At 67.9% G+C, this 222,709-nt stretch carries 206 protein-coding genes and 2 pseudogenes (2 of these 208 only partly in view); 82 read left to right on the forward strand and 126 right to left on the reverse strand.

The window, feature by feature from the left end:
- Positions 1–67, reverse strand: a pseudogene (locus AC3A6B_RS01690) (molybdopterin cofactor-binding domain-containing protein); its annotated part reaches 1,304 nt to the left of the window's first position; the annotation flags it as partial.
- 54 nt (positions 68–121) lie between these two features.
- Between AC3A6B_RS01690 and AC3A6B_RS01695 the strand changes: the two are divergent.
- Positions 122–715 (forward strand): substrate binding domain-containing protein, encoded by a 594-nt coding sequence (locus tag AC3A6B_RS01695; RefSeq protein ID WP_487835009.1) that lies wholly within the window; start codon positions 122–124, stop codon positions 713–715.
- Positions 716–718: 3 nt separating this feature from the next.
- Here the strand turns inward: AC3A6B_RS01695 and AC3A6B_RS01700 are convergent, their stop codons facing one another.
- Complete coding sequence (locus tag AC3A6B_RS01700; RefSeq protein WP_487835010.1) at positions 719–1,612, reverse strand: LysR family transcriptional regulator; 894 nt, start codon at positions 1,610–1,612, stop codon at positions 719–721.
- A gap of 130 nt (positions 1,613–1,742) precedes the next feature.
- On the opposite strand from AC3A6B_RS01700, the gene AC3A6B_RS01705 reads away from it, so the two are divergent.
- Positions 1,743–3,884, forward strand: coding sequence for a hypothetical protein (locus tag AC3A6B_RS01705; protein ID WP_487835011.1), 2,142 nt, complete (start codon positions 1,743–1,745; stop codon positions 3,882–3,884).
- 588 nt (positions 3,885–4,472) lie between these two features.
- Here the strand turns inward: AC3A6B_RS01705 and AC3A6B_RS01710 are convergent.
- From AC3A6B_RS01710 to AC3A6B_RS01725, 4 genes are read right to left on the reverse strand one after another with little or no spacing between them, the layout of a single operon-like run.
- Positions 4,473–5,441: a Bug family tripartite tricarboxylate transporter substrate binding protein gene (locus AC3A6B_RS01710; RefSeq protein ID WP_487835012.1), complete on the reverse strand. Its 969-nt coding sequence runs from the start codon at positions 5,439–5,441 to the stop codon at positions 4,473–4,475.
- 44 nt (positions 5,442–5,485) lie between these two features.
- Positions 5,486–5,866: a VOC family protein gene (locus AC3A6B_RS01715; RefSeq protein WP_487835013.1), complete on the reverse strand. Its 381-nt coding sequence runs from the start codon at positions 5,864–5,866 to the stop codon at positions 5,486–5,488.
- Complete coding sequence (locus AC3A6B_RS01720; protein WP_487835014.1) at positions 5,863–6,843, reverse strand: hydroxymethylglutaryl-CoA lyase; 981 nt, start codon at positions 6,841–6,843, stop codon at positions 5,863–5,865. The genes AC3A6B_RS01715 and AC3A6B_RS01720 overlap by 4 nt, the downstream gene beginning before the upstream one ends.
- 15 nt (positions 6,844–6,858) lie before the next feature.
- Complete coding sequence (locus tag AC3A6B_RS01725; RefSeq protein WP_487835015.1) at positions 6,859–8,016, reverse strand: CaiB/BaiF CoA transferase family protein; 1,158 nt, start codon at positions 8,014–8,016, stop codon at positions 6,859–6,861.
- Positions 8,017–8,136: 120 nt separating this feature from the next.
- On the opposite strand from AC3A6B_RS01725, the gene AC3A6B_RS01730 reads away from it, so the two are divergent.
- Positions 8,137–9,039: a LysR family transcriptional regulator gene (locus AC3A6B_RS01730; protein WP_487835016.1), complete on the forward strand. Its 903-nt coding sequence runs from the start codon at positions 8,137–8,139 to the stop codon at positions 9,037–9,039.
- Here AC3A6B_RS01730 and AC3A6B_RS01735 read toward each other — a convergent pair.
- Positions 9,036–9,905, reverse strand: a complete 870-nt coding sequence (locus tag AC3A6B_RS01735; RefSeq protein WP_487835017.1) for a class I SAM-dependent methyltransferase — start codon at positions 9,903–9,905, stop codon at positions 9,036–9,038. The two genes, AC3A6B_RS01730 and AC3A6B_RS01735, sit on opposite strands and share 4 nt — an antisense overlap.
- A gap of 109 nt (positions 9,906–10,014) precedes the next feature.
- On the opposite strand from AC3A6B_RS01735, the gene AC3A6B_RS01740 reads away from it, so the two are divergent.
- Positions 10,015–10,707 carry a winged helix-turn-helix transcriptional regulator gene (locus AC3A6B_RS01740; RefSeq protein ID WP_487835018.1) on the forward strand — a complete coding sequence of 231 codons (693 nt, stop codon included), beginning with the start codon at positions 10,015–10,017 and terminating at the stop codon, positions 10,705–10,707.
- On the opposite strand, the gene AC3A6B_RS01745 is transcribed toward AC3A6B_RS01740, so the two are convergent.
- The 5 genes from AC3A6B_RS01745 to AC3A6B_RS01765 are packed head-to-tail and all read right to left on the reverse strand — an operon-like array spanning position 10,704 to position 17,246.
- The gene (locus tag AC3A6B_RS01745; protein ID WP_487835019.1) at positions 10,704–12,182 is read right to left on the reverse strand and encodes an efflux transporter outer membrane subunit; all 1,479 of its coding nucleotides are present in this window, start codon (positions 12,180–12,182) and stop codon (positions 10,704–10,706) included. The genes AC3A6B_RS01740 and AC3A6B_RS01745 overlap by 4 nt on opposite strands.
- A 16-nt stretch (positions 12,183–12,198) precedes the next feature.
- Positions 12,199–13,329 carry an ABC transporter permease gene (locus AC3A6B_RS01750; protein WP_487835020.1) on the reverse strand — a complete coding sequence of 377 codons (1,131 nt, stop codon included), beginning with the start codon at positions 13,327–13,329 and terminating at the stop codon, positions 12,199–12,201.
- A 10-nt stretch (positions 13,330–13,339) separates the two neighbouring features.
- Positions 13,340–14,461, reverse strand: a complete 1,122-nt coding sequence (locus AC3A6B_RS01755) for an ABC transporter permease (RefSeq protein ID WP_487835021.1) — start codon at positions 14,459–14,461, stop codon at positions 13,340–13,342.
- Positions 14,458–16,218: an ATP-binding cassette domain-containing protein gene (locus AC3A6B_RS01760; protein ID WP_487835022.1), complete on the reverse strand. Its 1,761-nt coding sequence runs from the start codon at positions 16,216–16,218 to the stop codon at positions 14,458–14,460. Before AC3A6B_RS01760 ends, AC3A6B_RS01755 begins: the two co-directional genes overlap by 4 nt.
- Positions 16,218–17,246, reverse strand: coding sequence for an HlyD family secretion protein (locus tag AC3A6B_RS01765; RefSeq protein ID WP_487835023.1), 1,029 nt, complete (start codon positions 17,244–17,246; stop codon positions 16,218–16,220). The genes AC3A6B_RS01760 and AC3A6B_RS01765 overlap by 1 nt, the downstream gene beginning before the upstream one ends.
- Positions 17,247–17,388: 142 nt before the next feature.
- Here AC3A6B_RS01765 and AC3A6B_RS01770 point away from each other — a divergent pair, with 142 nt between their 5' ends.
- Positions 17,389–18,051 carry a TetR/AcrR family transcriptional regulator gene (locus AC3A6B_RS01770; protein ID WP_487835024.1) on the forward strand — a complete coding sequence of 221 codons (663 nt, stop codon included), beginning with the start codon at positions 17,389–17,391 and terminating at the stop codon, positions 18,049–18,051.
- Positions 18,052–18,186: 135 nt separating this feature from the next.
- The gene (locus AC3A6B_RS01775) at positions 18,187–18,498 is read left to right on the forward strand and encodes a VanZ family protein (protein WP_487835025.1); all 312 of its coding nucleotides are present in this window, start codon (positions 18,187–18,189) and stop codon (positions 18,496–18,498) included.
- Between the two features lie 43 nt (positions 18,499–18,541).
- Here AC3A6B_RS01775 and AC3A6B_RS01780 read toward each other — a convergent pair whose 3' ends face one another.
- The 3 genes from AC3A6B_RS01780 to xdhC form a co-directional block, all read right to left on the reverse strand.
- Positions 18,542–19,870 (reverse strand): glycerate kinase type-2 family protein, encoded by a 1,329-nt coding sequence (locus AC3A6B_RS01780; protein WP_487835026.1) that lies wholly within the window; start codon positions 19,868–19,870, stop codon positions 18,542–18,544.
- A 36-nt stretch (positions 19,871–19,906) separates the two neighbouring features.
- A complete protein-coding gene (locus tag AC3A6B_RS01785) occupies positions 19,907–21,112 on the reverse strand; it encodes a urate hydroxylase PuuD (RefSeq protein WP_487835027.1) in 1,206 nt (401 codons plus the stop codon).
- A gap of 172 nt (positions 21,113–21,284) precedes the next feature.
- The gene (gene xdhC / locus AC3A6B_RS01790; protein ID WP_487835028.1) at positions 21,285–22,091 is read right to left on the reverse strand and encodes a xanthine dehydrogenase accessory protein XdhC; all 807 of its coding nucleotides are present in this window, start codon (positions 22,089–22,091) and stop codon (positions 21,285–21,287) included.
- A gap of 53 nt (positions 22,092–22,144) precedes the next feature.
- Here xdhC and AC3A6B_RS01795 point away from each other — a divergent pair, with 53 nt between their 5' ends.
- Positions 22,145–22,666 (forward strand): hypothetical protein, encoded by a 522-nt coding sequence (locus AC3A6B_RS01795; RefSeq protein WP_487835029.1) that lies wholly within the window; start codon positions 22,145–22,147, stop codon positions 22,664–22,666.
- Between the two features lie 16 nt (positions 22,667–22,682).
- On the opposite strand, the gene uraH is transcribed toward AC3A6B_RS01795, so the two are convergent.
- Positions 22,683–23,033, reverse strand: coding sequence for a hydroxyisourate hydrolase (gene uraH, locus AC3A6B_RS01800; protein WP_487835030.1), 351 nt, complete (start codon positions 23,031–23,033; stop codon positions 22,683–22,685).
- A 79-nt stretch (positions 23,034–23,112) separates the two neighbouring features.
- Between uraH and AC3A6B_RS01805 the strand changes: the two genes are divergently transcribed.
- The 5 genes from AC3A6B_RS01805 (at position 23,113) to AC3A6B_RS01825 (ending at position 28,211) form a co-directional block, all read left to right on the forward strand.
- Positions 23,113–23,787, forward strand: a complete 675-nt coding sequence (locus AC3A6B_RS01805) for a GntR family transcriptional regulator (RefSeq protein WP_487835031.1) — start codon at positions 23,113–23,115, stop codon at positions 23,785–23,787.
- A 64-nt stretch (positions 23,788–23,851) separates the two neighbouring features.
- Positions 23,852–24,805 carry an allantoinase PuuE gene (gene puuE / locus AC3A6B_RS01810; protein WP_487835032.1) on the forward strand — a complete coding sequence of 318 codons (954 nt, stop codon included), beginning with the start codon at positions 23,852–23,854 and terminating at the stop codon, positions 24,803–24,805.
- 1 nt (position 24,806) lies between these two features.
- On the forward strand, positions 24,807–26,585 hold the full coding sequence (gene uraD, locus AC3A6B_RS01815; protein ID WP_487835033.1) for a 2-oxo-4-hydroxy-4-carboxy-5-ureidoimidazoline decarboxylase: 1,779 nt from the start codon (positions 24,807–24,809) through the stop codon (positions 26,583–26,585).
- Between the two features lie 2 nt (positions 26,586–26,587).
- Positions 26,588–27,814 carry a M20 family metallopeptidase gene (locus AC3A6B_RS01820; RefSeq protein WP_487835034.1) on the forward strand — a complete coding sequence of 409 codons (1,227 nt, stop codon included), beginning with the start codon at positions 26,588–26,590 and terminating at the stop codon, positions 27,812–27,814.
- Between the two features lie 124 nt (positions 27,815–27,938).
- Entirely contained in the window at positions 27,939–28,211 is a 273-nt protein-coding gene (locus tag AC3A6B_RS01825) for a DUF4148 domain-containing protein (RefSeq protein ID WP_487835035.1), read from the forward strand.
- Between the two features lie 34 nt (positions 28,212–28,245).
- Here AC3A6B_RS01825 and AC3A6B_RS01830 read toward each other — a convergent pair whose 3' ends face one another.
- A complete protein-coding gene (locus AC3A6B_RS01830) occupies positions 28,246–29,895 on the reverse strand; it encodes a phospholipase D-like domain-containing protein (protein ID WP_487835036.1) in 1,650 nt (549 codons plus the stop codon).
- Positions 29,896–30,064: 169 nt separating this feature from the next.
- On the opposite strand from AC3A6B_RS01830, the gene AC3A6B_RS01835 reads away from it, so the two are divergent.
- Positions 30,065–30,703: a Crp/Fnr family transcriptional regulator gene (locus tag AC3A6B_RS01835; RefSeq protein ID WP_487835037.1), complete on the forward strand. Its 639-nt coding sequence runs from the start codon at positions 30,065–30,067 to the stop codon at positions 30,701–30,703.
- Positions 30,704–30,712: 9 nt separating this feature from the next.
- On the opposite strand, the gene AC3A6B_RS01840 is transcribed toward AC3A6B_RS01835, so the two are convergent.
- Genes AC3A6B_RS01840 through AC3A6B_RS01850 form a run of 3 tightly spaced genes read right to left on the reverse strand, consistent with a single transcriptional unit; the run spans position 30,713 to position 34,645 of the window.
- Positions 30,713–31,834 carry an adenylate/guanylate cyclase domain-containing protein gene (locus AC3A6B_RS01840; protein WP_487835038.1) on the reverse strand — a complete coding sequence of 374 codons (1,122 nt, stop codon included), beginning with the start codon at positions 31,832–31,834 and terminating at the stop codon, positions 30,713–30,715.
- Positions 31,831–32,208, reverse strand: coding sequence for a response regulator (locus tag AC3A6B_RS01845; RefSeq protein WP_487835039.1), 378 nt, complete (start codon positions 32,206–32,208; stop codon positions 31,831–31,833). The genes AC3A6B_RS01840 and AC3A6B_RS01845 overlap by 4 nt, the downstream gene beginning before the upstream one ends.
- Positions 32,209–32,230: 22 nt before the next feature.
- On the reverse strand, positions 32,231–34,645 hold the full coding sequence (locus AC3A6B_RS01850; protein ID WP_487835040.1) for a sensor histidine kinase: 2,415 nt from the start codon (positions 34,643–34,645) through the stop codon (positions 32,231–32,233).
- A gap of 24 nt (positions 34,646–34,669) precedes the next feature.
- Here AC3A6B_RS01850 and AC3A6B_RS01855 point away from each other — a divergent pair, with 24 nt between their 5' ends.
- Both AC3A6B_RS01855 and AC3A6B_RS01860 read left to right on the forward strand, forming a co-directional pair.
- A complete protein-coding gene (locus AC3A6B_RS01855; RefSeq protein WP_487835041.1) occupies positions 34,670–35,821 on the forward strand; it encodes an ABC transporter substrate-binding protein in 1,152 nt (383 codons plus the stop codon).
- A 25-nt stretch (positions 35,822–35,846) separates the two neighbouring features.
- Positions 35,847–36,878, forward strand: coding sequence for a methionine synthase (locus AC3A6B_RS01860; RefSeq protein ID WP_487835042.1), 1,032 nt, complete (start codon positions 35,847–35,849; stop codon positions 36,876–36,878).
- Positions 36,879–36,893: 15 nt separating this feature from the next.
- Here the strand turns inward: AC3A6B_RS01860 and AC3A6B_RS01865 are convergent, their stop codons facing one another.
- A complete protein-coding gene (locus AC3A6B_RS01865; RefSeq protein WP_487835043.1) occupies positions 36,894–37,904 on the reverse strand; it encodes an aldo/keto reductase in 1,011 nt (336 codons plus the stop codon).
- Between the two features lie 233 nt (positions 37,905–38,137).
- On the opposite strand from AC3A6B_RS01865, the gene AC3A6B_RS01870 reads away from it, so the two are divergent.
- Positions 38,138–39,016 (forward strand): LysR family transcriptional regulator, encoded by an 879-nt coding sequence (locus AC3A6B_RS01870; RefSeq protein WP_487835044.1) that lies wholly within the window; start codon positions 38,138–38,140, stop codon positions 39,014–39,016.
- On the opposite strand, the gene AC3A6B_RS01875 is transcribed toward AC3A6B_RS01870, so the two are convergent.
- The 3 genes from AC3A6B_RS01875 to AC3A6B_RS01885 form a co-directional block, all read right to left on the reverse strand.
- Positions 39,013–40,752, reverse strand: a complete 1,740-nt coding sequence (locus AC3A6B_RS01875; RefSeq protein WP_487835045.1) for an IlvD/Edd family dehydratase — start codon at positions 40,750–40,752, stop codon at positions 39,013–39,015. The two genes, AC3A6B_RS01870 and AC3A6B_RS01875, sit on opposite strands and share 4 nt — an antisense overlap.
- A 13-nt stretch (positions 40,753–40,765) precedes the next feature.
- On the reverse strand, positions 40,766–41,761 hold the full coding sequence (locus tag AC3A6B_RS01880) for a Bug family tripartite tricarboxylate transporter substrate binding protein (protein WP_487835046.1): 996 nt from the start codon (positions 41,759–41,761) through the stop codon (positions 40,766–40,768).
- Between the two features lie 94 nt (positions 41,762–41,855).
- The gene (locus AC3A6B_RS01885) at positions 41,856–42,164 is read right to left on the reverse strand and encodes an acylphosphatase (protein ID WP_487835047.1); all 309 of its coding nucleotides are present in this window, start codon (positions 42,162–42,164) and stop codon (positions 41,856–41,858) included.
- A gap of 188 nt (positions 42,165–42,352) precedes the next feature.
- Here AC3A6B_RS01885 and AC3A6B_RS01890 point away from each other — a divergent pair, with 188 nt between their 5' ends.
- From AC3A6B_RS01890 to AC3A6B_RS01900, 3 genes are read left to right on the forward strand one after another with little or no spacing between them, the layout of a single operon-like run.
- Positions 42,353–43,813, forward strand: coding sequence for an NCS1 family nucleobase:cation symporter-1 (locus AC3A6B_RS01890; RefSeq protein WP_487835237.1), 1,461 nt, complete (start codon positions 42,353–42,355; stop codon positions 43,811–43,813).
- Between the two features lie 6 nt (positions 43,814–43,819).
- Entirely contained in the window at positions 43,820–44,584 is a 765-nt protein-coding gene (locus tag AC3A6B_RS01895; RefSeq protein ID WP_487835048.1) for an aspartate/glutamate racemase family protein, read from the forward strand.
- Positions 44,585–44,612: 28 nt separating this feature from the next.
- Positions 44,613–45,362, forward strand: coding sequence for a GntR family transcriptional regulator (locus AC3A6B_RS01900; RefSeq protein ID WP_487835049.1), 750 nt, complete (start codon positions 44,613–44,615; stop codon positions 45,360–45,362).
- Here the strand turns inward: AC3A6B_RS01900 and AC3A6B_RS01905 are convergent.
- From AC3A6B_RS01905 to AC3A6B_RS01945, 9 genes are all read right to left on the reverse strand, one after another.
- Positions 45,359–45,880, reverse strand: a complete 522-nt coding sequence (locus tag AC3A6B_RS01905) for an N-acetyltransferase family protein (protein ID WP_487835238.1) — start codon at positions 45,878–45,880, stop codon at positions 45,359–45,361. The genes AC3A6B_RS01900 and AC3A6B_RS01905 overlap by 4 nt on opposite strands.
- Before the next feature lie 23 nt (positions 45,881–45,903).
- Entirely contained in the window at positions 45,904–46,365 is a 462-nt protein-coding gene (locus tag AC3A6B_RS01910; protein ID WP_487835050.1) for an N-acetyltransferase family protein, read from the reverse strand.
- Between the two features lie 288 nt (positions 46,366–46,653).
- Positions 46,654–47,289 (reverse strand): enoyl-CoA hydratase-related protein, encoded by a 636-nt coding sequence (locus tag AC3A6B_RS01915; protein WP_487835051.1) that lies wholly within the window; start codon positions 47,287–47,289, stop codon positions 46,654–46,656.
- A gap of 7 nt (positions 47,290–47,296) precedes the next feature.
- Entirely contained in the window at positions 47,297–47,914 is a 618-nt protein-coding gene (locus AC3A6B_RS01920; RefSeq protein ID WP_487835052.1) for a hypothetical protein, read from the reverse strand.
- 17 nt (positions 47,915–47,931) lie between these two features.
- Positions 47,932–48,159: a hypothetical protein gene (locus AC3A6B_RS01925; protein WP_487835053.1), complete on the reverse strand. Its 228-nt coding sequence runs from the start codon at positions 48,157–48,159 to the stop codon at positions 47,932–47,934.
- A 58-nt stretch (positions 48,160–48,217) separates the two neighbouring features.
- Entirely contained in the window at positions 48,218–48,598 is a 381-nt protein-coding gene (locus tag AC3A6B_RS01930) for a response regulator transcription factor (RefSeq protein ID WP_487835054.1), read from the reverse strand.
- 130 nt (positions 48,599–48,728) lie between these two features.
- Positions 48,729–49,349, reverse strand: a complete 621-nt coding sequence (locus tag AC3A6B_RS01935) for a response regulator transcription factor (RefSeq protein ID WP_487835055.1) — start codon at positions 49,347–49,349, stop codon at positions 48,729–48,731.
- The gene (locus AC3A6B_RS01940; protein ID WP_487835056.1) at positions 49,349–51,622 is read right to left on the reverse strand and encodes a PAS domain S-box protein; all 2,274 of its coding nucleotides are present in this window, start codon (positions 51,620–51,622) and stop codon (positions 49,349–49,351) included. Before AC3A6B_RS01940 ends, AC3A6B_RS01935 begins: the two co-directional genes overlap by 1 nt.
- 178 nt (positions 51,623–51,800) lie before the next feature.
- Positions 51,801–52,658, reverse strand: a complete 858-nt coding sequence (locus AC3A6B_RS01945) for an aldo/keto reductase (protein WP_487835057.1) — start codon at positions 52,656–52,658, stop codon at positions 51,801–51,803.
- Positions 52,659–52,855: 197 nt separating this feature from the next.
- Between AC3A6B_RS01945 and AC3A6B_RS01950 the strand changes: the two genes are divergently transcribed.
- Positions 52,856–56,188: an ATP-binding protein gene (locus tag AC3A6B_RS01950; protein WP_487835058.1), complete on the forward strand. Its 3,333-nt coding sequence runs from the start codon at positions 52,856–52,858 to the stop codon at positions 56,186–56,188.
- Positions 56,189–56,201: 13 nt separating this feature from the next.
- On the opposite strand, the gene AC3A6B_RS01955 is transcribed toward AC3A6B_RS01950, so the two are convergent.
- A complete protein-coding gene (locus AC3A6B_RS01955) occupies positions 56,202–56,672 on the reverse strand; it encodes a hypothetical protein (protein WP_487835059.1) in 471 nt (156 codons plus the stop codon).
- A gap of 96 nt (positions 56,673–56,768) precedes the next feature.
- On the opposite strand from AC3A6B_RS01955, the gene AC3A6B_RS01960 reads away from it, so the two are divergent.
- On the forward strand, positions 56,769–57,920 hold the full coding sequence (locus AC3A6B_RS01960; RefSeq protein WP_487835060.1) for a patatin-like phospholipase family protein: 1,152 nt from the start codon (positions 56,769–56,771) through the stop codon (positions 57,918–57,920).
- Positions 57,921–58,054: 134 nt separating this feature from the next.
- Entirely contained in the window at positions 58,055–58,690 is a 636-nt protein-coding gene (locus AC3A6B_RS01965) for an FABP family protein (RefSeq protein ID WP_487835061.1), read from the forward strand.
- A 22-nt stretch (positions 58,691–58,712) separates the two neighbouring features.
- Here the strand turns inward: AC3A6B_RS01965 and fba are convergent, their stop codons facing one another.
- Genes fba through AC3A6B_RS02015 form a run of 10 tightly spaced genes read right to left on the reverse strand, consistent with a single transcriptional unit; the run spans position 58,713 to position 68,853 of the window.
- Complete coding sequence (gene fba, locus AC3A6B_RS01970; protein WP_487835062.1) at positions 58,713–59,735, reverse strand: class II fructose-bisphosphate aldolase; 1,023 nt, start codon at positions 59,733–59,735, stop codon at positions 58,713–58,715.
- A 56-nt stretch (positions 59,736–59,791) separates the two neighbouring features.
- Positions 59,792–61,831, reverse strand: a complete 2,040-nt coding sequence (tkt, locus tag AC3A6B_RS01975; protein ID WP_487835063.1) for a transketolase — start codon at positions 61,829–61,831, stop codon at positions 59,792–59,794.
- 14 nt (positions 61,832–61,845) lie between these two features.
- The gene (locus AC3A6B_RS01980) at positions 61,846–62,724 is read right to left on the reverse strand and encodes a phosphoribulokinase (protein WP_487835064.1); all 879 of its coding nucleotides are present in this window, start codon (positions 62,722–62,724) and stop codon (positions 61,846–61,848) included.
- A 33-nt stretch (positions 62,725–62,757) separates the two neighbouring features.
- Positions 62,758–63,831, reverse strand: a complete 1,074-nt coding sequence (locus tag AC3A6B_RS01985) for a class 1 fructose-bisphosphatase (protein ID WP_487835065.1) — start codon at positions 63,829–63,831, stop codon at positions 62,758–62,760.
- A complete protein-coding gene (locus AC3A6B_RS01990; protein WP_487835066.1) occupies positions 63,804–64,547 on the reverse strand; it encodes an HAD-IA family hydrolase in 744 nt (247 codons plus the stop codon). The genes AC3A6B_RS01985 and AC3A6B_RS01990 overlap by 28 nt, the downstream gene beginning before the upstream one ends.
- Positions 64,544–65,254, reverse strand: coding sequence for a ribulose-phosphate 3-epimerase (gene rpe / locus AC3A6B_RS01995; protein WP_487835067.1), 711 nt, complete (start codon positions 65,252–65,254; stop codon positions 64,544–64,546). The genes AC3A6B_RS01990 and rpe overlap by 4 nt, the downstream gene beginning before the upstream one ends.
- 1 nt (position 65,255) lies before the next feature.
- Complete coding sequence (locus tag AC3A6B_RS02000) at positions 65,256–66,008, reverse strand: HAD-IA family hydrolase (RefSeq protein ID WP_487835068.1); 753 nt, start codon at positions 66,006–66,008, stop codon at positions 65,256–65,258.
- Positions 66,005–66,925 carry a CbbX protein gene (gene cbbX, locus AC3A6B_RS02005; RefSeq protein WP_487835069.1) on the reverse strand — a complete coding sequence of 307 codons (921 nt, stop codon included), beginning with the start codon at positions 66,923–66,925 and terminating at the stop codon, positions 66,005–66,007. The genes AC3A6B_RS02000 and cbbX overlap by 4 nt, the downstream gene beginning before the upstream one ends.
- Before the next feature lie 26 nt (positions 66,926–66,951).
- Positions 66,952–67,371, reverse strand: coding sequence for a RuBisCO small subunit-like domain-containing protein (locus AC3A6B_RS02010; protein ID WP_487835070.1), 420 nt, complete (start codon positions 67,369–67,371; stop codon positions 66,952–66,954).
- Between the two features lie 24 nt (positions 67,372–67,395).
- Positions 67,396–68,853 (reverse strand): form I ribulose bisphosphate carboxylase large subunit, encoded by a 1,458-nt coding sequence (locus tag AC3A6B_RS02015; protein ID WP_487835239.1) that lies wholly within the window; start codon positions 68,851–68,853, stop codon positions 67,396–67,398.
- Positions 68,854–68,982: 129 nt separating this feature from the next.
- Here AC3A6B_RS02015 and AC3A6B_RS02020 point away from each other — a divergent pair, with 129 nt between their 5' ends.
- Positions 68,983–69,957: a LysR family transcriptional regulator gene (locus tag AC3A6B_RS02020; RefSeq protein ID WP_487835071.1), complete on the forward strand. Its 975-nt coding sequence runs from the start codon at positions 68,983–68,985 to the stop codon at positions 69,955–69,957.
- Positions 69,958–69,960: 3 nt separating this feature from the next.
- Here the strand turns inward: AC3A6B_RS02020 and AC3A6B_RS02025 are convergent, their stop codons facing one another.
- Genes AC3A6B_RS02025 through AC3A6B_RS02050 form a run of 6 tightly spaced genes read right to left on the reverse strand, consistent with a single transcriptional unit; the run spans position 69,961 to position 77,053 of the window.
- Positions 69,961–72,246 (reverse strand): TonB-dependent receptor, encoded by a 2,286-nt coding sequence (locus tag AC3A6B_RS02025; protein WP_487835072.1) that lies wholly within the window; start codon positions 72,244–72,246, stop codon positions 69,961–69,963.
- A gap of 14 nt (positions 72,247–72,260) precedes the next feature.
- Entirely contained in the window at positions 72,261–73,271 is a 1,011-nt protein-coding gene (locus AC3A6B_RS02030; protein WP_487835073.1) for a tripartite tricarboxylate transporter substrate binding protein, read from the reverse strand.
- Positions 73,268–74,146, reverse strand: coding sequence for an ABC transporter permease (locus tag AC3A6B_RS02035; protein ID WP_487835074.1), 879 nt, complete (start codon positions 74,144–74,146; stop codon positions 73,268–73,270). The genes AC3A6B_RS02030 and AC3A6B_RS02035 overlap by 4 nt, the downstream gene beginning before the upstream one ends.
- A complete protein-coding gene (locus AC3A6B_RS02040) occupies positions 74,128–75,306 on the reverse strand; it encodes a type 1 periplasmic-binding domain-containing protein (protein WP_487835075.1) in 1,179 nt (392 codons plus the stop codon). The genes AC3A6B_RS02035 and AC3A6B_RS02040 overlap by 19 nt, the downstream gene beginning before the upstream one ends.
- Positions 75,303–76,301 carry a PQQ-dependent catabolism-associated beta-propeller protein gene (locus tag AC3A6B_RS02045; protein ID WP_487835076.1) on the reverse strand — a complete coding sequence of 333 codons (999 nt, stop codon included), beginning with the start codon at positions 76,299–76,301 and terminating at the stop codon, positions 75,303–75,305. Before AC3A6B_RS02045 ends, AC3A6B_RS02040 begins: the two co-directional genes overlap by 4 nt.
- Positions 76,302–76,339: 38 nt before the next feature.
- Positions 76,340–77,053, reverse strand: a complete 714-nt coding sequence (locus tag AC3A6B_RS02050) for an ABC transporter ATP-binding protein (protein WP_126837775.1) — start codon at positions 77,051–77,053, stop codon at positions 76,340–76,342.
- 507 nt (positions 77,054–77,560) lie between these two features.
- Here AC3A6B_RS02050 and AC3A6B_RS02055 point away from each other — a divergent pair.
- The 16 genes from AC3A6B_RS02055 (at position 77,561) to AC3A6B_RS02130 (ending at position 90,513) form a co-directional block, all read left to right on the forward strand.
- Positions 77,561–79,336 carry a methanol/ethanol family PQQ-dependent dehydrogenase gene (locus tag AC3A6B_RS02055; protein ID WP_487835240.1) on the forward strand — a complete coding sequence of 592 codons (1,776 nt, stop codon included), beginning with the start codon at positions 77,561–77,563 and terminating at the stop codon, positions 79,334–79,336.
- Positions 79,337–79,440: 104 nt separating this feature from the next.
- Complete coding sequence (locus tag AC3A6B_RS02060) at positions 79,441–79,845, forward strand: c-type cytochrome (RefSeq protein ID WP_126837773.1); 405 nt, start codon at positions 79,441–79,443, stop codon at positions 79,843–79,845.
- Positions 79,842–80,732 carry a substrate-binding domain-containing protein gene (locus tag AC3A6B_RS02065; RefSeq protein ID WP_487835077.1) on the forward strand — a complete coding sequence of 297 codons (891 nt, stop codon included), beginning with the start codon at positions 79,842–79,844 and terminating at the stop codon, positions 80,730–80,732. Before AC3A6B_RS02060 ends, AC3A6B_RS02065 begins: the two co-directional genes overlap by 4 nt.
- 10 nt (positions 80,733–80,742) lie before the next feature.
- A complete protein-coding gene (locus tag AC3A6B_RS02070; RefSeq protein ID WP_487835078.1) occupies positions 80,743–81,426 on the forward strand; it encodes a hypothetical protein in 684 nt (227 codons plus the stop codon).
- 31 nt (positions 81,427–81,457) lie between these two features.
- Complete coding sequence (locus AC3A6B_RS02075) at positions 81,458–81,826, forward strand: hypothetical protein (RefSeq protein WP_487835079.1); 369 nt, start codon at positions 81,458–81,460, stop codon at positions 81,824–81,826.
- A 24-nt stretch (positions 81,827–81,850) separates the two neighbouring features.
- The gene (locus AC3A6B_RS02080) at positions 81,851–82,834 is read left to right on the forward strand and encodes a YVTN family beta-propeller repeat protein (protein WP_487835080.1); all 984 of its coding nucleotides are present in this window, start codon (positions 81,851–81,853) and stop codon (positions 82,832–82,834) included.
- A 78-nt stretch (positions 82,835–82,912) separates the two neighbouring features.
- Entirely contained in the window at positions 82,913–83,422 is a 510-nt protein-coding gene (locus AC3A6B_RS02085) for an SRPBCC family protein (protein ID WP_487835081.1), read from the forward strand.
- A 21-nt stretch (positions 83,423–83,443) separates the two neighbouring features.
- Positions 83,444–84,463 carry an AAA family ATPase gene (locus tag AC3A6B_RS02090; RefSeq protein WP_487835082.1) on the forward strand — a complete coding sequence of 340 codons (1,020 nt, stop codon included), beginning with the start codon at positions 83,444–83,446 and terminating at the stop codon, positions 84,461–84,463.
- A gap of 18 nt (positions 84,464–84,481) precedes the next feature.
- Positions 84,482–85,354, forward strand: a complete 873-nt coding sequence (locus AC3A6B_RS02095) for a DUF58 domain-containing protein (protein ID WP_487835083.1) — start codon at positions 84,482–84,484, stop codon at positions 85,352–85,354.
- A 14-nt stretch (positions 85,355–85,368) separates the two neighbouring features.
- The gene (locus AC3A6B_RS02100; protein ID WP_487835241.1) at positions 85,369–86,238 is read left to right on the forward strand and encodes a calcium incorporation protein MxaA; all 870 of its coding nucleotides are present in this window, start codon (positions 85,369–85,371) and stop codon (positions 86,236–86,238) included.
- Positions 86,238–87,230, forward strand: a complete 993-nt coding sequence (locus AC3A6B_RS02105) for a vWA domain-containing protein (protein ID WP_487835084.1) — start codon at positions 86,238–86,240, stop codon at positions 87,228–87,230. The genes AC3A6B_RS02100 and AC3A6B_RS02105 overlap by 1 nt, the downstream gene beginning before the upstream one ends.
- Positions 87,227–87,778 carry an MxaK protein gene (locus AC3A6B_RS02110; protein ID WP_487835085.1) on the forward strand — a complete coding sequence of 184 codons (552 nt, stop codon included), beginning with the start codon at positions 87,227–87,229 and terminating at the stop codon, positions 87,776–87,778. Before AC3A6B_RS02105 ends, AC3A6B_RS02110 begins: the two co-directional genes overlap by 4 nt.
- Positions 87,775–88,737, forward strand: coding sequence for a vWA domain-containing protein (locus tag AC3A6B_RS02115; protein WP_487835086.1), 963 nt, complete (start codon positions 87,775–87,777; stop codon positions 88,735–88,737). The genes AC3A6B_RS02110 and AC3A6B_RS02115 overlap by 4 nt, the downstream gene beginning before the upstream one ends.
- 220 nt (positions 88,738–88,957) lie before the next feature.
- Entirely contained in the window at positions 88,958–89,374 is a 417-nt protein-coding gene (locus AC3A6B_RS02120; protein WP_487835087.1) for a GFA family protein, read from the forward strand.
- Between the two features lie 62 nt (positions 89,375–89,436).
- Entirely contained in the window at positions 89,437–90,042 is a 606-nt protein-coding gene (locus AC3A6B_RS02125) for a cysteine dioxygenase family protein (RefSeq protein ID WP_487835088.1), read from the forward strand.
- Between the two features lie 9 nt (positions 90,043–90,051).
- Positions 90,052–90,513 carry an N-acetyltransferase family protein gene (locus AC3A6B_RS02130; RefSeq protein ID WP_487835089.1) on the forward strand — a complete coding sequence of 154 codons (462 nt, stop codon included), beginning with the start codon at positions 90,052–90,054 and terminating at the stop codon, positions 90,511–90,513.
- A gap of 139 nt (positions 90,514–90,652) precedes the next feature.
- On the opposite strand, the gene AC3A6B_RS02135 is transcribed toward AC3A6B_RS02130, so the two are convergent.
- The 3 genes from AC3A6B_RS02135 to AC3A6B_RS02145 form a co-directional block, all read right to left on the reverse strand.
- Positions 90,653–91,630: a Bug family tripartite tricarboxylate transporter substrate binding protein gene (locus AC3A6B_RS02135; protein ID WP_487835090.1), complete on the reverse strand. Its 978-nt coding sequence runs from the start codon at positions 91,628–91,630 to the stop codon at positions 90,653–90,655.
- 35 nt (positions 91,631–91,665) lie between these two features.
- Positions 91,666–92,637 (reverse strand): Bug family tripartite tricarboxylate transporter substrate binding protein, encoded by a 972-nt coding sequence (locus tag AC3A6B_RS02140; protein ID WP_487835091.1) that lies wholly within the window; start codon positions 92,635–92,637, stop codon positions 91,666–91,668.
- Between the two features lie 62 nt (positions 92,638–92,699).
- Positions 92,700–93,653 carry a 2-hydroxyacid dehydrogenase gene (locus AC3A6B_RS02145; RefSeq protein WP_487835092.1) on the reverse strand — a complete coding sequence of 318 codons (954 nt, stop codon included), beginning with the start codon at positions 93,651–93,653 and terminating at the stop codon, positions 92,700–92,702.
- Positions 93,654–93,754: 101 nt separating this feature from the next.
- On the opposite strand from AC3A6B_RS02145, the gene AC3A6B_RS02150 reads away from it, so the two are divergent.
- From AC3A6B_RS02150 to AC3A6B_RS02165, 4 genes are all read left to right on the forward strand, one after another.
- Positions 93,755–94,912 (forward strand): citrate synthase, encoded by a 1,158-nt coding sequence (locus tag AC3A6B_RS02150; RefSeq protein ID WP_487835093.1) that lies wholly within the window; start codon positions 93,755–93,757, stop codon positions 94,910–94,912.
- Between the two features lie 94 nt (positions 94,913–95,006).
- Entirely contained in the window at positions 95,007–95,348 is a 342-nt protein-coding gene (locus AC3A6B_RS02155; RefSeq protein WP_126839765.1) for a hypothetical protein, read from the forward strand.
- 201 nt (positions 95,349–95,549) lie between these two features.
- Entirely contained in the window at positions 95,550–98,000 is a 2,451-nt protein-coding gene (locus AC3A6B_RS02160) for a galactose oxidase early set domain-containing protein (RefSeq protein ID WP_487835094.1), read from the forward strand.
- A gap of 130 nt (positions 98,001–98,130) precedes the next feature.
- Positions 98,131–98,436 (forward strand): NIPSNAP family protein, encoded by a 306-nt coding sequence (locus AC3A6B_RS02165; RefSeq protein WP_487835095.1) that lies wholly within the window; start codon positions 98,131–98,133, stop codon positions 98,434–98,436.
- Positions 98,437–98,473: 37 nt separating this feature from the next.
- On the opposite strand, the gene pqqE is transcribed toward AC3A6B_RS02165, so the two are convergent.
- The 5 genes from pqqE to pqqA all read right to left on the reverse strand — a co-directional run bounded on the left by pqqE (position 98,474) and on the right by pqqA (position 101,765).
- Positions 98,474–99,619: a pyrroloquinoline quinone biosynthesis protein PqqE gene (gene pqqE / locus AC3A6B_RS02170; protein WP_487835096.1), complete on the reverse strand. Its 1,146-nt coding sequence runs from the start codon at positions 99,617–99,619 to the stop codon at positions 98,474–98,476.
- The gene (pqqD, locus tag AC3A6B_RS02175) at positions 99,616–99,909 is read right to left on the reverse strand and encodes a pyrroloquinoline quinone biosynthesis peptide chaperone PqqD (RefSeq protein WP_487835097.1); all 294 of its coding nucleotides are present in this window, start codon (positions 99,907–99,909) and stop codon (positions 99,616–99,618) included. Before pqqD ends, pqqE begins: the two co-directional genes overlap by 4 nt.
- Positions 99,906–100,673, reverse strand: a complete 768-nt coding sequence (gene pqqC, locus AC3A6B_RS02180; protein WP_487835098.1) for a pyrroloquinoline-quinone synthase PqqC — start codon at positions 100,671–100,673, stop codon at positions 99,906–99,908. Before pqqC ends, pqqD begins: the two co-directional genes overlap by 4 nt.
- Positions 100,674–100,692: 19 nt before the next feature.
- Positions 100,693–101,613: a pyrroloquinoline quinone biosynthesis protein PqqB gene (pqqB, locus tag AC3A6B_RS02185; RefSeq protein ID WP_487835099.1), complete on the reverse strand. Its 921-nt coding sequence runs from the start codon at positions 101,611–101,613 to the stop codon at positions 100,693–100,695.
- A 77-nt stretch (positions 101,614–101,690) separates the two neighbouring features.
- Positions 101,691–101,765, reverse strand: a complete 75-nt coding sequence (gene pqqA / locus AC3A6B_RS02190; protein ID WP_010100094.1) for a pyrroloquinoline quinone precursor peptide PqqA — start codon at positions 101,763–101,765, stop codon at positions 101,691–101,693.
- 171 nt (positions 101,766–101,936) lie between these two features.
- Here pqqA and AC3A6B_RS02195 point away from each other — a divergent pair, with 171 nt between their 5' ends.
- Genes AC3A6B_RS02195 through AC3A6B_RS02205 form a run of 3 tightly spaced genes read left to right on the forward strand, consistent with a single transcriptional unit; the run spans position 101,937 to position 104,958 of the window.
- Positions 101,937–102,929: an alpha/beta fold hydrolase gene (locus tag AC3A6B_RS02195; protein WP_487835100.1), complete on the forward strand. Its 993-nt coding sequence runs from the start codon at positions 101,937–101,939 to the stop codon at positions 102,927–102,929.
- Complete coding sequence (locus AC3A6B_RS02200) at positions 102,926–104,305, forward strand: ATP-binding protein (protein ID WP_487835101.1); 1,380 nt, start codon at positions 102,926–102,928, stop codon at positions 104,303–104,305. Before AC3A6B_RS02195 ends, AC3A6B_RS02200 begins: the two co-directional genes overlap by 4 nt.
- Positions 104,302–104,958, forward strand: a complete 657-nt coding sequence (locus AC3A6B_RS02205) for a response regulator (RefSeq protein ID WP_487835102.1) — start codon at positions 104,302–104,304, stop codon at positions 104,956–104,958. The genes AC3A6B_RS02200 and AC3A6B_RS02205 overlap by 4 nt, the downstream gene beginning before the upstream one ends.
- Before the next feature lie 14 nt (positions 104,959–104,972).
- Here AC3A6B_RS02205 and AC3A6B_RS02210 read toward each other — a convergent pair whose 3' ends face one another.
- From AC3A6B_RS02210 to AC3A6B_RS02265, 12 genes are all read right to left on the reverse strand, one after another.
- Positions 104,973–105,401, reverse strand: coding sequence for a VOC family protein (locus tag AC3A6B_RS02210; RefSeq protein ID WP_487835103.1), 429 nt, complete (start codon positions 105,399–105,401; stop codon positions 104,973–104,975).
- Between the two features lie 208 nt (positions 105,402–105,609).
- Complete coding sequence (locus AC3A6B_RS02215) at positions 105,610–106,266, reverse strand: chemotaxis protein CheB (protein ID WP_487835104.1); 657 nt, start codon at positions 106,264–106,266, stop codon at positions 105,610–105,612.
- Positions 106,241–106,708, reverse strand: a complete 468-nt coding sequence (locus AC3A6B_RS02220) for a response regulator (protein ID WP_487835105.1) — start codon at positions 106,706–106,708, stop codon at positions 106,241–106,243. The genes AC3A6B_RS02215 and AC3A6B_RS02220 overlap by 26 nt, the downstream gene beginning before the upstream one ends.
- A gap of 264 nt (positions 106,709–106,972) precedes the next feature.
- Entirely contained in the window at positions 106,973–107,665 is a 693-nt protein-coding gene (locus AC3A6B_RS02225; RefSeq protein ID WP_487835106.1) for a Crp/Fnr family transcriptional regulator, read from the reverse strand.
- A gap of 181 nt (positions 107,666–107,846) precedes the next feature.
- Entirely contained in the window at positions 107,847–108,503 is a 657-nt protein-coding gene (locus AC3A6B_RS02230) for an HAD family hydrolase (protein ID WP_487835107.1), read from the reverse strand.
- Between the two features lie 25 nt (positions 108,504–108,528).
- Positions 108,529–110,427 (reverse strand): chorismate-binding protein, encoded by a 1,899-nt coding sequence (locus AC3A6B_RS02235; protein ID WP_487835108.1) that lies wholly within the window; start codon positions 110,425–110,427, stop codon positions 108,529–108,531.
- Entirely contained in the window at positions 110,428–110,961 is a 534-nt protein-coding gene (fae, locus tag AC3A6B_RS02240) for a formaldehyde-activating enzyme (RefSeq protein ID WP_487835109.1), read from the reverse strand.
- Positions 110,962–110,992: 31 nt separating this feature from the next.
- On the reverse strand, positions 110,993–111,823 hold the full coding sequence (locus AC3A6B_RS02245; RefSeq protein ID WP_487835110.1) for a formylmethanofuran dehydrogenase subunit C: 831 nt from the start codon (positions 111,821–111,823) through the stop codon (positions 110,993–110,995).
- Entirely contained in the window at positions 111,820–112,749 is a 930-nt protein-coding gene (gene fhcD, locus AC3A6B_RS02250) for a formylmethanofuran--tetrahydromethanopterin N-formyltransferase (protein ID WP_487835111.1), read from the reverse strand. The genes AC3A6B_RS02245 and fhcD overlap by 4 nt, the downstream gene beginning before the upstream one ends.
- A complete protein-coding gene (locus tag AC3A6B_RS02255; protein ID WP_487835112.1) occupies positions 112,746–114,425 on the reverse strand; it encodes a formylmethanofuran dehydrogenase subunit A in 1,680 nt (559 codons plus the stop codon). The genes fhcD and AC3A6B_RS02255 overlap by 4 nt, the downstream gene beginning before the upstream one ends.
- Positions 114,422–115,648, reverse strand: coding sequence for a molybdopterin-binding domain-containing protein (locus AC3A6B_RS02260; RefSeq protein WP_487835113.1), 1,227 nt, complete (start codon positions 115,646–115,648; stop codon positions 114,422–114,424). Before AC3A6B_RS02260 ends, AC3A6B_RS02255 begins: the two co-directional genes overlap by 4 nt.
- Before the next feature lie 231 nt (positions 115,649–115,879).
- Positions 115,880–116,608, reverse strand: a complete 729-nt coding sequence (locus AC3A6B_RS02265) for a HisA/HisF-related TIM barrel protein (protein WP_487835114.1) — start codon at positions 116,606–116,608, stop codon at positions 115,880–115,882.
- Between the two features lie 27 nt (positions 116,609–116,635).
- On the opposite strand from AC3A6B_RS02265, the gene AC3A6B_RS02270 reads away from it, so the two are divergent.
- Genes AC3A6B_RS02270 through AC3A6B_RS02280 form a run of 3 tightly spaced genes read left to right on the forward strand, consistent with a single transcriptional unit; the run spans position 116,636 to position 119,293 of the window.
- Positions 116,636–117,622, forward strand: coding sequence for an ATP-grasp domain-containing protein (locus tag AC3A6B_RS02270; protein WP_487835115.1), 987 nt, complete (start codon positions 116,636–116,638; stop codon positions 117,620–117,622).
- The gene (locus AC3A6B_RS02275; RefSeq protein WP_487835116.1) at positions 117,609–118,694 is read left to right on the forward strand and encodes a hydantoinase/oxoprolinase family protein; all 1,086 of its coding nucleotides are present in this window, start codon (positions 117,609–117,611) and stop codon (positions 118,692–118,694) included. The genes AC3A6B_RS02270 and AC3A6B_RS02275 overlap by 14 nt, the downstream gene beginning before the upstream one ends.
- Positions 118,694–119,293 carry an amino acid kinase family protein gene (locus tag AC3A6B_RS02280; RefSeq protein ID WP_487835242.1) on the forward strand — a complete coding sequence of 200 codons (600 nt, stop codon included), beginning with the start codon at positions 118,694–118,696 and terminating at the stop codon, positions 119,291–119,293. Before AC3A6B_RS02275 ends, AC3A6B_RS02280 begins: the two co-directional genes overlap by 1 nt.
- A gap of 19 nt (positions 119,294–119,312) precedes the next feature.
- Here the strand turns inward: AC3A6B_RS02280 and AC3A6B_RS02285 are convergent, their stop codons facing one another.
- Genes AC3A6B_RS02285 through AC3A6B_RS02305 form a run of 5 tightly spaced genes read right to left on the reverse strand, consistent with a single transcriptional unit; the run spans position 119,313 to position 124,734 of the window.
- Complete coding sequence (locus AC3A6B_RS02285; RefSeq protein WP_487835117.1) at positions 119,313–120,014, reverse strand: (5-formylfuran-3-yl)methyl phosphate synthase; 702 nt, start codon at positions 120,012–120,014, stop codon at positions 119,313–119,315.
- The gene (locus AC3A6B_RS02290; RefSeq protein WP_487835118.1) at positions 120,011–120,592 is read right to left on the reverse strand and encodes a DUF447 domain-containing protein; all 582 of its coding nucleotides are present in this window, start codon (positions 120,590–120,592) and stop codon (positions 120,011–120,013) included. The genes AC3A6B_RS02285 and AC3A6B_RS02290 overlap by 4 nt, the downstream gene beginning before the upstream one ends.
- Before the next feature lie 8 nt (positions 120,593–120,600).
- Positions 120,601–122,037 carry a DUF6513 domain-containing protein gene (locus tag AC3A6B_RS02295; protein WP_487835119.1) on the reverse strand — a complete coding sequence of 479 codons (1,437 nt, stop codon included), beginning with the start codon at positions 122,035–122,037 and terminating at the stop codon, positions 120,601–120,603.
- On the reverse strand, positions 122,016–122,669 hold the full coding sequence (locus tag AC3A6B_RS02300; RefSeq protein WP_487835120.1) for a flavoprotein: 654 nt from the start codon (positions 122,667–122,669) through the stop codon (positions 122,016–122,018). Before AC3A6B_RS02300 ends, AC3A6B_RS02295 begins: the two co-directional genes overlap by 22 nt.
- 19 nt (positions 122,670–122,688) lie before the next feature.
- The gene (locus tag AC3A6B_RS02305) at positions 122,689–124,734 is read right to left on the reverse strand and encodes a sigma-54-dependent Fis family transcriptional regulator (protein ID WP_487835121.1); all 2,046 of its coding nucleotides are present in this window, start codon (positions 124,732–124,734) and stop codon (positions 122,689–122,691) included.
- Positions 124,735–125,029: 295 nt separating this feature from the next.
- Here AC3A6B_RS02305 and AC3A6B_RS02310 point away from each other — a divergent pair, with 295 nt between their 5' ends.
- Positions 125,030–125,461 (forward strand): dihydroneopterin aldolase, encoded by a 432-nt coding sequence (locus tag AC3A6B_RS02310; protein ID WP_487835243.1) that lies wholly within the window; start codon positions 125,030–125,032, stop codon positions 125,459–125,461.
- A gap of 89 nt (positions 125,462–125,550) precedes the next feature.
- Here AC3A6B_RS02310 and fae (AC3A6B_RS02315) read toward each other — a convergent pair whose 3' ends face one another.
- From fae (AC3A6B_RS02315) to AC3A6B_RS02375, 13 genes are all read right to left on the reverse strand, one after another.
- Positions 125,551–126,063, reverse strand: coding sequence for a formaldehyde-activating enzyme (fae, locus tag AC3A6B_RS02315; protein ID WP_126837730.1), 513 nt, complete (start codon positions 126,061–126,063; stop codon positions 125,551–125,553).
- 74 nt (positions 126,064–126,137) lie between these two features.
- Positions 126,138–127,079, reverse strand: a complete 942-nt coding sequence (locus AC3A6B_RS02320; protein ID WP_487835244.1) for a triphosphoribosyl-dephospho-CoA synthase — start codon at positions 127,077–127,079, stop codon at positions 126,138–126,140.
- On the reverse strand, positions 127,076–128,032 hold the full coding sequence (locus tag AC3A6B_RS02325) for an ATP-grasp domain-containing protein (protein ID WP_487835122.1): 957 nt from the start codon (positions 128,030–128,032) through the stop codon (positions 127,076–127,078). The genes AC3A6B_RS02320 and AC3A6B_RS02325 overlap by 4 nt, the downstream gene beginning before the upstream one ends.
- A 1-nt stretch (position 128,033) precedes the next feature.
- Positions 128,034–129,041, reverse strand: a complete 1,008-nt coding sequence (gene mch / locus AC3A6B_RS02330; RefSeq protein ID WP_487835123.1) for a methenyltetrahydromethanopterin cyclohydrolase — start codon at positions 129,039–129,041, stop codon at positions 128,034–128,036.
- On the reverse strand, positions 129,038–130,189 hold the full coding sequence (locus AC3A6B_RS02335) for an ATP-grasp domain-containing protein (RefSeq protein WP_487835124.1): 1,152 nt from the start codon (positions 130,187–130,189) through the stop codon (positions 129,038–129,040). The genes mch and AC3A6B_RS02335 overlap by 4 nt, the downstream gene beginning before the upstream one ends.
- Positions 130,190–130,203: 14 nt before the next feature.
- Positions 130,204–131,121, reverse strand: coding sequence for an NAD(P)-dependent methylenetetrahydromethanopterin dehydrogenase (locus AC3A6B_RS02340; RefSeq protein WP_487835125.1), 918 nt, complete (start codon positions 131,119–131,121; stop codon positions 130,204–130,206).
- Positions 131,122–131,162: 41 nt separating this feature from the next.
- Positions 131,163–132,218 carry a beta-ribofuranosylaminobenzene 5'-phosphate synthase family protein gene (locus AC3A6B_RS02345; RefSeq protein WP_487835126.1) on the reverse strand — a complete coding sequence of 352 codons (1,056 nt, stop codon included), beginning with the start codon at positions 132,216–132,218 and terminating at the stop codon, positions 131,163–131,165.
- A gap of 136 nt (positions 132,219–132,354) precedes the next feature.
- Positions 132,355–133,389 (reverse strand): 4-hydroxy-2-oxovalerate aldolase, encoded by a 1,035-nt coding sequence (gene dmpG, locus AC3A6B_RS02350; RefSeq protein ID WP_487835127.1) that lies wholly within the window; start codon positions 133,387–133,389, stop codon positions 132,355–132,357.
- Positions 133,386–134,345 (reverse strand): acetaldehyde dehydrogenase (acetylating), encoded by a 960-nt coding sequence (locus AC3A6B_RS02355; protein WP_487835128.1) that lies wholly within the window; start codon positions 134,343–134,345, stop codon positions 133,386–133,388. Before AC3A6B_RS02355 ends, dmpG begins: the two co-directional genes overlap by 4 nt.
- A complete protein-coding gene (locus AC3A6B_RS02360) occupies positions 134,342–135,130 on the reverse strand; it encodes a 2-keto-4-pentenoate hydratase (RefSeq protein WP_487835129.1) in 789 nt (262 codons plus the stop codon). The genes AC3A6B_RS02355 and AC3A6B_RS02360 overlap by 4 nt, the downstream gene beginning before the upstream one ends.
- Complete coding sequence (mhpD, locus tag AC3A6B_RS02365; RefSeq protein ID WP_487835130.1) at positions 135,127–135,942, reverse strand: 2-keto-4-pentenoate hydratase; 816 nt, start codon at positions 135,940–135,942, stop codon at positions 135,127–135,129. Before mhpD ends, AC3A6B_RS02360 begins: the two co-directional genes overlap by 4 nt.
- 84 nt (positions 135,943–136,026) lie before the next feature.
- Entirely contained in the window at positions 136,027–136,551 is a 525-nt protein-coding gene (locus tag AC3A6B_RS02370; RefSeq protein WP_487835131.1) for a GlcG/HbpS family heme-binding protein, read from the reverse strand.
- 31 nt (positions 136,552–136,582) lie between these two features.
- Complete coding sequence (locus AC3A6B_RS02375) at positions 136,583–137,554, reverse strand: tripartite tricarboxylate transporter substrate binding protein (protein WP_487835132.1); 972 nt, start codon at positions 137,552–137,554, stop codon at positions 136,583–136,585.
- Between the two features lie 105 nt (positions 137,555–137,659).
- Between AC3A6B_RS02375 and AC3A6B_RS02380 the strand changes: the two genes are divergently transcribed.
- On the forward strand, positions 137,660–138,592 hold the full coding sequence (locus AC3A6B_RS02380) for a LysR family transcriptional regulator (protein WP_487835133.1): 933 nt from the start codon (positions 137,660–137,662) through the stop codon (positions 138,590–138,592).
- Position 138,593: 1 nt separating this feature from the next.
- Here the strand turns inward: AC3A6B_RS02380 and AC3A6B_RS02385 are convergent, their stop codons facing one another.
- From AC3A6B_RS02385 to aceE, 17 genes are all read right to left on the reverse strand, one after another.
- On the reverse strand, positions 138,594–139,649 hold the full coding sequence (locus AC3A6B_RS02385; RefSeq protein WP_487835134.1) for a lysophospholipase: 1,056 nt from the start codon (positions 139,647–139,649) through the stop codon (positions 138,594–138,596).
- Positions 139,650–139,776: 127 nt separating this feature from the next.
- A complete protein-coding gene (locus tag AC3A6B_RS02390; RefSeq protein WP_487835135.1) occupies positions 139,777–141,141 on the reverse strand; it encodes a sigma-54-dependent transcriptional regulator in 1,365 nt (454 codons plus the stop codon).
- Between the two features lie 7 nt (positions 141,142–141,148).
- On the reverse strand, positions 141,149–142,972 hold the full coding sequence (locus AC3A6B_RS02395) for a sensor histidine kinase (protein WP_487835136.1): 1,824 nt from the start codon (positions 142,970–142,972) through the stop codon (positions 141,149–141,151).
- A 91-nt stretch (positions 142,973–143,063) separates the two neighbouring features.
- On the reverse strand, positions 143,064–144,059 hold the full coding sequence (locus AC3A6B_RS02400; RefSeq protein ID WP_487835137.1) for a cytochrome d ubiquinol oxidase subunit II: 996 nt from the start codon (positions 144,057–144,059) through the stop codon (positions 143,064–143,066).
- Positions 144,056–145,465: a cytochrome ubiquinol oxidase subunit I gene (locus tag AC3A6B_RS02405; protein ID WP_487835138.1), complete on the reverse strand. Its 1,410-nt coding sequence runs from the start codon at positions 145,463–145,465 to the stop codon at positions 144,056–144,058. The genes AC3A6B_RS02400 and AC3A6B_RS02405 overlap by 4 nt, the downstream gene beginning before the upstream one ends.
- 46 nt (positions 145,466–145,511) lie before the next feature.
- Entirely contained in the window at positions 145,512–146,168 is a 657-nt protein-coding gene (locus AC3A6B_RS02410) for a DUF6781 family protein (protein WP_487835139.1), read from the reverse strand.
- Between the two features lie 10 nt (positions 146,169–146,178).
- Positions 146,179–146,934 carry an acetoacetyl-CoA reductase gene (gene phbB, locus AC3A6B_RS02415; protein ID WP_487835140.1) on the reverse strand — a complete coding sequence of 252 codons (756 nt, stop codon included), beginning with the start codon at positions 146,932–146,934 and terminating at the stop codon, positions 146,179–146,181.
- A 40-nt stretch (positions 146,935–146,974) separates the two neighbouring features.
- Positions 146,975–148,159, reverse strand: coding sequence for an acetyl-CoA C-acetyltransferase (locus tag AC3A6B_RS02420; protein WP_487835141.1), 1,185 nt, complete (start codon positions 148,157–148,159; stop codon positions 146,975–146,977).
- A gap of 46 nt (positions 148,160–148,205) precedes the next feature.
- Positions 148,206–149,675 (reverse strand): PHA/PHB synthase family protein, encoded by a 1,470-nt coding sequence (locus tag AC3A6B_RS02425; RefSeq protein WP_487835142.1) that lies wholly within the window; start codon positions 149,673–149,675, stop codon positions 148,206–148,208.
- Between the two features lie 12 nt (positions 149,676–149,687).
- On the reverse strand, positions 149,688–151,022 hold the full coding sequence (locus AC3A6B_RS02430; protein ID WP_487835143.1) for an NAD(P)/FAD-dependent oxidoreductase: 1,335 nt from the start codon (positions 151,020–151,022) through the stop codon (positions 149,688–149,690).
- A 34-nt stretch (positions 151,023–151,056) separates the two neighbouring features.
- On the reverse strand, positions 151,057–152,400 hold the full coding sequence (locus AC3A6B_RS02435) for a dicarboxylate/amino acid:cation symporter (protein WP_487835144.1): 1,344 nt from the start codon (positions 152,398–152,400) through the stop codon (positions 151,057–151,059).
- An 18-nt stretch (positions 152,401–152,418) separates the two neighbouring features.
- The gene (lipA, locus tag AC3A6B_RS02440) at positions 152,419–153,363 is read right to left on the reverse strand and encodes a lipoyl synthase (RefSeq protein WP_487835245.1); all 945 of its coding nucleotides are present in this window, start codon (positions 153,361–153,363) and stop codon (positions 152,419–152,421) included.
- A gap of 10 nt (positions 153,364–153,373) precedes the next feature.
- A complete protein-coding gene (locus tag AC3A6B_RS02445; RefSeq protein ID WP_487835145.1) occupies positions 153,374–155,656 on the reverse strand; it encodes an NADP-dependent malic enzyme in 2,283 nt (760 codons plus the stop codon).
- Positions 155,657–155,698: 42 nt separating this feature from the next.
- Positions 155,699–156,493, reverse strand: a complete 795-nt coding sequence (locus AC3A6B_RS02450) for an alpha/beta fold hydrolase (RefSeq protein WP_487835146.1) — start codon at positions 156,491–156,493, stop codon at positions 155,699–155,701.
- Positions 156,494–156,502: 9 nt separating this feature from the next.
- Positions 156,503–158,266 (reverse strand): dihydrolipoyl dehydrogenase, encoded by a 1,764-nt coding sequence (gene lpdA / locus AC3A6B_RS02455; protein ID WP_487835147.1) that lies wholly within the window; start codon positions 158,264–158,266, stop codon positions 156,503–156,505.
- A 13-nt stretch (positions 158,267–158,279) separates the two neighbouring features.
- Positions 158,280–159,869, reverse strand: a complete 1,590-nt coding sequence (aceF, locus tag AC3A6B_RS02460; RefSeq protein WP_487835148.1) for a dihydrolipoyllysine-residue acetyltransferase — start codon at positions 159,867–159,869, stop codon at positions 158,280–158,282.
- A gap of 14 nt (positions 159,870–159,883) precedes the next feature.
- On the reverse strand, positions 159,884–162,556 hold the full coding sequence (aceE, locus tag AC3A6B_RS02465) for a pyruvate dehydrogenase (acetyl-transferring), homodimeric type (RefSeq protein WP_487835149.1): 2,673 nt from the start codon (positions 162,554–162,556) through the stop codon (positions 159,884–159,886).
- Positions 162,557–162,892: 336 nt separating this feature from the next.
- On the opposite strand from aceE, the gene AC3A6B_RS02470 reads away from it, so the two are divergent.
- Positions 162,893–164,596 carry a cation:proton antiporter domain-containing protein gene (locus tag AC3A6B_RS02470; protein WP_487835150.1) on the forward strand — a complete coding sequence of 568 codons (1,704 nt, stop codon included), beginning with the start codon at positions 162,893–162,895 and terminating at the stop codon, positions 164,594–164,596.
- A gap of 306 nt (positions 164,597–164,902) precedes the next feature.
- Here AC3A6B_RS02470 and AC3A6B_RS02475 read toward each other — a convergent pair whose 3' ends face one another.
- Complete coding sequence (locus AC3A6B_RS02475; RefSeq protein ID WP_487835151.1) at positions 164,903–166,723, reverse strand: sigma 54-interacting transcriptional regulator; 1,821 nt, start codon at positions 166,721–166,723, stop codon at positions 164,903–164,905.
- A 257-nt stretch (positions 166,724–166,980) separates the two neighbouring features.
- Here AC3A6B_RS02475 and AC3A6B_RS02480 point away from each other — a divergent pair, with 257 nt between their 5' ends.
- From AC3A6B_RS02480 to AC3A6B_RS02495, 4 genes are all read left to right on the forward strand, one after another.
- Entirely contained in the window at positions 166,981–168,459 is a 1,479-nt protein-coding gene (locus tag AC3A6B_RS02480) for a benzaldehyde dehydrogenase (protein ID WP_487835152.1), read from the forward strand.
- A gap of 33 nt (positions 168,460–168,492) precedes the next feature.
- On the forward strand, positions 168,493–169,260 hold the full coding sequence (locus tag AC3A6B_RS02485) for a coniferyl-alcohol dehydrogenase (protein ID WP_487835153.1): 768 nt from the start codon (positions 168,493–168,495) through the stop codon (positions 169,258–169,260).
- A 6-nt stretch (positions 169,261–169,266) separates the two neighbouring features.
- Positions 169,267–170,256 (forward strand): alpha/beta hydrolase, encoded by a 990-nt coding sequence (locus tag AC3A6B_RS02490; protein WP_487835154.1) that lies wholly within the window; start codon positions 169,267–169,269, stop codon positions 170,254–170,256.
- Positions 170,257–170,328: 72 nt separating this feature from the next.
- Positions 170,329–170,718 (forward strand): nuclear transport factor 2 family protein, encoded by a 390-nt coding sequence (locus AC3A6B_RS02495; RefSeq protein WP_487835155.1) that lies wholly within the window; start codon positions 170,329–170,331, stop codon positions 170,716–170,718.
- 390 nt (positions 170,719–171,108) lie between these two features.
- Here the strand turns inward: AC3A6B_RS02495 and AC3A6B_RS02500 are convergent, their stop codons facing one another.
- Together AC3A6B_RS02500 and AC3A6B_RS02505 are read right to left on the reverse strand one after the other, a co-directional pair.
- A complete protein-coding gene (locus AC3A6B_RS02500; protein WP_487835156.1) occupies positions 171,109–176,166 on the reverse strand; it encodes an amino acid adenylation domain-containing protein in 5,058 nt (1,685 codons plus the stop codon).
- Positions 176,163–176,516: a hypothetical protein gene (locus AC3A6B_RS02505; protein WP_487835157.1), complete on the reverse strand. Its 354-nt coding sequence runs from the start codon at positions 176,514–176,516 to the stop codon at positions 176,163–176,165. Before AC3A6B_RS02505 ends, AC3A6B_RS02500 begins: the two co-directional genes overlap by 4 nt.
- 315 nt (positions 176,517–176,831) lie before the next feature.
- Between AC3A6B_RS02505 and AC3A6B_RS02510 the strand changes: the two genes are divergently transcribed.
- A complete protein-coding gene (locus tag AC3A6B_RS02510) occupies positions 176,832–178,088 on the forward strand; it encodes an ATP-binding protein (RefSeq protein ID WP_487835158.1) in 1,257 nt (418 codons plus the stop codon).
- Between the two features lie 44 nt (positions 178,089–178,132).
- On the opposite strand, the gene AC3A6B_RS02515 is transcribed toward AC3A6B_RS02510, so the two are convergent.
- On the reverse strand, positions 178,133–178,444 hold the full coding sequence (locus tag AC3A6B_RS02515) for a polyhydroxyalkanoic acid system family protein (RefSeq protein ID WP_487835159.1): 312 nt from the start codon (positions 178,442–178,444) through the stop codon (positions 178,133–178,135).
- 175 nt (positions 178,445–178,619) lie between these two features.
- On the opposite strand from AC3A6B_RS02515, the gene AC3A6B_RS02520 reads away from it, so the two are divergent.
- From AC3A6B_RS02520 to AC3A6B_RS02540, 5 genes and pseudogenes are all read left to right on the forward strand, one after another.
- Positions 178,620–179,438: a DUF1206 domain-containing protein gene (locus AC3A6B_RS02520; protein WP_487835160.1), complete on the forward strand. Its 819-nt coding sequence runs from the start codon at positions 178,620–178,622 to the stop codon at positions 179,436–179,438.
- A 283-nt stretch (positions 179,439–179,721) separates the two neighbouring features.
- A pseudogene (locus tag AC3A6B_RS02525) lies at positions 179,722–179,853 on the forward strand (NAD(P)/FAD-dependent oxidoreductase); the annotation flags it as partial.
- A gap of 9 nt (positions 179,854–179,862) precedes the next feature.
- Positions 179,863–180,762: a GNAT family N-acetyltransferase gene (locus tag AC3A6B_RS02530; RefSeq protein ID WP_487835161.1), complete on the forward strand. Its 900-nt coding sequence runs from the start codon at positions 179,863–179,865 to the stop codon at positions 180,760–180,762.
- Positions 180,763–180,814: 52 nt separating this feature from the next.
- On the forward strand, positions 180,815–182,092 hold the full coding sequence (locus tag AC3A6B_RS02535) for an NAD(P)/FAD-dependent oxidoreductase (RefSeq protein ID WP_487835162.1): 1,278 nt from the start codon (positions 180,815–180,817) through the stop codon (positions 182,090–182,092).
- A 91-nt stretch (positions 182,093–182,183) separates the two neighbouring features.
- Positions 182,184–183,251, forward strand: coding sequence for a helix-turn-helix domain-containing protein (locus tag AC3A6B_RS02540; protein ID WP_487835163.1), 1,068 nt, complete (start codon positions 182,184–182,186; stop codon positions 183,249–183,251).
- A 90-nt stretch (positions 183,252–183,341) separates the two neighbouring features.
- On the opposite strand, the gene AC3A6B_RS02545 is transcribed toward AC3A6B_RS02540, so the two are convergent.
- The 9 genes from AC3A6B_RS02545 to AC3A6B_RS02585 all read right to left on the reverse strand — a co-directional run bounded on the left by AC3A6B_RS02545 (position 183,342) and on the right by AC3A6B_RS02585 (position 191,959).
- A complete protein-coding gene (locus AC3A6B_RS02545) occupies positions 183,342–184,787 on the reverse strand; it encodes a catalase (protein ID WP_487835164.1) in 1,446 nt (481 codons plus the stop codon).
- A 176-nt stretch (positions 184,788–184,963) separates the two neighbouring features.
- Positions 184,964–185,563 carry an AraC family transcriptional regulator gene (locus AC3A6B_RS02550; RefSeq protein ID WP_487835165.1) on the reverse strand — a complete coding sequence of 200 codons (600 nt, stop codon included), beginning with the start codon at positions 185,561–185,563 and terminating at the stop codon, positions 184,964–184,966.
- Positions 185,564–185,582: 19 nt separating this feature from the next.
- A complete protein-coding gene (locus AC3A6B_RS02555) occupies positions 185,583–186,404 on the reverse strand; it encodes an alpha/beta fold hydrolase (protein ID WP_487835166.1) in 822 nt (273 codons plus the stop codon).
- 37 nt (positions 186,405–186,441) lie between these two features.
- On the reverse strand, positions 186,442–187,008 hold the full coding sequence (locus AC3A6B_RS02560) for a Dps family protein (RefSeq protein WP_487835167.1): 567 nt from the start codon (positions 187,006–187,008) through the stop codon (positions 186,442–186,444).
- A gap of 15 nt (positions 187,009–187,023) precedes the next feature.
- The gene (locus AC3A6B_RS02565) at positions 187,024–188,625 is read right to left on the reverse strand and encodes an MFS transporter (RefSeq protein ID WP_487835168.1); all 1,602 of its coding nucleotides are present in this window, start codon (positions 188,623–188,625) and stop codon (positions 187,024–187,026) included.
- Positions 188,618–189,013: a DoxX family protein gene (locus AC3A6B_RS02570; protein WP_487835169.1), complete on the reverse strand. Its 396-nt coding sequence runs from the start codon at positions 189,011–189,013 to the stop codon at positions 188,618–188,620. Before AC3A6B_RS02570 ends, AC3A6B_RS02565 begins: the two co-directional genes overlap by 8 nt.
- Before the next feature lie 5 nt (positions 189,014–189,018).
- Entirely contained in the window at positions 189,019–190,908 is a 1,890-nt protein-coding gene (locus tag AC3A6B_RS02575) for an amidohydrolase (RefSeq protein WP_487835170.1), read from the reverse strand.
- A gap of 104 nt (positions 190,909–191,012) precedes the next feature.
- Complete coding sequence (locus tag AC3A6B_RS02580) at positions 191,013–191,288, reverse strand: DUF1427 family protein (RefSeq protein WP_487835171.1); 276 nt, start codon at positions 191,286–191,288, stop codon at positions 191,013–191,015.
- Positions 191,289–191,305: 17 nt separating this feature from the next.
- On the reverse strand, positions 191,306–191,959 hold the full coding sequence (locus AC3A6B_RS02585) for a hydrolase (RefSeq protein WP_487835172.1): 654 nt from the start codon (positions 191,957–191,959) through the stop codon (positions 191,306–191,308).
- 298 nt (positions 191,960–192,257) lie between these two features.
- Here AC3A6B_RS02585 and AC3A6B_RS02590 point away from each other — a divergent pair, with 298 nt between their 5' ends.
- The 5 genes from AC3A6B_RS02590 to AC3A6B_RS02610 all read left to right on the forward strand — a co-directional run bounded on the left by AC3A6B_RS02590 (position 192,258) and on the right by AC3A6B_RS02610 (position 198,373).
- A complete protein-coding gene (locus AC3A6B_RS02590) occupies positions 192,258–193,175 on the forward strand; it encodes a LysR family transcriptional regulator (protein WP_487835173.1) in 918 nt (305 codons plus the stop codon).
- 296 nt (positions 193,176–193,471) lie between these two features.
- Positions 193,472–194,953 (forward strand): aldehyde dehydrogenase family protein, encoded by a 1,482-nt coding sequence (locus AC3A6B_RS02595; protein ID WP_487835174.1) that lies wholly within the window; start codon positions 193,472–193,474, stop codon positions 194,951–194,953.
- Between the two features lie 42 nt (positions 194,954–194,995).
- The gene (locus AC3A6B_RS02600; RefSeq protein WP_487835175.1) at positions 194,996–195,715 is read left to right on the forward strand and encodes a cupin domain-containing protein; all 720 of its coding nucleotides are present in this window, start codon (positions 194,996–194,998) and stop codon (positions 195,713–195,715) included.
- Positions 195,716–195,735: 20 nt separating this feature from the next.
- Complete coding sequence (locus AC3A6B_RS02605; protein ID WP_487835176.1) at positions 195,736–197,061, forward strand: NAD(P)/FAD-dependent oxidoreductase; 1,326 nt, start codon at positions 195,736–195,738, stop codon at positions 197,059–197,061.
- Positions 197,062–197,101: 40 nt separating this feature from the next.
- On the forward strand, positions 197,102–198,373 hold the full coding sequence (locus AC3A6B_RS02610; protein ID WP_487835177.1) for an NAD(P)/FAD-dependent oxidoreductase: 1,272 nt from the start codon (positions 197,102–197,104) through the stop codon (positions 198,371–198,373).
- Between the two features lie 31 nt (positions 198,374–198,404).
- Here AC3A6B_RS02610 and AC3A6B_RS02615 read toward each other — a convergent pair whose 3' ends face one another.
- Positions 198,405–199,304, reverse strand: coding sequence for a LysR family transcriptional regulator (locus tag AC3A6B_RS02615; protein ID WP_487835178.1), 900 nt, complete (start codon positions 199,302–199,304; stop codon positions 198,405–198,407).
- Between the two features lie 105 nt (positions 199,305–199,409).
- Here AC3A6B_RS02615 and AC3A6B_RS02620 point away from each other — a divergent pair, with 105 nt between their 5' ends.
- The 11 genes from AC3A6B_RS02620 to rbsD all read left to right on the forward strand — a co-directional run bounded on the left by AC3A6B_RS02620 (position 199,410) and on the right by rbsD (position 213,103).
- The gene (locus AC3A6B_RS02620; protein ID WP_487835246.1) at positions 199,410–200,576 is read left to right on the forward strand and encodes a mandelate racemase/muconate lactonizing enzyme family protein; all 1,167 of its coding nucleotides are present in this window, start codon (positions 199,410–199,412) and stop codon (positions 200,574–200,576) included.
- Between the two features lie 27 nt (positions 200,577–200,603).
- Positions 200,604–201,581 carry a tripartite tricarboxylate transporter substrate-binding protein gene (locus AC3A6B_RS02625; protein ID WP_487835179.1) on the forward strand — a complete coding sequence of 326 codons (978 nt, stop codon included), beginning with the start codon at positions 200,604–200,606 and terminating at the stop codon, positions 201,579–201,581.
- A 563-nt stretch (positions 201,582–202,144) separates the two neighbouring features.
- On the forward strand, positions 202,145–203,848 hold the full coding sequence (locus tag AC3A6B_RS02630) for a SpoIIE family protein phosphatase (RefSeq protein ID WP_487835180.1): 1,704 nt from the start codon (positions 202,145–202,147) through the stop codon (positions 203,846–203,848).
- Positions 203,845–206,313, forward strand: a complete 2,469-nt coding sequence (locus AC3A6B_RS02635; RefSeq protein ID WP_487835181.1) for a response regulator — start codon at positions 203,845–203,847, stop codon at positions 206,311–206,313. Before AC3A6B_RS02630 ends, AC3A6B_RS02635 begins: the two co-directional genes overlap by 4 nt.
- 133 nt (positions 206,314–206,446) lie before the next feature.
- On the forward strand, positions 206,447–206,803 hold the full coding sequence (locus AC3A6B_RS02640; RefSeq protein ID WP_487835182.1) for a hypothetical protein: 357 nt from the start codon (positions 206,447–206,449) through the stop codon (positions 206,801–206,803).
- Between the two features lie 304 nt (positions 206,804–207,107).
- Positions 207,108–208,064: a substrate-binding domain-containing protein gene (locus tag AC3A6B_RS02645; protein WP_487835183.1), complete on the forward strand. Its 957-nt coding sequence runs from the start codon at positions 207,108–207,110 to the stop codon at positions 208,062–208,064.
- A 24-nt stretch (positions 208,065–208,088) separates the two neighbouring features.
- Entirely contained in the window at positions 208,089–209,663 is a 1,575-nt protein-coding gene (locus AC3A6B_RS02650) for a sugar ABC transporter ATP-binding protein (protein ID WP_487835184.1), read from the forward strand.
- Complete coding sequence (locus tag AC3A6B_RS02655) at positions 209,660–210,685, forward strand: ABC transporter permease (protein ID WP_487835185.1); 1,026 nt, start codon at positions 209,660–209,662, stop codon at positions 210,683–210,685. Before AC3A6B_RS02650 ends, AC3A6B_RS02655 begins: the two co-directional genes overlap by 4 nt.
- 15 nt (positions 210,686–210,700) lie before the next feature.
- Positions 210,701–211,744: a LacI family DNA-binding transcriptional regulator gene (locus AC3A6B_RS02660; RefSeq protein ID WP_487835186.1), complete on the forward strand. Its 1,044-nt coding sequence runs from the start codon at positions 210,701–210,703 to the stop codon at positions 211,742–211,744.
- A gap of 19 nt (positions 211,745–211,763) precedes the next feature.
- The gene (gene rbsK, locus AC3A6B_RS02665; RefSeq protein WP_487835187.1) at positions 211,764–212,711 is read left to right on the forward strand and encodes a ribokinase; all 948 of its coding nucleotides are present in this window, start codon (positions 211,764–211,766) and stop codon (positions 212,709–212,711) included.
- Positions 212,708–213,103 (forward strand): D-ribose pyranase, encoded by a 396-nt coding sequence (gene rbsD / locus AC3A6B_RS02670; protein ID WP_487835188.1) that lies wholly within the window; start codon positions 212,708–212,710, stop codon positions 213,101–213,103. Before rbsK ends, rbsD begins: the two co-directional genes overlap by 4 nt.
- 41 nt (positions 213,104–213,144) lie before the next feature.
- Here rbsD and AC3A6B_RS02675 read toward each other — a convergent pair whose 3' ends face one another.
- From AC3A6B_RS02675 to AC3A6B_RS02685, 3 genes are all read right to left on the reverse strand, one after another.
- Positions 213,145–213,702: a hypothetical protein gene (locus tag AC3A6B_RS02675; RefSeq protein ID WP_487835189.1), complete on the reverse strand. Its 558-nt coding sequence runs from the start codon at positions 213,700–213,702 to the stop codon at positions 213,145–213,147.
- 163 nt (positions 213,703–213,865) lie between these two features.
- A complete protein-coding gene (locus AC3A6B_RS02680; protein ID WP_487835190.1) occupies positions 213,866–214,654 on the reverse strand; it encodes an alpha/beta fold hydrolase in 789 nt (262 codons plus the stop codon).
- Between the two features lie 75 nt (positions 214,655–214,729).
- The gene (locus AC3A6B_RS02685) at positions 214,730–215,680 is read right to left on the reverse strand and encodes an MBL fold metallo-hydrolase (protein WP_487835191.1); all 951 of its coding nucleotides are present in this window, start codon (positions 215,678–215,680) and stop codon (positions 214,730–214,732) included.
- Positions 215,681–215,787: 107 nt separating this feature from the next.
- On the opposite strand from AC3A6B_RS02685, the gene AC3A6B_RS02690 reads away from it, so the two are divergent.
- Positions 215,788–216,738, forward strand: coding sequence for a LysR family transcriptional regulator (locus AC3A6B_RS02690; protein ID WP_487835192.1), 951 nt, complete (start codon positions 215,788–215,790; stop codon positions 216,736–216,738).
- Between the two features lie 188 nt (positions 216,739–216,926).
- Here the strand turns inward: AC3A6B_RS02690 and AC3A6B_RS02695 are convergent, their stop codons facing one another.
- Positions 216,927–217,385, reverse strand: coding sequence for a hypothetical protein (locus AC3A6B_RS02695; RefSeq protein WP_487835193.1), 459 nt, complete (start codon positions 217,383–217,385; stop codon positions 216,927–216,929).
- A 222-nt stretch (positions 217,386–217,607) separates the two neighbouring features.
- Positions 217,608–218,768: a helix-turn-helix transcriptional regulator gene (locus AC3A6B_RS02700; protein WP_487835194.1), complete on the reverse strand. Its 1,161-nt coding sequence runs from the start codon at positions 218,766–218,768 to the stop codon at positions 217,608–217,610.
- Positions 218,769–218,939: 171 nt separating this feature from the next.
- Here AC3A6B_RS02700 and AC3A6B_RS02705 point away from each other — a divergent pair, with 171 nt between their 5' ends.
- Both AC3A6B_RS02705 and AC3A6B_RS02710 read left to right on the forward strand, forming a co-directional pair.
- A complete protein-coding gene (locus AC3A6B_RS02705) occupies positions 218,940–219,740 on the forward strand; it encodes a helix-turn-helix transcriptional regulator (protein ID WP_487835195.1) in 801 nt (266 codons plus the stop codon).
- 431 nt (positions 219,741–220,171) lie between these two features.
- Positions 220,172–220,414, forward strand: a complete 243-nt coding sequence (locus AC3A6B_RS02710; RefSeq protein WP_487835196.1) for a hypothetical protein — start codon at positions 220,172–220,174, stop codon at positions 220,412–220,414.
- 128 nt (positions 220,415–220,542) lie between these two features.
- On the opposite strand, the gene AC3A6B_RS02715 is transcribed toward AC3A6B_RS02710, so the two are convergent.
- Entirely contained in the window at positions 220,543–221,277 is a 735-nt protein-coding gene (locus tag AC3A6B_RS02715) for an enoyl-CoA hydratase/isomerase family protein (protein ID WP_487835197.1), read from the reverse strand.
- The gene (locus AC3A6B_RS02720; protein ID WP_487835198.1) at positions 221,274–222,497 is read right to left on the reverse strand and encodes a CaiB/BaiF CoA transferase family protein; all 1,224 of its coding nucleotides are present in this window, start codon (positions 222,495–222,497) and stop codon (positions 221,274–221,276) included. Before AC3A6B_RS02720 ends, AC3A6B_RS02715 begins: the two co-directional genes overlap by 4 nt.
- Positions 222,498–222,579: 82 nt before the next feature.
- On the opposite strand from AC3A6B_RS02720, the gene betC reads away from it, so the two are divergent.
- Positions 222,580–222,709, forward strand: the start of a protein-coding gene (betC, locus tag AC3A6B_RS02725; RefSeq protein WP_487835199.1) for a choline-sulfatase. Its footprint extends 1,394 nt past the window's final position; the window shows 130 of its 1,524 coding nt (coding positions 1–130); the start codon lies at positions 222,580–222,582; its stop codon lies off the right edge, out of view.

The following is a 222,709-nucleotide window of genomic DNA, read 5'->3' on the forward strand; positions in this document are numbered from 1 at the left end:
TGATCCTGCCGTCGCGCTTGGCGCCGATGCGGATGCGCTGGATCGTCGCGGGCCGATGCGTCGTGTGCTGTGGCCCGTGCTCGACGAGTTCTGCCGGCTGTACCCGGAAGTTCAGCGCGACGTGCAACTCGACGACCGGATCGGCAACTGGGTGGAAGACCGTGTCGACGTGGGCTTTCGCGTCGGGCCGTCGCCGGCCGAAGGCGTCGTCGCGCACAAGCTGTTTGCGCTGCAACTCATCATCTGCGCGGCGCCGGCCTACCTGGTCCGCCATGGGGCGCCGGGCAACCTGAATGCGCTCGCTACTCACCGCTGCAGCGTGTTTCGCCGTCCGCGCACCGGCACGCTCATGCCCTGGTACGTCAAGGTGGAAGACAGCACCGTCGAACACCATGTGGTGCCTGCGTTATGCGTCAACGATGAAGTCCTGGAGACCGAAGCCGTGCTGGCCGGGCATGTCCTCGGGCTGTTGACCGGCGTCGCCGCTGCGCCGCACATTCGCGCGGGCCGCCTGGTGCCGCTGCTGACTGCGCACGTGGCGGACAGGTCCAGCGCATTTGTCTACTACGGAAGCCGTACCGCCCAGCCCGCGCGCGTCACGGCTTTTATCGACCTGGCGATTCGCCGCCTGCTGAACAACCCGGCCTACGTCCTGACTGCGAAGGAGTTGCAGTCTGCAGAAGCAAAGGGGCGAAAGCAATACCCGCGGCAGTGAAGCTCATTCGCTGAGCATTCGGGTCGCGCCCTTGACCAATGCGTCGTGCAACTCCTGCGTGACGCGCGACGAAGTCAGCACCACCAGCGGCACCATGATCCGTTCCCGCAGCGGTCTGGGCTGCACGCCCGCATAGCGATGCAGCGCAAAAGGCGCGGGCAGGCAGGTGCAGCCGCGGCCGGTGCCGATCTGCGCGAAGACGTGCAGCGGATCGGGTGCCGGCGCCTCCACCTTGGGACGAAAGCCATGCGCTGCGTACTGGCGCGTGAATTCGTCGTACATGCGCGTGTTGACGCTGCGGCTGAAGCGGAAGAACGGCGCCAGGGACTGCAGGTCCCGCACCGCGATGCGCCGCTGGCGCGCGAGCTCCGAGGCCGCCGGAACGAAGGCCACGAGCGGCACCTGGTCGACCAGGTCGCCGCGCAGGCGGTACATCGAAGCCGGCCAGAGCACGATGGCGGCATCCAGCTCGTTGCGCCGGAGCGCCGAGGCCGCGGCGATCGTGGTCGTCGTCTGCACGTCAATCCCGCTCGCATGCCCTGCCTCCACCAGGCTGCGCTCCATCGCAGACAGCCGGCGCAGATGGACCCAGTTCAGCACCCCCAGGCGAAGGCGCGGCAGCTTGTTCGCGGCCTGGGCCACGTGCTCAAGCGCCGCGTCGAAGCTGTGCATCAGTTCCGCGAAGCTGCGCATGGCCAGTTCGCCGGCGCTGGTCAGGCGCACACCGTGCGTGTCGCGCTCGAGCAGCTGCACGCCCAGCTCGGACTCCAGCTCCGCGACCTGCCGCGACAGCGGCGGCTGCGTGATGGCCAGGCGCTCGGCGGCGCGCCTGAAGTTGCGCTCTTCGGCGACGGCCAGGAAGTAGCGGATCTGGCGGACAGTGACGGGTCTGGTCATCCAAAAAAGGTATCACAAAAAACGCAATTCCAAGGCCGGCCGGCGCTCCCTACAGTCGCGGCCGCAACAAGCCGTTGCGCCTGCCGGCCGCCTGCAAGTGCGCGCCGGCCAGCCTCTTCGCACCTCAACGATGACATCCAAGAAACGCCGTCTTTCCGCGCCTTCCTCCTCCCCATCCCTGGCCCTTTCCCCCGGTCGCCGCAGCTTCCTCGGCCGCGCATCCACCGCCGCGCTATGGCTCGGTGCGCCCTCGCTTCTCGTCGCTTGCGGTGGTGGCGGTGGAGGCGGCGACGCGTACGGACCGGCCTACGGACAAGACCCCGGTTCAGGCAGCGAACTCGCGTCGTCGAGCCGCTTTGCCAGCATCCGCGCCGTGGAGGCCGCGTGCGCCGAGCTCGAATCGCGCAAGCTCGAACCGATCGCCTACCTCACCGAGCTGACTGCGATCATGGCGAAGGATCCGAACTACGCGGAAACAGGCATCGACGAAAGCTCGCTGACTGCCTGGGGCACCTTCGTCGATGGCCGTGTGCACATGGTCACGCACAACTTCAAGCCCACCGGCACTTCGGCGCCGAGCGCCGAAACCAAGGACCCGAGCCAGAACCAGAAGACGGCCGGAATGCTGGCCGCCAAGCCGCCGGAGCTGCCCAGCTCGCGCAAGGCGCGGCTGATGCACTCCTTCTTCACGCCTTTCGACGGCCAGCCTGCCATCGCGGAGATGTCCGGCTGGCTCAGGTCCCACGACTACGGCCTGCAGCCGGGCGTCGAAGGCGATGCGCACATCACCACGCTGCGCCACATCAAAGGGGATGGCTTCTTCTACATCAACACCCATGGCGGCGTGAAGCGCACGCGCTACCAGGACGACAGCACGCCGCAGATGTACTCCATCCAGTCGTCCACGCTGATCGACACGGCACTGGAGGCCCAGCCCGATTTCAAGGCCGACCTCGCCGCCTTGCGCCTGACCTACTTCACGGCATACAACGGGCTCGCCACGGTGGACAGCAAGGGCGAGGAAGTCGCCCTGAAAGATACGCGCTACGGCATCACCGCTAACTTCGTCGATACCTACTGGGAATTCGCGCAGGACAGCGTCGTCATCATCAATGCCTGCAACAGCGCCAACAGCGCCAACAACAACTGGGTGATCGACTTCCTGATCGCCTGCCACCGCAAGGGCGCGGGCCTGTACCTGGGCTGGACGGAGATCTGCTCGCCGCCGGCCGCCTTCGACATACCCAAGTACTGCGTCGACCGGATGCTGGGCGCCAACCTCTTCAAGCCGCAGACGCCGAAGCAGCGCGCCTTCACGGGCGAAGAAGTGATCGCCCATATGCAGAGCAAGAACCTCAACCACGACACCGGCACGAAGCTCGGCGCGTACTTCATCGCCAGGCCCAATCCGCGCAGCGCGGTGAGCCACATCCTCTCGCCGTCGATCCACCACGTCGAGGTCGACGAACTGAACGACCAGATCAACCTCATCGGTGCCTTCGGCCGCACGCAGGGCAAGGTCTTCGTCAACGGGTCGGAGCGCCAGGTAACGCGCTGGGAACACGAACTCATCGTTTGCGACCTGCCGCGCGCGGACGCGGGCTCGCACGGGCCGGTCTGGGTGGAGCTGGGCGCGGACCAGAGCAACCGGCGCACCATCAGCCAATGGAACATGCGCATCGACACGCACTGGTTCAAGCAGAACTATCCGGGCCTGGCGGTCGACGGGCCGATACGCACCCGATGGCGCGCCGACGTGGGGCCGGTGCGCGATGCCTGCGGCGAGGAAGTGAAGCGGCCGGTGCGCTACGCCATTGGCACCTACGAATCCTTCATGGAGCTCGCGGCGGGCGGCTCCTTCCCCGTGCCGCCAGATTGCACCATCACCTGGAGCGGCCAGGCCAGCTTCGCCTCGCAGGTGAAGCTGATGCGGGAGCCCGGCGCCGGCGACCGCGTGATCTTCACCTACCTGCGGATCGACACCGACACGAAGCTCGGCGCCATGGGCCTGGCAATGGGCGCGAACGCCGGGCCGTTCGTGGAGCACGGCTGCAGGTACACCGAGCCGTTCGCCTCGGGGCTCGGCCTGCTGGACGGCCCGCAGGATTTCGAGGTCATGGGCGCCGCAGCGACGATCCCCCTGCCGGCAAAGAAGATCGTGTTCAGCAGCGATCTCTCCATCCTCGGCGACGGCCACCTGGACGACAGCCTGCGCCTGCAATGGAATACGGCGCAGATCGAGTCGCCTCCTGCCGATGCCGAGCTGATCTGAACCGGCGCGGCACTGCGCCTGCGTCAGGAGATCAGGCCGTGTTCTTGGAGCACCTTCTTCTCGTCACCGGTTACGTAGCCGAAGATCTTCGGCTCCTCGTCCTCGACGCGCACGAAGTAGGTGTTGACGAAATCGATGCGCACCTCCTCGCCGTCCTTCCTGGTGTAGCGCGAGTCCCAGCCGACCTTGGCGACGAAATGGAGATCGTCGCCGAGGGAATGATCTCGAGCCCGGTCACGCCCATCGATCGCGTGCCGATCTTCCGGTAGAACTCGAAGCCGTGCGGGGTCGCCCGTCGGAAGGCCAGGCCGTTCCTACCGCCGCGCACGCCATTGGGGTCGGCGGCGACGAAGAACTTGGCGAAGCAGTCGACCAGGCCCTGGATGTCGACCACCGGAGGCTCCTTCAGCGTGTCGTTGAAGCGCTGTTCGTACGCCCTGAAGAAGGACCGGATCCGCTCTTCCTTGCCGTTCATGGCAAGTCCTGCTGCAGATGCACACGCCCTTCAAGCTAGCGCCGCGGCCGCCCGTTCGAATCAGCAACGGGCCAGGATCGGGATGAGTCCACTCCTACAGCTGCAGCTGCCGCTCAGTCCGCCTTGATGTCCGCCGCCTTGATCACCTTCGACCACAGGGCCAGTTCCTGGTCGACGAACTTGCCGAGCGCCGGCGGGTCCATGTAGACCGCGAAGGCGCCCTGGTCGTCGACCTTCTTGCGAAAGCCCTCGCTCTCGACGATCTTGCGGATCTCGGTGCTGAGCTTGGCGACGACCTCGGGCGGCGTCCTGGCCGGCGCGAAGACCGCGAACCACGATTCCACCTCGTAGCCCGGGAAGCCCGCCTCGGCCGAGGTCGGCACGTTGGGCATCGACGGGTGCCGCTTGCTGCCGGTATAAGCCAGCGCCTTGAGCTTGCCGCTCGCGATGTGGCCGATGACCGAAGGCGGCGTGGTGATGAACATGTCGACGTTGCCCGCGATCAGGTCGTTGATCGCCGGGCCAGATCCCTTGTAGGGCACGTGGGTCATCGGCTGCTTGACCTGGCGCGCGAGCAGTTCACCCGCGATGTGCTGGATCGAGCCGTTGCCGGAAGACGCATAGTTGAGCCCGCCGTCGCCCTTCTTCTTGCCGTACTCGACCAGTTCCTTCATCGAGTTCACCGGCAGCTTGCCGCTGACGGCCACCACGTGCGGGGCGCGCATCACCAGCGCGACCGGAACGAAGTCCTTGGTCGGGCTCCACTTGATCTGCTGGAACAGCGCCGGATTGCCGACGTGGTAACCGGAGTACTGCATCAGGAGCGTATAGCCGTCGGGCGCGGCACGGGCCACGGCCTCGGTGCCGATGTTGCCGCTGGCGCCGGGCTTGTTGTCGACCACCACCGGCTGGCCGAGCGCGCGCTGCAGCGGATCGGCAACCATGCGCGCCATGATGTCGGTGGAGCCGGCCGGCGCGGTGGGCACGATCATGGTGATCGGCTTCGAGGGCCAGCTGTCGGCGTGCGACGCGATGGAAGCCAGCGCAAGGCAGGCTGCGAAAAGGCAGCGAAAGGGTTTCATGTTTGTCTCCTGTAGTGTGTGAACGTGTCGCGGCGCCCTGCCTTTCAGGGCACGAGCTCCGAGATCTCGATGAGATTCAGGTCGGGGTCGCGCATGTAGACCGAGCGGATGCGCGAGGTGGCGCCGGTGCGCATGACCGGCCCTTCGATGATCGGCACCTGCTTCTCGTTCAAGCGCGCGATGACTTCGTCGAGCGGCACGGCGGCGATGAAGCACAGGTCCAGCGCGCCCGGCATCGGCATCTGCGCCTTGGGCTCGAACTCATGGCCCTTGAGATGCAGGTTGATCTTCTGGTTGCCAAAGCGGAAAGCCTTGCGGCCGCCGCCGAAGGTCTCGAGCGACATGCCCAGCACCTCGACATAGAAGCGCACGCAGGCTTCCTCGTCGGCGGTGGTGAGCACCAGGTGGTCCAGATGGTCGATCATGCTTGCTCCTTCTCTTCGCGCGCCTTCGCGCGGGCGACGATGTCGTCGAGATCCGCCGGCGGTGCGTGCCGCGTCAGGCGATGGCCTGCGCGCGACACCTGGCTCGGAAGCTCGTGCTGCACCAGCGCTTCGAGCTGCGCGGCGGCGCCGATCAGGCCTTCGAGGTCCATGCCGGTGTCGTAGCCCATGCACTGCAGCATGTGGGCCACGTCCTCGGTCGCGACATTGCCGGTCGCACCCGGCGCATAGGGACAGCCGCCGATGCCGCCGAGCGACATGTCGAGGCGACGGATGCCGACCTCGACCGCCGCGACGGTGTTGACGAGGCCCATGCCGCGCGTGTTGTGGAAATGCGCCGTGAATTCCAGCGCCGGGAAGCGCTCCAACGCGGCGGCGCAGACCGCCTCCACCTGGGTGGGATACGCCATGCCGGTCGTGTCGCACAAGGTGATGCCGCGCACCTCCAGGGCGGCGAAGCGCTCGATCCAGTTCAGCACCACGGGCGGCTGCACCTCGCCTTCCATCGGGCAGCCGAACACGCAGGACAGCGACACGTTGACCGGCACCGCGGCCTGCCGTGCCAGCGCGATCACTTCGGACAGCTGCGAGAAGGACTGCTCGCGCGTCATGCGCAGGTTGGCGAGGTTGTGGGTCTCGCTGGCCGACATGACGATGTTGAACTCCTCGACCTGGCTGTCGAGCGCGCGCTCGGCGCCGCGCAGATTGGGCACCAGCGCGGTGTAGACCACGCCGGGCCGGCGCGCGATGCGCATCATCACTTCCTCGCCGTCGCGCAGCGCCGGAATGGCCTTGGGCGAAGTGAAGGAAGTAACCTCGATCTTCGCGTAGCCGAGGCCGCTGAGCCGGTCGACCAGCGCGATCTTGTCCTCGGTGGGAATGAAGCGGCCCTCCATCTGGAAGCCGTCGCGCGTGGCGACCTCGTTGACGAGGATGCGCGTGCCCTTGCCGGTGTTCATGTCGTCTCTGCTCCTTCAGCGTGAACGCGCGGGCCAGCCGCCCGAGCGCAAGTCATCGTCGTGCTCGCCCAGCTGCGGCGCAGGGTGCGCGATGCGGCCCGGCGTGGCGCTGAGCTTGGGCACCACGCCCGGCACCTTGAGCGTGCGGCCGTCGGAGGTGGGGGCCTCGACGATCATCTCGCGCGCCAGGTACTGCGGATCGGTCGCGATGTCGGCCACCGAGTAGATGCGGCCGACCGGCACGCCGGCCGCATCGAGCGCGGCGAGCGCCTCGTCGCGGCTGCGCTGGCGCGTCCAGGCCTCGATCGCTGCATCAAGCATTTCGGCCTGCAGCACGCGGCCGTCGTTGTGGCGCAGGGCCGGGTCTTCCTCGAGGTCCGGCCGGCCGATGGCGCGCATCAGGCGGCGGAAGATGCTGTCGCCGTTGCCGGCCACCAGCACGTAGTGGCCGTCGTTGCAGCGGTAGGCATTGGTGGGCGCGATGCCGGGCAGCGCGCTGCCGGCGCGTTCGCGCACGGCACCGAAGGCGTCGTACTCGGGCAGCAGGCTTTCCATCACGTTGAAGACCGACTCGTAGAGCGCCACGTCGATGAACTGGCCCTTGCCGCCGTGCGCGGTGCGGTGATGCAGCGCGGTCAGCACGCCGATCACGCCATGCAGCGCCGCGAGCGTGTCGCCCAGCGAGATGCCCACGCGCACCGGCACGCGGCCCGGTTCGCCGCTGAGGTAGCGCAGCCCGCCCATCGATTCGCCGAGCACGCCGAAGCCGGGCTTGTCGCGGTAGGGGCCGGTCTGGCCGTAGCCGGAGATGCGCAGCATGATGAGGCGCGGATTGAGCGCATGCAGCTGCTCCCAGCCGAGGCCCCAGCCCTCCAGCGTGCCAGGCTTGAAGTTCTCGATCAGCACGTCGGCTTCGAGCGCGAGAGCGCGGGCCGCTTCCTGCCCCTCGACGCTGCGCAGGTCGAGGCAGACCGAGCGCTTGTTGCGCGACTGCACCTCCCACCACACCGAGCTGCCGTCGCGTAGCATGCGCCATTTGCGCAGCGGATCGCCGACGCCGGCCGGCTCGACCTTGATCACGTCGGCGCCGAATTCGGCCAATGTCTTGCCGGCGAAGGGCCCGGCGATGAGCTGGCCGAGCTCCAGGACCTTGAGGCCTTCGAGTGCATTCATGGCTTGCTTGTCTCTCTTTCGGTTCGATGGCTGCACTGTAGAAAAGCATCGCGGTTTGCGGAATTGCCATGTCCGCAGCACCCCTTCGCGAAACGCGAAGCCCCGGCCTAGAATGTCCCGATGGCCAGCACCATCAACCCGGCCCGCGTCGACTTCGTCACGCTGCGCCTTTTCTGCGCGGTGGCCCAGTCGGGCAGCATCACCAAGGGCGCCGAGGCCTGCCACCTGGCCTTGTCGGCCGCCAGCCGGCGCCTGTCGGATTTCGAGAACGCCACCGGCTCGAAGCTGCTCGACCGCAGCCCGCAGGGCATTGCGCTGACGCCGGCCGGCCACGTCGCGATGCAGCATGCGATGCGGCTGTTCCAGGGCTTCGAGCAGTTCAGCACCGAGCTCAAGGACTATTCGAGCGGCGTGCGCGGCCACGTGCGGCTGTGGGCCAACATGTCGGCGCTCACCGAGTTCCTGCCGGCGGCGCTCGCGACCTTCCTCGAACGCCATCCCGACATCCGCGTCGAGGTCGAGGAGCAGCTGAGCGGCGACATCGTCCGCGCGCTGGTCGACGGCCTCGCGGACGTCGGCGTGTTCGCCGAGAACACGCCCACCTACGGCCTGGACGTGGCGCCCTTCCAGACCGACGAGCTGGTGGTGCTGTGCGCCAGGCAGCATCCGCTGGCGCGCACGCGGCGCGCCGACTTCAAGACCTGCCTCGCGCACGAATTCGTCGGCCTGAACCGCAGCAGCTCATTGCTGGAACTGACCTCGCGCGCCGCCGAGCAGGCCGGCATCCCGATGCGCCTGCGCGTGCAGGTGCGCAGCTTCGACGCCATGTGCCACATGATCGCGGCCAACCTCGGCATCGGCGTGGTGCCGCTGGCGGCCTGCAAGGCGCAGGTGATCGCGCTCGACCTGCGGGTGGTGCGGCTCAAGGACGCGTGGGCCGTGCGTCGGCTTTTGATGGCGACCAAGACCGGCGAGACCTTGTCGCCGGCGGCGGACCTGCTGGTCCGCCACCTGCGCGCCTAGACCGTCCCCGCGCCCACCAGCATCTCGCACGGCCCGACGAAACCGTCGCCGGTTTCGAAGGCGCGCAAGGCCTCCTCGATGGCCTGCCAGGCCTGCGCCCGCTCCGCTTCGTTCAAGGCCACCATCATCTGGTGCAGCGCACCGAAGGACTCGCGCTCGAAGCGCACGCATTCCGCCGCGCTCGGCAGCTTGACCGGCGACGGCACCTTGCGCACTTCGATGTCGCGCAGGCCCGCCTTGGCGAAGGCGGCTTCGAGCACGCCTTCGGCGCCGAGCGAAAATGGCCCGGGCTGGCCGGGCAGCGGCGGCGGCAGCTTGGCGCGCTCGCGGATGATCTTCACCGGGATCGAGAAGAAGGCATTGCGATCCGGCGTCGAGTAGACGATGGCTGCCACCCGCCCGCCCGGCCGTAACGCGCGGCACATGCCCGCGAGCGCGCGCTGCTGGTCGGGAAAGTAGATCAGGCCGACGCGGCTGATCGCGGCGTCGAAGGAGCCGGCGGGCAGCGCGTCGAGCGCCTCGCCGTCGAGCTCGCGCGTTTCGACGTTGGAGAGGCCGGCTGCCCGGGCGTCCGCGGCTGCGCGTTCGAGCAAGGCGGGCGCAATGTCGGTGGCGAGCACATGGCCGCTTTCGCCCACGCGCCGCGCCGCCGAGATCGACTGTTCGCCGGCGCCCGCGGCAACGTCGAGCACCCGGGAGCCCGGGCCGATGCGGACCAGGTCGAACATGGTCTCCGTCGCCTCGCCGAGCCAGTCGCCGAGGAAGGGTCCCCAGCGGTGCCAGGCCTCCGCAGCGGCCTGCCACTGCGCGCGGGTCGTGGTCTTGAAGGCGGCGGCATCGAATGCCGGCTGCAGAACGGTGCTCATGGTGCGTCTCCAGAAGAAAGAGGTGCATCAAGCATCGTTGCGCGCGGTCCTGTGCGCCAGTCCAGAAATTGAACTGGTCTTGAAGGCTCGACAGGAATAGATTCGCTCCATGATCGACTATGGCCAGTTCTGCACCGTCGCGCGCGGCGCCGAGGTGCTCTGCGAGCGCTGGACGCCCTTGGTCGTGCGCGAGCTGATGTGCGGCAGCACCCGCTTCAACGACATTCGCCGCGGCGTTCCGCGCATGTCGGGCTCGCTGCTCGCGCAGCGGCTGCGCAAGCTCGAAGAGGTCGGCGTCGTCAAGCGCGTGCAGGGCGCGGGCGTGTCGGCGGAGTACCACCTCACCGGCGCCGGCGAGGAGTTGCGGCCGATCGTGATGGCGCTGGGCCACTGGGGTGCACGCTGGATCGGCAGCCGCCTGAAGCGCGGCCAGCTCGATGCCGGCTTCCTGATGTGGGACATCCGCCGCTTCGTGCGGCTCGACGAATGCCCGCGCGGGCGCTGCATCGTCGTCCACTTCCGCTTCACCGATGCGGCCGAAGGCGAGCGCCGCTGGTGGCTGGTGGTGGACAAGGGCAGCGCCGACCTGTGCCGCGACGATCCCGGCGAGGACGCGACGCTGATCGTCGAATCGACGGTGCTGGCACTGACCGAAGTCTGGACCGGCGACCGCGATGCCGACGCGCTGATCCGCGAACGCCGGTTGCGCGTCACGGGCACCGCGCGCGATGCGCGCGACCTGTGGCGCTGGCTGGGCCGCAGCGCTTTTGCCGAGACGCGCGAGGCCGCCCTGAAGACCTAGTGTGCTGTCCCGCCGAGGGCCTTGGTCAGCATCACGAGGTCCAGCGCCAGCCGTCCGCTGCTGGCCACCTGGTCGCGCTGCGCCTGCAGCAGTGTGCGCTGGGCGTCGAGCTGGACCAGGAAGTCGGTCAGCCCGTTGTCGTAGCGCACGCGCGCCAGTTCCCAGGCGTCGCGGCTGTGGCGCTCCTTCTCCACCAGTTGCAGGTGACGCTGCCGGTCTGCCGTGTAGGCGCTCAAGGCATCGTCGATCTCGTGCCAGGCCCTCAGCACCGTCTGCTGCCACGCGACTGCCGCTTCCTGCTGCTGCAGCTCGCGCAAGGTCACCGTGCTGCGGCGCCGCCCGCCGTCGAAGATCGGCAGCTGCAGGCTCGGGCCGACCGACCACTGCCGGCTGCCCCATTCGCCGAAGCTGCGGCTTCCGACCGATTCGAAGCCGAAGTTCGCGCCCAGCGTGATGCGCGGATACAGGTCGGCGACGGCAACGCCGATGCTGGCGGTGGCCGCATGCAGTTGCGCCTGCGCGCGCTGGATGTCGGGCCGGCGCAGCGCCGCGTCCGAAGGCAGGCCGGGCGAGAGATCGGGCAATGCGCTCGCGGGCGCCTCGGCACGCTCCGCCAGGTGCGCCTGCAGCGCGCCGGGGCGCTCGCCGGCCAGCAGCGTGATCTGGTTGATGGCCTGCGCTTCCTGCGCCAGCAGCTGCGGCAGCCGCGCGCGCAGATCGGCTGCCTGCGCGCGCTGGCGCGTGACGTCGAGGTCGGTGGTGAGGCCGCCGTCGGCGCGCGCCTTGACCAGCTCGAGCGTCTCCTCGGCAGCGGCGACGTCGGCACGCGCGATGCGCAGCTGGCGCTGCGCGGTGCGCAGCTCGAAGTAGTTGCGCGCCAGCTCGGACTGCACGCTGAGCTGCACCTGCGCCAGCATCGCCTGCGAGGCCGCGAGGTTGGCGTCGGCAGACTCGATCGAGCGCCGCACGCGGCCCCACAGATCGAGCTCCCAGGCCGCATCGAAGCCGGCCTGGTAGAGATTGTGCGGCTCGCTCAGCACGCCGATCAGCTCCTCGCGGTTCGAAGGATTGAGCGCATCGACCAGGCGCGTGCCGGAACCGAATTCGCTCTGGCGCTGGCGCGTCGCCGCGGCGCTGGCGTTGAGCTGCGGGCCGCGCTGGGCCTCGGCCGCCTGTCTTTGCGTTCGGCTTTGCGCGAAGCGCAGCGCCGCCGTCTGCACATCGTGGTTGGCCGCGAGCGCCCTGGCCTGCAGCGCGTCGAGCACCGGGTCGGCGAAGACCGACCAGCCGATCGGTGCGCTCGCGGTGCCTCGAAGCTGCGGATCGAGCAGCTCGGGCGAGCCGCCATGCCAGGCCGAGAAGTCGGCCGGCGCCTCGGGCGTCGGCGCCTTGAAATCGGGACCGACGGCGCAGCCGGCCAGCACCAGCGCGGCGAACATCGGCAAGGCACGGAGGAGGCGATGGGAGATCTTCATGTCGTGTCCCCTTTCTTCAAACAAGGCGGTTGCGGAAAAGCCAGGCGGCGAGCGGCAGCGTGATGACCGCAATCACGACGAGCGGGATGAGGTTGTGCCAGACGGTCAGGAGGCCCACGCCCTCGAGGTAGACGCGCTGCACCAGGTCGATCGCGAAGCGCAGCGGATTGGCCAGGGTCGCGATCTGCAGCGCTTGCGGCATGTTGCTGACCGGCGTCGTCAGTCCCGACAGCAGCATCAGCGGCATGATCAGCACGAAGGTGTAGAGCATGGCCTGCTGCATGCTGGCCGACACCGCGGAGATCGACAGGCCGATGCCCACGCTCGCGATGGTGAAGCAGGCGAGGCCGGCGTAGAGCGTGACGAAGGAGCCGGCCATCGGCACCTTGAACCATAAGAGCGTGACCAGGAGCACGATGGTGGACTGCAGCAGCCCGATCAGCACCGGCGGCACCGCCTTCCCGACCATGATCTCCATCGGCGACAGTGGCGTGACGAGCAGCTGGTCGAAGGTGCCCTGCTCGCGTTCGCGCGCCACCGACAAGGCCGTCAGCAGCAGCGTCTGCAGCATGCTGAGCGCGGCGATCATGCCGGGCATCAGGTTCCAGCGCGTCTCGAGGTTCGGGTTGTACCAGGCGCGCGAGGCGATGGTCACCGGCGCCTTCGCGCCGCCGTGCTGCAGTCGCCACTCGTCGTTGAAGTCCGCCACCACGGAGGCGATGTAGCCGCCGGCGGAACCGGCCGTGTTCGAGTTGCGGGCATCGATGACGAGCTGGATCGGCGCGCTCTCGCCCGCGCGCAGCTGCTCTTCGAACTGCGGGCCGATCTGGAGCACCAGCAGCGCCTGCTGCGCATCGATCACGCGTGCGATGTCGGCCTGGGTGGCGAGCGTCGCGGCGCGGCGGAACACGCCGGTGCCGTCGAGCTTGGCGACCAGCGCCGTCGAGGCGCCGCTCCTGCTCTGGTCGAGCAGCGCGTAGTCGACGTTGCGGAGGTCGTAGGTGGCGGCGTAGCCGAACAGCAGGCTCTGCATCAGCGCCGGCACCACCAGGATGGCGCGGCTGGACGGGTCCTTCAGGATCGCCAGGAACTCCTTGCGGCAGAGGTTGGCGATGCGAAGCAGCAGCGCGACGAATGAACCGTGCATGGCGAAGCCTTCAGTCGAGTTTCTTGCGCGTGACGAAGCGCGTCAGGCCGAGCAGCAGCACCGCATAGACGATCAGGATCGCGCAGTTGCGCAGCACCAGCGGCCAGACGTCGCCGGCCAGGAACAGCGTGCGGATCAGCTCCATGAAGTAGGTGGCCGGCAGCGCCTGGCCCACGATGCGAACCGCCGCCGGCACGTTGCGCAGGTCGAAGAGAAAGCCCGACAGCATCAGCGAGGGCAGGAAGCTCGCGAGCAGCGCGACCTGGCTGGCCAGGAACTGGTTGCGCGTGACCGAGGAGATGACCAGCCCGATGCCGACCGCCACCAGCATGTAGAGCATGGCGGCGAGGATCACGAGCGCGAGCGAGCCGACCATCGGCACCTCGAACAGGAAGCGCGCGGCGACCAGGCACAGCGCGAGCCCGACCATCCCGATGCCGAAGTAGGGAATGATCTTCGCCAGCAGGATCTCGACCGGCCGCACCGGCGTGACGAACAGCGCCTCCAGCGTGCCGCGCTCCCATTCGCGCGCCATTACCAGCGCCGTGAGGAAGGCGCCGACCAGGGTCATGATCAGCACGATCAGCCCCGGCACCAGGTACCAGGTGCTGGTGTTGGCGCTGTTGAACCACATGCGCTGCTCGATGCTGACCGCGCCGATGCCGTTGCCGGCTTGTCCGCGGTCGGCCTGCCGCTGCGCGTTCTGCCCCAGCGCAGCCGTGGCGTAGCGCAGCACGATGCTGGCGCGGCCGGCATCGGCGCCGTGCACGATGACCTGGATGCGCGCGTCGCCGGCCGCGAGCCGGCGCGAGAAATCGCCGGGCACGCGCACGATGCCGTCGACCTTGCGCTCGCGCATCAGCAGATCGGCCTCGCGCATCGAGCCCAGCATCACGGGCGAGATGTAAGGCGTGAGCTGCAGCCCGGCCACTGCATCGGCAGCCGTGGGCGAGCTGTCCTCCATCACCACCGCGAGCGGCGCGTTCTTGACGTCGAGCGAGAGGCCGTAGCCGAAGATCAGGATCAGGATGATCGGCAGCAGGATGCCGATGGCGATGCTGCTCGGGTCGCGCACGAGCTGCCGCGTTTCCTTGCGCGTGAGGGCCATGAGCCGGCGCCGGAAGCCACTCATGCTCGGGCCTCGCGTGACTGGGTAACGATGCCGATGAAAGCCTCTTCCATGTCCGGCGCGCTCCCCGCCTGCACCCGCACCTGCTGCGGCGTGCCGATGGCCAGCAGCTTGCCGGCGTCCTGGATCACGATGCGGTCGCAGTACTCGGCCTCTTCCATGAAGTGGGTGGTGATGATGACCGTCACGCCGGCTTCGGACAGCGCGGTGATGCGGCGCCAGAACTCGCGCCGTGCCAGCGGATCGGTGCCGCTGGTGGGCTCGTCGAGAAACAGGATCTCCGGCTCGTGCAAGAGGCCGGCGGCCATGGCCAGGCGCTGCTTGAAGCCGCCGGGCAAGAGGCCGCTCGCGGCCTTCTCCTGGCCCAGCAGGTCGAACTGCTGCAGCACGGTCTGCATGCGATCCCGCAGGCGCTGCCCGCGCAGGCCGTAGGCGCCGCCGAAGAATTCGAGGTTCTCGGCGACGGTAAGGTTGCCGTAGAGCGCGAACTTCTGCGAGACGTAGCCGATGCGGCTGCGCGCCTGCGCGCGCGCATGGCGCAGATTGACACCCGCCACCTGCAGGAAGCCGCTGGTCGCGGGCAGCAGGCCGCAGAGCATGCGGAAGGTGGTGGTCTTGCCGGCGCCGTTGGGGCCGAGCAGGCCGAAGATCTCGCCGCGCCGCACGTCGAAGCTGGTGCTGGCGACGGCGGTGAAGTCGCCGAACTTGCGCACCAGGTCCTTCACCTCGATCACGACTTCGTCGGGCTCGCCCGCGACGGCAACGCTTGCGACCTGCGGCGGCGCTGCGGCAGTGCCGCTTTGCTTCTCCTTCTTTTGCTTCGCGCGCAGCAGCACCATGAAGCCGTCTTCCAGGCGCGCCGCCACCGGCTCGACCGGCGCGCCGTCGAAGAGCGCGGCCAGCGCCTGGGCGTCGGCATCGGGCCGGCGGATGAAGCGCACCTCGCCGCCTTGCGGCACGGCATCGACGATCACGGCCGGCGCATCCAGGAGCTTCGCCTGCAGCGTGCGCGCCGGCACGCCCTCGGGCGGCCTGGCAATGAAGCACAGATCGCGCGCGTTGTCGCGGATCTGCCGTGGCGCGCCCTGCGCGATCAGCCGGCCTTCGTGCATCACGAAGACCTGCGCACAGCGTTCGGCTTCGTCGAGGTAGGCGGTGCTGACGATCACGGACAGCCGCTCGTCGTCGACCAGCTGCCGCACGATCTCCCAGAGCTCGCGCCGCGAGAGCGGATCGACGCCCACCGTGGGCTCGTCGAGCAGCAGCAGCTCGGGCGAGCGCACCAGCGTGCAGGCCAGGCCCAGCTTCTGCTTCATGCCACCGGAGAGCTTGCCCGCCGGGCGCGCGGTGAAGCGGCCCAGGTCGGTCATCTCCATCAGCCGCGCATAGCGCTCGCGCCGCACATTCTTCGGCACGCCGTGCAGGTCGGCATAGAGGTCGAGGTTCTCCTGCACGCTCAGGTCTTCGTAGAGCCCGAAGCGCTGCGGCATGTAGCTGATGCGGTCCTGCACGGCCTGCGGATCGGCCGCCACGTCGATGCCCAGCACCTGCAGCGTGCCTTGGTCGGCGCGCAGCAGCCCGGCCGCGAGGCGCAGCAGCGTGGTCTTGCCCGCGCCGTCGGGGCCGACCAGCGCGCAAAGCCTGCCGGCGGGAACCTGCAGCGACACGTCGCCGAGGGCCTGCACCAGCAGCTTGGAGCCCTTGACTTCGAAGCCCTTGTGGAGGCCCTGGCCGGCGAGCGCCGGCGCGGCGGCGTTCATCAGCGCGCGCCTCCGGCCGCCGCGAGCTTGGCGCCGTCGAGCGACAGCCGGACCGTGACCGGCATGCCCAGCCGGAGCCGGTCTTCCTTGTCGTCTGCCAGCACTCGGATCTCGTACACCAGGCTGCTGCGGAGCTCCTCGGTCTGCACGGTCTTGGGCGTGAACTCGGCCACCGAAGAGATGTAGCCCACCTTGCCGGCGAGCGGCTGGTTCGGGTGGCTGTCGGTCGTGAGCGTACCCGCCATGCCGGGCTTGATGCGCCCGAGGTCGGCTTCCGTCACATAGGCGCGCACCCACTTGGGGTCGGTGATGGCGAGCGTGAACACCGGGCGCTGCGGCGAGGCCATGTCGCCCGGCTCCATCAGGCGCGCGCGCACCACGGCATCGATGGGGGCCTTGAGCTCGGCCTGGCTCAACTGGTGTTGCAGCAGCGCGAGCTCGGCGCGCGCCACCTCGAGCTGGGCCTGGGCCTGCGCGATGTCTTCCTTGCGCGGCCCGGTCACGACCAACTGCTGCGCCTTGCGCGCGTTCTCGAGTTGCGCCTCGGCCACCTTGCGGCGCGCCTGCGCGCTGTCGAGATCCTGCTGGCTGACCGCGCGGCCGGCCGTGGTCTGGCGGATGCCCTGCAGCCGATCGAGCTGCTGGCGGGCCAGCTCGGCATCGGCCTGGGCGGCGGACACGCCGGCGCGCGCCTGCGCCACTTCCTCGGGGCGGCTGCCGGTCTTCAGGCGCTGCAGCGCCTGCTGCTGCACGCCGATCTGCGCCTGCGCCTGGGCCGCGCGCAGTTCGAGCGTGCGCGTGTCCAGCGTGCCCAGCACCTGGCCGGCTTTCACATGGTCGCCCTCCTGCACCTCGAGCCTGCCAATGCGCTCGCTGCCATTGAAGGCCAGCGAGACCTGGCGCACGTCGACGTTGCCGTAGAGCACCAGCGTGTCGCGGTCGGCGGGCTTGCGGTTGAAGTACCAGGCGGCCGAAACGACGGCCGCCAGCAGGACGATGGCGCCAACGATGAGGGGTTTCTTGCTCATGGCTTTGCTCTTGCTTTCCGGCCGGTGCGTCGTCGATGAAGTAGACTGGATGATAACGAATTTGAATTCCAATTCAAACTAATTCCGCCTTTGCTGCAGTCTTATGCCAACCACCGCGAAAAAGAAAGTTTTAGCCGCGCCTGTGCGGCGCGCACCGCGCCCCGACGGCGCCGCCACCCGGTCGCACCTGCTCGAAACCGCGGGCCGGGTGTTCGCCGAGCGCGGCTATGCCGATGCCACCAGCAAGGAGATCTGCGAACGCGCGGGCACGCCGATGGCCTCGGTCAACTACCACTTCGGCAGCCGCGAGGCCTTGTACGAGGAGGTGCTGGTCGAGGCGCATCGCCAGATCGTGAGCGTGGACGAGCTGATCGAGATGACGCGCTCGCTCGGCGACCCGCGGCAGAAGCTGCGCGCACTGCTCGCGCACATGCTGGCACCCTCTTCGCGCGCGGCCGCGCCCTGGGGCTTTCGCGTCGTGCTGCGCGAGATCATGTCGCCGGGGCCGCTGGCGCCTGCGCTGGTGGAGAAGGCGGTCAAGCCCAAGGCGAAGTTGCTGCTGGGCCTGATCTCGGAGATCCTGGAACTGCCGCCGGACCATCCCGCGGTGCAGCGCGCCCTCGTCTTCTCGGTGCTGCCCTGCATCGTGATGCTGGTCGCGCCGAAGGAGATACCCAGCAAGGTGCTGCCGGCGATCGCGAAGGACAGCGAGGGGCTGCTCGAGGACCTGATGCGCTACATGTTCGCCGGGCTGGATGCGCTCGCGGGCGCGCACCGCAAGCCCGCGCGCGCTTCACGCGCCTAGTGCCGATTTCAACTCAGGTCGAGCGCATGCCTTACGCTTCGCGAACATGAAACAGATGCGCATTCAACGGATTCCTGATGTCGTCTTGAGGGCTGTATGCGGGTAGCGCCATGGCGCTGGGCGCTTGCCTTGTGCATGCTGACGATTCTGGTGCTCTCCCTGATGCCCCCGTCGCCGAGCATGCCCACCACAGGCTGGGACAAGAGCAACCACGCGCTGGGTTTCGCGGCGCTCGCGGTTCTCTCGCACTGGGCGTGGCCCGGGCGCACTGTCTTCGCGTTGGCCGGGTTGCTGGCGTATGGTGGGCTGATCGAGGTGCTGCAGTCGTTTACCCCCAGCCGCTATGCAGAGTTCGGCGACCTGTTCGCCGATGGCGCCGGGCTGGCATTGGGCGCAGTCCTCGCCAGGCTTCTGGCTCTTTGGATGTCTCGACGGCAAGCGCGTTAGCGTTTCAATCCCGGCGCAGTGGGGTCGACCGGGGGAAGAGGCCTCACAGCACCAGCAAGGCCCGGAAGTCGTTGACGTTGGTATGCGTCGGCCCCGTCACGCACAGGTCGCCGATCGCATCGAAGTAGCCGTAGGCGTCGTTGCGGTCCAGGTGGTCGGCGAGCTTGCGGCCTGTGGCCTCGGCGCGCGCCAGCGAGTCGGGGGTGACGAAGGCGCCGGCGTTGTCCTCCACCCCGTCGATGCCGTCGGTGTCCGCCGCCAGGGCCCACACATTCTTCTGCCCTGCCAGCGCGCCCGCGAGGCCGAGGCAGAACTCGCCGGCCCGGCCGCCGCGGCCCTTGGCCTGGCCCGGCTGGCGCGGCCGGATCGTGACCGTGGTTTCGCCGCCCGAAAGAATCACGCAGGGCTTCGCGAAGGGCGCACCGCGCAGCGCCACCGCGCGCGCCAGCGCGCCGTGCACCTTGCCGACTTCGCGCGACTCGCCTTCCATCTCGTCGCTCAGGATGTACGCCTCGATGCCGGCCGCGCGCGCCGCGGCGGCCGCGGCTTCGAGCGATTGCTGCGGCGTCGCGATCAGGTGCGTGGCATGGCCCTTGAATACCGCATCGGCCGGCTTGGGCGTTTCGAGCGCGCCGCTTTCGAGCTGCGCACGCACGGCGGCCGGCACCGCGATGCCGTAGCGGTCGAGGATGGCCAGCGCGTCGGCGCAGGTCGTGGCATCGGGCACCGTCGGCCCGCTCGCGATCACGGCCGGATCGTCGCCCGGCACGTCGCTGATGGTCAGCGTGACCACTTGCGCCGGTGCGCAGGCCGCGGCGAGGCGGCCGCCCTTGATGCGCGAGAGATGCTTGCGCACGCAGTTCATCTCGCCGATGTGAGCGCCCGATTCGAGCAGCTGCTTGTTGATGCGCTGCTTGTCGGCCAGCGTGAGGCCCTCGGCCGGCAGCGTGAGCAGGGCCGAGCCGCCGCCCGAGATCAGGCATAGCACCAGGTCGTCGGCCGTGAGCCCTTCGGTCAGGGCGAGCATGCGCTCGGCGGCCTTGAGCCCGGCCTCGTCGGGCACCGGATGCGCGGCTTCGACGATCTCGATGCGCTTCGTCAGCCCTTCGGGGCGGGGTGGAATGTGGTGGTAGCGCGTGACGACCAGGCCCTCGAGCTTCGCGTCGGCCGGCCACAGCGCCTCGAGCGCCTGCGCCATCGAGCCGCCGGCCTTGCCGGCGCCGAGCACCAGCGTGCGGCCCTTGGGGGGCTGGGGCAGGTAGGGGGCCATGCTGGCGAGAGGCAGCGCCCGTTCGACCGCGACGCGGTAGAGATGTTCGAGGAAGTCGCGCGGCGCGGCGTGCGGATCGGGTACCGGATTCGATGGGTTCATTGGCTTCAGTCTCCAGGCCCGATTGTCCACGGTGCCCTAGTTCGTTTTTGCGCCGCCTTCGAACCACTTGCCGATCAAGGCGCGCTCTGCGTCGGTGATGCCGGTCGAGTTGTTCATCGGCATGATCTTCGTGACCACCACCTGCTGGTAGACGCCCTGCGCATGCGCCGCCACCTGGTCGGGCGTGTCGAGGCGCACGTTCTTCATCTGCACCTGCGCACCGTGGCACATGTAGCAGCGCTGCTCCAGCACCTTCTTGACGTCGCCGAAGGCCACCTTCGGCGCCGCGGCGCCGGCCACCGGCGCGGCCGCGGGCTCGGGCCGCATCCAGACGATGGAAAGGCCCAGCACCACGACGCCGACCATCGCATAGGGCAGCGGATTGCCCGCGTTGCCGAGCTTGAAGCGGTGCCGCACGACGAAGAACTGCCGGATCGCCGCGCCGCCGAGCATGATCAGCAGCAGCACGATCCAGTTGTACTTGTGCGTGTAGGTGAAGCTGTAGTGATTGCTCAGCATCGCGAACAGCACCGGCAGCGTGAAGTAGGTGTTGTGCACGCTGCGCTGCTTGCCGCGCTCGCCGTGGATCGGATCCACCGGCAGCCCGGCACGCAGCGCCGCCACGTTCTTGCGCTGGCCCGGAATGATCCAGAAGAACACGTTGCCGCTCATGGTCGTGGCCATCATCGCGCCGACCAGCAGGAAGGCCGCGCGGCCCGCGAACCACTGGCAGGCCAGCCAGGTCGCGAAGACGATGAAGAGCGCGACCAGCACGCCGACGATGGTGTCGCCGTTCTTGCGCCGGCCGAAAAGCTGGCAGATGCCGTCGTAGACCATCCAGAAGACGACGAAGAAGGCCAGCGCCACCGCGATCGCGGCGCCCGGCTGCCAGTCCATCTTGGACTTGTCGATCAGGTAGGTGCTCGCGTTCCACAGGTAGGACATCGTGAAGAGCGCGAAGCCGGTGATCCAGGTCGAGTAGCTCTCCCAGTACGACCAGTGCAGGTGGTCCGGCAGCTTCTTCGGCGCCAGCGCGTACTTCTGCATGTTGTAGAAGCCGCCGCCGTGCACCGCCCACTGCTCGCCGCCGACGCCCTTGTCCAGGGACTCGGGGTCCTGCGGCTTCTCGAGGCTGTTGTCCAGCATCACGAAGTAGAAGGACGCGCCGATCCACGCGATGGCAGTGATGACGTGGACCCAGCGCAGCAGCAGATTGGCCCAGTCGAGGTAGTAGCTTTCCATGTGCTCAACCTTGCATTGGCCTGCTCACCACTGCGGGCGCTGTAAGCAGAGAGAGTGCCGCGAACGCAGACCCTCGTGGGGGTCTCGCTCCGCTGCGGCCTGTGGACTGAAGTGTATACACTTTTGGGCTTGTATTCGAGAGTTTTCTGCCACACGGACGTGCTGGAAAACCCTAGCTCAGCGATTGCAACAACTGTGCCGCCACCGCCACGGCAATGACTTCCGGCTCCTTGCCGGAGATGCCCGGCACGCCGATCGGGCAGGTGATGCGCGCCAGCTCCTCGGCCGTGAAGCCCCTTGCCTCCAGCCGGTGGCTGAAGGTCGCCCACTTGGTCTTGCTGCCGATCAGGCCGACGTAAGGCAGGTCGTTGCGTGCGCGCAGGCGCTTCAGGCAGGCGATCACGATGTCGAGGTCCTCGGCATGGCTGAAACTCATGATCAGCACCCGCGAACCCGGCGCGAGCTGCGCCACCGCGTCCTGCACCGGCTCCGAATGCTCGGTTTCGATCTGCGCCGGCAGCGCCTCGGGGAACACGCCGTCGCGGCTGTCGATCCAGCGCACGGTGAAGGGCAGCGTCGACAGCAGCCGCGCCAGCGCGGCCCCCACGTGGCCGCCGCCGAAGAGCGCCACCGGCTCCAGGTGCGCGAGGAGCTCGCCCTGCAGCGCCTTCGCGTCCGATGCCGCGATGCGGCGGAACGAGAGGAACACCACGCCGCCGCAGCACTGGCCCAGGCTCGGGCCCAGCGGATAACGCCGCACGCCTTCGATGGCCGGGCCGCCGGCCAGCCAGGCGCGCGCTTCCTCGATGGCCTGGAACTCCAGCTGGCCGCCGCCGATGGTGGCCGTGAGCCCCTCGGCCCAGACCGCCATCCAGGTGCCGGCCTCGCGCGGCGCCGAGCCCTGCGTCTTCTCGACGCGCACCAGCACGCCCTCTTCGCGCGCGAGCCGTGCGAGCAGTTCGTCGACCATGCCGTTCATGCGCGATACCCTCTGTAGTGGGAGCGCCTTGTGCGCAAGGTATAAATCCACCGATGGACCTGCAACTCTTCACGCCGCTGCGCCGCGCCCTCGCGGCCGCCCTCACGACCGTACTCGGCCTGGCCGGCTGCGGCACGCCCGGCCCCACGGCGCCGATCACCTCGACCGTGCCCGGCCAGTTGAGCCGCGCCGTTCCCGATGGTCAGACGGCCAAAGCGATGCCCCGGCCCTCGAACGCCGCCAATGCCCGCGAATACCGCCAGGATGCCGCGCGCCACATCTATGCGCGCAACGGCGCGCGCATCTACAGCGGCAAGCTGCCGCCGCTGCTCTATGCCGTGGGTACGCTGCAGGTCAGCCTCGACGCCAACGGCAAGGTGGTCTCGATGAACTGGATGCGCGCGCCCAAGCACGCGCCCGAAGTGATCGCCGAGATCGAGCGCACCGTGCTCGAAGCCTCGCCCTACCCGGCCGCGAGCCGCATCGGCAAGCTGGTCTGGACCGACACCTGGCTGTGGGACAAGGGAGGGCATTTCCAGCTCGATACGCTCACCGAGGGTCAGTCGCAACACTGAGGCTGACTGGCAACATTCAAGATCCCCGGTAGGTGGAGTAGCTCCACGGGCTCACCAGCAGCGGCACGTGATAGTGCTGGTCGGTGTGGGCCACGCCGAAATCCAGCGACACGCGATTGAGGAAGTTGGGCTCGGGCAGCTTCACGCCCCTGGCCTTGAAGTACCCCGCCACGTCGAACACCAACCGGTAGGTGCCGACCTTCAGCGTGCTGTTGTCGTAGAGCGGCGCATCGCTGCGGCCGTCGGCATTGAGCGTGAAGCGCTTGACGAGCGTCGCCTGCTCGCCCTCGGTGGTGTACAGCGCAACCTCCATCCCGGCCGCAGGGCCGCCGTGCATGGTGTCCAGTACGTGGGTGCTCAAGCCCATGGTTGTGCTCCTTCAAGGCATTCCATTCGGGAAATTCCGGTCGACAAAAGTGTATACAGTTTTAGGCTTTGGGTCTATCATGAAAAACATGGACTCGACCACCACCCGCGCCATCGTCGACGCACTCACCAAGGCCATTGTGGAACACCGGCTGCAGCCCGGCAGCAAGCTGGCCGAGCAGAAGCTGGCCGACCACTTCGGTGTCTCGCGCACGCTGGTGCGCCAGGCGCTGTTCCAGCTGTCGCAGAACAAGCTGATCCGGCTCGAGCCCGCGCGCGGCGCCTTCGTCGCCGCGCCGGCGGTCGACGAGGCCAAGCAGGTCTTCGCGGTGCGCCGCATGCTCGAAGCCGAGATGACGCGCGCCTTCGTGCGCAGCGTGACACCGGCCAAGATCAAGGCGCTCAGGGAGCACGTGGCGCTGGAGAAAGCCGCGGTCTCGGGCGAAGACGTTTCGGGCCGCACCGAGCTGCTCGGCGACTTCCACGTGCGCATGGCGGAGCTCATGGGCAACGCGGTGCTGGCGCAGATCCTGGGCGAGCTGATCTCGCGCTGCGCCCTGATCACGCTGATGTACCAGAGCGCGAGCGCGGCCGAACACTCGAACGACGAGCACGCCGACATCGTGAAGGCACTGGCCGCCAAGGACGAGGAGCGCGCGGTGCAGCTCATGACCGAGCACCTGCTGAACGTCGAGGCCAACCTGGTTTTCGACCGCAAGGTCCCGACTCACGACATCAGTCTCGCCCTCGCCTGAAGACCATGAGCCGCAGGGCCGTTCCCAAGGCGAATACCGGAGCGCGAAGCGCGGAGGTTATTTAATGAGCATCATCTACGACACCACCCTGCCCTACCCGCGCGACCTGGCCGGCTACGGCCGCAACCCGCCCCATGCGCAATGGCCCGGCCGCGCGCGCATCGCGGTGCAGTTCGTCCTCAACTACGAGGAAGGCGGCGAGAATTGCGTGCTGCACGGCGACACGGGTTCCGAGCAATTCCTCTCCGAGATGTTCAACCCGGCGAGCTTCCCGGACCGGCACATCAGCATGGAAGGCATCTACGAATACGGCTCGCGCGCGGGCGTCTGGCGCATCCTGCGCGAGTTCGAGAAGCGCGGCCTGCCGCTCACCGTGTTCGGCGTCGGCATGGCGCTCGAGCGCTACCCGGAAGTCGCGGCCGCCTTCAAGGAACTGGGCCACGAGATCGCCTGCCACGGCTGGCGCTGGATCCACTACCAGAACCTCGACGAGGCCACCGAGCGCGAGCACATGCGCCTGGGCATGGCCGCGATCGAGAAGCTCACCGGCGAGCGCGCGCTCGGCTGGTACACCGGCCGCGACAGCCCGCGCACGCGCCGCCTGGTGGCGGACTACGGCGGCTTCGAATACGACAGCGACTACTACGGCGACGACCTGCCCTTCTGGATGAAGGTGCAGAAGACCGACGGCAGCGTGGTGCCGCAGCTCATCGTGCCCTACACGCTGGACTGCAACGACATGCGCTTCGCATTGCCGCAGGGCTACTCGCACGCCGACCCCTTCTTCCAGTACATGAAGGACAGCTTCGACGCGCTCTACGCCGAAGGCGAAGAGGCCCCCAAGATGATGAGCATCGGCATGCACTGCCGCCTGCTCGGGCGCCCGGGCCGCATCACCGCGCTGCAGCGCTTCCTCGACCACATCGGGAAGCACGAGCGCGTGTGGGTCTGCCGCCGCCTCGACATCGCGCGCCACTGGAGAGCCACCCATCCTTATTCCGACACGAAGGGAGCCTGACATGGCCCTGAGCATCGAACAACTGAATGCCGCCTCGCCCGAGGAGTTCACCGCCCTGCTCGACGGCACCTACGAGCATTCGCCGTGGATCGCGAAGCGCGCGGCCGGCGCCCGGCCCTTCCGCTCGCTCGCGCACCTCAAGCATGCGCTGGTGCAGGCGGTCGCCAAGGCCTCGGCCGACGAACAGCTGGGCCTGATCCGCGCCCACCCCGAGCTCGCGGGCAAGGCCATGGTCAGCAAGACGCTGACCGCCGAGTCCACGCACGAGCAGGGCAAGGCCGGCCTGACCGACTGCACGCCCGAGGAGTTCGCGAAGATCCAGCAGCTCAACGCCGACTACAACGCGAAGTTCGGCTTTCCCTTCATCCTCGCGGTGCGCGGACCGCGCGGCACGGGCCTCTCCAAACGCGAGATCATCGACACCTTCGAGCGCCGGCTGCACAACCATCCGGGCTTCGAGCTGGGCGAGGCGCTGCGCAACATCCACCGCATCGCGGAGATCCGGCTCGACGACAAGTTCGGCGTCGAACCCGCCCTCGGCAACGACGTGTGGGACTGGCAGGAACAGCTCTCGGTGCACACCGATCCGGGCTACGCCGAAAAAGGCCAGCTCACCGTGACCTACCTCACCGAAGCCCACCGCGCGTGCGCGCAGCAGATTGCGGGCTGGATGCGCGAGGCCGGCTTCGACAGCGTGGAGATCGACGCGGTCGGCAACGTGGTCGGCCGCTACGAAGCCGCCACGCCGGGCGCGAAGACGCTGCTCACCGGCTCGCACTACGACACCGTGCGCAACGGTGGCAAGTACGACGGGCGGCTCGGTATCTTCGTGCCGATGGCCTGCGTGCGCGAGCTCAAGCGCCAGAACCGCCGCCTGCCCTTCGCTTTCGAAGTCGTCGGCTTCGCCGAAGAGGAAGGCCAGCGCTACAAGGCCACCTTCCTCGGCTCGGGCGCGCTGATCGGCCACTTCGATCCCAAGTGGCTGGACCAGAAGGACGCCGACGGCATCACCATGCGCGAGGCGCGGCATATCGCCGGCCTCAAGGAAGAAGACATCCCCGGGCTGCAGCGCGATCCGGCCAGGTACCTCGGCTTCGTCGAAGTGCACATCGAGCAGGGCCCGGTGCTCAACGAGCTCGACATCCCGCTCGGCATCGTGACCTCGATCAACGGCGGCGTGCGCTACGTCGGCGAAGTGATCGGCATGGCCAGCCACGCCGGCACCACGCCGATGAACCGCCGCCGCGATGCCGCCGCCGCGGTGGCCGAGCTGATCCTCTTCGCCGAGCAGCGCGCCGCGAAGGACGGCGACTCGGTCGCCACCGTCGGCATGCTCGAGGTGCCGAGCGGCTCGATCAACGTGGTGCCGGGTCGCTGCAAGTTCAGCCTGGACATGCGCGCGCCCAACAACCCGCAGCGCGACGCGCTGACCGCCGATGTGCTGGCCGAGCTCGAGGCCATCTGCGAGCGCCGCGGCGTGCGCTACACGCTGGAAGAAAGCATGCGGGCCTCGGCCGCGCCGAGCGCGCCCGAATGGCAGCAGCGCTGGGAGAAGGCGGTCGACACGCTCGGCGTGCCGCTTTTCCGCATGCCCAGCGGCGCCGGCCACGACGCGATGAAGCTGCACGAGGTGATGCCGCAGGCCATGCTCTTCGTGCGCGGCATCAACTCCGGCATCAGCCACAACCCGCTCGAATCGAGCACCAACGACGACATGCAGCTGGCGGTCGAAGCCTTTCAGCTGCTCCTAGACAATCTGGCCGCCGAAAAGACCCAATGACCATGACCGACTACAACAAACTCGACGCCTGGATCGACGCCCACTTCGACGAGGAGGTGCAGTTCCTGCAGCAACTGGTGCGCGTGCCCACCGACACGCCCCCGGGCAACAACGCCCCGCACGCCGAGCGCACGGCCGAGCTGCTGAAGGACTTCGGCTTCGAGGCCGAGAAGCATGCCGTGCCAGACCAGGAGGTGAAGGATTACGGCCTCGAATCGATCACCAACCTGATCGTGCGGCGCAGGTACGGAAGCGACGGCCGCACCGTGGCGTTGAACGCCCATGGCGACGTGGTGCCGCCCGGCGAAGGCTGGACGCACGATCCCTACGGCGGCGAGATCGAGGGCGGCAGCCTCTATGGCCGCGCCGCCGCGGTCAGCAAGAGCGATTTCGCGAGCTTCACCTTCGCGCTGCGCGCGCTCGAAGCGGTGGCCAGGCCGGCGCGCGGCAGCGTCGAGCTGCACTTCACCTACGACGAGGAGTTCGGCGGCATCCTGGGCCCGGGCTGGCTGCTCAAGAACGGCCTCACCAGGCCCGACCTGATGATTGCGGCCGGCTTCAGCTACGAGGTGGTGACGGCGCACAACGGCTGCCTGCAGATGGAAGTCACGGTGCACGGCAAGATGGCGCATGCCGCGATCCCGACCTCCGGCGTCGACGCGCTGCAGGGCGCGGTGCAGGTCCTGAACGCGCTCTATGCGCAGAACACGCTCTACAAGCAGGTGACGTCGAAGGTCGAGGGCATCACGCACCCCTATCTCAACGTCGGCCGCATCGAGGGCGGCACCAACACCAACGTCGTGCCCGGCAAGGTGGTCTTCAAGCTGGACCGCCGCATGATCCCGGAAGAGAACCCGGTCGAGGTCGAGGCCACGATCCGCAAGCTGATCGCCGACGCCGCGGAGGCGCTGCCCGGCATCACGGTCGAGATCAAGCGCCTGCTGCTGGCCAATTCGATGAAGCCGCTGCCGGGCAACAAGCCGCTGGTCGAGGCGATCCAGAAGCACGGCCAGGAAATCTTCGGCGAGCCGATCAAGGCCATGGGCACGCCGCTCTACACCGACGTGCGCCTGTACGGCGAGGCCGGCATCCCGGGCGTGATCTACGGCGCGGGCCCGCGCACGGTGCTCGAGTCGCACGCCAAGCGCAACGACGAGCGCGTGGTGCTCGAAGACCTGCGGCGCGCCACCAAGGTGATCGCGCGCACGCTCAGCGACCTGCTGAGCTGAGCCTGCGCGCGCGCGGGGCATCCCGCATGAATCCGATGCGTGCACGGCGGCGTATATCTGGCAGCCGCCGGCAATGCAGCCGCATTTCCAGGCGGCCCGACCCACTTTTTTTTGGAGTCCCGCCATGGATACGAAGCGCACCGCCATCGCCGCCCTCGGCAGCCTCGCAGTCTTTGCTGCGCAAGCCTTCCAGGGCGAGCAGAACCCCCTGCCGCCCCCGCCCTTCCAGTCGACGATGACGCGGGCGGCGGTTCAGGCGCAGGCCAGAACGCCGATTCAGATCAGCAACGGCGGCACCGGCGTGCGGGCTCCCATCAGCGTGGCCGACCGCGCCATGGTCCGCGCAGGTGCCCGGGCCATTGCGGCCGGCGGCGCAGCCACCTACGGCGAGAACTGAGAACAGAGCGGCGCCCGTAAGGCGCCGCCCGTCTTCAGAGGAGTTCCTCGTCCACGAACATGGACACCACCGACAAGCGCAGCCGCTGGCCCCAGTTCGAGTTCGGCTCGTCTGCGAACACGACCTTGTCCTGTCCGTCTTGCGCGACCCACTGGAGTCCCGGCTGGTCGGCGGTGCTGCGAACCTGGTAGCTCCGGGGCAGCCGTTCGCCCTGCAGCAGGCTTGCCACCTGCCCGGCCAGCGCCGGGCTGTCGACGATCAACCCCATCTCGGTGTTGGAGTGGGCCGAGCGGCGGTCCATGTTCAGCGAGCCGATGTAGAGCCAGCGCTGGTCCACCACCGCCACCTTGGCATGCAGGCGGCCGAGCGAGCCGCGCAGTTCGCCGGCGGCGCCGTCCCGCGTCTCGGCGCCGGGCATCAGCTCGAACAGAGAGACGCCCATCTGCAGCAAGGCACCGCGGTAGCGCGCGTAGCCGAAGTGCACCAGCGGCTCGTCCGTCGTGGCCAGCGAGTTGGTGATGACCGACACGCGCACCCGGTTGTCGGTGGCCTGCTTGAGGATCTCCAACGTGCGCCGGCCCGGAACAAAGTAGGGCGACGCGACGAGCACCTCGGAGCGCGCCGACTGCATCAGCTCGAGCTTGCCGTTCATGACGGCGCCGTAGGCGAGCGATGCATCGCCCAGCGCGGCCTTGGCCGGCGCATCGGCGATCACGCGGGCGGCGGCGATGTGCAGTTCGAGGCGCCCATTCGCCAGCTGCGAGCCGACGCTGCTCTGGCCGAGCGGATCGCGCGCCGCCACCGTCAGCTCGGCGGCGCCGGCTGCACGCACGGTGTCGTCGAACTGGCGCCGGGCGGCTTCCGACGAAAACTCCGCTGCCGCGAGGCTCTGGATCGGATAGGCATGCTCGCTGTTCCAGTAACCGTCGAACACCGCCGACAGCTCACGCACCACCGGTCCGGCCGCGAACATGTCCATGTCGATGAAGTTGGCGGGCTCGCTGCGGCCGAAGTACGCGTTGGCGATGTTGCGGCCGCCGGTGATCGCGAACACGTTGTCGGCGACCAGCAGCTTGTTGTGCATGCGCCGGTTGACGCGCGAGAACTCGTGCAGCGAGAACAGCACGCGCGAGGCGACGCCGCCGTCGCGCACCGCCAAGGGGTTGAACATGCGCACTTCGAGGTTCGGGCGGGCGGCCAGGCCGGCCAGCAGCGCGTCCTGGCCGGCTGCGTGCAGGTCGTCCACCAGGAGGCGCACGCGCACGCCACGGGCGGCGGCGTCGGCCAGCCCGCGCAGGAACTGCCGGCCGGACAGGTCGTCGGCGATCTGGTAGTACTGCGCGTCGATGCTTTTCTCGGCTGCACGGACCAGCGCGATGCGGGCCTCGAAAGCCTGGTCGCCGGCGGGCAGCAGGCGCATGCCCGACAGCTGGCCGTTGCCGGCCGGCATCGATGCGGCGGCCACCGCGGCGAGGCGGGTGTCGGCCACGTCGATGCGGGCTTGCGAGTTCGGGCGCTGCACGCCGCTCGGCAAGCCGGCACAGGCCGTCAGCATCCCGAACAGCACCACGACGAAGGCCCACACCGCCAGCCGCGGGTCGGCCTTGGCTTGGGCGAGCGCGATCAGGCGCAGGCCGACGCAATGGGCGATCAGCAGGGGGCAGCGGGGGAAAAGGGAGGTCATGGCAGGCTCTCTCTGGTGTGCCTCTAATCTATGCAGAGCCCCCCTTTGTCACGAGTGCGCAGTGCGCCGCACGGATGTGACATTGGTCACAGCCGGCGGCGCGCCCGATAATCGTTTGCCGCCATGCAGCCGCCTGGCCGCGCCCCCTGCGCAGCACCCGGAGTGACCGATGAATTCCGACGACGCCAATGACCGCCTGCCGCAGCCCCTGCTCGATGCCATCGCGCCGCACGGGTCGACGCGCTCGTTCGCCGCCCACGCGATCCTGATCAACGAGGGCGACACGACCGATTCGCTCTACATCCTGTTGAGCGGCCGGGTGAAGGTCTACGCCAGTTCGGAGGACGGCCGCGAGGTGGTGCTCGCCGAGTACGGTCCCGGCGAGTATTTCGGCGAACTCTCGATCGACGGCGAGAAGCGCTCGGCATCGATCAAGGCGCTCACGGCCTGCAGCTGCCGCGTGGTCCAGGGTTCGGAGCTGCGCCAGTTCCTCGCGGAGCACCCGGACTTTGCGGTGCACCTGACCCACAAGCTGATCCGCATGGTGCGGCGCCTGACCGAGCAGGTTCGCAGCATTGCGCTGCAGGACGTCTACGGCCGCATGGTGCGCGTGCTGATCGAGCTGTCCGAGCCGGCCGGCGAGGAGCGCGTGCTGCGCCACAAGCTGACGCAGCAGGACATCGCCGGCCGCATCGGCTCCTCGCGCGAGATGGTGAACCGGGTCATGAAGGAGCTCACCGCCGGCGGCTATGTCACCCAGCGCGACGGCCGCCTTGTGATCCTGCGCAAGCTGCCGCCGGCCTGGTAGCGGCCCGGCTTAGGGACCCGGCACCACGCGCCATACCGGCACCTGGCGCTGAAAGCCCTTGAGCGACAGCTCGCCCGCCTGCTGGATCGACCACTCGCCTTCGGGCTGCGCCTCCTGCAAGGCGGCCTGGACGCGCTGCGACAGCAGGATCTCGCCACCCTCCGCTTCTCCGCACAGGCGCGCGGCCAGGTTGGTCACGGTTCCGATGGCCCCGTAGTCGATACGCCCTTCGAAACCGATGCTGCCGATGGTCGCGAAGCCTTGCGCGATGCCGATGCCCATGTGCAAGTCGTAGCCGCGCCGGCGCCACTGGCTGCTGAGGTGGTGCATCTCCTGCTGCATCCGCACCGCCATGCGCACCGCGCGCTCCGGCGCGTCGGGCACCGGCAGCGGGTCGTTGAAGAAAATCATCATGCCGTCGCCGGAAAAGCGCTCCAGCGTGCCCTCGTGGGCCAGCACCAGCCGCCCCATCGCCGCGTGGTATTGGCCCAGCACGGCCATCACCTCCTCGGGGTCGGCCGTCTCGGTGAAGGCGGTGAAGCCGCGCAGGTCGAGAAAGACGACGGTGATCTCGCGCCGATGGCTCTGCAGCGGATCGTCGGCGCCGCCGGCCAGGATCGCCTGGGCCAGCTGCGGCGAGAAGAAGCGCTTGAGCTGCCCCACGCGCTCGAGCTGCCGGGCGGCATCGGCCACGCGCTGTTCGAGCGTCAGGTTCCAGGCCTGCAGCTCGGCCCTTTGCCGCTGGACCTCGTCGTACAGGGCTTTGACGCGCAGCAGGGAGCGCACGCGCGCCATCAGCTCGGCCTGGTGGATGGGCTTGCTCAGGAAGTCGTCCGCGCCCGCCTCCAGCCCCTTCACGCGCTCGTGCTCCGGGTCCAGCGCGGTCACCAGCACCACCGGCAGCACCGCGCATGCCGGATCGGCACGGATCGCGCGGCACACGTCGTAGCCGTTCATCCCCGGCATCATCACGTCCAGCAGGACCAGGTCGGGCAGATCGGCGGCGATGCGCGCCAGCGCTTCCTCGCCGGAGGCCGCGGTGCTCGTTCGATAGCCGCGCGCGCTCAGCACGTCGGCGAGCAGTCTGACGTTCTTTTCGACGTCGTCGACGACCAGGATGTGGGCACTCATCGCGATCCCTTCTGCTTCAGGAAGCGATCGACGGTCGCGCGCAGGGTCTTCAGGGCGATCGGCTTGGTCATGAAGGCGTCGAATCCCGAGTTCACGATGCTGCGATGGTCCTCGGGCATGACCGAGGCCGACACGGCGATGACCGGGATCGCCTGCAACACCGGATGCGCGCGAATCTTCTGCAAGGCAGCGATGCCGCTCATGCCCGGCAGCTGCACGTCCATCAGGATCAGGTCGGGCGGGTGGTCGATGGCCAGCTGCACGCCCGCCTCGCCGGTCTGCGCCTCCAGCGTGGTGTGCCCCGCGTGCTGCAGGACGTCGCGCATCAGCTTCATGTTCTTGTCGTTGTCTTCGACGATCAGGATGGTGCTCATTCGGCAACCTCCGCGCTGTGTCTCATACCACGGCCTCCGGAACCTGCTGCGGCAGCGTGAAGCTGAAGGTCGCGCCTTCGCCGGGCCGGCTCTCGACGCGGATCGTGCCGCCGTGGAGCTCGACGAAGCGCTTGGCCAGCGACAAGCCCAGGCCCGTGCCTTCCGACCTGCGCAGCGCGTCGCTGCCGGCCTGGCGGAACTCTTGGAACACCAGGGCCTGGTCTTCCGGGGCGATGCCGACGCCGGTGTCGGCCACGCTGACCTCGGCGACGCCCTGGCCGGCTGCATCGAGGCGCCGGGCGCGCAGGCGTACGCTGCCGCCGGCCGGCGTGAACTTCACCGCATTCGACAGCAGGTTCACGACCACCTGCTTGACCTTTCGGGCATCGGCCACCCATTCCTTCAGCCCCTCGCCGACCTCGAGGGAGATCCGGACGCCGTCGCGCTGGGCGCGCTCGCGCACCAGGGTCAGCGCGTCGTCCATGAGCAGGCCGAGGTCGATGCAGCTCAGGTCCAGCTCCATCCGCCCCGCTTCGATCTTCGACAGGTCCAGCACGTCGTTGATCAGCGTCAGCAAATGCTGGCCGGACGAATGGATGTCCTGCAGGTATTCCATCTGCTTGTCGTTGACTTCGCCGAACATCCGCTCGGCCAGCACTTCGGAAAAGCCGATGATGGCGTTCAGCGGCGTGCGCAGCTCGTGCGACATGTTGGCCAGGAACTCCGACTTGTGGCGGTTGGCCACCTCGAGCTCGCGGCCCTTGTTCTCGATCTCGCGGAACAGGCGCGCGTTCCGGATCGCAATCACGGCCTGGTCGGCGAAAGTCTCGACCAGGCGCACTTCCGCCTCCGAAAAGGCCTGCACTTCCTTGCGCACGACGGCGATGACGCCGACCGCGGCACCGTCGCGCACGATCGGCACCGCCAGCACGGTGCGAACGCCGCCGCGCTGCGGCACCCTGAGCGATTTCGGGGCGACATCTTCCACATGCATGGTGCGGCCTTCGACGAAGGCGCGCCCGACCACCGATCCGGCGCTGGTCGGCAGGATGTCGTCGCGGCCCGTCCCTGCGCCGTCCTTGACCGGATAACCGGTGACGGCCCGGAAGTGATCGCCCTCCTGCAGCCAGATCTTGCTGGCGTCCGCGCGGCAGCGCAGCACGGAGCGCTCGGCGATCGCCTGCAAGGCCGGCTGCAGATCGGCCGGCATGCGGCTGAGCACCTTCAGGATTTCTGCCGCCGCGGTCTGGAACTCGAGCGAGGCCGTCAGCTCCGCCGTGCGCTGGTCGACCTTGCGCTCCAGCTCTCCGTACGACTCGCGCAGCTGCGCCGACATGCGGTTGAACTGGTCGGCCAGGGCTTCCAGCTCGTCGCCGGTCCTGACGACGATCTGGGCGTCCAGCTCGCCCTCGCCGATGCGCCGCGCGCCCTCGGCGAGCGTGCGGATCGGCCGCACCATGTTGCGCGCCAGCACCCATGCCGCCACGGCGGAGACCATCAGGCCGGCCAGCAGCAGCAGCCCGGTGCGCAGGATCGATGCGTTCAGCTTGGCGTACACCTCGGCCATCGGCCGCTCGACGAACACGTTCCAGCCCAGCGGCCCGATCGGCGCCACCGAAACCAGCACCTCCGCGCCCTGCAGGTCGCGCGTCACCATGGCCTGCGGGCCCGGCGCCTTCGCCGCCGCCGCGGCCCTGACGTGCGGCAGCGACGCCAGGCTGGTCTTGCGCAGCACTAGGCCGATGTCGGGGTCCGCCACCAGCAGGCCCTTGCTGTCCACCACGTAGGCCTTGCCGGCGTCGTCGGTGCTGATGCGGGAGATCACGTCCCAGATGAACTTCAGATTGAGGTCGGCCACCGTCACGGCGCCCTTGTCGCCCTCGGACCGGATCGCCACCGTCATGTAGGGCTCGGTGTCCTTGTGGAAGTACACGGGCCCGAACCACGGCGACCCGGCCCGGGCGTTCCGGAACGCCGCTTCCGACGAGCGGTCCTTGCCCGATCCCATCGAATCCATGCCCAGGCGCGACACCGCCACCCGTTCGCGGCCGCTGCCGTCGAGCTGCGCCACGTCGGTCACCTCGGGGACCTGGCGCAAGAGGCGCAGGAACTCGATGCGGCGCGCTTCCAGGTCTGCCTCGTCGAACATCGGAAGCGAAGCGAAGCCCAGCTGTTCGGCGAGCTGATCGATGTACTGCTCGATCCGCGACGCCGCGCCCAGCGCCTTGACCTGCTGCAGGCTGGCCAGCGCCGCCTTGTTTTCCTGATAGGAAAAGTAGAGACTGATCGCGCCCGACGCCAGCAGCACAGTCATGACCAAGGAGAGGATCAGCAGCAGGTACTTGCGGAACAGGTGCCCGAGGTGGATGTCGCGTGCAGACTCTGCCGGCAGAGCGGCATCCGGCATCGCACGGCCATCTTCCTCGGCTGCTTTCATTTCGACTGCTGATGGGGCGTCGCCATGGAAGCCCAGCGAGGTCCGCGCGGCCGGGGCTTTCATGATTCGGTCACTTTGTCGTCGATTGGCTGCGCCATTCACAGAGGCGCGGCGCCGATTTTCCGCCTTTGCGGACTCGGCGAAATCCACCAATCAGCCTATGGAAGATGGAAGCTTCTGATGAGAAAACTGATGAATGGCAAGAACCTGCGGACTCTTCTTTACGCGCTGATGCTTGCCGCCGGCCCCGCCGCCGAGGCCCAGCAGGCGAGGAAGATGCCGCGCGTGGGCTATCTGGCGGCCGTTTCGGCCAGCGCGGACGCGCCCCGGCTGGAGGCATTCCGGCAGGGCCTGCGCGATCTCGGCTATGTCGAAGGACAGAACATCCAGATCGACTACCGCCATGAAAGCCTGGATCTCGCGCGGCTCCCGAGCCACGCGGCCGAACTGCTCCGGCTGGAGGTGGACGTGCTCGTCACGGTCACGACCAACGCGGCCCAGGCTGCCAAGAAGACGACCGGGACCATTCCCATCGTCTTCATGGGCGTCACCGATCCGATCGCGGCCGGCCTAGCCGAGACCCTGGCGCGGCCGGGCGGCAACAGCACGGGGATCACCAACGTGGCGGCAGTCCTGGCCGGAAAGAGGCTGGAGCTGCTGAAGGAAACCATGCCCAAGGTCACCCGGGTCGCGGTGCTCTGGGATCGCAAGGCGCCGGGCTCCATCCCGCAGTGGGAAGAGAGCCAGGCGCCCGCGAAGAAGCTGGGCCTGGAGCTCTATTCGATGGAGGCCAGCAGCGTCGACGAGTACGTGGCCGCGTTCGCGCAGGCCGTCAAGGCGGACAACAACGCCGTCTGGGTCACGCTCAACCCAGTCGCCAATTCGAACCAGAAACTCATCGCCGAACTGGCCATCGCCAGCGGATTGCCTTCGATCTGCGCACGGGGCGACTACGCGGAAAACGGTTGCCTCATGGCCTACGGGCCCGGCTACCGCATGGAAGGCAAGGACGGCGCCCGCTACGTCGACCGGATCCTGAAAGGCGCCAAGCCGTCGGATCTGCCCATCGAGCAGCCGACCAAGTTCGAGCTGCTGATCAACCTGAAAACCGCCAAGCGCATCGGCTTCACCATCCCGCGTTCGGTGCTGAGCCGGGCGGACAAGGTGATCCAATAGCCGAACCAATGACCAAGGATTCCCGATGACCCGTCCCCTCTTCAGTTCGACCATCGCCGGCAGCCTGCCCAAGCCCGCCTGGCTGGCGGAGCCGCGCAAGCTCTGGCCGGCCTGGAAACTGGAGGGCGACGAGCTCGCGCAGGCCAAGGCCGACGCCACCCTGCTCTGGATCAAGGCCCAGGAAGACGCGGGCCTGGACGTGATCGGCGACGGCGAGCAGTCGCGCCAGCACTTCGTCCATGGCTTCCTCGAGCAGGTCGAGGGCATCGACTTCGAGCACAAGGTCAGGATGGGCATCCGCGACAACCGCTACGACGCCATGGTGCCGCAGGTGGTTTCGCAGCTGCGGCTGAAAGGCCGCGTGCATGCCGCGGAGGCCCGCCTGCTGCGCGCCCACACGCAGCGCCGCATCAAGTTCACGCTGCCCGGGCCGATGACCATCGTCGACACCGTCGCCGACCGGCACTACGGCGACCGCGTGAAGCTCGCGATGGCTTTCGCCGAGCTGCTGAACCAGGAGGCACTGGCGCTGGAGGCCGACGGCGTCGACATCGTCCAGTTCGACGAGCCGGCCTTCAACGTCTACATGAAGGAGGCCGCCGACTGGGGCGTGAAGGCGCTGGAGCGTGCGGCCCAGGGCCTGCGCTGCACCACGGCGGTCCACATCTGCTATGGCTACGGCATCCAGGCCAACGTCGACTGGAAGGCCACGCTGGGCGAGGAATGGCGCCAGTACGAACAGGTGTTCCCGGCGCTCGCGAAGAGCAGCATCCAGCAGGTGAGCCTCGAATGCTTCCATTCGCACGTGCCGCCGCAGCTGATGCGCCTGCTCGAGGGCAAGGACGTGATGGTCGGCGTCATCGACGTCGCGAGCGAGGTGGTCGAGACGCCCGAGCAGGTGGCCGACACCATCGGCCAGGCGCTGCAGCATGTGCCGAAGCACAGGCTCCTGCCCTGCACCAACTGCGGCCTGGCGCCGATGGACCGCGCCGTCGCGCTGCAGAAGCTGCAGGCGCTGGCCGCGGGAGCCGCGCTCGCGCGCCGGCGCTACGGCTGACCCGCGCGGCTGGGCTCAGCGCGGCGCGTCGCCCTTGCGGTAGTCGGCGGTGAGTTCGTCCAGCCGCTGTTTGAGCCCCGCATCCAGCTTGTAGTCGGCCGCCGCGAGCGTGGCATCGAGCTGCTCCGGCCGGCTGGCGCCGAGCAGCGGCGCGGTGATCAGCGGATTGGCCATCACCCACGCGACGGCCAGGGTCGCGAGCGGCACGCCCGCTTCGTCGGCCAGCGCATGCAGCTGCGCGACGGTGGCGAAGCTGCGCTCGTTCCAGTAGCGGTCCTGGTACATCGTGCCCGCAGTGCCGAGCGTGAAGCGCGTGTTGTCCTCGGGCTTGGCGCCGGCCTTGTACTTGCCGGTGAGCAGGCCGCCCGCGAGCGGGTTGTAGGGAATCACGCCCAGGCCTTCTTCGCCGGCCAGCGGCAGCAGCTCGCGCTCGATCTCGCGGAACAAGAGGCTGTAGCGCGGCTGCACCGAGACGAAGCGCGTGAGCTTGTGCAGCTCGGAGCGGCCCAGTGCGCGCGCCAGCCGGTAGGCCAGGAAGTTGGAGACGCCGATGTAGCGCGCGCGTCCCGAACTGACGATGACATCGAGCGCCTCCAGGCTTTCGTCGAGCGGCGTCTCGCGGTCGTCGCTGTGGAGCTGGTAGAGGTCGACATGGTCGGTCTGCAGCCGCTTGAGCGAGGCATCGATCGCATCGAGCAGGTGCTTGCGCGATGCGCCCTGGTCCCACGGGTTCGGGCCGACCTTGCCGACCGCCTTGGTGGCGAGCACGAAGCGGCGGCGCGCGCCCGGCCCTTTAGCCTGCAGCCAGCGGCCGATGATCTCTTCGGTGCGGCCGGTGGTCTCGACCGTGCCGCCGAGCGGATAGACGTCGGCGGTGTCGAGGAAGTTGATGCCGGCCTCGGTCGCCTTGTCGAGGATGCGCTGCGAGACGGCTTCGTCGGTCTGCAGCCCGAAGGTCATGGTGCCGAGCGCGAGCCGCGACACGGTCAGGCCGGTGCGGCCCAGGCGGGTGGTGGGAATGCTCATGGGTTTGCTGTGATGCGGTGGCGGCAGTCCATCATAGTGATCGCGGCGCGAAGGTGCAGAGCCTCGGGGCCTGTTAGCGCTATTTGCGGGGTCGCGGATAGCCGGGCATGCGTCGCAGCCGCTTCGTCGTATGGCATGCGGATGAAGTATCGAATGACGGCCACTCGCGAAGGCAAGAAGACAGCGCGGTCAAAGCAAAAGATTTTTTGGGTCTGGCCTGTACATTCGCCTCGATGGATACGCGCTACCTTCAAAGCTTCGTCGCCGTCGCGGAACTGGGCTCGATGGCCGAGGCGGCGCGCCGGCTCGACCTCACGCCCGCGGCCATCGCCGCGCGCGTCAAGGCGCTCGAGGAAGACATCGGCCTGCCGCTGGTCCAGCGCTCCGGCCGCTCGGTGCGGCCCACGGAGACGGGGCTCAAGATGCTCGACCGCGCCCGCAACGTGCTGCGCGACGTGCGCGACCTGCGGGCCGTCACGAGCGACGGCGCGTCGCTGGGCGAGCTGCGCCTGGGCGTGTTCGTCTCGGCCATGACCAGCGTGCTGCCGCTGGTGCTCAAGCGGCTGTACGCGCGCTTTCCCGAGCTGTCGGTCTTCGTCGCGCCCGGAAGCTCGGTGGAACTGTGCCGGCAGGTGTCGACCGGCGCGCTCGACGCCGCCATCGTCGTCGAGCCGCAATTCGCCATCGGCAAGGGCTGCACCTTCCAGGCGCTGTTCGAGGAGCGCCTGGTCGTGGTCGCGCCCAAGGCCCTGGCGCGGCGCAAGGCCCACGAGCTGCTCGCCACCGAGCCCTTCATCCGCTATGACCGCTCGGTGGTGGGCGGACAGCTGGCCGACCGCTACCTGCGCGACCACGGCATCAGCGTGCGGCAGCGGCTGGAGATCGACAACCTGATGGCGGTCGCGGCACTGGTCGGCCAGGGGCTGGGCGTGGCCCTGCTGCCGGATTGGGCGCCGATGTGGAACAGCGGATTCGCGATCGCGCGCGTGGCGCTGCCGGCGCGCGCACCGGTGCGGCGCGTGGGCCTGATCTGGGCCACCCACGGGCCGCGCGCCGGGCTGGCAAGAGCCCTGCTCGCCGAGGCGCAGGCCGTCTGCAAAGGGCGCGCTTAACGGTCGTCCGGCTTCGGCGCGCGCAGGAAGTCGAAGTCGACCCCCTTGTCGGCCTGCATCACGGTCTGCAGAAAAAGCTTTCGATAGCCTCGTTCGGCCGTCGGCTCGATCACCGGCGATTCCTTCGCGCGGCGTGCCAGCTCGTCGTCCGATACCAGCAGCGCGATCTCGCGCTTCGCCACGCTCAGCCGGATGCGGTCGCCGTTGCGGACATGCGCGAGCGGGCCGCCGATGGCCGACTCCGGCGTCACGTGCAGCACGATGGTCCCGAAGGCCGTGCCGCTCATGCGGCCGTCGGAGATGCGCACGATGTCCTTCACGCCCGCACGCGCGAGCTTGCGCGGGATCGGGATGTAGCCGGCTTCCGGCATGCCCGGCGCGCCCTTGGGGCCGATGTTCTTGAGCACCAGCACGTCGTCGCGCGCGACATCGAGATCGTCGCTGTCGATGCGCAGGACCAGGTCCTCGATGTTCTCGAAGACCACGGCGCGGCCTTCGTGCTCCATCAGCTCGGCATCCGCCGCGGACTGCTTGATGATGGCCCCGCCCGGAGCCAGGTTGCCGCGCAGCACCGCGATGCCGCCCTGCGGATAGATCGGGTTGGCCGCGGTGCGCACCACGTCCTGCGCGAATCCCGGCCCCGCGCGTTCGATCTCTTCGCCCAGCGTCCTGCCGGTGACCGTCATGGCCTCGAGCCGCAGGAAGGGCTTGAGTTCGCGCAGCAGCGTCGCCATGCCGCCGGCCTTGTGGAAGTCTTCCATGTAGTGCTGGCCCGAGGGCTTCAGGTCCAGCAGCACGGGCGTCTCGCGTCCCATGCGGTCGAGTGCGTGCAGGTCGATGTCCAGGCCCATCCGGCCCGCGATCGCGGCCAGGTGCACGATCCCGTTGGTCGAGCCGCCGATCGCGAGCAGCACCCGCATCGCGTTCTCGAAGGCGGCGGGCGTGAGCACCCTGTCGATGGTCAGCCCGTCGCGCGCAATCTGAACCGCCTGCGCCCCGGTCTGTTCCGCGATGCGGATGCGGTCGGCGGTGACGGCCGGCGGCGAGGCGCCACCCGGCATCGTCATGCCCAGGGCTTCCGCGATGCAGGCCATGGTACTGGCCGTGCCCATTACCGAGCAGGTGCCCACGCTCGCCACCAGCTGGTTGTTTACGTCGGCAGTTTCCTCGTCGTCGATTTCACCCGCGCGGTATTTGCCCCAGTAGCGCCTGCAGTCGGTGCAGGCGCCGACGCGCTCGCCGCGATGGCTGCCCGTCAGCATCGATCCGGTGATCAGCTGGATCGAGGGAATGCCGGCCGACGCCGCGCCCATGAGCTGCGCCGGCACTGTCTTGTCGCAGCCGCCGATCAGCACCACCGCATCCATCGGCTGCGCGCGGACCATCTCCTCGGTGTCCATCGACATCAGGTTGCGCAAGTACATGCTCGTCGGCGCCGCGAAGCTCTCGTGAACCGAGATCGTCGGAAAGTCCATCGGCAATCCACCGGCGAGCATCACGCCGCGCTTCACCGCTTCGATGAGCTGCGGCGCGTTGCCGTGGCAGGGGTTGTAGGCGCTGCCGGTGTTGGCAATGCCGACCACCGGGCGGTCGAGCGCCGCGTCCGTGTAGCCGGCGCCCTTGATGAAGGCCTTGCGAAGGAAGAGCGAGAAGCCCTGGTCGCCGTAGCTGGTCAGGCCCTTGCGCATGCCCGAGGGTTCGTCGGTGCCGTCGGGCTTGGAGGAGTCTTTGGACATGTTCAGCGGGCCCTCATTCGTCGGACTTGATATTGGCCTCGACGATGACTTTTTTCCAGCGGGCAATCTCGGCCTGGATCTGTTCGTCCGACTTCGCCGGCGTCGTCGGCGCCGCCGCATACACGCCCTGCTTGAGCAGCATCTCCCTGCCCTCGGGCGATTGCACGAGCTTCGCGAGCGCCTCGTTGAGGCGCGCCACGATGGCCGCGGGAGTGCCCGCCGGCGCCAGCACGCCGAAGGTGGAACTGACTTCGAGATTCGGAACGCCGGCCTCCGCCGCCGAGGGCACATCGGGCAGCATCGAGATCCGCTGCGGCGTCGTGACCGCCAGCGCGCGGAGCTTGCCCGTGGTGATGAAAGGCAGCGAGGCCGGCGCCGTCTCGACCATCAGCCCGACCTGGCCGCCGACCACGTCGGTCATCGCCGGCCCGCTGCCCTTGTAGGCGATGTGCGTCATCTTGATGCCGGTCTCGCGCTGGAGGATTTCGGCCGCCATGCGCTGGGGCGCGCCGGCGCCGGAGGAGGCGTAGTTCAACTTGTCGGGATTGGCCTTGGCGTAGGCGACGAGCTCCTTCAGCGTCTTCACCGGGACCTGCGGATTGACCACCACGACCAGCGGCACCGACCCGACGATCATGACGGGCGCGAAGTCCTTCGCGATGTCGTAGCGCATGCGCCCCTTCTCCAGCGTCGCCATGGTCGCGTGCGAAGTCAGCGCGCCCATCAGCAGGGTGTACCCGTCCGGCGCTGCCTTGGCGACCGCCTCGGCGCCGATGTTGCCGCCGGCGCCGCCGCGGTTGTCGACCACGACCTGCTGCCCGAGCAGCTCGCCGAGCTTGAGCGCGACGATGCGCCCGATCACGTCGGTCGCGCCGCCCGGCGGATAGGGAACGACGAGCTTGATGGGCTTGTCCGGATAGGCGGCGATGGCCGATGGCGCGCAGATCGCGACGCCGGCGGCCAGGCAGGCCTGAAGGATCGCGCGACGCGCGAAGTGGCTGGCTTTCATGCTTTGTCTCCTTGGGCTCGGAGTGTGGCCAGCCGGGCGCGCGCGTTGAAGCGACTGCGACAAGGACAAAAGATAGTTTCTTTTGCGTCTGTTCCTACAAGCTCGGCAACTGATCGAATCGATCGAGTCGATCGAAAGGCGGCGGCACCTGCGTGAGCTCGAGCGCGTCGACCTGTGCGCCGGGCACGCCGTGGCGCAGCCAATCGCACATGGCATCCAGCTCGCGGCGCGAGCCCTGGAGCATCGCCTCCACCGACCCGTCGGCGCGGTTGCGGACCCAGCCCGCGACGCCCTTGGCCCGCGCGTGGCGCACGCAGGCGTCGCGGTAGCCAACGCCCTGCACGCGGCCGCGCATCCGCACCAGCCGGCACTCGATCGCCTCGTTCTTGTCGCCAGGGTTCATGGCGCGATTGTTCCCCAAGCAAGGGTAAATACCAACCTCGCGATCGCAGATCGCACTTGATTGCACCCATTTTTTGTATACAAATATAGGGTGCAATCAACGAACCGGACACGCCGTTCGGATATCCGCCCAACCACCCCATCCCCACGAGGAGACAACCCGTGAACACAGCCGTCAGCCCAGGAAGCATCGACCTGCCGATCGCCGGCCCTGCGCCGCATGCCGACTCCAACGCACTCATCAAGCCGGGCTACGACCCCGCCCTCACCAACGAAGACCTGGCGCCGCTCAAGAAGCAGACCTGGGGCCAGTACAACATCTTCGCCTTCTGGATGTCCGACGTGCACAGCGTCGGCGGCTACATCACGGCGGGCAGCCTGTTCGCGCTCGGCCTGTCGAGCTGGCAGGTTCTGGTGGCGCTCTTGGTGGGCATCTGCATCGTGCAGTTCTTCTGCAACCTGGTGGCCAAGCCGAGCCAGCTGACCGGCACGCCCTACCCCGTGATCTGCCGAGCCTCCTTCGGCGTGCGCGGCGCCAACATCCCGGCCATCATCCGCGGCCTGATCGCGGTGGCCTGGTACGGCATCCAGACCTACCTGGCCTCGGCCGCCTTCATGGTGCTGGCGCTGCACCTGTTCCCCAACCTCGCGCCGTACGCCGACGTCAAGCTGCACGGCTTCGCGGGCCTGTCGACGCTGGGCTGGCTGGCCTTCATGGTGATGTGGGTGCTGCAGGCCTTCGTGTTCTGGCACGGCATGGAAGCGATCCGCAAGTTCATCGATTGGGCCGGCCCGGGCGTCTACGTGGTGATGACCATCCTGTGCGGCTGGCTGGTGTGGAAGGCCGGCTGGAGCAACATCGACCTCAACCTCGGCGGCGTCAAGTTCCAGGGCTGGGACGCGCTGCCGGTGATGCTCTCGGCGATTGCGCTGGTGGTCAGCTACTTCAGCGGCCCGATGCTCAACTTCGGCGACTTCTCGCGCTACGGCAAGAGCTTCGACGCGGTGAAGAAAGGCAACTTCTGGGGCCTGCCGGTCAACTTCGTGTTCTTCTCGCTCCTGACCGTGATCACCACGGCGGCGACCCTGCCGGTGTTCGGCGAGCTGATCACCGACCCAGTGCACACCGTCGGCAAGATCGACAGCACCACCGCCGTCGTGCTGGGCGCGCTGACCTTCATGATCGCCACCATCGGCATCAACATCGTCGCCAACTTCGTCTCGCCGGCCTTCGACTTCTCGAACGTGGCGCCGCAGCACATCAGCTGGCGCACCGGCGGCATGATCGCCGCGGTGGGCTCGATCTTCCTCACGCCCTGGAACCTCTACAACAACCCCGAGGTGATCCACTACACGCTGGACATCCTGGGCTCCTTCATCGGCCCGCTGTTCGGCATCCTGATCGCCGACTTCTACCTGGTGCGCAAGCAGCAGGTGGTGGTGGACGACCTCTACACGCTGAGCCCCAAGGGCCGCTACTGGTACAGCAAGGGCTACAACCTGAAGGCCGTGTGGACCATGATCCCGTCGGCGCTAATCCCGATCCTCTGCGTGCTGATCCCGGCTTGGCGCGGCGCCGCCAACTACGCCTGGTTCATCGGCATGGGCCTCGGCTTCGTGATCTACGCCCTCCTCAACCGCAAGACCTGAACCTCCATGCGCATCAAGATCATCAACCCCAACACCACCTGGAGCATGACCGAGAAGATCGGCGCCTGCGCGCGCTCCGTCGCGCGGGCCGGCACCGAGATCGTCGCGGTCAGCCCGGCGATGGGCCCGGCCTCGATCGAAAGCCACTACGACGAGGCGCTGGCGGTGCCCGGCCTCCTGCAGGAGATCGCCGCCGGCGAACGCGAAGGCATCGACGGCTACGTGATCGCCTGCTTCGGCGACCCCGGCCTGCAAGCCGCGCGCGAACTGGCGCGCGGGCCGGTGGTGGGCATCGCGCAGGCGGCCATGCACCTGGCCAGCCTGGTCGGCAGCCGCTTCAGCGTGGTGACCACGCTGGGCCGCACCACGGGCCAGGCCTGGCACCTGGCCGAGGCCTACGGTATGAAGCGCTTCTGCGCCAACGTGCGGGCCTGCGAGATCCCGGTGCTGGAGCTGGAGGCGCCGGGCTCGAAGGCGCGCGAGCGCATCGTCGACGAGTGCCGGCGCGCGCTCGACGAAGACGGCTCCGACACCATCGTGCTCGGCTGCGCCGGCATGGCCGACCTGTGCGCGCACATCGGCCAGGTGCTGGGCGTGCCGGTGGTCGACGGCGTGGCGGCCGGCACGCAGCTGATCGAATCGCTGGTGAGCCTGCGGCTTGCCACCAGCAAGCGAGGCGAGCTGGCGCAGCCGCTGCCGAAGCCGATTGACGGCTTGCTGGAAGGCTTCACGCTGCCGCCTTCGGCGCCGGCGCTCAAACGCGCGGCCTGATGAGCTGCGTGCGCGGCACAATCGCGCCATGCCCCGCGCCACCAAAGCAACCGCCACCATGACCCTGCCGGCGGCCGCGCCCGAAGCCGCCGCCGCGCCCGACAAGAGTGCGACCATCGAAAGCATCGCGCAGGACATCGCCACCGCCATCGTCGAGAAGCGCCTGCCGCCCGGCACCTGGCTGCGCGAAGAGGCGCTGGGCCGCGTCTATGCCGTCAGCCGCACCAAGATCCGCGCGGCGCTGTTGACGCTGTCGAAGGACAAGCTGATCGAGATGATTCCCGACAAGGGCGCTTTCGTCTGCAAGCCCAGCGTGCAGGAAGCGCGAGAGGTCTTCGGCGTGCGCCGCATTCTCGAAAGCGAGGTGGTGCGCCTCTTCATCGCCAAGGCCCGGCCTGCGGACTATCGCGCCTTGGAGCAGCACATCCAGTTCGAGCGCACCGCGCTGCGCTCGACCACCACCGGCACCGTGCGCGAAAAGCTCTTGGGCGATTTCCACGTCGCGCTGGCCGAGGCCGCGGGCAACGGCACACTGGCCGAGCTGGTGCGCGAACTGGTCGCGCGCAGCTCGCTGATCGCGATGCTCTACCACTCCTCCAACGATCCGCACTGCTCTTCCGACGAGCACGCGGACTTCCTGCGCGTGTGCAAGAGCGGCAACGTGGAGGCCGCGGTGGCCTGCATGACGGACCACCTGTCGCGCATCGAGGCCAACCTGCAGCTCGCAACCGGCGCGCCGGACCGGCAGCTCGATCTGGTGAAGGCGCTGCTGGCCTAACCGTCGACCGGATTCGCCGGCGTCTCGAGCACCAGCTGCCAGAAGTCCACGTCGAGCCAGCGGCCGAACTTGAATCCGGCCTGCCTGATGGTGCCGGCATGCTCGAAGCCGAGCCGCTGGTGCAGCGCGATGCTGCCCTTGTTGGCCAGGTCGATGGCGCCGACCATGACGTGAATCTGCTGCGCCCTGGCGGCCGCGATCAGCTCCTGCATGAGCAGCAGGCCCAGGCCTTTTCCGCGGTGGTTCTTGTGGACGTAGACCGAGTGCTCGACCGAGTACTTGTATGCGGGCCAGGCGCGGAAGGTGCCGTAGCTGGCGAAGCCGAGCAGCTCCCCACCCTCTCCGATGGCGCCGATCACGGGGAACCCGCCCGCCTCCTTGGTCTTGAACCAGCCGGCCATGCTCTCCAGCGTGCGGGGCTTGTAGTCGTAGAGGGCCGTCGAATTGACGATGGCGTCGTTGAAGATCTCCAGGATCGCATCGGCATGGGCGTCGTGCGTGCAGGCGATGAACTGCATCGGCTTCTTTTCGCGCATGGCGATCACAACTCCTTCGTATAGACGATGAACCCCAGGTGCTGCGCGAGCTTGTCGTAGAGCAGCCTGCCGGCGGCATTCGATTCGTGCGTCTGCCAGTAGACCCGCGAGGCACCGGCGGATTTCGCCTCCTCGTAGACCGCCTCGATCAGCAGGCGCCCGATGCCGCGCCCGCGCCGGGACTCGAGCGTGAACAGGTCGGAGAGATAGCACACCGGCTCGACACGGGTCATGCTGCGATGGAAGACGCAATGGGCCAGCCCGACGAGCTGCCCCTCGTCCTCGGCGACCAGGGCGAACATCGGCTCGCCCGGATCGAGAAAGCGCTGCCAGGTCGTCTGCGTCACCTGCTCGGCCAGCGCAGTCGCGCCCTGGCGGCCGTAGAAGGCGTTGTAGCCGTCCCAGAGAGGCCGCCAGGCGGCGTGGTCGTCTTGCATGACCGGTCGGACATGAAGGGGCTGCGTCATGGCGGGGTGCTCCTCGGATGCGATTGTCTTGGTTGGCATGCGAGCCTACACGGACCGCGCCTCGCGGCGGCAGGGCCGGCCGTGACTTATTTGCGGGCCCGGCATGTGGCCAAGTCGAAGGTCTTGCGCCCCTCGCGACTCCGTCGGCAGAGGGCAATTTATCCCCCGGGGAGGTGGATAAGGTTGTGGACAAGCCCGCGAGCAACTTTCCATCGCGTGGCCCGGCGCGCGTTCCCGCGCGATGCCTCCCAAACGGGCATTCGTTGCCGGAAGCGACGCGTCACGGCTCTACGCTGCTTCCCCTTTTCCCGCCGCGTTCAGCCCCATTCGACAGAGGATCGTTTCCGCACGGGAGATGAGCTGGTCCGCATCGACGATCTCGTCGACGAGGCCGTTGCGAAGCGCTTCCGTCGCGTCGATCGTGTCCGCCGTGAGAATGAGCTGCAGCGCACGGCCCTTGCCGACGAGACGCAGGAGGCGCTGCGTCCCACCGAAGCCGCACACGAAACCGGGCTTCGTCTCCGGCCGGCCGAATCTCGCATGCGCCGTTGCAAGGCGCAAGGTGCAAGCCATCGCCAGTTCGCACCCTTCGCCCGACGCGAAGCCATTCACCGCCGCGATGACCGGCTTGCCGAGCTGCTCGACCAGATCGAACGCAAGCCGGCCGCTGCGCGTGAACGCGTGCGCGTCGCTGTCGGAAATCGACGCGCCCGCGGTGATGTCGGCCCCGGTGACGAAGGCCTTGTCGCCCGCGCCGGTCACGATCACGCCCTGGACGAGGGGGTCGTCGCGCGCGTCCTCCATCACCGATCTCAGCTCGCCGAGCGCCGCGTGGCTCAGCGCGTTCATCGCCTGCGGGCGGTTGATCGTGACGTAGGCGATCCCCGCCCTCTTGTCATAGAGGAGGTCTTGCAGCGATTGCATATGGCCCTCAGCGCCAATTCGGGTGCAATGAGCTGATGAGCTTGTTGCAGTCCCCGCGCGTGAGGAGGGCGAGCCCATCCATCTCGCGTGGGGTCAGGCCCTGCAGCACGAAGGAATCGGCCAGGTCCGCCGCGATCCGCGGCGATAGGTAGCGTTGCGAGCGGGCGGCCGCGACCAGCGCAGCGCGGATCTCGGCGGGCGGGGCCGTCTTCTCGACGAATCCGCTGGCGCCCCACCGGATCGCCTCCCGCACCATGTGCGGCGAATGCATGTCGCTGATGAGCACGACGCGCACCCTGACAGCGACCATGCGGAGCAATTGCATGAATGCACGCAGCCCCTGCGGACCGAGGGTCGGATCCACCAGAGCGATGCAGTCCTCGGCCTCCATGCAGCAGACGAGCAGCTGGTCCAGTGTGCTCGCCGAGCGCCCGAAAGCGAGGCCCGCGGCGCCGCTCACCAGCGATTCGAGGCCGCTCAGAAGCGCCGGCGAGGCTACGCCGATGATGACCTTCACTGCGCTATCGGCCTCTGCCGCGGCTTCTTCGCCGTCGAGCGGCGCGTAGGCAGTCGGATCCTGGAACGGCAGCTCGCTGCCCGGGATTTCGGCAGATCGATGGCTCATGGCCTTGCACCCTCGCTTCAGGCTTGCACCTGGCACGAGGCCTGCACGCTGGGCCACCCGTAGTCGCGGCCCGTCAGCGCCCGCGCAAGAAGGTAGTTGTTCAGCGCGCGCTCGCTCAAGCTGTCCATTTGCACCGAGCCGCTGGCATCGCAGGGAAACGACAGGGCACGGCCCGTGCCGCTGAGCGAAGGAAAGCGCAGCTCGAAGGCGGACTGTGCAGCGGATGAGTTGCGGGCGGCGTGCATGGCGGTGTCCTCGTGGTTCATTTCAATGAAGCAGCTCCGGGAAGCATGGTCGTGCGCCTTACGCGGGACTGCGTCCGCGCAGGGCGGTCTGGATGCAGGCGAGAAGGTCTTCCGCACTGAAGGGCTTGGCGAGAAAGCAGATCACGCCCGTCTTCAAGGCGCGCGCGCGCTCCCGTTCGTCGGGGTAGGCGGTGATGAGGACCGTAGGGATCGGGGTGCCGGCGGCGGCCAGGCGGCCGTGCAGCTCGAGCCCGGTCATTCCCGGCATGCGCATGTCGGCGATGAGGCATCGGATGGCGCACGTGCCCTTCGATTGCAGGAAGCTCTCGGCCGAATCGAAGGTGGCCGAGGACAAGCCGGCGGAGTCGAGCAGGTCCTTCGTGGTGTCTCGAACCGATTCATCGTCGTCCACGATCGCTACGGTGGGGTTGTTGCGCACTTGGATTTCCTTGCTGGTGTTCTTGAGCGTTGATGCAAGACTAGGCCGATTGCGCGCACAAGACCATTGCACGTGCGTCACGCGCTCTACGACTTTGGTATAGGGCCTGTCAACAGGCCCTCTAGGCGTCCTAGGTCTTGGAGAGGCCGAGCATGTCCGCGATGCGCACCAACTGCGCCAGGGACTTCGCCTGCATCTTGCGCATGATCTGCCCGCGGTGGACCTTGACGGTGGCCTCGCTGATGCCCAGCTCGGCCGCGATCTGCTTGTTCACGCGCCCGGCGCTCACCAGCGCCATGACTTCGCGTTCGCGCTGGGTTAGGGAGGCGAAGCGTTGCCGGAGCTCCGCGACCAGCGCCGTCTCGCGGCGCTGCGCGCGGTGCCGTTCGACCGCGGCATCGATCGCATCCAGAAGCTCCTGGTCGCGGAAGGGCTTGCTCAGGAACTCGACTGCGCCGGCCTTCATGGCGCGCACCGTCATCGGAATATCGCCGTGCCCGGTGATGAAGATCACCGGCAGATCGACGCCCGCCCGCGGGAGTTCTTGCTGGAAGCTCAATCCGCTTGCGCCGGGCAGCCGCACGTCGAGCACCAGGCAGCCGGGCGCGTCCGGGCGCTGCGCCTGCATGAAGTCCTGCGTCGAGGCGAAAAGGCGCACGTCCATGCCGACCGAGGCGAGGAGGTCCTGAAGCGCCTCGCGCATGGCCAGGTCGTCGTCGACCACGAAGACGACGGGCCGTTCGGTTGCCACTACGGCTCCCGTTCCCCGGCCGGCAGCGAGAACCGGAACACGGCGCCGTGGGGCAGGTTCGGTGCGGTCCAAAGCTGGCCGCCATGGGCCTCGATGATCGACCGGCTGATCGAAAGCCCCATGCCGATGCCCTGCGCCTTGGAGGTGTGGAAGGGCTCGAAGAGCTTGTCCGCGATCTCGGTGGCGACGCCGGGGCCCGAGTCGCGCACCTCGATGCACACGCCGCCCTCCGCCTGACTCGCGCCAATGACGAGCTGCCGCGGGCGATGGCCGGGGACGCTCATCGCCTCGATGGCGTTGACGATCAGGTTGAGGATCACCTGCTGGAGCTGCACCTTGTCACCCCATACGGGCGGCAGGCCGTCGGCAAGCGTCTTCTCGAGCGCGATGTCGTTGCGGCGCATCTGGTCGCGCGTGAGCGCAATCACGTCGAGGATGGTCTGGTTGACGTCGACGCGGTCCCGGCGCGGCGGCTGGCGCATGACCAGGGCGCGGATGCGGTCGATGACTTCGCTCGCGCGCTTGCCGTCCCTGGCAATGCGTCCGAGCGAGCGCTGCGCCTTTTCGAGCTCGGGCGGCTGGGCCGCGAGCCAGCGCGCGCAGGACCCCGCGCTCGCGACCATGGCCCCGAGCGGCTGGTTGACCTCGTGCGCGATCGAGGCCGCGAGCACGCCGAGCGTGGTCACGCGGTTCACTCGCGCAAGCGCCGCCTGCGCCTCGCGCAGTGCTTCCGACGCGAGGACGTGGTCGGTGAGATCGCGCGTGATCACGAGCGCCGCCTCCAGGCGCTCCGAATCGAGCCGCAGCGGCGAGTAGGACGCCGACAGGTAGAAGCGGCCCAGCCTGGTCGTGAACCATTCCGCGAACGTGAACCGCTCTCCGGCGAGACAGCGGTCGAGACACGGCTTCACGGCGCGCTCGAAGACGTCGGCGCCCAGGAGATCGGCGACATGCATGCCGACGATCTCCTCGGCCGGCGTCCCCCAATTGCGCTCGTAGACCGCGTTGACCCTTTGATAGCGGTAGTCCCGGCCGACCACGGCCACGCCATCCGAGGCGCTCTCGAACACCTGGCGCGTCAGGTACTCGGCCCGCTTGCGTTCGGTGATGTCCCGCCCGACGCCGCGGTAGCCTGTGAAGCGCCCCGCTTCGTCGAACATCGGCAGCCCGGAGACCGACACATGGCGTATGCCGCCGTCGGAGGTCGCCCGCGCGAGCTCGAAGTCGCGGAACGGAACATGGGCATCGAGCGCGGCACGGTGCCGGCGCCAAGCCTCTTCGTCCGGCTCCAGATAGGGCACTTCCCATCGCGTCTTGCCTATCTCCGAGCCCGGCGCCGGCGCGCGGTCGAACCGTTCGGAGTACTCCTGCCGCGTGAAGCGGTGCTGGGCGTCGGTCTCCCAGTACACGTCGAAGGAGAACTTCACGAGCGTGCGAAAGCGCTCCTCACTTTCGCGCAGCGCCTCCTCGGCGCGCTCGCGCTCGGTGATGTCCTCGCAGGCCACGAGCAGCACCGGACCGCCTCTCAGCACGACCGCATTCGCCGACTCCCGCACCCACAGCACGGTGCCGTCCTTGCGGATCTTGCGTGCCTTCCAGCGCATCACCCGACCCGGGTGCTGGAAGGCCTGGTCGGCGTTTCCCTGCACGAACGCCCGATCGGCTTCGTGGAACACGTCCAGCACCGGCTGGCCGATCAGCTGGCCCACGCGCCAACCCAGCTGCTCCGCACCGACGGGGTTCACCGACAGGATCGCGCCGGCCGCATCGATGATGAAGTACATCGTGGGATTCGCTTCGAAGGCGGCTCTCCATTGCTCCTCGATGTCCTGCCGAGCCTCCTCGGCCTGCCTGCGCTCCGTGATGTCGGTGTTGGTCGCGAGGATCGCGACCGGCTCGCCCTGCGCGTCGCGCTGCAATGCCAGGCGGCTCGCCACGACCACCGGTGTCCCGTCTCGCCTGTGATGCACCAGCTCGCCCTCCCAGCGTCCGGTGCGGAGCACCTGCGCCTCGATCTGCTCGAGCGGCACGGAAGAGACGGTCTTCAGCAGCTCGCGCGCAGACTGGCCGAGCGCTTCTTCCGCCGTCCATCCATACATCTCCTCGGCGCCTCGGTTCCAGTACTTGATCGCGGATTCCATGTCACGCACGAACATGGCGTCGTGCGTGAGATTCAGCAGGTCGGCATGCTCGCGCAGCGAGGCCTCGGCCTGCCGCTCGAAAGGCTGCCACGCGGGGGGCGACAGCGTTTCGTCGTATTTACGTTTCGTCACGAGCGACTCCGATAGGCGTCGCGGCATGTGAGCCGCAGCATGTCGCGCAGCGCCGGTGGCAGGACCAACTCCTACCTGGATAGAACGCTATTCTGAACGTCCTCGCGGCTGCGAAGAAGGCATGCAGGGCTCGGGTTTTCCGCCATACAGCCGCAAACGCAAACCGTATCGGCCAGGCTCAGATCATTGCCAGCGGCTTCTTGCGCCGCGGCGGCGGATGCAGTCGGTCGATCTCCGCGAGATCTTCGGTGCTCAGTTGCAGGTCGGCGGCGGCGAGGTTGTCGCGCAGATGCGCCTCGCGCACCGCCTTCGGAATGGCGACGACGCCTGGCTGTGCGATGACCCGGGCCAGCGCAAGCTGCGCCGCCGTCACGCCGAGCCGCCCGGCCATCTTCGCCAGCGCGGCGTCGGCAGCCAGCGCGCCCTGGTCGATCGGGCTGTAGGCCATCAGCGGCATGCCGCGGGCGCGCTGCCAGGGCAAGAGGCCGAACTCGGCCCCCCGCTCGCCCATCGAGTAATAGACCTGGTTCGCCGCGCAGTCCAGCGCCTCGCCGCACACGGCGGCCAGTTCTTCCATGTCGCCGGTGTCGAAGTTGCTAACGCCCCAATGCCGGATGCGCCCGCCGGCGGCCAGCGCACGCATCGCCTCGCAGGTTTCTGCCAACGCGTATTCGCCGCGCCAATGCAGCAGATAGAGGTCGATCTGCTCCAGCCCCAGCCGCGCCAGGCTGCGCGCGCAGGCGGCCGGCGTTCCCTGGCGGCTGGCGTTGTGCGGATAGACCTTGCTGACGATGAAGAGCTCCTCGCGCCTCACGTCGCCGGCGCGCAGCGCCTCGGCCACGGCCTGGCCGACGATCTCCTCGGCGCCGCCCTCGCCGTACATCTCGGCCGTGTCGATGAGCCGATAGCCCATCTCGATGGCCGAGCGGACCGCGGCCACCTCCGCGGTACGGCGGCCGGGCGTCTCGCCCATGCGCCAGGTGCCGAGGCCAAGCACGGGCATCCGGCCGCCGGTGGGAAGTTGCAGGGACCTCATGCGTGTCTCAAGGGAAAAGCTCGTAGCGGGCGAGCATGCCGCAGGGGCAGTACCGGCGCAAGCCGGCCGCGCATCGCCGGCCGGCGCCTGCTTCTTTTCATCGACGCATTAGTACGAATGAGCTACATTTCCGGGCAATCCTAAATAGCGCTGGCGGCACTGACGATCGGGCCTGCGCGCGTGCCCGGGGAAGTCTGATGGTGATGCCTGAGGACAACAATCTCGCTCAACTGCTGAATTCGCTCGGCTTGGCCATGCATGCCCAGGCCTTCGAGGACAACGACGTCACCCTCGAGGTCCTGCGCTACCTGTCGGACGCGGATCTCAAGGAACTGGGCCTCTCTCTGGGTCACCGCCGCATCCTGCTGGACGCCGTGAGCCATGCAGGGGGCAAGAAGACGCGTCGACGCGCATGGAACGCGAGCCCCGAGAAGCTCGAGCCGGGTGAACGTCGCCAGATCACGGTCATGTTCTGCGATCTGGTGGGCTCGACCGAAATGTCCGAGCGGCTGGATCTTGATGATCTGCAAAGCCTCATCCACGCCTACTACTCTTCCTGCTGCAACATCATCGAGGACGCGGGTGGCTTCATTGCACGGCTGGTCGGCGACGGCATCCTGGCCTATTTCGGCTATCCGTCGGCGCGGGAGGATGCGGCCGAATGTGCCACCCGGGCCAGCCTGAAGATCCTCGAGGCCTTGGGCAGCGCGCGGCTCAGCGGCACGAGCCACGTCAACGTACGCATCGGACTTGCCACGGGCATGTCCGTCATCAGCGACATGGTGGGAAGCGGTTTTGCCGAGCGCCACGCCGCAACCGGACTCGCGCCGAATCTCGCCTCTCGCATCCAGGAGGTGGCAACGGCCGGCAGCGTCGTCGTGGCGGACGACACCCGGCGGCTGGCGGGCGGCTTGTTCATCTATGCCGATATGGGCTTGCATCACCTGCAGGGACTCGAAAAGCCAGTGCACCTGTGGAGAGTGCTCGGGGAGTCCCCTTCGAGCGTGCGCTTCGATGCGTACCGGACGGAGATCTTCGAGTGCGTCGGCCGCGATGCCGAATTGGACACGGTGCTGGAGAGCTGGAAGCTTGCGCGGCTGGGCCAATGCCGCATCGTCACGGTGACCGGGGAGGCCGGCATCGGCAAGTCGCGCCTGCTGCGTACAGCGTCCGAGCGTCTCGCACGGTCATCGGGACTCAGCGTGCTCCTTCAATGCTCGCCGAACCAGACGACCACGCCCCTGCATCCGCTGATCGCCTGGATCCGGCGGGAAGCCGGCATCGGCGCGAGCAACGGATCGGAAGACCGTGGGCACATCGCCGCCTGGCTGGGCGGCGGGGCGACGCCCCTGGAACTGGCGCTGATTGCCGACGTCCTGGGCGTGCCTGTGTCCGGTGCCGAGGCGTTGCCGCCGATGCCGCCCGACCGAAAGCGCAACCTGACGCGCGAGGTGCTGTTGCGGCATTTCGAACGCCATTGCGAATCCGCCGCCGTGCTCTTCATGCTGGAGGACGCGCACTGGATGGACGGCGCCACCGAGGACTTCCTGCGATCGCTGTTCCTGCGCATGCGGGACCGGCCCTTCATGGCATTGATCACCACTCGCCCGCCGGAGAAGCGCAACTGGCGCGACGCCGCAGCCGTGACCGAAATTCATCTGGAGCCGCTGAAAGACAACGATGCGGAGAAGCTGATCCACAACGTCTGTCATGGGAAGAGCCTGCCGCCGGCCGTGGTCAGCCTGATCCTTGCCAAGACGGACGGCATCCCGCTGTTCATCGAAGAGCTGACCGCCTCGGTACTCGAATCGGGCCTGCTGCACGATGACAGCCGCTCGCTTGCCATGGACGGCCCGCTGCCATCGCTGGACATCCCCTCCACGCTGCGCGACAGCCTGATGGCGCGGCTCGATCGATTGAATGGCGCGAAGGATGTGGCACGGGTGGCGAGCGCGCTCGGGCGCGAATTCAGCTTCTCCCTGCTCCTTCGGGTCACCGGGCAGTCGCCGGCTCGGCTGGCAGCCGCCCTGGACCGCCTGGTCGAAGCCCAGTTGCTGTTTCGCCGGGGCGCGCCGCCCGCGGATGAGTACGTCTTCAAGCACGCGCTGATACAGCAGGCGGCCTACGAGGGCCAGCTGAGAAGCGACCGCCAGGCACTGCACGCGCGCATCCTGCACACGATCGAGACCCATCATCCCGAGATGGCAAGCCACGAGCCCGGGCTGATGGCGCACCACTGCCAGGAAGCGAATCTGCCCGACAAGGAGGTCGACTACCTGTACGCGGCAGGACTGGCGTCGACCCGGATGGTTGCCATCGCGGAGGCCTTGTCTCATTTCTCGCGCGCGGAGAAGGTTGTTGCCGGTCTTCCGCAGACACCGCATCGCATCAGGAGACACATCGACATCATCCTGGGCATGATGGAGGTGGGTCGCTTCGCCATCCTTCCCAAGAGACTGATGGAGCTGGGTGCACTCGCCAAGAGCCTCTCGCAAGTCGAAGGAGTCACGTGCGACGCCGCGACGATGTCGGCCATCCTGTTCCAGGAAGGTCGCGCACATCTCTACTCGAGCCGCTACTCCGAGGCGCGGCGGATCTTCACCGAGATCAGGCAGCTCGGGCGCGAGAAAGGGTCGCCGCAGATCGAGATGAAACCGGCATCGGCCTTGAGCATGAATCTGTGTTGCCAGGGCTTGTTCAACGAGACGCTGGAGTTCATCAACGAAAGCAACGTCGGCCGCTACAAGGCGGCGGGCAGCTCCATCGACTACATCTCCGGCCTGGGATGGATCGGCTACGCCACCTGCCAGATGGGTGCTGGTGACGAGGGCCTGCGCTTCGGTGACATGTCGGTCCAGGAGGCCGAGAACGTCCAATCGCCGGTCTACCTGGGCGGCGCCCACATCTGGCGCAGCCACGCGTTGATGGCCGTTCGGCGGCTTGAAGAGGCAGTCGACGAAGCAAGGCGATGCGTGACGCTGAGCCAGCTCCATTCGGTGCCGTATCTCGGATGGCACGGCCTCGTCTTTCTGTCGCTGTGCCTGTGCCGGGCGAGCAAGCTCGACGAGGCAGCCGCATCGCTTGGCGAGGCGCGCGTCCTGCTCGCCAAGGTCGCGGACGGTCACTGGTCCTTGCTCGACTACATACCGGCGATCGAGGCGGAGATGGCCTGCTTCCGCGGCGACCACGTACGCGCCGTTGCGGCAGCAAACCAGGCGATCGAAGTGGCCCAGGCGGTCGGCGGCTACTTTGCCGAATCCATTGCCTGGCGCGTCAAGGCGCTCAGCAGCGTGAGGACGGGGGGAGACCCGCTGCAGGCGCAGGTCCTGTTCGACAACGCGGTCCGCCTGTTCGAGCGCGGCGGCGCGCGCGCCGAACAGGCCTTCTCCACATTGGTATGGTCGCATGCGCTGCACCTGTCCGGCCATGCCGAGCGCGCCCGGCAGGCAGCTCACGCGGCCGTGGAACAGGCGCGCCGGCACCGCCTGTCACTGGCGCGTTGCGAGTACGGAGCTTGGGCCATGCTGTGATCGGTGGCGCGGCCTATTTCGAACGAGGCTTCGTTCGCCGTGCCGCAGCCCGCGTCTTTCGAGAGGCAACCGATGGCCCGTTGCTCCAGGCGTGCAGCACTTCATCGAGCGGCGCGCCGAAATAACCGGGGGGCATGCCGATCGATTCCGCATCCCCGCCCTCCAGGAAGAACAGCATGTCGTGCGGTCTCAGCGCATGGAAGAACAGCGGCCCCGCAGGCGCGGCGCAGGATTCGATGATCCGGCCGACATGCTCGACAGCCGATGGCTCGATGGCCCTGTCGCCGTTCAAGCCTACGCGAATCCAACGCAAGCCTTCGCCGAGATAGAAATGAACCGCCGCCGGCGGTTGCGGCCTCATCGCCATCAGCCCGTCATAGATGGTTCCAACGAGGTTCGGCGCACCGCGGGCAGCAGGCGGCGGCCTCGATGCTTCATCCTTCACATGAGGGAGGACCGGGTTCCATTCATCTATGCATGACATTCCGAACTCCTCGCGCGTGCCGCACAATAAGTCCGAAACGTGAGGCTGCCAACAGTCCTGCACGTGGCGGCTCCCACCAAGAGATGAGGAGAGTCCATGAAAAAGAAAAAGCGCGCCATTGCGCTGGCCGGAGGTGGGCCGGCCGCGGGTCTCCATATCGGCGCACTCGCGGCGCTGGAAGAAGCCCGCATCGAGTTCGACGTGTTCGCCCTGTCGTGCATCGGGGCCTGGGTCGGGATCGTCTACAACACCCGCTCGCCGGGGAAGCGCGCGCAGGAGACCCTGAAGTTCTTCGATACGCATTGCTTCAGGGGCGATCAATCGTATGAGTGGTTCCCCATCAATCGAGGGTTCGCAACCGACTTCCAGGCGCTTTGGCAGGCGTGGGCAACGTTTGCTGCTTCGCCCGGGCGCAATTGGTCGAGCCTGGTACTGCCGGCGGACATCTGCGCGAGCTTTTTCAAGTCGATCGCGCTCTTCGCCAATCCGGGCCGCGTCACGAGCCAGGAGCTCAACACCTGGCTCTTGAACGACGTCCTGGCGGTCAATCCGGCGACGCGGTACCTGACCTCGCTGATCTTCAAATCCGAGATCAACGGCTTGTCCAAGATCTACTACAAGGACAGCAAGATCCTGGAGGAGGTCTTCCAGGGAAGACGACTCTACGAAGAGGACATGCCGGAGATCTATCACAACGCCTGGCGACTGCCCGGCGAGGGACAACCCGGCGCGATGCAGATCTTTCACAACCACCGCAAGACATCGCTCGACGAGAAGGAGAAGTACCTGGAGATATCGTCCAAGTCGCTCTGCGCATGCTCCGCGCTTCCCTACATCGAAGAGAGCGTCTTGATCGACGGGGATGAGTACACCGAGGGCGCGCTGGTCGACACCGTCAACTTCAAGAACCTTCTGCGCGATCATCCGGACCTGGACGAGGTCTGGATCAACCGCATCGTCGATGATAGCCAGGTCAAATCACCTCGCAGTCTTGCCGGAGCCCTGGCCAACCTGCCGATGCAGTTCGCCGCGGAGGTTGGGGAGAATGACATCAAGCTATTCCGTCAACACCTGCTCAACCAGACGCGCATGCGCCCGCGCGTCGTGGAGATACCGCTTGCCGCGGAGTCGGAGGTCACGTTCGATTGGAATCACTCCAACCTGATGCGGGGCTATGCCGAAGGCCGCGCAGCAGTCGAGGCATTGTTGGCGTTCGACAAGCAACTCGAACGCCATACCGTCGACTGATCTTGCCGCTTGCGGCCGCGGCGCGGCTTGCCGGATCAAGAGAGGAGCCGGCGTCCCGGGAGGCACAATCGGCGCGAGCCAGGCCGCCGCTTGCGGTCGCCGAGGCGCCCGCAACCCATCCCCATCGACGCCCCATGCCCAAGTTCCCCGAAGACATCTACACCGAGCCGGCCAGCCTGGACGGAACCACCCTGGCCAACCTCGGCCCCCTGCGCAGGATGGCCGGCCTGTGGCGCGGCGAGAAAGGCGTGGACGTCAAGCCCAAGGCGCAGGGGCCGAAGACACAGGTCTACGTCGAGCACTACGAGCTGCAGCCCATCGATCCCCAGACCAACGGCCCGCAGGTGCTCTACGGCCTGCGCTACCACACCTTCATCCACAAGCCGGGCCTGACCAAGATGTACCACGACCAGGTCGGCTACTGGCTTTGGGAACCCGCAACCGGGAACGTGATGCACACGCTTGCCATTCCGCGCGGCCAGATCGCGATGGCGAGCGGCCGGGCCGACCCGGACGCGGACCGCTTCGAGCTCACGGCCACGCGCGGCAGCCTGGTGAACGGCATCGTCTCCAACCCCTTCCTCGAGCACGCCTTCACCACGCTGGAATGGCGCATCGAGGTCGTTTTCCAGGCAGACGGGACCTGGTCGTACAACCAGGACACGGTGATGCAGATCCTGGGACAGGCCGAGCCTTTTCATCACACCGACCGCAACACGCTCACGAAGATCGGCGAGCCGGCTCCCAATCCGTTGGCAATGCAGGATTGAGCGTCGAGGCAGTCAGGTCACGTCAGCGCTTCGCCAGTGCCGCTGGCTTGATCCTGGCCGCCATGCCGGCGCTGCCGAAGGCCTGGAAGCGATCGACGCAGAGATCGCGTGCGGCGGCGGTGGCGTCCTTCAGGAATTTCCGCGGATCGAACTCGCTGCGATCGCGGCCCATCGCGCGCCGCATGGCGCCGGTCATGGCCAGCCGGATGTCGGTGTCGATGTTGATCTTGCGCACGCCGTGGCGGATGCCCTCCTGGATTTCCTCCACCGGCACCCCGTAAGTCTCCTTGATCTCGCCGCCGAATTCGCGAATGACCGCCAGCCATTCCTGCGGCACCGAAGAGGAGCCGTGCATCACCAGGTGCGTCTGCGGAATGCGCGCATGGATGTCCTTGATGCGGTCGATCGCGAGGATGTCGCCGGTCGGCTTGCGGCTGAACTTGTAGGCGCCGTGCGAGGTGCCGATGGCGATCGCGAGGGCATCGACGCCGGTCCTGGCCACGAAGTCGGCTGCCTGCTGCGGGTCGGTCAGCAGCTGCTCGTGCGAGAGCACGCCATCGGCGCCGCTGCCGTCTTCCTCGCCGGCCATGCCTGATTCCAGCGATCCGAGGCAACCCAGTTCGCCCTCGACCGAGACGCCGACCGCATGCGCCATTTCCACCACCCGGCGCGTCACGCCGACGTTGTAGTCGTAGCTGGCCGGGGTCTTGGCGTCCTCCATCAGCGAGCCGTCCATCATCACGCTCGTGAAGCCCGAGCGGATGGCCTGCATGCACATCGAAGGACTGGCGCCGTGGTCCTGGTGCATCACGAACGGGATCTCGGGGTACATCTCCACGGCCGCTTCGACCATCTTGCGCAGAAATGGCTCGCCTGCATATTTGCGCGCACCGGCCGAGGCTTGCAGGATGACCGGGCTGTCGGTCTTCCTGGCCGCCTGCATGATCGCCTGGATCTGCTCCAGGTTGTTGACATTGAAGGCTGGAACCCCGTACTGATGCTCAGCAGCGTGGTCCAGCAGTTGGCGCAGTGAAATCATGGCCATGGCAGGCTCCTGTGGAAGTGGAAGAGGAATGAAGCTTCAGCGCGGGATGTCGAGCTTCACGCGGTCTCCTTCACGCCGGCATGCGAGACGCTCGCCAGCAGGCGCCGGGCGCGCTCGGCCACCGCCTCGGCGGTGATTCCGAACAGCTTGAACAGCTCGCCGGCCGGCGCCGACTCGCCGAAGCGGTCGAGCCCGATCACGTCGCCGTGCTCGCCGACGTACTTCCACCACAGGCCGGTGCTGCCGGCCTCCACGGCCAGCCGCGGCAGGTGGCGCGGAATGACCGCGTGGCGCCAGTCCGCATGCTGGCGCTCGAACACATCCATGCACGGCACCGATACCACGCGGGCCGCAATGCCCTCCTCCGCCAGCAAGGCCGCAGCGCCCAGAGCCACTGCGAGCTCCGATCCGCTCGCCAGCAACGCGATGCGCTCCCCTTCCGGACGCTGCAGCACGTACGCCCCCCGTGCGATCGATTCGATGCGCTCCCCGCCGCCGCCGGCGTGCGGCAGCGCCTGGCGCGTCAGCAGCAGGCAGCTCGGCCCGTCCGTGCGGCGCAGCGCCTGCCGCCACGCCACGGCCGTCTCGGTGGCGTCCGCAGGACGCCAGACATCCACATTCGGAATCAGGCGCAGGCTCGAGGCATGCTCCACCGGCTGGTGCGTCGGGCCGTCCTCGCCGAGCCCGATCGAGTCGTGCGTGAAGACGTAGATGACCGGCAGCTTCATCAGCGCCGACATGCGCACGCCGTTGCGCGCGTAGTCGGAGAAGGCCAGGAAGGTGCCGCCGAAGGGCCGCAAGCCGCCGTGCAGCGCCAGCCCGTTCATGATCGCCGCCATGCCGAACTCGCGCACGCCGTAGTGCACGTGGTTGCCCGTGCCCGCGCCCTTGAGCGCGCGGTGCCCCTTCCAGTCGGTCAGGTTCGAGCCCGTGAGGTCGGCCGAGCCGCCGATCAGTTCCGGCATCGCGGGCCCGAGCTCGTCGAGCACCTGCTGCGAGGCCTTGCGCGTGGCCACGGCCGCCTGCCGTTGCTGCGCAGCGGCTGCCGCAGAAGCCAGCGCGGCTTCGACCTGCGCAGTGAGCGGCGCGTCGGCGCGATGGCGGCGCAGCAGCTCGCGCGCGAGCGCCGGATGGTCCTGCGCATAGGCCTCGAAGCGCGCCTGCCACGCCGCGTGCAGCGCAGCGCCCGACTCGCGCGCCGACCAGGCCTGCGCGACGCGGGGCGGCAGCTCGAAGGGCGGCGCGCACCAGCCCAGCGCCTGCCGCGTGAGCGCGATCTCGGCCTCCCCGAGCGCCTCGCCGTGCGCCTTTGCCGTACCCGCCCGATTCGGCGAGCCCTGGCCGATGCGCGTCTGGCAGCACACCAGCACCGGCCGATCCGCGGCCGCCGCCTTGTCGATCGCCGCGTCGAGGGCCGCTGCGTCGTGGCCGTCGACATCGCGCAGCACCGTCCAGCCGTAGGCTTCGAAGCGGCCCGGCGTGTCGTCGCCGAACCAGCCGCTGACTTCGCCGTCGATGGAAATGCCGTTGTCGTCGTAGAAGGCCACCAGCTTGTTCAGCCGCCAGGTGCCCGCCAGCGAGCAGGCCTCGTGGCTGATGCCTTCCATCAGGCAGCCGTCACCGAGGAACACGTAGGTGCGATGGTCGATCACCGCGTGGCCGGGCCGGTTGAACTCCTCGGCCAGCAGCTTCTCCGCCAGCGCCATGCCGACCGCGTTGCCGATGCCCTGCCCCAATGGTCCCGTGGTGGTCTCGACCCCGGGCGTGACGCCGACCTCGGGATGCCCCGGCGTGCGCGAATGCAGCTGGCGAAAGCGCCGCAGCTCCTCCATCGGCAGCGCGTAGCCGCTCAGGTGCAGCAGCGCATACAGCAGCATCGAGCCGTGCCCGTTGGAGACGACGAAGCGGTCGCGGTCGATCCACCGCGGGTGGGCCGGATCGTGCCGTAGCCGATGCCGCCACAGGGCCTCGGCGATGTCGGCCATGCCCATCGGCATGCCCGGATGGCCCGAGTTGGCGGCCTGCACGGCGTCCATGGCCAGCGCGCGGATCGCGTTGGCGCACTGCGTGCGCAAGACAAGGTTTTCAGTGGTCATGACGAAGTTCCGTCCTAGATGGCATAGGCTTTCTTGCGCCGCTCCATGAGGCGCAGGATCATCGGCGTGAAGATCAGCTGCATGGCCAGCTCCATCTTTCCGCCCGGCACCACCAGGGTGTTGGCACGCGACATGAAGGAGTCGTGCAGCATGCTCAGCAGATAGGGAAAGTCGAAGCCCGTCGGGTTGGCGAAGCGGATCACCACCAGGCTCTCGTCCGGGCTCGGGATGGTGCGCGCGATGAACGGATCGGAGGTGTCGACCACCGGCACGCGCTGGAAATTGATGTGGGTGCGCGTGAACTGCGGGCAGATGTAGTGCACGTACTCGTGCATGCGGCGCAGGATCACGTCGGTCACGGCCTCGGTGGAATAGCCGCGGGTGCTCTTGTCGCGGTGCAGCTTCTGGATCCATTCGAGGTTGATCACGGGCACCACGCCGATCAGCAGGTCAACATGGCGCGCGATGTCGACCTTGTCGGTGGTCACGCCGCCATGCAGGCCTTCGTAGAACAGCAGCTCGCTCGCCGGCAGCGTTTCCCACGGCGTGAAGGTGCCGGGCTCCTGCTCGTAGGGCGCCGCCTCCTGCGCGTCATGCAGATACTTCCGGCTGCGGCCGACGCCCGCTTCGCCGTAGTCGCGAAACAGCGCTTCGAGGTCGGCGAACAGGTTGGCATCCTCGCCGAAATGGCTGAAGTTCCGGTTGCCGGTGGCCTCTTCCTCGGCCATCGCCGCTTTCATGGCGTTGCGGTCGTAGCGGTGGAAGCTGTCGCCCTCGACGATCGCTGCCTGGACGCTCTCGCGGCGGAAGATGTTCTCGAAAGTTCGGGTGACCGACGTGGTGCCGGCGCCGGAGGAGCCGGTGATGGCGACGATGGGATGCTTGGCTGACATGGTGGCCTCGGGAATGAAGGATTCGTGCCTGGTTCAGGCCGCGGTCGCGAACAGGCCGCGCTTGCCGAACAGCGGCGCCTGGTAGGTGTCCTGCGGCGCCTCGGCGTGGTACGCCTCCACGCGCGCGACCTCGTCGGACGAGCCGAAGACCAGGCCGATGCGCTGGTGGATTGACTCGGGCTCGACCGTCATCAGGCGCCGGCGGCCGGTGCTCGCCATGCCGCCGGCCTGCTCGATCAGAAAGGAGATCGGATTGGCCTCATAGAGCAGGCGCAAGCGCCCCGCCCGGCCCGCCTCCTTGCTGTCGCGCGGGTACATGAACACGCCGCCGCGCATCAGAATGCGATGCGTCTCGGCCACCAGCGAAGCGATCCACCGCATGTTGAAGTCGATGCCGCGCGGGCCTTCCCGGCCGGCCAGGCATTCGTCGACATAGCGCTTCACCGCCGGCTCCCAGAAACGGCTGTTCGACGCATTGATCGCGAACTCGCTGGTGCGCGCGGGGATGCGCAGGTTCGGATGGCTCAGCACCCATTCGCCCAGTTGCGGATCGAGCGTGAAGGCATGCGTGCCGTTGCCCAGCGTCAGCACCAGCATCGTCGAGGGGCCGTAGATCGCATAGCCGGCGCCGACCTGCTGCACGCCGGGCTGCAGAAAGTCCTCCGGCTTCGCGTCGCGCTCGGGCGTCGGCGCGCGCAGGATCGAGAAGATGCTGCCCACCGCCACGTTGACGTCGATGTTCGACGAGCCGTCCAGCGGGTCGAACAGCAGCAGGTACTTGCCGCGCGGATGCTGCGGCGGCGGCACGAAGGGTGCCTCCATCTCCTCGGACACCATGCCTGCCACGTGGCCGCCCCACTCGTTGGCGCGCAGGAACATGTCGTTGCTCAGCACGTCGAGCGTCTTCTGCTCCTCGCCCTGCACGTTCCGGCTGCTGGCGCTGCCGAGCATGTCCCCGAGGGCTCCCAGCGCCACCTTGCGCGAGATCGCCTTGCAGGCGAGCGAAACGTCGGTGATGACGGCATTGAGAGCGCCCGTCGCGCCCGGATGCCGGCGGCGTTCCTCGATGATGTACTGGGTCAGCGTGGCCTTGCCTGCGATTGGCATGTCGATCTCCTGGTAGTTCGTGTTTCTTCACCGGGCGCGGCGCGCGACTCGCGTGCCGTCAGCAGCAGTTGCTGCGGCGTCGCGAGGCGCCACGGCCGCGGCAACACATCCGCGCTCGCGCTCCCGCCGTAGCCCCAAGACACCAGCGCGGCCGGGCATCCGGCGGCCTGGGCGGCGAGCATGTCGGGCGCCGCGTCGCCGACCATCAGCAGGCGAGCAGGCGCCACGCCGAGCCGACGCGCCGCGGACAGCAGCAGCTCGGGTGCCGGCTTGCGCTGGCAGGCTGTGTCGGCGCCGTGCACGCCGGTCAGAAAGGGCAGCAGTCCGGCTGCATCCAGCACGGCGCGTGCCAGGGGCGTCGGCTTGTTGGTGACCACCACCATCGGCAGCATCCGGGCCAGGCCGGCGACCAGTTCGGCGATGCCGTGGAAGACGCTGCCCGATCGCAGAGGCGCCGCCAGCGTGTGCGCATCGAAGGCCTTGCGCAGCCGGGCACGCGATGCGTCGTCGGCGTCCACGCCGTGCAAGCACAGGGCGTGCGCGATCAGCACGTCGGGCCCGTCGCCGATCCATGCGCGCACGGTGTCCAGGCCGAAGCCCGCGAGCCCCGCCTCGTCGAGCGCGGCGTTCAAGGCATGCCGGATGTCCGGCGCGCTGTCAACCAGCGTGCCGTCGAGGTCGAAGGCGATGGCGTCGATGGCGCGCAGATCCTTCATGCGGCGCACCCCGCCAGCGCCCGCGTGCGGATGGCGTCGATGGACTCGCCATAGCGTCCGCCGGCAAACACCGCCGAGCCCGCCACCAGCGTGTCGGCGCCGGCGGCGCCGATGCGCTGCGCGTTGTCGGCCTTCACGCCGCCATCGACCTCGAGCCAGATGTCGCGCCTGCTCGCATCGATGCGGCGGCGCGCCGCCTCGATCTTCGGCAGCACGCTCTCGATGAAGCTCTGCCCGCCGAAGCCGGGGTTGACCGACATCAGCAGCACCAGATCGAGCTGGTCCAGCACATGGTCGAGCACCTGCAGCGGCGTCGCCGGGTTGAGCACCAGGCCGGCCTTGCAGCCGCTGGCCTTGATCAGGCGGATAGTGCGGTCCACGTGCTCGCTGGCCTCGGGGTGGAAGGAGATGATCGAGGCGCCGGCGTCGGCGAACATCGGGATCAGCGCATCGACCGGCTTGACCATCAGGTGCACGTCGATCGGCACCGTGGCGTAGGGCTTGATGGCCTGGCACACCAGCGGACCGACTGTCAGATTCGGGACATAGTGGTTGTCCATCACGTCGAAATGGATCAAATCGGCGCCGGCTTCGATGACCGCCCTCACCTCCTCGCCCAGGCGCGCGAAGTCCGCCGACAACAGGCTGGGCGCGATCCGCATGGTCGAGGCGGAGCCGGGCCGCGCGGAGATTTCGTTCTGCTGCATCTCATGCCCCCCGGTAGAGCGCTTGAACCGCATTCGGCGGCGGCACCGAGGTGGCCCTGCGCGTGAGTTCCTCGACGCCGAGCGACGCGTCCGCGAGACTGGGCACGACCAGCCCGGCGCCGCTGAAGTCGCCGCCTTCGGTCCAGAAGGTGGGCGTGACCAGCGTCCACAGGCCGGCCGCGACGGCCGAGCGCACGCCGTTGGCCGAGTCCTCGAAGGCGATCGCCCGCTCGGGCGCCACGCCCATGGTGTCGAGCGCGAGTCGGTAGATGTCGGGCGCCGGCTTCTTCGCGCGCACCTGGTCGCCGCAGGCGATCACGTCGAACATCGACAAGCCGCCCGGGCCCAGCGTCGCCAGCAGCAAGGCGTCGATATTGACGGCCGTCGTGGTGCTGGCGATCGCCAGGCGCAGGCCGGCGCCGAGCGCCTCGTCGAGCAGGCGCGCCACGCCGGGGCGCAGTTCGATGCCGCCCTGCCGCGCGATCTCGGTGTAGTGCCGCGTCTTCGCGGCGTGGAGCGCCGGCACCCGCTCGTGCAGGCGCTTCTTCTCGGAGGCGCTCAAGGCCAGGCCGTCGATGTAGGCCGTCAGCCGCTCCTTGCCGCCCGTCACCGCGAGCAGGGCCCGGTATTCGGAGCACTCCCAGCGCCAGTCCAGACCGAGCTCTTCGAAGGCCAGGTTGAAGGCGCGGCGATGCACCTCCTCGGTGTCGGCCAGGGTGCCGTCGACGTCGAACACAAGGGCTTCGATGCTCATGCACGCGCTCCTTCGGCAGGGGCGGCGTCCGGCCGCGGATCGAACACGCGGCTCGCCAGGATGTCCTGCGCCTGCAGCGTGCAGAGCTGTTCGCGCGAGAGGGCTTCGTCGCTCGCGAACAGCCGCGTGGCGTGGCGCAGCCGGATGCGGTCCAGCGCATTGCGCACCGATCGCGCGTTGGCGAAATGCGGCTGCCGCCGGCGCAGGCTCACATAGCGCGCGAAGGTGGATGCCGCGCCGTCGTCGAAGCTGTAGTTCAGCCGCTCGAGCATCAGCTGCGCGATCTGCATCAGCTCGGCCTCGCTGTAGTCCGGGAAATCGATGTGATGCGCGATGCGCGAGGCCATGCCCGGATTGCTGCCGAAGAAGGTCTCCATGCGGTCCTTGTAGCCCGCAAGAATCACCACCAGGTCGTCGCGCTGGTTCTCCATCACCTGCAGCAGGATCTCGATCGATTCTTGTCCGTAGTCGCGTTCGTTCTCCGGCCGGTACAGGTAGTAGGCCTCGTCGATGAACAGCACGCCGCCCATCGCCTTCTTGATCACTTCCCGGGTCTTGGGCGCCGTGTGGCCGATGAACTGGCCGACCAGGTCGTCGCGCGTCACCGCCACCAGGTGGCCCTTGCGAACGTAGCCCAGCTGCTTGAGCACCTCGGCCATGCGCATCGCCACCGTGGTCTTGCCGGTGCCGGGATTGCCGGTGAAGGACATGTGCAGCGAAGGCGGCTGCGATTGCAGCCCCTGCGCCTGGCGCAGCTTGTCGATCAGGAGCAGCGCGGCGATGTCGCGGATTCGGCCCTTGACCGGCGCCAGGCCGATCAGCTCGGCATCGAGCTGGTCGAGCAGGGCCTTCACGCCCGAGGACTCGAAGAGCTGCCTCGGCGCGGTGGCGGTGTCGGTGGCCTGGGCGGTATCCATGCGGGTGCCTCGCGTCGGGCCCGGCCTCAGTACCGCGCGCCTTCGGGCCGCGCCTGCACGGCGTAGCTCTCGATGCTGTAGCGGATGGTGCGGCCCGGCTCCTCGGTGCGGAACAGGCGGAAGCCCGGCTCGTTGGCCGGCCGGTTGACGATGAAGGACATCACCACCGACTCAGTGCCGTGGGTCGAGTCGAAGGCGGTGACGCGGATGTACTGCTGCCCGAAGGTCTTGCGGCAGGCCGCGAGCTCGAGCATGACGCCGGCCGGGTCCTGGATGTCGAACATCGGGTTGCCGAACATCTCCCAGAAGGTGTTGCGCGGATGCGGGTCGTCGGTGTATTCGATGCCGATCGCCCAGCCCTTGTCGAGGCAATACTCGACCTGGCGGCGGATCTGCTCGTCGCTCAGGTCGGGCAGGAATGAAAAGGTGCCTTGCGTGATTCGCATGTCTGTCTCTCCTCGTGGACCGGTTCAGGCAACCGACGGCGTCGGCACATAGTCGGACGTGTCGGTGGATGCGTAGTTGAAAGAGATCTCGCCCCAGGTGTCGAGCGCCGCCGCCAGCGGCGTGCACCACTTGGCCGCGTCGCGCAGGATCTGGGGCCCCTCGTTGGCGATGTCGCGGCCCTCGTTGCGCGCCAGCACCATGGCTTCCAGCGCCACGCGGTTGGCCGTGGCCCCGGCCTGGATGCCTTGCGGGTGCCCGATGGTGCCGCCGCCGAACTGCAGGACCACGTCGTCGCCGAACAGGTCCAGCAGCTGGTGCATCTGGCCGGCGTGGATGCCGCCCGAAGCGACCGGCATCACCTTGCGCAGCGCGCCCCAGTCCTGGTCGAAGTAGATGCCGCGCGGCAGGTCCACCTTGGTGTGCGTATCGCGGCAGACGTTGTAGTAGCCCTGCACCGTCATCGGGTCGCCCTCGAGCTTGCCGACCGCGGTGCCCGCGTGGATGTGGTCCACGCCCGCCATGCGCATCCACTTGGCGATCACGCGAAAGCTCACGCCGTGGTTCTTCTGCCGCGTGTAGGTGCCGTGGCCGGCGCGGTGCAGGTGCAGGATCATGTCGTTCTGGCGGCACCAGTTGCTCATCGACTGGATGGCCGTGTAGCCGATCACCAGGTCCACCATCACGATCACCGAGCCGAGCTCCTTGGCGAACTGCGCGCGGCGGTACATCTCTTCCATCGTGCCGGCGGTGACGTTCAGGTAGCTGCCCTTGACCTCGCCGGTGGCTGCGCTCGCCTTGTTCACCGCGTCCATCACGAACAGGAAGCGGTCGCGCCAGTGCATGAAGGGCTGCGAGTTGATGTTCTCGTCGTCCTTCATGAAGTCCAGGCCGCCGCGCAGGCCCTCGTACACCACCCGCCCGTAGTTGCGTCCGGACAGGCCCAGCTTCGGCTTGGTGGTCGCGCCCAAGAGCGGACGTCCGAACTTGTCGAGCCGCTCGCGCTCAACCACGATGCCGGTCGGCGGCCCGGCGAAGGTCTTGACGTAGGCCACCGGAAACTTCATGTCCTCCAGCCGCGCGGCCTTCAGCGGCTTGAAGCTGAAGACGTTGCCGATGATCGAGGCCGTCACGTTGGTGATCGAGCCTTCCTCGAACAGCGACAGGTCGTAGGCCACGTAGCAGAAGTACTGGCCCGGATTGTTCGGCACCGGCTCGACCTTGTAGGCCTTGGCGCGGTACATGTCGCAGGCGGTGAGCCGGTCGGTCCATACCACGGTCCAGGTCGCGGTGGACGATTCGCCGGCCACCGCCGCCGCGGCCTCGATGGCGTCCACGCCTTCCTGCGGCGTGATGCGGAACAGCGCCAGGATGTCGGTGTCCTTCGGCTGGTAGTCGCCGTCCCAGTAGCCCATCTGCGCGTACTTCAGCACACCGGCCGAATAGCGCTTCTTCGCATCGGTGATCTGCATCGCTTCGTTCATGTTGCCCATGGGGTTCGCCTCTCGAGATGAATGGATTCGTGTGGTCGGTGAGGAGAATGTAGGCCGCTCCAACGATTAGGAAAAATTAAATCTTTTGACATTGGTATTTCGTAAACCTAATATCAGTAGATGCCTCTTTCCAAGCACGCGAGCTTTCGCCAGCTCGCCACCTTCCACGCCGTGGCCCGGCTCGGCAGCGTCTCGCTGGCAGCCGACGAGATGCACCTCACGCAGCCCGCGGTATCGATCCAGATCGGCACGCTCGAGGAATCCGCCGGCACGCCGCTCCTGCAGCGCACCGGCCGCGGCATCCGGCTGACCGAGGCCGGCGAGCTGCTGGCCGGCTATGCGGGGCGCATCCTCGACCTGTGGCGCGAGGCCGGCGAGGAAATGGCCACGCTGCAGGGCGTCTTCTCCGGAACGCTGCGCGTCGGCGCCATCACCACGGCCGAGTACCTGCTGCCGCCCATCCTGGTGAACTTCGCCAAGGAGCATCCGAAGGTGAAGCTCAAGCTGCAGGTCGGCAACCGCGACGAAATCGTGCGCATGCTCGCGGGCCAGGAGATCGACGTCGCGATCATGGGCCGCCCGCCCGCCGAGCTGAAGACCGATTCGAGCGCCTTCGCCAAGCACCCGATGGCCTTTCTCGCTGCGCCCGGCCACCCGCTGATGTCGGCGCCAAAGCCCAGCCTCGCCCTCCTCTCGGACACGCGCATGCTGGTGCGCGAGCGCGGGTCGGGCACGCGCACCACGGTCGAGCGCTTCTTCAAGGACAACGGCCTGCCGCTGCGCATCGGCTCCGAGCTGTCGAGCAACGAGGCCATCAAGCAGATGTGCGCCGCGGGCTTCGGCATCGCCTTCCTGTCGATGCACACCTGCGTGCTCGAGATGAACGCCGGCCTGCTCGGCCTGCTGCCCGTGCCGGGCAATCCGATCGTGCGCGACTGGTACGTCATGCACCTTGCGTCGCGGCAGCTGCCGCAGGTCGCGCTGGCCTTCGAGGACTATCTGCGCACGCATGGCCAGGCGCAGATCCAGCAGCAGCTCGGCCCCTTGCCGGCGGTGCGCAAGCCGGCGCGCAAACGCAGCGCGCAGCGCGGCTGAGAACTAGGCGCCAAGCTGCATCCGCACCCCGACCCACAGCGCGCGCGGCGCGCCCGGGGCCACGAACTGCTCGTTGCGCCATGCATCCGGCGGCAACACCGCACCGCCGGCATCGAAGCCGTTGCGGCCGAGCTGGCCGGCGCTGGCATAGCGGCGGTCGAAGACATTCGCCACCTTGGCGAAGAGCTCGAAGCGCGGGCCCAGTTTCCAGCTCGTCGTGAGATCGAGCAGCGCATAGCCGCCGAGGCGGCCGCTGCCGTTGAAATCGACACCGTCGGGCGCGTGTGCGCCGTTCTCGTTGCCGCGCACCGACTGCCGCGAGTAGGCGCGGTACTGGGCGCCCAGCGTCCAGGCCGGCGTGACGCGCCAGTCGAAGTTGAACTTGAGCTGGTGGGCCGGGAGGCCGGGCAGCCGGTCGCCGCGCCGCACCGCGATCTCGCCTTCGCCGGTGCAGGCCGGGCTGGTTTCGGCGCTGCTGTTCGATTCCGATACCAGGCAGGCCGGCGAGTCGTACCTCGCCCGCAGGTAGCTGTACGACAAGGACCAGTCCAGCTGCTGTCCCTGCTGCCCGAGCCCGAGTTCCACGCCCTGACGCAGGGTGCGCCCGAAGTTCGTGAAGTAGCCGCGCGAGAGCCCGCTGCTGACGAACAGCAGGTCGTCCTTGTTCACCGTGCGGAACACCGAGGCGTTCCAGCGCAGGCCGGGCTCCAAGGTGCCTCGCAGGCCGGTCTCGAAAGTCTGCGACACCACCTGCTTGAGCGGAGGATCGGACTGCAGCGCATTCGGCAGCACGCAGGCGTTCGCCGGGTCGGAGCAGCCCAGCTCGATCGGGCTCGGCGCGCGGCTGCCCTGGCTCCAGCCGCCATAGGCCGTGAGCCGCGGCGTGGCCTGCCAGGTGAGGCCGGCGGCAGGATTGAACTTGCGGTAGCGGCCCTCGCCGTCGAGCTGCGTGGAAAGGCCGAGCAGCGCCCGGCCCTCGTCGCGGGTCGTGACACGGGTGTCGTTGTAGCGGCCCGAGAGGCTGAGCTGCAGGTCGGGCCTGAGCGCCACCAGGTCGTAAAAGTAGATGCTGGCCGTGCGGCTCTTGCCTGCCAGCAGCGCGTCGACCTCTGCTTCTTCCAGCGGGATCACCGCACGGGTCGCGTCGAGCAAGCCTTCGGCCTCGGTCTGCGCGAAGCGCGTGCGCGCCCGGTCGACGGAGGCGCCAAAGGTGAAGCGATGAATGCCCGCGCTGACCGTCGACTGCAGCGCCAGGCCTTCGCCATGCTGCCGGGTATTGCTGCGATTCTCCACGCCCGACTCCTCGACATCGGGCGGATCGAAGTCGTCGTTCAAGTCGCCATTGAGCGTCGAGTAGCGCGAGCGCCGCGTGTACGCCGTCATCGAGATCGTCTGCAGGTCGCTCAGCTGGTAGCTGGCATTGAGCGTCAGCATCGACATCCGGTTGTCGGTGCGGTCGGGCCGCGTGTAGACCTGCCTGCGGTTCTGCATGAGCATGGACTCGGGCAGCAGGCCGTTGCCCACCAGCCGGTTGTCGCCATGGGTGAAGCTCAGGTCCCAGGAAAGCTTGCCGCGCTCCTGCCCCACCTTGGCGAAGAGCTGGCGCACGCGCGAGGGCGAGTGCTCGCGCCAGCCGTCTTCGTTGAGACCGCCGAGCGCCAGGAACAGATGCCCGTCTTCGCCCAGCTTGCGGCCGTGCGTGAGCTCGGTGCTCACCCGGCCGAAGGAGTCGGCCTGCAGCTCGAGCTCGGTGCCGGGATGCGTGTCGCCGCGCTTGGTCTGCAGCGACAGCGCGCCGCCGAGCGTGTTGAGGCCGAACAGGGGGTTGGAGCCCGGCAGCAGCGTGATGCTGGAGATCGCCGCCTTGGGGATCAGGTCCCAGTTCACCACGTCGCCGAAGGGTTCGTTGATGCGCACGCCGTCCTGGTACACCGACAGGCCCTGCGGCGTGCCGAGCAAGGGGCTGGCGCTGAAGCCGCGGTAGTTCACGTCCAGCTGGTAGGGGTTGCCCTGGATCTCGTTGACGCTGACGCTCGGCAAGCGGGCGGCCATGAAGTCCGGCAGGTTCAGGCTCTGCGCGCGGCGCAGCTGCGCGTCGTCGGCGGTTTGCACGTTGGACGGGATCTGGTCCTTGGGCACCTCGATGCCGGGCACGGGCATGGTCCCGACCACCTCCACGGTCGGCATGGTGGCCGCCGGCGCCTGCGGCTGCGCTTGCATCGGGCAGGCCGCGACAGCGAGGGCCAGTCCGATCAGCGGGCGGGTCGTCGTCCTGTTCGAAAAGCTCAAGCGCAAGATTCCTTTCAGCTGCCGGTGCGGCCGAGGCCGAGTTTTTCCACCATGGCGCGCTCCTTCGCGAAGATCTCGCCGCAGGACTGCGCATAGGCCTGCGGCCCCAGGTAGTCGACCTCCTGGTCGTACTTCGCCAGCTCGTCCTTGAAGCGCTGGTCGAACATGGCCTTCTTGAAGGCATCGTGCAGCACGGTCACCACCCTGGACGGCAGGCCGCGCGCGCCCGCCAGGCCGAAGGGCGACTTGGCCACGATGTCGAAGCCGAGCTCGCGCAGCACCGGCACCTCGGGCCAGCGCTTCGAGCGCTCGGCGCCGAAGGTCGCCAGCAGCCGCAACGAGCCCGTATCCACCGCCGGGCCGAAGCCGGTGGAATTGACGCCGGCCATCACCTGGCCGCCGGCGATCGCGTTCAACTGCTCGGCCGTGCCCTTGTAAGGCACGTGGATGTAGCGCAGGCCGCGGGCGGTGAACAGCTCCTGGAGCACCATGTGCGGCGTGGTGCCGATGCCGTTGGTGGCGATGGTCAGCTCGCCGGGATGCGCGCGTGCGAATGCGAGCAGGTCGTCGAGCGAACGGACGGGACTGCCGGCCGCCACCAGCACGCCGAAGGTGACGCTGGAAACCTGGATGATCGGCGTCACGTCGCGGATCGGGTCCCACAGCACCTTCTGCGTGTGCGGCACGCGAAAAACCGTCTGCGGCATCTGGGCAATGGTGTAGCCGTCGGGCCGCGCCTGCTGCAGCACCGGCATGGCCAGCGTACCGCCCGCGCCGCCGCGGTTCTCGGTGAGCACCGGCTGGCCGAGCCAGACCGAGGCCAGCTCGGCGAGCAGCCGCAGCGAGACGTCGGTCGCGCCGCCGGCCGGCCACGGCACCCACAGCGTGACCGCGCGCGAAGGAAAGGGCTCGGTGGAAGCCATCGCGGCGCCCAGCGGCAGCGCGCCCAGCGGCAGCGCGCCCAGCGCCAGCGCGCCGGCCTGGCGAAGCCAGCGGCGCCGATCGAGGCGATCGTGCGGGCTCATGAACCCCCTCCCCGCTTGGTCAGCCCGCCGAAGCCGCGCTGCGGGTCGTAGCCCCAGCAGGCCAGGCCGAAGAAGACGACCAGGCAGCCGAGCACGACATAAGGCGCGAGACCCGGGTCCTTGCCGTAGAGCGCGAAGCGGATCCACTCCACCGCGTAGGTGAAGGGATTGAAGCGCGCCAGCTGGTACACCCATTCGGCGCCCGACTCCTGCAGCTTCCACAGCGGATAGAGCGCGGTCGACAGGAAGTACATCGGGAAGATGACGAAGTTCATCGTGCCGGCGAAGTTCTCCAGCTGCTTGATGTGCACCGACAGCAGCAGCCCGAGCGCGCCCAGCATGAGCGCGCCGGCCGCCAGCGCCGCGAGCGCGTGCAGGCCGGCGAGCGACAGCAGCGGCAGCTCGGTGCCGATCAGGGCGGCCACCGCCACGAAGGCGATCGCCTGCAGCACCGACAGTAGCGCGGTGGCGCACAGCTTGGAGAACAGCAGCCAGGGCCGCGGCAGCGGCGCGGTGAGCAGCAGGCGCATCAGGCCCATCTCGCGGTCGTAGACCATCGCGAGCGAGGACTGCATGCCGTTGAAGAGCAGCACCATGCCGACCAGCCCGGGCACGATGTAGACGTCGTACGGAACGTAGGTGTCGTAGGGCTCGACGATCGCGACGCCGAAGACGTTGCGAAAGCCGGCGGCGAACACGGCCAGCCACAGCAGCGGCCGCACCAGCGCCGACACCAGCCGCCCGGTCTGCTGCGAGAACTTGTACAGCTCGCGCAGCACGATGGCGCGCATCGCCTGCAAGGCGTGGCCCAGCCCGCGCCGTGCCATCGGCTCGACGCTCGCGCTCTCCGGGGTTTTCAGCGCGCGTTCGGACATAGCTTCTCCGGCGCATCCGCGCCCAGCGTGTCGAGCACGTTGCGCGGATGCAGCACGCCTTCGGCCGGCGCCTGCGAGATCACGCCCTGCCCGTCGGTGAGCAGCATGGGCTGGCGCAGCTGGCCGTCCCAGGCGCGGAAGCTCAGGCCGGTGCCCTTGGAGCCGTCCAGGGCACTCTTCGCCAAGGCCTGCGCCCAGGCCGCGTTCGGGCCTTTGGGCGCAGCGATCGCCGCCGCCGTCAGCGTCTTGCCGGCCATCCACGCGGCCCAGTCGTGCGCCGTCATCGGCCGCTTCGCGGCCTTGGCGAAACGCCGCGCGACCTGCGGCGCACCGTAGCGCTCGAACTGCGCGTGCCAGGCCAGCGCCACCAGGCCGCCGTCACCCACCACCGGGCGCGGCAGCACGGTGCGATAGGGCAGCGTGCGGGCAAACTCGCCGTCGCTGTCGACCACCCAGACGGCGTCGTAGCTGCTGCCCGCAGTCAGCAGCAGCGGGTTGGCCAGGTCGCGCTCGCGCGGGTCGGCCGAGACCTTGAACGGCTTGCTGCCCACGAGTTGCAGGCCATAGCGCTTGATCGACGCCTGCGTCGTGGCCGCACGCGAGGCATCCTGGGCGCTGCCGCCCACCAGCAGGAGCAGCTTGCTCCATTTGCGGGACACCAGCGTCTGGGCCAGCGCATCGCTGCGCATGCGCTCGCTCGGAATCAGGTGGAACAGACGGGCGCGGCAATCCTGCTGGCGCAAGCGGTCGGACGCGTCGCTCAGGTTCAGCACCGGCAGCTTCACCGCGTCGGCCACCGCCAGCGTCCATTCGGCAGGCAGGTCGGTCAAGAGCACCGCTGCGCCGTTCTTCTCGGCCGCCACGGCCGCCGCGCGCGCCGCATCGATCGAAGCGGCCGGCGCGCTGGCCAGCGCCACCTCCGCGCCTGCGGCCTCCAGCTCGAACCTGGCCTCGTCGACGGCCAGCTCCAGGCCCTCCCCGAGCGGGCCGCCCGGATGCCCGAGGTAGGCGCGGTCGATGCGCGAACGCTCCATGCGGGCATCGTCCGCCGGCGTGATCAGGGTGGCCTTGAGCACCGCCGCGGCCGCCGGTGCAGGCACGGCGAGAGTCGCCGCCAGCCACGCGAGCGAGAGTCGGGAAAGCGGTGTGCGCTTCCTCATTCCACGATCACGAGTCCATAGGGCACGCGTCCGACCGGCACGCTCTTGATCGCCTTGGCGCCGGCCACGTCGACCACCGTCACGTCGTCGCTCAGCCCGTTGACCACGTAGAGCCGCGCCTCCGCCTTGTCGAGCGTGACGTTCCAGGCCCGTTTGCCGACCAGCACCAGCGAGCCGACCTTGCGGCTGGCCACGTCGACGAAAGCGACGTGGTTCGCGCGCCCGAGCCCGACGAAAGCCCGCCGCCCGTCCTTCGTCATCTGGATCCCCACCGGCGTGATGTCCTCGGCGCGCGCGCCCTTGAGCTCGAACTTCACGGTGTCGATCACCTCGTTGGTGGCGGTCGAGACGATGCTGACGCTGGCGCCCAGCTCGTTGGTGATCCACAGCTCCTTGCCGTCGGGCGTGATCGCCATGCGCCGCGGCCGCTTGCCGACCCGGATGTTCTTGACGACCTTGCCGCTGGCGGTGTCGATCACATGCACCAGGCTCGCGACCTCCGAGGTGACGTACAGGGTCTTGCCGTCGGCACTCACCTTGACGCCTTCCGGCTCCGCGCCCACCTTCACGGCGCGCAGCTTCTTGCCGCTGGCCGCGTCGATGAAGCTGGCCTCGCCCGCGTCCTCGTTGGAGACATAGATGACCTTGCCGTCGGGGGACAGATCGAAGGCCTCGGGCTCGTCGCCCAGCGGGATGCGGCGCACCGACTTGCCGCTGGCAGGATCGATCAGGTCGGCCTCGTTCGAGTCGGTGCAGGCGACCATCAGCTGGCGCTCGGGCGTCAGCTGGAGATGGCGCGCGCGCTTGCAGGTGGGGATCGTGCCCCTCACAGCGAGCGTTGCCAGGTCGATCACCGTCAACGCGTTGTCTTTCTCGCTCGACACATAGGCGGCGCCCTGCGCCAGCACGGCCTGGCTCGCGGCTGCCAGCGCCAGCGCGCCGACGGCGGCGGCGCGAAGCCGCGTGCACAGGATCGGAAGGGAAGTTCTGGTCATGCATGTCTCCATCTCTTGTTTTTCGGGGTTCTCTCGTTTCAAGTAGTGCGCGCGATGAAGCCCTCCTCCAGCGTGTCGCCGCCGAGCAGCCGGCCCACCTGCGCCGGGGTGCCGTCCGCCAGCAGAGCCCCCTTGTGCAGCACAAGCACGCGGTCGGCCTGCTCAGCTTCGTCCACCCGGTGCGTCGCCCACAGCACGCACACTCCGCGTTCGCGCACGTCCGCGCGCAAGGCGGCCAGCAGGTCCTGGCGCGATTTCGGATCGAGCCCGACCGTGGCTTCGTCCATCAGCAGAACGGCCGGGCGATGCAGGCCCGCGCGCGCGAGCTCGACCTTGCGCCGGTTGCCGCCCGACAGCTCGCGCACCTTGCGGTCCAGATCGGCATCGATGTTCAAGCGCTCGCAGGCCGACGCGATGCGCTCCTGCGCCAGTCGCCGCGGCAGGCCATGCAGGTCGGCCTGGAACAGCAGGTTGCGCCGGATGCTGAGATCGAGATCGAGCGACATCTGCTGGAACACGACGCCGATGTGCCTGAGCGCCGCGGTCGCGGCATGCCGCAGCGAATGGCCGGCCACCTCGACCTCGCCTTCGTCGGCCGCGAACATGCCGGTCAGGACCTGGAACAGGGTCGACTTGCCGGCGCCGTTGGGCCCCAGCAGCGCCACGAACTGGCCGGCAGGCACGCGCAAGGACAGCGACTGCAGTGCCGTGCGCGTGCCATAGCGCTTGGTTAAGTCGATGGTTCGCAGCATGGAGGCCGAAGGGATGCGTCGAGCTGTCTCAATGTATGTGCCGTTTGCCAACGATCCGCAAATTCTGTGCCTCTGCCCGTCGCCGGGTTTCACTGGCATCCGTCCTACACGTTGGCCTGCGCAAGCGCCTGTGCAAACCCTCGGCGCTCGACATGCGTACTTTGCGCGAGACACTTTGCGTCAAATTTGGATGCGCACGCGGCGCGCCGAAGGCCTCGAACGCCCGGGATTTCCCTAGGTTCGATCGCCGTCTCGCAGCCCTCCAAGAACGGCATCTGCCGGAGAGACCGCGTCCCCTGCCGATCGAAGCGGCATCGGCGAGCTCGGCGACTGCGTGGCGCCATGGTGGGCATGGATGTTGCGGTCCGCAGCCTTCGCCAAACCGATCGAATAGATCCGAAGGCTGCTGCCAATTCGTGTTCGATACCCACTGTCAAATGTGAGGAGACATTTATGAAATTTTCCAGGCAGATCGTCGGCCGTCTCGTACGGCATGTCGGCGTCGCGATGCTGGCTCTTCCGGCCTTGGCGCTTGCCAATGCCGATGTAGAGAAGAACGTCGCCAACTCGAAGAACTGGGCGATGCAATCGGGCGACATGTTCAACCAGCGCTACAGCAAGTTGAACCAGATCACCAAGAGCAACGTCGGCAAGCTGCAGGTTGCATGGACCTTCTCCACCGGCGTGCTGCGCGGCCACGAGGGCTCGCCCCTGGTGGTCGACGGCACGATGTACCTGCATTCGCCGTTCCCGAACAAGGTGTTCGCGCTCGATGTGGATACACAGAAGATCCTGTGGAAGTACGAGCCGAAGCAGGATCAGTCGGTGATCGCGGTCATGTGCTGCGACACGGTGAACCGCGGCCTGGCCTATGCCGAGGGCAAGGTCTTCCTGCAGCAGGCCGACACCACCCTGGTCGCGCTCGACGCCAAGACCGGCAAGGTGGTGTGGTCGGTGAAGAACGGCGATCCGAAGGTCGGCGCCACCAACACCAATGCGCCCCATGTCTTCAAGGACAAGGTCATCACCGGCATCAGCGGCGGCGAGTTCGGCGTGCGCGGCTTCCTGGCGGCCTACAACATCAAGGACGGCAAGCTGGCCTGGAAGGGCTACAGCACCGGGCCGGACGAAGAGATGCTGATGGACCCGGCGAAGACCATGACCTGGACCGACGGCAAGCTTGCGCCGGTCGGCAAGGACTCTTCGCTGAAAACCTGGCAGGGCGACCAGTGGAAGATCGGCGGCGGCACCACCTGGGGCTGGTACAGCTACGACAAGGCCACCAACGCGGTGTACTACGGCACCGGGAATCCCTCCACCTGGAACCCCTCGCAGCGCCCCGGCGACAACAAGTGGTCCATGAGCATCTGGTCGCGCGACGTGGACACGGGCAAGGTCAACTGGGTCTACCAGATGACGCCGTTCGACGAATGGGACTTCGACGGCATCAATGAAATGATCCTGGCGGACATCAACGTCAAGGGCAAGCCGACCAAGGCGCTGGTGCACTTCGACCGCAACGGCTTCGGCTACACGCTGGACCGCGTGACGGGTGCGCTGCTGGTGGCCGAGAAATTCGACCCCAAGGTGAACTGGGCCACCCACGTCGACATGAAGACCGGCCGGCCGCAGGTGGTGGCCAAGTACTCGACCGCAAAGAACGGCGCCGATGTCAATACCAAGGGCATCTGCCCCGCGGCACTGGGCAGCAAGGACCAGCAACCGGCTTCCTACGATCCCAACACCAAGCTCTTCTACGTGCCGACGAACCACGTCTGCATGGACTACGAGCCGTTCAAGGTCGAGTACACGGCCGGCCAGCCCTACGTGGGCGCCACGCTCTCGATGTATCCCACGCCGGGCAGCCATGGCGGCATGGGCAACTACATCACCTGGGACGCCGGCACCGGCAAGATCGTGCAGAGCAAGGCCGAGAAGTTCTCGGTGTGGAGCGGCTCGCTGAACACCGCGGGCGGAATCTCCTGCTACGGCACGCTGGAGGGCTACCTCAAGTGCGTCGATGCCAAGGACATCACCAAGGAGCTCTTCAAGTTCAAGACCCCGTCCGGCATCATCGGCAACGTGTTCACCTATGAGAACAAGGGCAAGCAGTACATCGGCGTGCTCTCGGGCATCGGCGGCTGGGCCGGCATCGGCATGGCGGCAGGCATCGATCCGGAGAAGAGCACCGAAGGGCTCGGCGCTGTCGGCGGCTACAAGGAGCTGAGCCAGTACACCGAGCTCGGCGGGTCGCTGACCGTGTTCGCGCTGCCGAGCAAGTGAGCCGCAGGCCGCCGCGATGCGCGGGGCGCGGGCGGACCGGGAGAGCACTCATGAGAGGGCTCTCCCTCTTACATTCCCCAAAGATAAACGGAGACCCAGGAGCCATGAAATTTCGTTCGTCAACGTTGCTGCCTTCCCTTCTTCTGCTCGCGGGCGTGGCCTGCACCATGGCTGTCGCCGCGACAGACCCGGCGCCCTACAAGGTGACGGAGGGCTACAAGGTGGACCCGGAAACCATGAAGGGATTTCGCGCCTGGCGCTCCGCCGCCTGCGATCGCTGCCACGGCCCCAACCAGGAAGGCATGGTCGGCCCTTCTCTCATCAACAGCCTGAAGACGCTGAAGAAGGAAGAGTTCATCAAGATCGTGCGTGACGGAAAACTCGACAAGGGCATGCAGAGCTTCGGCAACAACCCTGCGGTGATGGACAACATCAACCAGCTCTACGCCTACCTCAAGGGCCGATCCGACGGCGCGATCACGCGCGCCCGAGTGGAAGAAATCAAATGACCGGCCGGCAGCCCGCCGGCAGGCCGCGGCCCTTCGGCGCCCGCCTGCGCGCGGGCGTCGTGGGCGCGGCATGCTGCTGCGCGTTGGTCCCCGCCATGGCCCAGGACACGCCCGCGCGCAAGGCGCTGCGCGTGTGCCAGGACCCGAACAACATGCCCTTCTCCAACACCAAGGGCGAGGGCATCGAGAACCGGATCGCCGAGCTGTTCGGCAAGGCGCTCGGGCTTCCGGTCACCTACTACTCGTTCCCGCAGCGGCTGGCCTTCTTCCGCAACACGCTGCGCTTCAAGCTGCCGGGACAGGACTATCCCTGCGACATCGTGATGAGCGTGCCCGTCGGGCTCGACGAGGTCTCGGTCACCAAGCCCTACTACCGCTCGACCTACGCGCTGGTCTTCCCGAAGGGCAAGGGAATGGACCACGTGGCCTCGGTCGAGGATTTCCTCAAGCTCGATCCGGCCAAGCTGAAGTCGCTGCGCATCGGCATCTACGACCGCTCGCCGGCCTCGCAATGGCTCAGCCGCCACGGCCTGCTCGAACAAGGCGTGCCCTACAAGCTCATGAGCGCCGACCCGGCGCAGTATCCGGGCGAGATCGTCGAGCGGGACCTAGCCGAGGGCAAGCTCGACGCCGTCGTCGTCTGGGGTCCGATTGCCGGATTCTTTGCTCGGCGGGTCAAGACGCCGGCCCTGGTCGTGGTGCCGCTGAAGTCCGAAAAAGGAATCCGGCTCGACTACCAGATGGCCATGGGCGTGCGCTACGGCGAACGCGAATGGAAGCAGCAGGTCGAGGGGCTGATCGAGTCCAAGGCGCCCGAGATCCAGGCGATCCTCAAGGAATACGGAGTCCCGCTGGTCGATGCATCGTTCGGGGCGCCAACCAACTGAGCTGACTTCAATGCGCTTCGCCATCGCCGCCTCGCTCTGCGTCCTGCTCGCCTCTGCCCCGGCCTCTCGAGCCGAGGGCGACAAGCCCGACTTCTCGGCCGCGGAGCGCCTGCTGTTCATGACGCCGCAGCTGCAGGCCCTGCAGCCGCCCACCCTGCTGCGCTACACCTTCAGCAGGACAGGCAGCCTGGAAGATGCTTTCGCCGACAGCGTTACCGTGGCCCTGAGCGCCAAGGCCGACGGCAGCTGCTGCGATGCCAAGGGCGCATTCCTGAGCGGCGCGCGCAAGCTGCAGGTGCCCGAGGTGCCGGCAGCCGAAGGCAACCCCGTCATCCTCTACTTCCTCGAGCACGACGTGCGCGAGATGAAGCGCCTCACGGGCGGCTCCGAGAATCATTTCCGCAAGCGCCTGCGCACGGCGATCTACCAGGGCGCCGAAGTGCGCGACGTGACGATGCGCTACCGGGGGCGCGCGGTGAAGGGCAAGGAGATCCTGTTCAGCCCCTTCCTGGACGACCCGAACCGGCCGAGGTATGAAAAGTTCGCGAAGAAGAGCTATCGCGTCCTGCTCTCGACCGCCGTGCCCGGAGGCATCTATGGCATCCGGACCCAGATCCAGGGCGAAGGCCTGGCCGCCAAACCCCTGCTCGTCGAGGAACTCCTCATCGACGGTGCCCAGGCGCCGGCGCGCTGACGCGCCGCCTCGAACGAACTTCCGAATGCCAATGAAGAACACGCTCCGCCTTCTGTGCTTCCTGGGCCTGCCCATGGCCGTGCACGCCGCCTTGCCCGCGAACGACTTCCCCACCGTGGACCGCGTGCTCTACGTGCAGGAGTGCATGGCCGCGCATCCCGGCGCCGGCACCTTCGAGATGATCAACAAGTGCTCGTGCGCGCTCGACGCGCTCGCCAAGGAGGTGAAGTACGCGGACTACGTGCAGCTGAGCACCGCCAGCAAGGCCACCACCATCGGCGGCGAACGCGGCGGCTACATCCGCGATTCGGAAAAGCTGCAGGCCGACATCAAGCGCTACCGCGCGCTCCAGGCCAAGGTGAAAAAGGGCTGCTTCATCGGCCCGGCCGACGGACGCTGAACGGCGCTCGAAAAGCGCACGACCATGACGGGCACCGCAACACCTGTGCGCCTCGGATGGATCGCCGCCTCGATGCTCTGCACCTCGGCCTGGGCCTCGCCCTTCGCCTACATCACCAACCAGGGAAGCCACGACGTGTCGGTGATCGATCTTGCGTCGCAGCAGGTGGTGGCCACGGTCGCGGTCGGCCGGTCGCCGGCTGGCGTGGTGGCGTCCGGCCGTGCCGGCCGCGCCTTCGTGTCCAACCCCGACAGCAAGACCATCTCGGTCATCGACATGCGCCAGCAGAAGGTCGTGACCACGCTCCCGGCCGGAGACGGCCCGGTGGGCCTCGACATCTCGGGCGACGGCCGGCAGCTGTACGTGGCCGACTGGTACGCCGGCCGGCTGCTGGTGTTCGACGCGCGCGGCAGCGGCGCCGCGCCGCCCCTGGCCTCGATACCGGTGGGCCGTGCGCCGGCCGGCGTGGCCGCGCACACCGACGGCGCCACCGTGTTCGTAGCCGAGCGCGACGACGACAGCGTGGCCGTGATCGACACCGCCACGCGGCGGGTGCTGGCGCGCGTGCGCGTCGGCAGCCACCCCTTCGCGCTGCTCCACGACGCGGCGCGCGCACGGCTCTACGCGCTCAACGTGCAAAGCGACGACGTCTCGGTGATCGACGTGCGCGACACGCGCTGGCCGGCCGTCATCGCGACCGTGAAGGTCGGCAAGGCCCCCTACGGCGCGGCGCTGGCGCAGGGCGGCGCGCTGCTGTACGTGACCAACCAGCGCGACGACAGCGTCAGCGTGGTCGATGCCGATTCGCTGCGGGTGCTGCGCACCCTCCCCGGCTTCGCCTATCCCGAGGGCATCGCCGCGCATGGCGGCCGCGTCTATGTCGTGAACTGGATGGACGACAACGTGCAGGTGCTGGAGGCCGAGAGCGGACGCAAGCTCCAGACCATCGCCACGGGCAAGAACAGCCGCGGCTTCGGCGCCTTCATCGGCGCGCCGGCTGATCCCTGAAGACTCCGCAGCCACCTCTTCTCAACCCATCACAGAAACACCATGCCGACATACGCTTCCCGCCGACGGGCCTTCCCTATGCTCGTTGCGTCCGCGTTTCTCGCCGCATCCGCCTCCAGCCTGGCCCATGGGCCGACGCGCCAGAAGGTGACGGAAAAAGTCGCCATCGAGGCGCCGGCCGATGCCGTCTGGGCCGCGATCAAGAACTTCAATGCGCTGAAGGACTGGCATCCGGCGGTGGCGGAAAGTCCGGCCGACAAGGGCAACGCCGTAGGCTCGGTGAGAAGCCTCAAGCTCAAGGACGGCGGCATGCTCGTCGAGACGCTCGAAAGCTACGACGACGCGCAGAAGAAGTACAGCTACCGCGCCAAGGACGGCGGCGCGCTGCCGGTGACGAACTACACCTCCACGCTCTCGGTCGTCGCCGACGGCGGCAAGTCGGTGGTCGAGTGGCGCGGCGCCTTCTATCGCGGCTTTCCGAACAACAACCCGCCGCCGGAGCAGAACGACGAGGCTGCGCTGAAGGCCGTCACCGGCGTCTACCGCGGCGGGCTCGGCAATCTGAAGAAGCTGATCGAGTCGAAGTAGCGGGCGCCTCCGAAGGACACCATGGCCTCCCAGGAACAACTCGAAGACTGGCGCCAGCTCGCGCTGCGCGTCGAAGCCGAGGTCGCGAAGGCGGTGATCGGGCAGACGCAGACGATCCGGCTCATCAACGTCGCGCTGTTCGCGCGCGGCCACGTGCTGCTCGAAGGCGATGTCGGCGTCGGCAAGACCACGGTGCTGCGCGCCTTCTCGCGCGCCATCGGCGGCGATTTCGAGCGCGTCGAGGGCACGGTCGACCTGATGCCGGGCGACCTGGTCTATCACACCTACGTCGATGCCCAGGGGCGGCCGCGCATCGATCCGGGGCCTCTGCTGCGCCACGGCGAGCGCCTGGTCACCTTCTTCTTCAACGAGATCAACCGGGCCCGGCCGCAGGTGCAGTCGCTGCTGCTGCGCGCCATGGCCGAGCGCACCGTCTCTGCCTTCGACCGCGAGTACAGCTTCCCGCACATGACGGTGTTCGCCGATCGCAACAAGGTCGAGCGGGAGGAAACCTTCGAGCTGGCGTCGGCGGCGCGCGACCGCTTCATGTTCGAGCTGAACATGCCCAAGCCCGCCGACCGCGCCATCCGCCAGTCGCTGGTGTTCGACACCGCCTTCCACGACACCGAAGGCCTGATCGACAAGGTGGCGTCCGCCATCCTGCCGTGGGACCGGCTCAACGCCATCGGCGCGCAGGTGCAGCGCACGGTGCGCGCCAGCCAGACCATCGAGCGCTATGTGCTCGACCTTTGGGAAGCCAGCGAAACGCCGCAGAAATTCGGCATCCGGCTCGACGGCGTCGACATGGACCGCCTGATCCTCGCCGGCGCCAGCCCGCGCGGCATGAGCGCGCTGCTGCGTGCGGCGCGCACCGTGGCCTGGCTGGAGGGGCGCACGCACCTGGAGCCGGCCGACCTGGCAGCGGTGCTGCCCTCGGTGCTCGGGCACCGCATCTTCTTCACGCCGGTCTACGAGCTGCGCCGGGCCGAGCTGTCGGAGGCGCTGGTGGCACAGATCATGGACAAGATCGCCGCCCCCTGAAACACCGAGCCAGCAGCGATGGAGCGCATCGACGAATTCCACTACCAGTTGCCGCGCCGCTTCGGCGGCTGGCGCCCGGGTGCGCAGCGCGGCCTGAGCCAGGGCAGCGGGCAGGAGTTTGCCGCGCACCGGCGCCTCTTCGACCATGCCGATCCGCGTCGCATCGACCTGCGCGCCAGCGTCCGCGAAGGCCGCGGCGACTGGCTGGTGCGCATCCACCGGCTGCGCGTGGCCATCCCCGTGCATCTGGTGGTGGACGTCTCGGCCTCGATGCATTTCGGCGCCGCGAGGCGCAAGCTCGACGTCGTGGCCGATCTCGCCGAGGCCTTGGGCTACAGCGCATTCCGCAGCGGCGACTCGGTGGGCCTGCTGGCATTCGACCGGCGCGAGCGCGAGGATCTGTTCGTGCCCGCACGCCACAGCCGCGGCAACGGCAGCCTGATGGCGCGCATGCTGCGCGACTGCCGTGCGGCGCCGGGCACGGTGCCGCACGGCAGCGCGCTCGACGGCCTGCGGCGCACGACCGAACGCCTGGTCGGCCGCGGCGGCCTGGTGTTTCTCGCCTCCGATTTCCACTGGCCGGTCGCTGCCCTCGGCGAGCTGCTCGATCAGCTGGCGCCGGCCTGCGTCGTCCCGGTGGTGGTCTGGGACCCGGCCGAAACCGAGCCGCCGCGCGAGCGCGCGCTGGTCGCGCTCAGCGATGCCGAAACCGGCGTGCGACGCAGCCTGTGGATGCGCGAATCGCTGCGCACGCGATGGCGCGAGGCGGTCGCCACACGTCGCGCCGAACTCGGGGCCTTGTTCGACGCGCACGGCATGCCGCCCTTCCATCTGCACGGCCGCTTCGACGCCGAAGCCCTTACCCGCTATTTCATGGAGACGGCGGCATGAAAGCCGTCCGGGCCATGGCGATGGCGCTGGCGCTCGGCGCCAGTACCAGCCTTGTGATGAGTGCCGAACCGGTCGCCGCCACCGTCGAGCAGCCGCGCAGCTTCGGCCGTGTGCTGGGCGATGTGCTGACGCAGCGCGTGCTGCTCGAGCATGCGGGCCGGCCCCTCCAGCCCGGCGCCCTGCCGGCCGCGGCGCGGGTCGACATCTGGCTGGAGCGCAGGACAGCGCGGATCGAAACCGATGCGCGGGGTCGGCGCTGGCTCGCCATCGACTACCAGCTCGTCAACGCGCCGCGCGCGCTGCGTGCCATCGCGCTGCCGGCCCTGAGCATCGCCACCGCCTCGGACGGCCCGACGCTCGCGCTGCCCGCATGGCCGGTCAGCATCGCGCCGCTGACGCCGCCGGACGTGTTCGGCCAGGGCGATCTGCAGCCGCTGCGCCCGGATCGCCCGGTGGCCGCGCTTCCGACCGATGCCATCGAACGGCAACTGAGCCTGTCGCTCGCCGCCCTTCTGGGTGTGCTGCTGGCCTGGCTCGCCTGGTGGGCCTGGCGCAACGCGCGCGAAGCGCGGCGCCTTCCGTTCGCGCAGGCCTGGCGCGAACTCCAGCGCATCGGCGACCCGGCGAGCGCGCAGGCCTGGCGCATCGTGCATCGCGCGCTGAACGCGAGTGCCGGGCACGTGGTGCACGGCGCCAGCCTGCCGCGGCTGCTGGCCGAGGCGCCCTATCTGCGCCCGCTCCAGGCGCGGCTCGAAGACTTCTACCGCGAATCCACGAGGCGCTTCTTCGCCAGCAGCGCCGGGCCGGCAGAGACCGATCCCCCCTACCCGCTCAAGCCGTTGTGCCGGGCGCTGCGCGACGCGGAGAAGCGGCACAGGCACTGATGCGCTTCGACTTCGCCCAGCCCTGGCTGCTCCTCTTGCTGCCGCTCGCGCTGCTGCCGCTCTTGCGCAGGCGCAGCGATACGCTGGCGTTCCCGTACCTGGCCTGGCTGCCGGCCGACCGCGTCGGCCGCGTCGTCGGTTTCCTCTGGCGCGGCTTCGCGGTCGCAGCCATGGCGCTTGCCGTGCTCGGGCTCGCAGGGCCCGGGCAGTCGGGCGCGCAGGTACAACGCACCGGGCGAGGCGCCGAGGTGCTGATCCTGATGGACCGCAGCAGCAGCATGGATGCCACGGTTCACACCAACGGCCTGCAAACGGCGGGCCGCATGTCGCAGGAGCCCAAGGCCAAGGTGGTGCGCGACCTGCTGAGCGACTTCGTCGCCAAGCGGCCCGACAACCGCTTCGCCTTCATGACCTTCAGCACGGTGCCGATCGCCGTCGTGCCCTTCACGCAGAAGACGGACACGGTGCAGGCCGCGCTCGCCGCCAGCGCGATCGGCCGCGGCCTGCCCGAAACCCGCATGGGCGTCGCGCTGCTGGCTGCCATCGAGGAATTCGAGCACCGCAGCTATTCGGGAAGCCGCGTGATCCTGATCGTCTCGGACGGCGGCGCCCAGCTCGACGAAGCCACGCGCCAGCGCATCCGGGCAGCGCTCGCGCGCGAGAAGATCGGCCTGTACTGGATCTACGTGCGCAGCGGCCCGAACTCGCCCAACCTCAACACCGAGACGGCAAGCGCCTACGGCCTCGGCGAGGAACTGGCGCTGCATGAGTTCTTCAAGACCTTGAGCACGCCCTATCGGCTGTACCAGGTGGACGACTCCAACGCGATGGCCGCCGCGATGGCCGAGATCGACCGGCAGCAGAATTTTCCCCTGACCCTCTACGAGCGGGTGCCGCGGCGCGACCATGGCGGTGCCTTCTATCTGGCCGCGATGCTGTGCTGCGCCGGCCTGCTCGCCTGCCGCGCGCTGCAGCTGCAAGGCTGGCCATGAAGCGACGCACCGTTCACCTGGTCTTCGGCGTGCTGAGCCTGTGCTGCGCAGGCGCAGCGCTGGAGCGCGGCTTGCGCCTGCGCCAGACGACCGGCCTCAATGCCGAGATCGCCCGCATCGCGGCCGCGCCGGTGAGCAGGGATGCCGCGGCCCTGCCTCTGCGCGCTGCACGCGAGCTGCAGCTGGCGCAGGCGCTGGCCCTCTCGAAGGCCGGCAATCACGAAGCCGCGCTCAAAGGCTACGCAGGCCTGATCCAGAACGGCGAACGCGATGCCGTCGCGCAGCAGGCGCTGTTCAATCTGGCCAACATGTACCTGCGGCAAGGCCTGGCACAGGAGGCCGGCGCCGTGCCGCTGTTCGAGCTGGGCAAGCAGCGCTTGCGCGACCTGCTGCGCGTGGCGCCGCAGGACTGGGATGCGCGCTACAACCTGGAGCGCGCGCTGCGCCTCGCGCCGGAAGAGCAGGAGGCTTTCTCCGCCGAGCAGCAGCAGTCGGTCGAGCAGCGCCGGGTCCGGATCCCGGGGTTCGTCGCCGGAGACCTGCCGTGAACGCCGCCTGGCGGCGCATCGGCAGCAGCGGCAGCTGGCCGCTGTTGGCGGCCTTGCTGTTGCTCGCACTGGCGGTCTGGCCGCCGCGCGTGCAGCTGCAGCGCCCGGTGTTCGAGTGGCAGGTCAGCTTCGACATCACGCAGAGCATGAACGTCGAGGACGTGGAGCTGAACCACGCCGCGGCCAGCCGCCTGACGCTGGCGCGCGCCGCCATGCGCGACGTGCTGGCGGCCTTGCCTTGCGGCTCCAAGGTGGGCTGGAGCGTGTTCGCCGACTACCGCTCGCTGGTGATCCTTGCGCCGATCGAGGTCTGCAGCCACTACGAAGAGCTGCTCGCCTCGCTCGAACGCATCGATGCCCGCATGCGCTGGGCCAACGCCAGCAACGTCGGCAAGGGCGTGACCTGGGCCGTGCGCGGCGCCAGGAGCATCGGCCCCCACACCAGCTTCGTCTTCATCAGCGACGGGCAGGAGGCGCCGCCGCTGCGGGCCAACGACACGCTGCCGATGGTCGACATCACGCCCGGCGAGGTGAAGGGCTGGCTGGTCGGCGTCGGCGGCGATGTGCCGGTGCCGATTCCGAAGACCGGCAGCAGCGGCCGGCCGGCCGGCTACTGGCAGCCGCAAGACGTGGTGCAAGGCTCCGCCATCGGCGGCACGCAGAACCACGAGCATCTGTCCGAGTTGCGCGAGGACCATCTGCGATCGCTGGCCAAGCTGGTCGGCGTGAACTACCTGCGCCTCGACACGCCGAACGCGCTGAAGGCCGCCATGCTGGACCGCCGCTTTGCGCAATACCAGGCGGCAGACACCGACCTGCGCTGGATCCCGGCGCTGCTCGCCCTGCTGCTGCTGGCCTGGCGCTTCGCGCCGGATCTCGGGCTGCTGCATGGCTGGCGGCCGATGGGGCTGCGCGTGCGCCAAGGCCACGCCGTACAGAGTCCCGCTGGACCTCTCTAACGCAGTTGCTGTCCCTGCGGTGGGCATACTTGCTGCCCTCCATTCCCGTCGTTCCCAAGGACTCCTTGATGCGCCGACTTGCCAAGCCTGAAGACATCGAGGCCGTGTTCTCGATCTACGCGCACGCGGAGGTCGTGTGCCGTTCCTCACCGACGAGCCCATGCTGCGCCGCTTCGCTGGACGCTGGATGGCATGATGGCGAACCAAGCGGGGTACAGCCATGACAGATCACCAGACTTACTCGGGCAGTTGTCACTGCGGAAGAGTCAGGTTCGAACTGCAAGCCACGGTCACATACGCCATGGAATGCAATTGCTCCCTTTGTCGTCGCAAGGGTGCGCTGTGGCATGGCGCGTCAGACAAGACCCTGCGTATTGTTTCAGGCGAACAGGATCTGACCCTGTACCAGTTCGGAACGTTGACCGCCAAGCACTACTCCTGCAGGCATTGCGGCATCTCGCCCTTCACTCGGCCGCGGCTGGACCCGGCTCGATGGGCGGTCAACCTACGATGCATCGATGCACTGGATCTCTCGTCGATCGAGGTTCGCAAATTCGACGGCATGAACTGGGAAGAGGCTGCGAAAGCCATTTTTGCGAAACCGAAAGGCGCCCGGGACGACCGTTCAAGGTTTTAAGGCTGATGATGGAGACCCGATCACGTCCGGCCTCGTCTCGCAGACGTCGCAGAATCGGCCGATTGAAACTTGCAGTCGCTTCGTTCGACGAAATTTCCATGACCTCATCCGCCTTGGATCGCTTCATCTCTCAAGCCGCGGCGTTGAGCCGCACGCATTCGGAAGCCGCCGATTGCGTCCTCCATCTTGCTCCTCTGATGCTGGAACTGATCGAGGAAGCCGACGGCTTCCTGCAGCCGCAGCACTACAGAAGCGATGCCGGCGGCTATACGCGCAACCTCATCCGTGACATTCCGGACCACGGTTTGTCCCTCTATGCCCTGGTTTGGCGCCCGGGCCAATGGACGCCGGTGCACGACCATGGCAGCTGGGGTGTCGTTGGCGTGGTCGAAGGCGTGCTCGAAGAACGAAGCTACGTGCGCGTTTCGCCTGAAAGCGGCATCGACCGCGATATCGATCTTGTGCGTGGCGGGATCCTTCTGCTCGGCCGCGGTGCAGTAACGAGCTTTGTACCGAATCCGGATCACATTCACATCACGGGTGTCCCGCTCGAGCGTCCCCGCGCTGTCAGTTTGCACCTGTACGGACGCACGATGAACGACTTCAATATCTACGACGTCGCTGCGCGCACGCGCACCCGCATGCAGGTTGCGCACAACGAAAGCTGAAGGCGCGACATGAACTCGACTTCCGTGCGCCAAGCCGTTCTGGCCGATCTGGAGGAACTCGCTACGCTCTTTGACCAGTACCGCCAGTTCCAGGGGCAGGCAAGCGATGTGGCAGCCGCAGGTTCGTTTCTGCGCGAAAGGTTCGATCACGGAGAGTCGGTTCTTTTCATCTGCTATGCAGGCGCAGCGGCTGTGGGATTTGCTCAGCTCTATCCGAGTTTTTCCTCCGTCTCGCTCTCTCGGGTCTTTGTCGTGAATGACCTCTTCGTCCATCAGTCGGCGCGCCGCAAAGGCCTGGCGTCCAAGCTGCTCTCGGCCATCGAGTCATACGCCTGGTCGCTTGGATCTTCCCGCGTGACGCTGAATGTCGCGCGTGGCAACGCTTCGGCCCAGAAGCTCTACGAGGAGCGAGGCTGGAAGCAGGACGACAAATTCTTCATGTATCACCGCTTTCCGGAGAACCCTTCATGAAGGAAGGCGGCTCCCGGGCCAGGACCGGACGGTCGACGGTCTGCCAGAGTTCCTGCTCTACCCATTCCCATCCAGACGCCACCCATGCGCCGCGTGCTCTTTATCTGCAGCAGGAGCAGGCTTCGCAATCCCACCGGGCTCACTCCTGTTGGATCCCCGCCTCCTTGACCACCTTGCCCCACTTGACAAGGTCGGACTTGATCAGCGCAGCGTACTCCTGCGGCGTTCCGCCCTGTATCTCTATGCCGGCAGCCTCCAGCTTGGTCCGCACATCAGGCAGCTTCAGCGCCGCGTTGATCTCGGCATTCAGCCTGGCGATGATCGCCTTGGGCGTGCCGGCCGGCGCCAGGAAACCGCCATTCGTATTGGCGTCGTAGCCCTTGAATCCCTGTTCGTCCGCGGTGGGCACGTCCGGCAGGGACTTGGTCCGCTTGCGCGTCGACACTGCAACAGCCCGCGCATTGCCGGCCTTCACCTGCGGCAGGATGGCACTGATGGTGTCGATGAAGAGCGCGGTACGTCCGGCCAGCAGATCCGGGTGCGCGGCGGATGAACCCTTGTACGGGACCAACAGCATCGGCGCGCCGCTCGCCATGCGGAACATCTCGGCCGCCATTTCCTGCGCACTGCCGCGGCCGGAGGTCGCGACCTTGGCCTCGTCCGGATGGGCCTTCATCCAGGCCACGAACTCGGGCAGCGTCTTGGCCGGAAGCTGTGGGTAGATGGCGAACACCAGCGGAACCTCGTGGGTGTAGACGATGGGCTCGAAGCTCGTCGAAGGGTCCCAGCCGAGGTTCTTGAACAGGAACTTGTTGGTATTGTGGCTGCCGCCCACGATGCCGATCGTGTAGCCATCAGCCGCCGACTTCGCGAGGACGTCCGTGCCGAGGTTGTTGGATGCACCGGGTCTGTTGTCGACGATCACCGGTTGACCCATCGACACCGCGAGCTTGTCTCCGACGACGCGGGCAATCATGTCGATCGCGCCGCCCGGCGGGGCGGGCACGATGATCTTGATGGCGCGGGCCGGGTAAGCCGCCTCGGCCGATGTCACGGCCGGCACCGCGGCCAGGGCCGCCGAGGCTGCAAGGATCTTGATCAGGGATGTGAGTTGCATGGAAGTCTCCTTCAGGGTGGTTGTCATGTCTGCGCTCACTCGAGCGTGATCTTGCGGCTGCGGATGATCTGGGCGTAGCGGCCCTTGTCGTCGGCGATCAGCTTGGCGAACTCCTGCGGCGAGGTGGCGCGCGGCACGCCGCCCAGGCCCACGAAGCGTGCCTTGACCGCTTCGTCGGCCAGCACGGCGCGCAGGTCGGAGGCGATCTTGTCCACGACGTCCTGCGGCGTGCCCGCCGGCGCCAGCAGGCCGATCCACGAGATCGCGTTGAAGCCGGGGATCACGCTTTCCGCGAGCGTGGGGACTTCGGGAAACGCCGGCACGCGCTTGTCGCCGGTCACGGCCAGCGCACGCAGCTTGCCCGCCTTGATGTGGCCGGAGGCCTCCAGCACTGTCATGAACGACAGCTGCACATGGCCCGCGAGCAGATCCGCGATGGCCGGACCGCCGCCGCGGTAGGGCACATGCAGGATGAAGGAGCCGGTCTGGTCCTTGAACATTTCGGCCGCCAGGTGCGGGGCGCCGCCGGCGCCCGAACTGCTGTAGCTCATCTGGCCCGGCTTGGACTTGGCCAGCGCTACGAAGTCGGCCGCCGTCTTGGCCGGGATCGACGGATTGACCATCATGGCCAGCGGCAGCTCGGCCACCAGGGAGACCGGGGCAAAGGCCTTGTCGGCGTCGTAGGGCAGCTTCGGATACAGCAAGGGATTGATCGCCTGCGTACCGATGTTGCCCAGCAGCAGCGTGTAGCCGTCCGGCCTGGACTTGGCGACGAAGTCGGCGCCGATCTGCCCGGCGGCACCACCCCTGTTCTCCACGACGACAGGCTGGCTCCAGCGCCGGCTCAACTGCTCGGCGATGACGCGGCCGCCGGTGTCGGTCCCGCCGCCCGGCGGGAACGGAACCACCAGCGTCACGGGGCGGGAAGGATAGGTCTGCGCGAAGGTCGGCGCGTGGATGGCGCAGAGCGCGAGGGCCAGGGCGATTGCAAGGCGTCGGGTGCACAAGGGCGTGTCTCCTTTTATGGGTCTTAGGGGTCAGGTGCGGTCGCTGCGTCGAACGCAGGGGCTCAAGTGGTCAGGCTCATTGCCGGGCGCTCGCCTGCCAGGGCCTGGGCAACGCTGGCCAGCACCATCTCCGCCATGGCGGTGCGGGTCTCCCAGGTGGCGCTGGCGCGGTGGGCCTGCAGGGTCGCGCTGTCGGACTGGCGCAGCGCAAGCGGCACGCGCGGTTCGTCGACGAACACGTCCAGGCCCGCACCCGCAATGCGGCCGGTGGCCAGCGCTTGTGTGAGGTCGGCTTCGTTGACGAGTCGGCCGCGGGCAACGTTGACCAGGAAGCCGTGCGGTCCCAGCGCGTCGAGCACGGGCGCGTCGACTATTCCTTCGGCCTGGTCCGCGGCTGCACACAGCACCAGCGCGTCCGACTCGCGCGCCAGATCCACCAGGCTCGGTATGAAGCGGTGCGCGACGTCGTCCATGGCGCGCAGGTCGGTGTAGCGAATGGGGCAACCGAAGGCGGCCGCCCGCACCGCGACGGCGCGGCCCACCCGGCCCATTCCGACGATGCCGACGCGCATGCCGCTGAACCGGCGGGCGAGCGGAATGGCGCTGGGCTGGGGACGAAGCTCCCACTGGCCATCCCGCACGAAACGGTCGCCGGCGCACAGGTTTCGGCAAGCCGCGATCAGCAAGCCGATGGCCAGATCGGCCACGTCTTCCGTCAGCGCACCCAGTGTCGCGGTGACAGGCAGGCCACGATCCCGGCAGTACGCCAGATCCACGGCGTCGGTGCCGACGCCGTTGACGGCCACCACTTTCAGGCCAGGCAACTGCTCCAGCATGGTTCGCGAAATGCCGGTGTGCCCGCCGGTGATCACGGCGTCGATCGACGCGCCATGTTCACGCAGCCAGGCCTGCGGATCGGGGATCTCGAAGTGCTTGTGGACGACGTAGAGCGACGCGAGCTTGTCGTTGACCGCGGGAATCAGGATCGGATTGAGTTGAAGGACTTGGGGTTTCATATCGCTGGGGCATTCACGGTGGACGCATGCTAGTAATGGATTGACATGTCGGTCAATATTGATCTATATAATCAATATAGATTGACTCTGACGGCATCGCCATGGCTTCCTGGATTTCAATGAACGAGGCGTGCAGCCTTCTGGGTGTGCAACCTCAGACGATCTACGCCTACGTGAGCCGCGGCAAGCTGGAGGTCATGCCCGACCCGGCCGATACGCGGCGCAGCCTCTACCGCGCCGAGGACGTTGCGGGCTTGGCCAGGCGCAAACAGGCCGGCCGCAAGCACGAGACGCTGGCCGCCAATACCTTGTTCGGTTCGGAGCCCAGCATTCCAACCGCCCTTTGTGCGTTTTCTCGCGGGCGCCTGTACTACCGCGGTCGGGATGCCGTGAGCGTGGCCCGGACGGCCACAGTGGAAGAGGCGGCTCAGCTGTTGTGGGGCGCCGAGCACGCCGTCGATTTCTCTTCCTTGACGCCCATGCGCTCCGGCAAGCCTGGGCGAGACGCGGCCTTCGCGGCCTTGGCCAGCATGGCGGCCGCTGGGCATTCCACCGGTGGACGTCTGACCCGGGTGCTGCACGCCGAGGGCCAGAGCCTGGTGGGTCAGTTGGCCAATGCGTTCGGCGCCTCGCCAGGGCGCGAACCATTGCATCTGCGCCTTGCGAAAGGGTGGAAGCAATCTTCCAAGGTAGCTGATTTGCTGCGCACGGCCATGGTGTTGCTGGCCGATCACGAGCTGACCAGTTCAGCCTTTGTCGCGCGCATTGCCGCTTCGACAGGCGCCTCGTTGCCGGCATGCCTCCTGGCCGGCTTGACCACCCTCTCCGGCCCCTTGCATGGCGATGCCTCGGGCCGCGTCCGGGCACTGTTCAGCGAGGTGGAACGACTGGGTGATGACCAGGTGCTGGCCCACTACCTGTCGAACGGCTTGTCGCTGGCAGGATTTGGCCATCACCTCTATCCCGACGGCGATCCGCGTGCGGCCGCATTGTTGGCCTTGTTCGAGCCCCCCAAGGTGATCGCGCGCTTCATCGACAAGGCGACCAAGCTGACCGGGTTGCAGCCCAACATCGACGTCGCTCTGGCCGCCCTGGTCGCTCACAATCGACTTCCTGCCGATGCGGCCTTTGGCCTGTTCTCAACGGCGCGGAGCGTCGGGCTGTTGGCGCACAGTCTGGAGCAACTGGGCGTGGCGCAAGTCATCCGCCCACGCGGGCGCTATGTGGGCCCGACGCCCGAACCGCATGACCGCGCCTAGCAGACGTGTGCGCGGACCTTCTACCTTGCGTACAGTCCGGAAGTTCCATTGATCGTCGGCCGGGCTCGCCCCTCGACCCTGCCGGATAACGCCCATGAGTTCGCCCAGACCCCCAACCCTGCACGAGTTCGCCGTCCTGCGTGTGCTTCGCGCCGAGGCGGAGCACCTGCCGCGCACAGCCGCAAGAATGGCGGCGACCTATCTGCCCGCCATCGAGTTGCCCACCACCTGGCGGCCGGTGCTGGCACGAGCGCTCGAGGAGCGAGCCGGTGACGTGACATGTCCGCCGCTTGATGAACTGCAAGCCGAGTACGGCAGATGGGGCGCATGGCTGCCTGCCGCCTACCACGGCGATGCAACGGACGCGCGCTACTGGCTGGTGGGCCTGCAGGAACACGCGGCCGAGTATCTGCCCCGATCACCCCCGGCGCCGTAACGGAGGTAAGCACGAGCGAGCGCCAGACGGCAAGACTCGGCCTGGCAGACGCGCGTTTCGCAACGTCGCGCGGTTCCAACGCTCGGGTTCGGCAATCCGAGACATCTTCGAAGCCCGGCGTAGGAGAACAGCGCAAACCCCAAAGTCTGTGAGGTGCACAACATATAACCGCAAAGTACTCATTCCTTTCGCGGAGCGCCCATGCCTTGCAAGTGCCACGTCTTTCGCCTGACCCTTGTCGCCGTTTCCGTTGCGGCCTTGATATCGGGTTGTGGCGGCGGCGGCGGTGGTGCAAGCGGCCTGTCGGCGGCGGGCGCCGCCAAGGGAAGCACGGGCGACGGCAGCAGCAGCGGCACCGGCACCGGCACCGGCGCAGCCGATGCGACCGGCAGCGACGCCGCTGCCAAGGCCAGCAAGACCCGGCGCGCCGTGCGCACGCGCGACGACATCGAGCGCGAGCGCGAGCGCGAACGCCAAGTGCCGGCGCCCATCGACCGGGGCGATGGCCCGAAGCGCAAGAGTTCCAACCTGCAAACCGGCACCATGGCCGGCCCCGAGGTCCAGGGCCAATGGTCTTCCGCCAGCAGCTGGCCGCTCAACGCCATTCACGCCATCCTGACGCCGGACGGCAAGATCATGAGCTACGGCACCGACCCGGACGGGAACCAGGGTGCGCAGCTCTACTACGACGTGTGGAATCCGGCGACCAGCGCGCACAGCCTGCTGCAGCACACCACGCGCACAGACATGTTCTGCAACGCGCAGGTGATGCTGCCGACCACCGGGCAGGTGCTGCTGGCGGGCGGCGATACCCGCGGCCTGAACGACGGCACGCCGCCCAACCTGGGCGTGCGCGACACGAACCTGTTCGATCCGCTGCTGCTGGAACTGAAGGCCTCCGGCACGCCGATGCAGTACGCGCGCTGGTACGGCTCGCTGTATCCGCTGGCGGACGGCCGCGTGCTGACGGCCGCAGGCATCGACGAGACCGGTGCCGGTGCGGGACCGCCGGAGATCTACACGCCGGGCTCGGGCTGGAAGACGCTCGGGAAGATCGCCAACTGGCCGGCCGACTGGTACTACCCGCGCGGCTTCCTGGCGCCGAACGGCAAGGTCGTGATCGCCAGCGGCAGCAGCCTCTTCAGCCTCGATGTCGAGGCGGAGACGATGGACTCCATCGGTTCGCTGCCCAAGAACACCGACTGGACACTGCCCTGGGCGCTGTTCGATCGCGGCCGCATGATGATGGTGGACGATGAAGGCGGCGCGATGGTGATCGACGTCAATGGCGCAACGCCCGTCATCACGCCGATCGCCGGCCCCGGCACCAACCGCATCTGGAGCACGGCGACCGTGCTGGCCGACGGCAAGGTGGCCGTCACCGGCGGCTCGTCGGAAGACAACGTGCTGGTGGATACCGCCTATTCCACCCTGATCTGGGATCCGAAGACCAACGGCTGGACCACCGGCGCATCGGCCGCCAAGCCGCGGCTCTATCACTCGTCGGCGATCCTGCTGCCGGACGCGACCGTGCTCTCCGTCGGCGGCGGCTCGCCGGGGCCGGTGGTCAACCTCAACGCCGAGATCTACTCGCCGCCCTACCTCTTCGACAGCAGCGGCCAGAAGCAGGCGCGGCCGATGATCAACTCCGCGCCGTCGAAGGTCGACCTGGGCTCGACCTTCGGCATCACGGTGGCGTCGGGCCGCGCGATCCAGCGCGTGACCCTGATCCGCACCGGCTCGGTGACCCATTCGACCAACTTCGAGCAGCGCTTCCTGGAACTGCCCTTCACCCAGGAAGCGGGCAGCTCGAATGTGAGCATCAGGCTGAACGAAGGACCGAACACGCTGCCGATCGGCTACTACATGCTGTTCGTCATCGACAGCGCCGGCGTGCCCTCGGTGGCCAAGATCATGAAGGTCGATGCGAGCTGGGCCAAGGCCGCCGACCAGGGGCAGAGCTTCACCCTGCCGGCGGCGACCACGGTGCGCTATGGCAGCGGCAGCAAGTGGGTGCAGAAGACCGCATCCGGAACCGTGGCTTGCAACAACGAATTCTTCGGCGCCAATCCCGCACCGGGCCTCGCCAAGGCCTGCGAGGTGCTCACGCCGCAGGCGGCGGGCGTCGTGCCGGGCAACCAGCCGCCTTCAGGCGACAAGCTGATTGCCAACGAGGGCGGCAGTTTCAGCATGGCGAGCCCGGCCTTGGTGAGCTTCGGCGCGGACACCCGCTGGACCAGCAAGATGGTCTCGGGCAGCGCCACCTGTTCCAGCACCTTTTTCGGCATGGACCCGGCGCCGATGACGGCGAAGTCCTGTTTCGCGAACACGCCTTCCGCGCCTGCACCAGCACCTGCACCTGCACCAGCACCAGCACCAGCACCAGCACCAGCACCAGCACCAGCACCAGCACCAGCACCTGCACCTGCACCTGCGCCCGCACCGGCGCCCGCGCCCGCCCCGGCTCCCGCTCCCGGCACGGTGCTCGCTCCGGAAGGTGGCACCTTCACCGTGTCCGCCGCGACCGTAGTCAAGTACGGTGCCGATACGCGGTGGCTCACCAAGACCGTGACCGGCACGGTGAACTGCACGAACGCGTACTTCGGCAGTGATCCGGCACCTTTCACGGTCAAGTCCTGCGTCGCCGGCTGAGCCCGGTCTCCAGAAGGTCCTAGATAGGATTCCGCCAGGAACGGGCCTTTATGGGTCGGCTAATATTTGTGCACATCCAGCTCGAACTTGCAGGGCGTGCCCCCTGAACCGTTCAATCTCTATCTGCCAAATGGTCACCTGCTACCTCCGCTACGTCATCGACCCGTTCAAACTGAAGGAGTTCGAGCACTACGGCAAGCTCTGGATTCCGCTCGTCGAGAAGTTCGGTGGGCAGCATCACGGCTACTTCCTGCCATCGGAAGGGGCGAACAACATCGCGCTTGCCATGTTCACCTTTCCAAGTCTTGCGGCTTACGAGGAGTACCGCGCGACGTCCGCCAATGATTCAGAGTGCCAAGACGCATTCAAATATGCAGAAGACACGCGTTGCATCATCAGCTATGAACGCAGCTTCTTTAGACCTGTGTTCGAGTGACTAGGGACCAATCGGATACTTGGCGGCTGTCTTGTGTTCATGGGAGTCCGACGACGGGTGCCGCAAGGCGGCGCGAATTGGCCGGATCGCGAAACACCAGCGGATGCTCGACCGCGCCGGCCGGGTCGCGCACGGCCGCGCGCTGCACCGCCTCCACCACCCGTTGGTGGTCCGGGCTCTTCGCGCACACGGGATCGGCGGCGGCCGGGTCGTTGGCCAGCAGGTAGGCCTGGCAGCGGCAGCCGCCCAGGTCCTGTTCGCGCATGTCGCAGCTCGCGCAGGGCTCCTTCATCCAGCCGGTGCCGCGGTAGCGGTTGAAGCCTTCGGATTCGAACCAGATCTCGCGCAGGCTGTGCGCCTTCACGTTCGGAAACTCGAGGCCCGGCAGCATCTTCGCGGTATGGCACGGCAGCGCCGTGCCGTCCGGCGCCACGGTGAGGAACATGCTGCCCCAGCCGTTGACGCACTTCTTGGCCCTGCCCTCGTGGTAGTCGGGCGCGACGAAGAAGATGCGCATGCGCTCGCCCAGCCGGGCGCGCCAGGCATCGGTCACTTGCTCGGCATGACGCAGTTGCTCATGCGTGGGCAGCAGGTGGTCGCGGTTCACGAAGGCCCACGAGTAGTACTGCGTGTTCGCGAGCTCGAGGTACTCGGCGCCCATCTCGTGCGCCATCTCGATGATGCGGTCGATGTGGTCGATGTTCATGCGGTGGATGACGACGTTCATCACCATCGGCCATCCCTGGTCCTTGATGATCTTCGCCACCCGGTTCTTCAACTCGAAGGTCTTGGTGTGCGAGAGGAAGTCGTTCATCTCGCGCGTGGAGTCCTGGAACGACAGCTGCACGTGGTCCAGCCCCGCGGCCTTCAGGGCGGCGGCGCGGTCCGCATTGAGGCCCACGCCAGAGGTCAGCAGGTTGGTGTAGTAGCCCAGCCGCTTGGCCTCGGCGACGATGATCTCCAGGTCGTCGCGCAAGAGCGGCTCGCCGCCCGACAGGCCGCACTGCACGGCGCCGAGCTCGCGGCCCTCGCGCAGCACCCGCAGCCAGTCCTCGGTGCCCAGCTCGCTGTCCTGCTGCGCGAAATCGACCGGGTTGAAGCAGAACACGCAGTGCAGCGGGCAGCGGTAGGTCAGCTCGGCCAGCAGCCAGAGCGGGGGGCCGGGGCGTGGTGCCTGCGTCATGCGTCCCAGCGCAGCCAGTTCTGCTGGGCCGCCAGCTCGACGAAGCCGCGTACTTCGGGCTCGAGCCCGGTGGTGCCGAAGGCCTGCTCCAGATCGGCCACGATCGCGGCCATGCTGCTTTCGCCGTCGCAGCGCTTCATGATCTCGCCCGCGCTGCCGTTGAGCCGCACCATGCCCTCGGGGTAGAGCAGCACATGGCAGTCCTGCACCGGCTCCCATTGCAGGCGAAAGCCGGGCCCGATGCGGGGCCGGCTCTCGGCGCTCAGCAGCACTTTTCCGGTCTCGCTCATGCGTTGTTCACGCCGTAGCGCGTCGCCATTGCGTCGTTCATGGCCCACAGGATGTCAAGCTTGAACTGCAGCACCTCCAGCGCGCGCTCCTGCAGCGCGCGGGTGTCGAAGTGATCGAGCGTGATCGCCAGGCCCTGCTCCACGTCGCGCCGCGCCTGGCTCACGCGGTTGCGGAAGTAATCCAGCCCCGCCGGCTCGATCCATGCGTAGTGTTCCGGCCAGGTGGACAGGCGCTGCTTGTGGATCTCGGGCGCGAACAATTCGGTCAGCGACGAGCACACCGCTTCCTGCCACGGCGCGCGGCGCGCGAAGTTCACGTAGGCGTCGACCGCGAAGCGCACGGCAGGCACCACGTGGCGCAGGTCGCGCACCTCCTCGCGGGCCAGGCCGACGGCCTCGGCGAGGCGCAGCCAGGCCTCGATGCCGCCCTCGTCCTTCACGCCGCCGAGTTCGAAGCCGTCGTGGTCCAGGATGCGCTGCACCCAGCCGCGGCGCACTTCCTGGTCGGGGCAATTCGAGAGCACCGCCGCATCCTTAATCGGGATCGCGATCTGGTAGTAGAAGCGGTTCGCCACCCAGCCACGCACCTGCTCGGGCGTGGCCCGGCCGCTGTTGAGCATGACGTTGAACGGATGGTGGATGTGGTAGCTGCGGCCGCGCTCGCGCAGGTGCAGCTCGAATTCCTCGCGGCTCCATGGCGCTGCACTTGTCCCGCTGTCGGTGGCCGGGCGGCGCATCGGGTCCTGGATCCTGTCGGCGTGCATGGTGTGTGGGCTCGCGGTCTCAGAGATGGATCGTCATCCCGTCCTCGCAGGCCTCGATGCCCGCGCGCCGCAGCGCCGCGTGCTCATCGGAGTCCTCGTCGAGGATGGGATTGGTGTTGTTGATGTGGATCAACATGCGCCGCGTGCTCGCCGGCAGCCGCGCGAGCCATTCGATCATGCCGCCCTCGCCCGACTGCGGCAGATGGCCGATGTCGCGCGCCCGCTTGGCGCCGACGCCCAGGCGGACCATCTCGTCGTCGGTCCAGAAGGTGCCGTCCACCATGACGGCGTCGGCATTGGCCATGGCATCGAACACGGGCGGCGTGATGGCGCCCAGGCCCGGCGCGTAGAACACGCTCCTGCCGCTCTTGCGGTCTCGGATGGTGATGCCGATGTTGTCGCCGGCCACCGGATGCTCGCGGTGCGGCGAATACGGCGCCGCTTTGCCGCTCAGCGCCAGGGCGCGAAAGACCAGATCGGGCACGCCGGGCACCTCGAAGGCACTGCCGTCGATCGCGACCGGATGCCGCGCCACGCCGCAGTAGTGCGATAGCACACGCAGCACCGGATTGCCCTGGCTCAGGTCTTCCGCCACCGGGTCCGTGCACCACAGCGGCAGCGGCGTGCCGCGCTCGCGCAGCATGAAGAGACCGGTCGCATGGTCGACCTGCCCGTCGATCAGCACCACGCCCGCGATGGCGCTGTCGCGCAGCTTGCGCGCCGGCTGCAGCACGGGGTTGCTGCGGATCTGCTCCAGGATATCGGGCGAGGCATTGAACAGGACGCCGTCGTCGCCCTCGTCGGGGCGCACGAAGATCGAGGACTGCGTGCGCGGCTTGGCGCGCACGGTGCCGGCGCGCACGCCTGCGCAGTTGCGGCAGTTGCAGTTCCATTGAGGAAAGCCACCGCCGGCGGCCGAGCCCAGAACAGTGATGCGCATCGAAAAAAAAAGGAAAAGATGGGGGTCGAAACAACCCGCCCCGGGAGTGCCGGGGCGGGTCGTCACGAGGCGCGCACTCAGCGGGCGCTGACGTACATCGTGATCTCGAAGCCGAAGCGAAGATCAGTGGCCGTCGGTGTTTCCCATTTCATGTGTGTGTCTCCTGGAAGCGTTGCACGGCGCCGGTTGGCCGCCGCGGGGATCCGTGGTGTCCCTTGCGCATCTTGGACCGCGCGGCCGCCGCACTCCAGCCATGAAATCATGAATCGCAGTTCATGATTTTCATGAATAGCGGCGCACGGGCCGGCGCTTACCATGGCCCCGTGCTCCCTTCTGGCCTGTACTCCGATTCGCCGCCCCTGCGCACCCACGCACTGGCGGTATCGCACGGCCATGTGCTGCATGTGGAGGAAAGCGGCGATCCGGCGGGCATCTGCGCGCTCGTGCTGCACGGCGGGCCCGGTTCGGGCTGCTCGCCGCTGCTGCGCCGCTTCTTCGATCCGGCGCGCTTTCGCGTGATCAGCGTCGACCAGCGCGGCGCAGGCCGCAGCCGTCCGCGCGGCGCGATCGCGCACAACCGCACGGTCGAGTTGCTGGAAGACCTGCGCATCGTGCGCGAGCGGCTCGAGCTGCCGCGCTGGCTGGTGGCCGGCGGCTCCTGGGGCGCCACGCTGGCGCTCGCCTATGCGGGCTTCGAGCCGCAGGCCGTGGCAGCCCTGCTGCTGCGCTCGGTGTTCCTTCCTGCGAGCGAGGAGATCGAGGCCTTCTTCCAGGACACGCCGGGCCGCGCGCCCGCCGCCTGGGCGCGCTTCGCGGCGGTGGCGCCGGCCGATCAGCGCCACGACATGCTGGGCTTCCTGGCCCACGCGCTGCAGCAGGCGCCGAGCGCAGGCAACGCGCAGATGCAGCGGCGGCTCGCGCTCGCGTGGTGGCGCTGGGAGCAGACGCTGGCTGGCGGCACGGCCGTGGCCCCTGCCGAACTCGACCCTGAGCCGGAGACGCTGGATGCGCTGGTGGACCGCTACCGCGTGCAGAGCCACTACCTGGTCCACCGCTGCTGGCTCGATGCGCCCCCGCTGCTCGATCGCCTCGGCGCGCTGCCGCAGGTGCCCACCCTGCTGCTGCACTCCCGCGACGACCGCGTCTGCCGGCCGGAGGGCGCGCAGGCGGTGCACGAGCGCCTCGCGCACAGCCGGCTTCGCTGGGTCGACGGCGCGGGCCACGATCCGTCGCATCCGGCGATGGCGTCCGCAATGGTCGCCGCACTCGACAGCTACGCGCTGCACGGCCATTTCGGAGACGGGCCTCCACGATGACGCTGCGCCTGAAGATCAACCTGATCGTCAGCCTGCTGACCCTGCTGTTCGTCGCCGCCATGCTCGCGCTGCAGCTGCGCGCCATGCGCGAATCGGTGCAGGAGGAGGTGGTGGCGGCCAATCGCGTGGCTGCCCAGCTGCTGAACCGGACGGCCTGGCTCTACGCGGCGCAGGGCACGCCGGCGATGCTGGCCTTCCTGCAGGGCGTGGGCCGGGTGCGCTCCAACGACATCACGCTGCTCGACGACGAGGAACAGCTGCTGTACAGCTCGCCGACCTCGATCTACAAGGCCGGCCGCGATGCGCCGGATTGGTTCGCCGGCCTCGTCTCGCCACCGCCCAACGAGATGTCGATCGCCTTTCCCGGCGGCAAGCTGATCGTGCGCTCCAACGCGTCGCGCGCGGTGCTCGATGCCTGGGACAGCGCCGTGCTGCTGATGCTCAGCGCCCTCGGCCTGCTGCTCGTCGTCAATGCGCTCGTGTTCTGGCTGGTCGGGCGCGCCACGCGGCCGTTCGCGGACATCGTGGATGCGCTGAACCAGCTCGAGAGCGGGCGCTTCGACGTCGCGCTGCGCGCCCTGCCGGGCACCGAGGCGGCCGCCATCGGCGCCGCCTTCAACCGCATGGTCGGCATGCTGCAGCAGCACATCGAGACCGAGCGGCGCGCGGTACGGGCAGAGAGCCGCCTGTCAGAGAGCCGCGAACTGGGCCGCTGGGTCGACCAGAAGATCGAACAGGAACGCCGGCTGATCGCGCGCGAGCTGCATGACGAGCTGGGGCAGTCGGTCACCGCGATGCGCAGCATGGCCTTGTCGATCGCCCAGCGCATGGAGCTGCTCGATCCGCAGGCCGAGCAGGCGGCGCGGGTGATCGCCGACGAATCGGCGCGTCTCTACACCGCGATGCACGGCATGATCCCGCGCCTGACCCCGCTGGTGCTCGACAAGTTCGGGCTGGTGGCGGCGCTCGAGGACCTGGTCGAACGCACACGAACCAGCCACGGCGACGTCCAGGTCGAATGGCAGCTCGGGCTCGAGCTCGACCGCGTGCCCCTGGACACCGATGCCGCGCTCGTGCTGTACCGCGCCGCGCAGGAGGGCATCACCAACGCCCTGCGGCACGGGCAGGCGCAGCGCATTGTGCTGGCCTTGCATGGCGACGAGGAAGCGGTGAAGCTCTCGCTCACCGACGACGGGCGCGGCCTGCCGGGCCCCGACGCGGTGCGGGACGCGGGCGCGGGCCACTACGGCCTGCGCTGGCTCGCCGAGCGGATCGAGAATCTGGGCGGCGAATTGCGACTTGAACCTGCGGCGCCCAGCGGTGCCCAATTGACGGTGCGGCTGCCCTTGCCGGTGGCCGGCGCGGAGAACCCATGAACCAGGCGAACCAAGAGACTGCAACGATCCGGGTGATGCTGGTCGACGACCATGCGCTGGTGCGCATGGGCTTTCGCATGCTGCTGGCCGACGCGAAGATCGAGGTGGCGACTGAAGCCGACACCGGCGAGCAGGCCTGCCAGGACTACCCGCAGGTCCGGCCCGACGTGGTGGTGATGGACCTGTCGATGCCCGGCATGGGCGGCCTCGAAGCCCTGCGGCGCCTGCTCGCTCACGATCCGAAGGCGCGCGTGCTCGCGTTGTCGGCGCACGAGGACAGCGCGCACCCGCGCCGCGTGCTGCGCGCGGGCGCCCTGGGCTACCTGGCCAAGCGCAGCGCCCCCGAGGCGCTGATCGCGGCGGTGAAGGCCGTGGCGCGCGGCGAGCGCTACATCGACGCCCATACCGCGCAGGCACTGGCCACGGCGCAGATCGAGGGCGACGCGAATCCGGCCGATCTGCTCAGCGAGCGCGAGTTCTCGGTCTTCATCCAGCTCGCGCGCGGCATGACCGTGGCGCAGATCGCCGCCGCGCTGAACCTCTCGGTCAGCACGGTGGGATCACACCTGTACCGCGTCAAGCAGAAGCTGGGGGCGAGCAACCAGGCGGAGCTGACCTGGGTCGCGCTGCGGTGGGGCCTGGTCCAGGTGTAGATGGCGCGCGAGGATCAGAACGTGACCTTGACCGAGGGCGCGCTGCGCCGGGCCTCGCCGTGGAACACGGCCTCGATGTTGTTGCCGTCGGGGTCGAGCACGAAGCAGGCGTAGTAGCCTGGGTGATACGGCCGCTCGCCGGGTGCTCCGTTGTCCGTGCCGCCATGCGCGAGCGCGGCCTTGTAGAACGCGTCGACCATCGCTTTGTCTTGGGACTGGAAAGCCAGGTGGAGGCGCCCGGTCAGCTGGCCCTGAGCGGCTGCGCTGTCGGCGGTCGAGACGAAAAGCTCGTCGGCCCAGAAATAGTCCTCGCCAGTGCCGCCCATCGGAATCTTCAGCGCCTCGAAGACAGCCGTGTAAAAGGCTTGACTCGCGGCGAGATCCCTCACGACGAGCTGGATGTGATCGATCAGGCGCCCGCGGTGCAACTCCTGTGTTTCCATGCATACGCTCCTTTGACTTTGGTGCGGTCGACCGCCGGCCTGCCGACGAGACGTTCGCGCCAGTTTGCGCCCGGCACTCACGATTTCGCAAGCAGGTCGCGCATGCAAGCGTGATTCGACAACCGGCGATCTCCATGCATCGTGGCTCGTGCGCGCGCGCAGCCCAGAACGGACGGGCCAGGGCCGTGCACTGTGCGGCCCCGCTGGGTCACCTTCCGGTCGGCAGCTCGCCTGCTGCCAGTCGCACCAGCAAGGGCGCCATCTGCTCGAGCCTGATGCAATAGTCGGGGTGGTCTCCGCGGATCACGCTCAACGGCATGTCAGCGTCAACCGCCTCGCCGGGGTCCTGGACCACACAGACGCCGCCCGCTGCTTCGATCGCGGTGGATCCGCGCGTTCCATCGTGGGAGCCGCCGGTCAGGACCACGCCGATCACACGCTTGCCGTACACAGCAGCGGCCGTCTCGAACAGCCCGTCCACGGAAGGCCCGGCGTCGGAGAGTGCCCCGCAGGCCTCGAGCGCAATGATTCCCGGCTGCGCAATCCGCATGTGATGGCTCAGCGGCGCCAGCACGATGCGACCGCGAAGGAGGGGAGCGCCGTGCGTTGCAAAGCCGACCGGCAACTGCGAATAGCTGCCGAGTATCTGCTGCACCGACGAGGCCGGCTGAGAGGCGATGTCCAGGGCGACGAGGATCGCGGCCTCGAACGCGCGCGGCAGCGCGCCGGCGACCTTGCAGAGCGCCGTCAAGCCGCCCAGCGCCGCGCCGATCACGATGATGTCGCGTGGTTCGCGTTTGAGCAGTTGCCCGGCGGGACTCGCCGAATGCGGCCATGACTCAACAGGAGGTTGGACGGCGGCCATGCGGGTCCATGGCCTCCGCGATCAAGGCAATCTGGTGTCGCCCCTGATCGCGGGCCACTCGCAGGTTCGAGAGCGGGATGTCGAATAGCAAGTTGCGAAGAGCGGCGACGAGTTCGCTTGCCCCTGCCGTCTTCTCGATGTAGATGTCGGCGCCGGCCTCGATGCAATCGTCCGCCACGTCAACGGCGGGCGACGCCGAATAGACGGCCAGCGGCACGTCGGGGAACTGCCGCTTGACCTTGTGAACCCCGGAGCAACCCGTCGCGTCGGGCAGGTTCAGGTCCAAGAGGATCAAGCCGGGTGGTCCCATCGCATCCACGCTCGGCATGAGTTCGCCCAGGCATCCGACTTCCACGACCTTCCGGTGGGGGTGCAGTCTGCGCATCACCATGGCAATGGCGTCGCGCATCATGGCGTGATCATCGACGACATAGATGCTCATCGTGGCGCGCGCACAGAAGGCTGTGGAGCGATGCTCAAGCCCATCTCAGCCATTGCGGCCGCTTGTCGGCCATCCATACGACTCCCGTCGAGGTACGCACGCACGAGGATTTGGGCTGTAACTTTGGAGGTGGTCATGGGCTTTCCCCCGCTCGGAGTCGGGAGCCCCACCATATCGCAGGCACTCTGGGAACTCTGTGCGGCGGCGAACGGAGCGTCGAAAAGAACTAGGGAGAAGCTGGATGTCCGACGCGTCGGCCGCAAGCTACTCGAGCAGATCCGCGTAGCCCTTGCGGTCAGCGGCGTAGCAGCCGCATGCCGCCGCTTCGAGTCCGGCGCGGTCGAGCACCGTGAGATCCCCCCGCGTGTATTCGATCAGGCCGCTTTGCTGCAGCATGCCCGCTGCCGCGGTGATGCCGACGCGGCGCACGCCCAGCATGTAGGCCAGGAATTCATGCGTCATCCGGAAACTGTCGCAATGCGCGCGGTCCTGGCTCATGAGCAGCCAGCGCGCGAGCCGTGGACCGATCTCGTGGAAGCGAAGGCAGGTCGCCGATGTGGTCAGCTGGGCCATCAGGACGCACACGTACCGGTCCAGCACGCGCTGAAAGGCTTCGCTCGCTGCCAGTTCCGCCTGAAAGGCCTTGCTGCTGATGCGCCATGCGGAGCCCGGCCCCTGCACCACAGCCCGCAGCGGCGCGGTCAGCACGCCCAGTGCGACATGCGCACCGACCATGCCTTCCCTGCCGACCATTCCGACTTCCAGGTAGGCACTGCCATTGGTCGTTGCGACCAGCGAAATGAAGCCGTCGACGGGGAAATAGACGTAGGGGGTCGACTCGCCGGGTACGGATAGCACGTCCGCGAGGACGAGCTGCACTTCTTCGCAGCGCGAAAGAAACTTCAGACGATCACTGCGCGGGAGCAGCTTGATCAGGTGATTCTGGACAGTGGCCATATCGGCCTCCCATGTTGCTCGCGCCTCCGAATGACGGGGCGAACAGGAGCAGAACGCTGGGGCCGATTGCCGTTTCGAGTGGATGTAGGGAGTATGCGCCCCAGCGCGCCGCTCTGGGGCTTATTTCGCCCGCTCGTCGGGGCTTCGTGCGCTGCCGGAGGAAATCCCGGACATCCGCCCTTCAAGCGCGCTCGAGAATCGGCCAGCCGGAATGCAGCGCCAGGGCGCGCAGGCGCTCGTCCGGGCACACCGCCACCGGATCCGAGACCGCCCCCAGGAGCGGCAGGTCGCTGATCGAGTCGGAATAGAACCACGATCGCTCGAGTGCCTCGAGCGACACGCCTCGCGTTGCCAGAAAGCGCTGCACGTGCATCAGCTTGTGGGCGCCGAAGCACGGGTCGCCGTCGATCGCGCCGTCGAGCGCATCGTCGACGACCAGCGACTGCGTCGCCAGCACGTCGGCAACGCCGAACAGCCGGCCGAAGGGCTCGGCGATGAGCCAGGTGGTGGCGGTCACGATCGCGCAGAGATGGCCCGCGTCCTGGTGCCTGCGCACCAGTGCACGCATCGCCTCGGGCACCTGCGGCGCCATCTCGGCCTCGAACTCGGCCGCCCATTGGCGCAGCACGGCGAGACCGTAGCTTGCCAGCGGCGCGACGCTGACCTGGTGCAGCTCGCGGATGTCCAGCGTGCCGGCGACGTACTGCTGGCAGTAGCCCAGGTAGACCGACTCCGCATCGGCCGGCAGCACGCCGCGCGCGACCAGGAAGCGCGTCCAGGCCATGCCGCTGTCGAACGGGATCAGGGTGTGGTCGAGATCGAACAGCGCGAGCTTCATGGCGGGGCCGGGATCGAAACGCACATCACGCCGCCGAAACCTCGTGCGCCCGGCGCTGGAGCTGGAGCTGCGCCGGCAGCGCGCCGCGCAGCGCGTTGCACACCACGAGCGCCTGCGCCGCCTGCAGGTCTTCCCGGCGCAGCGTGCGTTCGGCAGCCTGCCACGCGGGATCCTCGAGCAGCACCTCGCGCATCACGCCGGGCAGCGCGCCATCGGCAACCGGCGGCGTCCACCAGCGCCCCTCGATGCGCGCGAACAACGTGCTGCGTCCGCCTTCGGCGAGCCGGCCGTCGGCCGTGAAGAACAGGGTGTCGAAGGCGCCGGCGCCTTCTGCGGCACGCACGCCGGCGTCGTAGTGCTGGCGCAAGGTGGTCTTGTAAGCGGCCAGGGGGTTCGCATCGGGCAATGGCTCGCCGGCAGTCAGCAGCTTCACTGCGCCGCTGGCCAGGGGGGCCAGCGGCGTGTGCGTGAGGCGAAGCCGCCCGTCATGCGCCAGCGCCAGGCGCAGGCGCGAGGGCCGCGCCTGCGCGAGGGCCGGTAGCGCATCGCGCAAGGCCGCGAGCGCTGCATCGCGGTCGAAGGCGAAGCCCAAGGCGCGGGCGCTGCGCGCCAGCCGCGCCAGGTGCCGCTCCAGGTGCCGGATGCCTTCCCGCGTCGCATGCATGGTCTCGAACAGCTCGAAGCCGGGGTCGAGGCCGGTGAGGAAGCGGGCCTTGAGCCGGCACTCTTCGAACTCGTCGGCAGCGCGGCTGTCCTGCACGATGCCGGCGCCGATGCCGATTCGCAACGGCCGCAGGCCGCCGGCCTCGGCGCCGAGCGTGAGCGTGCGGATCGCCACCGACAGGCAGAAGTCGCCGACGCGTGCGCCGGGCGGCGGCGCGTCGACCCAGCCGATCGCGCCACAGTAGAGCCCGCGCGGCGTGCTCTCCAGCCCGGCGATCCATTCCATCGTGCGGTGCTTGGGTGCACCGGTGATGGAACCGCAGGGAAACACCGCGCGCAGCAGTTCGGGCATGCCGACCCCGGCGCGCAGCCTCGCCTCAACGGTCGAGGTCATCTGGAACACCGTGGCGTAGGGTTCGACGGCGAAGAGGGCCGGCACCTTCACCGAGCCGATGCGCGCCACGCGGCCGATGTCGTTGCGCAGCAGGTCGACGATCATCACGTTCTCGGCGCGGTTCTTGGGGTCCGCCGCAAGCAGGCGCGCCATCTCGCTGTCGCCCTCGGGCGCGCCGCCGCGCGCGGCCGTGCCTTTCATCGGACGCGCTGTCAGCACGCCGGCGTCATGGCGCAGGAAGAGCTCGGGCGAGCACGACAGCACGTGCGTGACATCGCCCTCCCCCTCCTTCTCGCCCTGCGGCAAGGCGATCAGCGCGCCGTAGGCCACGGGCTGGCGCGCGCGCAGCCGCCGGTACAGGCTGACGGGCGAACCGTAGCTTCGGCCCTGCATCCGGTAGGTGAAGTTGACCTGGTAGGTCTCTCCCGCGGCGATGGCGGCGTGGATGCGCGCGATGGCATCGGTGAAGGCGGCCTCGTCGACGCTGGAGGCGAGCTCCATCACGCCGGCGGGCTGCGGCTCGCCGCCCTCGCCGGGCTCGCACTGCGCGAGCCAGCTGCCGACCCCGTCGGCCGAAAGCCTGGCGCAGCGGCGAAACATCAGCACCCGCAGCGCGGACGCATCGTCCGCCGCCAGCCGCGCCTGGCCGGCATGCAGCAGCTTGGCGCCCCATTCGTAGTCGGCCAGAAGCACCGCGTGCAGGCCTTGCCGCAGATCGGCGTCGACCTGGTCCCACACGGTGTCGAGACTCGCCGGGTCGGTGCAACGGTGCTGGCGGACATAGCCGGTGTACAGCCGGCTGGTCGGCCGCTCGCGCGTCGAGGCGCAGTCGTCGAGCAGCGCGAAGCTGAGAAAGTCCCTAGGCATTCAGCTCCAGTCGTCCATGTCGTGCTTGATCCGGTGGCGGTTGGCGATCAGTTCGTCCACCGAGGGCTCGTTGTTCAACGCGCGCCGGATCGCGAGCTTGGTGGCCTCGTAGTTGGTGCGGTACATGTCTTTCTTGTCGAGATTGTCGTCGCTGGCGCATCGCGGATCGATCCACACCAGGCTGATGATGCATAGCTCGTTGGCCAGGTCCTTGGGAAGGATGCCCTCGATCAGGCAATCGACCACCGCGTCGGCCGTCGCGCCCTGCACGACGCCGCCGAAGAGCTCGATGTTGGCCGTGTCCTTGAGCGTGACCTTCGGCACCATGATGGTCGCCGGGCGCACGAGCTGATTGCAGGCGCGGATCGCGAACATCGCGGTATGGCCCTTGCTCTGCGCCATCATGCCGGCGAAGGCGATGCCGACCGGCCCGTCGGTGAGGCCGATCAGGATCTCCGGCATGGCGTCGGTGAACTGGCCGTCCTTGGCGAGCACGGTGGCCTCGCCGGCGCGGAAGAGATAGGGATGCGTCACAGAAACTCCAGGTGGTTGGAAAAGCCGTGGGTCATGAGTCCACGAAGATGAGCTCGCCCTTGCCATCGGCTGAGAGATCGCCCAGATGGCGCACGATGCGGCGCGCCGGCAGTTCGCCGAAAGCGCCGCCATGGCGCGCCAGATCGCCCGCCAGCAAGGCCCAGAACACCGGGGTCGCGGCGCGATTCGCCACGAAGGTCGGCATCGTCTCGACGCCGATCGGCAGGGCCGCACCCGGCCCCGCGAACACCACGCTGCCGCGACGCATGCCATGGCCCGCATGGGCGCCGACGCGGCCGCCCACCGCGATGGTGCCCGCGACCATGCGCGAGCCGAGGAATGCTCCAGCGTCGCCATGGACCAGCGCGGTGCCCCGGCGCATGCGGTCGCCGAAGCGCTCGCCCGCGTTGCCGCGGACCACGAAGGTGCCGCCGCGCATGCCGTCCATGCTGCCGGGCAAGGTGCTGGCGGCGAAGTCACCGACATCGCCCTCCACCATGAGCGTGCCGCCCGCCATTTCGCAGGCAGCCAGCAGGCCTGCGCGTCCCTCGATGTGCAGCTCGCCCGCGCGCATGCAGCCGCCCGCATAGTGGCCGGCATGGCCTTCGACGCGGATGCGGCCGCCATCCATCTGCCAGCCGATGCGGTCGAAGCGTTCGAGATCGCCTTCGAAGCGCAGCACGCCCTCCTCGCCCGGCCGGATGTCGAAGAGCTCGGCCAGCGCCAGCGTCGCGTTGCCGTGGCCGACCGGCAGCCGCTCGACCTGCTCGATCGGGAGCCTTGCAAGCGCGGCCGGCGTGATGCCGCGCAGATCGACGCGCAGCGCAGGCGCCTGCCGCAGCCTGAGGTGCCAGCCGGTCATTGGGCTTCTCCCGCGGCGAGCAGCTTGTGCAGATGAAAATGGAACGGCCCCAGCTTGCCGCCGTAGTTGCCGGCGGAAATGCGCAGCAGCCCGCCTGGCTGCCCGATCGCCACGGCGGCCTCCATGCCCACGCGCATGGCCGCGCCCACGTCGCCCTCCGTCAGGCCGTCGATCACAATCTCCATCACGCAGCCGATCTGCTGCGCCGCCCCGCCGCGCGCCAGTTCGCTATGCGCCACCAAACCCACCAAGGTGGGGCAAAAGGCGTCGTTGGTCGACGCGCTGAGCGCCGGGTACTTGCTGCCGACCTTCGAGCCCGAGCGCACCACGCCGCCGGGGAAGGGCATGATGACGTTGGGCAGCTGCTTCATCGCCGCCACCGCGGCTTCGGCCACGGCCAAGGCCGCATCGGTATCGCGCGCCAGCAGCAGCAGGTTGCCGCCGCCGACGCCCTTGACCACCGCAGTGGTTTCCTGCGCGACGAACTCGCCGTCCATCACCGGCACGCGCCAGTAGCGAACACCGGCGATCACCTTGCTGGTCTGCCAGCCGTCGCCGAAAAAGCGCAGGTTCTTGCCCAGGGCCACGGCTTCGCCCTCCGCGATGCCGGCGAAGACCGCCGTCGTCGGGCAGGTCAGCACGCATTGGCCGACACGGCGTTCGATCTGCTTCACCAGCTCCTTGCCCGACATCGAGAAGATCAGCACCGCGATGCCCGGCCGGCCATCGGGCGTTTCCTCGGGCGCCAGTTCGCGCTCGATGCCGGCTTCGCAGCCGCAGGCGATCACCGAAGTCGCGAAGCCGGTGGCCGACACCGCCGCGTGGCGCGCCCAGACGGGGTTGTGCGCCGTGATGACGATGCGCGTGGCCTTCATCGGGAATGCCTCGGCGAAGCCGTCGTCGATCGCGACGCCGTTCACGATCATGAGGTCCCCTCGAAACAGGCCGCCGGCAGCAGCCGCCCGCCCCGGCAGCACTGGCACAGCTCGTCGTGGCCGATCGCGAGCTGATCAAAGTTGACCGACCCTTGCGCGGCGAGGTGCCGGCGCAGACGTTGCTCGATGCCGCGGTCGTACGCCGGCGCGACGAAGTGCGTCCCGCCCACGGGCACCGCCGTCACGCGCCCGGCACGCGAGACCAAAACGCCGTCCTTGAACACGTACGCAGGCGTCGCGAACATGGCCTCGCGGTTGGCGTCCTCGCGGTATACGGCGATGTCGGCTGCCGCGCCCGCGCCCAGCTGGCCGCGGTCGCGCAGGCCCAGCAGCCGGGCGGGGCCGGCGCGCGTCATGATCGCGATCTCGTAGAGCGACAGCTCGCGCGTGATCGAGCGCAGCGCGGCATTGGCAGCCACCTCGGGATGCAGCTTGGCCAGCTGCTCCTCGCGAAAGCTGCGGTCCATCAGCAGGCGGATCAGGTGCGGATAGCTGGTGAACGGGCCGCCATTGGGATGGTCGGTGGTCAGCACCACGCGCCACGGGTCGTCGACCAGCAGGAAGATCTCCAGGCCGATGACCCACTGCAGCGCATTCACATAGCTCTGCTCGCGGTAGCGGAACGGCACCACGCCGCAGCCCGCCTCGCATTCGATGTCGGCGCCGATCCATTTGCGCGGATCGGCCAGGCCCGACTGCGCGTGCTGGCGCATGGTGTCGCCCGACGCCGTGACGGTCTGGCCGAACATGATCTGCCCGACATCGATGCTGACGTTCTTGTGCGCGTTCACCGCTTCCGCGACCTGCAGGGCGGCCGAGGAGAACTTCTTCGGCCCCTCGGTGCCGTAGGCATGGAACTGGATGTGCGTCAGGTGGCCGGGCAGGCCCTCCAGCGCGGCGATGGTGTCCAGCGTGGACTGGATGTTGCCGGCCACGCCGAGGTTGCTGCCGTGGATGTGCAGCGGATGCGGCACCCCGAGCTCGCGCAGCGCGCGCGCCAGCGTGTGTATCACCTGCCTGGGCGTGACCTGCCAGTGCCCGTGGTTCTCGTCGACGTCGAGCTTGCGCTGGTTGAACTTGAAGGCCGAGATGCCGCCGGGGTTCACCACCTTCACGCCCATCGCCTTGCTGGCGTTGATCGTCCAGCCCGCGTAGTCGCGGATGCGCTCGAAATCCCAGCGCTCGGCCAGCATGCGCAGGAACAGCTCGTCGTTGCCGAGCATCACGTAGGCGCCATGGTCGAGGATCGGCGTGTCGCCCATCTCCATGTGCGTATGGCGCGCGTTGCAGGCCATCATGGCCGGCTCGAAGGCGGCCGTGTAGCCCATCTCGACATAGCGGTAGCCGGTGGCCAGCGTGCCGGGCGTGCAGGTGCCGCAGGAGGCCAGCTCGAGCGCGTTGCCGGGCAGCGCAAGCGGGTTCGCGTTCGACCGATGGTCTTCCGGCATCAGCATGCGCGCAAGGTTGACCTTGCCGCCGCCGATGTGGGTGTGCATGTCGATGCCGCCGGCCATCACGATGCAGCCGCTCGCGTCGATGTCCTCGCTCGCGGCGCCATGCGGCGCCGCCTCCACGATGCGGCCATCGCGCACATGCAGATCGCGCACCTCGTCGCACCCGTTCGCAGGATCGATGACGCGGCCGCCGCGCAGGCAAAAGGTCGTCATTGCGCAAGCCCCCGCCTCGATGCGCGCACCGCCTGCGTCAGGCGGTTCACGACTTCGCCCACGCCGGGCAGCCCGTCGTCGTACAGCGCCCGCAACGGCAGCAGGACCGAACCGTCGGTGCGGAACAGATGGCCGCCAGACCCGATGCCCGGCGTCGAGACGGGAATGAATACCTCCGATCCCTGCTGAAGCCGCATCCGCGGATGGCCCAGCACGATGCGCGGCAAGTCCGCGGGCGGCGGCGCGGGCTGCGAGCCGAAGCTCGATACCCACAGCAGCAGGTCCACCGCGCCGTCGGCCAGCAGGCGCTCTGCTTCGAAGCACAGCGGTTCGTGCTCCAGGCCTGCGGGCCCGGCGCGCGAACGCAGCGGCAGGCCGGAGAGCCAGGCGAACACCTGGTTCACGGTCGCGGCGCCGTCGTCGCCGCCCAGCGCCAGCGAGGCCGCGCGCGTGCTGCGGTTGAGCGTGGCGACGATGCGCTGTATGCCCTCGACGATCAGCGCGCCCTGCGCCGGCAGGCGGCCGGGCTCGTACACCAGCACCGCATAGCGGGCCGCGCGCAGGCGCTCCGACAGCGCTGCCAGGCCGGCCGGCACGCGTTCATCGTCCGCAGCGAGACGGCCGGCCACCAGCGCCGCGAGCAGCGCCACGGTGTCGAACAGATCGCCGTGCAGCGGCAGGATCTCGGTGCGCGCGCCCTGCGGCTCGCCCACGCCGCAGCGGCGGAAGAATTCCGGATAGCGCGGCGTCGGCTCCCCGGTCATGCAGACGATGAGGTCGGCGCGCGTCCTCACTTCGGCCAGCGTGGTCGAGAAGCCGCCGCGATCCTGCAGTGCGCGCAGCCCGTGCATCAGCGCCGGTCCGCGGGCCGGGTCGCAGATGGCGCCGGTTTCGCAGGCCAGCGCATAGAGTGCGCGGGCGCCCGCGACATCGGTGCCCAGGCCGCCGAACAGGGGCTGGCGGCTGGCCGCGAGCAAGGATGCAGCGGCGGCGAGCGCGGTATCGAGATCGCAGTCGCGGCCGTCGACCCGTGGCCGCTCTGTTGCGGCCGCGCCGCCGAATTCAGCCAGCGCCCTGCGCGCGCGCGGACACTCGCTGCCGCTCAACCTGGGCAGCGTGCCGGGCGGCCCGAGCGCCACGCCGAAGCCGTCGCACAACAAGGGGCAGAAGGGACAGGTCCACGGGGCTTGGCCGGGCTGCGCGGTGGCGTCGACTGGAGTCATGGGCAGGCAACCACGCAAAGCACGTGCCATTCACCCGCCGGGCGGGCCGCGCCTGGCGCGGGCCCGGATGACACACGCGTTATGAGACAGAGTGTTGCGCTTTCGGGCGATCGATGCGCGCCGGCAGGCGCCGATGGCGGGGGGCGCGAGCCGCCCGCGGGATGGCACGGTTCGTGTGTGCAGGGCGCTGATGGCAAGCCCTCCAACCCTCCTCCGGCCGGCGCCCCCGGCTCAGCGCGGCATCCGCGGCAGCTGCAGGTCGTGCAGCGCGCTGGCCACCAGCCAGGCATCGGCGCCCGCCGCGCCGGCGCGTGCCAGGTCGTCCTCGCTGCGGATGCCGCCTGCACCGATCAGCATGGCGCCCGGCGCCAGCCGGCGCACCTCCTGCAAGGTCTCCAGGTCCGGCCCGGCGCCGGAGCCCACGCGCTCGAGCGTCATCACGATCAGCCGCTCTGGCCACAACGCCACCGCGTCCCAGCAGCCGGCGGCATCGAGGCGCTGGCCGTCGCGCCGGTCCAGCGACAGCGCGGCCCGGATGTCGTCCTCGCCGGCGCCGTGGCCGAAGCAGCGCTCCAGCGCCTCGCGCGAGCGCAGGGATTCGCTGCCGTACACGAAGACGATGCGCGAGGCGAACGGCGCCAGCTGGCTGCGCAGTGCCTCGCCGGCCGATGCATCCGCCAGGCCCGCGTCCAGCCACAGCTCGATCCCGGGCAGCGCCTGCAGCAGATCGGCCAGCACCGCGATCTGCGTCGCCCGGCCCTGCAGGGCATCGAGGTCGGCCACGTACAACTGCCGGGCCGCACAGTGATCGCACAGGATGCGCGCCACGGTCACCGGATCGCTGCTGGCACACAGCGCCGACACGATCGGCCGGTACGCTTTCCGGTCGCCGCGCACGGCACGCACCACGTGGCCTTGCAGCAGGTCGATGACGGGGATCAGGTTCAGTTCGGAGATCATGGGTAGGCACCCGGAAAGAGAATGGAAATGGCGACACGCGTGTTTGTCTACGAGTATCTCAGCGGCGGAGGCTGGGCCGACTACGGCGACGAGGCGGCGGCGGACGAGCTGCTGCCGCTGGGGCTGTCGATGCGCGATGCCATGGTCGCGGACCTGATGCGGGTTCGCGATTGTTCCGTGTCGGCGGCCACCTGCGTCCCCGTGAACACCCTGCCCGCGCGCGCCGCGCCGCTGCGTCCGCTCGCCGGCGAATCGGCCTTCGCCTTCGTGGCGCGGCAGAGCGCGCTGCACGACCTGGTCTGGCTGGTCGCGCCCGAGACGGACGGCCTGCTGGCGCGCTTCCAGCGCACCGTCGGCGATGCGCGCTGGCTGGGCTGCAGCGCCGAGGCCATCGAGCTCGCGGCCGGCAAAGAGGCCACGCTCGCGCACCTGGCTGCGCACGGCGTCACGACACCGCTGGCCTTCGAGCATGCGCCCGAGATCGAGCGCTGGGTGGTCAAGCCCGACGACGGCGCCGGCGGCGTGGCCACCCATGTGCACACCCGCCGCGCGGCCGCGCTCGAGGACCAGGCCCGGCGCGCGCAGGCCGGCGCGGCGGTCACGCTCGAGCCCTGGGTCGAAGGCGAAGCCCTGAGCCTGTCGCTGCTGTGCGCGGCGCAGAATGCCGAAATGCTGAGTGTCAACCGCCAGCGCATCGCGATCGATGCGCAAGGCAGACTTTGCTTCGAAGGCGTGACGGTCGATGCGCTGGGCCGCGACGATCCACGCACGCGGCCCCTGGCCGCCCTGGCGGTGCAGGTGGCGCGGGCCATCCCGGGCCTGCGCGGCTTCGCCGGCATCGACCTGGTCTGGCATGCGCAGCGCGGGCCGGTGGTCATCGAGGTCAATCCGCGCGTCACCTGCGCCTACGTCGGGCTCTCGGCGGCACTGGGCCGCAACCTGGCGGCCGAACTGGTCGCCGGCCGCCTGCAGGGCGACTCCCAGCATCGGGAACTTGCGCGTGCCCACGTCTGAACGCACCACCATCGGGTGGGACATCGGCGGCGCACACGTCAAGGCCTGCCTGCTGCAACGCGGCGAGGTGGTCGACGTGGCGCAATGGGGATGCCCGCTCTGGCAGGGCCTGGACCATCTGGTGCGCGCACTGCAGGCCGCGCGCACGCGCTGGCCTGCGCTCGAGGCCGCGCAGCATGCCGTGACCATGACGGGCGAGATGGTCGATCTGTTCCCGGACCGCGAAGACGGCGTTCGAAGCATCGCCGCCGCGCTGGCCGCGTCGCTGCCTGTGCCGCCGAACGCGCTGCATTTCTTTGCCGGCGACGCCGGCTGGTGCGCCGCCGCGGAGCTTGCCCGGCAATGGGAGTGCGTCGCTTCGGCCAACTGGCTCGCGACCGCGCGGCATGCAGCGCTCACGCTGCCGGAAGGGGTGCTGGTCGACATCGGCAGCACGACCACCGACTTGATCGCGTTCGGCAACGCGCGCGTGCTGACCGCGAGCCGCAGCGACGCCGAACGCCTGGTGAGCGGCGAGCTGGCCTACCACGGCGTGGTGCGCACACCCTTGTGCGCCCTGACCCAGCGCCTCACATGGCGCGGCCACGCGCGCCATGTGATGAACGAGTTCTTCGCCACCACGGCCGACGTCTACCGTCTCAGCGGCGAGCTGGATCCGGCGCACGACCTGCACCCGAGCGCCGACAACGCAGCCAAGAGCCCGGCGGCAACGCGCCAGCGCCTCGCGCGCATGGTGGGACTGGACGAACGCGATGCCGGCGCCGACGAATGGCTCGAGCTGGCACGGGCCTGGCGCAGCGCGCAGCTCGAAGCGCTGGCCGCGCAGTTGCGCCGCGTGCTGGCCGCGCATGCGCTCTCCGATCGGGCCGTGATCGTCGGTGCGGGCTGCGGCGCCTTCCTGGTGCCCGAGCTCGCGGCCGCAGCCGCCGAAGCGGCCCCGCGCCGGCTCGCTGCCTATGGCAGCGATGTGGCGAAGGTGGCGCGTCACGCGGCCGCGGGCACTGCCGGCTGGGCACAGGTGTGCGCCCCGAGCGTCGCGGTGGCGGCGCTGTTCGAACGGGAGCACGATTGATGTGGGTCGTGAAGATCGGCGGCAGCCTCTGTGCCGACCCGGTGCTGCTGCAGTGGCTGGACCTGCTCACGCAGATCGGCGGCGGCCGCGTGACGATCGTCTGCGGCGGCGGCAGCTTCGCCGACGAAGTGCGGCGCTTGCAGGCGCACTGGGAGTTCGATGACCTGGCCGCCCACAACATGGCGGTGCTGGCGATGGCGCAGACCGCCTACCAGTTGCACGCGCTGAATCCCGCGCTGCAGCTGGCCGCGCGCAGGGTCGACATCCCCGACCTGCTGCATCAGGGAAAGACCGCGCTGTGGCTGCCTCTCGAGCTCAGGCGCGACCAGCCCGACGCACGCACCGGCTGGGACGCCACGTCCGACACCATCGCGCTGGACCTGGCCAAGCACCTCAACGCCGAGCAGCTGGTGATGGTCAAGTCCTGCACCATCGACCCGGCGCTGACACTGGCCGAGCTGGGCGACGCCGGCGTGGTCGACCCGCAGTTCGCCGAGCTGTCCGACGACGCCGCCTTCCCGATCACCCTGCTTCACAAGAGCCAGGTGGCCATCATGCGTGCGCTGCTGCTGGGCGAGGCCAACTACGCTGCGCGCTGAGCGCCGGCGCAGCAGAAGATCAGGCAGGCGCGGGCTCGACGGTCTGGCCATGCAGCAGCGCGGCCAGTGCCGCCAACCGCTGCGGGCACAGCGCCGAGCTCCGGTCGCCGACGCAAACGGCGCTGCGAAAGCCCGCGAAATCGGGCGCCAGCGTCTGCAGCAAAGGGATATGCATCGTGCGCAGCGCACCCGCCAACCCGACCAGGCGGCCCGAGGCGCGCACCTGCGCCAGAAAATCGCGCAGCTGCGCCATCGGCACCGCATCGAACAGGCTGCCGGCCTGCTTGTCGGCGGTGTCGGCCATGAGCGCCGGAAACGCGAGGCCGCAGGCATGCGCGACCAGCGCTGCATCCAGGCCGCGGTCGGCAACGAACACCGGCACCACCGGCCAGCCGCAGTCCGCCAGCGCGTCGAGCACCGCGAAGGCCCTGGGCCCTCGCTCGATGCCGACCTTGACATAGTCGACGCCGCAGGCACCGACGGCCTCGACCTGCGCCAGGATGCGAGGCAGCGCGTGCATCGGCAGGTCGCCGATGGTCGCGCTCACGGGCCGTGCGATGCCGTGCGCGCGCAAGGCGCTCACGACGGCGGCGATCGTCGCCACCGGCAAGCCGCCCAGCGCGCCCTCGCCGGGCTCCTTCAGGTCGATGAAGTCGGCGCCGCCGCGCCCCGCGAGCAGGGCCTCCGGCACGCTGCGGACACTCACGAGCATGCGCGTCATGACGCACGCTCCTGCGCGCGGGCCCTGTGCTGCACGACCGCGGCGCGCAGCCACTGCCACGCTTCGCGCTCCTCGGGGCCCGCGGTCTTGTCGATCGCGATCTGCAGGTAGCTCATTTCGGTTTCCACTTTCTTGGGTGCCAGCATGTGCAGGCGGCTGACCAGCACGGCCCCTTCGATCACCGCGGCCTGGGCGCGGTTGAAGCCGGCGAAGGGTGCATGCGTGGCCTCGTGCACGGCCCTCATGCGCAGCACCGGCCGCTGCGCGTCGTCGCGCCGCTCGGCCAGCTCCAGTTCGACGTGGCGAAGCGCACAGGCCAGCCGCACGCCTTCGATGCGTTCGGCCGCATGCGTGGGCCAGAGCTTGCGGCCGGTCACGCAGCCGGCGAACACGCGGGTGTCGCACACGATGTTGAGCACCGCACGGCCGGTGGCCACGATGTTGTCGTGCGTGGTGGAGGGCTTGAACGGCATCAGCACGATGCCGCCTTCCTGGTAGCGGATGCCCATCGGCGCCACATGGGCCTGCCCGCCGGGCGCCACGGTAGTCACCACGGCTTCGAAGATCTGGTCGTTCATGGGAGTGCTCATGGCCCGGGCTCGGCCGCATTGTTTCTCGGCGCCTTCATGGTGGTTCCCGGCGCGCACCAGCGCGCCAGGTCTTCGGTGGCGCGCGGCGCGGCGCAGCCCCAGTCCAGCGGCTGGTCCTGCACGTAGCGCTTGCCCAGCTGCCAGGCGATCTCCGCGCGCGCCAGCTCGACGCCCATGTAGAAGGCATGGTCCGCATCGTCTTGCAGCTTGAGCTGCGGCCAGAGCTCGAAGGCGCCCTGCCCCAGGCGCATGCCGTCGCGGTTGTACACGTGCAGGCCGAGGGGCGAGATCTGCACGCGGAAGTTCGGGTCACGCACCTGCGCGGCGATCTCGCCGATTTCTTCCGGCGTGTCGGGAAACGGGTGCTTGGCGTGCACCGTCATCAGCGCGTCGCTCATGGCCTTGGGCAAGGTGCCGTGCTGAGCCGCCGCATGCATGATGCGGCGCGCCCAGTCGGCCTCGCACACCGCGCGGCGCGCATGCTGGCTGACCTGCGTCGTCAGGACGGCGGCGACATTCAGTTCGGCGGCGATGCCGAACAGCACGGCGTTGATGCCGCTCGTGTCGGCCTCGGTGAGCTCGGTCAGGTTGCCGACGCCGAGCATGATCGGTGCGTCCGGGAAACGCGCGCGCAGCCGGTGGTAGCGCACGATCGAGGCGGTCAGCCCAAACGGTATCGGATCGAGAATCGAATCCGCCAGGAAGGCGCGCCCGCGGCGCTGCATCTGCACCACCGCTTCGTACAGCGACTCCTCGTCGGCCGGAACGCGCGGGATCAGCACCGGCGTCGCGGCGACCTCGTCGGCGATCCACAAGTTGTCCAGCGTGAGGCTCAGCAGGTAGTCGGCGCCGGCCCTGCCGCCGCGCAGCAGTTCCTGCGAATCGCTCGAATCGACGCTGACCTGGAAGCCGGCGGCCTTCAGCGCCTGCACGCTCTCGGCCAGGTGATCGAAGCGCGTCTCGGGCAGGCAGCCGAGGTCGATGACATTGGCGCCGTCGGCGGCCAGCCGCTGCGCCCGCTCGATGATCTGCGCCACCGACAGCCGCGGCGCATCGACGATCTCGGCGAAGATCGCAACCTGGTACTCGTCGAGGTCGATGTGCTGCGCGGCCCGGTTGAAGTGCCGCGGCAAGTCCTTCAGCTCCTGCGGACCGCGCTCCACCGGAACGCCGTAGTGAAGACTCAAGGCCTCGACATCGCCGCGGCAGCGGCCCGGCACGATGATGCGATCGGCACGCCGCTTCTCGCCTTCGCCTTCGCTCGACACGGGCGCCGCCACGCGGCGGCGGATCAGGTCCGTCGTCATGAGCGCAGCCACCTGCAGCCCGATCTCCCGCACTTCCCATGTGAACGGGGCCGCCTCGATGCCGGCCAGCACCCGCGTGAGGCTGGCTTGGGCGAGGCGCCCGGTCAGGAAGACGATGTGTTCCATGCGAGAGAGAGTTCCTTCAGTCGTGCATCGAGCACGGCTTCGAGTTCGGCCGGCGAAGAGACCACCCGGCAGAAGTCGATGCCGCGCAGCCGCTCCACGTTGTCCAGTTCGATGCCCCGCGGGCGCAGCGTCACCCAGTCGTGCGGCGACTTGGTCACCACCACCGGTTCGGTATCGCATGCAAACACGATGCCAGGAATGCCGAGCTTGCCGGCCTGGGCGAACATGTTGGTCGGCAGCGTGTCGCTGATGCCGAAGGCGCACTTGGCCACCGTGTTGCTGGTCGCCGGCGCGACCACGACCGTGTGATAGATGTCGTCGTAGAGCATGCCCACCGGAACGCCGCTGGCCGTCTTGTCGCGGAACACGCGAAAGCGCGGCTTCAGCGCCTCGATGTGCAGCTTGTAGATCGGCAGCACTTCCTCGGCAGCGGCCGAGAGGAACAGGTCCACCGCCGGCAACCGCGCCGCGAGCGCGAGCGACTCCTCGAGGAAGTGGCCCGAGCCCGTGATGCACCAGGCCAGGCGCGAGCGCGGCGGCGCCGCAGGCAGCTGCGGCTCGCCGGCTTCGAGAGCCAGGCCGGCGCCGCGCGGGTCGAAGGCGCCCGCATCGGATTGCCCCTCATTGGCCATGGCCGATGGATGCGCGGACTCAGTCCGGTGGGGAGATCTCGATGTGGAGCTTGTGGAGTTTTCGGTACAAGGTGTTGCGGCTGACATCGAGCGCCTTGGCGACGTTGCTCACGTTCCAACGATGCTGCTCCAGCATCTGCAACAGTACCTGCCGCTCGTTGGCCTGGATCGGGTTGAGTTTGGCCGCGGGCGCCGCGTCGGCGGGCGCCGCGTTCGCCTCGCCACCCGTCGCCTCCGCGGCAGCGGGCAGCGCAGCATGGGCGTGCAGGGACGACGGCGCCTGCCGCGCCGCGAGCGAAGGCAGGTGCTCTCTCGTGATGGTCCTGCCGTCGGCCAGCGCGGCCGCGGTGCGCAGCACGTGGCGCAGCTGCCGCAGGTTGCCGGGCCAGGGATGGGCCATCAGCAGGCGCTCGGCCTCTTCGCTCAGCCTGCAGCCGATGCCGCCTTCGTCCGCCAGCACGGCCTGGATCAGCTCGCGCTTGTCGCTGCGATCGCGCAAGGGCGGCAGGTCCAGCTCGATGCCGGCCAGCCGGTAGTAGAGGTCCTCCCGGAATCGGCCTTCGCGCACCAGGCTCGGCAGATGGCGATGGCTCGCGCTCACGAGCTGGAAGTCCACCGGATGGGTTTCTTCGGTGCCGAGCGGCGTGACCTGCCGCTCGTCGAGCACCCGCAGCAGGCGGGCCTGCAACTCCAGCGGCATGTCGGCGATTTCGTCGAGGAACAGCGTGCCGCCATCGGCCTGCAGGATCTTGCCGCGCCGTCCGCTGCGCTGCGCGCCGGTGAAGGCGCCGGCCTTGTAGCCGAAGAGTTCGGATTCGATCAGCGTCTCGGGCAGGCTCGCGCAGTTGACGGCGACGAACGCGCCATCGGCATGCGGGCTGGTCTCGTGGATCGCGCGCGCGAAGACCTCCTTGCCCGAACCGGTCTCGCCGCACAGCAGCACCGGAGTGCGGCGTGCAACCACGCGCCGCGCGGTGTCGAGGTGGGCGATGAGCCGCGCGTCCTTGAAGGTGCGGATGATCGGCGCGCCACGCGCGGCAGGCACCCGGCCCGGCACGCGCAAGCCTTCGCCCTGCGCCTCGTCCAGTGCCACGATGCCCATGCCCGCAACGCGCGCACGCGCGGGCGTGCCAGCGTCCGACGCCGGACGGCGCGCCACCGCGAAAAAGCGCAGCGCCGCCTTGGCGCGGTAGGCCACGACCGGGTGGAAGGAAGAGGACAGGCTGCGCTGCAGGATGTCTTCGAGCGAGGTCTGGAACAGGTCGTCGATGCGCTGGGTGCGGATCTCGTCCATCGATTGCAGGCCGAGCTGGAACAAGGCGCTGCGGTTGGCCGCCAGGATGCGTCCGTCCTCTCCGACGGCGAGCTTGCCCTCGTGCAGCGTGTAGACGAATTCGGGCCGGCTGTGGAAATGCAGCGGGTGCGCATTCGAGAAGCGCTTGTCGATGAGCCGGTTCTCGATCATGCGCGCCGTCATGCCCAGCAGCACCAGCACATGCTGCTGCATTAGGCTGGAGCGGCTGGTGACATCGAGCACCCCGATGATCTCGCCGGTCGGATCGAGCACCGGCACCGCCGAGCAGGTGAGCTGCGTGAACTGGCTGAAGAAATGCTCTTCGCGCCGCACGGAGATCGGATGCGCGGCCGCGAGGCAGGTGCCCATGCCGTTGGTGCCGGCTTCGGCTTCGCCCCACATGCCGCCGGCATGCAGGCCCATCGGCTCGACCTCGGCGGCGAACTCGGGCGAGGACACCATGTGCACAATCACGCCGTCGGTGTCGGTCAGCACCACCGCAGACTCGGGATCCGCGAGCTGCTGATAGAGCGTGGTCATCTCGTAGCGCGCGCATTCGATCACGTCGGCATGCTGCTTGCGCCGGCTTTGCAAGGCCGCCGACTCGATCACGACCGGCTCGCGTGCGCGCCCCGGGTCGAGCTGGTACTGATTCAGGCAGCGGCTCCACGAGCGCGTGACCAGGTCGTTGCCCTCCTCGTGAAAACCTCGTCTCACGACATCGAGCACACGGTCGGCGTGTCGATCACCTTGCCGCGGCATCAGTGTCATCGGGGTTCTCCGGCTCGTTCCATCGTGTCTCCTTGGTCGACCCATTGTTGTGCCTGCCGGCATTGCCGCGCACCCGGTGAAACACCGAGCCCTGACAGTGCCGGAGCAGCTCTGTTCACTGGCCTGCATTTTGCGTTGATGAATCCCGCATGGGGAGTTCGACTCGCCGGCGGACACACTTTCAAACACATTCGAATTCATCTGGAGACATCACTTGAACACCAGCCTGCGTCCCTCCATCGACCACCCTTCCGATGTCTCCCAGGTCTCCGGCATCGCCGATGTGCATGCTCCGATGGACCTGATCTTCATCGAGGGCCTGCACGGCGAAACGGTGATCGGCATCCACGAGTCCGAACTGCATCGCCCGCAGCCGCTCGTGATCGACGTGCATGCAGGCGTGCCCCGCGCGCATGCGTGCGACACCGACCGCATCGGCGACACGATCGACTACAGCGTCGTGCGCGAGCGGCTGCACAGGCTCCTGGCCGAGCACCGGCTGCAGCTGCTCGAGGCTTTCGCCGAGGCCATCGCCGACATCCTCATCGACGAGTTCCGCGCCAGCTGGGTTCGCGTCAAGGTCGTGAAGCCGCGCAAGTTCGACGACGTGCAATCGGTCGGCATTCAGATCGAGCGCCACGCGCCGGCGTACCGCACATCGAGATCGGCCCACGGCGCGACGGTGCTGAAGTTCCTCGCCAGCGGCATGGTGCCCGCCAAGCGCTGAGCGCGCCGCGCCTCGTTCGAGGCCAATGAAGAGAAGCCGGCCCGGTTCACGCGCCGGCTTCTTCTCTTCTTCTCCTTAGTGCTTGCGGCCTACAAGTGCGCTGCGAACGGATGCGCGGTCGTGCCCTTCTTGTCCACCACTTCGGCGGCCGTGGGCGAGCCCGAAACGGCGCGCTGGATCGCCTCGCGCGTCGCCTGGTAGTTGTAGTCCTGGATCTTCTTGTCGTCGTCGGCGAGCCAATGGATGAACACGCCCACGCACAGGAACAGGTTGTCCGCCTCGGCCATGGGGATGGTGCCGTCCTCGACGCTGTCGGCCACCGCCAGCGCCACCGCGCGCTGCGCCGGCCCGAACATCTGCACCGCCTGCTTGGCGCCCTTGATGGTCACCTTGTTGAACATCACCGTTGGCGGCTTGGTCAGCAGGTTGGGCGCCACCACGGCGAGCAGCGAGGTGAAGCCATCCTTGTTGTTGGTCAACGCGTTCGCGAATGCCGTTTCTGCGGCGCTGCCGCGCGGGCCGATGATCAGGTCGATGTGGGCGACTTCATTGCCCTCGCCGACGAGCGATTCGCCCACCATCAGTCGATCGATTTTTGCCATGGTTTCGGGTCTCCTCTAGAGGTGATACGGTCGTTACGACACCGGCCAGGATGACCAGCGCAATGTCATGGGTATCACGATCCGTGCCATCCATTCGCCGCATCCCGCGCAGGCGTCGCGCGCGAGCCGATCCAGCCCACAAGCATCAGCGCCGCCACTGTCAGATCGGCGCTGGTCCCCGGGTTGATGCGTGCGGCCTTCAGCGACAGGTCCCAGCCGGCGAAGCCGGGATCGGCATCGAGCGCGACGCCCGCGCGCTCGCGCGCGCGCCAGGCCTGCGCCGCCGCCATGACAGTCTGTGCCACGCCCTCGCCGTGATTTCGAACAATGTGTGAATCGGCAAAGCCGCCCAGCCAAGCCAGGTACAGCCGTTGGACGGAAGCCACGGCGGCGCCATCGGGCGGCGCCTCGGTGCCGCCCGGCGCTTCGCCGCAGTCCATCCCGCAGACCGGCGCCTGGAAGGCCAGCGCAAACAGATCCGCAAAGCCGTCGCGGTACTGCCGCGCGATCAGATCGCGGTCTGCGGCCAGGGCCATCGCGGCACGCAGGTCGACACTCGGAACGTCGCGCACATCCTCGGCCGGGGCGCTTCCCAGGCCACCGGGGCGTGCGCGCGCAATCGCGCGATAGGCCGCGCGTGCATCTTCGACGTCGAGCGCGGCCAGCACCGACTCGACGGCCGCATGCAAGGCCGCGCGGGTCGTGGCGCCGGGGTCGCGCTCCACGGCCAGCGCGATCGGCGCGCACAGCAGCAGGATGCCGAGGTTGGTGTTGCATCCGGCGACGGCCCAGGTCGCGGCCACGGCGCCCTCGATGCGCGCACCCACGCCCAAGCCGGGTTCGAACAGCGCGCCCGCCGCGGCTTGCGCGCTGGCGATGAACATCGAGGCCTGCATGCCGTGCCCCGGAGAAACGAGGCTGACGTTGCCCGGCTTGCGCACCGCGACGTCGAGCCAGCAGGCCCGCAGAAAGCAGGTCCGGGCGCGTTCGATCGCCGCCTGCCGCGTGCTCATCAGGCGCGGCGCTCCGGAGGCATGCCCTCCTGCAGGCGACGGTGTGTCTGCGCCATCTTTCGGTCGAGCAGGTCGTCGACGATGGCGCCGGCGATGTTGAAACCCGTCACGCGCTGCAGCCCCTGCCAGGCAGCGACGCCATTGACTTCCAGCACCTGGATGCGCGGCCCGCTCGCCGCTGCGATGAGGTCCACGCCCGCGTAGTCCATGTCGAGCGCGCGCGCAGCGCGTTCGGCCAGCTGCGCGAGCGGCCGCTCCAGTTCGGCCGGCTCGCAGCGCGCACCCTGCGCCACGTTGTGGACCCAGTGCGTGCTCACGCGCCGCATCGCGGTCAGCGCGCGACCGCCCACCACCAGCACGCGCCAGTCGAAGCCGGGCACAGCCATCGGCGGCACGAAACGCTGCAGATAAGCAAGGCCCGCGTAGCGCGCGTCGATGTCGGGCATCGGGTGGTGCACGCCGTCGACCTCGCCCACCAGCTGCAGGTCCTTGCCCTGCGAGCCGAACAAGGGCTTGAGCACCAGCGCATGGCCCGCGGCCGTCTCGCGCATCGCAATGCGCCGGGCCTGGGCCGCCGATTCCGTCGCCCAGGTGGCAGGGGCTGGTATGCGCGCTGCATGCAGCAGCAGGCTGGTCATCGACTTGTCCACCGAGCGCTCGATCGCGCGGGCGTCGTTGTAGACCGGCACGCCCAGCTCGCGCAAGGCATGCAGCACGCCGAGGCGCTTGGTGACCTGCTCGAAGCTGCCGCCGGCGATGCCGCGGACCAGGACCGCGTCGGGCAGCTCGCGCCCGTAGCCGGGGATGACCAGGCCATGCCAAGCCGCAGTGGTATCGATCTGGCAGGCCGCGAGATCGACGCAGCGCCCTACCGCGCCGCGCGCGCGCAGCGCGGCCTGCAGCTGGCGCGTGTGCCAGCCGATCTCGTCGCTCATGATGACCACGCGAATGGTCATGTCAGGCCTCCTGCAGCCACAGGCGCTGCAGCAGCGCCATGTCGCACGCTCCGCCGTGCCAGGTATGGCCGCTGTCGAGATTGCTGACCCACACCTCGGCCGGCGCGAACAGCGCGCCGTCGATCTTGTAGAAGTCGTAGGCCGCCTCCTTGAAGATCTCCGCGAACGAACGCCCGTAGTCGCGCGAGTTGCCGGAGGGCAGCGCACGCGCGAGCGCGCGGGCCGCGTCGTCGTCGCCGCGTACCGTCAGATGCACGCGGCCGCCGTAGAGGATCGCGTCGTTGGTGCGGCCCATGGCCTCGATGCCATCGCTGCTGGGCGACGGCAGCGGCGCGCTGGCGGCGCCGTCGACGATGTCCGCCAGCGCATAGCCCAGCTCGTGCGCCTTGTGCAGCGCCACTTCGAGCACGCGTGCCACAACCTGCGTGGTGCCCGCGAGGCTGGTGGTGGGCGTGAGGATCAGCGTCAGCCCCTGCGCCGACAGCTCGCAGTCGCGCAGCAGCTTGTCGATCACGATCTTCGGCGGCGCGCGGTCGACTTCCAGCACCAGCACGCCGGAGTCCGCGCGATCGCGGTAGCCCAGCTCGGCGAAGAGTTTCTCCTTGACCGCCAGCGCGCGGGCCGGACCGGAGCCGAGTGAGAAGAACTTCTTGCCGCCGGTCTCCTCCTTGGTCGCCGACAGGCTCCAGCCCGCATACTGGCTGCCCAGGCATGCCAGTACCGGCCGCGAGCTGCGCACGTCGAGCCAGGTCGGCCAGCCTTCGGCGCCGCCGCCGCTGCGCAGGTGCACATGCCCCAATCCGCCCATGCAGATCTCGCCGATGCGCAGCCCGGCCGCCACGCTGCCGCGCGCCTCGATGCCGGCATCGACGATGTGGACCCCGGTGTCGTCGCGGCGCACCAGCAGGCCCAGCGCATCGGCATCGGCCAGCAGGCGCTCGACCAGCGGACGCGCCAGCAGGTTGACGCTAGGGCCCGCGGCGATCGCCGGCGAGGAGGTGTTGCTCATGCCAGGGTCTCCAGTGATTGCAGCAGCCGCTCGCGGCCTTCGTTCAACAGCGTGCGAACCTGCAGGACGCTGCCTGCGCTCGCCGTCAGCGTGCACAGCGGGTCGTCGGCGTCGAAGCGCTGGCCGGCATCGGGCAGGTCGCGGATCCCGGGCCATGCGGCGAGCTGCCGCGCTGCGGCTTCGTCGAGCTGCAGGGGCCACGGCGCGAAGACGATCTCCATGCCTTCGATGTCTTGCGCATGCGAGGGCGTTGCCGGCGGCAGCTCCCCCTGCAGGCAGGCGCGCAAGTGCGCCTGCATCAGGCCCGCAGAGCCGGCCGGCCGGCGGTAGAGGCTCATGCTCGCCGGTGGCCTCGGATTGACTTCCAGCACGCCGATGGCGTCGCCGTCGTGCATGAAGTCCAGGCTGCACAAGCCGCGGAGCTCGAACTCCACAGTGAGCGCCAGCGCGATGGCCGTGACGCGGCGCGCCATGTCGGCCGCCAAGGGGACAGGGCCGATCGCACCGCAAAAGACGAAAGGCCGGGCGCCGAAGCTGCGCACGCTCAGTTCATTGAAGCCGAGCACATGGACATCGCGCCCGTTGGCGATGAAGGTGGCCGACATCGGCAGCCCCGTCATCTCGCGCTGGTAGTAGCGGTGCGCGGATGGACGCTCGTCCTTCGGCCAGGGCGCGCGGCGAACATGCCAGCCGCCGCAGCCATGCGCATCCTTCATCAACCACCCTGCAGGCTCCTCGGGCGCGTCGAAGCTCACCTGCGGATGCGGCAGGCGCGCGGCCGCGAGGAAGCCGAAGAACACCATGGGATCGCGCAGCCGGCGCACCGCGGCTGCAGCGGTGCCGATCAGCGGCAGCACGGCCGAGCCCTGTTCGAGCACGTCGGGCTCGCCTTCGAAACCGCTGCCCGCCACCCAGCCCACGACCGGGGCCCCGCCTTCGCGTTCGCGTGCCAGCTCGCGCAATGCGGCCAGGACCCGCACGCCATCGATATGAAGGCTTCCAGGCGCGCCGATCGGCAGCCAGCGCGAGGCGGCGCGGCGCGTGTCGAGGTCGCCGAACAGGTCGAGCGCGACCACGTCGAAGCCGTCCTGCGCTGCCGCCTCGGCCATGGCACGCGCGGAGACGGCGGCGACCGCGAGCGTCTGCATCGCGCGAGCGCGCCTCACGCCGCCTTGCCGGCCTGCTCGGCCAGGAAGGCGCGGGCGACCGCGAAGGCCTCGGGGAAGCTCAGCACCTGCGCCTTCTCGGCCTCGCACATCTGCACCAGCAGGCGATGCTGCGTCTGGTACTTGACGTTGCCCACCGCCAGCGCGCCGATGCCGACGGCCTGCGTGCCGGCCAATGGCTTGGCGTCGTCCATCACGCCGACGCCGGCGATGCCTTCGGGCGGCACCGCATTCACGTCGGCCGCGACCTTGAGCCGGGTGGCGGCGCCGAGCGCCTCCTTCGACACCACCTGGACGCCGGCCGCCGCGCAGGCCAGCAGCACATCGGCCTCGGCGATCGAGCTGCGCACCGCGGCCGGGTCGCCGCCGGACAGGCCGTGCAGGTCGACGCCGAAGCGGCGCCCGGTTTCCTGCGCGGCTTCCTCCGCCGCGTCGATGCCGTTGCGGCTGGACAGAAAGACCTCCGCGCCGGCCTGCGCGGCGATCACGCCGGCCACTCGGCCTACCGGGCCCGTGCCGCCCAGGATCACGACGCGCTGGCCTTCGAGGCCTTGGGGCCGGTAGCGCTTCAAGGCGGCCTCGACGCAGGCCACCATGGCCGCGGCCGTGGTGTAGGCGCCGCTCGGGTCGGCCATCAGCGAGACGATGAAGGGCTTGACCATCGAGGTCCGCGCGCGCTCGAGCATGTCGGCGGCCAGCTGCGCGTCGCGTCCGCCGATGAAGATGCCGGTGCGCGCGACGCCCTTCGGCCCGCGCGAGAAGATGGTGTCCTGCGTCAGCGCCGTGATGCGGTCGAGGTCCACCTCGCAGCAGGGCGCGATGATCTGGTAGCCCGCATCCGCCGCCATGTTGATGTCGAACGGGCTCATCTGGCGGCCGGGGGTGAACATGTGGAGGATGCGGGGACGTTCCATGGACGCTTTCGGTGTGGAGGGTTTGTCTGCGGCGTGTTCAATCAATCGATGCGCGGATCCGAGCTGACTTCGCACACCATCGCCGCGTGGTTGCGGCCGGCCACGATGCGCAGCTTCAGGTGGGCATCGACCTGCCCGGCGGCCCGCGCGGCTTCGACCAGCGCTTCGGCGCGCGCTTGCGAAGGCAGGATCGCGAAGCCGGTCGGACCCCACGAGCTTTGACCGATCGCGGCCGACGGCTCGCCCTCGGCGTCGCGGCTCGCCTCGGCGATCCACTGCATCAGCCGGCCGACCGCGGGACTCGTGAAGGCACCGCCCTGCGCCGGCGCGAAGTGCTCGCCGAGCAGCTGCTGCATGCGTTGGATGCCGGCCGCGAACGGTGCGAATTCCGCGCTCGCCGCCCCCGGCAGAATGCGCATCAGGACCTGGTGGCAGATGTCGGCCGCGCTGGCCTGCGGCAAGGGCGGCAAGGCGGCGATGGCCTTCTTCTCGGCGCTGCCCGACAGGCCCCGATGCGATGGGTCCTGGGCCATGACGATGCGCCACGCCGCGGGAAAGGCCACGCGCGAGAGCAGCGGTGCGGGCAGGCCGTCCGTGCCGGGGCCGCCATCGACGAGCAGGCCTCCGGTGTCGAAGCCCGCGATCCCGATGCCCGAGCGCAGGCCGCGGCCGAGCCACTGCGCCAGCGTGGCGGTCTTCAGATCGAGGCCGTGCCAGGTGGCGAAGGCCCGGCCGACGGCGCACGCGAGCTGCGTGCCGGAGCCGAAGCCCGCGTGCGGCGGCAGCGCCTGCCGCAGCCGCAGGGACAGCGGCGCATGGCGGCCGCTGCGCTCGCGCAGCAGTTGCAGGAAGGCGCCGGCGCGATCGAGTTCTGCTTGCGCAGCCGGCGTATCCCCCGTCAGGCGGTCGGAGGACGCCGCTGTCAGCTCGACCTCGGTCGCGAAGCCATCGATCACCAGCCCGAGGCTGCCGAAGGCGCGCCCCAGCGAACCGGCAGGATCGAGAAAGCCCAGATGCAGCCGCCCGGGCGCATCCACGCACACCGTGCGCACGCTCAGGTCGGGCCTGGGAGCAAGGGCGGTTTCGAGCAGGGCCATGGGCGGTGTCGTGCGGCGAAAGAAAGCTTGGACCTGCCTGTCAAAGCAAGGGCCGTTCCGCCCGTTCGCCCACAGGGCCAAGCCGCGCCCCGGCTCGTGATGCGCGCCGCTGATGTCCCAGGACTGGAACAATGTGTCACACGCTGCGGCCGTGCTCCGACCGGCGAAGCAGATCGAGTGCCACGTCGACGATCATGTCCTCCTGGCCGCCCACCATCTTGCGTGCGCCCAGCTCGATGAGGATGTCCACGGTCTTCAGGTCGTACTTCTTCGCGGCCGCTTCGGCATGGCGCAGGAAGCTCGAATAGACGCCCGCATAGCCCAGCGCCAGCGTCTCGCGATCGACGCGCACCGGCCGGTCCTGCAGCGGGCGCACCAGGTCGTCGGCCGCGTCCATCAGCCTGTAGAGATCGGTGCCATGATGCCAGCCCTGGCGCTCGGCCGCCGCGATGAACACCTCGAGCGGCGCGTTGCCGGCACCGGCGCCCATGCCGGCCAGGCTGGCATCGATGCGGTCGCAGCCCTCTTCCACGGCCACGATCGAGTTCGCCACGCCTAGGCCCAGGTTGTGGTGCGCGTGGATGCCGGTCTGCGTGTCGGCTCTCAGCACCTCCTTGAACGCCCGGAACCGGCCCCGCACGTCGTCCATGCCGAGCGCACCGCCGGAATCGACGACGTAGACGCAGCTGGCGCCATAGCTTTCCATCAAGAGCGCCTGCTCGGCCAGCTTTCTCGGCGTGGTCATGTGGCTCATCATCAGGAAGCCCACCGCATCCATGCCGAGCGCGCGCGCGTATTCCAGATGCTGGCGAGCCACGTCGGCCTCGGTGCAGTGCGTTGCGACGCGCACGATGCGCGCGCCTGCATCGCAGGCGTTGCGCAGGTCGTGCGTTGTGCCGATGCCGGGCAACAGCAAGGTCGCGACCTTGGCGGTCTTGACCGTTTCGGCGACTGCCGCGATCCATTCGACATCGGCATGGGCACCGAAGCCGTAGTTGAAGCTGGAGCCTTCCAGCCCGTCGCCGTGCGCGACCTCGATGCTGTCGACGCCGGCGGCATCCAGTGCCGCGGAGATCGCCTTGACGTGCGCGATGCCGTACTGGTGGCGAACCGCATGGCTGCCGTCACGCAGGGTCACGTCGCTGATGTAGAGCTTTTTGCCCGGCTTCATGCGACTTCCTTCAGCCCGCGGCCGATGCCGCTGGCGATGCGCCGTTGCGCCATCAGGTCTGCGCACGCGAGCGCGGCCGAGGTCATGATGTCGAGGTTTCCGGCATAGGCCGGCAGGTAGTGCGCGGCGCCTTCGACCTCGAGGTACACCGAGGTCTTGAGCCCGTGCCGCAGGCCGAGCTTGGGCACATTGAGCGGCCGGTCGGCCGGGATCAAGTCGAACTGCACGCGCTGCTTCAGGCGGTAGCCGGGCACGTAGGCCTGCACGCTCGCCACCATCTGCGCGACGCTGGCTTCCACCGCCGCCTGGTCGGCCGCCTCGGACAGCACGAACACCGTGTCGCGCATGATCAGCGGGGGCTCCGCCGGGTTCAGCACGATGATCGCCTTGCCGCGCTGCGCCCCGCCGAGCTTCTCGATCGCGGCGCGGGTGGTCTCGGTGAACTCGTCGATGTTGGCGCGCGTGCCGGGGCCGGCGCTCCTGCTCGAGATCGATGCCACGATCTCGGCATAGTGCACCTTGGCGACGCGCGATACGGCGGCCACCATGGGGATGGTCGCCTGCCCGCCGCAGGTCACCATGTTCATGTTGCCGGCATCCTCGGCTTCAAGGTTGAGCGCCGGGATCACGTAGGGACCGATGGCAGCCGGGGTCAGGTCGATGACCTGCACGCCATGGGCCTGCAGCACCTCGTTGTGGCGCGCGTGGGCACCGGCCGACGTGGCATCGAACACGATGTCGATGTCGCGGAACACGCCGAGCTGCACCAGCCCGTCGATGCCTTCCGCCGTGGTGGCGATGCCGAAGCGCTCGGCCCGGGCCAGGCCATCGGACTTCGAGTCGACCCCGACCATGGCACCCATCTCCAGGTGCTTGCTGTTGCGCATGACCTTGATCATCAGGTCGGTGCCGATGTTGCCCGGCCCGATGATCGCGACCTTGAGTTTGTTCGTCATGTTGCTTCTTTCAGTTCGTGAGCGGCGACGTGGAAGCCGGCGCTTCCGAGGCGCTCCATCTCGATCGAGATGTACTGGCCCGGCTTGATCCACTCGGCCGGCGTGGCGCCGCCCGCCATCACCACCCAGCCGGCCTGCAGCGGCTCGCCGGCGGCCGCCGAGAGGCGGGCCGCTGCGACCAGGGAGCGCAGCGGATGGCCCAGGATGGCGGCGCTGGAACCGACCTGCACCACGCGCCCGTCGATGCTCATCGCGAGGCCCAGATTGCCGAAATCCTGGTGCGGGTCGCTCCAGGCGCCGATCACGAAGCCGCTCGACGAGGCGTTGTCCGCGATCACGTCGGGCAGGCTGAACTTGAAGTCCTGGTAGCGCGAGTCGATGATCTCGAGCGCCGGCGCCACGGCTTCGACCGCGGCGAGCGCCTCGACCAGTGTGACGTCGCCGGGCAGCGGCTTCTTCAGCACGAAGGCCAGTTCCGGCTCGACGCGCGGATGTACGAAGCGCGCGAACTTCACGGCCGTGCCCTCCTCCACCTGCATGCCGCTCGACAAGCGCCCCCACATGACATCGTCGATGCCCATCTGAACCATCTTGGCGCGACTGGTGAAGCCCATCTTCACGCCGACCCGGCGCTCGCCGCGCGCAACGCGCCACTGGATGGATGCGGACTGGATCGCATAGGCATCGACCAGCGAGAGCTCCCCCTTCGGGTCGATCTGCGGCAGGGACTTGGCCTGACGGGCCGCATCGTCCAGCAGTTGCGCGAATTCGAGTGTCTGGCTCATCTGGATTCCTTCGTGGCAGCAGCGGCTTCGAAGACGGCCTTGACGCCTCCGAGGCCGTTGATGCGGGTTTCGAACACGTCGCCGGGTGCGACCGGCACCATCGGGCCGAGGGCGCCCGACAGCACCAGGTCGCCGGCGCGCAGCGGCTGGCCGAGCGCGGCCATGGTGCGGGCCAGCCAGACCACCGCATTGATCGGGTTGCCCAGGCAGGCCGCACCCGCGCCGGCCGACACCGGCTCGCCGCGGCGGTTCATGACCATGCCGCACAACCGGAGGTCCAGTTCCCTGAGAAGCCGCGGCGTTGCGCCCAGGACGAAAGCGCCGGACGATGCGTTGTCCGCGACCGTGTCGACGAAGCGGATGTCCCAGCCCGCGATGCGGCTGCCCACGATTTCGATCGCCGGAAGGACGTGGTCCACTGCCTTGATCACGTCCGCGTGCCCGGGCTTGCCCATGTCGAGGTCCCGGCCCAGCACGAACGCGATCTCTGCCTCGACCTTCGGCTGCTGGAGCTTCTGCATGGGAATCGGCTCTGCGTCGCCGAAGCTCATGTCGTCAAAGAGCACGCCGAAATCGGGCTGATCGACGCCGAGCTGCGCCTGGACGGCGCGTGCCGTCAGCCCGATCTTGCATCCGACCACGCGACGGCCTTCGGCAAGCCTGCGCTCGGTGTTCATCCGCTGGATGGCGTATGCATCGGCCGCATCCAGCTCGGGATAGCTCACTCGCAACGGCTGAATGCAGTCGCCGGTCCTGGCGGCGTTCCATAGGGCGTCGGCTGCTTCAGCCAGCACGGCGGGTTGAGAAGGCATGGGTTCTCCATTGCCCGCGCGCGGCGGGCAGATTGAAATTCTCGAATGGGGATGCCGGGCAGGCTCAGGCGCCGGGCACGGTGCTCAGAGGGCGCGGTCCTTCAGGCCGACCTTGCTGTAGATCTCGTTCACGTGCTTCTTCACGCTTTCGGGCGTGGTGTCGTCGGCCGGCATATGCGCCCAACCCACCTTCGCGCGGGCGTGCTGGCCGATCTCCTCGTCCTGGTCGCCCGTCGCACCGCTGATGCCGTAGGCGCCGACCATCTCGTTGCCCTTGAACACGGGCGCACAGCCGCCGGAGGCGACCACCTGGCCATTGGTGAAGACCGATGCGTTGACCAGCATCTGCGGGTTGCGCTCCTTGAACCATTGCTGAATGACCAGGCCGTCGCTGAAACGCGGGCTCATCGAGCGGAAAGCGGCCACGGTGAACGCCTTGGCGCGCGCCGTGTCCGGAGTGATGAAGCCCGCGTCATCCATGCGCTCGAGCGCGATCAGGTGGCCTTCGGGTCCGACGATGGCGATGGAGACGGGCACCCCCATCTCGGTAGCCTTCTCGGTGACCGCAGCGATGAATTCGCGGCACTCGGTAGCGCGCAGTTTGGACATTTCGATTTTCCTTCTGAAGAAGATGCTTCTCTCACTCGGGCTTGATGCCCGTCTGCTGAATGAACTTCGACCACCGCGCGCCCTCGCTCTGCAGGAAGCGGGACAGCGCTTCGTCGCTGGTCTTGAGAACGTCGATGGCCTGCGCCTTGTAGATCGCCTGGATCTCGCTCGAATCGAGCGCCGCGTGGGCCGTCGTGCGCAGCTTGCCGATGACGCTGGATGGCGTCTGGTCCGGGGCCACCAGCCCCATCCACACCGAGGTGTCGAATCCCTTCAAGCCCAGCTCGTCGAGCGTGTGCAGATCCGGAGCGCTCGCCGTCCTGCGAGGGCTGGTGACGGCCAGCGCCACCAGCTTGTTCGCGCGCACGTGCGGCAGCACGGTCGATGCCGGCGAGAACATGAGCTGCACCTGCCCGCCGAGCAAGTCGGTCACCGCGGGCGTGCTTCCCCGGTACGGAACGTGGACCATCTTGACGCCGGCCATCAGTGCGAACAGTTCGCCAGACAGGTGGGGCGAGGTGCCGACGCCGGATGATGCATAGGCCAGAGAGCCCGGCTTGGCCTTCGCGAGCGCGATGAGCTCGGCCACGGTCGCGACCTTCAGCGAGGGATGAACCACCAGCACATTGGGAACGTTCCCGATCAGCGTGATCGGCTTGAAGTCTTTCAGCGGATCGACCGCATTGGCGCCTGGGAACGCGGCGTTGACGATGTTGGCGATCGTGATCGCGAAGACGGTGTAGCCGTCGGGCTGCGCCGTGGCCACCGCCTTGGCGGCGATGTTGCTGCCGGCGCCGGGCTTGTTGTCCACGATGAAGGGCTGGCCCAGGCGCCTGGACATCTGCTCCACGACGGCGCGCACCGCCACGTCCGTTGCTGTGCCGGGCGGGAAACCCACCAGCACCTTGACCGGCGCGCTCGGATAGACGGGCTGCGCTGCGCTCCATGACGGCAAGGCGGAGGCGAGCGCCGGCACGGAAGCGAGGAGTTCACGGCGTTTCATGTCTCTGTCTTTCTTTGGAGGGCATCGGCTTGCATGAGAGTGATTAGAAGACGCGCATGGCTGTGATTCAATCGAGACTTTCCAATCGAATGATTGGCTCCGCTCATGAATGTGACCCTTCGCCAGCTCCGCGCTTTCGTGCTGGTCGCGCGGCTCGGCAGCTTCACCCGGGCCGCGCAGGCCATGCACCTCACGCAATCGGCCTTGAGCCTGCTGGTGCGCGAACTCGAAGGCGCCATCGACAGCCGGCTGTTCGACCGCACCACCCGAGCGGTGGCCCTGACGGCGGCGGGCAGCGAGTTCTTCCCGCGCGCGGAGCGAGTCCTCGCCGAGCTCGAATCGGCGATCGCGGATGTGGACAAGCTGGTTGCCAGAGAACGTGGCCGCGTGGTGGTGGCGGCGCCGCTGATCCTGTCCGGCACCTATCTCCCGCCGATCCTCGCTGCCTTCGGCGCGAAGTACCCCGGCATCGAGGTCGTGCTGCAGGACACGCTGCCCAATCAGGTGTTGCCGCTGGTGCGCGGCGGTGCGGCCGACGTCGGCATCGGCACCTTCGCATCGGATGAAGCCGACATCCAGCGCACGCTGCTGTTCTCGGAAGCCATGGCGGCCGCATTCCCGGCGGGGCATGCGTTCAGCCGCCTGCAGCAACTGACCTGGACGGACATCGCGCAGGAGCCGGTGCTCGCATTGAGCCGCGGCAGCGTGTTTCGCGACCTCACCGAAGCCGGCTTCGCAGCTGCCGGCCTGATGCTGAAGCCCGCAAGGGAGGCCAACTATGCGGGCTCGCTCATCGGGATGGTGGACGCCGGGCTCGGCGTCGCGATCCTTCCTGGCTATGCGGTGAAGCTGACGGATCCGGCGCGGATCGGCTGGCGCCGCATCGAGAACCCCTCGATCGACCGCGAGGTCTCGCTCGTGCGTCGCGCGGGCGTTTCGCTCTCCCACGCGGCGCAAGGCTTCGTCGACTTCATCGTCGCGCCGCGGGCGGCGCAGCAAGCGACATCGGCCAAGCGGGTTCGAAGCAAGGCGGTCTGACTCAGCGCACCTTGTCCGCGATCCAGCCCAGGATGAAGTCGGCCACCTCCAGGTTGTTCTTGTCCTGCATCATCATGTGCGAGTTGCCTTTGATGCCCACGTCGGGAAGCCGCACCAGGCTCGCCCTGCCTGCCTCGATGCGGTTGATCCGCTCGACCACGGCCTTGCGCGCCTCGTAGCGGGGCTGGCCGGTGAACACGGGCGCGTCGAGATGGTCGCCGAACAGTTCCAGCAGGGGGACACCCCTGTAAGCCGCGATCTGCGCCTCGGTGGGAACGACCGACTGCGCACCCTCGATGTTGACGACCGCCTTGACCAGGGCCGGACGCAGGCCGACCAAGGCATCGGCGAAGGGCCCCGCCAGCGAGTGCACGACGACGATCGCGGGCCCGATATCGTCAAGCAGCGCCGCGAGCGCCTGCGGGGCCGTGGCCATGCCGCCTCCCTCGAGCATGGCCTCGGCGAAGGGCACGCCCTGCGAAGCGAATCCGGTGAATGCCTCGACCGGAAACTGGGTGTCGGGGTACGCGGTCCCGTGCGAAGGCCCGAAGCGAAAGAGCGGCCAGGCAAGTTCGGCAGTCACCATCAACACGCTGGCCGGCAGCCCGGAGACGCTCTCTGCGGCCTTGGCTTCGTTGATGGCTGTCGCGTTGAAGCCGGAGCGTCCACGCCCGGGCGTGTCGACGACGTAGACGGCATGCCCCTTGCGCACGAGGTAGGTGGCCCATCCCTCCCGCCCGTCGGGCGTGGTCTCGTAGCTCATGCCGGTCAGCCCGCCGCCGTGCACCAGCACGATGGGGACGGCGCTGCTTCTGCTTGCGGGGATGCGGTAGTGCACGTACATCTGGTTGACGGCCACCGTCCCCGGGCGAACCGGACCCGCAGGCGAAATCCCCGGATGCCTGGAAGTCACGGGCTTCCCGTTGACGAAGAACATTCCCTCGTCTGCCAGGTTCAGGGGCCCGCCGATCGAGGCCGCGGCGGCGGCCCCGATGGCCCCGCATCCAACCACGAGCGCGCAGGCCGCGGCGGCGATCTTTACGGACATGTGAAGCATGAAGAGTCTCCGTTGTGTTCGTGGTAGTCCACGAATTGGAGCTCTTCGAATGCCACGCGTCCAACGAGGAAAGCAAATGAACTCATTGGGCCCGCTCATCGACGAGCCGGGGCCTCCGCGCCAGGGACTAGGACTTGAATTCTTCCGCCGTGATGCCGAGCTTGCGCAGCTTGTCGTGCAGCGTCTGCCGCGCGATCGCCAGTGCGCTGGCGGTGGCCGGCTGGTCGCCCTGGTGCTTGCGCAGCGCCTCGACGATCACCGCCCGCTCGAAGGACTCGACCTGCTGCGGCAGCCCGCGCGGCAAGGCCGGCATGCCTTCGGCGCTGCCGCGCACCTGCGTCAGGCGCTCGCCCAGCAGCCCGAGGACGAAGCGGTCGGCCACGTTGCGCAGCTCGCGCACGTTGCCGGGCCAGGCGTAGGCCATCAGGTCGGCGACCTGCGCACCGCTCAGGATCGGCGCGACGCGCTGATAGCGCGCGGCTGCCAGCAGCGTGAAATGCTCGAACAGCAGAGGGATGTCCTCGCGCCGTTCTCGCAGCGGCGGCAGCTCGATGAAGGCGACGCCGAGCCGGTAGTACAGGTCGGCCCTGAACTTCTGCCGGTCGCTCATGTCCTTGAGGTCGTCCTTGCTCGCGGCCACCACGCGGCAGTCGAAGGGAATGGCCTTGTTGGAGCCGATGCGCTCGATCGAACGCTCCTGCAACGCACGCAGCAGCTTGATCTGCACCGCCATCGGCATGCTCTCGATCTCGTCGAGAAAAAGCGTGCCGCCGTTGGCGTATTCGAACTTGCCCACGCGCACGCGGTTGGCGCTGGTGAAGGCGCCGGCCTCGTGGCCGAACAACTCGCTCTCGGCCAGCGCCTCGGGCAGGCCGCCGCAGTTGAGCGGCACGAAATGCTGGCGGCGGCGTTCGCTGTGCTCGTGCAGACAGCGCGCGACGAGCTCCTTGCCGGTACCGGTCTCGCCATAGATCAGCACGTCGGCCGAGGTTTCGGCCAGGGTCATCACGGTGCGGCGCACCTGCTGCATCTGCGCCGAGCGGCCGATCAGCACCGCCTGGATGCCGTGCCAGTTCTCCAGCGCATCGCGCAGCGCGCGCACCTGCAGCGTGAGCTGCCGGCGCTCGATGGCGTGGCGCACGATCGCCACCAGCCGCTCGGAGCCGAAAGGCTTCTCGATGAAGTCGTAGGCGCCCTCGCGCATGGCTTCCACCGCCATCGCGATATGGCCGTGGCCGGTGACCAGGATGACGGGCAGCTCGGCGTCGGCATTGCGGAGTTCTAGCAGCCACTCGGTGCCGCTCAGGCCCGGCAGGCGCACGTCGCAGACCACGATGGCAGGCACGCCGAAGCTGATCTGCGCGCGCGCGCGTTCGGCGCTCGCGAAGGATTCGACCTCGAACCCGGCCAGGGTCAGCACCTGGGTCGTGCTGAGCCGGACGTCTTCGTCGTCCTCGACCAGCAGCACCCGGATGGCAGGGGCTTCGCTCACTTGTTGATCACTCCTGTGCAGTGGGGGTAAGGATGGTGCGGATCGCGGCCGGCAGGTCGACGACGAAGCAGGCGCCGCCGTCCGGCAGATTGGCGGCACGCAGCGTGCCGTCCATGGCCCGCACCAATTGTGCCGAGATCACGAGGCCCAGGCCCAGCCCGGTGCCCGCCGGCTTGCTGGTGACGAAGGGCTCGAACAGGCGCGGCAGGATGTCGGGCGGAATGCCCGGCCCGGTGTCGCTCACGCGCAGGATCACGCGGCCCTCCTGCGGCCGTGCGTGCAGGCGCAGCGTGCGCCGCGGCGATGCCTGCATGGCGTCGATGGCGTTGCGCATCAGGTTGACGAGCACGCTGCCCAGTGCGGCCTCCTCGGCCATGACGCTCAGGCTCGCGGGCTGCACATCGACCTCGATGGCGATGCCGTTCTTCTTCGAGGCTTCGGCGACGATGAGCTGCGCGTCGGCGGCGGCCTGCGCCATCGGCACCGGCGCGAGCGGCAGCTCGCTCTTGTGCGCGAAGGTCTTGAGCTGCGAGGTCAGGCGCGCCAGGCGATCGACCATGCCGCGAATGCGCTGCAGGTTGCCGCGCACGTCGTCGAAGCGACTCTTGTCGAGCAGGATGGCGGCGCTTTCCGAGAGGGTGCGCATCGCCGTGAGCGGCTGGTTCAGCTCGTGCACCACGCCGGCCGACATCTGTCCCAGCGCCGCCATCTTGCCGGCATGCACCAGCTCGCCCTGGGCCGCGCGCAACTGCGCGGTGCGCGCGACCACGGTCGATTCGAGGGAGTCGTGCGCCGCCTGCAGCGCGGCCTGGTTGGCCAGCTTCTGCCGCACGGCGCGGCGGCGCTGCCACAGCGTGACGGCGATCAGCAGCAGCACCGCCATGGCCAGGCTCGCCGTGATGGCGGCGTTGCGCGCACCCACGCGCACCGGCGCCAGATCGTCGAGCACCACCAGCTGCCACGGCGCCCCGCGCAGCGCGCGCGTCGAAGCGAGTTGATCGACGCCGTCGAGCGCGATGATCTGCACGTTGCGCGCCAGCGCCTCCTTCTGCGTCCACTGCAGCGGCTGCAGGCCGGCCTCGCCGTAGGGGCGCGAGCGCTGCACCTCGGCGCGCTGCGACGCGTCGAGCGGCCACAGCGGCCGGAACTTCAGGTCCTCGCGGGTGGCGAGGATCACCACGCCGCGCTGGTCGATCAGGGCCACGTTGCCCGGCAGCATGCGCCAGGCGCGCTCGGACTCCTCGAGATTGACCTTGACGGCCACCACGCCGCGCGCGGGCTGGTCGTGGCGCAAGGCGTACGAGAGGTAGTAGCCCGGCTTGCGGCTGGTGATGCCGACGCCGTAGAAGCGGCCCCTGCCCTGCCCCAGCGCATCGATCACGTAGGGCCGGAACGACAGGTCCTGGCCGACGGTGGTGCCGGGCCGGTCCCAGTCGGAGGCCGCCAGCGAAGTGCCGCCCGCGTCGAGCACATAGAGCATCTCCGCGCCCGCGGTCGCATTGACGCCGTCGAGGTAGCGGTTGACCGCGTCGCGCAGCCTCGAATCCGACGGCGTGCCGAGCAGCGCCGGAACGATGGGCGTCATCTCCAGCAGCGCGGGCAGATACTCGAAACGGGCCAGGTCGGCATCGAGCCCGGTCGCGAGCATGTCGAGCCGGTGGTCGGCCGCCTCGCGCAGCCGCGCCAGGCCGTTCTGCATGGCGAGGTGATGGCCCGCGACGGCGGCCAGGGCCACCAGTGCCAGCGCGCCACACCAGCGCGGCAGGCCGCGCCAGCGTCTTTGAGTGTCTGAAGGCGAATCGAAGCGCCGGGCCGGCTCCCGTGAAATCATGAGCCCGTTATTGCACAAGGCCGGGCGGGCCGCATCAGTGGCTGCCCGGTGGCGGGCGTCACGGATGGTTTCAACCAGGCCCAATGTCTGCTCAGGCATAGCGCAGTTCGCCGGTCTTGCCGCGGAAGACCCGATAGGAGAACACGGTGTAGCCCACGATGGCCGGCACCGAGATGCACACGCCCAGCAGGATCACCTTGAGCGCCGGTGCGCTGCTCGCCGCCTGCCAGATCGTGAGCTGGCCGATCACCACGTAGGGATAGATGCTGTAGGCCAGCCCCAGGAAGCCGAGCGCGAACACCATGACGAGCAGCACGAAGGGCAGCCAGCACACCGGCCCGCGCACCATGCGCGTGTTCAGCAGGCCGCGCACCGCGAGCAGCGCCGCGCCGGTCATGAGCGGAATGGCGGCCAGCGCCAGGATCTCGGGCAGCGCGAACCAGCGCTCGCGCACCTCGGGGCTGATCCAGGGCGTGGCCATCGAAATCAGCAGCATGCCGCCGACCATCGGCGCCCAGGCGGTGCGTGCCCATTGCACGGCGCGCTCCTGCAGCGCACCCTCGGTCTTCATGATGAGCCAGGCCGCGCCCATCAGCACGTAGGCCATCGGCAGCGCCACCGCGATGGCGGCGGCGAACACCGGGTAGTTCCAGCCGGTGCCGAAGCCGCTGATGTAGCGCCCGAGCATCCAGCCCTGCGCCACCGAGGCCAGGGTGGAGCCCGCGAAGAAGAGGCGGTCCCAAGTGCGCTTGTGGCTGTCGCGCGCCTTCACCCGGAAGTCGAAGGCCACGCCGCGCAAGGTGAGGCCGACGAGCATCAGCGCCACCGGCAGGTAGAGCTCGCCCAGCACCAGGCCGTGCGCCTTCGGGAAGGCGACCAGCAGGATGCCCACGCCCAGCACCAGCCAGGTCTCGTTGGCATCCCAGAACGGGCCGATGGAGGCGACCATCACGTCCTTCTCGGCGTCGGTGGCGCGGTGCATGAGCATGCCCACGCCGAGGTCGTAGCCGTCGCTGACCACGTAGACCAGCATCGACGCGCCCATCAGCACCATGAAGATCACCGGCAACGCGGCATCGAAGCTCATGCTCGAACTCCTTCGGCCATCGGCGCAGTGATGGCGCCCGGCGGCGTCGCGGCCCGCTCGGCGGCCTCGGTCGCCAGCACCTCGTCGGGCTTCTCGGCCATGTACTTGAGCACCGCGACGTACGCCACGATGAGCGCGAGGTACAACGCGATGTAGAGTGCGAGCGTGACCCCGATCATCGCGGGCGGCACCTTCGCCACCACGTCGGCCGTGCGCACCAGCCCGTAGACGATGTAGGGCTGGCGGCCGATCTCGGTGACGTACCAGCCCGCCACCGTCGCGACCCAGCCCGAGAAGGTCATGCCCGCGAACAGCCACAGCAGCGCGCGCGGCAGCAGCGCCGGCTGCCAGCGTGCGCGTCGGTACAGCCACCAGCCGAGCCAGCTGGTCGCGAGCATCAGCACGCCCATGCCGACCATGATGCGGAAGGCGAAGAACATCGGCAGCGGCGGCGGATGCGCGCCGGGAAAGTCGTTCAGGCCGCGGATCTCGCCGTCGGCCTCGTGCGTGAGGATCAGGCTCGCGCCCTTCGGCACCGCGATCTCGAAGCGGTTCCTGCGCGCCTCGGCGTCGGGAATCGCGAACAGCAGCAGCGGCACGCCGCGCCCGGTCTCCCACACGCCCTCCATGGCAGCGATCTTGGCGGGCTGGTGCTTGAGCGTGTTGAGGCCGTGTATGTCGCCCACGACGATCTGCACCGGAATCAGCACCGCCGCCAGCGTGAGCCCCACCCGCATCACGCGCGCCGCGCTGCGCTGCCCCGCGCCGCGCAGCACCTGCCAGGCAGACAGGCCGATCAGCAGGAACGCGCAGGTCAGCGCCGAGGCCAGCAGCATGTGCACGAAGCGGTACGGGAACGACGGGTTGAACACCACCGCCGGCCAGCTCGCGACATGGAATTCGCCGTTCACGATCTCGTGGCCCGCGGGCGTCTGCATCCACGAGTTGAGCGCAAGAATCCAGAAGGCCGACAGCGTGGTGCCGAAAGCCACCATGAAGGTCGACAGCAGGTGCACCCGCTCGCTGACCTTGCCATGGCCGAACAGCATCACGCCCAGAAAGCCCGCCTCGAGGAAGAAGGCGGTGAGCACCTCGTAGCCCAGCAGCGGCCCCGCCACATTGCCGACGCGCTCCATGAAGCCCGGCCAGTTGGTGCCGAACTGGAAGCTCATCGTGATGCCGCTGACCACGCCGAGCGCGAAGGTCAGCGCGAACACCTTGGTCCAGAAGCGGTAGGCATCGAGCCAGCCCTGCGCCAGCCGCGCATCGCCGCCGCCGCGCGTGCGCAGCCAGCGCCAGCGCAGGAACAGCAGCAGCCAGCCCAGTGCGATGCTGATCGTGGGGAACAGGATGTGGAAGGTGATGTTGGCCGCGAACTGCATGCGGGCGAGGATCAGGGCGTCCATCGGGTTCCTTTCGGGCCGGCGGCGGTGCGGCCGCCGCCGGACTGGGTCATCGCTTTGCCGCCGCCCCGCCCCGCTTCAAGGCTTCCGACATGCCGATGAGCACGCCGCTCACCAGCGTGGAGTAGCTTTCGATCAGCGCCTGCGAGGCGCGCAGGCCCATCGCGCGGCCGTCGCGCAGGCTCTTCTGCGCGTCTTCCATGAGCTGCTCGAGCGCCGCCGTGGCGCGCGCGCCGGTGCCGGTGCCCTTGCCCTGCATCGCCTGGAAGACGCTGCTCCACGGACCGTCGGCCGGCGCCGCCTTGCGCACGCTGGCGAACAGCGTCTCCTCCATCTTCTCGATGTCGGCGAGCGCCTTCTTGAGCTGCGTCTCGCGCAGGCTCACGCCCTGGTCGACCAGCTGTTGCAGCGCGCGTTGATTGGCCAGCACGGCCTGCTCGAGCGCGCCGTCCATGCCGGCAAAGACCTTGCCGAGCAGGCCTTCCACATCGGGCGCGGGCAGCTTGCTGCCGGCCGCGCCGGCCGAGGCCGTCTTGGTGACCGTGCCCAGCACCTGCCGGATGTTCGCCAGCGTGAGCTCGCGGCCCTGCAGCGCCTTGAGCGTGGCTTCGTGCACTGCCTTGCGGACGGTCTCGCCCTGCTTGGCGGAGGCTTCGGTGAACTTCTTGATCAGTGCGACCTGATCGATGCCGTGTTTGAGGATCATGGTCGTCCGTTCATTGCATGTGCTGGCCGCCATTGATGGCGATGTTGGCGCCGGTCACGAACGCCGCCTCTTCCGAGGCGAGGTAGATGATCAGGCCCGCCACTTCCTCGGGCTTGCCGAGCCGGCCCACCGGGATGTGCGGCAGGATCTTGCTGTCGAGCACTTCCTTCGGAATGGCCGTGACCATCTTGGTGCCGATGTAGCCCGGCGAGATGGTGTTCACGGTGACGCCCTTCTTCGCCACCTCGAGCGCCAGCGCCTTGGTGAAGCCGTGCACGCCGGCCTTGGCGGCCGAGTAGTTGGTCTGGCCGAACGCGCCCTTCGAGCCGTTCACCGACGACACGTTGATGATGCGGCCCCAGCCGCGGTCCACCATGCCGTCGGCCACCTGCTTGCTCATGTTGAACAGGCTGTCGAGGTTGGTGCGCAGTACCGCGTCCCAGTTGACGCGGTCCATCTTCTTGAAGGTCATGTCGCGCGTGATGCCGGCGTTGTTGACCAGCACGTCGACCGGGCCCAGCCGCTCCTGCACTTCGGACACCGCGCGCGCGCACGAATCGTAGTCCGCCACGTCGCAGGGCACGGCCAGGATTTTATAGCCGCGCTGCGCCATCTGCGCCACCCATTCGGCGTGCGACTTGTTGCCCGGCGAATAGGTCACCGCGAGCTTGTAGCCCGCATCGACCATCTTGGTGGAGATCGTCTCGCCCAGGCCGCCCATGCCGCCGGTGACCAGGACCACTTGCTGCTGCTTCTTCTCGCTCATCTGCTTTCTCCTTGGTGCGTTGTGTGACAAAGAAAATAGTTCAGGCCCGCTCGACGGCCAGCGCCACGCCCATGCCGCCGCCGATGCACAGCGAGGCCAGGCCCTTGTTGGCGCCGCGGCGGCGCATCTCGTGCAGCAGCGTCACCAGCACGCGGCAGCCCGAGGCGCCGATCGGGTGGCCGATGGCGATGGCGCCGCCGTTGACATTGATGCGGCTGGCGTCCCAATCCATCTCGCGGTTGACCGCGCAGGCCTGCGCCGCGAAGGCTTCGTTGATCTCCATCAGGTCGAGGTCCTGCGCCTTCCAGCCGGCCTTCTTCAGCGCCAGCTGCGAAGCGGGCACCGGGCCCATGCCCATCAGCGACGGGTCCAGCCCCGCGCTCGCATAGGCGCGGATCACGGCCAGCGGCTGCAGGCCGAGCGCGGCGGCGCGCGAGGCCGACATCACCAGCACCGCGGCCGCGCCGTCGTTCAGGCCCGAGGCATTGCCGGCCGTCACCGAGCCGGTCTTGTCGAAGGCCGGGCGCAGGCCGGCGAGCGCGTCGGCGTTGGTCTTTCGGTTCACGAACTCGTCGGCCGCGAAGTCGATCGCGTCGCCCTTCTTCTGCGCAATGCTGAAGGGCAGGATCTCGTCGTCGAAGCGCCCCGCGTCCTGCGCGGCCACGGCCTTCTGCTGCGAGGCCAGCGCCAGCGCGTCCTGCATCTCGCGCGTGATGCCGTACTTCTTCGCCACATTCTCTGCCGTGGTGCCCATGTGGTACTGGTTGTAGACGTCCCACAGGCCGTCCACGATCATGGTGTCGACCAGCTTCCAGTCGCCCATGCGCTGGCCGTTGCGCGAACTGGGCAGCACGTGCGGTGCGGCGCTCATGTTCTCCTGGCCGCCGGCCACCACGATCTCGGCATCGCCGCACTTCACGGCCTGCGCCGCCAGCATCACGGCCTTCAGGCCCGAGCCGCAGACCTTGTTGATGGTGAAGCCCGGCACGCCGATCGGCAGCCCCGCCTTGATGACCGTCTGCCGCGCCGGGTTCTGGCCCGCGCCGGCCGCGAGCACCTGGCCCATGATCACCTCGGACACCGCATCGCCCGGCACGCCGGTCTTGGCGAGCAGGCCCTTCACCACGTGCGCGCCCAGCTCGGGCGCGGCCGTGCCGGCGAGCGCGCCGCCGAACTTGCCGACCGCCGTGCGCTGCGCGGCCACGATCACGATATCGTCTGACATGAGAGTCTCCTTGAGGGTTGATGCGAAGGGAATGACGGCGGCCGGATCAGGCCGCCTTGGCTTTGACATAGCGCCCGGGCGCGGGCTCGATGACCGGAAAATCCGCGCTGCCCAGCGCGCGGCGCGCGGCAACCTTCGCGCCGGCATGCGTGGCGAGCCAGTCGCTCCACGCGGGCCACCAGCTGCCGTCGATGCTCTGCGCGCCGTCGAGCCAGGCGCCGGCGTCGGCCGCGAGATCGCCGACCCAGTGGTTGCGCTTCTTCTTCGCGGGCGGGTTGATCACGCCCGCGATGTGGCCGCTGGCGCCGAGCACGAAGCGCGTGTCGCCGCCGAGCAGCTGCGTGCCGGCATAGGCAGTCTTCCAAGGCACGATGTGGTCGTCGCGCGAGGCGTAGACGAAGGCCGGCGCGTCGATGCGCGACAGGTCCACCGGCACGCCGCACTGCACCGTGCCGCCGGGGACGCGCAGCCTGTTCTCCAGGTAGGTGTTGCGCAGGTACCAGCAGTACATCGGCCCCGGCAGGTTGGTGTCGTCGCCGTTCCAGTACAGCAGGTCGAAAGCCGGCGGCGCGCGGCCTTTGAGGTAGCCGTTGACCACGTAGGGCCAGATCAGGTCGTTGGCGCGCAGCGCGGCGAACACGGTCGCGAGCTCGCGGCCCTTGAGCAGGCCGCCGCGGCCGATGGCGGCTTCGCGCGTGACCACCATGGCTTCATCCACCATCAGGCCCAGCTCGCCGGTGTCCGAGAAATCGAGCATCGCGGTCAGCAGCGTGACGCTCGCGGCCGGCGTTTCGCCGCGCGCGGCGGCTACGGCGAGCGCGCTGCCCAGCAGCGTACCGCCGATGCAGAAGCCCAGCGTGTTGACCTTGTCCGAACGGGCGATGCTGCGCGCGACATCGAGCGCACGCAGCACGCCTTGCTCGACGTAGTCGTCCCAGCCCAGATGGCCCTGCGCGGCCGAGACATTGCGCCACGACACCAGGAAGACGGTGTGGCCCTGTTCGACCGCATAGGCCACCAGCGAGTTGCCCGGCTGCAGATCGAGGATGTAGAACTTGTTGATGCACGGCGGCACGATGACCAGCGGGCGCTTATGCGCCCTGGCCGTGGACTGCGTGTACTGCACGAGCTGCATCAGCTCGTTCTCGAACACCACGCTGCCGGGGCTGGTCGCGACGTTGCGGCCGACCTCGAAGGCCTCGTCGTCCGACATCGAGATGCGGCCCTTCGCCACGTCGGCCAGGAAGAGGCGCGCGCCTTCGAGCAGGCTCGTGCCGCCGGAGTCGAGCGCGGCCCGCATCGCCTCGGGGTTGGTGGCGAGGCTGTTGGCCGGGTTCATCGCATCGACCACCTGGCGCAGCGCGAAGTCCATCTGCGCCTTGCCGCGCGCGTCGAACGGTGCCGCCTCCAGCGCATTGCGCATCAGCGCGCCGAACTGCAGGTGGATCTGCGACAGGCCCTGCTGCCAGGCTTGCAGCCACGAGGTGGCATCGGGATCGGGTGAAGCTTGGGTCATGGCTGTGACTGCTCAGTGCAGCTTGACGTGGGGTTCGGTGCGCCGCGTGATGAGGCGGGCGAGCGTGTCGAGCGAGACCTTGACGAGGCCGTGCAGCGCCAGCTCGTGCATCTTGTAGAGCGACATGTACATGAGCCGCGCGAAGCGGCCTTCGATCATCAGGCTGCCGCCGATCAGGCCGCCCATCATGTTGCCCACGGTGCTGAACTCGCCGAGCGACACCAGCGAGCCGAAGTCGCGGTAGCGGTAGGGCTTGAGCGCCTTTGCGCCCAAGCGCCGGCGGATCTGCGCCGCCACGTGCGAGGCCTGCTGGTGCGCCGCCTGCGCGCGCGGCGGCACCAGGCCGCCCTTGCCGTCGTTGGCCTCGGGCCAGTCGCAGGCCGCGCAGTCGCCGATGGCGAAGATGTCGGCATCGCGCGTGGTCTGCAGCGTCGGCAGCACCGCGAGCTGGTTGCTGCGGTTGGTTTCGAGTCCCGCGATGTCCTTCATGAGATCGGCCGCCTTCACGCCCGCGGCCCATACCACCAGCTCGGCCGGCAGCGTGCGGCCGTCGGCCAGGCGCACGCCCTCGGGCAGCACCTCGGCCACCCTCGCCGAGGTGTGCACGTCCACGCCGAGCTTGCGCAGCAGCGCCTCGGTGGCGGCGGACATGCGCGGCGGCAGCGCGGGCAGGACGCGGTCGGCGGCCTCAATCACGCTGACCTGGATGTCCTTCTCGGCGTCCACGCGGTCGAGCCCGTAGGCCACGACCTCGCGCGTGGTGCGATGCAGCTCGGCCGCCAGCTCCACGCCGGTGGCGCCCGCGCCGATGATCGCCACGTGCAGCTGCTCGGGTCTGAGCGGCGTGGTCTGCGCGTGCGCTCGGATGCAGGCGTTGACCATGCGCCGGTGAAAGCGCTGCGCGTCCGCCTTCGACTCGAGCCGCAGCGCATGCTCGCGCACGCCGGGCGTGCCGAAGTCGTTGCTGAGGCTGCCGATGGCCACAACCAGCGTGTCGTAGCCGAAGGCGCGCGCCGGCGTGACCAGCCGGCCCTCGTCGTCCATGTAGGGCGCCACATGCACCTCGCGCCGCTCGCGGTCGATGCCGGTGAGCTCGCCGAGCCGGAAGCGGAAGCGGTGCCAGTGCGCCTGCGCAAGGTAGTCCACCTCGTGTGCGCTCAGGTCCATGCTGCCCGCGGCGATCTCGTGCAGCTTGGGCTTCCACACGTGGGTGCGGTGCTTGTCGATCAGCGTGATGTCCGCCATGCCGCGCCTGCCCAGCGTATCGCCGAGGCGCGTGGCCAGCTCCAGGCCGCCGGCACCGCCGCCCACGATGACGACTCGGTGCTTCTGCACTGGGTTGTTCATGGCTGGGGGCTCCGTACCGGCATGTGCGATCGCTTCAGCGCGGCTGGGCCACGGGCATGTGGGTCTCGACCTGGTCCAGCACCGCCTCGGGCGCGTCGGCCTCGGCCGCCGTCTCGTTGTCCAGGATGCGCTTCATGCGGGCGGTGTCCAGGTCCTTGGTCCACTTGGCGACCACGACCGTGGCGACGCCGTTGCCGATCAGGTTGGTGAGCGCGCGGGCTTCCGACATGAAGCGGTCGATGCCCAGGATCAGCGCCAGGCCGGCCACCGGCACGTGCCCCACCGCCGACAGCGTGGCGGCCAGCACGATGAAGCCGCTGCCGGTCACGCCGGCCGCGCCCTTGGACGTCAGCAGAAGCACCAGCAGCAGCGTGATCTGCTGCGTCACGCTCATGTCGGTGTTGGTCGCCTGCGCGATGAACACGGCCGCCATCGTCAGGTAGATCGAGGTGCCGTCGAGGTTGAACGAGTAGCCGGTCGGGATGACCAGGCCGACCACCGACTTCTTGGCGCCCAGGTTCTCGAGCTTGGCCATCATGCGCGGCAGCACCGATTCGCTCGAGGAGGTGCCCAGCACGATCAGCAGCTCTTCCTTGATGTACTTGATGAACTTCCAGATGCTGAAGCCGTGCGCCCGCGCGATGCCGCCGAGGATGACGAAGATGAACAGCAGGCAGGTAGCGTAGAAGGTCGCCATCAGCTGGCCGAGCTGCAGCAGCGAGCCGACGCCGTACTTGCCGATCGTGAACGCCATCGCGCCGAACGCGCCGATCGGCGCCACCTTCATGATGTAGCCGACGATGACGAACAGGACGTGCGAGAACTTCTCGATGAAGTCGAACACCAGCGTGCCGCGGCCGCCGAACTTGTGCAGCGCGAAGCCGAACATCACGGCGAACAGCAGCACCTGCAGGATCTCGCCCTTGGCGAACGCGTCGACCACCGTGCTCGGGATCACGTGCAGCAGGAAGTCGACCGTGCCCTGCATCTGTCCGGGCGCCGTGTAGGCGGCGATCGCCTTGGTGTCGAGCTGGCTCACGTCGATGTTCATGCCGGCGCCGGGCCGCACGATGTTGATGATGACCAGTCCCACCACCAGCGCGATGGTGCTGACGATCTCGAAGTACAAGAGCGCCAGGCCGCCGGTCTTGCCGACCTTCTTCATGTCCTCCATGCCGGCGATGCCGACCACCACCGTGCAGAAGATGATCGGCGCGATGATCATCTTGATGAGCTTGATGAAGCCGTCGCCCAGCGGCTTCATGGCAGCACCGGTCTGCGGATAGAAATGGCCCAGCAGAACGCCAATGACGATCGCAGTGATGACCTGGAAGTACAGGGACTTGTAGAAGGGCTTGGATACGGGTTGGTGGTCCACGAAGGTCTCCTAGAAAATTCAGACGCCGGCGGCATGCGCCTGCCGGTCGGCGTGGTAGCTCGACCGCACGAGCGGTCCGCAGGCGGCGTGGGCAAATCCCATGGCGTGCGCCTGCTGCGCAAGGGTTTCGAATTGCGCCGGAGCGACGTAGCGCGCAACCGGCAGGTTGCCCGGGCGCGGCTGCAGGTACTGGCCCACGGTGAGCATGTCGACGCCATGGCGGCGCAGGTCGCGCATCACCTCCAGCACTTCGTCGTCGGTCTCGCCCAGGCCCAGCATCAGGCCCGACTTGGCGGGCACGCCGGGGCAGCGCGCGCGGAACGACTGGAGCAGCCGAAGCGAGTGCATGTAGTCGGCGCCGGGTCGCGCCTGGCGGTACAGGCGCGGCACGGTCTCGAGGTTGTGGTTCATCACGTCCGGCGGGTCGGCCGCGAGGATGTCGAGCGCAACCTCGGCGCGGCCGCGGAAGTCGGGCACGAGCACCTCGATCTGCGTGCCGGGCGACTGCCTGCGCACCGCGCGGATGCAGGCGGCGAAGTGCGCCGCGCCGCCGTCGCGCAGGTCGTCGCGGTCGACGCTGGTGATGACCACGTATTTCAGGCGCAGCCTGGCCACGGTGTCGGCCAGGTGCTGCGCCTCCTGCGGATCGGGCGGCTGCGGGCGGCCGTGGGCCACGTCGCAGAAGGGGCAGCGGCACGTGCAGAGCTCGCCCAGCACCATGAAGGTGGCGGTGCCCTTGCCGAAGCATTCGCCGATGTTCGGGCACGAGGCCTCTTCGCACACGGTGTGCAGGCTGGCCTCGCGCAGCGTGCGCTTCACCTCGCGGAAGCTCTCGCTCTGCGAGACGCGCACGCGGATCCAGCCGGGCTTGGGCAGGGCCCGGCCGGCCTCGGCCACGCCGATCGGGATGCGGCGCGTCTTGGCGGCGCCGCGCTGCGGGCCATGGAGCACGATGTCGTTCATGGCCGTGCCGTCAGGCCGCGCCGCGGTGCGAGTTGGCATCGACCACCGCCAGCGCCGTCATGTTGACGATGCGGCGCACGGTGGACGACGGCGTGAGGATGTGCACCGAGCGCGCCGCGCCCAGCAGGATGCCGCCTACCGTGATGCCGCTGCCGGCCGCCATGCGCAGCAGGTTGTAGGAGATGTTGGCCGCATCGACGTTGGGCATGACGAGCACGTTGGCCTCGGCGTCCAGCGCCGAGTCCGGGAATTCGTGGTCGAGGATCGACTTGGACAGCGCCGCGTCGCCGCGCATCTCGCCTTCCACCGCGAGCTGCGGATCGCTCGCCTTGATGAGCGCGAGCGCCTCGCGCATCTTCACGGCCGAGGCCGCGTCCGAGCCGCCGAAGTTCGAGTGCGACAGCAGCGCCACGCTCGGCGTCACGCCGAAGCGACGCACCTCCTCGGCCGCGAGCAAAGCGATCTCGGCGATCTGCGCCGCATCGGGGTCGCGGTTGACGTGCGTGTCGCAGATGAAGAGCTGGCGGCCCGGCAGCATCAGCATCTGCATGGCGGCCATGGTCTTGGTGCCCGGGCGCAGGCCGATCACGTCGCGCACATGGCGCAGGTGGTCGCCGTAGCCGCCCAGCGTGCCGCACAGCATGGCGTCGGCCCGGCCCTGGCGCACCAGCATCGCCGCGAGCAGCGTGCCGCGGCTGCGCATCTCGGTCTGCGCCACCGGGCGCGAGACGCCGTCTCGGCGCTTGAGCTGGTAGTAGGCCGCGGCGGCGTCGCCGTGCACGGCGGGGTCGAGCAGGTCGACGGCCTCGCAGTCGCTGCCCAGCGCTAGGCGCAGCCCGTACTGCGCGATGCGCTCGGCGATCACCTCGGGGCGGCCCAGCAGCAGCGGCCGCGCCAGGCCTTCGTCCACCACCACCTGCGCGGCGCGCAGCACGCGCTCGTCCTCGCCCTCGGCGTAGACCACGCGCTTGGGCGACTGCTTGGCGGCCGCGAACAGCGGCTGCATGCTGCTGCCCGACTGGTAGACGAACTGCGACAGGCGCTGGCGGTAGGCCTTCATGTCGGCGATCGGCCGCGTCGCCACGCCGCTGTCGACCGCGGCCTGCGCCACCGCGGGCGCGACCGCCTCGATCAGGCGCGGGTCGAAGGGCTTGGGGATCAGGTAGTCGCGGCCGAAGCGCAGGCCGAGCGCGCCGTAGGCCTGCGCCACCACTTCGGGGATCTCGGCATGCGCAAGCTCCGCGATGGCGCGCACGGCGGCAAGCTTCATCTCTTCGTTGATGGTGGTCGCACCGACGTCGAGCGCACCGCGGAAGATGAACGGAAAGCACAGCACGTTGTTGACCTGGTTCGGATAGTCCGACCGGCCGGTGCCGAGGATGGCGTCGGGGCGCGCGGCCAGCGCGTCTTCCGGCAGGATCTCCGGTGTCGGGTTGGCCATCGCGAGGATGATCGGATCGCGTGCCATCTCCTTCACCATTTCCGGCTTGAGCACGCCGCCGGCCGACAGGCCGAGGAAGATGTCGGCGCCGCCGATCACGTCGGCCAGCTTGCGCGCCGAGGTGTCCTGCGCATAGCGGGCCTTGTTCGGGTCCATCTGCTCCTTGCGGCCGGTGTAGACCACGCCTGCGCTGTCGGACGCGTAGATGTTGTGCATCGGCACGCCGAGGCTCACGATCAGGTCGAGGCAGGCCAGTGCCGCAGCGCCGGCGCCGGAGGCCACCAGCTTCACTTCGCGGATGTCCTTGTTCACATGGCGCAGCGCGTTGAGGATGGCGGCAGCCGCGACGATGGCGGTGCCGTGCTGGTCGTCGTGGAACACCGGGATCTTCATGCGCTCGCGCAGCTTCTTCTCGATGTAGAAGCACTCGGGCGCCTTGATGTCCTCGAGATTGATGCCGCCGAAGGTGGGCTCCATGCGCGCGATGGTGTCGATCAGCGCATCGGGGTCGGTCTCGTCGAGCTCGATGTCGAAGACATCGATGCCGGCGAACTTCTTGAACAGGCAGGCCTTGCCTTCCATCACCGGCTTGCCGGCCAGCGCGCCGATGTTGCCCAGGCCCAGCACCGCCGTGCCGTTGGTGATGACCGCCACCAGGTTGGCGCGCGAGGTGAGATTCATGGCCTCGGCCGGGTCGCGCGCGATCTCCATGCAGGCGTCGGCCACGCCGGGCGAATAGGCGAGCGCGAGATCGCGCTGCGTGGCCATCGGCTTGGTCGGGTTCACCGAGATCTTGCCGGGCGTCGGAAAGCGGTGGTAGTCGAGGGCAGCTTCGCGCAGGTTGTCGGACATGGTTCTGTCTCCGTGTGTCTGTCTGTACTCAGGGTGCGGCGATCAGCGCGGGGCGAGCGCGCAGGCGTCGCCGAGCCAGCCGTGCAGGCCGCACAGCAGCGCTTCCGGTTGATCCGCGTGCACCCAGTGGCCGGCCTCGGGGATGTGCTCCAGCTGCGCGCAGGGGAACATCGCCTGGATGCGCGGCAGCGAATCGGGCCGCACGTAATCGGACTCCACCGCCGCGAAGAACAGGGCTGGCCCGTCGTAGCGTTCGCGCAGCAACTGTTCCGGGAACCCGCAGAGGTCCGGCATGCACAAGGCCGTCGCCATCAGATTGAGCCGCCAGTCGAAACGCTCGGTCTGGCGCCGCAGGTTCTGCATCATGAAGTCCACGGGGGCGGTGCCTCCCAGACCGTCCAGCAGCGCCTGGCTGATCCGCCGGCGGCTTGCCGCGGCAGCGGTGTCCAGGCCTCGCATGGCGGACACATGCGAGGCGAACTGGTCGGCATAGCACTCGGGCGCGATGTCGATCACCGCGACGCCGCCGATGGCTTGGGGGTGGCCGAGCGCCAGGGCCATGGCGGTCTTGCCGCCCATGCTGTGGCCGACGACGAACGGCCGCTCCAGCTGCTCTCTTTCGATGAGAGCCAGCACGTCGAGCGCCATGTCGGTGTACGACATGCTCTCGGCCCACGGCGAAGCGCCGTGGTTGCGGGCATCGGGCAGGTAGACGCGGTAGCCGTCGGCCAGCGACTGGGCGATCTGCGTCCAGTTGCGGCCGGCGCCGAACAGGCCGTGCAGGATCACGATGGGAGGCCCCGAGCCGAGTGCCTCGAAGGCAAGTTGAACTGGCATGGGAGCGTCCTACTTCTTTTTCACCGGCGGCAGATCGGTGCAGACGCCCTCGAACAGCTCGGCCGCCATGCCGATCGATTCGCCCAGCGTCGGATGCGGATGGATGGTCTTGCCGATGTCGCTGGGCTCGCAGCCCATCTCGATCGCCAGGCACAGCTCGCTGATCAGGTCGCCCGCATGCGTGCCGACGATGCCGCCGCCGACGATGCGGTGCGTGGCCTCGTCGAAGATCAGCTTGGTGAAGCCTTCGTCGCGCCCGTTGGCGATGGCGCGGCCCGATGCGGCCCAGGGGAACACGGCCTTGCCGACCTTCAGGCCCTCGGCCTTGCACTGCTCCTCGGTCTTGCCGGCCCAGGCCACCTCGGGGTCGGTGTAGGCCACCGAGGGAATCTGCCGCGCATCGAAGAACGCCGCTTCGCCGTGCGCCGCCTCGGCCGCCACGTGCGCCTCGTGCACGGCCTTGTGCGCGAGCATGGGCTGGCCGACGATGTCGCCGATGGCGAAGATGTGCGGCACGTTGGTGCGCATCTGCTTGTCGACTTCGATGAAGCCGCGCTCGGTGACGGCCACGCCGGCCTTGTCGGCGCCGATCTTCCTGCCGTTGGGGCTGCGGCCCACGGCCACGAGCACGAGGTCGTAGACCTGGGCCTCCTTCGGTGCCTTCTCGCCTTCGAAGCTCACCTCGATGCCGGTCTTGGTGGCCTTGGCGCCGACGGTCTTCGTCTTGAGCATGACGTGGTCGAAGCGCGGCGCGTTGAACTTCTCCCACACCTTCACGAGGTCGCGGTCGGCGCCCTGCATCAGGCCGTCGAGCATCTCGACCACGTCGACCCGCGTGCCCAGCGTCGAGTACACCGTGGCCATCTCGAGCCCGATGATGCCGCCGCCGACCACCAGCATGCGCTTCGGAATGCTCTTGAGCAGCAGCGCGCCGGTAGAGTCGACGACGCGCTCGTCCTCCGGCATGAAGGGCAGCTTCACGGCCTGCGATCCCGCGGCGATGATGGCCTTGGCGAACTTCACCACCTTCTTCGCGCCGCCCTCGCCCACCACCTCGACATGGTGCGCGTCGAGAAAGCTGCCGACACCGGTGACGACCTCGACCTTGCGCGCCTTCGCCATGCCGGCCAGCCCGCCGGTGAGCTTCGTGACCACGCCGTCCTTGAAGCCGCGCAGCCCGTCGATGTCGATCTCGGGCGCGCTGTACTTGATGCCGTGCTTGCCGAGCAGCTTGACCTCGTCCATCACGCCGGCCGTGTGCAGCAGCGCCTTCGACGGGATGCAGCCGACATTGAGGCACACGCCGCCGAGCGTGGCGTAGCGCTCCACGAGCACTGTCTTCATGCCGAGGTCGGCGCTGCGGAAGGCGGCCGAATAGCCACCCGGGCCGGCGCCGAGCACCAGCACCTCGCACTCAATGTCGGCCTTGCCCGCGTAGCTGCCGGCCGTGGGCGCCGGCACGGGCGCAGGTGCCGCTGCGCCTTCGCTCCCTCTCCCGCTTGCGGGAGAGGGTTGGGGTGAGGGTGAGCCCACCGCTGCCTCCACCACCAGGATCACCGAGCCTTCGCTCACCTTGTCGCCGAGCGCGACCTTCAGCTCCTTCACCGTGCCCGCATGGCTCGACGGAATCTCCATCGAGGCCTTGTCGGACTCCACCATGATCAGGCCGGTATCGACCGCGATCACCTCGCCGGGCTTGACCAGCAGCTCGATGACCGCGACATCCTTGAATTCGCCGATGTCGGGGACCTTGACTTCCACCATGTGTGCCATTTGGGAGCTTCCTTCAGAACAGCACGCGCCGCAGGTCGGCGAGCACGTTGGCGAAATAGACGTTGAAGCGCGCGGCGGCGGCGCCGTCGATCACGCGGTGGTCCCACGAAAGGGACAGCGGCAGCGTGAGGCGCGAGCTGTAGGTCTTGCCGTCGGAAGAGTGCTGCTTCCAGTAGCTCTTGCACACGCCCATGATGGCGACCTCTGGCGCGTTGATGATCGGCGTGAAGTAGATGCCGCCGATGCCGCCGAGCGAGCTGATGGTGAAGGTGCCGCCCGACATCTGGTCGGGCTTGAGCTTGCCGTCGCGCGCGAGCTTGGCGAGCTCGCCCATCTCCTTCGCGATCTCGGGCACGGTCTTGCGGTCGGCGTCGCGGATCACCGGCACCATCAGGCCGTTGGGCGTGTCGGCGGCGAAGCCGATGTGCCAGTAGTTCTTGAGCACCAGCGCATCGCCATCGAGGCTGGCGTTGAACTCCGGGAACTTCTTCAGCGCCGCCACGGCCGCCTTCATCATGAAGGGCAGCATGCTGATCTTCACGCCCGACTTCTCCAGCTCCTTGTTCATCTGCACGCGGAAGGGCTCGAGCTCGGTGATGTCGGCCTCGTCGTGCGTCGTCACGTGCGGAATGACGACCCAGTTGCGGTGCAGGTTGGCGGCGCTGATCTTCTTGATGCGCGACAGTTCCTTGCGCTCGGTCGGGCCGAACTTGGCGAAGTCGACCTTGGGCCAGGGCAGCAGGTCGATGCCGCCGACGCCGCCGCCTGCGGGGGCCGCGGCGGCCTTGCCGGTGGCCGGCGCCGCAGTTGCACCGCCCCCCTTCGCGAAGGCCTCCACATCGGCGCGCACGATGCGGCCGTGCTCGCCGCTGCCCTTGAGCTTGCCGAGGTCGACGCCGAGTTCGCGTGCGAGCTTGCGCACGGCGGGGCCGGCGTAGGCCAGCGCGAAGGCGGCTTCGTCGATGGCGCCGCCGGCGGCCGCAGCGGCCTGCGCCGGCGCGGCAGATGCTGCAGGGGCCGGCGCAGCAGCGCTCGCCACAGGCGCATCGCCCGTCGCGAGCGACAGGATCACCGAGCCCTGGCTGACCTTGTCGCCGATCTTGATGCCGATGGCCGTCACCACGCCCGAGAGCGGCGCGGGCACGTCCATCGTGGCCTTGTCGGATTCGAGCGAGACCAGCGGGTCCTCGGCCTTCACCGTGTCGCCGACCTTCACGAAGATCTCGATGACGGGCACGTCCTTGAAGTCGCCGATGTCGGGCACGCGCACCTCGGCCACGCCGGCCGGGGCGCTGGTGGCCGATGGCGCCGCGCTGACGCTGGGCTTGGCGGCTTCGGCCGGCGCGGGCGCGGGCGCGCCGCCCTCGGCCTTGAAGCTCATGATGACGCTGCCTTCGCTGACCTTGTCGCCCAGCTTCACGGCGATGGACTCGACCACGCCGCCGCGCGGGGCGGGCACGTCCATCGTGGCCTTGTCGGATTCGAGCGAGACCAGCGGATCTTCGGCCTTCACCGTGTCGCCGGGCTTCACGAAGATCTCGATGACGGGCACGTCGCTGAAGTCGCCGATATCGGGAACCTTGATGTCGATTGCGTTGCTCATGTCTCTGCCTTGCCTCAGACGGTCCAGGGGGCGGCGCGCTCGGCCTGGAGCCCGTATTTCTCGATGGCCTCGGCCACCACGGTGTGCTTGATCACGCCGTCGTCGGCCAGCGCCTTGAGCGCGGCCACCACCACGTGCCAGCGGTCGACCTCGAAGAAGCTGCGCAGCTTGCGGCGGTAGTCGCTGCGGCCGAAGCCGTCGGTGCCGAGCACGGTGTAGCGCCGGCCCGCGGCCTGCACGTACTCGCGCACCTGGTCGGCGTAGTTGCGCATGTAGTCGGTGGCGGCGATGACCGGCCCGTCGTGCCCTTCGAGGCATTGCTCGACGTGGCTCTTGCGCGGCGGTTCGGTGGGATGCAGCCGGCTCCAGCGCTCGGCGGCCATGCCGTCGCGGCGCAGCTCGTTGTAGCTGGTGGCGCTCCACACGTCCGCCGCGATGCCGAAGTCGCTTTGGAGCAGCTCGGCCGCGAACATCACCTCGCGCAGGATGGTGCCGCTGCCCATGAGCTGCACGCGGTGGCCTTTTTTCGGCGTCTTGCCGCCGTCGCTGAGCTGGTAGAGGCCCTTGAGAATGCCCGCCTCGCTGCCCTCGGGCATGCCGGGGTGCGGGTAGTTCTCGTTCATGAGGGTGATGTAGTAGTACACGTCCTCCTGCTCGGCGTACATGCGGCGCATGCCGTCGCGCACGATGGCCACCACCTCGTAGGCGAAGGTCGGGTCGTAGGAGATGCAGTTGGGAATGGTGCCGGCCAGGATGTGGCTGTGGCCGTCCTCGTGCTGCAGGCCCTCGCCGTTGAGCGTGGTGCGCCCCGCGGTGCCGCCGAGCAGGAAGCCGCGCGCACGCATGTCGCCGGCCAGCCAGGCCAGGTCGCCCACGCGCTGCAGGCCGAACATCGAGTAGTAGATGTAGAACGGAATCATCGGCACGTTGTTCGTGCTGTACGAGGTGGCCGCGACGATCCAGCTGGACATCGCGCCGCCCTCGTTGATGCCTTCCTGCAGCACCTGCCCGTCCTTCGACTCGCGGTAGTACATGAGCTGGTCGGCGTCCTGCGGCTTGTAGAGCTGGCCGAGCGAGGACCAGATGCCGAGCTGGCGGAACATGCCTTCCATGCCGAAGGTGCGCGACTCGTCAGGCACGATGGGCACCACGTGCTTGCCGATGGCCTTGTCGCGCACCAGCGTGCCGAGCATCTGCACGAAGGCCATGGTGGTGGAGATCTCGCGCTCGCCGGTGTCCTTGAGCAGGCGTTCGAAGGTGGCCAGCGGCGGAATCTCGAGCGCGGTCGACGTGCGGCGGCGCTGCGGCAGGTAGCCGCCGAGCGCGGCGCGGCGCTCGCGCAGGTACTTCATCTCGGGGCTGTCCTCGGCGAGCCGGATGAAGGGCACGTTGGGCAGCTCTTCATCGGACACCGGGATCTGGAAGCGGTCGCGGAAGCCGCGCAGCGCGTCCTGCGTCATCTTCTTGGCCTGGTGCGCGATCATCTGGCCCTCGCCCGATTCGCCCATGCCGTAGCCCTTCACCGTCTTGGGCAGGATCAGCGTGGGCTGGCCCTTGTGCTTGACGGCGGCGGCATAGGCGGCGAACACCTTCTCGGGGTCGTGGCCGCCGCGGGTCAGCGCCCAGATCTGCTCGTCGCTCATGTCGGCGACCAGGGCCTTCGTCTCGTCGTACTTGCCGAAGAAATGCTCGCGCACGTAGGCGCCGCTCTTGCTCTTGAAGTCCTGGTACTCGCCGTCGACGCACTCTTCCATGCGCGCGAGCAGCTTGCCGCTCTTGTCCTTGGCGAGCAGCGCGTCCCAGCCGCTGCCCCAGAGCACCTTGATGACGTTCCAGCCGGCGCCGCGGAACACGCTCTCCAGCTCCTGCACGATCTTGCCGTTGCCGCGCACCGGCCCGTCCAGGCGCTGCAGGTTGCAGTTGATGACGAACACCAGGTTGTCCAGGCTCTCGCGGCCCGCGAGCGAGATGGCGCCGAGCGATTCGGGCTCGTCCATCTCGCCGTCGCCCATGAAGGCCCAGACCTTGCGCGGCGCGGTGTCGGCGAGGCCGCGGCCGTGCAGGTACTTGAGGAAGCGCGCCTGGTAGATCGCCATCAGCGGGCCGAGCCCCATCGAGACGGTGGGGAACTGCCAGAAGTCGGGCATGAGCCAGGGGTGCGGGTACGACGGGATGCCGTTGCCCTCGGCCTCCTGGCGGTAGTTGAGCAGCTGCTGCTCGCTCAGGCGGCCTTCGAGGAAAGCGCGCGCATAGATGCCGGGCGAGCTGTGGCCCTGGATGAAGAGCAGGTCGCCGCCGTGGGTGTCGGTGGCGGCATGCCAGAAATGGCCGAAGCCGATGTCGTAGAGCGTGGCCGCCGACTGGAAGCTCGCGATGTGGCCGCCGAGTTCGGACGAGTCCTTGTTGGCGCGCAGGATGATCGCCATCGCGTTCCAGCGGATGATGGAGCGCAGGCGGTGCTCGATCTCGCGGTTGCCGGGCGACTTCTCTTCCTTCTCGGGCGGGATCGTGTTCTTGTAGGCCGTGTTCAGCGAGCGGGGCACGTACACGCCGTCGCGGCGGCCCTCGTCGACGAGGCGATTCAAGAGAAAGTTCGCGCGCTCGCTGCCGCGGTGTTGTTGAACCGCGCCAAGCGCGTCGATCCACTCGCCGGTTTCCGTGGGGTCAAGGTCACCCATGGTGCTCATCGGTTTGTCTCCTGTGTCATGGCCGGGACCCGCATCGGGCGACGCGGTCGGCCTGGGTACAGAGCAATCGATGTGCCACTCGGCGCGCGGCGCGCAAAGCACGCTAAGTCGTTGATTTCATGAGGGGTTGAGTGAAGTTGGGTCGGGTGCTCTGCCGACGATCCGGATGCGCAGCGATGAGGCCGTCCGAATCGCCGGACCGGTGATTGGGGCAAACCCTGAAGGCCAGCCCGCGAGGCGGGTCGGTACGCCAAGCCGTTTCGGGCGACGCCCCCCTCCGGAGCGACGTGAGCGCGCGTGTACGCTTGCCCATGCGACTGAACAGATGGGCTCCGAATGGAACACAGCGTCACGTTGATCACCACGATTGCAGCCGGCTTCGGCCTCGCCTTGGTACTTGGCTTCATCGCGGAACGAATCAAGATTCCGGCGCTGGTGGGGTACCTGCTCGCCGGAATTCTCCTCGGCCCGGCAACGCCTGGCTTTGTCGCCGACGCATCGATTGCCCGCCAACTGTCCGAGATCGGCGTGATGCTGCTGATGTTCGGCGTCGGTCTGCATTTCTCTCTTGATGATCTTCTGGCGGTAAAGCGCATCGCTCTACCCGGCGCGCTCGTTCAGATGAGCCTGGCCACTGGCCTGGGCATGGCTCTGGCGTGGTGGTGGGATTGGAGCATCGGCGCCGGGCTTGTGTTCGGACTGTCGCTCTCGTGCGCCAGCACGGTGGTGTTGCTCAAGGCGCTCGAAGCCCGCCGCATTCTCGACACCATGAACGGGCACATTGCCGTGGGCTGGCTCGTGGTCGAAGATCTCGTGACGGTGGTGGTCCTGGTGCTCCTGCCGCCACTTGCGAGCATGCTGGGCGGCACACCTTCAGCGCTCGAAACTGCGGCGCCGTTGTGGCGCACCATCGGGCAGACGCTTCTTCAGGTCGCGGCCTTCGTGGCCCTGATGCTGATTGCCGGTCGTCGCGTGCTGCCTTGGCTGCTGTGGCAAGTCGCGCGCACCGGCTCGCGGGAACTGTTCACGCTTTCGATTGTCACGGCCGCGATCGGCATTGCTTACGGCGCGGCTGAGCTGTTCGGGGTTTCATTTGCGATCGGGGCCTTCTTCGCCGGCATGGTGATGCGCGAGTCGGAGTTCAGCCACCGCGCTGCCCGGGAGTCGCTGCCGCTGCGCGATGCGTTCGCCGTGCTCTTCTTTGTCGCCGTGGGCATGCTGTTCGAGCCGGCGGTGCTGGTGAAGGAACCGCTGCGCGTCCTGGGGGTGGTTGCGGTGATCGTCGTCGGCAGTCCGATCGCGGCCATGGGGCTGGTGCTCGCTCTTCGTTATCCGCTCAATACCGCCCTCACCGTCGCGGCCAGCCTGGCTCAGATCGGCGAGTTCTCATTCATCCTGGCGGGTCTCGGGATGTCGCTCGGCCTGTTGCCTGCGGAGGGAATGAGTCTGGTTCTCGCGGGCGCCCTGGTCTCCATCGCACTCAATCCTTTCGTATTCGCCGGCATCGCATCCATCAGCAGATGGCTTCCCCTGCACTCGGAGCTGGCGCGGCGTCTCGACCGTCGGGAGGACCCCTTCGCCGAGTTGCCCATCAGCACGGAGCGAAAGTTTCTCCAAGGGCAGGTCGTGCTGGTGGGGTACGGCAGGGTGGGAAAGCGCATAGCCAGCGCCTTGAGCGAGCGCGGCATCCCTTATATCGTTGCCGAACAGAACCGCGAACTGGTGGAAGCGCTGCGAAAGAAGGGCGTCGCCGCCGTATCGGGCAATGCAGCCGATCCGGCCGTTCTCATCCAAGCGCATATCGCGGAAGCCGCGATGCTGGTCATCGCGACGCCGGACACCCTGGGAGTGCGTCAAATGGCAGAGATGGCACGCGCGCTCAACTCATCCATCGAAGTCGTGGTGCGCACCCACAGCGAGGACGAATCGCGACTCCTGCGCAAAGACGCTCTGGGCACGGTGTTCTTTGGCGAGGAGGAGCTGGCCAAGGGGATGACAAGCCATGTGTTGCAGCGTTTCGCGCAACAGCATGAGATCTAGGCGAGGCGGCTCAGGCGTACGTTGCGGGACCCGGCAGCACCCACCGCCCGTTGCCATTGAGCACCGGAATGTCGGTGCCGATGCTGCCGTAGTAGTTCAGCCATCGTCCCGATCGATGCGCTGGCGAGCCTCAACTGCGGATGGGCTGCTTCGCCGCCGGCAAACGGCTTGAATGCTAGGAATCACCCTTGGTCGGCGGTAGCCCTGCACAAGGAAAGCCATGTTTCGCACGCTGAATCAATCGAATGCCCGGGAACCCCGGCCACTTCCAGCCCCTCTGGATCACGCTGAACTCGCAAGCGGGCGTCAGCTTGTGATGCCGCGCTTGCGCGCACGGTAGGCCAGCTGGGGGCGCGTGACGCCCAGCACACGCGCTGCCGCGGAGAGGTTTCCTCCGCATTGTTCCAGCGCACGGCGTATCAGCGCCTCTTCCGCTTGCCCCAATGAAGCGGAGCCGGCGCGGTCCGGCACGGCGTGGCGTGCAGGCGTGGCCAGCGGGGGCGCGGCGCCAGCGCCCGCCAAGTGGCCGTCCGGTCGTACCGACAGCACGTTCTTGTCCAGCGTCTCGCCGCTCGTGAACAGGTGGTGGATTTCGAGCAGGCTGCCTTCGGGGGCGACGATCACGGCGCGCTCGATCAGGTTTTGCAGTTCGCGGATGTTGCCGGGGTAGTCGTAGTTCAGAAGCGCCTTGACGGCGGCTTGCGTGAAGCCGGTGACCTGCCGGCCGTGCTTGCGGCCGTAGTGCTGCAGGAAATGGCTCATCAGGAGCGGCACGTCATCGCGCCGCTCGCGCAGCGGCGGCAGGTGAATGGGAAAGACATTGAGCCGGAAGAACAGGTCGTCGCGAAACCTGCCCTCGCGCACGGCCTGGCGCAGGTCGACGTTGGTGGCCGCGATGACACGCGTGTCCACCTGTACGCTGCGCGTGCCGCCCACGCGCTCGACTTCGCCTTCCTGCAGCGTGCGCAGCAGCTTGCCCTGGGCCGCGTAGCTCAGCGTGCCGATCTCGTCCAGGAACAGCGTGCCGCCGTGGGCGCGCTCGAAGCGTCCCGGCCGCGCCGCGCCGGCGCCGGTGTAGGCGCCGCGCTCCACGCCGAACAGCTCGGACTCGATCAGCGTCTCCGGAATGGCCGCGCAATTCACCGCGACGAAGGGCTTGTCGCGCCGCGGGCTGATGTTGTGCAACATGCTGGCGAACTTTTCCTTGCCGACGCCGGACTCACCGGTAAAAAGCACAGTGGCCGTGGTCGGCGCCACGCGATGCAGCAGGTGGCAGGCCGCGTTGAAAGCCGATGAGGCGCCCACCATCGCGTCGCTCTTGCGCGGCGGCGCGGGCAACTCCGCGGCCCGCGGCGCCGCGCCGCCGTACTGCGACACGCCGACGAAGTCGCGCGCGCGCAGGTAGCGCATGTCTTCTTCCACATCGTCCCAGCGCTCCGCCGATTTTCCGATCACGCGGCAATGGCTCTCGCCCATCGAGCGGCAGGCGACTTCGCGGAACACGACCAAGCGCCCGAACAGCGTGCTGACGTAGCCGGTGGCATAGCCCACCTGCATCCAGCAGGCCGGTGAGCCGCCGATGCCGTAGGCCGCGATGTGCTCGTCGTCTTCGCTCGAGTGGTGCCAGACGAACTCGCCCTCGTAGTCCGAGGTCTCGGGGTCATAGCGCGCGTGCACCAGCTCGACCTTCACCAGGCCTTCCAGGGCATGCAGGCGGGTGCCGGCCATGGCGGCCGCGGCCGGCTCGGCCTCGGGCCAATGCTCGCGCACCAGCTGCGCGTCGCGCGCGCCGCCGACGTAGCCCGCGCGCATGAACAGACCGCGGGCCTTCTCCTGGCCCAGGCTGTCGATCAGCTCGCGCCGCAGGGAGCCCAGCGCCTCGGTGTGCAGAAGTACCATGCGCTGATCCTGCAGCCAGATGCGGCCGTCACCGGGCGAAAAGAACAGGCATTCGCTGATGTCGGCAATCGTCGGGTGCTCGTCGCTGCCCACATGCGAGGCCTCGAAGCGGCTCATCGCACGCGCCACTTCGGCGCCGTCGAAACGACCCAGCGCGGCGCCGGTGGCACGCGCCACGTCGGCCAGCGAGATCCGCTCCGGGCGCGGTGAGGCAGTGGTCTTGGTCAATTTGGAGCTCATCATTTGGTGAAACGAGCGACGGATTTTTGATCATTTGGTGAAAGCGCCGATCAGGGTAAACCAGTTATTCAAGATAACCATTGCGCCTCCGGGAATTCCCCTAATCCCCGAATGAAACAGCGTCGCGCAGCGGCGTCGGGCCACTCCGCAGCGGCGCCGCCGGTACGCCCGTTGCGAAAGGAAGGCAGTGCCGCGGGCATTTCCGCCCGCGGCCAGCCGATCAACTTTTTCGCAAGGGGTGAGTCATGGGTGTTTCGGAGAAGCTGGCGTTCCTGGACGCGACGGCCTGGACCGGCAAGGTGTTCATCAACGGCGGGTGGGTCGCGTCCGCCGGCGGTGCGCGCGAGATCGTCGAGCCGGCCACAGGACAGGTGATGGCGGCCGTCGGCATCGCCGACGCGCGGGACGTGGGGCTGGCCACGGCCGCCGCGGCGCAAGCGCAGAAAAGCTGGGCGCAGGTTGCGCCGCGCGAGAAGGCCGCAGTGTTCCAGCGGGCCGCGGCCTTGTTCCAGCAGCACTTCGACGAGCTGGCGCTCTATGTCGCCCGAGAGACCGGCGCCATCCTGCCCAAAGGACAGCATGAGGTGCGCGAGGCCATCACCCTATGCCACCTGGCGGCGGCCATGCCTCTGCAGGCGCAGGGCCAGATCCTGCCGAGCGCGAGCGGCACCACCAGCCTGGCGCGGCGCGTGCCGCGTGGCGTGGTGGGCGTGATCTCGCCCTTCAACTTTCCGCTCATCCTCACCATTCGCGCCGTGGCGCCGGCGCTCGCGGCCGGCAACGGCGTGGTGATCAAGCCCGACTCGCGCACGCCGGTGAGCGGCGGCTTCATGATCGCCCGCGTGTTCGAAGCGGCAGGCCTGCCCGCCGGCCTGCTGCAGGTGCTGCCCGGCGACGCCGCCGCCGGCGAAGCACTGGTGACCGATGCGCACGTGCCGATGATCGCTTTCACCGGCTCGCCCGCCGTGGGCCGGCGTATCGGCGAATTGGCCGGGCGTCATCTGAAGAAGGTGACGCTGGAGCTGGGCGGCGCCAACTCGCTGATCATCCTGGAGGACGCCGACCTCGACATCGCGGCCAGCAATGCCGCTTGGGGCGCCTACCTGCATCAGGGCCAGATCTGCATGGCGACCAATCGCATCATCGTGCACGAGAGCATCGCAGCCGCCTTGACAGAGCGGCTTGTCGCGAAGGCCCAGCACCTGCCGGTGGGCGACGGCGCCAGCGGCCAGGTGGCCCTGGGGCCGCTGATCGACGCCAGGCAGCGCGACCGCGTGCACGCCATCGTGCAGGACAGCATCGCGGCCGGTGCGCAGTTGCTCGCCGGCGGCAGCAGCGACGGCCTGTTCTACAAGCCCACGGTGCTGGCGGGCGTGAAGGCCGGCATGCGCGTGTACGACGAAGAAGTGTTCGGCCCCGTCGCCAACATCATCACCTTCAAGACCGACGACGAGGCCGTGGCCCTGGCCAACAACCACCAGGGCAGCCTGGCCTCCGCGGTGATCTCGCCCTCGATCGGAAGGGCCATGGCGATGGCCGCGCAGTTGAACTCCGGCATGGTTCACATCAACGACCAGACCGTCAACGACGAGTGCGTCAACCCCTTCGGCGGCCCCGGCATCGCCGGCAACGGCAGCAGCGTGGGTGGCCCGGCCGACTGGGAGGAATACACCCAGTGGCAGTGGCTGACCATCAAGCAGGCGCCGCATCCCTATCCGTTCTGAGTGTTGGCTACTGAACCCGCGAGGAGACATTTCATGCAGCTTCAAGGAAAAACCATCGTCGTCACCGGCGTGTCGTCGGGCATCGGCGCCGAGCTTGTGCGCGTCGCGCGCTTTGCCGGCGCCCGCGTCTTCGGCATCGACCGCAACGACCCCAGCCTCACGCTCGACGGCTTCGTCAAGGCCGACCTGAGTTCTGTCGCCGCCATCGATGCGGCCGTGGCCCAGCTGCCCGAGCGCTTCGACGCGCTGTGCAACATCGCCGGTGTGCCCGGCACGGCGCCGGTCAAGCTGGTTGCCGACATCAACTACCTGGGGCTGCGGCATCTGACGGAACAGGCGCTGCCGCGCATCCCGCGTGGTGGTTCCATCGTCAACGTGGCCTCCATCCTCGGCGCCGAATGGGCGCAGCGATTGGAGCCGCACAAAGCCCTGGCCGCCGCGCAAGGCTTCGAGGCCGGCGCCCACTGGCTGCGCGACCACCCCGTGCCGCAGGAGACCTGCTACCAGTACTTCAAGGAAGCGCTGATCGTCTGGAGCGCCACGCAGTCGCAGAAATGGTTCCTGGAACACGGCGTGCGCATGAACTGCGTCGCGCCGGGTCCGGTGTTCACGCCGATCCTGGGCGACTTCGTGAGCATGCTCGGCCAGGAGCGCGTGCGGGCCGATGCGCACCGCATGCTGCGCCCCGGCTTCGCCGACGAGATCGCGCCGGTGATCGCGTGGCTGTGCTGCGACCAGGCGCGCTGGATCAGCGGGGCCAACATCCCGGTCGACGGCGGACTGGCATCGACCTACATCTGAGCCGCAATGACCCGCACCTCCATCCCCACCGTGCTCGGCACGGCGCCTCTAGACCCGGCGCTGGCCGGCTTTCTGGCGCAGGCCGCCGCCCAAGGCAACCCGCCGCTGGAGTCGCTGCCGCCGCCGGTCGCGCGCCAGATCTACCGCGACCTGGCCGCCGGCCTGGGCCTGCCGGCGCCGGCCATCGCGTCGGCGAACGACCATGTCATCGACGGACCCTGCAGCCCGTTGACGCTGCGTATCTACCAGCCTGACGCGAAGGGGCCGCTTCCCTTGCTGCTCTACGTGCACGGTGGCGGCTTCGTGATCGGCGACCTCGAGACCCACGACAAGGTTTGCCGCACCTTGTGCCATGGCGTGGCCGCCGTGGTGGTGGCGGTGGACTACCGGCTGGCGCCCGAGCATCCGTTTCCGGCGGCGGTGGACGACGTGGCCTGTGCGCTGCGCTGGGTGGCCGCGCACGCGCGCGAGTTCGGTGCCGATCCGTCGCGCATCGCGCTGGCCGGCGACAGCGCGGGCGCGCAGCTCGCCGCCGTCGCGGCGCTGCGTGCAGCCGGCGCGATCGCGCCGCGTGCACTGGGCCTCATCTATCCCGTCGCCCAGCACTACAGCGAACCGAGCCCTTCGATGGTCGAGAACGGCGCGGGCAAATTCCTCACCACCGGTGTCATGCAATGGTTTGTCGACTGCTACCTCGGCGGGCGCCAGGAGCTGGCGCGGCACTCCGATTTCGCCTTGTTGCACTCGCAGGCCCTGGACACGCTGCCGCCCACCTGGCTGGCCACCATGGGCCACGACCCGCTGCGTGACGAAGGCCATGCGCTGGCGCTGCGCATCGCGCAGGCGGGCGTGCCGACCGAGCACCGCCACTACCCCGGCGCCATCCACGCCTGCATTCACTTCACCGCGGTATCGACACTGGGCACGCAGGTGATGGCCGACCTGGCCGCGTGGTTGCGCTCGCAGCTGTCGCCCCACTCCCTCCCCGATCACTGAAGGAAGCTGGCCCCGCCGATCCGTTGTGCACTGGGCCCAAGCGCAGGCGCAGAATGCCTGCTGGAGATTTCCATGACACCTACCCCGCTTGCCATCTGGCACGAGCTCGTGCGGACCCGAAACGCGAAGGGCCTGGGAGCGCTCCTCGCGGACGAGGTCGTGTTCCATTCCCCGGTCGTCCACACTCCGCAGTCCGGGAAGGCCGTGACGCTTCACTACCTGTCAGCCGCCTTCCACGTGTTTTTCAATCCGTCCTTCCGCTACGTTCGCGAGCTCGCCGGCGAGCGCGACGCCGTGCTGGAGTTCCAGGTCGAGATTGAGGGCATCGCCGTCAACGGCGTCGACATGATCCGGTGGGACGACCAGGGTCGGATCGTCGAATTCAAGGTGATGATTCGTCCGCTCAAGGCCATCAACCTGATCCACCAGAAGATGGCGGCGGTGCTGCAGGCGAATCAATAGGCCGCCGATCCCCGGGTCACGCCATCGGCGTCCACCCCGACGGATTCTCATCCACGCCTGGGTACTCGCGACGTGGGCCATTCGCGCGCTCCTGACAGAGTCTGCGCAGCTCGTTGACGCCCTCCTGCAGGGCATGTTCGTAGCTATCTGTCCCGCGAGGAGCCGAGTTCAAAAGGCGGAACTGGTCAGGATGGGATGCTCGCGATTCCAGCAACACCCAATAAAAGATCCCTGGGTCGGGTTCGTCAACTGTGACCGCGATAGATCGGAGAAAACTTGGCATGTCGTTGAAGTCAAAGTCAAGTGTTGGACAACCCTTCATCGAAGGAGCCGAAGGGGTGCGGGAAGTCGATGGAGGGCATGGGCAGCACGGACAGCGCTTCGAGGCACTCAACTGTTGCTTCTGACGGCCTTGCCCCAGCCGGAGAACATCCTTCCCAGGAGGGTCCGGCCAGCTGCGTCCTTGAGTCTGGCGCCACCACCACCGGAGCGCGCTTCGCCGAGAGCCGATGCAGCGTCCCTGGACGCAAGTTGTCCCAGGTTCTCGAATACATACCTGGGCGGCGCCGTACGGAAGCCCGAGGCGCGTTCCGCCAGTTGGATCACGCGCATGGCAAGCAGTGAATCGCCACCGAGATCGAAGAAGTTGTCGCTGGGCCGGATGTCGGAGAGCTTGATCTTGAGCACGTCTGCCCAGATCTGCGCCAGCTGCAGTTGCGCGGAGACGAGCACCGCGGGGGGCGAAGTTTCCGCGGCAACACCCGCTGCACGCTCCTCCCGCGCGCCAGCCGCAGGCTCGGCCGTCTGGCTGCGCGACAAGTGCTGAAGGTACACCGCGTCGGGCGACGTGCCGGCCGCGACCAAGGCCGCCAAGGTGTCCTTCGGGTGCTCAGCCACGCGCTGCAGCAACTCGACGTATCGGTTGCGCAAGGCCGCGGCGGTTTCGCGTCGGTAGATGTCGGCGTTGTAGGTGAGTCCCCCCTCGAGGCCGCCAGGCGCCTCGGTCAGCCACAAGCCGAGATCCTCAGTGGCCCCGCGCTGCGAGACCGGCAACTGGCGATGGCGCAGCGGTCCTATGGCAAGCGACCGCTCGCGCGCGTCCTCGAAAGAAAAGAGCACCTGGTAGAGGCCGACGCCCTTCGCCCGCCCGGAAAACTCCGGCTCGCCTGCGAAGCGCTCGAAAGGAACCTGCTGGTTGTCCATCGCCGAGACCAGTTGGTGCTTCAGGTACTGCACGAACTCGCCGAGCGTCTGCCGAAGATCGACCTCCACGGGAAGCGGCAGCAAGTTGCCAAACAGCCCCATCACCGTTTCGACTTCCGGAAACTGGCGACTGCGCACCGGCGTTGCGACCACCAGCGAGCGCGCATCGGCGACGCTGCTCAGCAGAAGAGCGTAGACACCGAGTGCGAGCATGTTGAGCGTGACTTCGTGGCTGCGCGCGACCGATCGCAGCTGTCGCGTCAACGCGCCATCGACAGCCATCCAATGCGTGCTGCCCTGGCCGGTCATGCCCGCTCCCCGCGGCATATCGGTGCGCAATGCCTTCGGCGGCGGTGCGTCGGCAAAGCGCTTCTTCCAGAAGCTCAGCTGGTCTTCGAACTGCGTCGAGGCCAGCCAGTTCAGGTACCACTCGGCATAGTCGCCGTGCGTCACGGTCAGTTCAGGCAGGTCATGCGGCACCCCGCTCAGTTGCGCCTGGTAGATGACGGACAGTTCGCTGATGAGCAGATCGACCGATCCACCATCCCATACCAGGCGATGCGGGACAAAGACGAACACGTGGTCGTCGTCGTCGATGCGGATCAGGGCGGCGTTGAAGAGCGGCGCACGATGGATGTCGATCAACCAGTCCGCCACGTCCTGCAACTTCTCGACCAGCTCCGGCTCGCGCTGGTCGGCAGGCAACCCGCCCAGGTCGATTCGCGACAACTCGACCGGCACCTCGGCAGCGATCGATGCGACGAACTCGCCGGTCGTCGCGTCTTTGTGGAACGCGGTACGCAAGGCGGGCTGACGACGCACTATCTCGCGCAGCGCCTCATGAAAGGCTCGGACGTTCAAACGGCCCGTCAGTCGGTGAGCCGAGGGCGTGTTGTAGACGGGTCGACCGGGATGCAGTTCTTCGAGGAAGAGTATGCGTTCCTGCATCGGCGTAAGTGGCGCGCTGCTTCGCTCGGCGCGGCAGGAAATCCGCTCGATGGGAAGGGCGCCGGCCGCCTGCAGCTCGCCCACGGCCACCGACAGGCGCTCCGCGGTTGGCGCCGCGAACAGCGTGCGCAGGGGGACGGTCACGCCGAACTCCCGGCTCAGCAAGGTGGCAAGCCGTGAGGCCAGCAGCGAGTGGCCGCCAAGGGCGAAGAAGTCATCGCGGATGTCCAGGCCCGGCAGGCTCAGCACCTGCTCCATGGCTTGAAGCACGATCTGCTCACGTCGGTCGCGCGGCGCGACGATGTGCATGGGCTGCTGCGCGGCTATCGCAGTGCCGAGTTCGCCAGGTGCGGGCAACGCCTTTCTGTCGGGCTTGCCGTTGGGCAGCCGCGGAAACGCGTCGAGCACGACAAGGTGCTGCGGCAACATGTACTGCGGAAGGCGCGCACGCAGCGCCTCTTTCACGACCGAGGCATCGATCTGCGCGCCGGCTGCAGCGACGAGGTAGGCGACCAGACGCACGTCGCCAGGCTGGTCCTCGCGCGCCACGACGAGGCTTGCACCTACCGCGGGCACGGCGTTGCAGCACGCCTCTAGCTCGCCGGGTTCGATGCGATAGCCGCGCACCTTGACCTGGTGATCGAGGCGGCCAAGGTGTTCGAGCAGGCCATCGTTGCGCCAGCGGCCCCGATCGCCGCTGCGGTACAGCCGGCCGCCTGCGTCGAACCCCGGGTCGGCGACGAAGAGCTTCTGCGTCAGTTCAGGACGCTCGAAGTAGCCGACGGCGAGCCCGGCGCCGCCGATGCAGATTTCGCCCGGCACGCCGACGGGGCATCGCTGTCCTTGAGCATCAAGGATCCAGACGCTGGTGTTCGCGATGGGCCGGCCGATCGGCACGCCACCGCGCACGACCTGCGCATCGTCCACGCGCCACAGGGTCGAGTAGACGGTGGTTTCGGTGGGCCCATACAGGTTCCAGAGCTCGCCGCAACGCGAGCTCAATGCCAGTGCCAGTTCGCGCGACAGGGTCTCGCCCCCGGACATGGCCTTCAAGCCAGGCTTCCCTTGCCATTGCGCATCCAGCAGCAGCCGCCACGCGCTCGGCGTGCCCTGCAGCACCGTGACGTCCTCGCTATCGATGAGCTCGCGCATCGCCCGGCCGTCGATGGCCGACTCGCGCGCGACCAGCACTATTTCCGCGCCGACCTCGAGCGGAAGGATCAGCTCGAGCACCGCAATGTCGAAGCTCAGCGTGCTCACTGCCGCGACACGGTCTTCCGGCCCTATGCCGAGCTCGTGGCGCATGCTTCCAAGGAGGTTGGCAACGGCACCATGGGGTATGGCCACGCCCTTCGGCTTGCCGGTCGAGCCGGAGGTGTAGATGAGGAAGGCCATGTCGCCGGACTTCGCGTCCTGCGGCCCGGGGGGCAGCGGGCTGGCCGGCGCCTCCAGCCACCGGGCATCCGCGTCCAGCCGGAGCACCTGCTTGTCCGGGTCGCTGCACCAGCCGGTGGGCGCGTTGGCGATGCCGGACGCGGTGATCAGCAGACCGAGCCGTGCATCCTCTGCCTGATGGTCGAGGCGCGCCTTCGGGAAATCGGGGTCCAGCGGCACGTAGGCTGCGCCGCACTTGAGCACGGCCAGCACGGCAACGACCATGTCGGCATTTCTTCCCAGGCACAGGCCTACGCGCTCGCCGCGCCCCATTCCACGAGCGCGCAATGCATGCGCCAGCCGGTTCGATCGCTCGTCCAGTTCACGGTAGGTCCGCCGCTGCACACCGTGCCGAAGCGCCATGCGATCCGGCTGCGCCGCCGCAGTCACTTCGAAACCTGCATGCATGAGGCCGCTGCTCAAGAGCGGGGTCGGTGCCGGCTGCAGCGCAAGAAGACGCGCTTCCTCGGCGGCGGTGAGCAGATCGACGCGGCCGAGCGCGGCGCTGGGCTCGCGCACCGCGGCCATCAGGAGGCGCTCGTACATACCTAGCCAGCGGCGCATGGTTTCGTCGTCGAACAGGTCGACGTTGTACTGGACCTCCCACTGCATGCCTTCGGCGACCGGCGTGAGGTTGAGGAAGAGTTCGAAGTTCTCGTAGGCGCGCGGGATGCTGCGCAACTGCGTCTGCAGGCCGGGGAACGCACCAGCCGCCCGCTCGGTGCCGGCGTCGACGTTGAAGAGCACGCTGACCAGAGGCAGACGACTCGGGTCGCGCGGCACCAAGAGCTTCTTGAGAAGCGTCCCGTAAGTGAGGTTCTGATGCTCGAAAGCATCGAGCAGGAGGCCTCGGCTCTGGCTTACCAGTTCGTGCAGGGCTGTCGAGGCATTCACCGAGACACGCAGGGGCAGCAGGTTGACGCAGTGCCCTACGAGCCGGGGCATCTCGCTGGCGACCTGGCCCGCGGCGGCGATGCCGATGACCAGATCTTCCTGCTCCGTCAGGCGATGCAGGAGACCGGCGAAAGCACCGAAGAGCGCTGCGTAAAGGCTTGCACCCGATCCGGCGGCCAGCTTGCGAACCCCGTCGACCAGCTCGGCGTCGAGCAGTCCGTCCACGCGGCGCGACCGGAATGTACGCACTTGCGGGCGCGGCCGATCGAGCGGCAACTCGAGCATCGGCACGCTGCCGCCGGTGAAGCGCGCCAACCAGTAGTCCACATGGGACTGCATGCCCGGACTGGTCATCTCGTCGGCTTCCCACTGCGCGTAATCCGCATAGCGAGGCGCCGGCGGGAGCGGTGGGCCCAGGCCCAGTTCGTGCGCATAGAGGTTGCCCAGTTCAACCCATATCACGCTCCAGGACCACCCATCGCAGACAGCATGGTGAGCGCTGATCAGGAGTGTGTGATCTTCCGGCCCGGTGCAATAGAGCCTTGCGCGAAAGAGCGGGCCTTGCTCCAGGATGAAGCGTTCGCAAACTGCCATGTCGAAGGCCGCTGCCAGCCGGCGCTCCCGATCCGCCGCATCGGACTTCGACATGTCGATACGCTGCAGCGCGAACGACTGCGCTGCAGCAATGAAGAGCTGCGTGCCATCCCCCGAAAAAGTTGCACGAAGGCAGTCGTGGCGCTCCAGCAGCCGGCGGATCGAGCGCTGCAGCGCGCCTTCATCGAGCCGACCCGCAAGTCGCAGCGCGCTGGCTTCGTTGTATGCCAGGGCAGCTTCCGCACTCAACCGATCTCCAAGCCAGACCTCACGCTGGGCTTCCGTGGTGGCGATGATCGCCGCCACGTCGCCGAATGCGAAAGGATCGAAGGTATCCGAGTCGGATTTGTCAGCCCTCTGCAATGCATCTCTCACGAGCGATCCTCACTTGGTGCGTGTTGTCGAATTGTTCTGGCGCGAGGATGGCTATCGACGTGCGCGGCAATCGGGCGAGTCAACGCGCTCATTGCGGCCGTGCCTTGGTCGATTTCACTCAAGGAGAGCGAGTCCTTGAACAGAACGTAGTTCTCCGACGCTCGCTGCTGTGCTTCCTCCAGGCAAGAGAAAGCAGCGATCTCGTCCTGCGTCGGCCCTGGTCCGCTGCCGCACATGCGATCGCCCAGCGATTCGATCAGCAGTTCGCGGTATGCAGCGGTTGCGGCCGTGCTGCTTGCCAGCACCAGGTGCAACCGTTCGAGTTCCGCTTGGTCGCACGATTCCTGCATGCTTGACTCGAGTCCCCTACAGGCTTATGGAGCCGCTTGCTCCACCAAGGGGACTTGCGAAGTCACCAGGATTCACGGTTCCCGCCGCGGTGGCTGCCGCCACAGGCGCGAGCACGAATGACCAGGCAAAGAACCGCTGATATCTCTGACGCATCTTTGCTGGTGATTCCATCGCTTGTCCTACGGGGTGAAGAGGTCGTATGAATGTGAAAAGTTCACACGTCTCAGCTTGTCGTGCATTCCTGAACACATTTATGTAAGACAGCTTCTTGCGGCCTTGTACGCAAACACATTCGAAGATGAGGCGAGACGACAATGCTCGACCGGAACCTCGGCCGCCGACGCCAGCAGCAGCACAACGGCCTTGGGGCCATTCCGCAGAACGCGACAGCCAGCTATTCGTCGCAGAATCGTCCCATGCGACTTTCCAGCTTCATATCCGCGAACCTAGATCCGATTCTGATTGACTGGGTGGCGTTTGCCAGGACGCAGTGGCCTCCTGGAGCGAGGATGGATGAGGCCGCGCTGCTTGATCACGGGAAGCTGATCCTCCAGGAAATCGCCGCCGACATGCAGAGGCCGCAGGACGACGCCGAGCAACGTGCAAAGTCCGAGGGCAACAGCGCCACGGCCTCTGCCTCCAAGAACGTGCCGTCGCGCAGCCATGCCCGTCAGCGCGAGCGCCAAGGTTTTGAGATGGAGCAGATGGCAGCCGAGTACAGGGCGCTTCGCGCGACGGTACTGCGGCGGTGGAGCGCATCTTCGAACGAGCTGCATGTTCAGGATCTGGAAGACGTCACACGATTCAACGAAGCGGTTGACCAGGCGATGGCGGAATCGTTGCGCGTCTTCGTGACCGAGGTAGATAGAACGCGAGATCTTTTCCTTGGCATGCTCGGTCACGACCTGCGCGGGCCGCTGAGCACGATCGCAACCTCTGCCACCTTGACCCTGCGCGAACGCCCCGAAGACCCCGGGCGGTCCGACCTGGTTCTGCGCAGCGTCGCGCAGATGAGGGCGCTCTTGGACGATCTGGTCGAATACACCCGCCATCGACTAGGAGCCGGATTGACCATCGAACCGACACATCTCCTGCTCGATCAGTTTGCGCGCAATACATTGGACGAGATTGCCGCAATAAGCGCGGAGCATGAGCTGATTCTGGAGTCGACAGGGAACATGGAAGGTGAATGGGATGCTCGGCGCTTGCATCAGGCGTTGTCGAACCTGGTCTTCAACGCCTTGAAGTATGGCTTCAAAGGCTCAGCCATCTGCGTCGTTCTGGATGGCACTCGCGATGAGGAAGTGACCATTCAAGTACGCAATAGTGGGCAGCCTATTCCCGCCAGCCTGCTCCCCAAGCTCTTCGATCCGCTCGTGCGTGCCGGAGACGACGAGGCGGATGTGGATTCCCAGGTCGCCGGCGCCAACCTGGGCCTTGGCTTATATGTCGTACGCGAGATTGCCACCGCGCACGGCGGCGCCGTCGAGGTAACTTCAGATAAGACGGCCACATGCTTCGAACTGCAGCTGCCGCGACTCTGTGCAAGGCGCATTTCTAGTGGCGCTTGAGCCCTGCTCGCAATCGACTGCGACATGCCACTGCAGAACCAGCGCTATTTCTTTGTCAGCAGCAGTTGTCCCACTTTCTGCAGCCTTTCCTTGAGGCCGCCGGCGATCACGCGGAGGATACCGGGCAACTCGATTTCCATCGTTACCGCGGCGTCGAGCACGTGGATGACGCCGGAGACAGTCTGACCCATCGCCGCGACGCTGAAAATGAGTCGGTCACCGTCCCAGCGCTCGCTGCGGACCCCGCCGCTGCCGGGCAACAGATTGACAATCTTCGCGAAGCCGGACTCGATGCGGCGGCGCGCCTCAGCGCGGCCGAGCTGATGTGGAACGCTAATGGTGATGGGCGTCGCCATGCGCCTAGGGTGCCGCGAATCGGCGCGCTGGGCAATGGGCTTTGCGCTCACCGAAGATCCGTATTCAGGTCATGTCCTCGTCTTCCGCGGTCGCAGGGGTCGTTTTCAACGACATGTCGTAGGTGGAAAATCTCGTATCCCAGGTTGTGTTTGACAACTCACGAGGTGGGCCGCGATGGCAACCGATTCCAGCGGCAAGGCCGAACGGGCCGGCGACAGCGCGTCGCTGAAGGTGCTCGCCCGCGTCGGGTTGATCGCTTACGGCGTGGTACACCTGTTGATCGGCTGGCTGGCGCTGCAGATCGCGTGGGGCGCGCCGACCGGCAAGAGCGCCGACATCTCCGGGGCGCTGAGAACATTGGCTGATCAGCCCTTTGGCAAGATCCTGCTTTGGCTGGTTGCGGTCGGCATGGTGGCTCTCGCGCTCTGGCAGGCCAGTGAAGCCATCTGGGGCTATCGCAACCGGGTAGGAGCCAACCGGGTCCGCTCTCAGGTCACCAGCGGCGCGAAGGCCGTGATCTACGCCGCCCTGGGGGTCAGCGCAGCTTCGGTCGTGCTCGGCTGGGGATCGTGGGACTCGCAGTCCCAGCAGCAAACCACCTCAGGTGTGCTGGCGTGGCCCGCCGGGCGGGTGATCGTCGTGGTCACGGGGCTGATCATCATTGGCGTCGGCGTGGCCGGGGTGGTCAAGGGCTTGAAGAAATCCTTCAGTGAGGAGATCGACACTTCGTCGATGACCCCGGTTGCCCGGAAAGGCGTGGCGCGACTGGGCCAAGTCGGATACATCGCCAAGGGGGTTGCACTGGGCGTGGTGGGGGGCCTGCTCAGCTATGCGGCGCTGACGTTCCACCGGCAGGAGGCGCCAGGGCTGGACGGCGCGCTGCATGCGATCCTGGCGCAGCCGTTGGGCAGGCTTCTGCTTACGGCCGTGGCGCTTGGATTCGTGGCCTTCGGCTTGTTCGCGATGTTCGAGTCGCGCTACCGCCGGATGTAGCCCCTCTGGACCCGGTATGGGCGGCACGATCCACTGATGGAAGCTCGCAATCACGCATTTCTCACTTTTCCTGGTGCCTGGTTCGGCATCAGCGCGGCAGTGCTTTCTTTAGCATAGGTCCACCACGACCAGTGCGAACAGACTTCACATGTCCAAGCTTCTTGTCCCCTTCGCGAAACCGTCCGCAAGGTGTGGGTTACCGCCTGACCGGTTGAACTATTCATAGGCGGAAAGCTTGACCATGGCGGCTAACAAGCACAGCTGGGAGGACTCCCGGTTTTGCTTCGGCATTGGCCCTGGGGCGGGCCATCTGATTGCCGACATCGTCGGCGGCGCCGAACCCCTCGTCGATCCCCGCCCGTATCCCCCGGACAGATTCCTGTCTTCGGCGTGGGCCAAGGTCGCGGACTTTTAGAGATCACCCATGACGTTCAATCCCTCCCGTGGCCTGCACGCACCGGCGGACACAATGGCGCCACACCTGACCGCGCTGCGCGCCGATCACTTGCCGGACGCGGTCAGACAGTCCTCCGCACTGGGATGGCCATACCGGGAGGCCGACTGGCGCTTCGCCTTCGATCTCGGCAGCGGGTTCGCGGCGGAAGTTGATGGCCGGCTGGTCGCCACGGCGATGTGGTGGCCCTATGGCGAAACCCATGCCTCGGTGGGCATGATCATCGTCGACCCGGGCATGCAGGGACAGGGCCTAGGGCGTGCCTTGATGGGAAAGCTGCTTCACGAGGCGCGCAACCGCACGGTGTTCCTGAACTCCACCCAGGAAGGGCTCTCGCTCTATACGCAGCTCGGCTTCGTCGCCCGCGGACAGGTGTTCCAGCATCAGGGCGTACTGCCGGCGGAAACCGTTCTTGCCGCCACACCGGCGGGCGTTCGTCCCATGCAAGCAGCAGATGACGAGAGCGTGCGCCGGTTGGACCTGGCCGCCACGGGGATGGACCGGACTGCACTATTGGATGCATTGTTCGGGGCCGGAACGACGATGGTCATCGATCGAGGCGCCGGTGTGTCGGCTTACGCTTGCGCGCGGGAATTTGGACATGGCGTGGTGATTGGCCCAGTGGCCGCAATGGGCGCAGGCAGTGCTGCTGATGCGATGGACCTCATCGCCGCACTCGCCGGCCGAGCCCGCGGCCGGTTCCTTCGCATTGACGTGACCGAGGGCAGTGGTCTCTCTGCATGGCTGACCGAAATAGGGCTGCCCTGCGTCGGCCATGCAGTGCCAATGGTGCGCGACATCCAGGCTCGCGCGATCGATGCTGATGTGGGCGTGCGCCTGTTTGCCCTTTCCAACCAGTCGTTCGGCTGATTCGCCGACTCATCCACACAAATGCGTCCCCCGAGATGAAGGAAGTTTGCATATGAAACTGATGCCCTATTGGCTCGATACCTCGCCGAAATTCACCGGCGGGCGGACGGAGGCGCCCAGCGGCGACGTCGATGTGGCGGTGGTTGGTGCAGGCTTTACCGGTTTGTCCGCGGCAATCGCACTGGCGAAGAAAGGTGCAAGCGTTGCAGTGTTCGATGTCGGAACCGTGGGCAATGCTGCTTCCGGCCGCAACGGCGGCATGTGCAACAACGGCTTTGCACAGGACTATTGCGCTTTGTCGAGCAGACTCGGGCGAGAGCGCGCCAACATGCTCTATCGCGCTTTCGACGCGGGCGTTTGCAAAGTGGAGTCGCTGATCGCGGAGGAAGGCATCGACTGTGATTTCAAGCGTGTCGGCAAGCTCAAGCTCGCGGCCAAGCCAGAGCACTACGACAAGCTGGCCCGCTCGCAGGCGCTGATGGAGAAGGAATGCGATCCCGATACCTATATGGTGACGCGGGCAGAACTGCGCAACGAGATCGGGTCGGATCAGTACTTTGGCGGTCTGGTCTTCGGCAAGAGCGCGGGCATGCACGTGGGCCGTTATGGCCACGGCCTTGCCGTGGCGGCAGCGAAGCGCGGCGTGCGCATCTACGAGAATGCGCCCGTCGTTGGCCTCAAACGCCAATCCGGTTCGGTGCATCAGGTCGAAACACCTAAGGGCAGCATCCGCGCCAAACAGGTGCTGCTTGCGACCGGTACGTCGGCCGTGGGGCCATTGGCCTGGTTCCGTCGTCGCATCGTGCCCGTGGGTGCATTCATCATCGTGACCGAACCGCTGTCGGTCGAAGTGCTCGATCGGCTGACGCCGCGGCGCCGAATGACGACGGACACGAAAAACTTCGTCAACTACTTCCGTGTCACGCCAGACAACCGCTTGCTGTTCGGCGGCCGCGCGCGTTTTGCGGCGACCAACCCCCAATCGGACATGAAGAGCGGCACCATCCTGCAACGATCACTCGTGGAAGTCTTCCCCGAGCTGAGAGATACCCGCATCGACTACTGCTGGGGCGGCATGGTCGATATGACACGCGATCGCTTGCCGCGGGCCGGGGAGCGCAACGGCCTCTTCTATTCCATGGGCTACAGCGGGCACGGAACCCATATGTCGACCTACATGGGCGCGATCATGGCGGAGGTGCTGGATGGCCGCGCGGACCTGAACCCATGGCGGGATTTCGATTGGCCGGCGATTCCCGGCCATTTCGGCAAGCCATGGTTTCTTCCTATCGTCGGCGCTTACTACCGTTTCCAGGATCTGGTGCGCTGAGTACCTGGCGACGATGCGCCCCAGGCAGCGGAGCCACGGCATCGAACACTGCGGGAGGCGGCCAAGGCCTCCTGCCACCGCAATCAACTGCGTGCAAAATGTTCAAGAAACCGCTCAAACCTTCTATCGCAAATCGTTGCGAAAGCCGCAAATAGGCGTTCGCCAACTCCCGTTCCTGATCTGCCAGCCCATGCACGTCGAAAGCGACCATTTCGCACAAGGCAGGAATATGCCCCCGTCGGTCCAGGAAGCTTCTTCATCACAGCGCCTCGATCCCACCCCCAAAGACACCCTGGGGTGCATGTCCAGCCACCTTCAGCGAGATCAAGGCCTGCGCGTCAACGGGGTCGAAATTCATCGCAAGACGATGGATCTGCACCAACTCCACCACGTGGAGACGGAGGCCAGCGCGCGCGGCGTGCTGCTTGGAATCTCGATGCGCGATGGCCACAGCCGGCGCATTCTCGATGGGCATCACGCCTCGCGCCACGATTTCGACAAGGGGTCGATCTACATTCGCAGTTTCTCGGATCGCTATCGCGCGGACATCCAGCGTCCATTCGATTTCGTACTGCTCGAGATATCGCACGCCAGCCTCGAGCGAGCCATCGATGAGAAGGAGGGCAAGCGCGTCGGCAGCCTCGTCTACGCGGCGGGTGTCCGGGACGAGGTGCTTCTCAATCTCGCGGGCGCACTGGCGCCGGCACTCGAGCACCCCGCCGGCGCGAGCATGCTGTTCGTCGACCAGCTGAGCGTCGCCATGACGAGCTATCTCGTCGAAACATACGGTGACGCGGCGGCGACGGCGCCCAGAACGAATCGGATCCTGTCGCGCTCGCACGAGGCGCGTGCGAAGGAGATGTTGCGCAGCAAGATGGACGGCAGCATCTCGATCACCGAGATCGCCGATGCGTGCGGGCTTTCACGCAGCTATTTCATTCATGCCTTCCGCGAGACGACCGGGTACACGCCCCATCAATGGTTGATCGCGCAGCGGCTGGAGCACGCGCGCGCACTTCTCACGGACTTCGACATGCCGCTGGCGGACGTCGCGGCGGCTTGCGGATTTGCCGATCAAAGCCACTTCACTCGCGTTTTCTCTCAACATTCCGGCGCGCCGCCAGGCACTTGGCGGCGCAGGATGCGGGTTCGGAGCTAGGCCGGGCGATCCCGCCGTCACGACCCGTTCCACAAGGCTGCAGCAACTGCGGGACACCATCGAGCGCTTGCTGGATGGTGCCTCGCCCGGCTAGAGACCGAGCCGGTCTGCAACGCCCTGCCCCAGCGAGTTGTCGACAAGCCGGAAGTGCGCAATCTGGCGCCGCTGAATAGCCTCGGGCGCCCCGGCCATCGATCTCGCGATGTTCTCGCAAAGCCGCTGCCTATGGCCACTGTCCATGCTGCGGTACAAGACCGCCGCCTGCGCATGGTCCCCGAGCCCCTGGCGATCGCCGAAGCGCATGGCATCGCCCTCCAGGGGCAGCGGCGGCTCGATGAGCGTGCGGTCCGGACGTGGTCCTCCGAACGAGTTCGGCTCATAGTAGGCATCGGTCCGAGCCGGAACATCCAGGCGCATTGCGCCGTCCGCGTGATAGGTGTGCACCGGCGACCTCGGTCGGTTCACCGGCAGGGCCTCGTGGTGCGTACCCACGCGGTAGCGCTGCGCGTCGGCGTACGCCAGCAATCGCCCCTGCAGCAGCTTGTCGGGCGAGAAGCAGATGCCGGGCACGATGTTGGCCGGATTGAAGGTAGCTTGCTCCACCTGCGCGAAGTAGTTATCGGGATTGGCGTCGAGTTCGAGAACGCCGACCTCGATAAGCGGAAACTCCTGCTGCGGCCAGACCTTGGTCGCGTCGAACGGATTGAACGGCAACTGCGCCGCCTGCGCCTCGCTCATCACCTGGATCTGCAGCGACCAGCGCGGGAGTTCCCCCTGCTCGATCGCATCGAACAGGTCACGCTGCGCGCTTTCGCGGTCGTCGGCGATCACCTCGCGGGCTTGTGCGTATGTCAGGCAGCGAATGCCCTGCAGCGTCCTGAGATGGAACTTGACCCACACCCGCTCATTGGCTGCGTTGACCAGCCCGAAGGCGTGCGCGCCGTACCCGTGCATGTGGCGAAAGCCTGCCGGCAGGCCGCGGTCGGAGAACAGCATCACGATCTGGTGCAGGCTCTCGGGCGACAGCGACCAGAAGTCCCAGATCGCCGTGGGCGAACGCAGGTGGCTCACCGGGTGCCGCTTCAGGGCCCGTACCAGGTCGGGAAACTTCTGCGGATCACGGATGCAGGCGACCGGCAGGTGGCTGCCGACCAGGTCCCAGTTGCCTTCCTCGGTGTATGCCTTGAGGGCGAAGCCGCGCAGGTCGCGCTCCGCGTCGGCGCAACCCTGCTCGCCCGTCAGCACCGAGAACCGGACCAGCACTGGCGTGCATTTCCCCGGCTGGAGCACCCGCGCGCGCGTGTGGCGCGAGATGTCGCCCGTGATTCGCAGCGTGCCAAAGGCGGCCGCGCCCTTGGCATGCAACACCCGTTCCGGAATGCGTTCGCGCGCCAGGTAGGCCAGCTTTTCGCTCATCTGGTAGTCCTGCCGCAGGATCGGCCCGCGGGGGCCTGCGGTGATCGAGTTCTGGCTGTCCGCGACGGGCGCGCCGCCGGTCGTGGTCAAGGTAGGTGGCCTGCGTTGGGGCTGGGTCATGGGCGTTCTTGATGCGGGATGTCTGACGGATGTTTACCGCGCCGACGCGCGCATGTCTTGAACAAGAGTCGCCTGCCTTGAACGCATGGTGTGCGCACGAATGTGCAAGGCGACCGCCAGGCCGACAAGGCGGCGGGCGGGGTCATGAAGATAGGCTCGAGCGGGGAGAGGAGGCGTCAGTGCATGCGCCGCGGACGCCGCGCAGTCTGGGACGTAGCGGCACCGGCCTCGGCATGGTTCCCGAAGCGATGGACCAGGTGGGCGCAGATCGCGATCGCCAGATGCTCGCTCACCGTCGAGCTTGCACGCTGCGGCCCATCGAGCAGGGCCAACACCGCCGCGCCCAGGCTTTCCATGACCGGATCGACCAACCCCGGGGCGCAGGCAATGCCGCTCACACGCACCAGGCCCGCCGCATCGGTCATGGCGTCCACCAGCGCGCGCGGCACGTAGAAATGAAGGGCATCCAGCGGACTGCCCAGATAGCTCGCCACCTCGTCGCGCAAGTCGACAATGCTTATCGCACCGGGCACATAGTCGCGCACCACCGAGGGCCGGCCCCGTACCCAGAGCTCGTGGTGACCCACACCGACGAGGTGCAGGGTCACTACGAAGGCGTCCTCGGGCGGAATCTCCTGCTTCATGCCCAGTTGGTCGGGCAGGCAGGTGATGCGCGTAGCGACGAACGGCGCCTTCGGCGCCGGCAGCATGACGAGAGCGGGCGCGGAAGGCAACTCGAAGTACCGTCCCAGCAGGTCGCCGTAAGCGCCTTGCATGCCCGCGTCCAGCGAACGATCAGGCTTGAATGAACGCGAGCAGGTCAGCGTTCACCTGGTCCTTGTGGGTGGTGCAGGTGGCGTGCGGCGCGCCTGCGTAGACCTTGAGCTGGCTGCCCTTGATCATCTCGGCCGCAAGCCGGGCGGTGGCCTCGATGGGCACGACCTGGTCGTCGTCGCCGTGGATCACGAGCGTGGGCACGTCGATCCTGGCCATGTCGGGGCGGAAGTCGGTTTCCGAGAACGCGGTCACGCAGTCGAGGGTGGCCTTGATCGAGGCCTGCAGCGCGATCTGCAGCGTCTGCTTGAAGATGCCCTGCGACACCTTGGCGCCGGGGCGGTTGGTGCCGTAGAAGAGCGTGCTGAAGTCGTCGAGGAACTGCGGACGATCGGCAGCCAGCCCGTCGCGGATGCCTGAGAACACCGACGCGTCGGGGCCCACGGGGTGATCGGCCGTCTTCATGAACAGCGGCGTCACGGCACTGATGAGTGCGAGCTTGGCAACGCGGGCGCTGCCCTTGCGCGCGATGTAGCGCGTCACGTCGCCGCCGCCCATCGAGAAGCCGACGAGGATCACGTCCTTCAGGTCGAGTTTCTCGAGCAGCTCGGCGATGTCGTCGGCGAAGGTGTCGTAGTCATAGCCTGTCCACGGCTGGCTCGACCGGCCGAAGCCGCGGCGATCGAACGCGATCACGCGGTAGCCGCGTTCTGCGAAGAACAGCATCTGGGCGTCCCACATGTCCGCGCTGAGCGGCCAGCCGTGGCTGAAGAGAATGGGCTGGCCCGAGCCCCAGTCCTTGTAGTAGAGCTCGGTGCCGTCGCGCAATGTGAGTGTGGTCATGGTTTTCCTGGGAGTGAAAAAAGAAGAAGAAACTTGCTCAGATCTGGCGCACCGACTCGAAGAGGAACCACGTGCGCCGCTCGGCCTCGTCGATCCAGTTCTCCAGCACGCTGGCGGTGGCCACGTCGCCGTACTCGTCGCACACCGCGTGCGTAACGCGCATGAAGCCCGCCAGGCGCTGGTTGTCCTCGCGCAGCTCGGCCAGCATGCCGATGGGGGTCACGAAGTCGGCGTCGTTGTCCGACAGGCGCTGGAGCCGCGCGGCATGACCGGTCGAGCGCAGCGTGGTGCCGCCCACCTTGCGCGCGCGCTCGGCAATGGGGTCGACCGTGGCGAAGATCTGGTCAGCCTGTTCGTCGAGCAGCAGGTGGTAGTCGCGAAACGACGGGCCCGACATGTGCCAGTGGAAGTTCTTCGTCTTGAAGTACAGCGCGAACACATCGGCCAGCAGCACGTTGAGCGCCGCGGAGATGTCGCGCGTGGCATCGGCGCCCAGGTCGCTCGGGGTGTGCAGCGGCGCGAGGCGGCGCGACTGGGTGCTGCTCGCCAAGGCCTTGACGGACCTGGCCGGCTTGACCGTCTTGGTGGATTTTGGGGTGCCCATGTTGTTCCTTGTTTGTCAGAGAGAAAGAAAGTGATGCACCTCGGGCTTGCCCGGGCCGATGTGGAAACGCATGGCCTCGCCTTGCAGGTCGGCGTCGGCATGCGACACGCGGTGGTGCTGGCGCAGGTGCTCGGCCCACGACTCGACGAGGAACCACTCCACGATGCGCTCGGCATCGCCCGTGTGCTCGGTGATGCCCCAGGCGTAGGCGCCGTCGCGGCGGCGCTCCAGCGAGAGCCGCTTCATCACGGCCAGGAACGCCGGGCGGTCGTCCTTGCGGATGCGGTACTCGACCTGGATCATCACGGGCCCGCGGTCGTGCGCAACAGGCTCGGCAACAAGCGGTTCGGGCCAGTGGTTGGAGGGCTGCAGATCGGCCTCGCCCGCCGGCAGCCGCACGCGGTGGAACAGGACCGCCGCCACCAGCAGCCCCACCGCGCCCACCAGCAGCGTGGCCGGCACGCCGATCTGCTGCGCGACCAGCCCCCAGCCCAGGCTGCCTGCGGCCATGGCGCCGTTGAACACGGTGAGATACACCGCCAACCCGCGCCCGCGCACCCAGTTCGGCAGGATGGACTGCGCCACGCCGTTGAGCGTGGTCAGCGCGATGATCCAGCCCAGCCCCAGCACCAACAGCAGCAGCACGGCGAGCCATTGCGGCGGCGCGAACACGAGGCTGCCCATGACGGCCGCGGTGAGCACGGACGCCAGCAGGATGAGCCCGTCCGCATCGAGCCGTGCGCGCAGCCGCGGCATGACCAGCGCACCGGCGATCGCGCCCGCCCCCACCGCGCCCAGCAGGATGCCGTAGAAGCCGGCCGTGCCGCCGAGCATTTGGCGCGCCACCAGCGGCAGGAGGGCCCAGACCGAGCTGGCGAACAGGAAGAACACGGCGGCGCGCAGCAGCACCACGTGCAGCTCCTTGCTGGCGCGCGTGTAGCGCAGGCCGGCGCGGAAAGCGCCGAGAAAATTCTCGGACAGGCCGCTGTCGGCCACCGCCGGGCGCTTCCACCACAGCAGCGCCGCGATCACGAACGCATAGCTCAGCACGTCGACCCCGTAGGTGACCGCCGCACCGAAGCTCGCGAGGATCAGGCCGCCCGCGGCCGGGCCGATGGAGCGCGCGATGTTGATGCCGAGCGAGTTCAGCGCCACCGCGCTCTTCAGCTCGGCGCGCGGCACTAGCTCCGGCACGATCGACTGCCAGGTCGGCCCCATCAGCGCGGCGCCGATGCCGCCCACGAAGGTCAGCGCGATGAGGTACTCGACCGTGAGCGCGCCGGTGTGCGAGAGCACCAGCAACGTGCCGCTCACGGCCGCGAGCACCAGTTGCACGAAGATCAGGAAACGGCGCCGGTCGAGAATGTCGGAGAGCACGCCGGCCGGTATCGCCAGCAGGAAGATCGGCAGCGTGGCCGCGGTCTGGACCAGCGCCACCGCAGTCGGGTTCGCCGACAGGTCGGTCACCAGCCATGAGCTCGCCACATCGCGCATGAAGCTGCCGATGTTCCCTAGCACGGTGACGGCCCACAGCACCGCGAACACCGGCTGGCGCAGCGGCGCGAAGGCGCCGGGCGGGGTTGACGACGCAACCGCGCTGGACTGAGGTTCAGACATGGGCACGCTCCCGCAGGTCCTGCCAGGCCACCAGCAGGAAGCCGCCGACCAGGCCCAGGTGCTCGAAGAAGGAATTGGCGGCCATGAAGCGCTCCGGCTGCGGCATCTCCCAGAACCGCAGCGCGACGAAGGTCGCGAACAGCGTGAAGCCGCCCAGCGCCAGCGCGCCGAGCCAGCGGAAGAAGCCGGTGAGGATGAGCGCCGAGGCGCCCAGTTCCAGCACGATGACCGCCACGGCCAGCGGTGCCGCGGGCGCCAGGCCGAAGTGGTTCATCTCCGCGATGGCGGCGTCGAAATCCACGGCCTTGTTGAAGCCGCCCTGCAGGTAGGCGGCGCATAGCAGCAGCAATGCGATCCAGCGCAGCGCGGGGCCGGTTGTCCAGCGCATCGTCATCAGACCGCCCAGCAGGCGCAGCCGAGCGCGCCCCAGAAGCTTTTGAGATCGGCAATCGGCAGCTTGCTCCTCCACGCAGTGGCATGCTGGTGGCCGTGCACGTTGCAGTTGTTGGCGCAGGCACAGGACATGGCCGCGTGGCGCATCGCCTTTTGCAGCGGCGCGCCCTCGGCGTCGCCCCAGCCGCCATAGCCGCCGAAGCTGCGCACCGGCGACCAGTCGGGCATCGCGGGCGGTGGCGTGCCCTCGTCGTGCGCCTGGAACGGCCCCGCGGCGTACACCACCTTGCCGCCGACCATGGTCAGCAGCGCCGTGGTGTCGGCGATCTCCGATTCCGGGCAGCCGAAGAAGTCGCGGTCGGGCACCACCAGGTCGGCCAGCATGCCGGGCTCGATGCGGCCCTTCTTGCCGATCTCGTTGGAAAACCAGGTCACGTTCTCCGTCCACATGCGCAGCGCGGCCTCGCGGTCGAGGCAGTTGCGCTGCGGGTAGAGCTGCATGCCGCCGACGGTCTGGCCCGTGACCAGCCACGACAGCGACACCCACGGGTTGTACGAGGCGACGCGCGTGGCGTCGGTGCCGGCCGACACCTTCACGCCCTTCTCGAGCATGCGCTTGACCGGCGGTGTGGCCTCGGCCGCACCGGCGCCGTAGCGCTCGACGAAGTACTCGCCCTGGTAGGCCATGCGATGCTGCACCGCGATGCCGCCCCCCAGCGCGGCGATGCGGTCGATCGACTTCTCAGAGATCGTTTCGCAATGGTCGAAGAACCAGTTCAGGCCGGCGAGCGGCGTGTCGCGGTTGACCTTCTCGAAGACGTCGAGCGCACGGTCGATGGTCTCATCGTAGGTGGCATGCAGGCGCCACGGCCACTTGTTCTGCACCAGCACGCGCACCACTTCCTCGAGCTCGCCTTCCATCTCGGGCGCCATATCCGGGCGCAGCTGGCGGAAGTCCTCGAAGTCGGCGGCCGAGAACACCAGCATCTCGCCGGCGCCGTTGTGGCGGAAGTAGTCGTCGCCCTGCTTGTACTTCGACGTGGCGGTCCAGTTGAGGAAATCCTGCTTCTCCTGCTTCGGCTTCTGGGTGAAGAGGTTGTAGGCGAGGCGGATGGTGAGCTGGCCGGCGTCGGCCAGCTGCTGGATCACCTGGTAGTCCTCGGGGAAATTCTGAAAGCCGCCGCCCGCGTCGATCGCGCCGGTCACGCCCAGGCGGTTGAGTTCGCGCATGAAGTGGCGCGTCGAGTTGAGCTGGTACTCGAAGGGCAGCTTCGGCCCCTTGGCAAGCGTGGCATAGAGGATCGAGGCGTTGGGCTTGGCCAGCAGCAGGCCTGTGGGATTTCCAGCGCTGTCGCGCACGATCTCGCCGCCGGGCGGCGCGGGCGTGTCCTTCGTGTAGCCGACGGACCGCAGCGCCGCGCCGTTGAGCAGGGCACGGTCGTACAGGTGCAGCAGGAACACCGGCGTATCGGGCGCCACCGCGTTGAGCTCTTCGATGGTCGGCAGGCGCTTCTCCACGAACTGGTGCTCGGTGAAGCCGCCAACCACGCGCACCCATTGCGGCGCTGGCGTGATGGCGACCTGGCGCTTGAGCATGCCCATCGCATCGGCCAGGCTGCGCACGCCGTCCCAGCGCAGCTCGAGGTTGAAGTTGAGGCCGCCGCGAATGATGTGCAGGTGGTTGTCGATGAGGCCCGGCAGCACGCGCCTGCCCTGCAGTTCGATCACGCGAGTGTTGCTGCCTGCCAGCGGCAGGATGTCGTGTGCGCGGCCGACGCGGGTGAAGCGGCCGTCCTTGATGGCGACGGCGTCGGCCGCGGGGTTGGCACGGTCCAGCGTGGTGAAGCGGCCGTTGTGCAGGATCAGGTCGGGGGCGGTGGTGCCTGCCATGTCGGGTGTCCTTGGGGGGGTGGGTTGGGCCATTGCGGCACCAGCCAGCGCGGCGCCAAGCGTGCCGAGGCACAGCCGGCGGCGCTGTTCGTCGAATGAATCGCTCATGCGTCTTTGCGGGGCGTGGCGGCCGGGCCAGCTTTGGCGCATTGCGGCAGCTCGCCGAACACATGCGGCTTGACCTGGTGCTGCAGCCACGAGGTGGCCACAGCATCGGGCTTGATCACGCTCTTGATGAGCGGCGGGATCTGCTCGCCGAGCAGGATCCCGAGAAGCCCCACGAGGGCGATGACCGGCGGGGCCGGCGAGCGCACCTGGAACAGTGCGTAGATCACACCGACCAGCAGGCCGAGCGCGAGCGACAGGACGTAGGGCTTCATCTTGTTCACCGCGGCGTTCAGCCTTCGTGCGCGCCGAACATCGTCTTGGCGTAGGTCACGCCCAGGCCGTAGGCGCCGCCGACCTTCTTCGCGATGCCGGTGGTCAGCTCGTAGGTGTCGCCACGGGCCCAGTCGCGCTGCAGCTCGAGCAGGTACTGCAGCGAGGTCATCGGCTGCGCGCCGGCCTGCACCATGCGTTCCATCGCGCGGTTGTGCGCCTCGGCCGACACGTCGCCGCAGGCGTCGGCGATCACGTACACCTCGAAGCCCTGGTCGAGCGCCGACAGCGCCGGCCCGACGATGCACACGCTGGTCCACAGGCCCGCCAGCACGATGCGCGGCTTGCCGATCTGGTTCACGCGGTCGATCACCGCCGCATCTTCCCAGGTGTTCATCGAGGTGCGGTCGAGCATCTTCTGGCCCGGGAAGGCGTCGGTGATCTCGCTGAACATCGGGCCCGAGAAGCTCTTCTCGGCCACCGTCGTCAGGATGGTCGAGACCTTGAAGCCGGCCGCGGCCTGCGCCACCAAAGCGGCGTTGTTGCGCAGGTTCACCGCATCGATCGAGTGAGTGGCGAAGGCCATCTGCGACTGGAAGTCGATCATCACCAGCGTGTGGTCGGTGGGGGTGAGCAGCTTGGCGCCGGCGGTCGGGGTGGCTTCGAGGGACATGAGGTACTCCGTTTCAACGAGTGGACAAAAATGAAAAAAGAACAGGAGATCGGCGGCGACATGCATCCTCGTTTCGGCAAGCCTGCGTGTCTTGTCAATTAGTGAGGCCGTTTGGACATTTGCCGTCGCGCCGGCCTGCTGGTTTGTGGTTCGATGAATTCGATCTGATTCACAATGGCCTCGAAGAGAAATCTCCGAGGCATGGCTGAATCATCTTTCGTTCGACGAGGCCTGTTGACGAAACTTTTCGGCTTCAATCATCGAATTTTTCGATCATCCATTTCGCAAGGACCAGCCCGTGCTCAAACTCAGCCTGGAAGCCATCGAGCTCGTGGACGCCATCGCGCGCCACGGCTCCTTCGCCGCCGCCGGCGCGCGCCTGAACAAGGTGCCTTCCACCATCTCGTACGCGGTGGGCAAGCTCGAGGAGCAGCTGGGCATGCTGCTGTTCGTGCGCAACGGGCCGCGCGTGACCCTCACCGCGGCCGGCGAAGAAATGCTCAGGGAGGGCCGCTGGCTGCTCGGCGCCGCGAGCGATCTCGAATCGCGCATGCGGCAGATCGCCACCGGCTTCGAGTCGGAGCTGCGGCTGGTGCACGACTCGGTGATTCCGACGCAAGCGCTCATCGACGACATCCGCGCGTTCGAGGCGCTGCGCTGCGGCACGCGGCTGCGCATCGGTTGCGAGGCACTCACCGGTAGCTGGGAGGCATTGCGCGAAGGGCGCGCCGACATCGTCATTGCCGCGGGCGAAGGGCCGGCCGGCGGGAGCTATCAGGCGGTCATGGTGGGCAGCCTCGATTTCGCATTCTGCGTCGCGCCGACGCATCCGCTGACCCGGCTCGGCCGGCCGCTGAACCGCGGCGACTTGATGGAACACAACGCCATCGTGGTGAGCGACAGCGCGCGCACCCTATCCGACCGCACGGTGGGATTGCTCTCCGGCCAGCAGCGCATCGCCGTGCCGTCGATGGCCGCAAAGATCGCCTGCCAGATGGCCGGCCTCGGACACGGCTTTCTGCCTCGCGCCTGCATCCAGAGCGAACTGACGCGCGGCACCCTGCTGGAACTCGCCATTGAAGAACCCCGTGCGCCCGAGGCTTTCTGGCTCGGTTGGAAGACCGGCGCCAAGGGCCAGGCCCTGCAATGGTGGGTGAAGCAGTTGAACCGGCGGCTGGTGCCAGCGCTGCTTCCGCGATCCGGCTGGAACTCCTGACGCCGCGGCGCGGCGGGCGGATCAATCGGCTCGGCTCGAGTGCGACCGATGTGAAGGCCCATCACCTATGCGCGATGGCAGGATCTGCTGTAGCGACCCGCACAACCGCAGCCTGCTTTGTGCAAGACCCTCATTGCAGCACCGCCGAGAGGGGCACGCGGCCTAAACTTTTGGACATCCAAAGGCCCGGCCTCAGCCCCTTCATGACGCATCCCACCGCATTACCAAGCATCCATGGCCACGCTTTTGTTGATGGCAATGAGCAACCCTGACGCCGTTTCCAAAGGACCGACTCCGTGAACTCCTCCATCATCGAGCGCCTCAGGAGCGCTGGCCGCCTGGACCGCGTGTTCATCGACGGCGAATGGGTCACGCCTCATGGGCAAGCTCGAAGCGCTGTCATCGATCCGTCGACCGAAGAGCCGGTCGCGGAGATCGCGCTGGGAAGTGCAAGAGATGTCGCTGCAGCCGTGGCTGCGGCGCGACGCGCATTCGCGACCTGGTCCGTGAGCTCCGCCCAGAGCAGGGCCTTGCTTCTCGACCGCGTCCACACCTTGATCCTCGAGCGAGCAGAACTGTTCGCCCAGGCGATCTCGCTGGAGATGGGCGCTGCCATCGGCTTCGCGCGCAGCATGCAGGTGCCGTCTGCGGCCGAGCACATCCGCGTGGCCCGCGAAAATGCGGCCAGCTATCCGTTTGTCACCCATCGGGTGGACATGGCCATCATGCGCGAGGCCATCGGCGTGTGCGGCCTGATCACCCCCTGGAACTGGCCGCTCTACCAGATCACCGCCAAGGTCGGCCCGGCCCTGGCAGCGGGATGTACGGTCGTTCTGAAGCCCAGCGAGCTGTCGCCCCTGAGCGCCTTGCTTTTTGCCGAGGTGATGCACGACGCCGGCATCCCGCCGGGTGTGTTCAACCTGGTGAACGGCAATGGGCCGGAGGTCGGCGCCGCGCTGTCGGCGCATCCCGACGTGGACATGATCTCGATCACCGGTTCGACAAGAGCCGGCGTGCTGGTTGCCCAAGCGGCCGCGCCGACGGTGAAGCGCGTGGCGCAGGAACTCGGCGGGAAATCGCCCAACCTCATCCTACCGGATGCGGACCTGGCGCGTGCCATACCGGCAGGCGTAGCGGCCGCCTTCCGCAATGTCGGCCAATCCTGCAGCGCACCGACTCGCATGATCGTGTCCCGCGAGCGCCTCCAGGAGGTTGAGCGGCTCGCGCTCGAAGCGGCATCCAGCATCGTCGTGGGCGATCCGCGTTCGCAGCAGACCACGCACGGCCCGGTGGCGAATCGCGCGCAGTTCAATCGGGTGCAGGAAATGATCGGCATCGGAATCGCCGAAGGCGCGCGACTCATTTGTGGCGGCCTCGGGCGGCCAGAGGCTTTAAGCCGCGGCTTCTACTGCCGTCCAACCATCTTCTCCGCGGTGCATCCTCAGATGCAGATCGCGCAGGAGGAGATCTTCGGGCCAGTGCTCGCGTTGATCCCCTACGACAGCGTGGACGAGGCCGTGGAGATCGCCAACGGCACCGTCTACGGCCTGGGCGCCCACGTGCAAGGGCGGGACCTCGGCGCGGCGCGCGCCGTGGCGATGCGCATCCGGTCCGGGCAGGTGCACATCAACTACCCGGCCTGGAACCCGCATGCCCCCTTCGGTGGCTACAAGCGCTCGGGAAATGGCCGCGAGTACGGAATAGAAGGTCTCGAGGAGTATCTGGAAACCAAAGCCATTCTTGGCTTCCAGGATGCCTCGGCGCCCAGTATCGATTGACAGACTTTCAGTGAAGACATCGCGCAACGCGCAGGAGCAATCATGACCGTGGCCCTCGTGCTGCATCGCGCCAACGGCGCACCCGTTTCAACCTCTTTCCGCAGGGCGCCGTTCGGCAAGGACGATCCTTTTGCGCGGCATCGCGAGATCGCGTGGGAAGGACCGGGCTCGATGATCGCGGGCCGCACCAGCTTCATCGGCGAGCTCGAAGTCGCAAGCTATCCCCACGTCGAAACCATTGTCGTTGCGGAAGGAGCGCTGACCCTGACGGCGGCCGGGGCGGCCCCGCTGGTGCTTGGTCCACAAGCGGGCGCTGTCATCGGCTGCGGTACGGCGCTTCGCATCCAGGCCGAATCTCGCGTACGGTTTTCGTTCTGCGCGGCCGCTTGCGAGAAGCCGACCATGCGCGGCCTCATCCCCCTGCGCGCCGACGCCGACTTCAAGCCGTCCACCCCGCCACCGGCGGAGACGCTGCTGGGCCTGACCCCGCAATGTCGCAGCGACAATGTCTTCACCGAGGACGGCGCGCAGTACCTCGCGGGCACCTGGGATTCGACCCCCTACCATCGGATCGTTCGCCCGCATCGCATGAACGAGTTCATGCATCTCCTGGCCGGCAGCGTGCGGTTTGCAGCCCCTGATGGCAGCGTGCTGTCGGTGGGCACGGGCGATGCGATTTTCGTGCCCCAGGGCGCACCGATCGGATGGGAAAGCAGCGATCGCGTGGCGAAGTTCTACGTCGTTCAAAGCGTCCAGGCTTGAACGGGCGAGCGAGTTTCATCATGTCTCCTCCGCTGCACCACATTCAAACCTCGGCCACGCTGCCGGCCTCGGCTGACGTCGTCGTGATCGGCGGCGGCATCATCGGCGTCTTTACCGCCTACTACCTGGCCAAGCGCGGCGTTTCGGTGGCCCTGGTGGAAAAGGGCAGGATCGGCGCCGAGCAATCGAGCCGCAATTGGGGCTGGTGCCGGCAGCAGAACCGCGACGCGCGCGAACTGCCGATGGCGAGCAAGAGTCTCGACCTGTGGGAACAATTTGCCGCCGAGAGCGGTGAAGACACGGGCTTTCATCGCTGCGGGCTCCTCTATCTCAGCAATGACGAGGCCGAAATTTCCCGCTGGGCCAGCTGGCGCGATTTTGCGAAGACCGCAGGCGTGACGACCCACATGCTGAGTGGCCGTGAGGCCGCCGAGCGCGGGCAGGCGACCGGCCGCGCCTGGAAGGGCGGCGTCTTCTCGCCCACCGATGGCACCGCCGATCCTGGCAAGGCTGCGCCGGCCGTGGCCGCTGCGCTCATCAAGCTCGGGGGCAGCGTCCATCAGAATTGCGCGGCCCGCGGCATCGAGACGGAAGGTGGACGGGTCAGCGGCGTGATCACGGAAGCCGGGGTCATCAAGACCAGGACGGCCGTGCTCGCCGGTGGCGCCTGGGCCTCCTCGTTCTGCCGGCAGCTCGGCATCCGCTTTCCCCAGGCCTCGATTCGGCAATCCATCCTTAGCGTGTCCCCTGTGGAACATCGCTTGCCGGATGCTCTGTTTACGGCGGGCGTGTCCGTCACGCGCCGCAACGACGGACGCTACGCACTGGCCATCAGCGGCCGCGCACGCGTGGACGTGACGCCACAGTTCATGCGATTCGCCCCGCAATTCGTGCCCATGTTCGCCAAGCGCTGGCGCAGCCTTCTGCCGGGAGGCCTGCAAGGCATTCGTGGTGGCCACGAAACGCTGAAGCGGTGGCGGCTCGATGCGCCGACGCCGATGGAGGCGGTGCGCATCCTCGATCCGAAGCCCTGTTTGTCCACGGTCAGGGAGACCCGCCGCCGCGCCGTCGAGCTGCTGCCCAAGCTTCGCGACGCCAAGATCACGCACGCCTGGGCCGGCTTCGTCGACAGCACGCCGGACGGTGTTCCCGGCATCGGCGAAGTGCCGTCCATACCGGGCTTCATCCTGGCTGCGGGCTTTTCGGGACACGGCTTTGGCATCGGCCCCGGCGCGGGCCACCTGATCGCGGACCTTGCCACCGGTGCCGAACCAATCGTGGATCCCATACCGTACCGGCCGGAGCGATTCAGCGGCTCAGCATGGGGCAAGGTCGCTGATTTCTAGGCCGAGCACAGCATCGCGGCAACGGCCACCAAAGGCACACATGTCTTCGAGCGATGTGATCGTGATTGGCGGCGGCTTGGTGGGCACGGCAGTGGCCTACGGGCTGGGCCAGCTCGGCAAGAGCGTCACGGTCCTGGATGAAGGCGACGATGCGTTTCGCGCTTCGCGCGGGAACTTCGGCTTGATCTGGGTTCACGGCAAGGGTCGCGGCGTTCCCCACTATGCCCGCTGGACCCGGGAGTCCGCGCGGCTGCGGCCCGCGCTCGCCGCGCGACTTCAGGGCGAAACCGGCATCGATGTCCAGGCCAGGCAGAACGGCGCCTTCAACCTGTGCTTTTCCGAGGCCGAGCTCGAGGCGCGCAGCGAGCGGCTTGCCGCCGTGCGCGATGAAGTTGGCGGCGAATATCCCTACGAGATCCTGGACCGCGCGGCGCTGCTGCAGCGATTGCCCCACGTCGGACCGAAGGTGGTCGGCGCCAGCTACTCGCCGATGGACGGCCATGTCAATCCGCTCAAGCTGCTGCGCGCCCTGCACACCGCATGCATCCAGCGAGGCGTGATGCTGAAGACAGGCCACGGGGTGGAGCGCATCACGCACGCAGACGGCCAGTTCACGGCGCACGTCCGGGGCCAGCGGTTTCGCGCGCCCAAGCTCGTACTGGCCGCGGGACTCGGCAACGCGAGCCCGGCCGGTCAGGTCGGCCTCCACGCGCCGGTGCGGCCGAATCGCGGGCAATTGATCGTCACCGCGCGCACCGAGAAGCTCTTCGACTGTCCCACGGGGCATATCCGGCAGACCGACGAGGGCGGCATCCAGATCGGGGAGTCCATGGAAGATGCGGGCTTTGACGACAGCACAACGACCAGCACCTCGGCCGAGCTCGCGCGCCGTGCCATCGCCAGTTTTCCCATGCTCGGCCAGCTCAATGTGGTTCGGGTATGGGGCGCGTTGCGGGTGATGACGCCCGACGGCTATCCGATCTACCAGGAATCGAAATCCTGCCCAGGCGCCTACGTCGTCACTTGCCACAGCGGCGTGACTCTGGCCGCGGCCCACGCCTTTCGCATCGCCCCGTGGATCGGCGGCGCGGGCGCGCCCGAGGAGCTGGACGCCTTTCGTGGCGATCGCTTTCCCGCCGCAGACCATCCGACGCAGGCCCTGGATCACCACCATGCCCACTGTCTTGAGCGGCGAAGAGGCCCAGCCCGGCATTGGGCCCACTGCTGCCACATGGGCTGTCGTGATGGACGTCCGCAAGGCGAAGCGGTCTTAGGTCTTAGATTGTGGATTCGTCCAACTGGCCGCAGTTGACATACCCTGCGGTCACCACGACAAGATGCGATCACACTTCAATCGCGGCGTTCCAGAACGCGTTGGCGGCCTTCCCCAAAAGCTCGCTGTCGCGATAGAGCCTTATTTCCAAGGGAACTTCCCAATCGTTGCTCGCCGCGGCGACAAGCCGACCCTGGTCGATATCGTCCTCCACCAGCGTCTGCGGCAACCACGCGATCCCCCTACCGTCTAGCACCATCGTTCTGAGGACAGAGGCGAGATGAGCCGTGAAGACAGCCTGCGCAGGAACTGACTCCAGCCTGCGACCGATCACGGCGCGCATGATGCGTCCCAGCCCTGATTCCTCGGTGTACTGAAGCACAGGTACTGCAGGTCCGCCTTGACGCGCGAGCTGATAACGCGCGTTACCTTCCTCGTCCGGCGCCGACACCGCGATCAGGAGATCCGCACCGATCTGGGCCGACCTGTACGGCTCTGCATCCAGCGCCCCTTGCGCCTTGCTGTGCGCGTGGCTCAACACAAACTGAACCTTGCTTTGCAGCATCAGTGCTTCGCAACGCTGAAGCACGTCGGACATCAGTTGCACCGGGCCGAGCGTCGTATTTGATTCGAGGCTTCGCAACCATCGCGGCAAAAAAGTAAAAGAGAGCGCATGCGTGGACGCGATGCGCAAGGTGACCGAACTGGCCTCGGCGACCTTCTTGGCGTCACCCGGCACCCGCGCGACTCTGGCGATCAATTCCTGTGCCGCGCCGGTGAACCATTCGCCGACTTCGGTCAGTTTGGCGGGTTGCGAACTCCTGTCGAAAAGCTCGGCGCCGATCCACTCCTCCAGGGCACGAATGCGCCGGCTAAACGCGGGTTGGGAGCTGTGGCGGTCCTCCGCAGCGCGCGAAAAGTTTCCCGTGGCAGCCAGGGCCACAAAGTCTTCAAGCCAGATCAGATTCATGTGCGATTCGTCCGGTGCATAAAAGCAGCGAAAAAGAGCATTGGCCCGAAAAGCCCGTGCGGCGGACCATACAGGCTCTCAATCAAACACCCCCTGAAGCCAACCATGAAGATCGTCGAAATCCGTGAGAAAACCATCCCCATCAGCTCGCCCATCCGCAACGCCTACATCGACTTTAGCAAGATGACGCTGAGTCTTGTCGCGGTGATCACTGACGTGATCCGCGACGGCAAGCCGGTCGTCGGCTACGGTTTCAATTCGAACGGTCGCTATGGCCAGGGCAAGCTGATGCGCGAGCGGTTCATCCCGCGCATCCTCGAAGCGGATCCGACTCTGCTCGTCGACGACACGGGCGACAACCTCGACCCGCACAAGATCTGGAACACGATGTTCACCAACGAGAAGCCGGGCGGCCATGGTGAACGCTCCGTGGCGATCGGCACGATCGACATGGCGGTGTGGGACGCCGTGGCCAAGATCGCAGGCAAGCCCCTCTTCCAGTTGCTGGCGGACCGCTACGGAGACGGAAAGCCGAACCGCAAGATCTTCGTCTACGCGGCGGGCGGCTACTACTACCCTGGGCAGGACCACAGGAAGCTCCAGGACGAGATGCGCAGCTACATCGACCGTGGCTACACGGTCGTCAAGAAAAAGATCGGCGGCGCCTCGCTCGACGAAGACCTTCGCCGCATCGATTCGATCATGGAAGTGCTGCAGGACGGCCAGAGGCTCTGCGTCGACGCGAACGGGCGCTTCGACCTTGAAACCGCCATCGCCTACGCGAAGGCGCTTTCGCAATACGACCTGTTCTGGTACGAGGAGCCGGGCGACCCGCTGGACTTCGAACTCCAGGCGGCGCTGCGCAACTTCTACAGAAACCCGATGGCCACGGGCGAAGACCTCTTCTCGATGCAGGATGCGCGCAACCTGATCCGCTACGGCGGCATGCGCCCTGACCGCGACTGGCTGCAGTTCGACTGCGCGCTGAGCTACGGCCTGGTGGAGTACTTGCGCACGCTCGAGATGCTCAAGGAGCACGGCTGGTCGGCCAGTCGCTGCATCCCTCACGGCGGGCACCAGATGTCGCTGAACATCGCCGCTGGGCTCGGACTGGGCGGCAACGAGTCCTACCCCGACCTGTTCCAACCGTTCGGCGGATTCCCGGATGGCGTGAAGGTAGAGAACAGCTATGTGACGCTGCCCGACTTGCTTGGCATCGGCTTCGAAGGCAAGGCCGATCTGTATCGCGAGATGCAGGCGCTGTCGGCCTGACACCCGCCAACCCAAGGAGACAAGATCATGATCAATCTTTGGCGCTGCGGCGCCGGCCTCGCCGTGCTCGGATTCGCTTCGTTGGCGTGCGCAGAGTTTCCCGATAAGCCCGTCACGCTGGTCGTGCCTTTTGCCGCCGGCGGCCCGAGCGACAAGATCGCCCGGGACCTGGCCGAGGCGCTTCGGAAGACTCTCGGCCAGACCGTCATCGTCGACAACGCCGCCGGCGCGGGCGGCACGATCGGCTCGGCCAAGGTTGCCCGTGCCACGCCGGACGGCTACACGCTGCTGGTGCATCACATCGGCATGGCAACCGCACCGGCCCTGTACCGCAAGCTCAGCTACAGGGTGCCGGAGGATTTCGAAACCCTGGGTCTTATCAACGAAGCGCCCTCGGTGCTAATAGGCAAGCCGGGCCTCGCTGCCGGCAACTTCGCTGAGTTGCGTCAGTGGATCGCGTCGAATGGTGGCAAGGTGAACCTCGCCAACGCGGGGCTCGGTTCCGCATCGCACCTGTGCGGCCTGATGTTCCAAAGCGCGCTGAAGACGAGCATGACGCCCGTACCCTACAAAGGGACCGCGCCGGCGATGACGGACCTCATCGGCGGCCAGGTCGATGTGATGTGCGAACAGGCGACCAACGCGGTGCCGCAGATCGAGGGCAAGAAGGTCAAGGTCTACGGCGTCACCAGCTTGCAGCGGCTACCGCTCGCGGCGCTGAAGGACGCGCCGACCTTGTCTGAAGCCGGACTGAAAGACTTCAACGTCCAAGTCTGGCACGGCCTGTACGCACCGCGTGGCACGCCTCCCGCAGTGCTCGCCAAGCTCAACGCTGCACTGCGCACCGCGTTGAAAGATCCTGATCTGATCAAGCGGGAGGAGGCGCTCGGCCTCACAGTCGTCGATGACGACCGACTCGACCCTGCCGGCCACAAGAAATACCTCGAAGCCGAAAAAGCGCGGTGGTCGAAGGTGATCAAGGACGCTGGCGAATACGCCGACTGATGCGACGAGGGCAGCGGGCCGATAGAGCCCGCGCTTTCCATTTGAGGACATGGCAGGGACCTGCCAAGCCGACGGCCCCCATCGAGGCATCCGCTGCGTGAGATGTCACCTTCCAGACACCGGCTGAAATGTTCAGCCAATACCTTGCATCGACCGGTTGAATCCGCACGTCGAGAGCGGCTGTTCAGGCGCCCGGCGTGACCGACCGCAATCAGTCAGTCTAGAGCGGTAGTCGAAGAGGGACAGAAGCGGAAGACTCGAAGGAAGCGAGGGAAGAAAAGAGATCGTGCGACATGATCGGCTCGGCAAATCGGGTCGGATTGCCTGGCCCGGAAGCAGCACGGCGCAGCGCAGCCGTCAGGGTTCGAAGACGGCCGACAGGACGCCAGGCCATATGCCTACCGTTCCAAACCGCCGTCCTTCCCGAGCCAGCCCCGCCATGCTGCCGGCAGCTACATCCAAACGCCATCTCGGCGCCGCTGCCTCTGCGTCGGTGGCTTGCCATCGCGCCCCCCGGCTCGGAGAATCTTTCTTGCACGGCACACCCGCTGCTAGGGGATGTGATGAACCTCGACCCTGCCCCTCCGGTCGCGCTGGTGGTGGACGACGAGCCGGTGGCCCGACTGATGGTGAAGCTGGCACTGGAGAGCTTCGGCTGCGCTCCGGTCCTGGAAGCTGCCGATGGAATCGCGGCGCAGGAGGTCCTGCGCGAGCACCCGGACGTCGCCCTGGTGCTGACGGACATCATGATGCCCCGGATGGACGGCCTCGAACTGCTGCGCTGGGGACGCGAGGCCGTGCCGGACGCCATGTGGATCGTCCTTTCGGGGCTGGAGACCTTCGACTCGGCGGTGGCCGCGATCCGGCTGGGGGCGTTCGACTTTCTGCCGAAGTCGCCGCGCACGGAAGAGATGGGCGTCGCGGTGCGCAACGCGCTCGAGCGGCGGCACCTGCTGGCCGAGCGCGAACGGTTGCATCGGGAGCTGCAGCGCAAGGTCCGCGAACTCGAGGAGGCCTCCGAAGTGCTGCGCCGCGACCTCGAGCGGGCGGAGGTGATCCAGCGCGCCTTGCTGCCTCGCAGCCCGCCTCCGATGGAGGGCTATTGCATCCAGGCGGTCTACCGCCCGGGGCAGCACGTGGGCGGCGACCTCTACGACGTGGTTCGGCTGGGCGAGCAGCACCTCGTCTTCTACCTGGCTGACGCCACCGGCCACGGGGTGACCTCGGCGATGCTCTCGGTGCTGTTCAAGCAGCGACTGGTCCTGGTGGACCCGATGACGGGCCTCGCGCTGCCGCCGGCGCAGGTTCTGGCCGCTGTGAATCGCTCGATCTGCGAGGCGCACGCCGCCCCCGGGCTGTTCCTGACGGCAGTCTTCGGCCTGCTGGATACCTCGAACGCAAGTCTCACGCTGGCATCCGCGGGCCATCCGCCCGTGCTGCACGCACGCGACGGCCGAAAAACCCGCCTGATCCGCCGCACGGGCCCCGCGCTTGGACTGGCGCCGGACGCGCGCTTCCGCCAGGCGCGTCTCCAGCTCCTGGCGGGCGACCGCATCCTCCTCTACACCGACGGGCTGCTGCCCTCCGGGTCGGAGCGCGAGCTGCAGCTGCTGCAGCAGGTGCTCGCCAGGCCGCTATCCAGTGCGCAAGAGGCGATGACGCAGCTTCACGGCGACGCCCCCGCGGCAGCGGACCGGGATGACGTGACCATCCTGCTCATCGACGCGCACGCGGGCGCTTCCTGGTTCGACAATGGCACCGAGCTCCCCGCGACTGCCGCACCCGACGCGCCGCGGCCCGAGGGTGAGGCAGTGTTCTACGGCGAAACCGTTGATGCCGCCTACCTTGCGTTGCGCGGCCGGGCCAGCTGGATGCATTGCGATGCCTTCCATGAAACCGCCCTGGCCGTGCTGGACGCGGGGCGCCCCCTGGTGCTGGAGCTCTCCGGCTGCGAATACATGGACAGTACCTGCCTCGGCACGGTGCACGAGCTGGTCGCGCGGGGTGGTGTGATGCTCGCGGGGGTGACGCCGGTCGTGCGCGCCCTGTTCGAAGAACTGAGCATGCAACAAGTGTTGAGCGCGATCTGCGAGGACATTCCCGCCGCGCCCGAGCTCTACGCGCTGGGTACCGGGAGCGACCAGACCGTGGTGCGGAAGCGGATCCTGCAGTCGCACGAGGCCCTTTCCGCGCTGAGCGAGCGCAACCGCGAGGAGTTCAAGGACGTCGTCGAGTCGCTGCGTGGCGAGCAGGACGGGTCGACATGACCGCTCCCATTCGCGTGCTGCATCTCGAGGACGACCCGGCCGATGCGCAGCGCATCCGGGCCGGGCTGCAAGCCGAGGGCCTGGCCTGTGACATCGCGTGGGTGCAAACCAGGGAGGACTTCGTCTCCGCCCTGCAGCGGCAAGCCTTCGACCTGGTGCTGTGCGACTACGAAGTCGGCGGCATGGCGCTGCTGCGGCAGGTGCTGCAGCAGCATCCGGGCATTCTCCTGATCGTGGTGACCGCCGAGTTGCTGCCCGAGGAGGAGGGGGTGGAGTGCTTGGAGGCCGGCGCCACGGACTACGTCATCAAGCGGCGCCTGCGCCGGCTGGGTTACTCGGTGCGGCGAGCGATCGCCGAACGGCAGCATATGGCGGCCTTGCGTCAGGTGGAAGACGACCTGCGTGCCCTGAACGCCGACCTGGAGGCGCGCGTTCACCTGCGCACCGCCGAACTGGAGACGGCCAATGCCTTCCTGAACTCCGTGATCCAGCACATTCCCTATCAAGTCCTCGTCAAGAACGCCGACGATCTGAAGCTTGTCCGCGTCAATCGCAGCGTTGAGAAACTGCTGGGGCGCACCGAGCAGGAGTTGCTGGGCAAGACGGCTCGCGACTTCGTCAGTTCCAAAGAGGAGGCCGACTTCTTCACGGCCAAGGACAAGGAAGCGCTGGCGCTGGGCCGGGAAGTGGACATCCCCGAGGAGACCCTGCATACCCGAGATGGCAGCGTGCGTGTCCTCCATGCGAAGAAGATTCCGATCCTCGACGAGGCCGGCCAGCCGCGCTGGCTGCTGACCATGTCGGAAGACGTGACGGAAAGAAAGAAGAAGGAGCGTGAAATCGAGCGGCTGAATGCGGCCCTGGCGCAGCGCAGCACCGAGGTGGAAGCCGCCAACCGCGCCAAGAGCACCTTCCTGGCGACCATGAGCCACGAGATCAGGACGCCCATGAACGGCATGCTGGGCATGCTGGAACTCCTGAGCCTGACCGAACTGGACGCCGAGCAGCGCGAGACGCTCGGGCTGGTGCGGGAATCGAGCCGCTCTCTGCTGCGCATCATCGACGACATCCTCGATTTCTCGAAGATCGAAGCCGGCAAGCTGAAGGTCCGCCCTGAGGTCGTCTCGATCAAGCGCTTGATCGGGGAGGTGCAGAGCATCTATTTGGGCAGTGCCAGCAGCAAGGGCCTGGTCGTGCGAAGGATGGTCGACCCGCGCATCAGTCCGGCGCTGCGGGTCGATCCGGTGCGCCTGCGCCAGATCCTCAACAACTTCGTCAGCAATGCGATTAAGTTCACTTCCGAAGGCTGGATCGACATCAACGTGCAATGGCTGGGGCGAGCGGATGGGCAGGAACGCCTGCGCTTCGAGGTGAAGGACACCGGCATCGGCATCTCGCCCGAGGACCAGAAGCGCCTGTTCCAGCCGTTCAGCCAGGCGGACGGCGACGAGGCGCGGCGGCGGCCGGGTGGCACCGGCCTGGGGCTGGTGATCTCCCGGCAGTTGGCGCAGATGATGGGTGGCTCGATCAGCCTGGAAAGCGCGCCGGGAAAGGGATCGACGATCACCCTGGAACTGTCGCTGCCGGTCGCCGAGCCCCTGCCAGGCAGCGGCGACAGCCCGCGCGCGCTCCCGGCGGGACCGGCCATGCGCCGCATGGCTCCCGGCACCGCGCAGGCCGAGACGGAAGGAACGCTGGTGCTGCTGGTGGATGACCACCCCGTCAACCGCATGCTGCTGCTGCGCCAGGTGCGAACGCTGGGCTATGCCGCCCAGACCGCGGACGACGGCGTGCAGGCCCTGGAGATGTGGAAGTCGGGTCGCTTCGGAATGGTCGTCACCGACTGCCACATGCCCCACATGGACGGCTACGAACTGGCGCGCAGCATCCGCGCTCTGGAATCCGACGCGGGGCGCGAGCGCGTGCCGATCGTCGCCTGCACCGCCAACGCGCTGCAGGGAGAAGCCGAGGCGTGCCTGGCCGCCGGCATGGACGACTTCCTGGTCAAGCCGGTGGAACTGGCGCAGCTGACTGAAAAGCTCGATCGCTGGCTGCCGCTTCCCGAGGCCCACTCGCAGTCCGCCGCCGCTTCCGCCGGCTCAGGTCCGGACGGCGCCCCCTCGGTCAGCCCGATCGACCAGCCGCTCCTGACGGCGACATGCGGCGGCGACACGTCGGTGGTGGCCGAGGTTCTTGCAGCCTTCCGGCGAACCTGCGAGGACGACTCGGCCGGACTCGGGCAGGCGGTGGCCGCCGGCGACCTCGCGCAAGTCACCCAATTCGCCCACCGCATGGCGGGCGCCGGCAAGATGGTCGGTGCGCCCGCGTTCGCAGCCGCGTGCGAGCACATCGAGCGCGCCAGCCGCATCGGCGACTGGAAGGCGGTTCTCGACGGCATGTCCGCGTTCGAGCAGGAACGGATGCGCCTGGCTGCTTATTTCGAGGGTCGCAAGGAACCGACATGACGGGCAAGTCCGTCCCGTTCAGTACGTTCGCCCATTCGCCGATCACGCTGTCTCGGGTCGAGCGACCACGGTCGCGTTGGACAGCGCCAGGCGTGCGCACCTTGTAGGCCCAGGCTGATTGCGCGCGGCGCGCATGAAAGCAATGATCCATCGAGCCGCGATGGCAGCGCAACCAATCATCGTGCTCGGCTTGGACGGCCGTGGCGCGGCTTGCTTCCACCTTTGTCAAAGCAGCGAGGACCGTGGTATGAACCTGTTGAGCGTCGACCTTTACCAAAGTGCCAGCAATCCACAGAAGTTCCTGGCGATCCCGGCAGGAGTCGATCCTGCCGGTCTCACGGGTCCGATGGTCTTCGACAAGGACTACGCACAGATCGTCCGATACCAGGAGGGATTCCAGTTCGATCCAGCCGAGTCGTATGCAGGGGTGAATGCTGCAAAGATCGCCGCGGATATCTTGACCCTGAAATGGGCGATGTATCACCGGTGAAACTTGAGGCGTCAAAGTTCAAGCTGCTCGCGATACGCAGCGGCGGCGCTATGGCATCGATGCGCTCCCTGCTCGGATAGCAAAGCTGGCGTCCCTGGATCGTCGTACCGCCGTCCACAGGGCCAGGCCCTTCCGATATCGAGACCCCAGGCAGGACTCGCCGATAGCCGGCGGCCAGTTAGACCGTGCTGCCAGGACAACCAGGGAAACACCTGAGACGGAAACGTTTGCGCAAACGTTTCCGTCTATTAGTATCTGCGCCTCGGGCCAATGCCCGCCCGCCCATGAAACCCGGAGACACGCCATGAAGCTCACCTGCCGCTCGGTTCACACCGCCGCCCTTCTCGCCCTGCTGGGCGCCTTCTCGGCCACACCGGCCCTGGCTCAGGAGAAGCCCAAGGTCGCACTGGTCATGAAATCGCTGGCCAACGAGTTCTTCCGCACCATGGAGGACGGCGCCAAGGCGCACCAGAAGGCGCACGCCTCCCAGTACACGCTGATCGCCAACGGCATCAAGGACGAGACCGACACCGCAGCCCAGATCAAGATGGTCGAGCAGATGATGGCGCAGAAGATCAACGCGCTGGTGATCGCGCCGGCCGATTCCAAGGCGCTGGTGCCGGTGGTCAAGGCGGCCATCGACAAGGGCATCCTGGTGGTCAACATCGACAACCAGCTCGATGCTGCCGCGCTGAAGGAAAAGAACATCACCGTCCCCTTCGTCGGGCCGGACAACCGCGCCGGCGCCAAGCTGGTCGGCGACGAGCTGGCCAAGAGCCTGAAGGCCGGCGACAAGGTCGGCATCATCGAAGGCGTATCCACCACCTTCAATGCGCAGCAGCGCACGCTGGGCTTTCAGGACGCGATGAAGGCCGCAGGCGCCACGGTGGTCGGCGTGCAGTCCGGCCAGTGGGAGATCGACAAGGGCAACACGGTGGCCGCCGGCATGCTGCGCGAGCATCCGGACCTCAAGGCCCTGCTCGCCGGCAACGACAGCATGGCGCTGGGCGCTGTAGCCGCGGTCAAGGCCGCCGGCAAGACCGCCAAGGTGCAGGTGGTGGGCTACGACAACATCGGCGCCATCAAGCCCATGCTGGCCGACGGCCGCGTGCTCGCCACCGCCGACCAGTTCGCGGCCAAGCAGGCGGTGTTCGGCATCGAGACGGCGCTGAAGGCGCTGGCCGACAAGACGCCCCAGGCCTCCATGCCCGCCGCGATCAAGACGGATGTGGTGCTGGTCACCAAGACCTCCGCCAAGTAGAAGCAGGAAGAGAAGCCGCCGCGCATGGCCGACACCGCCGTCGACACACCCGCCGGCGCCACGCTGCTGTCCCTGCAGGACGTCGGCAAGGACTACGCGGCGCCCGTGCTCGACGGCGTGTCGCTCGCCCTGCGGGGCGGCGAGGTGCTGGCGCTCACCGGCGAAAACGGGGCCGGCAAGAGCACGCTGTCAAAGATCATCTGCGGCCTGGTGGTGCCCACGCGCGGCCGCATGACACTCGCAGGCGCTCCCTTCGCGCCAAACTCACGCCGCGAAGCCGAAGGCCGGGGTGTGCGCATGGTGCTGCAGGAGCTCGGGCTGGTGCCCACGCTTTCGGTCGCCGAGAACCTGCTGCTGGACCGCCTGCCGCATCGCGCCGGCTGGCTGCGCCGCGCGGAGCTGCACGCGCTCGCCGCGCACCAGCTCGAGAAGATCGGCCTCGAGCACATCGACCCGGCCACGCCGGTCGCGCGCCTGGGCATCGGGCAGCAGCAGATGGTGGAGATCGCGCGCAACCTGCAGGACCACACGCGCGTGCTGGTGCTGGACGAACCCACCGCCATGCTCACGCCGCGCGAGACCGCGCATCTGTTCGAGCAGATCGCACTGCTCAAGGCGCGCGGCGTGGCCATCGTCTACGTGTCGCACCGGCTCGACGAACTGCAGCGCATCGCCGATCGGGTGGCGGTGCTGCGCGACGGCCGGCTCGTCGACCTGCGCGCGATGGCCGGCGTGCGCGAATCGGAGCTGGTCGAGCGCATGGTGGGCCGCGCCGTCCACGAGCACGAGGGCCGTCCGCGCCGCCGCGCCGGGCCGGTGCTGCTGCGTGCGCACGGCCTCGGCCGCGGACAGGCGGTGCGCGATGTCGATCTGGCGCTGCATGCCGGCGAGGTGATGGGCCTGGCCGGCCTGGTGGGCTCGGGGCGCACCGAGCTCGTGCGGCTGCTGTTCGGCGCCGATGCGGCGGACCGCGGCGCGATCAGCCTGGCCGACATGAAGGCACGGCGCTTCCGCTCTCCCATGGAGGCGATCCGCGCCGGCATCGGCCTGGTCACGGAGGACCGCAAGTCGCAGGGACTGCTGCTGCCGCAATCGATCCGTGTCAACGCGACCCTGAGCGATCTCGGCGCGGTGTCGCGCGCCGGCTGGCTCCAGGCCGGTCGGGAGCGCGGCATTGCGCGCCGGCTGGTGCAGCGGCTGCGCATCCGCTCGCGCAGCGAGGAGCAGCCGGCGTCCACGCTCAGCGGCGGCAACCAGCAGAAAGTCGTGTTCGCGCGCTGGCTGCACCGCGAATGCCGCGTGCTGCTGCTCGACGAACCCACGCGCGGGGTGGACGTGGGCGCGCGCGCCGACCTCTATGCCGAGCTGGACCGCATGGCCGAGGCCGGCAAGGCGCTGCTGATGGTGTCGAGCGACCTGCGCGAACTGATGGCGATGTGCGACCGCATCGGCGTCATGCATGACGGCCAGCTGGTGGCGGTCTTCGAGCGCGGCGCCTGGAGCGAGCAGTCTTTGCTCGCCGCAGCCTTCGGCGATGCCACGGGAGCGGCTTCCTCCGGCGCCCCCATTTCCTCACCAGATTCCAAAGTGCATCCATGACTACGCCAAGCTCTACGCCCACCCAAGCGCCCGACGCGACGCCGCTCGCGATCTCCGCGCCCGGGGCCGCGGCCACCGCAGGCACGAGCCTGCGCAGCCAGCTCGGCACCTACATCGGCCTTGCCCTGGTGCTGTTCGGCATGGTCGCGCTCTTCAGCAGCCTGAGCGACTACTTCCTGACGGTGGAAACCTTCGTCTCCATCGCCAACGAGATCCCCGCGCTCGCCGTGATGGCCGTGGGCATGACCTTCGTGCTGATCATCGCAGGCATCGACCTGTCGGTGGGCTCGGTGCTGGCCCTGTGCGCGGCCGTCACGGCCGCCGCCATCGTGCAATGGAAGCTGCCGGTGCCGGCCGCCGCGGCGCTCGGGCTCGCCACCGGCCTGCTGTGCGGCGCCGTCACCGGCGCCGTGGCGGTGGCCTGGCGCCTGCCCACCTTCATCGTCTCGCTGGGCATGCTGGAGGCGGTGCGCGGCGGCGCCTACCTGGTGACCGAGTCGCGCACCCAGTACGTGGGCGATGCGATCTCGGGCCTGGCCGCGCCGTGGATCGGCGGCATCTCGGCCGCCTTCGTGCTGGCGCTCGCGACCGTGGTGCTCGGCCACGTGCTGCTCACGCGCACGGTGTTCGGGCGCTATGTGGTGGGCATCGGCACCAACGAGGAAGCGATGCGCCTGGCCGGCGTCGATCCGCGCCCGATCCGCGTCATCGTGTTCGCCGCCACCGGCCTGCTCGCCGGCCTGGCCGGCCTGATGCAGGCCGCGCGCCTGGAGGCGGCGGACCCCAACGCGGGCGTGGGCATCGAGCTGCAGGTGATCGCGGCAGTGGTCATCGGCGGCACCAGCCTGATGGGCGGGCGCGGCTCGGTGGTCAACACCTTCTTCGGCGTGCTCATCATCGCGGTGCTGGAGGCCGGGCTGGCGCAGGTGGGCGCCAGCGAGCCGAGCAAGCGCATCATCACCGGTGCAGTGATCGTCGCGGCGGTGATCATCGACACCCTGCGCCAGCGCCGCGCGCGCTGAACACGAGGAGAGGCCATGGCAACGATCAAGGACGTGGCATTGCGCTCCGGCGTGTCGGTCACCACCGTGTCGCACGTGGTGAACGAGACGCGGCATGTCAGCGCCGAGGGGCGCGAGCGGGTGCAACGCGCGATCCGCGAACTGGGCTACGTGCCCAGCGCGGTGGCGCGCAGCCTCAAGAGCAACACCACCCGCACGCTGGGGATGCTGATCCCCAACAGCTCCAACCCCTACTTTGCGGAGATCGTGCGGCTGGTGGAGGACCGCTGCTTCTGCGCCGGATACACGCTGGTGCTGTGCAACACCGACGACGAGCCGCGCCGTCAGAGCGTGTACCTGCAGGTGCTGTCGGAGCGCCGCATCGACGGGCTGATCGTGGTTTCCACCGGCGACGACGCCTCGCTGGCCGCACTGCTGCACGGCCTGAAGATGCCGGTGGTCCTGGTCGACCGCGAGATCGAGGATCCGGCCTGCGACCTGGTGGAGAGCGCGCACATGCACGGCGGCCTGCTGGCCACCCGGCACCTGGTGTCGCTGGGCCACGCGCGCATCGCCTGCATCGGCGGCCCGCCCGGGCTGGCGCCGAGCGAGCAGCGCATCGAGGGCTGGCGCATGGCACTGGCCGAGGCCGGCCTGTCCGCAGCGGCGGGCGCCGACGAGCTGCTGTGGCACGGCGGCTTCACCAGCCAGGGCGGCTACGAGGCGATGCACGCCATCGCGCGCACCGAATCGCCGCCCTCGGCGGTGTTCGTCTGCAACGACCTGATGGCGATCGGCGCGATGCGCGCAGCCCACGAGAGCGGACTGCGGGTGCCGGACGCGCTCTCGCTGGTGGGCTTCGACGACATCGAGCTGTCCAGCTTCACCAGCCCGCCGCTCACCACCGTGGCCCAGCCCAAGGCGCGCATCGCCGCGCTCGCCGTCGACATGCTGCTCGAGCGCATCGACCGCCGGCGGCACGAGCCCCGCAAGGTGATGCTGCAGCCCGAGCTGCGCGTGCGCGGGACGACGGCCCGGCGCCCTACCCTCTCCGAATCCGCCGCACGCCGCGGCGCCTGATGTTTCTTTCCTGACGCCCGTGACCTCTTCCGACCCCGCCCCCTGCATCGCCGTGCTCGGCAGCCTCAACATGGACCTGCTGCTGCGCGTGCCGCACGCGCCGGACGCCGGAGAAACGCTGTACGGCCGCTCGATCGCCTACCTGCCCGGCGGCAAGGGCGGCAACCAGGCAGTGAGCTGCGCGCGCCAGGGCGCCCGGGTGCGCATGCACGGCTGCGTGGGCGCCGATGCGCACGGCCGTGCGCTGAGCGACGCCCTCGCGCAGGACGGCATCGACATCGCGGGCGTCCAGATTGATGCCCAGCAGCCTACCGGCGTGGCGCTGGTGATGGTGGACGACGGCGCGCAGAACCGCATCGTCGTGATCCCCGGCGCCAATGCCTGCGTGCAGGTGGACGAGGCGGCGCTCGCCCGTGCGCTGCAGGGCGCAGCCTTCCTGCTGGTGCAGTTCGAGACCCCGTTAGCGCAGGTGGCGCGCGCGCTGGAAGTCGCGGTGCGGGTGGGCTGCAAGGTGCTGCTCAACCCTTCGCCGGTGGATGCCATGCCCGCAACCTTCTGGTCGTGCATCGATACGCTGGTGGTCAACGAGATCGAGGCGCAGACGCTGAGCGGGCTTTCGGTCCATGGCCCGGCCGAGGCGGCGGCCGCCGCCGGCGCGCTTCGCGCCAGGGGTCCTTCGCGCGTGGTGGTCACGCTGGGCGCGCACGGCGCCGTGGCCGCCGATGCGCAGGGCTGTCGCCATCATCCGGCGCTTCGCGTCGCAGCGGTCGACACGACGGCCGCCGGCGACACCTTCCTTGGCGCGCTCGCGGTGGCGCTGGCCGATGCGCAGTCGTTCGACGAGGCGGTGCGGCTCGGCATTCGCGCCGCCGCGCTGTGCGTGGCGAGACCTGGCGCGCAGCCTTCCATCCCGCACCGCAACGAGGTGCTGGGCAGCCCTGTTCCTCCCGAATGGACCGTATTTTGAAAAGAACTCTGCTGCTGCATGCCGAGCTCTCCCACGTGATCGCCTCGCTTGGCCACGGCGACATGCTTGTGATCGGAGATGCCGGCCTGCCCATCCCCGCAGGCCCTCGCCGCATCGACCTCGCGCTGACGCCCGGCGTGCCGCGCATCGCCGACGTGCTGCGCGCCGTGCTGGCCGAGATGCAGGTGGAACGAAGCGTGCTGGCCGAAGAAGCACTGGGCGCGGGCCATGCCCTGCCAGACTGGTATACGCAACAGCGGTTCGCGCTGGCACCGGAGACGGTCCCGCACGCGCACTTCAAGCGCCTGAGCGCACAGGCGCGCGCCGTCGTGCGCACTGGGGAATGCACGCCTTACGCGAACGTGATCCTGGTCTCTGGCGTGGTCTTCTAGGCTCGCGCGACCTGCCTGCACCGGTCCGAAGCTGATCCTGCTCAACCCGTTTGAGCGAAGAGCGCCTGCAAAACGAAATGCGTCGGCAGGTACAGGCCGATCGGGAACGCCAGCATCAAGAATCCGAGCCAAACGAGCGGATGGACGCGCCGCTGCAACCTGCCCGGCCCGCGCACCCAGTTGATGTTCTCGTCCGAAGGCGTCGTCACCGCGTAGGTGATCGGCAGTACGAACCAGGCGAGCAGCGTCTGAGCGACAAGCGCGCGCGAGTCGTAGCCCAATTCGTACAGCATCCAGATCAGCACGACGGGCACAACAACGTGGAACAGCGACAACGCCCGCACGAAGCGCGGCTTGCGTGCATCGAACATGTAGCCCGCGAGATCGGAGATGCGCAGGCCGAGCAGCAAACGGCCGAAATAGCTGGCACTCCACAAGAGTTCCGGCAACAGCACGGCCACCGCCATCATGCTCGCGAGCAAGGCGCTGTCGAGCCATAACGCGACGCCCGTGGCGATGAGCGCGATATCGGAGAACCAGAGAAAGTTTCGCCAGCCCCACACGACCGCATAGACGGGCAGGATCACCGCGAGCTGCACGGTGTAGGCGATCTTGATCCACAGGGCGATCTCACCGTGCATGAAGCTTCTATGATTTGTGCGCAACGCGCGCCATTCACGACCGTAGCCGGCCGGCGGCGCAGCTGCAATCCGCAGATCCCCGGGCGGGGATGGGGATATAGGGTGACGCGGCGAGTCAACGCTACCTGGTGGTCGCTGCTTCGTCGATGAGATTGGCGATCTCGGCCGGATGGCTGACGTTCGGAACGTGAGACGCGTTCGGGAGCTCCACGATCTTGCGGGCGCCCGCGCGAACGGCCATGAACTTCATCGCTTCCGGGGGAATGTTCTTGTCTGCCGTCCCGTAGATGAACCAGGACGGGATCGACTTCCATGCCGGCTCGCCAGACGCCTCGATCAGTGCCGCCTCGGCGATGGGACGTTGCGTCGCCGCCATCAAGCGGGCGCTCTGCGCCGGGACATCGGCCGCGAACTGGGCATGAAACTTGGATTGCTCGATGTACAGGTCCTTTCCTCCATCGGCCAGCAGGACTGGAGGCGCGAGCGCCGCGCCGAGCGTGCCGCCCGGATAGCGCCCCGACAGTTCAATCACCGTCTCGCCCTTGTCGGGCGCAAAGGCGCCGACGAAGACCAGGGCCTTGATGTTCTGCTGGCCATTCGCCGCATTCGCGATCACGGTGCCGCCATAGGAGTGCCCGACCAGGACCACCGGGCCGGCGATGCTCGAAGCGAGGGAGCGCACATATGCCGCGTCTCCGCGCACGCTGCGCAGCGGGTTGGCCGCGGCAACGACCGCGTACCCCTTGGCGTTCAGTTCTGCCGCGACCCCATTCCAGCTGTCGGAACCGGCGAAGGCGCCATGTACCAGCACGACGGTGGGCTTGGATGCGGTGGCCGCTTGCGCTGAACCGAGGCCGAGGCCAAGAGAAACGGCGGTAGCGCCGGCTGCGATAACTTGCTTTGCGTTCATGTCGAGTCTTCCTTTGGGTGGTGGTGTTGAATCAGGGGAGTTGCGCCGAACCGGCCGGCGCCTTGCGTGAGCACTTCATGGCTGCTGGACTGCCGTGCTGTAGTTCACCGGCACCCAGCGGTAGCCGCGCGCGGCCGCCTGCAGGCGCCCGATGCCGGGGAACGAGATGTGGGCCGCGGCCACCAGGTCGCCGCGCCGCGCTGCGTCCGCAAACCATGCGTGGCGCTGCTTCGCCGCGGCGGGCGAATCCAGATCGAACTTGATCGTGACTTGCGGCTCTGCAATCTGCACGTTCGCTGCGTGGAGCAGGTCGCCCCAGAACACCATGCGCTGGCCGCGGCTCTCAGCGACGAAGAGGCTGTGGCCAGGCGTGTGGCCGCGAGCCGCCTCGGCCCGGATACCGGGAACTACCTGCGCCGGCGCGTCGAAAGTCTTCACGCGTCCGCTGTCCAGGTAGGGCTTGAGGCTGGCCGCCGCTTCATCGAAGCCGCCATGGTCGGCGGCCGCGGCCCGATCGCCTCGTGCCGCATCGAGCCAGTGGGCCGCCTCATGTCGATCGACCCAGATCGTCGCGTTCGGAAACACCGCTCTCCCGCCGACCGTCAGGCCGCCGGAGTGATCGCGATGGATGTGGGTCAACAGGACGGTATCGATGTCCTCGGGCGCGTACCCGGCCACCTTCAGGCTCGCGACGAGGTCGCCGCCGGTCGGACCGAACAGCCCGCCGGCACCGGTGTCGACCAGCACGAGGTTCGAGCCGGTATGCACGAGGAAGGCATTGATGGAGGTTTCGGTCCTGGGCTTCAGGAAGTCGCGAGCCAGGACCTTGCGGACATGGGCGGGCGTGGTGTGGGTGAGCAGTTCGTCGAGCGGGATCGTCACCGTGCCGTCGGACAAGGCGCTGATCTGGAACCCGCCGAGGGCCATGCGATAGACGCCGGGCACCTGGGTGCTGGCCTGGGGCGGGGCCGCGTTGGCGAGCGAGGCCGCCAGCAGAGATGCGGCGAGCAGAGTCATGAGCTTCATTGTTGCAATCCATCAGAAGTGAGGGTGCCTCAACGATACGGACGCAGCGCCGGCGGTTCAATCGGCCTCGGACCAAGCCGGTTTTGTGAGATTCGCAATAATCCAGCATGGACAAACTGACCGCGATGCGCGCCTTTCTCCGCGTGGTGGATGCCGGCACGTTCACCAAGGCGGCTGCGCTGCTCGACGTGCCGGTCCCCACCGTGACACGGCTCGTGCAGGCCCTGGAGGCAGAACTGAAGACCCAGCTGCTGACGCGCACGACGCGGCGCGTGTCGCTCACGCCCGCGGGGGCGGACTATGCGCAGCGCGCGCGGCAGTTGCTGAACGATCTCGACGAGATCGAAGGCGTGATGGCCTATGCAGGCGCTTCGCCGCGCGGCCGCATCCGCGTGGATATCGGCTCCGCACTCGCCCGCCTCGTCATCGCGCCGGCGCTGCCGGACTTCGTCGCCCGCTATCCGGACATCAGCATCGACCTGGGTGGCAGCGACCGGATGGTCGACCTCGTGGCAGAACATGTGGACTGCGCGGTGCGCACCGGCCGCATCACCGACGCATCGCTGGTTGCGCGGCAGATCGGCGAACTGCACTATGTCTGCTGCGCATCGCCCGCCTACCTCGCGCGCTGCGGCGTGCCGGCGCAGCCGTCGGACCTGGACCGGCCCGAGCACTCGGTGATCTCGTACTTCAACGCCCGCGCGACGGGAGCCCCGACCTTCGGTTTCCGCAAAGACGGTCGACGCCTCGACATCCATGGACACTCGCAGCTGGCGGTCAACGACGCAAACGTCGCTCTGGCGGCCTGCCTGGCCGGACTCGGCGTCATGCGAGCCCCTCTCTACCTCGTCCAACATGAGCTCGACGGCGGCCGCCTGGTGCCGGTGCTGAGCGACTGGTTCATCGAGCCGCTGCCGATACAGATCGTCTATCCACCCAACCGCTACCAGAGCCACCGCGTGCGAGTTTTCGTCGACTGGGTCGTGGCCTTGTTCGCAGCGACTCCCGCGGTGAGGCGGCGTGGTGATTCGGCGCCTTTGTCACGACAGGTTCCGTGACGGCGTACTGTGAATTCCGCTGCACCGCAGTTGTCGGGACGCTGTTGACCCGCTGAGCTTCCGCAGCGCAGCGGTTGCTGCCGGCGGCGGAAGCAAACTGAGCTCACGGTCTCGGCCACCTTACGGTCACTCGGTGGCAGCAAATTACCGACGCACGGTCTCGAAGGGGCTGTGGGGGCCCGCCTCTGTCATTCGCCCAGAACGCAGAACCAGTGCCAGCGCACCACGCGGTGCTCGCAGTACTGCGCGAAGACACGCTCAGCCAGTTCCGAGTTGCCAAACGCGTTCCACCGCCTGTCGACCCAAACCATGGCCTCGTAGAGGTCATCCGAGTCACCGGTCAAGTCGAATTTGTCCATCAGAGCCGTGGAGAGTGCCCGGTTAGAAAATTCGTCTCCACTCGCCGCTTCGTTGCGCAGTACATCGAGTTTGGATTGCGCCGCGACGATGACCGGGACTGCTGCGGCCGACCGTGCAGGTTTGCGTGGTGCCGTGACATTGGCGGTCGGACTATTCACCGCGAATGTCAGGAGAACGCCGGAGACAAGCGTCCCCGTGACGAAACCCCCGATCAGCTGCGTTCGCTTGGAGAGTCGAAGCATGAATGCGCCTAGTGCTGACAGGCATCGAACGGTACGGTCGAACATGGCGAACTTTCGTATCTCTGTAGTGGTGAGGGAGCGTAGGCGATCACCGCAGCCGGCGCGTCATCGGAAGCGATGACAGGGCGATGGACGCGCGTCAAGCCACCGCGAGCCCGGATACCGAGGTTACGTCGCCGCCGGCAAGGGCTATGACGCGCCGAGTTCATCGAGCCGCTGCATCGCCTGAAGGTCGCGCGCACGGATGCCTTCGGCGCGCTTGGTACTTCAGCAGCCTGCTAGGCGCGTCTGGTGCCGCGTCGGAGGTGTCGAATGGTGCAGCAGACGCAGCAGATCCCCCTGCTTGGACGTGCCGGTCTTGGAGTAGATCCTCTGCAGGTGGGTGCGGATGGTCGGCTCGCCCACGCCTAGCATGCCGGCGGCCTCGGTACCGCCGAGGCCTTGCGACAGCGCCATCAGCACGCGCAGTTCGCCGCCGGTGAGCCCATGCAACCGTCCGAATGCCTCCCCCGGCATCAGCGGCGCCTGGACAGGATCCTGGATGAACACGGCAACACTCGCCGCGAACGGTGCGAGGATCCCGGCGCGCCGGCCATCGGAAACCGGCAGCAAGGTGGCGACGTAGCCCCCGCCGGTTCCATCAGGGATTCCGATCGCATGATCCTTGGTGCGCATGTCGGCACCATCGCGGCCTGAATCCTGGATCGCCTGCGTCAACGCGGCACGAGCGGCCGGATAGACCGGGGACAACCGGTTGTTGACCAGGCGCATCGCCGTGCCCGACTTGACCTGTCGCTCGGCCGCAGTGTTCATATACACGACGTGACCGTCACGCGCCGCCAGGAACACGCCGGCCGCCAGCCCATCGAGGGTCCTCTCCAGCACCTCGGACTTCAGCACCTGGATGTCGAGTGCATCGGAAATCGCCAGAGCACGGCAGACGTGCGGCGCTAGGAGCTCGAACAGGTCAAGGTCGCCCTGCTGGTAGTGCGGCGACTTGCCGCTGCGCGACGCATGCAAGGACGCCATGCGCCCGCCGGTGCGCAGCGCCGGAAACCAGATGATGTCGAGCACCCCGTATGGCTGCAGCACTTCTCGGTAGAAGCGGCTGTCATGCAGATGGAAGCGCTCCATCGACAGCGCGCTCACGTCCCCGACGTTGGAGACGACATCCGCCTCGGCCATCGGACTCTCGGCGTACTGGGCGCCGAGTTTCTGCAGAAACTCCGGCTCATAGCCGAAGACGTACAGCTGATCGTTCTGGATCTGCTTCAGGTCGTGCACGCAGATGCCGCCCCCGGCGCTGTCACAACGCTGCGCAATCATTCCGCATGTTGCGGCCCACCGCTGCGGATCGAGAGAGCAATCGTAGATGGCGCCGATCAGCTCCGACAGCTCGGTGGCGGGGATCCCTTCCAGGCCCGTCATCGCACACGGTTCCGACACGACGCCCGAACCCGAGGCGCAAGATCCGTCAAACGATGCCATACGATGCGGGGCTGGTTCATCGAAGGATCGTAGGCAAGTAGGCTGCGTCGCGTAATAACCTAAACAGGTGACCAATTGAATGCAGGAGTTGCACGCCCCGCCCGGCCTCCAATGAACGATTTCACCGAGGCGATCTACGCGCTATGGGACAAACTCGCGAACTACCCCATCGGCCAGGGCGATGAAGCGCTCGAGCACCTGCTCTGCAGCCTTTGCTCGATCTTCGGCGCGCACAACGCACTTTGGTCGGTGGTCGTGCGGCTGCCAAGCCCTGCGCTGAGCGACGCGTTGAACGGCTGGCGTCCGCGATTCGTCCGGCTCCTGCGGCCTTTGCCGCCGATTGCCGCTTCGGTCCAGGAGCAGTTCGACACCCTGTGGTCGCCGTCTGTCGACCTCTCACAGATCCTTGCCGTGTCCGGCGAGGAACCGTTCCGCACCCGGCTCCTGTTCGAAGCGCTGCCTCCGGAGTGGTTCGACGGTCCACACTACCAGCGCCACTATCTGGCTGTCGGACACGCGGATAGCATGTCGATGCGTTGTGCGGTCAACGACGATGTGCGGGTGCACCTGTTCATCTTCCGCAGCACGGAAGCTCCCCGGTTCTCATCAGCGGACAAGGGCCCTTTCGGCCTGGCGCTTCGCGGGCTGCGATGGTTCTACCGCCAGCAAGTGCTCAGCCACGGGCTCCTCATCGCGGACGCGCCGCTCACCGCGGTGGAACGCAGGGTCTTGCTGGGACTGCTCGACGGAAAGACGGAGAAGGCCGTCGCGGCCATCCTGGGCCAAAGCCCGAACACGACGCACATCCACGTGAAGTCGATCTATGCCAAGTTCGGTGTGCATAACCGGGCGGCGCTGACCTCCCTCTGGCTCGGGCGCCTGCCCGAAGCCGGCCGATCGAACATCGATTAATGGTGCGGCGACCCCACGCGTCATTGCTTCCGATGACTCCTTGAGCGTGCGATCTCCCTAGGCTCGGGACCTCACCGTTCCGCTTAGGAAGACGACATGCGCATGCTCCCGTTGCCGCCGATTCCGCTGATGCCTCCGATCCGGCGGTCGCGACGATCCCCACGCGGCCTTGTCGTCGCAAGCCTAGTCACCGCCGTGAGTCTGGCGCTCCATGCCACGCCGCAGGCCGCCGCAAGCCCGTGGTCCGTGCAGCCATTGGCCGGCCAGTCCGGCACCGCCTCTGCCGGCAACGTCTTTCCCGATGACCTTGTCTGGTGGTGGCCCCTGGACGTCGGAAGCGCGGCCGGCCGCTTGCAGTCTCAAGAAGAAAGTGGCCAAGGCGAAGAAGGCTTCCTCTCGCCAACACGCGATTTCAACCCCAGGAGTTCACTATGAACATGAGCCGAATCCTCCCACCCCCGCTGTCGACCGGCGCAGTTGAGGCGCCCAGCCCGTCCGTGCACGGCGCCTTCAAGCGTGCTGTCGCAGCTCTTGCGCGGCGCTGCGCGACCGGCACCGTCGACCCGCGAGAACGCTATCTCTCGCGATCGGTCAATCACGAAGACCTCGAGAACCGCATCCGTTCATGGGAAGCGTACGAAGCCCGCCTGCGATGCCTTCCGCCAGTGCTGTGAGGACACCTTGAACATGGACATGCGCCCGCGTTCTTGCTAGCCCTGTGGTTGCTGTCCGGCTGGCAGCGGCCGATGCACGTGACGCTGGCCCTCGTGGTCGGTCTCGCTGCGGTCTCGCGGGTCGGGCACTACCGCCCCACCAGCTCCGCCAGCCGTCTGCCGGCTTCCTCTGACCTCAGGGACGCTTCGTAAGCAGTCCGGCCTGACACCTCATCCCATTCACCCGCGCAGATGGCGTTGATGTGTTGCTTCATCGAGCGGACCGCCTGCGCATCGCAGCGCGCGATGTGGTCCTGGTATGCGTCGACGCGCGACTGCAGCTCACCACGTTCCACCAACTCCGTCAGGAACCCGATTCGAAGCAGCTCCTCGCTCTCCATGGTCATCCCTGTGAGAAAGATCTTCTTGGCGGCTGAACAGCCAAGCCGCGCGGCGAAGCGTCGCAACCCGCCGGGGTAGTAATGCAATCCGAACCTTGCTGCGGGCATGAACAGCCTGCAACCGCGAACACCGATGCGGAAGTCGCATGCGAGCGCCAGGTCGGTGCCCCCGCCATAGGCGCTGCCGTTCAGTGCGCACAGTGTTGGAATGTCCAGCGACTCCAGCGCATCGAGCATGTCCTCGAAGGAACGATCCAGGCGCGCGCCGATCTGCCCGAGCGTGTATCCCGAGCAGAAGGTCTTCTCGCCTTCGCCGGTGAGAACGAGCAGGCGTACGGATGGATCGGCCCGGATTTCATCGAGATGGCGCAGGAGGACCGCAGGGTCGTCCGGATCGATGCGGTTGTGCTGCGCGGGACGGCGCAGCGTGATGGTCGCCATCGAGTCCACGATCTCCAGCGTGGGGGCCGAGCCGATGTTCATGCGCTCGCTCCCTGTGCATGCTGCACGATGACCCCTTTGCTGGCGAGCGCTTCCAGGTCACGTTGCGAATATCCGTGTTCGCGGAGCACCTCGAACGTATGTTCCCCCAGGACCGGCGGTGCGCGGCGGATCGATCCGCCCAGGCGGCCGTCGAACGTGACCGGGCTGCCCACCTGCCGCATCGTGCCGAGCTGCGTGTGCTGCACTTCCTCCACGAGCTGCGAATGGACCACCTGTTCATCAGCGAAGACGTCGGCCAGGTTGTTGATGGGCCCGGCCGGGATGTCCGCCGCGAGGAGCCGCTCGCTCCATTCGCGGCGGCTGCGCTCCTTCAACTTCGCCTCGATGATGGCCTTGAGTTCGACGCGGCGCTCCATGCGCGCGGCGTTGGTGGCGTAGCGAGGATCGGCCACCAGTTGCTGCAGTTCGAGCACGTCGCAAAGCCGCTTCCACATCTCCGCTGTCGCCGGCGCGATGTTCAAGGGGCCATCGCCTGTTTCGAAGACGCCATACGGGGCGATGACCGGGTGCGTGTTCCCGGCGAGCGCCGGCACCTCGCCCAGGCTCAGGTAGCGCTGCGCCTGGACGCTCATCAGCCCGACCAGGCCGGCAAGCAGCGAAGTTTCCACGCGCCGGCCGCGACCGGTCGTGTGCCGTTCCGCAACGGCGGCGAGCACGCCGATCGCGCACCACATGCCTGCGGTCTGGTCGCCGATGGCCACTCCAACGCGCACAGGACCGGACTCGGCGCTGCCGGTGACGCTCATCAGGCCTGAATAGCCCTGGGCGATCTGGTCGAAACCCGGACGGCCGGCGGATGGTCCTGTGCGGCCGAAGCCGGTCACGCTCGCGTAGATCAGGCGCGGATTCGCAGCCGCCAGCGTTTCGTAGGCGAGGCCCATGGCTTCCATGGCGCCGGCCCGGAAGTTCTCCACGACGACATCGCAGCTTCCCGCCAGCCCTCGCAACAGGTCCAGCGCCGCGGGGTCGCGAAAGTTGACGGCGATACCGCGCTTGTTGCGGTTTCCGCTCAGGTAGTAGGCACTGGTGCCGCGGTCGAATGGCCCCCACTCGCGAATCATGTCGCCGCCGGCCGGCTCGACCTTGATCACATCGGCGCCGAGGTCGCCGAGGATCATCGTACAGAAAGGCCCGGCCAGCGCGCGGGTGAGATCCAGGACGCGCACGCCGGACAGCGGCAGGGAAATTGGGTCGGTCACGTTTTCTCCACTTGTCACATCGCGGAAGCCAGTCTATATTGCATACAACCGTAATGCAACCGTTGTGCAATTAAGGAGCCCCATGCGCAAGCCCAACATCCTCTTCATCATGGCGGACCAACTGTCGGCCCCCGCCCTGCCGTTCCACGGCAACCACGCCATGAAGGCGCCGCACCTGCAGGCGCTCGCCGAGCGGTCTGCCGTCTTCGACA

This window comes from Variovorax sp. Soil_C_33, from assembly GCF_057656935.1.

What these genes read in the sequence shown, in the direction of transcription:
- pqqB (WP_487835099.1), bottom strand. Translation starts at nt 101,613, where the DNA reads ATGCGCATCACTGTTCTGGGCTCGGCCGCCGGCGGTGGCTTTCCTCAA.
- AC3A6B_RS02255 (WP_487835112.1), bottom strand. Translation starts at nt 114,425, where the DNA reads ATGACGACCTTTTGCCTGCGCGGCGGCCGCGTCATCGATCCTGCGAAC.
- AC3A6B_RS02020 (WP_487835071.1), top strand. Translation starts at nt 68,983, where the DNA reads ATGCCTCTTTCCAAGCACGCGAGCTTTCGCCAGCTCGCCACCTTCCAC.
- AC3A6B_RS02120 (WP_487835087.1), top strand. Translation starts at nt 88,958, where the DNA reads ATGACAGATCACCAGACTTACTCGGGCAGTTGTCACTGCGGAAGAGTC.
- aceE (WP_487835149.1), bottom strand. Translation starts at nt 162,556, where the DNA reads ATGAGCACCATGGGTGACCTTGACCCCACGGAAACCGGCGAGTGGATC.
- AC3A6B_RS02145 (WP_487835092.1), bottom strand. Translation starts at nt 93,653, where the DNA reads ATGAAACCCCAAGTCCTTCAACTCAATCCGATCCTGATTCCCGCGGTC.
- aceF (WP_487835148.1), bottom strand. Translation starts at nt 159,869, where the DNA reads ATGAGCAACGCAATCGACATCAAGGTTCCCGATATCGGCGACTTCAGC.
- AC3A6B_RS02565 (WP_487835168.1), bottom strand. Translation starts at nt 188,625, where the DNA reads ATGTCTGAACCTCAGTCCAGCGCGGTTGCGTCGTCAACCCCGCCCGGC.
- AC3A6B_RS02285 (WP_487835117.1), bottom strand. Translation starts at nt 120,014, where the DNA reads ATGACGCGCATGCTCGTGAGTGTCCGCAGCGTGCCGGAGGCCCTGCTC.
- AC3A6B_RS02295 (WP_487835119.1), bottom strand. Translation starts at nt 122,037, where the DNA reads ATGGAACACATCGTCTTCCTGACCGGGCGCCTCGCCCAAGCCAGCCTC.
- AC3A6B_RS02210 (WP_487835103.1), bottom strand. Translation starts at nt 105,401, where the DNA reads ATGGAAACACAGGAGTTGCACCGCGGGCGCCTGATCGATCACATCCAG.
- AC3A6B_RS02400 (WP_487835137.1), bottom strand. Translation starts at nt 144,059, where the DNA reads ATGAGCTTCGATGCCGCGTTGCCGGTGATCTTCATGGTGCTGATGGGC.
- AC3A6B_RS02410 (WP_487835139.1), bottom strand. Translation starts at nt 146,168, where the DNA reads ATGATCCTCAAACACGGCATCGATCAGGTCGCACTGATCAAGAAGTTC.
- AC3A6B_RS02680 (WP_487835190.1), bottom strand. Translation starts at nt 214,654, where the DNA reads ATGAACGCAAAGCAAGTTATCGCAGCCGGCGCTACCGCCGTTTCTCTT.
- AC3A6B_RS02560 (WP_487835167.1), bottom strand. Translation starts at nt 187,008, where the DNA reads ATGGGCACCCCAAAATCCACCAAGACGGTCAAGCCGGCCAGGTCCGTC.
- AC3A6B_RS01830 (WP_487835036.1), bottom strand. Translation starts at nt 29,895, where the DNA reads ATGACCTCCCTTTTCCCCCGCTGCCCCCTGCTGATCGCCCATTGCGTC.
- AC3A6B_RS02095 (WP_487835083.1), top strand. Translation starts at nt 84,482, where the DNA reads ATGGAGCGCATCGACGAATTCCACTACCAGTTGCCGCGCCGCTTCGGC.
- AC3A6B_RS02380 (WP_487835133.1), top strand. Translation starts at nt 137,660, where the DNA reads ATGAATGTGACCCTTCGCCAGCTCCGCGCTTTCGTGCTGGTCGCGCGG.
- AC3A6B_RS02450 (WP_487835146.1), bottom strand. Translation starts at nt 156,493, where the DNA reads ATGCCAGTTCAACTTGCCTTCGAGGCACTCGGCTCGGGGCCTCCCATC.
- AC3A6B_RS01755 (WP_487835021.1), bottom strand. Translation starts at nt 14,461, where the DNA reads ATGAGTGGCTTCCGGCGCCGGCTCATGGCCCTCACGCGCAAGGAAACG.
- AC3A6B_RS02090 (WP_487835082.1), top strand. Translation starts at nt 83,444, where the DNA reads ATGGCCTCCCAGGAACAACTCGAAGACTGGCGCCAGCTCGCGCTGCGC.
- AC3A6B_RS01925 (WP_487835053.1), bottom strand. Translation starts at nt 48,159, where the DNA reads ATGCACGCCGCCCGCAACTCATCCGCTGCACAGTCCGCCTTCGAGCTG.
- AC3A6B_RS01805 (WP_487835031.1), top strand. Translation starts at nt 23,113, where the DNA reads ATGAAAAACATGGACTCGACCACCACCCGCGCCATCGTCGACGCACTC.
- AC3A6B_RS02370 (WP_487835131.1), bottom strand. Translation starts at nt 136,551, where the DNA reads ATGTCCAAACTGCGCGCTACCGAGTGCCGCGAATTCATCGCTGCGGTC.
- dmpG (WP_487835127.1), bottom strand. Translation starts at nt 133,389, where the DNA reads ATGAAGCCGGGCAAAAAGCTCTACATCAGCGACGTGACCCTGCGTGAC.
- AC3A6B_RS01960 (WP_487835060.1), top strand. Translation starts at nt 56,769, where the DNA reads ATGAAAAAGAAAAAGCGCGCCATTGCGCTGGCCGGAGGTGGGCCGGCC.
- AC3A6B_RS01880 (WP_487835046.1), bottom strand. Translation starts at nt 41,761, where the DNA reads ATGAAAGCCAGCCACTTCGCGCGTCGCGCGATCCTTCAGGCCTGCCTG.
- fba (WP_487835062.1), bottom strand. Translation starts at nt 59,735, where the DNA reads ATGGCCATGATTTCACTGCGCCAACTGCTGGACCACGCTGCTGAGCAT.
- cbbX (WP_487835069.1), bottom strand. Translation starts at nt 66,925, where the DNA reads ATGGATACCGCCCAGGCCACCGACACCGCCACCGCGCCGAGGCAGCTC.
- AC3A6B_RS01955 (WP_487835059.1), bottom strand. Translation starts at nt 56,672, where the DNA reads ATGTCATGCATAGATGAATGGAACCCGGTCCTCCCTCATGTGAAGGAT.
- AC3A6B_RS02705 (WP_487835195.1), top strand. Translation starts at nt 218,940, where the DNA reads ATGAACGATTTCACCGAGGCGATCTACGCGCTATGGGACAAACTCGCG.
- AC3A6B_RS02660 (WP_487835186.1), top strand. Translation starts at nt 210,701, where the DNA reads ATGGCAACGATCAAGGACGTGGCATTGCGCTCCGGCGTGTCGGTCACC.
- AC3A6B_RS01910 (WP_487835050.1), bottom strand. Translation starts at nt 46,365, where the DNA reads ATGACGCAGCCCCTTCATGTCCGACCGGTCATGCAAGACGACCACGCC.
- AC3A6B_RS02160 (WP_487835094.1), top strand. Translation starts at nt 95,550, where the DNA reads ATGCCTTGCAAGTGCCACGTCTTTCGCCTGACCCTTGTCGCCGTTTCC.
- AC3A6B_RS02715 (WP_487835197.1), bottom strand. Translation starts at nt 221,277, where the DNA reads ATGAACATCGGCTCGGCCCCCACGCTGGAGATCGTGGACTCGATGGCG.
- AC3A6B_RS02635 (WP_487835181.1), top strand. Translation starts at nt 203,845, where the DNA reads ATGACCGCTCCCATTCGCGTGCTGCATCTCGAGGACGACCCGGCCGAT.
- AC3A6B_RS02645 (WP_487835183.1), top strand. Translation starts at nt 207,108, where the DNA reads ATGAAGCTCACCTGCCGCTCGGTTCACACCGCCGCCCTTCTCGCCCTG.
- AC3A6B_RS02205 (WP_487835102.1), top strand. Translation starts at nt 104,302, where the DNA reads ATGAACCAGGCGAACCAAGAGACTGCAACGATCCGGGTGATGCTGGTC.
- AC3A6B_RS02570 (WP_487835169.1), bottom strand. Translation starts at nt 189,013, where the DNA reads ATGCGCTGGACAACCGGCCCCGCGCTGCGCTGGATCGCATTGCTGCTG.
- AC3A6B_RS02305 (WP_487835121.1), bottom strand. Translation starts at nt 124,734, where the DNA reads ATGACACTGATGCCGCGGCAAGGTGATCGACACGCCGACCGTGTGCTC.
- AC3A6B_RS01945 (WP_487835057.1), bottom strand. Translation starts at nt 52,658, where the DNA reads ATGAGGTCCCTGCAACTTCCCACCGGCGGCCGGATGCCCGTGCTTGGC.
- AC3A6B_RS01750 (WP_487835020.1), bottom strand. Translation starts at nt 13,329, where the DNA reads ATGCACGGTTCATTCGTCGCGCTGCTGCTTCGCATCGCCAACCTCTGC.
- AC3A6B_RS02150 (WP_487835093.1), top strand. Translation starts at nt 93,755, where the DNA reads ATGGCTTCCTGGATTTCAATGAACGAGGCGTGCAGCCTTCTGGGTGTG.
- AC3A6B_RS02490 (WP_487835154.1), top strand. Translation starts at nt 169,267, where the DNA reads ATGACCCGCACCTCCATCCCCACCGTGCTCGGCACGGCGCCTCTAGAC.
- AC3A6B_RS02015 (WP_487835239.1), bottom strand. Translation starts at nt 68,853, where the DNA reads ATGAACGAAGCGATGCAGATCACCGATGCGAAGAAGCGCTATTCGGCC.
- AC3A6B_RS01850 (WP_487835040.1), bottom strand. Translation starts at nt 34,645, where the DNA reads ATGAAAGCAGCCGAGGAAGATGGCCGTGCGATGCCGGATGCCGCTCTG.
- AC3A6B_RS01990 (WP_487835066.1), bottom strand. Translation starts at nt 64,547, where the DNA reads ATGAAGGATCTGCGCGCCATCGACGCCATCGCCTTCGACCTCGACGGC.
- lpdA (WP_487835147.1), bottom strand. Translation starts at nt 158,266, where the DNA reads ATGGCACACATGGTGGAAGTCAAGGTCCCCGACATCGGCGAATTCAAG.
- AC3A6B_RS02220 (WP_487835105.1), bottom strand. Translation starts at nt 106,708, where the DNA reads ATGAGCATCTATGTCGTCGATGATCACGCCATGATGCGCGACGCCATT.
- uraH (WP_487835030.1), bottom strand. Translation starts at nt 23,033, where the DNA reads ATGGGCTTGAGCACCCACGTACTGGACACCATGCACGGCGGCCCTGCG.
- AC3A6B_RS01820 (WP_487835034.1), top strand. Translation starts at nt 26,588, where the DNA reads ATGACCGACTACAACAAACTCGACGCCTGGATCGACGCCCACTTCGAC.
- AC3A6B_RS02065 (WP_487835077.1), top strand. Translation starts at nt 79,842, where the DNA reads ATGACCGGCCGGCAGCCCGCCGGCAGGCCGCGGCCCTTCGGCGCCCGC.
- AC3A6B_RS01920 (WP_487835052.1), bottom strand. Translation starts at nt 47,914, where the DNA reads ATGAGCCATCGATCTGCCGAAATCCCGGGCAGCGAGCTGCCGTTCCAG.
- AC3A6B_RS02420 (WP_487835141.1), bottom strand. Translation starts at nt 148,159, where the DNA reads ATGTCAGACGATATCGTGATCGTGGCCGCGCAGCGCACGGCGGTCGGC.
- AC3A6B_RS01710 (WP_487835012.1), bottom strand. Translation starts at nt 5,441, where the DNA reads ATGAAACCCTTTCGCTGCCTTTTCGCAGCCTGCCTTGCGCTGGCTTCC.
- AC3A6B_RS02165 (WP_487835095.1), top strand. Translation starts at nt 98,131, where the DNA reads ATGGTCACCTGCTACCTCCGCTACGTCATCGACCCGTTCAAACTGAAG.
- AC3A6B_RS02580 (WP_487835171.1), bottom strand. Translation starts at nt 191,288, where the DNA reads ATGAAGCCCTACGTCCTGTCGCTCGCGCTCGGCCTGCTGGTCGGTGTG.
- AC3A6B_RS02030 (WP_487835073.1), bottom strand. Translation starts at nt 73,271, where the DNA reads ATGAGCCCGCACGATCGCCTCGATCGGCGCCGCTGGCTTCGCCAGGCC.
- AC3A6B_RS02375 (WP_487835132.1), bottom strand. Translation starts at nt 137,554, where the DNA reads ATGAAACGCCGTGAACTCCTCGCTTCCGTGCCGGCGCTCGCCTCCGCC.
- AC3A6B_RS01760 (WP_487835022.1), bottom strand. Translation starts at nt 16,218, where the DNA reads ATGAACGCCGCCGCGCCGGCGCTCGCCGGCCAGGGCCTCCACAAGGGC.
- AC3A6B_RS01765 (WP_487835023.1), bottom strand. Translation starts at nt 17,246, where the DNA reads ATGAGCAAGAAACCCCTCATCGTTGGCGCCATCGTCCTGCTGGCGGCC.
- AC3A6B_RS02265 (WP_487835114.1), bottom strand. Translation starts at nt 116,608, where the DNA reads ATGATCTCCGAACTGAACCTGATCCCCGTCATCGACCTGCTGCAAGGC.
- AC3A6B_RS02620 (WP_487835246.1), top strand. Translation starts at nt 199,410, where the DNA reads ATGAAGATCGTCGAAATCCGTGAGAAAACCATCCCCATCAGCTCGCCC.
- AC3A6B_RS02510 (WP_487835158.1), top strand. Translation starts at nt 176,832, where the DNA reads ATGCTCGACCGGAACCTCGGCCGCCGACGCCAGCAGCAGCACAACGGC.
- AC3A6B_RS02495 (WP_487835155.1), top strand. Translation starts at nt 170,329, where the DNA reads ATGACACCTACCCCGCTTGCCATCTGGCACGAGCTCGTGCGGACCCGA.
- AC3A6B_RS02425 (WP_487835142.1), bottom strand. Translation starts at nt 149,675, where the DNA reads ATGACCCAAGCTTCACCCGATCCCGATGCCACCTCGTGGCTGCAAGCC.
- phbB (WP_487835140.1), bottom strand. Translation starts at nt 146,934, where the DNA reads ATGAGCGAGAAGAAGCAGCAGCAAGTGGTCCTGGTCACCGGCGGCATG.
- rpe (WP_487835067.1), bottom strand. Translation starts at nt 65,254, where the DNA reads ATGCAGCAGAACGAAATCTCCGCGCGGCCCGGCTCCGCCTCGACCATG.
- AC3A6B_RS02000 (WP_487835068.1), bottom strand. Translation starts at nt 66,008, where the DNA reads ATGAGCATCGAAGCCCTTGTGTTCGACGTCGACGGCACCCTGGCCGAC.
- AC3A6B_RS01885 (WP_487835047.1), bottom strand. Translation starts at nt 42,164, where the DNA reads ATGAACCCTGGCGACAAGAACGAGGCGATCGAGTGCCGGCTGGTGCGG.
- fae (WP_126837730.1), bottom strand. Translation starts at nt 126,063, where the DNA reads ATGGCAAAAATCGATCGACTGATGGTGGGCGAATCGCTCGTCGGCGAG.
- AC3A6B_RS01715 (WP_487835013.1), bottom strand. Translation starts at nt 5,866, where the DNA reads ATGATCGACCATCTGGACCACCTGGTGCTCACCACCGCCGACGAGGAA.
- AC3A6B_RS02640 (WP_487835182.1), top strand. Translation starts at nt 206,447, where the DNA reads ATGAAAGCAATGATCCATCGAGCCGCGATGGCAGCGCAACCAATCATC.
- AC3A6B_RS01835 (WP_487835037.1), top strand. Translation starts at nt 30,065, where the DNA reads ATGAATTCCGACGACGCCAATGACCGCCTGCCGCAGCCCCTGCTCGAT.
- AC3A6B_RS02690 (WP_487835192.1), top strand. Translation starts at nt 215,788, where the DNA reads ATGGACAAACTGACCGCGATGCGCGCCTTTCTCCGCGTGGTGGATGCC.
- AC3A6B_RS02135 (WP_487835090.1), bottom strand. Translation starts at nt 91,630, where the DNA reads ATGCAACTCACATCCCTGATCAAGATCCTTGCAGCCTCGGCGGCCCTG.
- AC3A6B_RS01875 (WP_487835045.1), bottom strand. Translation starts at nt 40,752, where the DNA reads ATGTCCAAAGACTCCTCCAAGCCCGACGGCACCGACGAACCCTCGGGC.
- AC3A6B_RS02470 (WP_487835150.1), top strand. Translation starts at nt 162,893, where the DNA reads ATGGAACACAGCGTCACGTTGATCACCACGATTGCAGCCGGCTTCGGC.
- lipA (WP_487835245.1), bottom strand. Translation starts at nt 153,363, where the DNA reads ATGAACGACATCGTGCTCCATGGCCCGCAGCGCGGCGCCGCCAAGACG.
- AC3A6B_RS02585 (WP_487835172.1), bottom strand. Translation starts at nt 191,959, where the DNA reads ATGTCCCTCGAAGCCACCCCGACCGCCGGCGCCAAGCTGCTCACCCCC.
- AC3A6B_RS02530 (WP_487835161.1), top strand. Translation starts at nt 179,863, where the DNA reads ATGACGTTCAATCCCTCCCGTGGCCTGCACGCACCGGCGGACACAATG.
- AC3A6B_RS01950 (WP_487835058.1), top strand. Translation starts at nt 52,856, where the DNA reads ATGGTGATGCCTGAGGACAACAATCTCGCTCAACTGCTGAATTCGCTC.
- AC3A6B_RS02550 (WP_487835165.1), bottom strand. Translation starts at nt 185,563, where the DNA reads ATGCAAGGCGCTTACGGCGACCTGCTGGGACGGTACTTCGAGTTGCCT.
- AC3A6B_RS01840 (WP_487835038.1), bottom strand. Translation starts at nt 31,834, where the DNA reads ATGAGTGCCCACATCCTGGTCGTCGACGACGTCGAAAAGAACGTCAGA.
- AC3A6B_RS02060 (WP_126837773.1), top strand. Translation starts at nt 79,441, where the DNA reads ATGAAATTTCGTTCGTCAACGTTGCTGCCTTCCCTTCTTCTGCTCGCG.
- AC3A6B_RS01900 (WP_487835049.1), top strand. Translation starts at nt 44,613, where the DNA reads ATGCCCCGCGCCACCAAAGCAACCGCCACCATGACCCTGCCGGCGGCC.
- AC3A6B_RS02360 (WP_487835129.1), bottom strand. Translation starts at nt 135,130, where the DNA reads ATGAGCCAGACACTCGAATTCGCGCAACTGCTGGACGATGCGGCCCGT.
- AC3A6B_RS02630 (WP_487835180.1), top strand. Translation starts at nt 202,145, where the DNA reads ATGAACCTCGACCCTGCCCCTCCGGTCGCGCTGGTGGTGGACGACGAG.
- AC3A6B_RS02110 (WP_487835085.1), top strand. Translation starts at nt 87,227, where the DNA reads ATGAAGCGACGCACCGTTCACCTGGTCTTCGGCGTGCTGAGCCTGTGC.
- AC3A6B_RS02225 (WP_487835106.1), bottom strand. Translation starts at nt 107,665, where the DNA reads ATGGCCACTGTCCAGAATCACCTGATCAAGCTGCTCCCGCGCAGTGAT.
- AC3A6B_RS02600 (WP_487835175.1), top strand. Translation starts at nt 194,996, where the DNA reads ATGACCGTGGCCCTCGTGCTGCATCGCGCCAACGGCGCACCCGTTTCA.
- AC3A6B_RS02555 (WP_487835166.1), bottom strand. Translation starts at nt 186,404, where the DNA reads ATGACCACACTCACATTGCGCGACGGCACCGAGCTCTACTACAAGGAC.
- AC3A6B_RS02515 (WP_487835159.1), bottom strand. Translation starts at nt 178,444, where the DNA reads ATGGCGACGCCCATCACCATTAGCGTTCCACATCAGCTCGGCCGCGCT.
- AC3A6B_RS01895 (WP_487835048.1), top strand. Translation starts at nt 43,820, where the DNA reads ATGCGCATCAAGATCATCAACCCCAACACCACCTGGAGCATGACCGAG.
- AC3A6B_RS02085 (WP_487835081.1), top strand. Translation starts at nt 82,913, where the DNA reads ATGCTCGTTGCGTCCGCGTTTCTCGCCGCATCCGCCTCCAGCCTGGCC.
- AC3A6B_RS01865 (WP_487835043.1), bottom strand. Translation starts at nt 37,904, where the DNA reads ATGAGCATTCCCACCACCCGCCTGGGCCGCACCGGCCTGACCGTGTCG.
- AC3A6B_RS01985 (WP_487835065.1), bottom strand. Translation starts at nt 63,831, where the DNA reads ATGCCAATCGCAGGCAAGGCCACGCTGACCCAGTACATCATCGAGGAA.
- AC3A6B_RS02270 (WP_487835115.1), top strand. Translation starts at nt 116,636, where the DNA reads ATGGCGACACGCGTGTTTGTCTACGAGTATCTCAGCGGCGGAGGCTGG.
- AC3A6B_RS02050 (WP_126837775.1), bottom strand. Translation starts at nt 77,053, where the DNA reads ATGCTGCGAACCATCGACTTAACCAAGCGCTATGGCACGCGCACGGCA.
- AC3A6B_RS01740 (WP_487835018.1), top strand. Translation starts at nt 10,015, where the DNA reads ATGATCGACTATGGCCAGTTCTGCACCGTCGCGCGCGGCGCCGAGGTG.
- tkt (WP_487835063.1), bottom strand. Translation starts at nt 61,831, where the DNA reads ATGACCACTGAAAACCTTGTCTTGCGCACGCAGTGCGCCAACGCGATC.
- AC3A6B_RS02325 (WP_487835122.1), bottom strand. Translation starts at nt 128,032, where the DNA reads ATGACCATTCGCGTGGTCATCATGAGCGACGAGATCGGCTGGCACACG.
- AC3A6B_RS02200 (WP_487835101.1), top strand. Translation starts at nt 102,926, where the DNA reads ATGACGCTGCGCCTGAAGATCAACCTGATCGTCAGCCTGCTGACCCTG.
- AC3A6B_RS01870 (WP_487835044.1), top strand. Translation starts at nt 38,138, where the DNA reads ATGGATACGCGCTACCTTCAAAGCTTCGTCGCCGTCGCGGAACTGGGC.
- AC3A6B_RS02430 (WP_487835143.1), bottom strand. Translation starts at nt 151,022, where the DNA reads ATGAACAACCCAGTGCAGAAGCACCGAGTCGTCATCGTGGGCGGCGGT.
- AC3A6B_RS01965 (WP_487835061.1), top strand. Translation starts at nt 58,055, where the DNA reads ATGCCCAAGTTCCCCGAAGACATCTACACCGAGCCGGCCAGCCTGGAC.
- AC3A6B_RS02520 (WP_487835160.1), top strand. Translation starts at nt 178,620, where the DNA reads ATGGCAACCGATTCCAGCGGCAAGGCCGAACGGGCCGGCGACAGCGCG.
- AC3A6B_RS02045 (WP_487835076.1), bottom strand. Translation starts at nt 76,301, where the DNA reads ATGACCAGAACTTCCCTTCCGATCCTGTGCACGCGGCTTCGCGCCGCC.
- AC3A6B_RS01700 (WP_487835010.1), bottom strand. Translation starts at nt 1,612, where the DNA reads ATGACCAGACCCGTCACTGTCCGCCAGATCCGCTACTTCCTGGCCGTC.
- pqqD (WP_487835097.1), bottom strand. Translation starts at nt 99,909, where the DNA reads ATGAGCGAGACCGGAAAAGTGCTGCTGAGCGCCGAGAGCCGGCCCCGC.
- AC3A6B_RS02685 (WP_487835191.1), bottom strand. Translation starts at nt 215,680, where the DNA reads ATGAAGCTCATGACTCTGCTCGCCGCATCTCTGCTGGCGGCCTCGCTC.
- mhpD (WP_487835130.1), bottom strand. Translation starts at nt 135,942, where the DNA reads ATGCCTTCTCAACCCGCCGTGCTGGCTGAAGCAGCCGACGCCCTATGG.
- AC3A6B_RS02230 (WP_487835107.1), bottom strand. Translation starts at nt 108,503, where the DNA reads ATGAAGCTCGCGCTGTTCGATCTCGACCACACCCTGATCCCGTTCGAC.
- AC3A6B_RS01860 (WP_487835042.1), top strand. Translation starts at nt 35,847, where the DNA reads ATGACCCGTCCCCTCTTCAGTTCGACCATCGCCGGCAGCCTGCCCAAG.
- AC3A6B_RS02245 (WP_487835110.1), bottom strand. Translation starts at nt 111,823, where the DNA reads ATGACCGGCTGGCACCTCAGGCTGCGGCAGGCGCCTGCGCTGCGCGTC.
- AC3A6B_RS02335 (WP_487835124.1), bottom strand. Translation starts at nt 130,189, where the DNA reads ATGCAGACGCTCGCGGTCGCCGCCGTCTCCGCGCGTGCCATGGCCGAG.
- AC3A6B_RS02605 (WP_487835176.1), top strand. Translation starts at nt 195,736, where the DNA reads ATGTCTCCTCCGCTGCACCACATTCAAACCTCGGCCACGCTGCCGGCC.
- AC3A6B_RS02010 (WP_487835070.1), bottom strand. Translation starts at nt 67,371, where the DNA reads ATGCGAATCACGCAAGGCACCTTTTCATTCCTGCCCGACCTGAGCGAC.
- AC3A6B_RS01705 (WP_487835011.1), top strand. Translation starts at nt 1,743, where the DNA reads ATGACATCCAAGAAACGCCGTCTTTCCGCGCCTTCCTCCTCCCCATCC.
- AC3A6B_RS01730 (WP_487835016.1), top strand. Translation starts at nt 8,137, where the DNA reads ATGGCCAGCACCATCAACCCGGCCCGCGTCGACTTCGTCACGCTGCGC.
- AC3A6B_RS02155 (WP_126839765.1), top strand. Translation starts at nt 95,007, where the DNA reads ATGAGTTCGCCCAGACCCCCAACCCTGCACGAGTTCGCCGTCCTGCGT.
- AC3A6B_RS02615 (WP_487835178.1), bottom strand. Translation starts at nt 199,304, where the DNA reads ATGAATCTGATCTGGCTTGAAGACTTTGTGGCCCTGGCTGCCACGGGA.
- AC3A6B_RS02100 (WP_487835241.1), top strand. Translation starts at nt 85,369, where the DNA reads ATGGCGATGGCGCTGGCGCTCGGCGCCAGTACCAGCCTTGTGATGAGT.
- AC3A6B_RS01735 (WP_487835017.1), bottom strand. Translation starts at nt 9,905, where the DNA reads ATGAGCACCGTTCTGCAGCCGGCATTCGATGCCGCCGCCTTCAAGACC.
- AC3A6B_RS02215 (WP_487835104.1), bottom strand. Translation starts at nt 106,266, where the DNA reads ATGGCCGCCGTCCAACCTCCTGTTGAGTCATGGCCGCATTCGGCGAGT.
- AC3A6B_RS02545 (WP_487835164.1), bottom strand. Translation starts at nt 184,787, where the DNA reads ATGACCCAGCCCCAACGCAGGCCACCTACCTTGACCACGACCGGCGGC.
- puuE (WP_487835032.1), top strand. Translation starts at nt 23,852, where the DNA reads ATGAGCATCATCTACGACACCACCCTGCCCTACCCGCGCGACCTGGCC.
- AC3A6B_RS02535 (WP_487835162.1), top strand. Translation starts at nt 180,815, where the DNA reads ATGAAACTGATGCCCTATTGGCTCGATACCTCGCCGAAATTCACCGGC.
- AC3A6B_RS01745 (WP_487835019.1), bottom strand. Translation starts at nt 12,182, where the DNA reads ATGAAGATCTCCCATCGCCTCCTCCGTGCCTTGCCGATGTTCGCCGCG.
- mch (WP_487835123.1), bottom strand. Translation starts at nt 129,041, where the DNA reads ATGAGCAACACCTCCTCGCCGGCGATCGCCGCGGGCCCTAGCGTCAAC.
- pqqE (WP_487835096.1), bottom strand. Translation starts at nt 99,619, where the DNA reads ATGACGCAGGCACCACGCCCCGGCCCCCCGCTCTGGCTGCTGGCCGAG.
- AC3A6B_RS01785 (WP_487835027.1), bottom strand. Translation starts at nt 21,112, where the DNA reads ATGGAAAGCTACTACCTCGACTGGGCCAATCTGCTGCTGCGCTGGGTC.
- AC3A6B_RS02710 (WP_487835196.1), top strand. Translation starts at nt 220,172, where the DNA reads ATGAACATGAGCCGAATCCTCCCACCCCCGCTGTCGACCGGCGCAGTT.
- AC3A6B_RS01845 (WP_487835039.1), bottom strand. Translation starts at nt 32,208, where the DNA reads ATGAGCACCATCCTGATCGTCGAAGACAACGACAAGAACATGAAGCTG.
- AC3A6B_RS02480 (WP_487835152.1), top strand. Translation starts at nt 166,981, where the DNA reads ATGGGTGTTTCGGAGAAGCTGGCGTTCCTGGACGCGACGGCCTGGACC.
- AC3A6B_RS02040 (WP_487835075.1), bottom strand. Translation starts at nt 75,306, where the DNA reads ATGAGGAAGCGCACACCGCTTTCCCGACTCTCGCTCGCGTGGCTGGCG.
- AC3A6B_RS02345 (WP_487835126.1), bottom strand. Translation starts at nt 132,218, where the DNA reads ATGGCCCTGCTCGAAACCGCCCTTGCTCCCAGGCCCGACCTGAGCGTG.
- AC3A6B_RS02035 (WP_487835074.1), bottom strand. Translation starts at nt 74,146, where the DNA reads ATGTCCGAACGCGCGCTGAAAACCCCGGAGAGCGCGAGCGTCGAGCCG.
- AC3A6B_RS01780 (WP_487835026.1), bottom strand. Translation starts at nt 19,870, where the DNA reads ATGAACCCATCGAATCCGGTACCCGATCCGCACGCCGCGCCGCGCGAC.
- AC3A6B_RS02280 (WP_487835242.1), top strand. Translation starts at nt 118,694, where the DNA reads ATGTGGGTCGTGAAGATCGGCGGCAGCCTCTGTGCCGACCCGGTGCTG.
- AC3A6B_RS02300 (WP_487835120.1), bottom strand. Translation starts at nt 122,669, where the DNA reads ATGGCCAATGAGGGGCAATCCGATGCGGGCGCCTTCGACCCGCGCGGC.
- AC3A6B_RS02310 (WP_487835243.1), top strand. Translation starts at nt 125,030, where the DNA reads ATGGACCTGATCTTCATCGAGGGCCTGCACGGCGAAACGGTGATCGGC.
- pqqC (WP_487835098.1), bottom strand. Translation starts at nt 100,673, where the DNA reads ATGCACGCCGACAGGATCCAGGACCCGATGCGCCGCCCGGCCACCGAC.
- AC3A6B_RS01980 (WP_487835064.1), bottom strand. Translation starts at nt 62,724, where the DNA reads ATGTCAGCCAAGCATCCCATCGTCGCCATCACCGGCTCCTCCGGCGCC.
- fhcD (WP_487835111.1), bottom strand. Translation starts at nt 112,749, where the DNA reads ATGATCGTGAACGGCGTCGCGATCGACGACGGCTTCGCCGAGGCATTC.
- AC3A6B_RS02485 (WP_487835153.1), top strand. Translation starts at nt 168,493, where the DNA reads ATGCAGCTTCAAGGAAAAACCATCGTCGTCACCGGCGTGTCGTCGGGC.
- uraD (WP_487835033.1), top strand. Translation starts at nt 24,807, where the DNA reads ATGGCCCTGAGCATCGAACAACTGAATGCCGCCTCGCCCGAGGAGTTC.
- AC3A6B_RS02650 (WP_487835184.1), top strand. Translation starts at nt 208,089, where the DNA reads ATGGCCGACACCGCCGTCGACACACCCGCCGGCGCCACGCTGCTGTCC.
- AC3A6B_RS02695 (WP_487835193.1), bottom strand. Translation starts at nt 217,385, where the DNA reads ATGTTCGACCGTACCGTTCGATGCCTGTCAGCACTAGGCGCATTCATG.
- AC3A6B_RS02130 (WP_487835089.1), top strand. Translation starts at nt 90,052, where the DNA reads ATGAACTCGACTTCCGTGCGCCAAGCCGTTCTGGCCGATCTGGAGGAA.
- AC3A6B_RS02355 (WP_487835128.1), bottom strand. Translation starts at nt 134,345, where the DNA reads ATGACGAACAAACTCAAGGTCGCGATCATCGGGCCGGGCAACATCGGC.
- AC3A6B_RS02505 (WP_487835157.1), bottom strand. Translation starts at nt 176,516, where the DNA reads ATGCAGGAATCGTGCGACCAAGCGGAACTCGAACGGTTGCACCTGGTG.
- AC3A6B_RS01825 (WP_487835035.1), top strand. Translation starts at nt 27,939, where the DNA reads ATGGATACGAAGCGCACCGCCATCGCCGCCCTCGGCAGCCTCGCAGTC.
- AC3A6B_RS01775 (WP_487835025.1), top strand. Translation starts at nt 18,187, where the DNA reads ATGCTGACGATTCTGGTGCTCTCCCTGATGCCCCCGTCGCCGAGCATG.
- AC3A6B_RS02405 (WP_487835138.1), bottom strand. Translation starts at nt 145,465, where the DNA reads ATGGACGCCCTGATCCTCGCCCGCATGCAGTTCGCGGCCAACATCACC.
- AC3A6B_RS02610 (WP_487835177.1), top strand. Translation starts at nt 197,102, where the DNA reads ATGTCTTCGAGCGATGTGATCGTGATTGGCGGCGGCTTGGTGGGCACG.
- AC3A6B_RS02055 (WP_487835240.1), top strand. Translation starts at nt 77,561, where the DNA reads ATGCTGGCTCTTCCGGCCTTGGCGCTTGCCAATGCCGATGTAGAGAAG.
- AC3A6B_RS02080 (WP_487835080.1), top strand. Translation starts at nt 81,851, where the DNA reads ATGACGGGCACCGCAACACCTGTGCGCCTCGGATGGATCGCCGCCTCG.
- AC3A6B_RS02235 (WP_487835108.1), bottom strand. Translation starts at nt 110,427, where the DNA reads ATGCCTAGGGACTTTCTCAGCTTCGCGCTGCTCGACGACTGCGCCTCG.
- AC3A6B_RS02075 (WP_487835079.1), top strand. Translation starts at nt 81,458, where the DNA reads ATGAAGAACACGCTCCGCCTTCTGTGCTTCCTGGGCCTGCCCATGGCC.
- AC3A6B_RS02395 (WP_487835136.1), bottom strand. Translation starts at nt 142,972, where the DNA reads ATGATTTCACGGGAGCCGGCCCGGCGCTTCGATTCGCCTTCAGACACT.
- AC3A6B_RS02625 (WP_487835179.1), top strand. Translation starts at nt 200,604, where the DNA reads ATGATCAATCTTTGGCGCTGCGGCGCCGGCCTCGCCGTGCTCGGATTC.
- AC3A6B_RS01720 (WP_487835014.1), bottom strand. Translation starts at nt 6,843, where the DNA reads ATGAACACCGGCAAGGGCACGCGCATCCTCGTCAACGAGGTCGCCACG.
- AC3A6B_RS02385 (WP_487835134.1), bottom strand. Translation starts at nt 139,649, where the DNA reads ATGCTTCACATGTCCGTAAAGATCGCCGCCGCGGCCTGCGCGCTCGTG.
- AC3A6B_RS02575 (WP_487835170.1), bottom strand. Translation starts at nt 190,908, where the DNA reads ATGGCAGGCACCACCGCCCCCGACCTGATCCTGCACAACGGCCGCTTC.
- AC3A6B_RS02070 (WP_487835078.1), top strand. Translation starts at nt 80,743, where the DNA reads ATGCGCTTCGCCATCGCCGCCTCGCTCTGCGTCCTGCTCGCCTCTGCC.
- AC3A6B_RS02655 (WP_487835185.1), top strand. Translation starts at nt 209,660, where the DNA reads ATGACTACGCCAAGCTCTACGCCCACCCAAGCGCCCGACGCGACGCCG.
- AC3A6B_RS01915 (WP_487835051.1), bottom strand. Translation starts at nt 47,289, where the DNA reads ATGCAATCGCTGCAAGACCTCCTCTATGACAAGAGGGCGGGGATCGCC.
- AC3A6B_RS02105 (WP_487835084.1), top strand. Translation starts at nt 86,238, where the DNA reads ATGCGCTTCGACTTCGCCCAGCCCTGGCTGCTCCTCTTGCTGCCGCTC.
- AC3A6B_RS01795 (WP_487835029.1), top strand. Translation starts at nt 22,145, where the DNA reads ATGGACCTGCAACTCTTCACGCCGCTGCGCCGCGCCCTCGCGGCCGCC.
- xdhC (WP_487835028.1), bottom strand. Translation starts at nt 22,091, where the DNA reads ATGAACGGCATGGTCGACGAACTGCTCGCACGGCTCGCGCGCGAAGAG.
- AC3A6B_RS02340 (WP_487835125.1), bottom strand. Translation starts at nt 131,121, where the DNA reads ATGGAACGTCCCCGCATCCTCCACATGTTCACCCCCGGCCGCCAGATG.
- AC3A6B_RS01855 (WP_487835041.1), top strand. Translation starts at nt 34,670, where the DNA reads ATGGAAGCCCAGCGAGGTCCGCGCGGCCGGGGCTTTCATGATTCGGTC.
- AC3A6B_RS02700 (WP_487835194.1), bottom strand. Translation starts at nt 218,768, where the DNA reads ATGACGGGCCTGGAAGGGATCCCCGCCACCGAGCTGTCGGAGCTGATC.
- AC3A6B_RS02290 (WP_487835118.1), bottom strand. Translation starts at nt 120,592, where the DNA reads ATGAACGACCAGATCTTCGAAGCCGTGGTGACTACCGTGGCGCCCGGC.
- AC3A6B_RS01905 (WP_487835238.1), bottom strand. Translation starts at nt 45,880, where the DNA reads ATGCAGTTCATCGCCTGCACGCACGACGCCCATGCCGATGCGATCCTG.
- AC3A6B_RS02445 (WP_487835145.1), bottom strand. Translation starts at nt 155,656, where the DNA reads ATGTCCGACAACCTGCGCGAAGCTGCCCTCGACTACCACCGCTTTCCG.
- AC3A6B_RS01725 (WP_487835015.1), bottom strand. Translation starts at nt 8,016, where the DNA reads ATGAATGCACTCGAAGGCCTCAAGGTCCTGGAGCTCGGCCAGCTCATC.
- AC3A6B_RS02260 (WP_487835113.1), bottom strand. Translation starts at nt 115,648, where the DNA reads ATGACTCCAGTCGACGCCACCGCGCAGCCCGGCCAAGCCCCGTGGACC.